Here is a 229,292-nt window from a genome sequence, read left to right on the forward strand (position 1 = left end):
CGAGGGCTTCATCGCCGTCAGCCCGGAAGCCCGTAAAAAATTCTGGCTCGACCGCTCGCGTACGGCCGCCATCGCGCGCCACACGAACGCCTTCAAGATCAACGAAGACGTCGTGATCCCGCTGAACCGCATGGGCGAGTACACCGACGGCATCGAGCGCATCAACGTCGAGCTGTCGATCAAGAACAAGCTGCAGCTCGTCGAGGAACTGCACGCCTATTTCACGGCCGGGAACCTGGAAGTGACGAAGGCGGACGACGCGACCGGCGAAGGCGTGTCGAAGGAAGAGATCCTCGGCGACCGTCCGCAGCAGGCCGACGAGCTGCTGGCCCGCGTGTCCGCGCGCTGGACCTGGATCACGGCGAACCTCGACCAGCCGCTGGGCGACGTGCTCGACAAGCTGGCCGACGTCGGCCTCGATGGTCTCGCCGGCACGTTCCAGGCGCGCCTCGCGCAGCAGCCGGGCGCGAAACTGTTCGACGTCGTGCAGGACCACACGGTGCGCGTCTCGTGGAAGCAGGAGATCCGCGCGCCGCTGCGCCAGATCTTCAACGGCGCGGCCTATGAGCCGATCCTTGCCGAAGCCACCGCGATCCACAAGCGCGTGCTGCGTTCGCGCGTGTTCGTCGCGCTGCACATGCATGCCGGCGACGGCAACGTGCACACGAACCTGCCGGTGAACTCGGACGACTACGCGATGCTGCAGGACGCGCACAAGGCCGTCGAGCGCATCATGAAGCTGGCGCGTTCGCTGGACGGCGTCATCTCGGGCGAGCACGGCATCGGCATCACGAAGCTGGAATTCCTGACCGAGGACGAGATCCGCGACTTCCGCGACTACAAGCAGCGCGTGGACCCGGAAGGCCGCTTCAACAAGGGCAAGCTCCTGAACAGCGACACCGCGTACGCCGACCTGCGCAACGCGTACACGCCGTCGTTCGGCCTGATGGGCCACGAATCGCTGATCATGCAGCAGAGCGACATCGGCGAGATCGCGAACAGCGTCAAGGACTGCCTGCGCTGCGGCAAGTGCAAGCCCGTGTGCACGACGCACGTGCCGCAATCGAATTTGCTGTACTCGCCGCGCGACAAGATCCTCGCGACGTCCGCGCTGATCGAAGCGTTCCTGTACGAAGAGCAGACGCGCCGCGGCGTGTCGATCCGCCACTGGGAAGAATTCGAGGACGTGTCCGACCACTGCACCGTGTGCCACAAGTGCGTGACGCCGTGCCCGGTCAACATCGACTTCGGCGACGTCTCGATGAACATGCGTAACCTGCTGCGCAAGATGGACAAGCGCAGCTTCAAGCCGGCCCACCGCGCGGCCATGTTCTTCCTGAACGCGACCGACCCGACGACGATCAACGCGACGCGCAAGGCGATGGTCGACCTGGGCTTCAAGGCGCAGCGCCTGGGCAGCAGTGTGCTGAAGGCCGTCGCGAAGGAACAGACGAAGGCACCGCCTCCGACGACCGGCAAGGCGCCGATCCGCGAGCAGGTGATCCACTTCGTGAACAAGAAGATGCCGGGCAACCTGCCGAAGAAGACGGCGCGCGCGCTGCTGGACATCGAGGACGACAAGGTCATCCCGATCATCCGCAACCCGAAGGTCACCAACGCCGATACGGAAGCCGTGTTCTACTTCCCGGGCTGCGGTTCCGAGCGCCTGTTCTCGCAGGTGGGCCTGGCCACGCAGGCGATGCTGTGGGAAGTGGGCGTGCAGACCGTGCTGCCGCCGGGCTATCTGTGCTGCGGCTATCCGCAACGCGGCGCCGGCCAGTACGACAAGGCCGACAAGATGATGACGGATAACCGCGTGCTGTTCCACCGCATGGCCAACACGCTGAACTACCTCGACATCAAGACGGTCCTCGTCTCGTGCGGCACCTGCTACGACCAGCTGGCGACCTACGAGTTCGAGAAGATCTTCCCGGGCTGCCGCATCATGGACATCCACGAGTACCTGCTGGAGAAGGGCGTCAAGCTGGAAGGCGTGACGGGGATGCGCTACATGTACCACGAACCGTGCCACAACCCGATGAAGCTGGGCGATTCGACGAAGACCGTGAACGCGCTCGTGCAGACCGTCGACAACGTCAAGATCGAGAAGAACGACCGCTGCTGCGGCGAGTCGGGCACGTTCGCCGTGAGCCGTCCGGACATCTCGACCCAGGTCCGCTTCCGCAAGGAGCAGGAAATGGTGAAGGGTGCCGACAAGCTGCGCGCCGACGGCTTCAGCGGCGACGTCAAGATCCTGACGAGCTGCCCGTCCTGCCTGCAGGGCCTGAACCGCTACAACGACGATTCGGGCACCACGGCCGACTACATCGTTGTCGAAATGGCGCGCCACCTGCTGGGCGAGAACTGGATGCCGAACTACGTGGCCAACGCCAACAACGGCGGCATCGAGCGGGTGCTCGTATGATGGGTTGCGAGTTGTGCGAACTGGCCGTGCCGACTGTCGTCGACAACGACAAGTTCGCCGTCATCCTCGTCGACGATGCCAACTACCCCGGCTTCGCGCGCGTGATCTGGAAAGACCACGTGCGCGAAGTGAGCGACCTCGCGGATGCGGATCGCCTGCTGCTGAACGACGCCGTGTACAAGCTCGAACTCGCCGTGCGCGAGGTGATGCAGCCGCTGAAAGTCAACGTGGCGAGCCTCGGCAACGTGGTGCCGCACCTGCACTGGCACGTGATCCCGCGCTACGCCGACGACGCGCACTTCCCCGCGCCCGTGTGGGCGCAGGCGCAGCGGACGACGGACGAGGCGGTGCTCGTCGCGCGCCGGGCGCTGGTGCCACAGCTGGCGGAGGCGATCAAGCGCCGCTTCATTAAGCGGTAAAATTCGCCTATCCACGTCGTCCCCGCGGAGGCGGGGACCCAATTTCGCAAGCGCCGACGCGACGCACGCAGAACTTGGGCTCCCGCCTTCGCGGGAGCGACGGTAATCAACGCTCCCGATCCAATTATGCCCACCCCCACCAACCTCACCATCCGCCAGCAATCGAAGATCCTGGAAATCGCCTTCGACGACGGCGCCGCGTTCTCCATCCCGTTCGAGTTGATGCGCGTGTACTCGCCGTCGGCCGAAGTGAAGGGCCACGGCCCGGGCCAGGAAGTGCTCCAGGTCGGCAAGCGCGACGTGGGCATCCGCGGTGTCGAGCCGGTCGGGAACTACGGCGTCAAGCCGCTGTTCACGGACGGCCACGAGTCCGGGATCTTCACGTGGGATTACCTGTACAAGCTGGGTAACGAGCAGGCCACGCTGTGGCAGGACTACCTGGGCCGCCTGCATGCGGCGGGGTATGAAGGCGACAGCGGGCGCGAAGCCAGCGCCGTGCCGGCGGCCGGGCCGAAAGGCGGCGGTTGCGGCAGCGGTGGGTGCAGCCACTGACGAAAACGAAAAAAGCGCCGGTTTGCACACGGCGCTTTTTCGTTTACCGGCCTGGAATTACTGCGGCTGGATGTTTGACGCCTGCTTGCCTTTCGGGCCGGAGGTCACGTCGAAGGTGACGCGCTGGTTTTCCGCCAGCGATTTGAAGCCTGCCGAATTGATGGCCGAGAAGTGTGCGAACAGATCGTCGCCACCATCGTCAGGTTTGATGAAGCCAAAGCCTTTTGCGTCGTTGAACCATTTCACGGTGCCAGTCGCCATTTGTTTCTCTCTCTAGAAATTTTTTTAACAAGTCATGAAGTATCGCCGGCAGCACATGGTTAAGCGATAAACATCCCTGTTCCTGACTGTGCGCAAGCGAAAACCATTATAAGCAGAGTTTTAACAATTGGGATGCACGTTTGTTATCTTGTGTGGTAAAGCCGACATTGACGTCGACGCAAACGTTTTCTTCGCGTTCGCCCGGGTAAGTCATCTTTAAGTCGGGCGGCGGACCCCGGCTTGTATAATGTGGCAAGACTAAACGGCTTGCTACTATGACCAACACCACCCATTTCGGCTACAAGACCGTCTCGGAAGACGAGAAGGTCCACGAGGTAGCCAAGGTATTCCACTCGGTCGCGTCCAAATACGACGTGATGAACGACCTGATGTCCGCCGGCCTGCACCGCGTGTGGAAGGCGTTCACCATCGCCCAGGCCGGCATTCGTCCCGGCTTCAAGGTGCTCGACATCGCCGGCGGTACGGGCGACTTGTCGAAGGCATTCGCCAAGGCGGCGGGGCCGAGCGGCGAGGTCTGGCTCACGGACATCAACGAGTCGATGCTGCGCGTGGGCCGCGATCGTCTATTGAACAAAGGTCTGGTCACCCCCACCTTGCTCTGTGACGCGGAAAAACTGCCGTTCCCGGACAATTATTTCGATCGCGTCAGCGTGGCCTTTGGCCTGCGCAACATGACGCACAAGGATCAGGCATTGGCGGAAATGCGCCGGGTGCTCAAGCCGGGCGGCAAGTTACTGGTGCTGGAGTTTTCCAAAGTGGCGGCGCCGCTGCAAAAGCCGTATGACGTGTATTCGTTCTCGGTGCTGCCGTGGCTGGGCCAGCGCATCGCCAACGATGCGGAAAGCTACCGGTATCTGGCGGAATCGATCCGCATGCATCCGGACCAGGAAACGCTGAAGGGCATGATGGAAACCGCAGGCCTGGAAAGAGTGCAGTACTACAACCTGACGGCCGGTGTGGCCGCACTGCACACCGGCATCAAACTTTGAGGTGAGCTGATGAAAAAGTTTTTGGCCAGCATGATGATCGCGCTGATGACGCTGTCCAGCGTCGCCGATGCGCGTCCGGTCGGCGGTGGCCGTTCGTTCGGCCGCCAGTCGCAGTCCGTGAGCCGCATGCGCGCCCCGGCGCCCGCACCGGCCCCCGCACCTTACCAGCAGCCGTCGTACCAGCAACGGCCGGCGCCGGCTCCCATGGCGCCGGCCCAGGTGCCGCAGAAACGGCCGAGCATGTGGAAAGGCGTGCTGGGCGGTGCATTGCTCGGCCTCGGCCTGGGCGCGCTGTTCTCGCACTTCGGCATCGGCGGCGCGATGGCCAGCGCCCTGTCGTCGCTGCTGATGATCCTGCTGCTCGTGTTCGCCGTGATGTTCATCATCCGCATGTTCCGCCGCAAGGACACGCCGGCCAACCCGACTTTTACGGGCTTTAACCAGCAGCATCCCGTGCCGGCCTCGGCCACGCCGGAAATCGGTTCGGGCCTGAACAATGCCTATGCCGGCAACCAGGGCGGCTTCCAGTCGGGCTTCTCGAATGCGCCGTCGCTCGACAAGGCCGCGCCCGCGCACGAGCAGTGGGGCGTGCCGGCCGGGTTCGACACGGAAGCGTTCCTGCGCCACGCCAGGTCCTCGTTCATCCGCATGCAAGCGGCGTGGGACCGCGGCGACCTCGCCGACCTGCGCGAATTCACGTCGCCCGAGGTGTACGCCGAACTGTCGCTGCAGATCCAGGAACGGGGCGGCCAGCCGGACTACACGGAAGTCGTCAACATCGATTCGCAGCTGCTGGGCATCGAGACGACCGACCGCGATTACCTGGCGAGCGTCCAGTTCAACGGCATGATTCGCAACGCGCCGGGCGCGGCGCCGGAACCGTTCGTCGAAGTCTGGAACCTGGCCAAGCCGCTCGCCGGCAATGGCGGCTGGGTCCTGGCGGGCATTCAGCAGATCACTTAAAATTTTCGCAAGAAAAGTTCCGTGCTCTAGGGTTTATGCTCTGGTGAACTGGTAAGATCGAAACCGCCCGACCTACGGGCACCTCGAAAAACCGTCGCAAGCGGCCGCAATGCTGTGGGAGAAGCGCAGCTGTACGAGGAGTACAGCGAGCATCGCAGCACAGCAGTGCAACGCGCAGCAGGTTTTTCGACGTGTCCAGTGCCGGGCGGTTTTATTTTGTGCAGACGAAAATGGTCATGTCTTCGACTCCCTCTTTCCTGTCGCCGTCGGCTCCGGCCGTCGCGACGATCAATCACTTGCTGGCGCAGGAAGCCTGGGCGCGCGACGCGCTGATGCGCCATGCCGGCAAGACCGCCGTGATCGATACGGGCCACCTGGCCCTGCGCATGCGCGTCGCACGCGACGGCATGCTCGAGACGGCGGGCGTCGACGACGCGGCCAGCGTCACCATCCACGTCAAGCTCTCCGACCTGCCGCTGATCCTGCAGAACCGCGACCGCGCGTTTTCGTACGTACGGATCGAGGGCGATGCCGAGTTCGCCAACACGATCTCGCAATTGTCCAAGGGCCTGCGCTGGGATGCCGAGCACGATCTCGAGCGCGTGGTGGGGCCGATCGGCGCCGTGCGCCTCGCCGGCGGTGCGCGCTCGGCGGTGACGGGCGCGGCCACGGCCGGACGCCGGCTCGCGGAAAACGTCGCCGAATTCCTGCTGGAAGAACGCCGCGTGCTCGTGCGCCCGGCGACTGTCGATGATTTCGCCGACGACGTCGGCCGCCTGCGCGACGACGTCGAACGCACGGCCAAGCGCATCGCCAAACTGGAGCAGAAGCTTGCCGCGCACAGCATCGCTCCCGTTCCGACGACCCCTGACACGCCTTCGGACCACTGATGATCCTGAAATTCCTGCGCCTGCTGAAGATCTTCACCGTCATCGTCAAGTATGGCCTGGACGAGATCGCGATTTCCGGCCTCCACGTACCCCGCACCGCCCGCCTGATCAATACCGTCTTCTTCTGGCGTCGCATCACGTCGCCGCGCGCGATCCGCCTGCGTCTCGCGCTGGAAGAGCTGGGTCCGATCTTCGTGAAATTCGGCCAGGTGCTGTCGACCCGGCCCGACCTGATGCCGCCCGACATCGTGGCCGAGCTGTCGCTGCTGCAGGACCGCGTGCCGCCTTTCGATTCCGACCTGGCCGTCGCCCAGATCACGCGTTCCCTCGGCGCCTCGCCGGAAACATTGTTCGCGTCGTTCGAGCGCACGCCGGTCGCATCCGCATCGATCGCCCAGGTGCACTTTGCCGAGCTCAAGAATGGCAAGCAGGTCGCGGTGAAAGTGCTGCGTCCGGGCATGAAGACCACGATCGATGAAGACATTGCCCTGATGCAGATGGCCGCCGGCCTCATCGAAAAGGTGTGGGCCGACAGCCGCCGCCTGAAGCCGCGCGAGGTCGTGGCCGAGTTCGACAAATACCTGCACGACGAGCTCGACCTGATGCGCGAGGCCGCCAACGCGAGCCAGCTGCGCCGCAATTTCGCGAATTCCGATTTGCTGATGGTGCCGGAGATGTACTGGGACTATTGTTCCAGCAGCGTGATCGTGATGGAGCGCATGAACGGCATCCCGATCTCGCAGACCGACCGCCTCGTCGCGGCCGGCGTCGACCTCAAGAAATTGTCCAGCGACGGTGTCGAAATCTTCTTCACGCAAGTTTTTCGAGACGGCTTTTTTCACGCGGACATGCACCCGGGTAATATCCTCGTGTCGATCGATCCGGACACGTTCGGGCGCTACATCGCGCTGGACTTCGGCATCGTCGGCACGCTGAACGATTTCGATAAAGATTACCTGTCGCAGAACTTCCTCGCCTTCTTCCGCCGCGACTACAAGCGCGTGGCCGAGGCGCACATCGAATCGGGCTGGGCGCCGCGCGAGACCCGCGTCGACGAACTGGAAGCCGCCGTGCGCGCGACGTGCGAACCCATCTTCGATCGTCCTCTCAAGGACATTTCGTTCGGCCAGGTGCTGCTGCGCCTGTTCCAGACGTCGCGCCGGTTCAACGTCGAAGTGCAGCCGCAGCTCGTGCTGTTGCAGAAGACCATGCTGAACATCGAAGGCCTGGGCCGCCAGCTCGACCCGGACCTCGACTTGTGGAAGACGGCGAAACCGTACCTGGAGCGCTGGATGGCCGAGCAGGTCGGCTGGCGCGGCATGGCCGAGCGCCTGAAGGCGGAGGCGCCGCGCTTCGGCCAGATCCTGCCGCAGCTGCCCCGTCTCGTGCACCAGGTCTTGCACAAGCGGGCGTACAGCGACCTCGACATGGGCGACCTGATGGCCAAGCTGGTCGACCAGCAGCGCCGCACCAATCGCCTGCTGGCCTTCCTCGCCTGCGTGACGGGCGTACTGACGGTGATCGTCGTCGGTCTGGAGGTCGCGGGGCACCTGCACTGGACGCCGTGATGGCGGCACCGCCCGCTTTCGCCAGCCGCGATCCGCTGTCGCCGCAATTCTGGGACGAGCGCTTCGAGCGCAGTTTCACGCCGTGGGAGCGGGGTGGAGTGTCGGCGGCATTGCGGCGGTTCGTCTGCGCATCGGCGCGTCCGTTGTCGGCATTGATTCCTGGTTGCGGCTCCGCGCACGAATTGACGCTGATGTGCGAGTCCGGCTGGGACGCCACCGCCATCGATTTCTCGCCCGAAGCCGTCGCGCGCGCCCGCGCGCTGGCCGGACCGTGGGCGGACCGCATCCGGCAAGCCGATTTCTTCGCGTATGCGCCGGAGAAGCCGCTGGATCTCGTCTACGAACAGGCGTTCCTGTGCGCGCTGCCGGGGGCACGCCGGCCGGACGTGGCGCGGCGCTGGGCGGAACTGCTGGGGCAGGGCGGCCTGCTGGCTGGATATTTTTATTTCGACCAGGTGCCGAAGGGGCCGCCGTTCGGCATCACGCGTGAGGAACTGGAGGGCTTATTGACGCCCACGTTCGAATGCGTGGCCGATGAGGCCGTCGAGGATTCGATTCCCGTGTTCGCAGGCAAGGAACGCTGGATGATCTGGCAGCGCCGATAAAAAAGAAAAGGGCCCGCAAGCGGGCCCGAGTGAAGTGCTTTTCTGCGGTATTGCGGCGGGCCGGAAGCCGGTCGCGCAAACTTCTGTTTCTTAATCCTCGTGCAGCATTGCTGCTAAGAATGCTATTTAATCAGTTAAGTTGACGTTCGGCAAACAGAAACAATCGTGCGCTGACGAAAAACAACACTGTTTCCACAATGCACCAAGCCGGCCAGGCGTCCATCGGCTCCGTAAAAGCTTTATAATTCAGGGTTTTGATGATTTTTGCGGAGTATTCAGATGCCGATTTACGCCTACCGCTGCGATGAATGCGGTTTTGCCAAGGATGTACTGCAAAAGATTTCCGATCCGGTTCTGACCGTTTGCCCTTCGTGCGGCAAGTCATCGTTCAAGAAGCAAGTCACCGCCGCCGGTTTCCAATTGAAAGGTACTGGCTGGTACGTGACCGACTTCCGCGGTGGCTCTACGCCGGCAACGGGCACGGCCCCATCGTCGACGTCGTCCGACAGTAGCACGGGCAGCAGCACCGACGCGTCGCCCGCGCCGACGCCGGCCGCCGCGCCGGCGAAGGACGGCAGCAGTACCTGACCGCGGCGCCGGCCCATCGCGGCCGGCGCATAATGAGCACCCGACAAATCCTCGGACGAGATCCGTCACGACAATCGATGCGTAAATATTTCATTACCGGCGCGCTGGTCCTGGTTCCCCTGGCGATCACGGCCTGGGTGCTGAACTTCGTGATCAGCACGCTGGATCAGTCGCTCGTGCTCGTCCCGAGCGAGTGGCAGCCGCGCACGTACATCCCGGGCCTCGGCGCCATCATCACGCTGGCCATCGTGTTCCTGACCGGCGTGCTGACCAATAACCTGGTCGGCAAATGGTTCGTGCGCATGTGGGAGCGGCTGCTGCAGCGCATTCCCGTCGTGAACTCGGTCTACGGGAGCGTCAAGCAGGTGTCGGACACGCTGTTCTCGTCGTCGGGCAACGCGTTCCGCAAGGCCGTGCTGATCCCGTACCCGCACGAGAATTCGTACACGATCGCCTTCCTGACCGGCGTGCCGGGCGGCGACGTCAAGAACCACCTGGTGGGCGAGTACGTGAGCGTGTACGTGCCGACCACCCCGAACCCGACTTCCGGCTTCTTCCTGATGATGGAACGGAGCCGCGTGGTCGAGCTGGACATGACGGTCGACGCGGCCCTCAAGTACATCGTCTCGATGGGCGTCGTGGCGCCGCCGTCGCCGCCGTCGCCGCTCGATGCAGCGGCCGGGGCACCCGCCGCCGCCGCCGCGGAATAGAACCAACAAGGCAGCAAAGAATCCAGGCCCGCCAGAAGCGGGCCACCGAATCAACCAACCAGGATCGAAAAACTATGTCCTCCATGCGTACTCACTACTGCGGCCTCGTGACCGAAGAGCTGCTGGGCCAAACCGTCAGCCTGTGCGGCTGGGTGCACCGTCGTCGCGACCACGGCGGCGTGATCTTCATCGACCTGCGCGATCGCGAAGGTCTCGTGCAGGTCGTCTGCCACCCCGACAATGCGGAGGTCTTCAAGGTCGCCGAGCACGTGCGCAACGAGTACTGCCTGCGCGTGACGGGCACCGTCGTGAACCGCCTGGAGGGCACCGCCAACGCCAACCTGAAGTCGGGCAAGATCGAGATCAACACCACCAGGCTGGAAGTGCTGAACGCTTCGGTGCCGGTGCCGTTCCAGCTGGACGACGACAACCTGTCGGAAACCACGCGCCTGACGCACCGCGTGCTCGACCTGCGCCGCCAGCAGATGCAGCACAACCTGCGCCTGCGCTACAAGGTGTCGATGGAAGTGCGCAAGTACCTGGACAACCTGGGCTTCATCGACATCGAGACCCCGATGCTGACCAAGTCCACGCCGGAAGGCGCGCGCGACTACCTGGTGCCGTCGCGCGTCAACCCGGGCAACTTCTTCGCGCTGCCGCAGTCGCCGCAGCTGTTCAAGCAGCTGCTGATGGTCGCCAACTTCGACCGCTACTACCAGATCACCAAGTGCTTCCGCGACGAAGACCTGCGCGCCGACCGCCAGCCGGAATTCACCCAGATCGACTGCGAAACGTCGTTCCTGACGGAGCAGGAAATCCGTGACCTGTTCGAAGACATGATGCGCGTCGTCTTCAAGAACGCCGCCGGCATCGACCTGCCGAACCCGTTCCCTGTCATGGACTTCGCGACCGCGATGGGTTCGTACGGTTCGGACAAGCCGGACATGCGCGTGAAGCTCCAGTTCACCGAACTGACGGAGCTGATGAAGACCGTCGAATTCAAGGTCTTCAACAACGCCGCCAACATGGTGGGCGGCCGCGTCGTCGGCCTGCGCGTGCCGCAGGGCGGTTCGATGCCGCGTTCGGAAATCGACGCGTACACGCAATTCGTCGGCATCTACGGCGCCAAGGGCCTCGCCTACATCAAGGTCAACGAGAAGGCCAAGGGCCGCGAAGGCCTGCAGTCGCCGATCGTCAAGAACATCTCGGACGACGTGCTGGCCAAGGTGCTGGAACTGACCGGCGCCGAAGACGGCGACCTGATCTTCTTCGGCGCGGACAAGGCCAAGGTCGTGAACGACTCGATGGGCGCGCTGCGCGTGAAGATCGGCCACTCCGAATTCGGCAAGAAGGCCGGCCTGTTCGACGACGTCTGGGCGCCGCTGTGGGTCATCGACTTCCCGATGTTCGAGTACGACGACGAAGGCGACCGCTGGAACGCAACGCACCACCCGTTCACGGCACCGAAGGACGGACACGAAGACATGCTCGAGACGAACCCGGGCGCCTGCATCGCCAAGGCCTACGACATGGTCCTGAACGGCTGGGAACTGGGCGGCGGCTCGATCCGTATCCACCGCGAGGAAGTCCAGAGCAAGGTGTTCCGCGCGCTGAAGATCGATGCGGAAGAAGCGCAGCTGAAGTTCGGCTTCCTGCTCGACGCCCTGCAGTACGGCGCCCCGCCGCACGGCGGCCTGGCGTTCGGCCTGGATCGCCTGATCACGCTGATGACCGGCTCCGAGTCGATCCGCGACGTGATCGCGTTCCCGAAGACGCAGCGCGCGCAGGATCTGCTGACCAACGCGCCGTCGGAAGTCGACGAGAAGCAGCTGAAAGAGCTGCATATCCGTCTGCGTAACGAGCCGAAGGTCGCGTAACGGATGCGTTTGGTGGGCACGGGGTGCCCACCCTGCGAAATCCTGCCGTTGGGTGGGCACCCCGTGCCCACGCGTGACGTTCGCATAGCGTTACAATCATGCCATGCCCCACAAAATCCCCGAATCCGTTCTGGTCGTCATCCACACCGCCGACCTGGACGTCCTGCTGATCGAACGCGCCGACCGCCCCGGCTTCTGGCAATCCGTCACCGGTTCCCTCGACCGCCCCGACGAACCGCTGCTGGAAACGGCGACGCGCGAACTGTTCGAGGAAACGGGCATCGTGGCCGATGGCGAGCGCATCGTCCTCAAGGACTGGCTCCTGTCCAACGTCTACGAGATCTACCAGACCTGGCGCCACCGCTACGCGCCCGGCGTCACCCACAACACGGAACACGTGTTCTCCGTCTGCGTCCCGCGCGACATCCCGATCACCCTCGCACCGCGCGAGCACCTGCAATACGCATGGCTGCCGCTGCTGGAGGCGGCCGACCGGTGCTTCTCGTCGTCGAACGCCGAGGCCATCCTGCAGCTTCCCAGGCATGTTCCGGGCAAACGATGAACCTGCCCTATGAATGGGTCATCGGCCTGCGCTACACCCGCGCGGGCAAGCGCAGCAGCCGGAACAGCTTCATCTCGTTCATCTCCCTGATCTCCGTGGCCGGCATTGCGCTGGGCGTGGCGGCGCTCATCGTCGTCCTGTCCGTCATGAACGGCTTCGAGAAGGAAGTCACGGCACGCATGCTGTCGGTGGTGGCGCACATCGAGATCTTCGATGCGCGCGGCAGCATGCCCGACTGGCAGGCGGCGGCGCGGGAAGCGGCGCGCAATCCGCAGGTGCGCGGCGCCGCGCCGTTCGTCGAGACCGAGGCCATGCTCGTGCGCGACGACACGATGAAACCGGCCGTGATCCGCGGCGTGCTGCCGGCCATGGAGACGCAAGTGTCCGACGTCGCGCGCCAGATGCGCGAGGGCAGCCTGGACGCGCTGCGTGCCGGCTCGTCGAACATCGTGCTGGGCAGCGCACTGGCGCGTGCGCTCGGCGTGGGCGTTGGCGAGCGCATTACCGTGCTGACGGCGGCGCCGGCCGCGCCCGGGCAGCGCGGCGTCGCGGGCATGCTGCCGCGGCCGCACACCTTCACGGTGGCAGGCATCTTCGAAGCCGGGCATTACCAGTTCGATTCGACCCTGGCCTTCGTCCATCTCGACGACGCCGAGCGTTTGCAGGGCGTCACGGCGCCAGCGGGCCTGCGCCTGCGGCTGGCGGACATGGATACCGCCCCGCGCGTGGCGCGGGAGCTCAAGCGCAGCATGACAGGCGAACTGGTCATGCGCGACTGGTCGCGGGTGAACGCCACGTGGTTCGCCGCCGTGCAGTCGCAAAAGGGCATGATGTTCATCATCCTCGCCATGATCGTCGCGGTGGCCGCGTTCAATCTCGTCTCGACGCTCGTCATGACGGTGCGCGACAAACAGGCCGAGGTGGCCATCCTGCGCACGCTGGGCGCGTCCCCGGGTGCCGTCATGCGGATCTTCATGGTGCAGGGCACGCTCGTCGGGCTGCTCGGGACGTTGATCGGCGTGGGGCTCGGCGTCGCGGTGGCGCTCAACGTCGACGTGATCGTCCGGTTTATCGAGCACGCGTTCGGCGTGCATTTCCTCGACAAGGGCATCTATTTCATCAGCGAGATGCCATCCGACCTGCTGTGGAGCGACGTCGGGCGCGTGGGCGGCGTGGCCGTGCTGCTGGCCTTCATCGCCACGCTGTACCCGAGCTGGTCGGCCGCGCGAGTCAGGCCGGCCGAGGCGTTGCGCTACGAGTGAGCGCATCGACAAATGTGGGCCCCAGTTACGAAATCGTCCAATTCAACCGTGCGCGCTCGAGTTGTGCTATTTTGCCTTGCCTTATAGCAACCGAGTCCCGACCACCCCCGCATGCGCAGCGCAAGACATTTGAAGTTCGTCGCCCTGGCCGTCTTCCTCGTCATGGTCCTGATCGCGGCGGTGCCGTTCTGGCTGAACCGCTCCGTCAACGTGCTGCTGGCGCAATCGCGCGCCGAGCTGCGCGCGCAGCAGCGCCTCGATGACATCCTGACATCCATGCGCGACGCCGAGACGGCGCAGCGCGGCTTCGTCATCACCGGCAACGACGTCTTCCTCGAGCCGTACGAGCAGGTCCGGCGCACGCTGCCCGCGGCGCTGCACGACGCCAAGGACAAGGCGCGCACGGATGCCGAGCGGGCCACCGCGTGGCGCATCGAGCGGCTCGCGGAACTGAAGCTGGCGGAACTCGACGAGACCATCCGGCTGCGCCGCCGTGAAGGATTCGAGGCGACGGAACGCGTCGTCGGCTCCCTGCGCGGCAAGCAGTACATGGACGACCTGCGCCGCATCGTCGCGGCGGAACGTACGCGGCGCAGCGCGCGCCGCGACGCGCTGCAGGCCGACCTGCTGGCCCGTTCGGCGCGCTCGTTCACCGTGAGCGTTGCCGCCACCGCCTGCAACATCATCGCGCTCGGTATCCTGCTGCTGGTCACGATGCGCATGCTGCGCGCGCGCCGCGCCATCGCCGGGAAGCTGGAGACGCAGACCGGCCAGCTCGCGGAGGCCGTCGCGCTGACGACGCGCCATAACCGCGAACTGAAATTTGTCGCGGAACTGTTGCGCGCCGTGGAGGCCGTGCCGTCGATCCCCGATGCCGCGCCCGTGATCGCGCGCTCGCTGCCGAAGCTGCTGCCCGGCGTGTCCGGCACGCTGTTCCTGCTGCGCGACGAGGACGACCATGTGCTGGACCGGCACACGCAATGGGGCACGCCGTCCGGGCAACCCTCCGAGATCGACATCGAGTCTTGCTGGTCGCTGCGCCACGGGGCGCGCTACCGCACGGCGAGTTCCGACGACCTGCCGTGCGCGCACTACCGCAAGCCGGCGGATGAAGCGGCGGCACGCCTGTGCATCCCGCTCGTCACGCACGATGAACTGGTGGGCATGCTGCACCTCGAGGGCCTGGCCGCCGGTCCGGATTACGAAGAACAGGAACGCCTCGCGGTGACGGTCGCCGAGCAGCTCGCGCTGGCGCTGGGGAATGCGCGCCTGCGCGAATCGCTGCGCCGGCAATCGGTGCTCGATCCGCTCACGGGCCTGTTCAACCGGCGCCATTTCGACGCCGCGCTGAAACGCGAACTCGCGCGGGCGCGCCGCAAGAACGTGCCCGTGAGCCTCGTGCTGGTCGACATCGACCATTTCAAACGTGTCAACGACGACTACGGCCACGCCGTCGGCGACGCCGTGCTGCGCACCATCGCGCAGCAGCTGCGCCTGGGTGTCCGCGAAGGGGACATCGCCTGTCGCTACGGCGGCGAGGAAATGGTACTCTTGCTTCCGGAGTGCGCGGCGGCGGACGCTGGCACGCGCGCGGAGGCGATCCGCATCGCGCTGGCCGCCATCGCGCCGCACCCCGAGGGCGAGGGACCGCAGAAGGTGACGGCGTCGTTCGGCGTCGCGGCCTATCCCGCCCACGCCCAGGATGCCGAGGCGCTGTTCTGGGCAGCCGACAAGGCGTTGTACCGCGCCAAGCAGCAGGGCCGCAACCGGGTGGTGATGGGCGACTGATTGTGGCGCCGCCGCCGGGATTGTGTCATCAATTCCACAAGGCAACAAATGTTTCTTGACCGAAATGGGTGGGGGTTGATACTTTCGGTCTGGAAGGAGGCGTTTTCATGGCCGATACAGTCACTATCCCAATCGACCAGGTCCAGATCGGCCTGTATGTCTACCTGGACCTGAAATGGTTCCAGCACCCGTTCGCGTTCAGCCATTTCAAGGTCAAGACCGAGGACCAGCTGCGCATCCTGCGCGGCCTGGGCCTGGCCACGGTCCGCGTCGATCCCGCGCTCAGCGACGGGCCCGTGCCCACGGCCGCACCGGCATCGGCGCAGCCTGTGCCGGCGGTGCCGGCGCCGATGTCGCCGGAGGCGCGTGCCGAGTCGCCGGTCATGGCGGCGAAACGGGAGATGATGGAACGCATCCGCGAGCAGCGCGAGAACGCGGCGCGCATCGAGCAGGCGTTCGTGAACACGGCGCGCGCGGTCCGCGACATCGACCGCAACCTGTTTTCCCAGCCGGCCGAGACGGTCCGCGTGGCCGGCAAATTGATCGGCCAGATCACGGATTCGATCCTGTCCGCGCCCGAGCTGGCGATCAACCTGATGGGCGACAAGCTGGGCGGCGAGGAAATCTATGTCCACTCGCTCAACGTCACGATGCTGTCGATGATGATCGCGCGCGACATCAAGCTGCCGCACGAGGTGGCCAGCCTGCTCGGCATGGGCGCGCTGTTCCACGACGTCGGGACGAAGAACATCCCGGACAAGGTGCTGAACAAGCTCGATGCCTACAACCACGCCGAGCAGGCGCTGGTCGAAACGCACTGCGAGGGCGGCTACGAGATCGGAAGGAAGCTGGGCCTCGCGGCACCCGCGCTGGCCATCATCCGCGACCACCACGAGATGTTCGACGGCAGCGGCTATCCGCGCCACCTGCAAGGGGAGGCGATCAGCATCCTCGCCCGCATCGTCGCGATCGCGAACCATTACGACGAATTGTGCAACCCGCGCAACCCGGCCGATTCGCTGACGCCGCACGAGGCGTTGTCGCTGATGTTCGCCAAGATGCGCAGCCGCTTCGACCCGAAGCTGCTTCAGGTGTTCATCCGCTGCCTCGGCGTATACCCGCCGGGCACGATCGTCCAGCTGGCCAACGGCGTCGTCGGCATGTGCGTCAACGTCAACACCGCCAAGCCGACCAGGCCGCAGGTGATGATCTACGAGGCCAGCGTGCCGCGCGAGGAAGCGATCGTCGTCAACCTCGAGACGCAGCCGGACCTGAACATCGTGAAGTCGATCCGCCCGTCCCAGGTGCCCAAGGACATCTACAATTACCTCAGCCCGCGCAAACGCGTCAGCTATTACTTCGACGCGGGTGACCCGGCGCGGAGGAGCCAGCCATGAACCTGCACCAGCTGATGGTCGACCACAGCCCGCACATGGTGATGCTGGTCGATCCGGCCGACCTGCGCATCCTCGTCGCCAACCGCAAGGTCGAACAGACGCTCGGCTACGCGGCCGCGCAGTTGCGCGACATGCTCATCACGGACATCGAAAGCTCGCTGCAGGACGTGTTCTACTGGGAAGAGGTACGCGGCGGCCAGTATCTCGGCTTCGAGGCGCAGGAGGGCGAGTACCTGTGCGCCGACACGTCGCTGCTGACGGTGATGAAGTCGGTGAACGTACTCCACGACGGCGACCGCCCGCTGCTGCTCGTGCGCGCGCAGGACTGCCGCCACGAGCGCCAGGTCGAGGCCCTGCTCGAGCAGACCCTGGCCCAGTTGCGCACGACGCTGGAGTCCACCGCCGACGGCATCCTCGTGGTCGACTGGCACGGCAAGATCACGAGCATGAACCGCCTGTTCTCGGCGATGTGGGAGATCCCGGCCGCGCTGCTGCAGGCCGGCGACGACGACGGCATCGTCGAATACATCGCGGGCCAGGTGGAGCAGGGCGACTTGATCCGCAGCCAGCTGCGCCAGGTGGCCGATACGACCGAGACGCAGGACCTGTTCCGCCTGAAGAACGGCCGCTTCTTCGAATGCCGCTCGCGTCCGCAGTTCCTGGGCGAGCGCATCATCGGGCGGGTGTTCGGCTACACCGACGTCACCGAACGCCACCGGGCCGAGGAAGCGCTGCGCGAGTCGCGCGACCAGCTCGAATCGAAGGTGCGCGAACGAACGCGCGCCCTGCAGGAGGCGAATGCGACGCTGGAAAAGGAAAAGGCGCGCCAGGCGGAGTTGATCAAGAAGCTGGGCGAGGCCCAGAGCCAGCTGCTGCAGTCGGAGAAGATGGCGTCGATCGGCGTGCTGGCGGCCGGCGTCGCGCACGAGATCAACAACCCGATCGGCTTCGTCAATTCGAACCTGGGCAGCCTGCAGCGGTACGCCCAGGGCATGCTGCGGCTGCTCGACAGCTACGCGGCGCTGGAAGGGGCGTTCAGCCCCGAAGACCGCGCCGGCATCGCGCGGGTAAAAGAGGAAGTCGACGCCGAGTACCTGCGCGAGGACCTGGAGCCGCTGCTGCGCGAATCCCTCGACGGCATCGACCGCGTCCGGCGCATCGTGCAGGACATGAAGGATTTCTCGCACGTGGACGGCGGCGACCTGCAGTACGCCGACATCGAGGCGGGCCTGAACAGCACCCTGAACGTGGTCTGGAACGAGATCAAGTACAAGGCCGAGGTGACCAAGGAGTACGGGAGCATCCCGCAGATCGAATGCTACCCGTCGCAGCTGAACCAGGTCTTCATGAACCTGCTGGTCAATGCCGCGCACGCGATCGAGAAGCACGGCCGCATCACGCTGCGCACGGCCCACGACGAGAAGCACGTGTGGATCGAGGTGGAGGACACCGGCACCGGCATCCCCGAGGACCGGCTGGGCCGCATCTTCGAACCCTTCTTCACGACCAAGCCGGTGGGCAAAGGCACGGGTCTCGGCCTGTCGCTGTCGTACGGGATCGTGCAGAAGCACGGCGGCCGCTTCGAGGTGCAGAGCGAAGTGGGCAAGGGAACCCTGTTCCGCGTCGTCCTGCCGCGCTTCCAGCCGGTGCCCGAGGCGGGCGTCGTCATCTAGCCGTCGACAATGCATATGCGCGAAATCTTTTAACGAAAACGGCATATCAAAACGTAAAAGCATTCGTTCCGCTTCGATGAGGGCAGCAGTAGCCTGTGTCCATCTCATCGACCCGGAACGACCATGACTGTTCTCCTGCTGGGCGGAAGCCCATCCTTTCCTTCGACGACGTGGCGCCTGCAGCAACTGGTGGGCGAACGCCTGGCCGCGTTGGGCCATCGCACCGGCGCGCTGCAGGTGCGCGAGCTGCCCGCCCTGGCGCTGCTGCGCGCCGACGTCAAGGATCCCGCCATCGCAGACGCCGTCGCCCGCGTGCGCGACGCCGATGCGATCGTCATCGGCACCCCCATCCATAAAGCCTCCTTCAGCGGCGTGCTGAAGGCCTTCCTCGACCTGCTGCCGCAGGACGGCCTGGCGGACAAGCTCGTGCTGCCGCTCGCCACCGGCGGCAGCCAGTCGCACATGCTGGCGCTGGACTACGCGCTGCGCCCCGTGCTCGCCTCGCTCGCGCCGCGTCACATCCTGCCCAGCATCTTCGCCACGTCGGAGCAGCTGCCGTGGGATCCGGAGCTGGGCCTGCGCCCGGTGCCGGCGATCTCCGCGCGCATCGCCGCCGGCGTCGCGCAGCTGCACGACGACTTGCAGCGCGTGGCACCGGCCGCCCACGTACTCGCCGTCGCCGCCTGACCATCACGATAAAAAGGATCACCCCCATGACTGATTCGTTCGATGCCGGCACGCGGCGCGGCCAGCGCCGCCGCACGCTCGGCCTGCTGTTCGCCGCCGCGGTGGCGGCCCCCTTCGCCGATCTGCCGCTGGCGCGTGCCGCGGGCGCGTCCCGCGAGGTGCGCATCGGCTACCAGAAATACGGCACCCTCACGCTGCTGAAGGGCCGCGGCACGCTTGAAAAACGCCTGGCCGAGAAGAACATCGCGGTCAAGTGGACCGAGTTCCCGGCCGGTCCCGCGCTGCTCGAAGGCCTGAACGTGGGCAGCATCGACTTCGGCACGGTCGGCGAAGCGCCGCCGATCTTCGCCCAGGCCGCGGGCGCCAACCTGGTCTACGTCGGCAACGAGCCGCCGTCGCCGGACTCCGAGGCGATCGTCGTGCCGAAGAATTCCACCTTGCGCAGCGTGACGGAACTGAAAGGGAAAAAGGTTGCGCTCAACAAGGGCTCGAACGTGCACTACCTGCTCGTGAAGGCGCTGGAAAAGGCCGGGGTCGACTACCGTGCCATCCAGACCGTGTACCTGCCGCCGGCCGAGGCGCGCGCCGCGTTCGAGCGCGGCGCCGTGGACGCCTGGGTGATCTGGGACCCGTTCCTCGCCGCGGCCGAGAGGCAGCTGGGCGCGCGCGTGCTCGCGGATGGCAAGGGCCTGGCCGCCAACCACCAGTTCTACGTGGCCGCGCGCCCGTTCGCCGAGCAGTATGGCGACGTCGTGCGCACCGTGATCGACGAACTGGCCAAGGTCGACGAGTGGGGCCGCACGCACCAGCAGGAAGTCGCGACCATCCTCGCGGCGCAGACGGGCCTCCCCGTGGACGTCGTGGCCCTCGCGGCCCGGCGCTATGCGTACGGCGTACGCACGGTGACGCCGGGCGTGCTGGCCGCGCAGCAGAAGATCGCGGATACGTTCCACAGCCTCAAGCTGATCCCGAAACCGATCGTCGTGCGCGATGCGCAGCCGCCCGCCAACCTGCTCGCGAAGGAATAAGCCATGAGTAGTCCGAACGTTTTCTGGTTCATCCCGACCCACGGCGACAGCCGCTACCTCGGCACCAGCAAGGGTGCCCGCCCCGTCGACGCCGACTACACGCGCCAGATCGCCGTGGCGGCCGACACGCTCGGCTACGATGGCGTGCTGCTGCCCACCGGCCGCTCCTGCGAGGATGCGTGGGTCGTCGCGTCGTCGCTGATCCACGCCACGCGCAAGCTGAAATTCCTCGTCGCGATCCGTCCCGGCCTGTCGACGCCGGGCCTGTCCGTGCGCATGGCGTCGACGTTCGACCGCCTGTCCAACGGCCGCCTGCTGATCAACGTCGTCACGGGCGGCGACCAGGCGGAGCTGGAAGCGGACGGCGTGTTCGCCGACCACGAGACGCGCTACGAGATCTCGGATGAATTCATCCGTATCTGGCGCGCCGCGCTGGCCGGAGAGGGCGGCGACGAGGGTTTCCACTTCGCGGGCAAGCACCTGACCGTGAAAGGCGCGCGGACACTCTATCCGCCCGTGCAGAAGCCGTATCCGCCGCTGTACTTCGGCGGCTCGTCGGAAGCGGCGCACGAACTGGCCGCGGAGCAGATGGACGTCTACCTGACGTGGGGCGAGCCGCCGGCCGCCGTGGCGGCGAAGATCGCGGACATCCGCGGGCGCGCCGCGAAGCACGGCCGCACGGTGAAATTCGGCATCCGCCTGCACGTGATCGTCCGGGAGACGAACGAGGAAGCGTGGGCCGCGGCCGATAAACTCATCAGCCACCTGGACGACGCCACCATCGCCAAGGCGCAGGCGGCGTTCGCGAAGATGGATTCGGTGGGCCAGCGCCGCATGGCCGCGCTGCACGGCGGCCGGCGCGACAAGCTGGAAGTGGCGCCCAACCTGTGGGCCGGCGTGGGCCTCGTGCGCGGCGGCGCGGGCACGGCGCTCGTCGGCGATCCGGAGACCGTGGCCGCGCGCATGCGCGAGTACCAGGACCTCGGCATCGAGACATTCATCCTGTCCGGCTACCCGCACCTGGAAGAGTCGTACCGCTTCGCGGAACTCGTGTTCCCGCTGCTCGGCAAAGGCAAGGAGCACGGCGAGCATTCCATTACCGGCCCGTTCGGCGAAGTGATGGCCGTCGATATCCTGCCGAAGAAGGTGGCGTGATGCGGCCCGCGGTCCAGACGCTGCCGGCGTCCGCGCGGCCCGGCGGATCCGTGTCCCTGAAACGCCTGCTCGCCCCGCTGGCGCCGTGGGCGCTGCCGGTCTTCCTGATCGTGGCGTGGCAGGCCGCGTCGCGCACCGGCCTGCTGTCGACGCGCATCCTGCCCGAGCCGCTGGCCGTGGCGAAGGCGTTCGGCGACCTGGCCGGGTCCGGCGAGCTGTGGACGCATCTGCGCGTGAGCCTGTGGCGCGCGGCGGCCGGCTTCGGGCTCGGCGCCGCGCTGGGCCTCGCGCTCGGCCTGCTCAACGGCAGCAGCCGGCGCGCCGCGACGCTGCTCGACACGACCGTGCAAATGGTGCGCAACATCCCGGCGCTCGCGCTGATCCCGCTCGTGATCCTGTGGTTCGGCATCGACGAAGCCGCGAAGCTGTTCCTGCTGTCCGTGGGCGTCTTCTTCCCCGTCTACCTGAATACCTTCCACGGCATCCGCTCGGTCGACGCGGGGCTGATCGAGATGGCGCGCAGCTACGGCCTGTCCGGCTGGGCCCTGTACCGCGACGTGATCCTGCCCGGTGCGCTGCCGTCGATCCTCGTCGGCGTGCGCTTCTCGCTGGGTCTCGTCTGGGTGCTCCTGATCGTCGCCGAAACCATTTCCGCGCAGGCCGGCATCGGCTACATGACGATGAATGCGCGCGAATTCCTGCAGACGGACGTCGTGCTGGTCGGCGTGCTGCTGTACGCCCTGCTGGGCAAGGCTGCCGACCTGGCGGCGCGCGGCCTGGAACGCCGCTTCCTGCGCTGGAATCCCGCTTACCGCTGATCCTTCATGCCAAAAGACAATCAAGACTACCGGGCGGGTGCGCACCTCGACGTGCGCAGCCTGACCAAACGCTATGCCGGGCGCACCGTGCTCGATGCCGTCAACCTCAGGATCGAACCGGGCGAATTCGTCGCCATCGTGGGCCGCAGCGGATGCGGCAAGAGCACCTTGCTGCGTGCGATCGCCGGGCTGGAACTTCCGGACGCCGGCCAGGTCAAAATCGGCGGTGGCGGACAGAAGCCTGAAACGCGGATGATGTTCCAGGATGCACGCCTGCTGCCATGGAAGACCGTGCTGCAGAACGTGGCGCTGGGCCTGAAGGATGGCGCGGAGCGGGCTCGTGCGGCGCTGCGGAGCGTCGGCCTGCTCGATCGCGCGGACGACTGGCCGGCCGCGCTGTCCGGCGGCCAGCGCCAGCGCGTGGCGCTGGCGCGCGCGCTCGTGCATGAACCGCAGCTGCTGTTGCTGGACGAGCCGCTCGGGGCACTCGACGCGCTCACGCGCATCGAGATGCAGCAGTTGATCGAATCGCTGTGGACGGCGCGCGGCTTCACGGCCGTACTCGTCACGCATGACGTGCAGGAAGCCGTGGTGCTGGCCGATCGCATCCTGTTGATCGAGCAGGGGCGGCTGGCTCTCGACCTCGACGTTGGCCTGGCGCGGCCGCGCGCGCGGGGCAGCGTGGAGTTCGGTGGGTTGGAGCAGAACGTGCTGGATCGGGTGCTGCAAACTCATCAATCTGCGTGATTGTGAGAGTTTTAGCGTGATCAATTCTGCCCGATTGTTGCATCTGGCAGCTTTTCTCCATTGTGCAAACGGAATTAAATTTCCTAAAATTTGATGCACACAATACAATCGCTTGTTTGACAGCTAGAAATGATTTCATTAAGTTCCACAAGTCGTTTCTGGCGACTTTTCAATTTAGCAATGTCCAACAAAGGGAGGAATCATGAGCGAACGCAGACACGAGCAGAAGGTCAAGGACGTTGGCGTCGATAACGATTACCTGTGCATCGAGCTATTGAGCGGTCTCCGCCTGATGGGCCCGTTGCGCACCAACCCGGTCTACCGCGAGCCCGTCATCCCACCGGAAGCGCGTCCTCTGCCGAACGGCGATTACATGCGCGCCGTCGCCCCCTGAGCAGTCCCCAACGCCTTTCCTGGCCAGAAGCCGGGGAAGGCGCCACCGGCGCACGATTGCGCTCCCCGCCCCGGAAAGGCACGGACTGATGGGGTTACAATGTTCCCATGAAAATCCGTGTTGCGACCTACAACATCCACAAGGGCGTCTCTTCCTTCCGTAGTACGCCGCGCGTGTTGGCGCTGAAAAAAGCCATCGGTGCCTTCGATGCGGACGTCGTTTTCCTGCAGGAGGTGCAGGGCCGGCACGACCGCTACCAGGCCCGCTACGGCGAGAAGGTACGCACTCCCCATCACCACTGGCCCGAGAAGGCCCAGCACGAGTTCTTTGCGGGTGAAAACCTGCATGCCGCCTATGGCATGAATGCCGTGTACGACCACGGCCATCACGGCAACGCGTTGCTGTCCGGTTTTCCGATCTCGAACCAGAACAACCACGACGTCTCCGACCACGCCTACGAACAGCGCGGCATCCTGCATTGCGTGCTGGAGACGCCGTCCGGCAACGTCCACTGCTACGTCGTGCACCTGGGCCTGTTCGAAGTCAGCCGCCGGCGCCAGACCGAGGCGCTGGTCCAGTGCGTGCAGGACTCCGCACGTCCGGACGAGCCCGTGATCATCGCCGGCGACTTCAACGACTGGCGCAATACCCTGAGCGATTGCCTGCGGCTGAAGCTGGGCGTCGTTGAGGTATTCGATGAACTGGAGCGGCCGGCGCGGTTCGGCGCGCGAATCGGTGATATCGTGCGCAATGCGGCCGGGCGCGAAAAACGCCTGGTGCCGGCGCGGACGTTTCCTGCCGCGCTGCCCTGGTTCCGGCTCGACCGGATCTATGTGCGCGGCTTCAAGGTCGAGCATGCCGAAGTGCTGCACGGCCCGCAGTGGGCGCGCCTGTCGGACCACGCACCGATCGTGGCCAACCTGCAGCTGGCATAGCGATGCGCACCGTTACGTATGTAGCCAACAACGACGTTACTCTCCTCGAAAGCGGCAGCACTTATTTCCCGGCGCTGCTGGCCGCCATCGACGCGGCCAAACATGAGATCCTGTACGAGACGTATATCTATGCCGAGGACGACACGGCGCGCGCCGTCACCGACGCGCTGATCCGTGCGGCGCAGCGCGGCGTCAAGGTCCGCGTGCTGGCCGACTGGTTCGGCACCGGCAACCGCGTCGCCTTGCGGCTGAAAGAGGAATTCTGCGCGGTCTGCGTGCATTATCGGATGTTCAATCCGTGGTTCAAGCGCGGTGCCGCGCGCAGCCACCGCAAGATCGCCGTCATGGACCGTGAAGTCGCGTTCGTCGGCGGCATCAACACGAACGACGACAACCTGCACGACTACGAGCCGCACGCGCCGCTGCCGGCACCCCGCTGGGATTTCGCCGTGCGCGTGCAGGGGCCGCTCGTCGCGGAAATCCACCGCGAAGCCCAGGCCCAGTGGACGCGGGCCGGTCACCTGCCGCTCGTCCGACGGATCAATTTGTTCCGGGAAATGCGCAAACAGCCGGCCGCGCTGGGCGACCACCCGATGCGCGCGGCGTTCGTCGTGCGCGACAACCTGCGCAACCGCCGCACGATCCAGCGTGCCTACCTGCAGGCGATCGGCCGCGCACGCAAGCGGGTGCTGATGGCCACACCGTATTTCGCGCCGGGCCGCAAGTTCCGCGACGCGCTGTGCCAGGCCGCGCGGCGCGGCGTCGACGTCTGCCTGATGATCGGCGTGGGCGAATTCCGCATGCAGGATGCCGTCGCGTCGTCGTTCTACCCGCAGCTGCTGGCGGCCGGGGTACGCATCGTCGAATACCGCAAGACGCAGCTGCACGCGAAGGTCTGCGTCGTGGACGACAACTGGGCCACGGTGGGCTCCAGCAACTGCGACGGGCTGTCGCTGTTCGTCAACCAGGAAGCGAACGTCGTCGTGCGCGATGCGCAGTTCGCCGGTACGCTGGCCCGCCAGATCGAGCGGGGCGTGGCCGATGGCGTGGAGGTGTGCCTGGATGATCTGCGGCAACTCGGTTGGGTGCGCCGCTGCGGCCACGAAATGGCCTATCTTCTCTATAAATTGACCATGCGGGTCGTCGCGATCGGCTACGCATGATGGAAAGACGCTATGACAGAGAATGACAACGTAAGGATCGACAAATGGCTGTGGGCCGCGCGCTTTTTTAAAACGCGCTCGCTGGCGGCGGATGCGGTCGACCGGGGCCGCGTGCGGATCGGCGGCGAACCCGTCAAACCCGCCCGCTCCGTCAAGGTCGATGATAAGATTTTCGTCGACAACGGTTCGAACCGCTGGGAGGTGGTCGTGCTGGGCCTGTCCGACAAGCGGGGGCCGGCACCCGTCGCCCAGGCGTTGTACCGCGAGACGGAAGAGAGTATCGTCCGTAGGGAAAACGATCAGGAAGCACGCCGTTTGTTCCCCGAACCGGGCAGCACGATCAAGGGCCGCCCGACCAAGCGCGACCGCCGCGCCATCACCCGTGCGGGCGGCTGACAACACACTAGAACGTCGCCTCTAAGTTCCCGTTTGACATTTCACGGCTGGTAGATAATAGTACGAGCGTTCGGATTTTTTCGACTAGAGAAAAGGAACCTCGAGAACCCGTAGCGAGCGGCAGCAGATTGGCCGGGGCGCGCAGCCCGAGAAGCGCAGCTGTACGAGCAGTACAGCGAGCATCGCAGGGCGAAGCTGCAACGCGCAGTAGGGTTATCGAGCTTCCGACTTACGCGAGGCAATTATTAATACGACAGCTAAATCGATGAGCATGCGCAAGGGCGAGATGACGCGGGCCGCCATCCTCGATGTTGCGCTCGAGCTCGCCAGCCGCGACGGTCTGGAAGGCCTGACGATCGGCCTGCTGGCCGACCGCATGAATATGAGCAAATCGGGCGTGTTCGCGCACTTCGGGTCGCGCGAAGACCTGCAGATCGACGTGCTCAAGCTGTACCACCGCCGCTTCGAGCAGGAAGTCTTCTTCCCCAGCCTGAAGGAAGCCCGCGGCCTGCCGCGCCTGGAGGCGATGTTCAATCGCTGGCTCAAGCGCGTCTCGGTCGAGATCGCGTCCGGCTGCATCTATATCAGTGGCGCCGTCGAATACGACGACCGCCCGGGCCCGATCCGCGAAGAACTCGTCGCCATGGTCCGCACGTGGCAGGGCGCCCTGCTGCGTTGCGCGCAACAGGCGATCGACTGCGGCGACCTGAAGCCGGGCACCGACCCCGAGCAACTCGTGTACGAGATGTATGGCCTCGTGCTGGCGGTGCACCACGATGCGCGCTTCCTGCGCATCCCGGGCACCGTCGACCGCGCGCACCGCGGCTTCGCGCGCCTGGTCGAAGATTACCGCAATCCCAACAAGCAAAACAGCCAGGCGGATACCGCCAGCGCCCAGTAATTCACACAAAATATTCACCTGTCAGGAGAACAACCATGGGTCAGTACGTCGCGCCACTTCGTGATATGCAGTTCGTTCTGCACGAGTTCCTCAACGTCACCGAAGAATTCAAGAACCTGCCGGCGTACCAGGAGATCGACGCCGACATCATCAACCAGGTGCTGGAAGAAGGCGCGAAATTCACGCAGGAAGTGCTGTTCCCGCTGAACCACAGCGGCGACCGCGAAGGCTGCCACTACGACGCCGCCACCAAGACCGTCACCACGCCCAAGGGTTTCAAGGAAGCCTACAAGCAGTACGTGGAAGGCGGCTGGGCTGCGCTGGCCTGCGATCCGGAATACGGCGGCCAAGGCCTGCCGGTCTCGCTGAACAACTCGTTCTACGAGATGCTGAACTCCTCGAACCAGGCATGGACCATGTACCCGGGCCTGTCGCACGGCGCGTACGAGTGCCTGAAGGAACACGGCACCGACGACCAGAAGAAGTTCTACCTGCCGAAGCTCGTCTCGGGCGAGTGGACCGGCACGATGTGCCTGACCGAAGCGCACTGCGGCACCGACCTGGGCCTGCTGCGCACGAAGGCCGAACCGCAGGCCGACGGCACCTACAGCATCACCGGCTCGAAGATCTTCATTTCGGCCGGCGAGCACGACATGTCGGAAAACATCGTCCACCTGGTGCTGGCCCGCCTGCCGGACGCGCCGGAAGGCTCGAAAGGCATCTCGCTGTTCCTCGTGCCGAAGTTCCTGCCGAACGCCGACGGTTCCGTCGGCGCGCGCAACGGCATCACCTGCGGCGCCATCGAAGAAAAGATGGGCATCCACGGCAACTCGACCTGCCAGATGAACCTGGACGGCGCCATCGGCACGCTGATCGGCCAGCCGCACAAGGGCCTGAACGCGATGTTCGTGTTCATGAATGCCGCCCGCCTGGGCGTCGGCATGCAGTCGCTGGGCCTGACCGAAGTCGCGTACCAGAACGCGCTGGTCTATGCGAAAGACCGCATCCAGATGCGCAGCCTGTCGGGCCCGAAGGCACCGGACAAGCCGGCCGACCCGATCATCGTCCACCCGGACGTGCGCCGCATGCTGCTGACGGCGAAGGCCTATGCCGAAGGCGCGCGCGCCCTGACGTCGTACGTCGCGCTGCAGATCGACCGTGAACTGAACCATCCGGACGAAGCTGTGCGCAAGGAAGCCGCCGACGAAGTCGCGCTGCTGACCCCGGTCGTGAAGGCCTTCATCACCGACAACGGCTGGATCGCCACGTCGGAAGCGATGCAGGTCTACGGCGGCCACGGCTACATCGCCGAGTGGGGCATGGAGCAGTACGTGCGCGACGCCCGCATCAACATGATCTACGAAGGCACGAACACCGTGCAGTCGCTGGACCTGCTGGGCCGTAAGATCCTGATGGACAACGGCGCCAAGCTGCGCGCGTTCGGCGAAAAGATCAAGGCGTTCGTCGAAGACAACGGCCTGGACGAGCAGATGTCCGAATTCGTGAGCCCGCTGGGCGAACTGGGCGAGAAGGTCGGCAAGCTGACGATGGAAATCGGCATGAAGGCCTTCCAGAACCAGGACGAAGTGGGCGCCGCCGCCGTGCCTTACCTGCGCGTCGTGGGCCACATGGTGTTCTCGTACTTCTTCGCGCAGATGGCGAAGATCGCGCTGGCCAAGAAGGATTCGGGCGACAAGTTCTACGAATCGAAACTGGCGACCGCACGCTTCTACTTCGCCCGCCTGTACCCGGAAACCGCGATGCTGATCCGCCAGGCACGTTCGGGTTCATCGAACCTGATGGCGCTGGACGCCGACCTGTTTTAAACACGCACCATCAAATCTACCCGTCGTTCCCGCGAAAGCGGGGACGACGACCTAACTAAGGATTACGAGAGATGACCAATTTCATCGTCAAGAAAGTCGCCGTGCTGGGCGCCGGCGTGATGGGCGCGCAGATCGCTGCGCACTGCGTCAACGCCAAGGTCCCGGTCGTGCTGTTCGACCTGCCGGCTAAGCCGGAGCAAAGCTCCGGCGGTCCGTCTAATAAGAACTCCATCGTTCTGAAAGCCATCGAGAACCTGAAAAAACTGTCGCCGGCACCGCTGGGCAACAAGGAAGATGCCGCACTGATCGAAGTCGCCAATTACGAGGACAACCTCGACGTGCTGGCCGGCTGCGACCTGATCATCGAAGCCATCGCCGAGCGCATGGACTGGAAGCACGACCTGTACAAGAAGGTCGCCCCGCACATCGGCGCCAACGCGATTTTCGCCTCGAACACGTCGGGCCTGTCGATCGAGAAGCTGGCCGAAGGCTTCGACGCCGACCTGAAGGCGCGCTTCTGCGGCGTGCACTTCTTCAACCCGCCGCGCTACATGCACCTGGTCGAACTGATCCCGACCGCGGCGACCCGTCCGGAAATCCTCGACCAGCTCGAGACCTTCCTGACCTCGACGCTGGGCAAGGGCGTCGTGCGTGCGAAAGACACGCCGAACTTCATCGCCAACCGCGTCGGCATCTTCGGCATGCTGGCCACGATCCATGAAGCCGAGAAGTTCGGTTTGAGCGTCGACGTCGTCGACGACCTGACCGGCGCCAAGCTGGGCCGCGCCAAGTCGGGCACGTTCCGCACGGCGGACGTCGTCGGCCTGGACACGATGGGCCACGTCATCAAGACGATGCAGGACAACCTGCGGGACGACCCGTTCTTCGGCGTGTACAAGACGCCGGACGTGCTGGCCAAGCTGATCGAGAAGGGCGCGCTGGGCCAGAAGACGGGCGCCGGCTTCTACAAGAAAGTCGGCAAGGACATCCTGCGCCTGGATACCGCGACGGGCGAATACGTGCCGGGCGGCGCCAAGGCGGCCGACATCGTCGCACGCATCCTGAAAGAGAAGGACCCGGTCAAGAAATTCAAGGCGATGCGCGAATCGACCAACCCGCAGGCGCAGTTCCTGTGGGCGATCTTCCGCGACGCCTTCCACTACATCGCCTTCCACCTGGACTCGATCGCCGACAACGCGCGCGACGTCGATTTCGCGATGCGCTGGGGCTTCGGCTGGAGCGTCGGCCCGTTCGAGACGTGGCAGGCCGCCGGCTGGAACACGATCGCCCAGTGGGTCAAGGAAGACATCGAAGCGGGCAAGGCCCTGACCGACGCGCCGCTGCCGGCATGGGTGTTCAGCGCCCCGGTCGCGGAGAAGGGCGTGCACACGCCTGAAGGTTCGTACTCCGTCACGAAGAACGCGTACGTGCCGCGCTCGGACCTGGCGGTCTATCAACGCCAGCAGTTCCGTGCCCCGGTCGTGGGCGCGGGCGGCGAGGATCCGAAGACCGCCGGCACCACCGTGTTCGAAGACGACTCCGTGCGCCTGTGGCACTCGGGCGACGACGTGCTGGTCATCTCGCTGAAGACGAAGATGCACGTGATCGGCGACGGCGTCATCAAGGGCATCCAGCGCGCGCTGGCCGAAGCCGAGAAGGGCTTCAAGGGCATCGTGATCTGGAATACGGATGCAGCCGACGGCGGCGCGTTCTCGGCCGGCGCCGACCTGCAATCGGCCCTGCCGGCCTTCATGGCGGGCGGCGCGAAAGCGATGGACCCGATCGTCAAGGAACTGCAGGACACGTTCATGGCGATGAAATACTCGAACATCCCGGTCGTGGCCGCGGTGGCGGGTCTCGCCCTGGGCGGCGGCTGCGAGATGGCGCTGCACGCATCGAAGCGCGTGGCCTCGATCGAGTCGTACATCGGCCTCGTGGAAGTGGGCGTCGGCCTGGTGCCGGCCGGCGGCGGCCTGAAGGAAGCGGCGGTGCGCGCGGCCAATGAATCGAAGGGCAACGACATCCTGCAATTCCTGAAGACCGGCTTCACCAACGCGGCCACCGCGCAGGTGTCGAAATCGGCCCTGGAAGCGAAGGCGATGGGCTACCTGAAGGACGACGACATCATCGTCTTCAACCCGTACGAACTGCTGCACGTGGCGAAGGTCACCGCGCGCTCGATGTTCGACGCCGGCTACCGTGCACCGCTGCGCCGCCCGGTCACCGTCACCGGCCGCTATGGCTGGGGCACGATCCGCGGCCAGCTGGTCAACATGCGCGACGGCGGCTTCATCTCGGCCTACGACTACCAGCTGGGCGACACGATCGCGGAGATCGTCTCCGGTGGTGACATCGACCAGGGCAGCGTCGTGTCCGAGCAGTGGCTGCTCGACATGGAGCGCAAGGCATTCGTTTCGCTGCTGAACAATCCGAAGACCCAGGAACGCATCATGGGCATGATGCAAAACGGGAAACCTGTCCGCAACTGAGCGGTACGTAAATAACGATACGCGGACACTAAGGACTACTGACATGAGCAAACAACTTCAAGACGCATACATCGTCGCAGCGACCCGCACCCCGATCGGCAAGGCGCCGCGCGGCTTCTTCAACAAGACCCGTCCGGACGACCTGCTGGTGCACGCGATCCGCGGCGCGATGGCTGCCGTGCCGAACCTGGACCCGGCGCTGATCGTCGACGCGATCGTCGGCTGCTCGTTCCCGGAAGCGGAGCAGGGCTTCAACGTGGCCCGTAACGCCGTCGTGCTGGCCGGCCTGCCGAACACCGTCGGCGGCGTGACCGTCAACCGCTACTGCGCCTCGGGCATCACCGCCCTGGCCATGGCCGCGGACCGCATCCGCGTCGGCGAGGCCGACGTGATGATCGCCGGCGGCGTCGAATCGATGTCGATGGTGCCGATGATGGGCCACCACCCGTCGATCAACATGGAGACGTTCAAGGACGAGAACGTGGGCCTGGCGTACGGCATGGGCCTGACGGCCGAGAAGGTCGCCGCCCAGTGGAAGGTGAGCCGCGAAGACCAGGACGCCTTCGGCCTGGAATCGCACCGCAAGGCCATCGCCGCCCAGCAGGCCGGCCTGTTCAAGGACGAGATCACCCCGGTGGAAATCGTCACCCGCACGCCGGACCTGGCGACCGGCGAGATCAAGGTCAAGCGCCGCACCGTCGACCTGGACGAAGGCCCGCGCGCCGACGCCAGCATGGAAGGCATGGCGAAACTGAAGCCCGTCTTCGCCGCCAAGGGCAGCGTGACGGCCGCGACGTCGTCGCAGATGTCGGACGGCGCCGGTGCGCTGATCGTCGTCAGCGAAAAGATCCTGCGCGAACACAACCTGACCCCGCTGGCCAAGTTCTCGTCGTTCGCCGTGCGCGGCGTGCCGCCGGAGATCATGGGCATCGGTCCGAAGGTCGCGATTCCCGCAGCGCTGGCCGCCGCCGGCATCACCCAGGACCAGCTGGACTGGATCGAACTGAACGAAGCCTTCGCGGCACAGGCATTGGCCGTCATCCGCGACCTGAACCTGGACACCAGCAAGGTGAACCCGATGGGCGGCGCGATCGCCCTCGGCCACCCGCTGGGCGCGACCGGTGCGATCCGCGCCGCGACCGTCGTCCACGCCCTGCGCCGCAACAACCTGAAGTACGGCATGGTCACCATGTGCGTCGGCGCCGGCATGGGCGCGGCGGGCATCATCGAACGCGTGTAATCCACACGACGTGAACGGAAGGGGCGCTGTGGCACAACCGCAGCGCCCTTTTTTATACAACGGAGACACTGAATGGACATCCTGAGCACCACCGCCGACGGCATCCTCACCCTCGAATTCAACCGCCCGGAACGCAAGAACGCCATCACGGGCGCCATGTACACCCTGCTGGCCGATGCGCTGCGCGCGGCCGACACCGACCCCGCCATCCGCGCCATCCTCATCACGGGCAAGCCCGAGATCTTCACGGCCGGTAACGACCTGGAAGATTTCCTGCACAACGTGGGCGAAGGCGCGATGACGGAATCGCGCCCCGTGTTCCAGTTCATGCGCGCGCTGGAAGGCTGCTCGAAGCCCGTGGTCGCGGCCGTCGCCGGCGCCGCCGTCGGCATCGGCACCACGCTGCTGATGCACTGCGACCTCGTCTACTGCGCCGATAACGCGAAATTCTCGATGCCGTTCTCGCAGCTGGGCCTGTGCCCCGAGTTCGCATCGTCGCTGCTCGTCGCGCAATCGGCGGGCTACACCCGCGCTGCCGAAAAGCTGATGCTGGGCGAAGCCTTCGGCGCGCAGGAAGCGTTCGAGATGGGCATCGTGGCGCGCGTGTTGCCGGCCGCCGAGCTGCTGTCCTTCGCGCAGGGGCAGGCCGCCAAGCTGGTCAAATTGCCGGCGGCGTCGATCCGCACGACCAAGGCCCTGATGAAGCGCTCGCGTGCGGCGCTGGTAAAGGACGCCATCGCCGCCGAGAACGAGCGGTTCAGCGCGATGCTGACCGGGGCGGAGGCCAAGGAAGCCTTCACGGCGTTCTTCGAGAAGCGCAAGCCGGACTTCAGCAAGTTCGACTGATGACCGCGGGCCGGGATCGGTGCACAATGGTTTCATGAACCTGCACCGTCTCGACCTCGTTTCACTTTCCCTGTTCAGCCACGTCGTCCGCTCCGGCAGCATCAGCAAGGGCGCGCTGGTCGCCAACCTGGCCGTCGGGGCGGCGAGCAAGCGCATCTCCGACCTGGAGGCCGCCGTCGGCGCCGCGCTGTTCGAACGCCATTCGCGCGGCATCACGCCCACTGCGGCCGGCCTGGCGCTGGCGCGGCACGCGCAGCGCATCCTCGGCGACGTCAACCTGCTGGCAGCCGAGCTGCACGACCACGCCAGCGGCATCGTCGGCGTGGCGCGCCTTTGGGCCAATACTTCCGCCATCACCCAGTTCCTGCCGGCCGACATCGCTGCCTTCGCCAGGGCCAATCCGGCGATCCGGATCGAGCTCGCTGAGCTCAACAGCAACGAGATCGTGCTGGGCGTGCTGGAGGGCCGCGCCGACATCGGCATCTTCGCCGACCGCACGCCGGCCCTCGGCCTGCACCTGATGCCGTATCGCGAAGACCGCCTCGTGCTCGTGGTCCCGGCCGGCCACGCGCTCGCGCGCCGGCGCAGCCTGGGCTTCGAGGAGGCGGCGGACTTCGACGTCGTCAGCCTGTCGCAGGGCACGTCGCTGGCGCAGCGCCTGCAGGCCGAGACGGAAGCGATGGGCCGGCGCCTGCGCGTGCGCATCCAGGTGCGCAGCTTCGATGCGATGTGCCAGATGGTGGCGGCCGGCCTGGGCGTCGCGGTGCTGCCGGCCGACGCCGTGCGCGCGCTCGTGCGCTCGCTGAACCTGCGCCAGATCCCGCTGACGGATGCGTGGGCGCGGCGCCAGCTCCTGATCGGCGTGCGCGACCTGGAGACGCTGCCGCGTCACGCGCGCCTGCTGGTGGACCATCTGGGCGCCGGGGCCTGACACCTGGCGAGCTTTCGCGAAACGCGAAAGCGGGGTTCACACCTTGGTCATTCCGCGTCCGGAGGCGTGCTGCCAGAATCGCATCATCACGCCACCAAGAGCGTGCTTCATTCGACGACTATCCATCCGGAGACAACAATGAGCAAGATTCTTTCCGCCCCGGCCGGCGCGGCCGACGCCGCCGTGCCGGACATGGCGCGGATCGTGGCGAAGGTGGCATGGCGCATCATGCCCCTCATCATGGTCTGCTACCTGTTCGCCTTTTTCGACCGCATCAACATCAGCTTCGCCAAGTTCGCGCTGCAGAGCAGCCTGTCGCTGTCCGACACGGCGTACGGCCTCGGTGCCGGCCTGTTCTCGGTCGGCTACGTCCTGTTCGAAGTCCCCAGCAACATGATGCTGTACAAGGTCGGCGCGCGGCGCTGGATCGCGCGCATCATGGTCTCGTGGGGCATCGCCACCGCGCTGATGGCGCTGGTGCAGACCGAATGGCAGTTCTACGTGCTGCGCTTCCTGATCGGCGCCATGGAGGCCGGCTTCGCGCCCGGCGTGCTGTACTTCCTTACGCTGTGGTTCCCGACCGCCTACCGCGGCCGCATCACCTCGATGCTGTTCCTCGCGTCGGCATTCTCGGGCCTCGTCGGTGCGCCGGCCGCCGGCCTCGTGCTGGCCCACCTGGACGGCGTGCTGGGCATGTCCGGCTGGCACTGGCTGTTCCTCGTGGGCGGCCTGCCGTGCGTGCTGCTGGGCGCCATCGTGTTCCTCGTGCTGAAGGACCGCGTCGAGGATGGGTCCTGGCTCGCGCCCGACGAACGCGCGCTGCTGGCCGCGCGCATCGCCGAACAGAACCGGAGAATCGGCAGCCACTCGCTGCTGGGCGCCCTCAAGACGCCGGGCTTTTTCACGCTGGGCCTCGTCTACTTCCTGATCCAGGTGAGCTCCTATGGCCTGAACTTCTGGGCGCCGCACATGATCCGCAGCGCCGGCACCACCAGCCCGACGACCATCGGCCTGCTCACGGCGGTGCCCTACCTGTGCGGTGCGATCGCGATGGTGGCCGTGGGCCGGCTGTCGGATGCCAGCGGCGAGCGCACGAAGTTCGTGATCGGCCTCGTGCTGCTGGGCGCGGTGGGCTTTTGCGGCGCCGGCCTGTTCGACCACCAGCCCGGCCTGCTGGTCGCGGCACTGGCCGTGATGGGCGCGGGTGTGGTAGCGTCGATCCCCGCGTTCTGGGCGCTGCCGCCGAAACTGGTGACGGGTGCCGGCGCGGCGGGCGGTATCGCGCTGATCAATACGTTGGGACAGCTGGGCGGCATCGTCAGCCCGGTGATGGTCGGACGCATCAAGGACGTCACCGGCAGCACGACGCCCGCCCTGTACGTGATCGCGGCGCTGGGCGTGGCCTGCGCCGGTGTGCTGGCGTTCGGCCTGCCCGACCGGCTGCGCCAGCGCGAACAATCTGCAAACTGACGAGGACAACATGAGCATGACGGCTTCAGGCACGATGTCCGCCAACGCCCTGCAGGGCGTGCGCGTGATCGAGATGGGACAATTGATCGCCGGCCCGTTCGCCGGCAAGACGCTGGGCGATTTCGGCGCCGACGTGATCAAGATCGAGGCGCCGGGCACGGGCGACCCGCTGCGCAACTGGCGCATGATGAAGGACGGCACCTCCGTCTGGTGGCAGGTCCAGTCGCGCAACAAGCGCTCGCTCGCCCTCGACCTGAGAAGCGAAGAAGGGCAGGACGTCGCGCGCAAGCTGATCGCCGAGGCCGACGTGCTCGTCGAGAACTTCCGTCCCGGCACGCTGGAAAGCTGGGGCATGGGGTGGGACGTCCTGTCCGAACTGAATCCGGGTCTCGTCATGCTGCGCATTTCCGGCTACGGCCAGACGGGGCCGTACCGCGACCTGCCGGGCTTCGGCGCGATCGGCGAAGCGATGGGCGGCCTGCGTCACCTGACCGGCGAGCCGGGCCGCGTGCCGGTACGCTGCGGCATCTCGATCGGCGACACTCTGGCCGCGCTGCACGGTACCATCGGCGTGCTGACGGCGCTGTACCACCGCAAGGTCAACGGCGGCAAAGGGCAGGTGATCGACGTCGCGCTGCACGAAGCCGTGTTCAACGTGATGGAAAGCCTGATCCCCGAATACAGCGCGTTCGGCGCCGTGCGCGAGGCCGCCGGCAGCGCGTTGCCGGGCATTGCCCCGTCGAATGCCTACCGCTGCGTGGACGGCTACGTGCTCGTCGCGGGCAATGGCGACAGCATTTTTAAACGCCTGATGCAGGCGATCGGCCGGCCCGACCTGGGCGACGCGCCTGACCTCGCGAACAATGCGGGCCGCGTCGCGCGCGTGGACGAGATCGATGCGGCCATCGGCACATGGACGGCCGAGCGTACCGTGGCGGACGTCCTGGACGTGCTGGGCGCGGCGAAAGTCCCGGCCGGCAAGGTCTACACGGCGAAGGACATCGCGGAAGACCCGCACTACCGGGCCCGCGACATGATCCTGACGCAGCAGACGAGAGAAGGCTACGAGGTCGAGGTGCCGGGCATCGTGCCGAAGCTGATGGGCACGCCGGGCAGCGTGCGCTCGGCCGCGCCGCGGCTGGGCGAGGACACGAATGCCGTGTTGCGCGAGATCGGCCTCACCGACGACCAGATCGCGGCGCTGCGCGCGCGCAAGGTGGTGGCATGAGCGCCTGGACCGGGGCCGGCCGCCGCATCCACCTCCAGGAAGTCGGCCTGCGCGACGGCCTGCAGGCCGAGTGCCGCTTCGTGCCGACGGCCGACAAGATCGCCCTGGCCGACCTGCTGTCGGGCGCGGGACTCGCCAAGCTCGAAGTCAGCTCCTTCGTGTCGCCGAAGGCCGTGCCGGTGCTCGCGGATGCGGCCGACGTATTCGGCGGCATCGCGCGCGCACCGGGCGTCGTGTACAGCGCCCTCGTGCCGAACGTGCGCGGGGCCGAGCGTGCCGTGGCGGCGGGCGTGGGTGAGATGAATCTCGTCATGTCGGCCAGCGAAAGCCACAACCTGTCCAACCTGCGCATGACGCGTGCACAATCGTTCGCCGGACTGGCCGACGTCGCGGCACTGGCGCGGCGCCACGGCGTCGCCGTCAACGTGTCGCTGTCGTGCAGCTTCGGCTGCCCGATGGAAGGCGATGTGCCGCAGCAGGACGTGCTGGACTGGTGCGCCCGCTTCGTCGGCGAACTCGGCGTGCACGGCATCACGCTGTGCGACACCACCGGCATGGCCTATCCGACCCAGGTGCGCGCGCTGACGGAAGCCGTACGCGCGCGCTGGCCCGGCATCGAACTCACGCTGCACTTCCACAACACGCGCGGCATGGGCCTCGCGAACGTGCTGGCCGCCATCGACGCGGGTGCCGACCGCTTCGACGCCTCCTTCGGCGGCATCGGCGGCTGCCCGTATGCGCCCGGTGCCACCGGCAACGTGTGCACGGAGGAGGTCGTGCACGCGCTCGAGCTGATGGGCTACGACACCGGCGTCGACCTGGCCCGGCTGCTGCAGGCCGCGGTCCGCCTGCAGGACCTCGTCGGCCACGAGGTGCCCAGCCAGATCGTCAAGGCCGGCCGCAGGCTGGACCTGCACCCACGGCCGGCCACCTGAGCGCATCGGTCAGCGCGTCTGTCAGCTCACTTCGCAGCGCGCGATCTCCGTCCGCCCGTGCCCGGCCACGATCCCGCTGCCGTACACGGGCAGGTCGAGATAGGCCCGCTCCGTCGCACGCACGGCCAGCACATACGCCTGGCGTCCCGTCTTGTGGCGCAGGACGACGTGCGCGACGTAGCCGGGCGCCAGCACGCGCTGCGTCTTGCGCTTGCCCAGGTCGAGGTAGCCGAACTGCAGCGTCGCCGATTCCGTGCTCACGTGCGCAGCGCGCGCGTGGCTGAAATAGCGGATCGCCTCGACACCGAACCGTGCCATATCTGTCTCCCTGGAAATGCAGCCTGCATGAATGCCCGGACAGCTTCCGTACGGTAGCGGTACACGGCCGGCGCCGGACTGTTCTGCATCACGCGTGCTTGCGCGCGGGGTTGATCCAACGCGGGTACGTGAGCGCCGATTCGTGTGTCGACCTCGAAGGCGATGCGCTACAGTAAGAGGACGGGATGACAGGAGAAACCGATGGAATGTGAAATCAAACTGGCCGTGGACGCGACGAGCGCCGCGCAGTTGAAAAAATCCGCCGTGCTGCGCGAGCACGCCGTGTCGAAGCCGCGCGACCAGGAACACGTCGACCGCTATTTCGACACCGGCGGCTTCGACTTGTGGAAGCATGGCTTCGCCCTGCGCGTGCGCAGCGCCGGGGAGCGTCACGTGCAGACCCTGAAGGGCGGCGGCAGCGCCGTGGCCGGCCTGCACCGGAGAACCGAGCTGGAAGCCGAGATTGCGTCCGAGGTGCCCGACCACGACCTGTTCGACCGCCAGCTGCGCGAAGCGTTGCCCGACCTCGCGCACAGCCTGGACGGCCGGCAGCTTGCACCCGAGCCGGTCTTCGTCAACCGCACGAAGCGCACGACGTGGATGCTGGCCCTGCCGGACGGCACCCACGTCGAGTGCGCGCTGGACGTGGGCGAACTGCAGCACGGCGAGCGCAAGACGGCGGTGCGCGAGCTGGAGCTGGAAGTGAAGGATGGCGATCCGGCCTGTCTGTACGAATTGGCGCAGCGGGTGCACGAGGCGACGCCCGTGCGCATCGAAAACATCAGCAAGGCCGAGCGCGGCTATGCGCTGGCGACCGATGACAAGGCGCACGCCGTCAAGGCCACGCCCGTGACGCTCAAGCGCAAGGCCACGCTGGGCGAGGCGCTGGGCGGCATCCTGCAGAACTGCCTGCAGCAGATGCAGGCCAACGAACGGGGCGTGCTGGCGGGCGACGTCGAGAGCCTGCACCAGATGCGCGTCGGCCTGCGCCGCCTGCGCGCGGCCCAGGACATGGTCGACGGGCTCGTGACGCTGCCGGAACCGCTGGCGGCCGATATCGACTGGTTCGCCGGCGAACTGGGCGACGCACGCAACTGGGACGTGTTCCTCGAATCCGTGCTGCCCGGCCTGCCGCTGGCCGAGGACCAGAAGCCGTCGCTGGCGCGCGTGGAAGCGGCCGCGCGCGAGGAGGCGGAGCGTCATCGGGCGCGCGTGCGCTCGGCCGTCGGCGGCCCGCGCTACACGACCCTGATGCTCGCGCTGGGCGGCTGGATCGCGGGCAAGGGCTGGCACCATACTGCGCTGCCGGCCGATCCGCTCGAACAGAAGATCGCGAAGGCCGCGCCGCAGCTCGTGCAGCACGCGGCCGCGCGCGTGCGCAAGCGCGCCCGCGGCTACGACCTGAAACGGCCGGAGTGCCTGCACAAGGTGCGCATCGCGGCCAAGAAGGAACGTTATGCGCGCGAGTTCTTCTCCGCGTTGTCGCACGACCGCAAGGCGACGAAACGGCACGCTCTCTTGAGCGGCATGCAGGACGAGCTGGGCGAGATCAACGATGCGTTCGTGGCACGCGAACTGGTTGCCCAACTGCGTGACCGCGTGCCGCAGGAGGCGGGGCTGCTCGGCTTCATCGAAGGCGTGCTGGCCGCGCGCGCGCTGGAGGCGATGCCGCGCGCGCGCCGTCACGTCAAGGACAGTCTGCGCGCCAAGGCACGCTTCTAGAATTGGTGCCGGTATGTTTCCCGACCGCCGGCGCCGGTAGGGCGGCCGAGCCGCCATGTGCTCTCTTCCCTGGGAGCGATGCGTATTCTGACGCGGGATTGTGACGTGATCGTTACGGCGCGGCGTTCGCCGCCAGCGGCGCACCGCTCCAGCGGCGCAACAGGGCCGCGAGCGTGGACGAACGCTTGTCCTCCGGCGTGAGGACGGCCACCGCGGTCTGCAGGGCCTTGTCGTCGCGCGTGCCGAACGCGCTCGTGGACTCGACCGGTTCGCGTTTCGTTTCCGCCATCGTGTCGAGCGGCTGCGTCGCGGGCAGGTGTTTTGCCAGGTCGGCTTCGCGCAGCAACAGGTCGTCGTCGGCGGCCACCGCGGGTGTCACGACGATGTCGGGCGTGACGCCGCGCGCCTGGATCTCGTGGCCGTTCGGCGTGAAGTAGCGCGCCACGGTGAACTTGATGCCGCTGTCCGCGTCCAGCCCGATGACGGACTGGATCGAACCCTTGCCGAACGTGCGCGTGCCGATGACGGTGGCGCGGTGCTGGTCCTGCAGGGCACCCGTGACCAGTTCCGCGGCCGACGCGGACGCGCCGTTCACGAGCACCGTCAGCGGCACGGTGCGGGTCCACGCGGGCAGGCCGGCCAGCACGTCGGGCTGGCCTTGCTGGCGGTAGTAGCGCTCGTCGACGGTGACGGTGGCGTTGGCGCCCGGTTCGCGTCCGCGCGCCGAGAACAGCACGGTGCCCGGCTGCAGGAACGCGCCCGCGACCGCGACGCCCGTCGACACCAGGCCGCCCGGATCGTTGCGCAGATCGAGAATCAGGCCGCGCGGGTTGTCCAGTTTCTTCAGGGCCGCCGCGAGGTCGGCCGCCGTGGCGCCGCCGAATTCCGAGATGCGGATCCACGCGAGGCCCGGCGCCGCCATCTTCACGCGCATCGTGTCGTTGTGCAGGTCGGCGCGCGTGATGCGCAGCGTTTCGACCTTGTTGCGGCGCGCGATGCCGATGGCGACCACGGTGCCCGGCGCGCCGTGCATGCGCCGCGCGACGTCGTCGCCCGCCATGGCGGCGACGGGCGCGCCGTCCACCGAGACGATCACGTCGCCTGGCCGGACGCCCGCGCGTTCGGCCGGCGAGCCTTCGGTGGCGGACACCACGCGCAACTGCTTGCGGTCGCCTTCGACCTCGATGCCGATGCCCACGTACTCGCCGCTGTTCTCGCGCCCGACGTCGCGCATGGCGTCCTTGTCCAGGTAGCGCGAGTGCGCGTCGAGCGCGGCCAGCATGCCGGACAGGGCGCCGTCGAACAGCGTGTTGTCGTCCGCCTCGCCGACATAGTTCTGCTTGATCAGGGCGTAGACCTCCAGCAGCCGTTCCACCTGCGCCTGCGGCAGTTTCAGCGTCGGCCGCGCGGTGGGGGCCGGCGTGTCGTCGGCGTGGGCGAGGGGCGCGCAGGCCAGGAAGAGTGCGCCGAGGACGGCGAGCGCGGTGCGTTTCATGGTGATCCTTTCGTCGATTCGTTCCCGGATTCTGGCCCGGCGGGATGTTAAGCGCGGTTAAGCGCAACTGAGCGCGGGTAAATCGGCGTTAAGGAGTTGTAAGCGATCGCTGTCGTTTTTGCCCGTATTGACGGGCTTTTTTCTTTTCCTGATGGCAAAAAGAACAGATAATCGATGCTTTGCGCCCCAGGAGAACGCCATGCAGGATCACGACGACGACCACCCCGCCAGCCCCGCGCGCCGCCGCATCTTCCAGGCCGCGGCCGCCGTGGGCCTGTCGGCGTCGATCGCGCCACCGGCCGCAGAAGCGAAGCCGGCCAAGGCGGTGAAGCCGGTCGCGGGCTCGCTGGACGCCAAGCTGAAGGCGCATGTCAAGAACGTCGTCGTGATCTACCTGGAGAACCGCAGCTTCAACAACCTGTTCGCGGACTTCCCCGGCCTGGCGCAACCGCTGCCGGCGGCGAACGCCGTCCCGCAGAAGGACCGCGACGGCAGCGTCCTGCCGGAACTGCCGAAGATCTGGGGCGGCATGGTGCCCGCGCGCCAGAACATCGGCGGCACGGATTACCTGATCAGGGAAGACGACATCCAGCATCTTCCCAACGCGCCGTTCAGGCTGACGGATGCCGCCGGCAAGCCGCTGCCGGAAGCGATCGTCACGCGCGACCTGTGGCATCTGTTCTACCAGAACCAGATGCAGATCAACGGCGGCAAGAACGACGGCTTCGTCGCGTGGGGCGACAACGGCGCGCTGACGATGGGGCATTACGGCGAGACGTCGAAGAACCTGGGCCTGTGGCAGATCGCGCGCCAATTCACGCTGTGCGACAATTTCTTCATGGGCGCGTTCGGCGGCTCCTACCTGAACCACCAGTTCCTGGTCAGCGGCCGGGTACCGGAATTCTTCGATGCGGCGTCCACGCCGGCCGCGAAGAAGATCGCGGTGCTGGAAGACGGCCCGACGGGCGTCCGTCTCGCGCTTGCGCCGGATTCGCCCAAGTCCGCGCTGGAGGGCAAGCCGAAGTTCGTCAACAACGGCGCCATCACGCCGGACGGCTACGCGGTCAACACGATGGCGCCGCCGTTCCAGCCGAGCTGGGTGCGCCCGGCACCGGGCGGCGATGCGCACCTGGCCGATCCGCAAGACCCGGCCGTGCTGCCGCCGCAGACGTATCGAACGATCGGCGACCTGCTGTCCGAAAAGGGCGTCAGCTGGGCGTGGTACGCGGGAGCGTGGCAGGCGGCGCTGGATGGCCGCGGCGAAGGCGAGCGGCCGAACTTCCAGTTCCACCACCAGCCGTTCAACTATTTCAGGCAGTTCGGACCGGGCACCGCGGCGCGCGCCGAGCACCTGCGCGACGGCGGCATGGGCGACAGCCCGATCTCGAACAAATTCATCGCCGACGCCATTGCCGGCAGGCTGCCGGCCGTTACGTTCTACAAGCCGCAGGGGAACCTGAACCTGCACGCGGGCTATTCGGACGTGGAGTCCGGCGATGCCCACGTGGCCAACGTGATCGAGCACCTCAAGAAGTCGCCGCAGTGGAAGGACATGGTCGTCGTCGTCACCTTCGACGAGAACGGCGGCTGGTGGGACCACGTGGCGCCGCCGCAGGGCGACCGCTGGGGTCCGGGTTCGCGCATCCCCGCAATCGTCATCTCGCCGTACGCGAAGAAGGGCGCCGTCGACCACAACTTCTACGACACGACGTCGATCCTGCGCTTCATCACGCGCCTGCACGGCCTGCCGCTGCTGGAGGGTTTGGCCGCGCGTAACGCGGCGTTCGCGGCACGCGGGGCGCGTCCGCCGGGCGACCTGACAGGGGCGCTGAGCTTCCGCTGATCGACAATTCGGGGTCGACAATTCGGGGTCAGAGCCCATTTTTTGGCACGATCTCGGCAGCAACTTGTTGAGGGCGACGGTACCGGCCTGCCCGTCCAGATGGGCAGGCCGGTACCTGCATTCGGCGCCTCGTGCATATCAGGACATTGATCTGAAATGTGCTCTGACCCCGAATTTGAGGCCGTTCATTCTTCGCATATCGATAAAACTTTCCTGCTGGCTAACGCGCGCTGTTCAAGAAAACGCGGCGATACACTTTGCCACGGCCGTTGTCATTCCAACACGAGCTTGCGCACTGCGGCCCCCGCCAGGCGCCAACTTCATAACAGAGTTCAGGAGAGCGAAACATGCAGAACAAGAACACCTTGAAAGGGCTGCTGGCCGTCTCGGCAGTGGCAGCGATGTTCGCCACCGTCGGCGTACACGCCCAGACGGCGGCGGTCAGCCAGACCCCGAGCCAGACCGGCACCAGCAGCACGCCCGGCAAACAGAACACGTCGGGTAAAACCACCCGCGAAGGCACCATCGACAACACCAACAGCACCGGCATGGAAAACCGCGGCAAGCAGGCGGGTGCGGCCGGCATGACCAGCCAGAGCGCCACCTCGAGCATGGGCGCCAGCGGCGCCGGCCAGTCGGCGGCGGGTACGGCCACCGGCGCGAAGCTGAGCGCCGGCGACGAGAAGATTCTCAAGGATATGGCAATGGCCAATATGGCCGAAGTCGAGGGTGGCAAGCTCGCCCAGAGCAAGAGCCAGAGCAGCGAGGTGAAAGCGTTCGCCCAGCAGATGATCGACGACCATACCGCCAACCTGAACGAAGTCAAGGCGCTGGCCCAGGCGCGCGGCGTGACCCTGCCGACCGAGCCGGACGCCAAGCACAAGGCCATGGCCGCCAAGCTGGAAAAGATGAGCGGCGACGCCTTCGACAAGGCCTACATGAAGCAGGCCGGCGTCCAGGATCACAAGACTGTCCACGCCAAGCTGGTGGCGGCGTCGAAGAAGGCCAAGGATCCGGAAGTGAAGGCCCTCGTCGACAAGACCGAGCCGGTCGTCGCGCAACACCTCAAATCGGCCGAGCAGATGCCGATGGCCAAGACCGGTACGACGTCGGGCAAATAAGCCGGCAGATAAGGACTGCCGGCGTTATCCCATCGCAGCCAGCACGCGCGCCCGGTCCTCGGGCGTGCGGTTCTGGCTCATCTTGAATTTCGCTTCGAGGCGTTCGATGGCGATCTCGATGCCGACGGTCGTCCGCACGACCTTGTCGATGAACTCGCGCGGCGCATCCTCCACCTTCCACCCTTCACGCGAATCTTCGTGGCGTCCCGTCAGGCGCGTCATCTGGCCGAGGATCCACGCCGGATCGTCGATCGCTCGCAGCCGCCCGTGCGCATGCACGACCTGGTAATTCCACGTCGGCACCACGCGTCCCCCGGCCGCCTCGACGTCGTACAGCAGCGGCGATACATAGCTGGACGCGCCCTGGAACAGCACGAGCACGGCCGCATCGTCCGCCTGCCAGATCGGATTCGCGCGTGCCACGTGGGCACGCAGCAGGCCGTGCGGCGCCGCGTCGGTGGGCGCCGCCAGCCCGAACGGGATGTGGTCTCCTTCCAGCCCGCCGGCGCCGAGGCGCACGAGCGCGCCCAGCGGGTTGGCGGCGATCAGGTCCAGCATGTCGGCCTCGTCGGCCACGGCAAATTGTCTCGGCACGTACATTATTCGAACCCTTCCACGACGACGTCTCCCTTCAGCGAATTGGCGATGTAGCAGCGCGCATGCGCTTCGTGATGCAGCTCGGCCAGCGCGGCGCGGTCCGGCTGCCGCTCGCCGCCGAACGCGATGACGGGATCGAGCACGATGCGGGTGATGGCCGCGCGGCCGTCCGGACCGGTATCGAGCAGGCCGACGGCGTGGTCGAGGTAGCGGTCGACCACGTAGCCGCGCGCGGCCGCGAGCGACAGGAAGAACAGCATGTGGCAGCTGGCGGCGGCCGCGACGAGGGCTTCCTCGGGATCGACGGCGGCCGGGTCCGACAACGGCACGGGCACGGACAAGGGCGACGAGGAGGCCGGCACGTCCAGCCCGCCATCGAAGCGCCAGCGGTGCGCGCGGCTGTAGCGCAGGTCGGTGAAGGCCTGGTCGCCGCGCTGCCAGGCCAGGATGGCTTCGAATCGTTTCATCATCTCTCCGTGTGCGAACGAGCTGTCATCTTAAGTTCAAGGATGGCTTGCTCAAATGACCAATTAACGCCAAGATGACCGTACCAATCCGCACCCCGCCGCCATGCACGTCCACGACATCCTCGCCGCAGCCACGCTCGAGCGCGATTCCCCGGCACCGCTGTTCCGCCAGCTGTACGTCCACCTGAAGGACGCGATCCTCGACGGCCGCATCGCCGCCGGCGTGCGCCTGCCCGCCACGCGCACCCTGTGCGGCCTGTTGAACGTGTCGCGCCAGACCGTGCTCGCCGCGTACGAGCAGCTGATGGCCGAGGGTTATCTGCAGGGCACGGTGGGGAAGGGCACGTTCGTCAGCGCGTCGCTGCCGGCCAGTGCGCGTGCGGGCGATGCCGCCGCGGCGCCGATGGTGCGGCCGCTGTCGGCGCGCGGAGAACTCATCGCGGGCGGCATGGCGCGCGTGCTGCACCACGCTGGGCCGCTGCGCGCCTTCCGCGCCAGCATGCCGGGCCTGGACCTGTTCCCGTTCGACGTCTGGCGCCGGCTGGAAGCGCGCCACTGGCGCCATTCGACCGGCGCGCTCGGCTACGGCCCCGGCGCCGGGTACGCGCCGCTACGGGAGCTGCTGTGCGCCTACCTGAAGGCGTCGCGCGGGGTGCAGTGCACGCCGGACCAGGTCGTGATCACGTCCGGCTCGCAGCAGGCGCTGTACCTGCTGGCCCAGCTGCTGCTCGCGCCGGGCGAAGCGATGTGGATCGAATCGCCCGGCTACCAGGGCGCGGTGGCGCCGTTCACCGTGGCCGGTGCGCGCGTCTGTCCGGTGCCCGTCGACGCCGAGGGCATGGACGTCGCGTACGCGGCAAAGCACTATCCCGATGCGCGCCTCGCGTTCGCGACGCCGTCGCACCAGCTGCCGCTGGGCGTGACCATGAGCCTGCGCCGCCGTCTCGAACTGCTGCGCTGGGCCGAGGCGAACCGCGCATGGATCGTCGAGGACGATTACGACAGCGAATACCGCCACACGGGGCCGCCCCTCGCGTCGCTGCAAAGCATGGACCGCGCGGGCTGCGTGATCTACGTGGGCACGTTGTCGAAGGTGCTGTTCCCCGCGCTGCGGCTGGGCTACGTCGTGGCGCCGCCCGCGCTGGCCGCGGCGCTGGCGCGCGCAAAGGCCGTCGTCGACCGCCACAGTCCCATCGTGCCGCAGGCGACGCTCGCCGACTTCATCGCCGGCGGCCACTTCGCGCGCCACATCCGCCGCACGCGCGACGCGTATGGCGAGCGCCGGCAAGCCCTCGTCGATGCGCTCGATGCGCGTCTCAAGGGCCGGCTGCGCCAGGGCCCGTCGGACGCGGGCCTCGACCTGTGCGTGCATTTCACCGAGAGGCTGGACGAGGAAACGGTCGCCCGGCACGCCCGCGATGTCGGCGTGGACGTGCGCACGCTGGGCTATTACACGAATCCGCAGGCGGGCGCCGCCTGCGCCATCGATCCCGGGCTGCTGCTCGGCTTTTCCGCGTTCACGCCGGACGTGATCCGCACCGGGGTGGACGACCTGGCCCGTGCGATCGAACGGGCGTAAGGCGGGCACCCCGTGCCCACGCGTGCTTCAGTGTGAAAGCAGCCAGGCGCTCATGTCGATCGCATCGCGCTCGGACACGCCCAGCACGGGCATTGCGGTTTTCGGGTCGATGGCCTGCGGATCGCGGATCCAGCGCACGAGATTCGCCTGGTTGTTCGGCAGCGTGCCGGCGATGATGGGGCGCTTCGCCATGTCTTCGAGCGGCCGCCCCACCCAGACCTTCGAGCCGGTCACGCCGGGGATCATGTGGCACGCGCGGCAGCCGTACTGCGCGAGGGCGATGCGGCCGCGCGCGGCGTCGCCCCGCAGGCCGGCGGGGGCGCGGTTCGCGTCGCCGCAGCCGGCTTGCAGGAGCGCCGCGAGTACGAGGGCAAGGACGAGCGCGAGCCGGTTCATTTCTTCGCCTCCGCCGTCATTGCCCGGTAATCGTCCGCGCTCTGCGTGGGCAGCTGCATGATGAACGCCACCGTGGACCACAGCTCGTCCTCGCTCAGATGGTATTCCCAGCCCGGCATGCCGCTCATCTTGATGCCGTGCCGCGTGATCCAGTACAGCTCGCGCGGTTTCCAGTGGCGCGTGGCGTCCACCAGCGGACCGGGCACGGGCTGCATGCTCAGGCCATGCTTGCCGGGCGCCGTGCCGGGACCGCCGTGGCACTGGGCACAGTTGTCGCGGTAGACGGCCGCGCCGCGCAGCACCTGCTCGTGGTTGCCCAGCGCGGGTTCGGCCACGCTCTTCGCATGGCGCCGCACCGAGTAATGCATGGCTTGTTCGAGCGTGCCGTAGACGAACGGGAAGTGCTGCGTGGTGGCGCCGATGTCGTACCAGCCGGCGCGCAGCACGACGAAGCCCGCGAGCGCGGCGGCCATCCCCGATCCCAGCAGGGTAGCGATGATGGTCATCATGATCAGGCGGGCGCGCGTGGCGGGCATGCGAGTGTCCCAAACGAATCGTGTTAAAAAAAATGCATCGTCTCCGGTATTATAAAAGCCAACTCAACGTCGTGGATTCAACCGTGCCAACCTCCCTGTCACGCTCTTCCATCGCTGGTGCCGCGCTCGTATTGACGTGCGTAGGGCTGCTGTCCGGTTGCGGCGATGACGACTTCCGCAAGCCGTACATCGGCGGCGACGCGAAGATCGGCAAGCAGCTGGTCACGCAATACCAGTGCGGCGCGTGCCACAAGATCCCGGACGTCCCGGGCGCGGGCGGCGCGGCCGGACCGGACCTGGAAAAATTCGGGCGCCTCAGCTACATCGCCGGCGGCATCCCCAACGTGCCGCCGCGCCTCGTGGCCTGGCTGCTCGATCCGCCCGCCCTCAAGCCCGGCACGACGATGCCGAACGTGGGGCTCACCGAGCAGGAGGCGCGCCACATGGCGGCATACCTGTACACCCTGCGATGAATGGGACGCTGCAATCCGTCCTGCACCCGGCCGGCGCGGATGCCGCGGTCATCAGCCAGTTCGCGTGGGTCCTGTTCGGGGCCGCGACCGTCATCTTCGTCGCCGTGATGGCGCTGACGGCGCTCAGCCTGCGCGACAATACGCGGCCGCTGCGGCCCGGCCTGTGGATCGCGGGGGCGGGCGTCGCGTTTCCCGTGCTCGTGCTGTCGGCGCTGCTCGCGTGGAGCACCTGGCGCAGCGCGCAACTGGTTCCGCAAAGCTCGCAGGCCGCGCTGTCGATCTCCGTCACGGCGCGCATGTGGTGGTGGGAAGTGCGCTACCGCGATCCGGCCGGCGGACGCGAGATCGTCACCGCCAACGAGATCCACATCCCCGTCGGGCAGGCCGTGTACGTGGGCCTGAACGCGGCCGACGTGATCCACAGCCTGTGGGTGCCGTCGTTGTCCGGCAAGCGCGACATGATCCCCGGCCGCGTCACCGGCCTCACGTTGCGTGCCGACCGGCCCGGCGTCTACCGCGGCCAGTGCGCGGAATTCTGCGGCGCCCAGCACGCGAACATGGCGCTGCACGTGGTGGCGCTGGCGCCCGACGCGTTCCGCGACTGGCTGCGGCGCCAGGCACTGCCGGCCCGCGCACCGCAGGGCGCGCTGCTGGAGCGGGGCCGCGCCGCCTTCCTCGAACAGCGCTGCCAGGCGTGCCACACGATCCGCGGTGTGGCCGAGACGGCGCGACTGGGCCCCGACCTGACGCACGTCGGCAGCCGCGCGCACATCGGCGCGGGCCTCTTGCAGACGCACCAGAACACGCTGGCCGGCTGGATCGCGGACCCGCAGGCCGTCAAGCCGGGCGTGTTCATGCCCGCCGCCGCCGGCACCGACGGCGATACGCTGCGCGCGCTGGCAGCCTATCTCGAGCACCTGCAATGACGGCCCGGGACGACGACCTCGCGCGGTTGGAAGACGTCTGGCGCACGCGGCGCGGCTGGCGCTTCTTCTCGTCCGTGAACAACACGAACATCGGCCTGCTGTACATCGGGACGGCGCTGCTGTTCTTCGTCCTCGCCGGCGTGCTGGGCCTCCTGATGCGCGTGCAGCTGGCCGTGCCGGACAACGGCTTCCTCGGCGCCGGGACGTACAACCAGGTGTTCACGATGCACGGCTCGGCCATGATGTTCCTGTTCGCGATCCCGATCGTGGAAGCCATCGCCGTGTACCTGCTGCCGAACATGCTGGGGGCGCGCGACCTGCCGTTCCCGCGCCTGTCCGCGTACGCGTTCTGGGCTTACGCCATCGGCGGCCTCGCGTTCTTCTGCACCCTGTTCGTCGGCCTCGCGCCGGACGGCGGCTGGTTCATGTATCCGCCGCTCACGGGCCTGAAATATTCGCCGGGCCTGAATGCCGACTTCTGGCTGCTGGGCATCGGCTTCATCGAGATCTCCGCCATCGCCGGCGCCATCGAACTGATCGTCGGCATCCTGTTTACGCGCGCACCCGGCATGACGTTGGGACGCATGCCCGTGTATGCGTGGGCCATGCTGGTCGTGGGCGTGATGATCGTGTTCGCGTTCCCCGCCGTGATCGCGGGCACGGCGCTGCTGGAACTGGAGCGCGCGTTCGACTGGCCGTTCTTCATCGCCGACCGCGGCGGCGATCCGCTGTTGTGGCAGCACCTGTTCTGGTTCTTCGGCCACCCCGAGGTCTACATCATCTTTCTGCCGGCCGCCGGCATGGTGTCGACGATCGTGCCGACCCTCGCCGGCACGCCGCTCGTCGCGCGCCGCGCCATCATCGCGGCCCTCGTCGGCGTGGGCGTCTTCAGCTTCGGCCTGTGGGCGCACCACATGTTCACCGCGGGCCTCGGCACGCTGGAAATGGGCTTTGTTTCCGCGGCCAGCATGGCGGTGGCGGTGCCCACCGCGATCCAGGTGTTCGCGTGGATCGCCACGCTGTGGAAGGGCAAAGTGACAGCGAACGCGCCCACGCTGTTCCTGCTCGGCTTCATGGCGATCTTCGTACTGGGCGGCCTGACCGGCGTGATGGTCGCCGTGATCCCGTTCGACTGGCAGGTGCACGACACGTATTTCGTCGTCGCGCACTTCCACTACGTGCTGATCGGCGGGATGGTGTTCCCCGTGTTCGCCGCGCTGTACTACTGGCTGCCGCTCGTGAACGGCAACCGGTTGTCGGAAGGGCTCGCGCGCTGGGTGTTCGGCCTGATGTTCGTCGGCTTCAACGTCGCGTTCTTCCCGATGCACGTGACGGGATTGCTCGGCATGCCGCGCCGCGTCTACACGTATGCGGCGGACCTCGGGTGGAATGGCCTGAACATGCTGTCGACGGTGGGCGCGTTCACGTTCGCGCTCGGCGTGCTGGCGTTCGCGTGGGATGCATGGCGGTCGCTGCGCCGGCCGGAGCGCGCCGTCGGCAACCCGTGGAATGCGCCCACGCTCGAATGGCTGCCGTCCGAGGACTACGGCAACCGCAGCATCCCGCGCATCGATTCCATCGACCCGCTGTGGGACCGTCCGGAACTGGTACGCGAGGTGGAGGCGGGCCGCCACTACCTGCCGCGCACGGCGACGGGCGCGCGCGAGACCATCGCCACGAGCCCCGTCGCGGCGACGCCGCGCTATGTGCTGATCCTGCCCGGCGACAGCTGGCTGCCGCTCATTGCCGCCGCCGGCACGGCCGCCTTCTTCCTGCTGTTGACCGTGAAGCTGACGATGATCGCCTGGATCTGCGGCATCGCGGCCATCGCGGCGGTGCTCGGGTGGATGTGGCAGGCGGATCGCGCGAGCACCGTCGCCGACGTGGACATCGGCCACGGCGAGTCGATACCGGTCGGCGCCACCGGCACGGCATCGCACGCGTGGTGGGCCGCCATCGTGATGCTCGTCGTCGACCTCAGCATCTTCGCGTGCTTCGCGTTCGCCTACGTGCACGTGACGATGCGCCTGACGGTGTGCCCGCCGCCCGGCGCCACGCTGCCGTCGCAGGACCTCGCGCTCACATCCGCCGGCCTGCTGGTGCTGGGCTCATTGCTCGTGTGGTTCGCGACGCTCGCCGTCGGCACGCGGCGCCTGCCGTGGCTCGTGCTGGCGGCGCTGGGCTGCGTGCTCGCGTCATGTGCGGTCGACGTGGGCGGCCTGCTCGATGCCGGGCTGGACCCGGCCGCCACCGCATGGGCCGCCGCCGTCGCGGCATTGGCCTCCTACCAGGGCCTGCACGTCGCGACGCTCGCCGTGCTGGCGCCGTATCTCGCCGCGCGCGCATGGTGCGGCCTGCTGGGTGAGCGCAGCCGCGCATCGCTCGACACCATCGCGCTCGTGTGGCACATGACCACGTTGCAGGGCATCGCCGGGATGCTCGTCGTGCGGCTCGTGCCGCTGCTGATGGCGTGATGGCCATGATGCCGCGCACCCGCGAACCGTTCTGGCGCCGCCTGCTGGCGGGGACGCTGCCGCTGCTCGTGTGGAGCCTGCACTTCGCCTTCGCCTATGGCCTCGCGGCGGCCCAGTGCACGCCGGCCGGCATGCGTCCCGGCGGGCCGGACCGCGTGCTGCTGGGTGCCGTCACGCTGGCCGCCATCGGCGCGTGCGCTTGGCTCGCGTGGCGCGCGCGCGAGGTGCCCCGGCGCGAGGATGCCGGCCTGGTCGACTGGGCCCGCCTCGTGCTGGCCGTGCTGGCCCTCGTGGCGGTGGCGTGGACGGGCGTGCCGCTACTCCTGGTCACCGGCTGCGCCTGAATGTCGTATTGACATCTCTTGCAAAGAACACAAGCATCGTTCCATGAAAGGCAACCAAGGCCTTTTACTTGGCTCATCTGTACCAAAAAATGATCGTGTTCTGAAACTGCTGTCAACCATTTTGGGCAAATATTAGTGCAAAAAAATTTAGGTTTCGTGTTAACGACGAGACCGCTAAATGGCGTATAGTGCGCGGTTCGTAGGGGAAAAATCCTCACGAAACACACTAAATAAGAACCGCGCGCGGCCCGGTGCCGTGACGACGAGTTCAAACACGTCCTACAACTAGTAAGAACGCGCACAATCATGAGTATTGTCGACGTCGATGTCCTGCTCGAGGATTTGGAGGAGACCGCCCCTTGCGGACCGAATCTCGAGTATGACCCCGCATTCCTGGAGCTCGAGCAGAGTGCGCTCGGCAAGCCAGAAGTCCAATATGGGGACACGATCGTCCCCGCCGTCCCCCCTGAATGGAAGCAAGTCAAGAAGCAGGCCCTCGAGCTGCTCGGCCGCACGCGCGACCTGCGCGTGGCGATGCCGCTCGTGCGCGCGCTGCTGGCGCTGCATGCGCTGCCCGGCTTCGCCGACGGCGCGCGCCTGCTCGAACGCCTCGTGACCGAGCGCTGGGACCGTGTCCATCCCGAACTCGATCCGGACGACGACAACGACCCCACGTTGCGCCTCAACTGCCTGGCCCAGTTGACCGACCCGGCGACGACCCTGCGCGAGCTGCGCGAGACGGCCTTCGTCATGCTGCCCGGCCTCGGGGCCCTGACCCTGCGCGTGCTGGAGCAGGCACACGGCGAGGCCCCCGTGCCGGACGGGCAGACCGCGCTGTCGCCCGAATCGATCGACGCGGCGCTGGCCGACGTGTCCGACGACGCGATGCAGGCCGCCACCAGCGCCGTCAACGGTGCGCTGGACAGCGTGGTGAACCTGGAAGCCGCGCTCGCCGATCACGTGGGCAGTACGCAGTCATTGAACCTCACGCCGTTGACGCGCCAGCTGCGCCGCATGGCCGACCTGCTGGCCAGCCGTGCGCAAGCCGCGCCTGAAGCCTCGGACGCCGCGCCCGATGACGACGGCGCCGCGGCACTGGGCGGCGGCACGGCCGCGCCGCGCGCCGCGGCCATCACGGGCGACGTGACCAGCCGCGCCGACGTGATCCGCATGATCGACAAGATTCTCGCCTACTACCAGCGCTACGAGCCGTCGAGCCCCGTGCCGATGCTGCTGGAGCGGGCCAAGCGCCTCGCGCCGATGAGCTTCATGGAAGTCATGGAGAACCTCGCGCCCGACAGCATGCAGCAGTTGTATGTGATCCGTGGACCCCAGCCGGGCGAGTCCAACGGGTCGGACGATTATTGAATCAGCAGGCCGGTAGTTCATTCAAGGAGGAGTAAACGTGGGCAAAGAAAGTAGCCAGAAGTTCATCGCACGCAATCGCGCACCGCGCGTGCAGATCGAGTACGACGTCGAAGTGTACGGCGCCGAGAAGAAGGTGCAGCTGCCGTTCGTGATGGGCGTCCTGGCCGACCTGTCGGGCCAGCCCGCCGAGCCGCTGGCACCGGTCGCGGAGCGCAAGTTCCTCGAGATCGACGTCGACAACTTCGACGAGCGCCTGAAGGCCATGAAGCCGCGCGTCGCGGTGCAGGTGCCGAACACGCTGACGGGCGAGGGCAACCTGGCCGTCGACATGACCTTCGAAAGCATGGACGACTTCACCCCGGCCGCCGTCGCGCGCAAGGTGGATTCGCTGAACAAGCTGCTCGAGGCACGCGGCCAGCTGGCCAACCTGATGACCTACATGGACGGCAAGACCGGCGCGGAAGAGCTGATCTCCAAGCTGCTCGCCGAACCCGCGCTGATGCAGGCGCTGACGTCCGCACCGAAGCCCACCGAATAAAGAAAGACGGGAGAACAGAATGTCCGAAGCGTTAGCACAAAGCCAGCAGGAGTCCGGTACGCTCGAGATGAGCGACTTCGGCGCGCTGCTGCAGAAGGAATTCAAGCCGCAATCCGACAAGGCCAAGGAATCGGTCGAAGTCGCCGTGCGCACGCTGGCCGAGCAGGCGCTCGCCGGCACCAACCTGATCACCAGCGACGTGCTGGGCACGATCCAGAGCCTGATCGCCGCGCTCGACAAGAAGCTCACCGAGCAGGTCAACCTGATCATGCACACGGAGGAGTTCCAGAAGGTCGAAAGCGCCTGGCGCGGCCTGCACTACCTGGTGAACAACACCGAAACCGACGAGATGCTCAAGATCCGCGTGATGAACATCTCGAAGAACGACCTGGGCAAGACGCTCAAGAAGTTCAAGGGCACGGCCTGGGACCAGAGCCCGATCTTCAAGAAGATGTACGAGGAAGAATTCGGCCAGTTCGGCGGCGAGCCGTTCGGTTCCATCGTGGCCGACTACTACTTCGACAACAGCGCACCGGACGTCGAGCTGCTGTCGTCGATGGCCAAGGTGGCCGCCGCCGCGCACGCGCCGTTCATCTCGGCCGCCGCGCCGTCCGTCATGCTGATGGAGTCGTGGAACGAGCTGGCCAACCCGCGCGACCTGACGAAGATCTTCCAGACCCCGGAACACGCCGCATGGCGCTCGTTCCGCGAGTCCGAGGATTCGCGCTACGTCGGCCTGACCATGCCGCGCTTCCTGGCGCGCCAGCCGTACGGCGCCAAGAGCAACCCGGTCGAGGAATTCGACTTCGAGGAAGACACCAGCGCGGAAGGCAGCAAGAACTACACGTGGGCCAACTCGTCCTACGCGATGGCCGTCAACATCAACCGTTCGTTCAAGGAGTACGGCTGGTGCTCGCGCATCCGCGGCATCGAGTCCGGCGGCGCGGTCGAAGGCCTGCCGGTGCATGCCTTCCCGACCGATGACGGCGGCGTCGACATGCAGTGCCCGACCGAGATCGCGATCTCGGACCGCCGCGAGGCGGAACTGGCCGCCAACGGCTTCATGCCGCTGGTGCACAAGAAAAACACGGACTTCGCCGCCTTCATCGGCGCGCAGTCGCTGCACAAGCCGGCCGAGTACGACGACCCGGACGCCAGCGCCAACGCCGCCCTGGCCGCGCGCCTGCCGTACCTGTTCGCGACCTGCCGCTTCGCCCATTACCTGAAGTGCATCGTGCGCGACAAGCTCGGCTCGTTCAAGGAACGCGACGAGATGGAGCGCTGGCTGACCAAGTGGATCATGCAGTACGTGGACGGCGATCCGGGCAGCTCCAGCGAAGCGACGAAGGCCCAGAAACCGCTGGCCGCGGCCGAAGTGGTGCTGGAAGAAGTCGAAGGCAACCCGGGCTACTACACGTCCAAGTTCTTCCTGCGTCCGCACTACCAGCTGGAAGGCCTGACCGTGTCGCTGCGCCTCGTGTCGAAGCTGCCGTCGGCAAAGGCTTGAGCCGTTTTTGAAGTCCCGCGCGGGCCGCGTGCCCGCGCGTATTCGGAAGTACAACCAACTAGGAGAATAAGACATGGCATTGGATATGTTCATCAACATGGGCGACAAGATCAAGGGTGAGTCGCGCGACAAGGTCCAGGGTCCGAAGGGCGACATCGACATCCTGGCGTGGAGCTGGGGCATGAGCCAGTCCGGCACCACCCACATGGGCGGTGGCGGCGGCGCCGGCAAGGCCAACTTCCAGGACATCTCGTTCACCAAGTACATCGACAGCTCGTCCAACGCGCTGATGACCGCCCTGGCCAAGGGTACCCACATCGACAAGGCCGTGCTGATGGTGCGTAAAGCCGGCGAAGGCCAGCAGAAGTACATCCTGATCACCATGGAAGAAGTGCTGGTGACCTCGATCTCGACCGGCGGCAGCGGCGGCGAAGACCGCCTGACCGAGAACGTCACGCTGAACTTCGGCAAGGTGACCTTCGCCTACACCCCGCAGGACAGCAAGGGCACCGTCGCCGGCGACAAGACCTTCGCCTGGAACATCGCCGAGAACGCGGCAGTGTAAGGAGCGTCGCCCAACCTGCTGCGCGTTGCAGATTCAGCGGGGGCGCCCAGCCCTGCGATGCGCGCTGTACGCTTGTACAGCCGCGCTTCTCGGCTGAATCTGCCGCCGCTCGCTACGGTTTTGCGAGGCCCCCGAAAGGCCGCTGGATGAATTTTTTGATGGGAGCTTCGAATGCTTGCGCAACAGCTGATTCGTGATGGAGACCTGGCCGGGGCACTCGCCGCGCTGCAGGATGCGGTGCGCAAGAAGAGTGGCGACGCGAAACTGCGCGTGTTCCTGTTCCAGCTCCTGTCCGTGCTGGGCCAGTGGAACCGCGCCCTGACGCAGCTGAACGTCGCGGGCGAACTGGATGCAGGCGCGCTGCCGATGGTGCAGACGTATCGCGAGGCGATCCAGTGCGAAGCCCTGCGCGCCGAGATCTTTGCCGGCCTGCGCGCGCCCGTGATCTTCGGCGAGCCGCAGCCCTGGATGGCCCAGCTGGCCGAAGCCCTGAAACTGGACGCCACCGATGCCGCTGCCGCGGCAAGCCTGCGCGCCGCCGCGTTCGATGCCGCGCCCGCATCGCCCGGCACGATCGACGGCACGCGCTTCGACTGGCTGGCCGATGCCGACAGCCGCCTGGGCCCCATACTGGAAGCGGTCGTCAACGGCCGCTACGTGTGGGTGCCGTTCATGCGCATCGCGCGCATCGAGATCGAGCCGCCGGCGGACCTGCGCGACGCCGTGTGGACGGCCGCGACGTTCACGTGGTCCAACGGCGCCCAGACCGTCGGCCTGGTCCCGACCCGCTACCCGGGCAGCACGGAGGCCGCCGACGCGGTCAAGCTGGCGCGCCAGACCGAGTGGCAGGGCGAGCATCCCGTCGGCCAGCGCATGTTCACGAACGGCGACGACGACTTCCCGTTGATGGACGCGCGCCTGATCGAATTCGATAGCGTCGACCATGGCTGAACTGGCACCGCGCGAGCGCCTGCAACCTTCGCTGCTCGACCGCCTCACCGACGATGAACCCGACCAGGAGGTCGAGTCGCGCGAACGGCGCGTGCTGTCGGTGCGCGGCCTGCGCGAAGGCGTGCTGCGCGACCTCGCATGGCTGCTGAACACGACCAACCTGCTGTCCGTCTCCGACGTGCCGCGCCTGCCGCACCTGGCGAACTCCGTCCTCAACTACGGCATGCCCGACATGTCCGGCGCGTCGCTCGCGAACATGAGCGCGGCCGACCTGGAACGTGCGATCCGCCAGGCCATCTGGGACTTCGAGCCGCGCCTGATCCGCTCGTCCGTGTCGGTGAAGGTGATGCCGCAGCAGGACTCGATCAGCAAGATCATGTTCGAGATCCAGGCCGACATGTGGGCCCAACCGTATCCCGAGCGCCTGTTCCTCAAGACCGAGCTCGATCTCGACCTTGCCCAGATCAGCCTCACCGAATTTTCCGGCGCACGGACATGACGAACCCACGCCTGCTTCGCTACTATAGCCAGGAGCTGCAGCACCTGCGCGAGATGGGCGGCGAGTTCGCGGTCCAGTACCCGAAGATCGCCGGCCGGCTCGGCCTGGAAGGCTTCGAGTGCGCCGACCCGTACGTCGAGCGCCTGCTGGAGGGGTTCGCCTTCATGGCGGCGCGCGTGCAGATGAAGATCGACGCCGAGTTCCCGCGCTTCACCCAGCACCTGTCGGAGCTCGTCTACCCGCACTTCCTGGCGCCCACCCCGTCGATGGCGATCGTGCAGCTGCAGCCCGACCTCGCCAACCCGGCGCTGAACGTGGGCTACCGCATTCCGCGCGGCGCGGCCATGCGCAGTGTCCTGGGCAAGGATGACGCCACCGCCTGCGAATACCGCACGGCGCACGAGGTCACGCTGTGGCCGATCGAACTCGTCGAAGCGAAATTCTTCACGCACGGCGGCCGCATCGACGGCGTCGACGCGCGATTGCCCGCGAACCTCATGGGCTCGATCAAAGCGGGCCTGCGCCTGCGCCTGCGCACGACCAACGGCCAGCCGTTCGCGAAGCTGGGACTGGACCGCCTCGCGCTGCACCTGCGCGGCAGCGACGAGATGCCGGGCCAGATCTACGAAAAGCTGCTGGGCGCCGTCGAAGGCGTCCTCGTGATGCCGGGCAGCCGTCCGGCCGGACGCCACACGCTGCTGCCGAAGGCGGCGCTGCGCCCGCGCGGCTTCGCCGAGGACGACGCGCTGCTGCCCAGCGGCCAGCGCAGCTTCCAGGGCTACCGCCTGCTGCAGGAATACTTCGCGTTCGCGCAGCGCTTCCTGTTCGTCGAGCTGGCGGGCCTGCAAACCGCGGTGGCCGCCTGCGCGGAGCAGGAGCTCGAGATCATCGTGCTGCTGTCGCGCGGCGATGCGCGCCTGGAGCAGGCGCTCGACCACAGCAATTTCGCGCTGAACTGCACACCCGTGGTGAACCTGTTCCAGCGCCGCGCCGACCGCATCAACCTGACCGGCGACCAGTTCGAATACCACGTGCTGCCCGACCGCACGCGCCCGATGGATTTCGAGGTGCACCAGGTCGAGAGCGTGACCGGCTACGGCACCGGCACCGACGCCGAGCAGGAATTCCACCCGCTGTACAGCGCGCGCGACCTGGGCGCCGCGACCGTGGCGGGCCAGGCCTACTACCAGATCCGGCGCGAGCCGCGCCTGCTGTCGCAACGCCAGCGCCAGCGCGGCCCGCGCTCGTCGTACATCGGCTCCGAGATGTTCATCACCCTGGTCGACGCCCAGGAGGCGCCGTACCGCCACAGCCTGCGCCAGCTCGGCCTCGTCGTGTGGTGCACGAACCGCGACCTGCCGCTGACGATGTCGCTCGGCGTCGGCAAGACGGATTTCATCCTGGAGCAGGGCGGGCCGGTGCAATCGGTGCGCGTGCTGGGCGGCCCGAGCCAGCCTTTCCCGTCGTTCGCCGAGGGCGGCATGGCGTGGCGCCTGATCAACCAGCTGTCGCTGAACTATCTGTCGCTGGCGGACACCGACCCGGACCAGGGCGCGCGCGCCCTGCGCGAACTGCTCGCGCTGTACTGCCACCCGCTCGACGCGGCGAGCCAGCGCCAGGTCGAAGGCGTGCGCTCGGTCTCGTCGAAACCCATCACGCGGCGCATGCCGGCGCCCGGACCGATCACATTCGGACGCGGCCTGGAGATCACGGTGACGATGGACGACGGCGCATTCGAAGGCGCCGGCGCATTCGTGCTGGGCGGGGTGCTCAGCCACTTCTTCACGCAATACGTGTCGATCAATTCGTTCACCGAGACCGTCGTGCGCACCGTCGGCCGCGGCGAGATCATGCGCTGGAAGGCGGCGGAGGGCGCATGCGCGATCCTGTAGACGTCGAACGCCAGCTCGAGGACGCCGGCGCCGCGCTGGACTTCTTCCAGGCCCTGCGCCTGCTGGAGAACGCGCATCCGGACAAGCCCCGCATCGGCGCATCGCTGCGTCCGCGCGACGACGCCGTGCGCTTCGGGCGCGACCCGTCGCTGAATTTCGAGCCCGGCGCCGTGGCCGGATTCACGCCCGCCATGGGCGACGCGAAGGCGCGCCTGGCCGTCAACTTCGTCGGCCTGTTCGGCCCCAACGGTCCGCTGCCGCTGCACCTGACGGAGTATGCGCGCGACCGCGCCCGCAACCACAACGACCCCACGCTGGTCGCGTTCCTCGACGTGTTCCACCACCGGATGGTATCGCTGTTCTACCGCGCGCGCGCCGCAGCCGACCCGGCCGTCAGCCTGGACCGCCCGGACAGCGACCGCTTCGCCGATTACGTGGGCAGCCTGTTCGGCATCGGTGCGCCGGCCCTGCGCGGGCGCGACGAGATCGGCGACTTCGCCAAGCTGCACTTCGCGGGCCTGATGGCCAACCAGCGCCGCCCGGCCGCGGGCCTCGTGACGATCCTGCGCGCGTACTTCAAGCTGCCCGTCGAACTCGAGCAGTTCGTCGGCCACTGGATGAAGATCCCGCTGGACGGCCAGACCCGCATCGGCATGGAAGACCGCGGCAACCGTCTCGGTACGTCCGCCGTGCTGGGGACGAAGGTGTGGGATTGCCAGCACAAGTTCCGGCTCGTGATCGGCCCCCTCGACTACGCCGACTACGAGCGCATGCTGCCCGGCGGCGCCAGCATGAAGCGCGTCGTCGACTGGGTGAAGAGCTACGCCGGCACGGTGCTCGACTGGGACGTGCGCCTCGTGCTCAAGCGCCCCGAGATTCCTCCGCTGACGCTGGGCGCGCGCCGCCTCGGCTGGACCACTTACCTCGCGAGCGGCCCGGCCACGCGCGATGCCCGTCAACTCTTGATCAACCCGACTGCCCGCCAGGGCTGACCCACGCGAAAGAACGAACATGGCCGAAATCTCCCGTGTCGCACTGTTTGGAAAACTCAACGCGCTGTGCTACCGCGCGATCGAAAGCAGCACGGTGTTCTGCAAGCTGCGCGGCAATCCGTACGTGGAGATGGTCCACTGGGTGCACCAGATCCTGCAGCTGCAGGACTCGGACCTGCACCGCATCGTCCGCCACTACGAACTGGACACCGCCGTGCTCGCGCGCGACGTGACGGCCGCGCTGGACCGCCTGCCGCGCGGCGCCACGTCGGTGACGGACCTGTCGTCGCAGCTGGAAGAGACGGTGGAACGCGCGTGGGTGTTCGGCACGCTGATGTTCGGCGAATCGTCGGTGCGCAGCGGCCACCTCGTGTTCGGCATGCTCAAGACGTCCAACCTGCGCAACGCGCTGTACGCGATCAGCCGCCAGTTCGAGCGGATCAAGGCCGATGACCTGTCCGATCGTTTCGGCACCTTGCTGAAGGACTCGCCGGAAGCGAAGATGGCGGCCAGCGACGGCTTCCAGGCCGCGGCACCGGGCGAAGCGTCGGACGCAATCGCACCCGCGCAGATGGGCAAGCAGGAAGCGCTGAAGAAATTCACGGTCGACCTGACCGAGCAGGCTAGAGGCGGCAAGATGGACCCGATCGTGGGCCGCGACGACGAGATCCGGCAGATGGTCGACATCCTGATGCGCCGCCGCCAGAACAACCCGATCATGATCGGCGAGGCCGGCGTCGGCAAGACGGCCGTCGTGGAAGGCTTTGCCCAGCGCATCGCGCGCGGCGACGTGCCGCCGTCGCTGAAAGAGGTGCAGCTGCTGGCGCTGGACGTGGGCCTGCTGCAGGCCGGCGCCAGCATGAAGGGCGAGTTCGAGCAGCGCCTGCGTTCCGTCATCGACGAAGTGCAGGCCAGCGCGAAGCCCATCATCCTGTTCATCGACGAGACCCACACGCTGGTCGGCGCCGGCGGCGCGGCCGGCACGGGCGATGCGGCCAATCTGCTCAAGCCGGCCCTGGCGCGCGGCACCTTGCGCACCATCGGCGCGACCACGTTCGCCGAGTACAAGAAGCACATCGAAAAGGATCCGGCGCTGACCCGCCGCTTCCAGAGCATCCAGGTCGACGAGCCGAGCGAGGAGCGGGCGATCCGCATGATGCGCGGCGTGGCGTCGACGATGGAAAAGCACCACCAGGTGCAGATCCTCGACGAGGCGCTGGAAGCGGCCGTGCGCCTGTCGCACCGCTACATCCCGGCGCGCCAGCTGCCCGATAAATCCGTGAGCCTGATCGACACGGCGTGCGCGCGCGTGGCCGTGAGCCTGCACGCGACGCCGGCCGAGGTGGACGACAGCCGCAAGCGCATCGACGCGCTGAACGTCGAGATGGACATCATCCGCCGCGAAGGCGCGATCGGCATCGAAGTGGGCACGCGTGCCCCCGAGACGGAGGTTGCGCTGGCGGCCGAGAAGGAGCGCCTGGCGGGCCTGGAGCAGCGCTGGAACGACGAGCGCGCGCTCGTCGACGAACTGCTGGCGCTGCGCGCGCAGCTGCGCGACGGTGCGCAGCCGGTCGAGGGTACGGGGTCGAAGCTCGAAACGGCAGCCGCGGAACCGGCTGCCAACGACTCCGCGCGCGCCGCATTGAAGGAACAGCTGCAAGCCGTGCAGGCGAAGCTGGCCGCGCTGCAGGGCGAGAACCCGCTGATCCTGCCGACCGTCGACTACCAGGCCGTGGCGGCCGTCGTCGGCGACTGGACCGGCATCCCTGTCGGCCGCATGGCGAAGAACGAGATGGAGACGATTCTCAACATCGCCTCCACGCTGAGCCAGCGCGTGATCGGCCAAGACCACGCGATGGAAATGATCGCCAAGCGCATCCAGACGTCGCGCGCGGGCCTGGACAATCCGAACAAGCCGATCGGCGTGTTCATGCTGGCCGGTACGTCCGGCGTCGGCAAGACGGAAACGGCGCTGGCGCTGGCCGAGGCCCTGTACGGCGGCGAACAGAATCTCATCACCATCAACATGAGCGAGTACCAGGAAGCGCACACGGTGTCGACCCTGAAGGGCGCGCCGCCGGGCTATGTGGGGTACGGCGAAGGCGGTGTGTTGACGGAGGCCGTGCGCCGCCGGCCATACTCGGTGGTGCTGCTCGACGAAGTGGAAAAGGCGCACCCGGACGTGCACGAGATGTTCTTCCAGGTCTTTGATAAAGGCTTCATGGAAGACGGCGAGGGCCGCTTCATCGACTTCAAGAACACGCTGATCATCCTGACGACGAACGCGGGCACGGACCTGATCGCGGGCCTGTGCAAGGACCCGGACCTGATGCCGGACCCGGACGGCATGGCCAGCGCGCTGCGTGCGCCGCTGCTGAAGGTGTTCCCGCCGGCGCTGCTGGGCCGCATCGTGACGATTCCGTACTACCCGCTGTCGGACGACATGCTGGGCCAGATCGTCAAGCTGCAGCTGAACCGCATCAAGAAGCGCGTGGAAGCGCGCTACAAGATCCCGTTCGAGTACGGCGACGACGTCGTCAAGCTCGTGGTGTCGCGCTGCACCGAGAGCGAGTCGGGCGGCCGCATGATCGATGCGATCCTGACCAATACCATGCTGCCGGACATCAGCCGAGCGTTCCTGAACCGGATGATGGACGGCGCGGGCATCGCCGGTGTCACCGTCGGCGTGGCAGATGGCGAGTTTTCTTATTCCTTCGCATGACATGACCGGACCGGGTACGCGGATCTTCAATAACAAGGAAACCACTCATGAATAAAAGCGCTGATGATCGACTGAAGGAAATCAAGGCCACGATCAAGAAGACGAGCTCGTCGTACAAGGACGTCTTGCTGACACGCCTGGACACGGAGCTTGGCAAATTGTCGACGCAGGCCCGGGCGGCGCTGAGCAACAGCCTGCATATGAAAAAGGAAGCGACGAAGGAGATTCGCGACCTGATCCGGGCCATCGGCCTGCTCGAAGCCTTGTTCATCCCGGCCGACAACCGCCGTACGTTCACGCAGATCGTCAACGATTACAAAGGCGATCTGTCGTTCCAGGTGCTGTCGAGCCTGAACAAACTGATCAAGAGCCTCGACCCGGCCAATCCAAGCCCGCCGGACCTGGCCCGCCACCGTCCCCTGCTCATCGGCGTGAGCATCAGCGGCGGCAACCATGCCGGCCCTGGAAGCATTGCCTGCTTTGTTCTGTGTAACAGGACGAACCGGCCGATGATCCTCGGGAACGAGCACGTGATGCGCGCCGAATTCGGGTCCACCAACACCGACAAGCCCATCATCCTGCAGCCGTCGAAAGGGAACGGCGGCAGCGTTTCCGACAAGGTCGCGACCTATGACCGCGGCATCCTCGACCACCGCATCGATGCCGCCGTCGCTTATCTGGAACCGGGCGTCCTCTTTGCGAACAGGACGCCCGAAGGCACGGCGCTGCGCCTGAGCTCCAGCGTCGTCCGCGTCGGGGACGAGGTATGGAAACGCGGTACGGCGTCGCGCGTGACGACGGGCCGCATCGTGGACGTCGCCGCGAACAAGACCGTGCCGCACGCGCGTTTTGGCGGCGACATCAACTTCGCCAGCCAACTGGAAGTGAAGGTCACCGGGTTGCGCGAGGAATTCCAGATTCCGGGCGATTCCGGCTCGGCGTTGTTCAACGCCGACAACGACATCATCGGCATCATGCATGGCGGTGGGAAGGATGGCGGCGGCATCGCGACGCCGATCGATGTCGTGTTCGATCTGCTCGACGTGCGTCTGCCCTGATTCGTTCGTGCCACCTGATCTGGAGACCTGGATATGAACCTGTTAACCGTGGTCGAGAAAGTCATCGACGATTGTGCCCAGGAGTGGGAATTTCACCAATTCGTCTCGGCAGTTTACGAGGGGGAGGGCTGGGAATGGATCTTTGCACGGCGCGGCCTGAGAGGCGTCGTGATGCTCCCTGCCAACCCCACGGAGGAGGTTCAATTGTCCGGTCCCGAGGCCGAGTGGCTTGTGCACCGGCTGGTCGTGACCAAGGGATGGAGCATGCGGGACTATGACTGCAATGGTCACGCCATTTCCACTTTTGGCAACATCAACACGGGCCGGTCCTATTTCGTGCGCTTGCTGGTCAAGGAGCTGGGAAAAGGAATTGCGGCGGCGCGTTATGCCAATACCAATCCCATGCCCGGAAAATCGCTGGCTTCGCTGCATGAGACGGGAATCACGCTCACCAGCATCACGCACGGTGGTGGTTATCCGGCGTTCCGGCTGGCGGGGGATACGTCGAGAAACTGGCACGGCCTGCAAACGGCAGAACAACGCTTCCTCGCTTACCTCGACGAGGAGAGCCATGTCCCGCCCAGCAAGCGGCTCTCGAAGCTGAATAAAGCCCAGGCCGACCAGAAATTCTATACCCTCGACACCGACTCGGGCGGCTCGTGCCTGCTCGGGGTAATGGTCGCGGATATCGCGAACGCGTTCGGCCAGATCCTGCGCGTCGTGAGCTTCACGGGCAATATGATGCGGCATAACAAGGCGTATTCGGCCCAGACGATGCGCAAGCAGGAAGGCGACCAGACACACATGGAGATTTTCCAGTTCGAGCGGCTGGGCATGCTTCTGCGCCAGATCCTTGTCGCGGACACGGTCAGCTCGATCGACATCGCCATTCTCGGCCTGAAAACGAACAAGGTGGTGTCGGAGAACGCGATGTGCGATGCATGCCAGGGCGCGCAGGCGACCAATCTCGACAACGTCCTGCAGGGCCGGACCGACAAGATAAAACTGGACGTCAGTTTCCTGTCCATCGCGTGAGAGAAAGCATATGCCCAACCAGGTGTCCATGGGTGCGATGATGACCTGCACGTTCGGTGCCGCACCGTCGTCGCTCGTCGTCCTGCCGAAGAACAAGGTGCTCGCGGAGGGCCCGCCCGCCGCCAACATCATGGACCACATCCCGCTCGTGAACATCATGCCGTTCGGGGTGTGCAACTCGCCGGCCAATCCGACGGTGGCCGCCGCCACCGCCGCGGCGCTGGGCGTGCTCACACCCATGCCGTGCGTGCCGGCGACGTCCGCGCCGTGGGTGCCCGGCGCGCCCACGGTCCTCATCGCCAACATGCCGGCACTCGACAACGTCTCCAAGTGCATGTGCAACTGGGGCGGCGTGATCGGCTTCACGAATGCCGGCACCGTCAAGACCATGATTCCTTAACCTAGCCTTTGTCAGCGCAATGCCTCTCCTGCCTACCCAAGCCCATCGTGAAGTCGCCGTCAGCAGTGTCCTCGGCGGCGACGTGCTGCTGTTCAAGAGCATGCAATGCAGCGAGGCGCTGGGACGCCTGTCGGAATTCCGCATCGAGCTGGCGTCCAGGCGCGGCGACATCGGGATCGCCGACGTCCTGGGCACCGGCATGACGGTGAGCGTCGACCTGCCGCAGGGCGGCAAGCGGCACTTCCACGGCATCGTCACGCGCTTTGCCTACCAGGGCTGGCGCGACGGTTTGCCGTCCTACCTCGCCATCGTGCGTCCGGCCCTGTGGCTGCTGACGCGCAGCACCAACTGCCGCATCTTCCAGGGCCTGGACGCAATCGCGATCGTCAAGGACGTCATCGAGGAATACGGTGCGATCGCGCTGGACGAGAGCCGGGTGACCACGACGCCGGCGTCGCGCGAATACTGCGTCCAGTACCGCGAGTCCGACTTCGACTTCGTCTGCCGCCTGCTGGAGGAAGAGGGCATCTACTTCTACTTCACGCATGCGGACGGCGAGCACACGATCGTGCTGGCCGACGGCTACGGTGCGCACGATACGGTGAGCGGCTACGACACCATCCCGTTCTGCGACGAGGAGATGACGTCCAACGCACTGGGAGAGGCGGTAACGCGCTTGAATCCGGGCGGCGAGATCCAGCCGAGCATGATGGTGCTGGACGATTTCGATTTCGAGAAGGCGTCGTCGAGCCTCAGCGGCGGCCTGGTGGCCAAGGCCAGCGTGCCCGCGCCGTTCGGGCAGAAGAGCTACGAACACTACGATTATCCCGGCCGCTACAACGTCACCGCGACCGGCGACGGCTTCGCCCGCGCGCGCATGGAGGCATTGCACGGGCAGGGCGAACGGATCGAGGCCGCCGCGAGCGCGCGCGGCGTGACGACGGGCGCGCTGTTCTCGCTGTCCGGCCATCCGCGCGACGACCAGAACCGCACGTTCCTGGTGACGTCGGCCGAGACGTCGATCACCGGCGTCGACTATCTCTCCAACGGGGGCGGCAACGGCGTCAGGTTCGAATGCAGTTTCGTGGCGATCGGCAAGGAACACAGCTACCGTCCACCGCCGACGGCGCGCAAGCCCATCGTGCAGGGGCCGCAGACGGCAATGGTGGTCGGCAAGGCGAACGAGGAGATCTGGACCGACAAGTACGGCCGCATCAAGGTGCAGTTCCACTGGGAGCGCGACGGCAAGTCGGACGAGACCAGCTCGTGCTGGGTGCGCGTGCAGCAGGGCTGGGCCGGCAAGGGCTGGGGCATGATGTTCGTGCCGCGCGTCGGCATGGAAGTCGTCGTCAGCTTCCTCGAGGGCGACCCGGACCGGCCGCTCGTGACGGGCTGCGTCTACAACAGCGACAGCATGCCGCCGTACACGCTGCCGGCCGACCAGACGAAATCGACGATCAAGTCCAACACGTCGAAGGGCGGCAACGGCTTCAACGAGATCCGCTTCGAGGACAAGAAGGACAGCGAAGAGATCTTCGTGCAGGCCGAGAAGGATTTCAACCGCGTCGTGAAGAACAACGACACGCTGAAGGTCGGCTTCGAGAAGAAGGACAAGGGCGACCAGACCATCGAGATCGCCAACGACCAGAGCCTCGACGTGGGCAACGACCGCAAGGTGCACGTCAAGAACGACCAGACCGTCGCCATCGACAACAACCTGTCCACGACGGTCAAGAACGACGAGACGCGCAAGGTCGACAACAACCAGAGCGTCAAGGTCGGCAACAAGATCGTCATCGAGGCGAATACGTCGATCGAGCTGAAGGTCGGCGGCAGCAGCATCAAGATCGAGGCGGCCAAGATCACGATCAAGGCGCCGGAGATCGCCGTGCAGTCGGATGCGAACACGGAAATCAAGGCGGGTGCGATGATGCAGGTGAAGTCGGGTGCCGTGATGACCATCGAAGGCGCGCTCGTGAAGATCAATTGAGGCTGCCATGCGATTCCGGATTCTTTTTGCCTGCCTGATGCTCGTCGCCACCGCCCCGCAGGCCGCGGAGCCGCGCGCCGTGCTGACCCTGGCCGAGCAGCCGGTGCGCCTGATCCGCGGCGCGGCCGTGTACAAGGCCGGCAGCGGCGTCGCGGTGCAGAAGGACGACATCCTCGAGACGGAGGCCGCCGGCGCGCAGGTCGAGGCGGGCGCGGACGCGATCGTCGCGCTGGGCCCGCAGAGCCGCGTGCTCGTCGCGAGCATGGCGGCGGACGGCAACTCGCCTGTCGAGCTGGAACTGCTGCAGGGCTGGGCCAAGGTGTATGCGAAAGGGCGTCGCGCCGTGGTCGTCACGCCCGCATTGCAGGTGACCGTGCCGACCGGTTCCACGATCGTTCATGCGGGCGGCGGCCTGGAGGCCGTGTTCGCGGAAGAGGGCGAGCAGCAGGTTTCCAGGGCCGGCACGGTACTGAAACTCGCCGTCGAACAATACGCGGGCATCGACGCCGACAAGCGGCAACTGGTGACGAGCCGCCCGCCGCGCGCCTTCGTGAGCGCAATGCCGCTGGCCTTCCGCGACCACCTGGCGCGCGTACCCGGCGTCAAGAATGCCGGCAAGGTGGCCCCCGTGAAGGAACGCGACGCCGCGTATGCCGATGTCGACGACTGGCTGGCGTCGACGCTGCCGGCGCGCAGGCGCTTCGTGGCGCGGTTCAAGCCGCGCCTGCTTGATCCGGACTTCCGCAAGCAGCTCGACCGCGCGCTCGGCCAGGGCCCGGACTGGAAGCCGGTGCTGCACCCGGCCCGGCGTTCGGACAATGGACTGTTCTGACGCCGCGCCACCAGGAATTCAATCAGGAGAACACAACATGAAACTTTCGATCGCCGCCAAATTCAACCTGGTGTTCGTGTCGATCTTCGCCGTCGGCTTCCTCGCCGCCGGCGTCGTCGCGGACCGCCTGCTCAAGGAGAGCGCGCGCGAGGAAACCGTGCAGAACGCACGCCTGCTGCTGGAAGCGGCCAAGAGCGTGCGCGGCTACACCGCGAGCCAGATCCAGCCGCTGCTGAAGAACCAGATGAAGTTCGAGTTCCACCCGCAGTCGGTGCCGTCGTATTCCGCCGTCGAAAACCTGAACGTGATCCTGAAGTCGTACCCGGACTTCTCGTACAAGGAAGCGACGCTGAACCCGACCAATTTGCGCGACAAGGCGTCGGATTGGGAAGTGGACGTGGTGCAGACGCTGCGCAACAAGCCGGACATGAAGGAATTCGTCGGCGAACGCGATACCGCGACGGGCCGCAGCCTGTACATCGCGCGCCCGCTGCAGATCAAGGATCCGGTCTGCCTGGGCTGCCACACGACGGCCGCCGAAGCGCCGAAGACCATGGTCGACATCTACGGCCCGAACAACGGCTTCGGCTGGAAGCTGAACGAAGTGGTGGGCGCGCAGGTGATCTCGGTGCCGATGGCCGTGCCGCTGGCGCGCGCCAACTCGATTTTCAAGACGTTCATGGCGTCGCTGTTCGGCGTGTTCGTCGCCGTCTTCGTCGCGCTCAACGTGATGGTGCACCTGTTCGTCACGCGCCGCATCAAGCGCCTGGCGACGGTCGCGGACGACGTCAGCATGGGCAAGTTCGAGGCGGACGAATTCGACGTCAAGGGCAATGACGAGATCAGCGGCCTGGGTCGCTCGTTCAACCGCATGCGTACGAGCCTGAACAGCGCGCTGAAGATGCTGGAAGAGTAAGCAGGACAAAGTCAATGGCAACAATCGACAGGATAGGCAAGTACCGCATCGACGGCGTGCTGGGAAGCGGCGCCATGGGTGTGGTCTACAAGGCGTACGACGCCGACATCGCGCGCACGGTCGCGCTCAAGACGATCAGGCACGAGCTGCTGGACGGCCTGCAGGACGGCCTGCACGAACAGGACATCGTCGCCCGCTTCCGCAACGAAGCGCAGGCGTCGGGGCGCCTCGTGCACCCGAACATCGTCGCCGTGTACGACTTCGGCGCGTACGCCGACACGACGTACATCGCGATGGAATATGTGGACGGCACGCCGCTCAATGCGTTCCTCGTCAAGGACGTGCCGATGGACCTCGCGGCCAGCATCACCTGCATCACGCAGCTGCTGCGCGCGCTCGACTACGCGCATGCGCGCGGCGTCGTCCACCGCGACATCAAGCCCGCCAACATCCTCATCACGGGCGACGCTCAGGTCAAGATCACTGACTTCGGCATCGCCAAGATCGAGTCGTCGACCCTGACGCAAGTGGGTGCCGTGATCGGCACGCCCAGCTACATGTCGCCCGAACAGTTCAAGGGCGAGACCGTCGACGGCCGCTCCGACCTGTTCGCCGTCGGCATCGTGCTGTACCAGATGCTGACGGGCGTGCGGCCGTTCAGCGGGCCGGCGTCGACCGTCATGCACCAGATCATCCACGAGATGCCGCCGCGCCCGAGCGAGCGCCAGCCGTCGCTGAATCCCGCGTTCGACGCGGTGCTCGCGAAGGCGATGGCCAAGCGCATCGAAGACCGCTACCCGAACGCGCAGGCTTTCCTGGACGCGCTGAACGCCGCGTACATGCAGCAAACGGGCGGCGTGCCGCTCACCGACGAGGACAACGAGCGCACCGTGCTCGCGTTCCAGCGCCCGGCCGCGCCCGAGCCGGCGCGGCCCGCGCATCCCACCGGCGCGTCGCAGAGCATGCCGGCGACGGGCAGCGCCTCCAGCCTGACCAGCGCGCCGGAGTGGCTGCACGGCCTGGCCCCGGACCTGCAGACGGCGCTGTCGACGCAGATCGGCCCCGTCGCGAAACTGGTGCTCAAGAACGCGGCGCGCGATGCCGCCGACCTGGACGATTTGTGCAACCGCCTGCTGCCGCACATCGGTTCCGATGCGGGCCGCACGCAGTTCCGGGACAGCGTCCGCGAGATCAAGAAGAAGCACGGCCTGTCCACGCTGGCCACGATGAGCGGCCGCAGCCAGGCCGGTGCGCCGAAGACGCAACTGACGCAGATGACGGGCATGCCGACGCTGCTGCAACTGAGCCCCGAGCAGATGGAGGCGGCGCAGATGAAGCTGGCCGTGTACGTGGGCCCGATCGCGAAAGTGCTGGTCAAGCGCGCGTCCAGGATGACGGGCAATGCCGACGAGTTCTATCGGCTGCTGGCCGAAAACCTGCCGGACCCGCAGGAACGGGCACGCTTTTTGAAGGATGTGGGGCGGAGTTGAGTCACCATGCAACTGTATAATCGATCGATTCCTTCAGGACCCCAATGCCCATCACTCTGAGCGTCTACATGTACCGCAACGCGGCGCCGGCCCAGGCGCTGACGCGGCGCTTCGACCAGCTGGGCGGCGCCATCGGCCGCGCGCCCGGCAACGACCTGGTGCTCGACGATCCCGGCAAGTACATCTCGCGCCTGCATGCGCGCGTCGAATACCGCGACGAGGGCTTCTGGCTCGTCGACGTCGGCAGCAACCCGAGCCTCGTCAACGACCGCCCCGTCGGCACCGGCCGCTCCGTGCAGCTGGAAGACGGCGACCGCGTCACCATCGGCGACTATCAATTGCTGGTCAGTGTGGAGAGCGAGGCGACGGCGTTCATGCCGGCCGCAGCGCCTGCACCTTTGCCCGCGTCGCCGCTGCAGGTTGCGCCACCGCCACCGCCGGTCACGCCCGACCTGCCGATGAATCCGGACGATTCGCTGGCGAATGCCGGCATCCTGGACGTGGGCGGCGATCCGCTGAACCCGAGCTTCGATCCGCTCGGCCTGAATCTGTTCGGCAGTCCGGCGCCAGCCGCCGCGCCCGCGCCCAGCGTGCCGGCCTGGCGCGGTGCCGAGAGCGATCACGTGCCGCCGGAGCAGTTGCCGTTTGCGGCGCCGCCTGCGCCCGCGCCTGTGCCGAGCTTTGCGGCGCCCCAGCCGCGGGCCGCAGCGGCGATCGCGATCCCGGACGATTACGATCCGCTGGCTGACTTCTTGCCGCCACGTGTGCAGGCAGCACCGGCGCCGGTGTCCGCGCCGGCACCGCTGCCGGCCGAACAGGCCGAAGCGACCGCGTTCGCACCGAGCGCGCCGCCCGTGACGGCACCGCCCGTGATGCCCGCGCCGCCGCCACCGCCGCCCGTGCCGGCTGCACCCCGTGCTCCGGGCGCCACGGCCGCGGACGACCCGGTGATCCAGGCCCTGATGCGCGGCCTGGGTCTCTCCGAACTGAACACGAAGCGCAGCGCCGAGGAGATCGCGGAACTGGCCGGCGCCATGCTGCGCGAAGCGACGGCCGGCACGATGGGCGTGCTGATGGGCCGTGCCATGACCAAGCGCGAGAGCCGCCTGGACATGACGATGATCTCGGCCGCCGCCAACAATCCGCTGAAATTCTTCCCGGACGCGGACAGCGCGCTGACGCAGATGATCAACGGGACGATGCCGGGCTATATGCAGCCGGCGCGCGCGTTCGCCAACGCGTTCGACGACCTGAAGGCGCACGAGCTGGCGATCATGGCCGGCATGCGCGCGGCGCTGGAAGGCGTGCTCGCCCGCTTCGACCCGGCCGCCATCGAGGCGCGGCTGCAGGTGCCGACCGTGATGGACAAGATGCTCGCGGCGAACCGCAAGGCCAAGATGTGGGACCGATTGGTCGAGCTGTACACGCAAATGGCCGTTGAGGCGGACAGCGATTTCCATCGCCTGTTCGGCGAAGCGTTCGGCAAGGCCTACGAGGAACAGGTCGCGCGGCTGCGCCAGGCGCGCCGCTGACCTCCCATCAACCGATACTCCAACCACTGCCAACGAATGTCCTGGAATAGTAAAGTCATCTGGTCGGAGGGCATGCTGCTGCAGCCCCAGCACCTGCAACAGCACGACCGCTACCTGCACAGCGTGATCGAACAACGGGTCGCGGGCGTGCGCGCCTACGCGTGGGGTTTCACGAAGCTGGTCATCGACGAACAACTGCTCGCCCAGGGCAAGCTCGCGCTGCTGGCGGCGAGCGCCGTGCTCCCGGACGGCACCACGCTGAACCTGCCGCAGGACGACGCGCTGCCCGAGCCGCTCGACATCCCCGACGATGCGCGCGACGCGCTGATCGTGCTGGCGCTGCCGCTGCGCCGCATGGGCATCGCGGAGACCGGCGACGATCCGGGCCCCGACAACTTCGCGCGCCACCGCCCCGTCGACTACGAGGCGATGGACAGCAATGGCCTGGACAACAGCGCGCTGATGCAGGTGGGCAGCCTGCGCCTGCGCGTCGCGCTGGAGAAGGATGTCGTCAACGCCTACACGACCCTCGGCATCGCGCGCGTGATCGAGCGCCGGCCGGACAACCGCGTCGTGCTCGATCCCGCGTACTGCCCGCCGTGCCTGGACTTCCGCGTCGCGCCGCGCCTGTCGGCCTTTGCCGATGAACTGGTCGGCCTGCTGGGCCAGCGTGCGCAGGCGCTGGCCGGACGCTTGAGCCAGCCCGGCGTCGCGGGCGCCGCCGAGATCGCGGACTTCCTGATGCTGCAGCTCCTGAACCGCAGCCTGCCGCTGTTCGGCCACCTGGCCGGCATGACGGGCCTGCATCCGGAGCGGCTGTATGCGGAACTGGCCCAGCTGGCCGGCGAACTGTCGACGTTCAGCCGGCCGGACAAGCGCGCCGCCACGTATCCCGTGTACCGTCACGACCGGCTGAACGAAAGCTTCGCGCCGCTGATCGAGGACGTGCGTGCGGCGCTGTCGCTCGTCGTCGACCCGCGCGCCGTCGCGCTCGCGCTGGAAGAGCGCCAGTTCGGCATCCGCGTCGCCGTCGTGCCGGACAAGGAATTGCTGCGCACCGCGACGTTCGTGCTCGCGGTGAACGCGCACATGCCGCCGGAAGCCGTGCGCAGCGGCTTCCCGGCCATGGTCAAGATCGGGTCGATCGAAAAGATCCGTGACCTGGTCAACCTGCAGCTGCCGGGCATCGCCCTGCGCGCGCTGCCCGTGGCGCCGCGCCAGCTGCCGTTCCACGCCGGCTACACGTATTTTGAACTCGACAAGGCGGGCGAGCACTGGACCCAGCTGCAGAACTCCGTCGGCTTCGCGATGCACATCCCGAACGAGTACCCGGGCCTGCAGATGGAGTTCTGGGCCATCCGCAAATAAGCAAATGAGCAGGAGGACCGCTTGAGCGATCCAACGAACCCCATGCAGGACCCCGACCGCACCGTGCTGGTGCCCGCACCCGGCGGGCGCCGCACGGCCCCGAGCCAGCCGCCGGCTGCCGAGCCGCCGCGTCCCCAATCCGCCGGCGCACCGGCGCAACTGCACGGCGTGGGCCTGAATCCGCTCGTGCGCGCCGCGAATCCGCTGCTCGACCTCGTGCCGCCGCTGCGCCGCATGGCGTCGCATCCGGACGTGGAAGCGCTGCGCATGCAGCTGATCCAGGCGATCAAGACGTTCGAGACCAGCGCCAAGGCCGCGCACGTGAACCACGACCAGATCGCGGCCGCGCGTTACTCGCTGTGCACCCTGCTGGACGAGACCATCTCGTCGACGCCGTGGGGCGGTGGCGGCGTGTGGGCCAGCCGCAGCCTGCTCGTCGCGTTCCACAACGAGGCGTTCGGCGGCGAGAAGTTCTTCCTGATCCTGCAGAAGCTGTCGCAGGCGCCGAAGGACAACGTCGATGCGCTGGAGCTGATGTATCTGTGCCTCGCGCTTGGCCTGGAAGGGCGCTACCGCGTCATCGACAACGGCCGCAGCCAGCTGGACGCGCTGCGCGAACGCCTGCAGCAGCTGATCGCGCAGCAGAAGACGCCGGTCGAAACCGAGCTGTCGCCGCACTGGAAAGGCGCCACCGGCAAGGGCGAGCCGCTGTGGCGCATGGTCCCCGTCTGGATCATGGCCGCCGGCGCCGCGGTCATCCTGATCCTGCTGCAGCTGTTCCTCGGCCATCGCCTGGGCAATGCGTCCGATCCGGTGTTCGCGAACCTGCTGTCGCTGAAGACCGCGCCGCCGCCGGTCGCGACGCCTGCCGCTCCGGCACCGGCCGTGCCGCGCCTGGCCGGCTTCCTTGCACCGGAAATCGCGCAAGGCCTCGTCACCGTCGTCGACAGCGCCGACCGCTCGGTCGTCACCCTGCGCGGCGACGGCGTGTTCGCATCGGGCAGCGGCGACGTCTCCGGGGCATACCTCGGCCTGCTGGGCCGCATCGGCGACGCGCTGAAGACCGTGCCCGGCAAGGTGATCGTCGTGGGCCACACGGACAATACGAAACCCGGCCTGTCGGCGCGCTTCCCGTCCAATTACGAACTCTCGAAGGCCCGCGCGACCGCCGTGCGCGACCTGCTGGCCGAACGCGCCGGCCCGGAAGCGCGCTACAGCGTGGAGGGCCGCGGCGACTCCGAACCGCTCGCGTCGAACGACACGCCGGCCGGCCGCTCGCGCAACCGCCGCGTGGAGATCGTCCTGCTGACGCCTGCCACCGCACCTTGAGACCCACACGACAACCGCAATGAAAAAGTTCTTCACCTGGCTGATCAAGCCCGCCGTGCTGGCCTTCCTGGGCGCGCTGCTGCTCGCGCTGGTCATCTGGTTCGAGTTACCGTTGGTGTCCTACGACGGCCATTATCCGTTCGCATCGGAGACGGTGCGCTGGACGTTCATCCTCATCGTCTTCGCGCTGTGGGCCGGCTGGCTGGGCTGGCGCTGGTTCAAGGCGTGGCGCGCCAACCGCGAACTGATGAAGAGCGTGGCCGGCGAGGATGCGAAATCCGCGCCCGCACCCGAGGAAGGCGCCGCCGAAGTGGCGCAGCTGAACAAGCGCATGCAGGACGCCATCGCGATCCTGAAGAAGGCGAAGACGGGCGGCAAGGGCGGCCTGTACCAGCTGCCGTGGTACATGTTCATCGGCGCGCCGGGCAGCGGCAAGACGACGGCGCTGACGCAGTCCGGCCTGAAATTCCCGCTCGCCGACGCGCTGGGCAAAGGCGGCGTCAAAGGCGTGGGCGGCACGCGCAACTGCGACTGGTGGTTCACGGACGACGCCGTGCTGCTCGATACGGCCGGCCGCTACACGACGCAGGACAGCAACGCCGGCGCCGACAAGGCCGCATGGACGGGCTTCCTGCAACTGCTGAAAAAATACCGCCGCCGCCGTCCCATCAACGGCGTGATCGTTACCGTGCCCCTACGCGACCTGCTGCAGGACACGGAAGCAGAAGGTCGAGCAAATGCGCAAGCGATCCGCGACCGCCTGAAGGAACTGCATGATCAATTGGGCGTGCGCTTTCCGGTCTACGTGCTCGTGACGAAGTGCGACCTGCTGGGCGGCTTCGTCGAATTCTTCGATGCGCTGGGCCGCGAGGAACGCGCGCAGGTGTGGGGCATGACGTTCCCGCTGCAGGACGGCATGGATGGCGACGCCGCGCTTGCCGCGTTCCCCGCCGAATTCGAACAGCTGGAACAGCGCCTGCAGGAACGCGTGCTGGCGCGCATGCAGCAGGAGCGCGATCCGCACAAGCGCGCGCTCGTCTACAGCTTCCCGCAGCAGTTCGCCGGCATCGAGGACGTGTTGAAACGCTTCCTGGACGACGTGTTCGCATCGAACCGCTACGAACGCCAGGCGCTGCTGCGCGGCGTGTACTTCAGCAGCGGCACGCAGGAAGGCAGCCCGCTGGACCGCGTGATGAGTGCGATGGCCGCGTCCTTCGGCCTGGAGAGACAAGCGCTGGCGCCGAACGCCGCCAGCGGCCGCAGCTACTTCATCACGAACCTGCTGCAGCAGGTGATTTTCCCCGAGGCCGAACTGGCCGGCGTGAACCACGCGCTGGAGAAGCGCCGGCGCGTGATCCAGTGGGGCGCGGTTGCGGCAATCGCCGTCGCCTTCGTACTGCTGGGGGCCGGCATGATCACGAGCTATGTGCGCAACCGCGCGTACGTCGCCGACATGGAAGCGAAATCGGCGGACATCGCCAAGCAGGTGGCGGCATTGCCCGCGCAGGGATCGACGGTGCAACTGCTGCCCGTGCTGGACGCCTTGCGCACGCTGCCGGGCGGCTACGACGACCGCGACAAGGGCGCGCCGCTGTTGAACCGCTTCGGCCTGTACCAGGGCGACAAGCTGGGCGAGGCCGCGCGCATCGCCTACCGCAAGGTGCTGCAGGACACGCTGCTGCCGCGCCTGCAGCAGCGCATGGAAGACCAGCTGCGCAGGAGCGCGGCCAACAGTCCCGAGTACCTGTACGAAGTGCTGCGCGTCTATCTGATGCTGGGCGACGCGAGCCACTTCGACGCCGAATCCGTCGCCGCGTGGGCCGCGCTGGACGATGCGCGCAACCTGAAGGACGCGAACGACGATCAAAAAGCAGCGCTGGCCGCGCACGAGCTGGCGCTGATGGAAAACTTCCGCGACGGCCAGGCGATGCCGCGGCTGGATCCGCAACTGATCAGCGATACGCGATTGACGCTGGCGCGCATGCCGCTCGAACAGCGCGTCTACAACCGCCTGAAGCGCCAGCTGATGCGCGAGAAGCTGCCGGAATTCAGCCCCGCCAGCGCGGGCGGACGCGAGGCCGCGAACGTCTTCGTCCGCAAGAGCGGAGAGCCGATCACGCGCGGCGTGAACGGCATGTACTCGCCCGCCGGCTACGCGCGATTCCTCGAGATGAGCAACGAAGCCGTCGACGACGTCGAGAAGGAACGCTGGGTGCTCGCGCAGCAGGAAGCGACGCAGGCCGGCAACCGCGACCAGGTCCGCCAGGCCGTGCTGCGCCTGTACTACGACGACTACATCGCGCAATGGGATGCGCTGCTGGCCGACGTGAGCCTGCGTCCGTTCGGCACGCTGGAGCAGGGCGCGCGCATCACCAATTTGCTGTCCGGCGCGGAGTCGCCGATGCGTAAATTCCTCGTCGCGGCCAGCAAGGAGACGACGCTGGGCGGCACGAAGGCACCCATGGCCGCATCGGTCACGGCCGCCGTCAGGGGCAAGCTGGACGCCTACAAGAAGAAGCTGGAAAGCGCGATGGCCAGCACGGACGATGCCGCGCCCGCCGCACCGGTGAAGGCCGCGAATCCGGTCGACGCGCACTTCGAAGACCTGCACAAGATGACGACGGGGACGCCGTCGCCGCTGGACCAGTCGCTGGGCATGCTGAAGGACGTCGCCGTCTACCTGGACAGCGCCGCCGCCGCCAAGCGCACGGGCGCACCGCCGCCGCCGGGCGACGCGCTCGCGAAAGTGAAGCTGGAAGCGGACGGCAAGCCGGCCCCGCTGGGAACGATGCTGAAGTCGATCGACAACGGCGGCGCGGGCCTCACGTCCGGCAGCGAACGCGAACGCCTGAACGCCTTGTGGACCGCGGGCCCGGCGCAGTTCTGCCGCCAGGCCGTCGCGGGTCGCTACCCGATCGTGAAGTCCGCCGCGCAGGACGTCACCGCCGACGACTTCGGCCGCATGTTCGCGCCGGGTGGCCTGATCGACGACTTCTTCGCGAAGAACCTCGCGCAATACGTCGACATGGGCGGCGCCCAATGGCGCTGGCGCGCGACCGCGAACGACGGCACGCTCGGCATCCCGCAATCCACGCTCGACGAATTCCAGCGCGCGGCAAAAATCCGCGACGCGTTCTTCGCGAACGGCGGCCGCCAGGCCTCGATGCGCTTCGACCTGAAGCCGGTGGCGCTCGACCCGGCCATCACGAAGTTCGTGCTCGACATCGACGGCCAGGCGCTGACCGCGGCGCCGGGCGCGCTGGCGCCGGCATCGTTCCAGCTGCCGAGCGGGAAGGGCAGCGGGCAGGTACGTCTCGACGTCACGCCCGCGAGCGCGCATGGCTCGCTTCACACGGAAGGCCCGTGGGCGTGGTTCCGCATGCTCGACAAGGCGACGGTCGAACCGACGGCGCAGGGCGAGCGCTACAAGGTCACGTTCGATGCCGATGGCCGCAAGGCCGCGCTGGAACTGACCGCGAGCAGCGTCGTCAACCCGTTCCGCCGCGCCGTGCTGGAACAGTTCCGCTGCGTGGACAAGCTGTGACCGGGTACTTCGGCAAGGTCTCCACGCTCGGTGACTTCGTGTCGCGCGGGTTGCCGGACGGGCTGGTGGGGGCCTGGGATGCGTGGCTGCAGCAGTGCATTCACGCGAGCCAGCAGCAGCTTGGGGATCAGTGGCTCAATCACTATCTCACCAGTCCGGTATGGCGGTTTGCGATTGCGCCCGGGGTACTTGGGCCGGAAGGATTGGGCGGCGTGATGATGCCGAGCGTGGATCGCGTCGGGCGCTACTTTCCGCTGATGATCGGTGCTGTCGGTGCGCCGCCGTTGCTGGACTGGTTTCACAAGCATGTGGCGTGGTATGACGCGATCGAGGAGTTGGCGCGGGCGTCGCTGGACCCGGCGTTTGGGCTGGCGCAGTTCGATGGCATGCCGGAGCCTGGGGTGGCGAAGGATGCGCAGCCTGTGCCGGTGAATGGCACATGGCGTTTTGCGCTGGACGAGAACGTGGGCGAGCGTATCGCCGCGGCGGCGTTGCAAGGCCATAGCCTGTGGTGGACGGCGGGTTCGCCGGGCGTTGAACCGACGATGCTCACGTGTGCCGGGATGCCGCGAGCGCAAGGATTTGCAGCGATGTTGGACGGTACCCGGCATTGAACCGTTGAGTGGTTCCCTTGAGGCGCCCCAACTGCCGCCAAGGGTGGACGCGCAAAATTATCAAACCGTATATCCGGTTTGATTGAGGAGTCCATCCATGAACAAGCAAAGCGCATCAATCCGCGGCGGACTGTTGCTGTGCATAGCGGGGGTGCTTTCCGGGTGCGCGACGAACGGCATGACGCGCTCGGGATTCCTCGACACGTATGAGACGCTTGCGCCGACGCGATACGAGCATGTATTGATGTTCCGCGAGCCCGGCTTCGACCCGGGCCGGTACGCCGAAGTCGTGGTGGAACATCCGTTGATCAAGACAAGTTCCGGCCGCATCGAAGGGCTCGACGACGCGCAGCAGCGCGAAGTCCTGGATTATGTCGACGCCGAACTGCATCGTCAGGTGAGCAAGATCCCGGCGGCGCCAGGCGCGGCAGGCCGGGTACGGCTGCGCGTGGCGGTGACCGAACTCCAAACACCCAATCGGATGGTCAATGCGATGACGCTGCTGCTGGTCGGTCCTGTCACAACCGGCGGCGCGAGCCTGGAGTTCGAAGCCGTCGACGACAGCACCGGCCGCCGCATTGGCGCGGCGACCTGCTTCGATCACGGCAACGTCCTCACCGAATTCTTCGCCTCATATACCGTGCTCGGTCACGCCAAGGCCGCGATCACGACGTGCATCGAGCGTATCGATGGCGCGTGGCGGGATACAACGCCCGTGAATACTGCACAGCTATAATTCATGGATTCTTACCGGAGGATTCATGTTCATGCGCGGCTTCGTATCGACATCCATCGCCATGCTTGCCATGGCATCCACCGCCGCGCTGGCCCAGCCGGCCGCCGATACCGCATGGGATGCCGGCGCACGGGCCGCCGACAAGGCCTATTGGGAAGCCTATAACCGCGCCGATCCGGATGGCATGAACGCCTGGCTGGCGTCGGATGTCGAGTTCTATCACGACCGTGGCGGCAAGGTAATCGGCAAGAAGGCGCTGTCCGCGGTGAACGACGGCATGAAGAGCGCGCCGGTCAAATTGCGTCGTGAAGCCGTGCCGGGAACGATCCGCTTTTTCCCGATGCGCCAGGGCGAGACGCTGTATGGCGCGATCGTCACCGGCGAACACCGGTTCTATGCGCGGCCTGCGGGCGCACCCGAGACGCTGGCGGGGCATGCGAACTTTTCGCATCTGATGCTCTTGCAGGGGAAGCAGTGGCGCATCTCACGCATTTTCAGTTACGAGCACGTCGATGCGCCCGCGCCAGCGAAGTAAAGAGCCGTCTTAGAACTCGTAGGCACCGATATCGATGGCCGCGCCACGGGGGCGTGCCACCAGCATCAGGTCGACTCGCGGTGCCGACGTCGACGTACCGCGGTCGATCGCCGGCGAGCTGCTCGACAGGCGATAGTTGCCGGTGCCGTTGGCCTGGTAGGCCACGAACAGCGGATCCGACGAAATCGTGCCGCTGACGCTACCCGCCACGCGCATGGCGGTGCCGCTTTTTGCCACCAGGTTGTTCACATAACGGTTGTTACCGGCCATCTTGCCCAGTTCGACGATGCCATAGGTCGTGTTGTCATACACGACGTTGTTGGCAACGTAGTTGTTGGCCGAACCCGTGGTCGTGCCGGCATCGCCCTGGCCCAGCAGGATGCCGTCCTTGCTGCGGAAGACCGTGTTGTTGACGATCGTCGACGCGGTCGCGCCGTGCCATTGTTGAATGCCGGCCATGGCAACGCCCGAGACGAGGTTGTTCGTGACGACATTGTTTGCGTTCGCGATGTAGATGCCCTGCACGGTATTGCACTTGCCGATCATCGAAGCGCCGATGTTGCGCACCACGTTGCGGTCGATGACGACACCGCCGACCGGGCCATAGGTATCGATGGCCGCGCCGCCGCTGCCGTTGCAACCGCCGCTGATGGTCAGGTCATGGATGAAGTTGTTGGTCATCGTGAGGTTCGCGCCGGCGGCCAGGATGCCGTGTCGGCCCGAGCCGGAGATGTCGAAACCGTCGATATCGACGTAGCTGCCGCGCGAATCCCACGTGATGCCGGTGCCCGACACGATGATCTTCGCGCCCCATTTCACGTCCGAGACGAACTTGATGCGGGCGGTTGCGGTACCGCTCTTGCTCGTCTTGATGCCGGCGTTGTCCAGTGCGGGCGCGGAGACCCGATACGTGCCTGCGGCAACGTGGATGACGGTGCCGGCGCTTGCGAGCGCATCGGCACGCGCGATCGACTTCACCGGCGCGGTTTGCGTTCCGGGGTTCGAGTCGGAGCCGGTTGTGGAGACATACAAATCCTTGGCGACGGCGGAAGCCATCGGGGCCGCCGCGAGCAGCACGACGGCGCCGCAGGACAGGAGAACGTTTGCACGGATGTTGGAAGCGAAAACAGTGGTTTTTTTCATCGGGAGAAGCCTGGCTCAGCAAGTTAATGAGTAAGCTTTGAGGCAGGGAAACTTCCTAAGTTCACTTTTTTTGGCGAAAAATTTCTGTGGCGTAGCAATCCTTCAAGAAAGAAATCGCCGGCTAGTGAGACAATCTTTCTGAACACACCAACATCACCAGGAATTTGGAATGAATGACCGTATGACCCCAGCCCCGGACCAGGGCCTGCCGACACCGTTATTAGCCGAACTGCAAGCCCGCTTCGGCCCCCGTTGCTCGACCGCCGCCGCGGTGCGCGAACAGCATGGCCGCGACGAATCGTCGTTCGTGGACGTGAATCCGCCGGACGCGGTGGTGTTCGCCGAGGACGTCGCGGACGTCCAGGCGCTGCTCGCGTTGGCGGGCCGGTACGCGGTGCCGGTGATCCCGTTCGGCGCGGGGTCGTCGCTGGAAGGTCATCTGCTGGCGGTACGGGGCGGCATCAGCCTGGACGTGAGCCGCATGAACCGCGTGCTCGCCATCGATACCGCGGACATGACGGCCACCGTGCAGCCGGGTGTGACGCGGATGCAGCTGAACCAGGCCCTCAAGGGCACGGGGCTGTTCTTCCCCGTGGATCCGGGCGCGGACGCGTCGATCGGCGGCATGTGCGCCACCCGTGCCAGCGGCACCAACGCCGTACGCTACGGCACGATGCGCGAGAACGTGCTCGCACTGCAGGTCGTCACGGCCGCGGGCGAGATCGTGCATACCGGGACGCGTGCGCGCAAGAGCAGTGCGGGCTACGACCTGACCCGGCTGATGGTGGGCAGCGAAGGCACGCTCGGCGTGTTCACCGAGATCGTCGTGCGCCTGCATCCGCTGCCGGAAGCGCAGTCGGCGGCCGTGTGCTCGTTCCCGGGCATCGCCGACGCGGTGGGCGCCGCGATCGACATCGTCCAATCCGGCATTCCGATCGCGCGCATGGAGCTGATCGACGCGAATACCGTGCGGATGGTGAACCGGTACAGCAAGCTGGATCTGCGCGAAGAACCGATGCTGTTGATGGAATTCCACGGCACGCCGGCTTCCGTGCGCGAACAGGCGGAAACGGTCGAGGCCCTGGCGGGGGAGCACGGCGGCGCGGCGTTTGCCTGGGCGACCGACCCCGAAGCGCGGTCGCGGCTCTGGACGGCGCGCCACCATGCCTATTTCGCGGCCATCGCCTCGCTACCCGGCTGCCGCGCGATCAGCACCGACACCTGCGTGCCGATCAGCCGCCTGGCGGAATGCCTGCTCGAGTCGGTGCGCGAAGCGGACGAGATGGGCGTGCCGTATTCGCTGGTCGGGCATGTCGGCGACGGCAACTTCCATTTCGGCTACCTGATCGATCCGCACCAGCCCGAGCAGCGCGAACGCGCGGAACTGCTCAACGCCCGGCTGGTGGCCCGTGCGATCCGCCTCGACGGCACGTGCTCGGGCGAGCACGGCATCGGCATGCACAAGATGGATTTCCTGGTGCAGGAAGCCGGGCTGCCCGCGGTGGAACTGATGCGGGCCATCAAGCGCGTGTTCGATCCGCAGAACATCCTCAACCCCGGCAAGGTGTTGTGGGGCGCGGCCGAACAGGGCGCGTTGCGGCGCAGCTGGGCTACGTCCGCGGCAACGCCACCCTGAACACGGTTCCCTTGCCCACTTCGCTCTTCACACCAATCGTGCCCTGATGCCCCTGCACGATCCCGTACACGATCGACAGCCCGAGCCCGGTCCCTTTGCCAACGGGCTTCGTCGTGAAGAAGGGTTCGAAGATGTGATCGAGGTGCGCCGGCGCGATCCCGCATCCGTTGTCCTCGATCTCGACCCAGACGACCTTCTCGTCATGGCCGGTGCGCACGATGATCGTGCCCTTGCCCTCGATGGCGTGGGCCGCGTTGATGAGCAGGTTCAGGAAGACCTGGTTGATCTGCGAGGGCAGGCAATACAGCTCGGGGACGCCGGCGTATTCCTTGACGACGTCCGCCTTGTACTTGATTTCGTTCCAGGCCACGTTCAGGGTGCTGTCCAATCCCTGCTCGAGATCGGCCATTTCTTTTTCCGTGCCGCCGGGCCGGGAGAAATCCTTCAGGTTCTGCACGATGTGTTTGACACGCTGCAGGCCTTCCCGCGATTCGGCGAACAGCGCGTCGAGGTCCTGGCGGATGTCGTCCAGCCCGATGTCTTCCTTCATGAAGGCGACCGGAGCGCGCGCGTCGCCCGGCAGCAGCCCTTCGACGCCTTCGAATGCGCTGATGAGCTTCAGGATGTCTTTCGCGTCGCGTTCGAGCGCGCCGAAATTCGAACTGATGAACGCGAGCGGATTGTTGATCTCGTGGGCGACGCCGGCGGCCAGCAGGCCGATCGAGGCCATTTTTTCGGACTGCAGCAGCTGGCCCTGCATGTCGCTCAGCTTGCGGATCAGGACCTGCTGCTGTTCCTTCTCGGCCTCCAGCCGCGCATTGGCCTCTTCCAGTTCCTGCGTGCGCTCGCGCAGGCGCTCTTCCATCTGTTTGCGCTGCGTGATGTCGTAGCCGATGCCGACGATGCCGTTCACCGCGCCGTCCGCGCCGCGCAGCAGCACCTTGGTCGTCACGGTCCAGCCCAATTCGCCCGTGTCCTGGTCCTCGACCAATTCCTCGTAATCGAACAGCGACTGGCCGGAATCCATGACCTGCTTTTCGTCGGCGAAGTATTTGGCCGCCAGCTCGGCCGGGAAGAAATCGTAGTCGGTCTTGCCGATCAGTTGCGGCGGCGTCTCGACGCCGGCCAGGCGGGCCATGCGGTTATTCCCGAACAGGAACCGGCTGTCCCGGTCCTTGGCGTAGATGCGGAAGGGGATGTTGTCGACGAGGGTGTGCAGCAGCGTGTGTTCGAACGCCAGTCCGGTCGCCGACCGGTCTTGCCGGCTCTGTTCCCGCAGGGCCGCGTTCGTCAGCGCGATGGACGCCGCGGTGGCGAGGATGTCGAGCAGCGCGGCGTCGACTGCCTGCGCATGCTCCAGCACGACCATGCCGTCGCCGACCGCGAAACAGGTCGTGTCTCCAATACAGGCCGTCTCGCCGGCGGCCGCCCAGTATCCGCGCTCGGCGCCGCACAGCGACACCGCAACGGCCACCGTTTCCTGCTGCAGTGTCTCCACACTGGCGTCCGCGGTGAGACGACGTAATTCTTGCGCCAGCGCTGCGAGCGCTGGCTCTTCGGTTTTTCTCTCGGAGAAATTTAGTTTCGGCATGGTAATTTATTCTTGCAGGTTCCTCCCGGTAATTACAAATGGTTTCGACGCATTGGGACAAATAGCCACACTCACGCGCCAAATCGATGACGATCTGTTCACACCTTGGCCGCGACCGTCTCCGTGCCTTGCTGGCGGCGGCCGGCAGCCCGCTTGATCCAGTAATCGGCGCGCTCGATGCCCAGCGCGGCCGGATCGAATTCCGGATCCTTGCCCGCCGCGCGCTGCGCTTCGTAGTCGCGCAGGCATTTAAAGGCCACGTTACGCAGCAGCAGGATCGCGGCGATGTTCAGCCAGGCCATCAGGCCGACGCCCAGGTCGCCCAGCGCCCACGCCACGTCGGCCGTCTTCACCGAGCCGTACACGGTCGCGCCGATCATGCAGACCTTGAGCACGAGCGTCATCCATGGGCGGTGCACGGTGCGGTTGATGTACGCGATATTGGTTTCGGCGATGTAGTAATAGGCAACGATTGTCGTGAACGCGAAGAACAGCAGGGCGAGCGCGACGAACAGCGAGCCGAAGCCCGGCATCACGTTTTCCAGCGCCGTCTGCACATAGCCCGGACCCGACGCGACGCCGTGGACGCCCGTGTGGATCGCGGTGCCGTCCGGGCCTTCGACGTTGTACTGGCCGGTGATCAGCAGCATGAAGGCCGTCGCCGAGCACACGAACAGCGTGTCGATGTAGACCGAGAAGCCTTGCACGAGGCCCTGCTTGGCCGGATGGCTGACTTCCGCGGCGGACGAGGCGTGCGGTCCGGTGCCCTGGCCCGCTTCGTTCGAATACACGCCGCGCTTGACGCCCCACTGGATCGCCATGCCGACGATGGCGCCGAAGCCGGCATCGAGGCCGAAGGCCGAGCTGAAGATCAGCGAGAGCACGCCCGGCAGCTGTTGCCAGTTCAGGAAGATGATGACGCAGGCGACGATGATGTACGCGAGCGCCATGAACGGCACGACGATTTCGGCGAAGTGGGCGATGCGCTTGACGCCGCCGAAGATGATGAAGCCGAGGGCGATGGCGAGCAGCGCGGCGGTGACGTTGGCGTCGATGCCGGTGGCGTTGCGCAGGCCTTCCGCGATCGAATTCGCCTGCACGCCCGGCAGCAGCACGCCGGTGGCGAACACGGTGACGACGGCGAAGATCCACGCATACCACTTCATGCCCAGGCCCTTCTCGATGTAGAACGCGGGCCCGCCGCGGAACTCGCGGTGGATTTGCTCCTTGTAGACCTGGCCCAGCGTGGACTCGACGAACGCGGAGCTCGCGCCCAGGAAGGCCACGGCCCACATCCAGAACACGGCGCCGGGGCCGCCGAACGTGATGGCCGTCGCGACGCCCGCGATGTTGCCGGTGCCGACGCGGCCGGCCAGCGTCATGGCCAGCGCCTGGAACGACGATACGCCTTCGGCCGAGCTTTTCCCTTCCATCATGAGGCGCACCATCTCCCCTAGATGACGCAACTGCAGGAAGCGCGAGCGCACCGAAAAATACAGGCCGGCGCCCAGGCACAGGGCGATCAGGGCCGGGCTCCATACGATGCCGTTGATGGCGTTCACCAGGTCGTTCATTGCTTGCGTCTCCAGGTCAGGTATCAGAGGAAGTGCAGGGCCGCCACCGCGATCAGCGTGGGCGGTGTTGCGGCGGCGAGCAGCCCGAGGGGACTGATCGCACGGTCGGGAAAGCTGTCTCTCAGGATCGCGGCGCCGGCCGGGTTGGGCGCGTTGGCGATCAAGGTCAGGCCGCCGCCCGCGACCGCGCCGCCGACGAGGGCGGTCTTGTACGCGAGGCTGAGACCGGGCACCTGGGCGCCGAGGTAGGTGAGGGCGGCATTGTCGGTGATGGCCGTGAGCGCGGTGGTGCCGAAGAACACGGCGTCGGCGCTCATGCTGGTCAGCAGCGGCGCGAGCCACCAGGCCTGCAGGCCGCCGAGCACGACGAGGCCGGCCAGGAAGAAGGCGACGAGCAGCGCCTCGCGCAGGATCAGGTTGTCCTGGTAGCGCTGGTAGGCGGCCGTGAAGCCGAGGAAGAACAGGAAGATGCCCATGAAGACTTGCGGATGATGGGCGAAGACGACGATCAGCACGAGGAACAGCAGGTGCATCGCGATGACCGGCAGCGGCACGGGATCGGCCGCGGCATCCGCCGCATCGCCCAGCGCGAGGAAGGAGCGCCGGAACACGACGAGCAGCAGGATCGTGTTCGTCACGACGGCCAGCGCGGACTTCCAGCCGAAGGTGGCAAGCATGAAGCCGAGGTCCCAGCCCCACGTGGACGCGACCATCAGCACGGGCGGCGCGGCGAACGGCGTCAGGGTGCCGCCGATGGAGACGTTGACGAACAGGACGCCGAGGATGGCGTATTTCAGGCGCGGGCCCGTATCACGTGCTCCCGTTTTGCGGGCGAACACGCCGTCGCGCAGCAGCAGGGCGGCCAGCGTCATCGCGGCCGGTTCGGTGATGAACGCGCCCAGCAGCGGCACGAAGGACAGCACGACGAAGCACAGCGCCATCGTCCGCGGCAGCGGCAGCAGGCGCGCGCCGGTGCGCACGAGCAGATGGGCGAAGTCGAGGATCGGCCGGCTCCCCGCCACGACCATGATCGCGAACACGAACATCGGCTCCGTGAAGTTGCGCGACTCGAGGTAGGCCACGGACTCGTGGCGGCCGGCGACGCCGAACATGAACAGCATCAGCACCATCGCCCAGAATCCGAACACGACTTCCACTTCGCCGAGCAGGTGCCAGATGCCGGCATGGCGCGGGTGCGTGTGCGCGAGGCGCTCGAAATACTTGACGGAGAAGGTGTGGAGGACGGCCACGCCGAACAGCGCGGCACCGATCATTTGCAGGGTCGTGGGTATAAGCATAGGGTCGTGACAAGGCCGCGTGGCGGCCCGACCAGCGCGTAACACCTGTCACGCCGACATGGCGTGAACACCCCTTATCCCGCGAGTATAACGCACGGATTGTAAATCTTGCAGCTGAGCGATGACAGCGCTACCATTCCCTGAATAACCATCAGGAGACACCATGACACACCCGTTTGCCCGGCTGACGGCCGTGCTGCAATTCTCTGTATTGACGCTGGTGGCCTGCGCCGCGCATGCTGCCGCGCACTCCACCGATTCTGTCGACGTCCAACTGGCCGGCCAGCCATCGAAAGCGAGCCACGCCGGCAGCCTGATGGCGCCCACGCAGAACATCTATGCCCGCAGCCACGTGAGCCTGGACGGCCGCTGGAGCTACATCATCGACCCGTACGAGAACGGCTATTACGACTACCGTCACATGCCGTTCGACCAGTCGGACAGCGGCAAGGGCGGCTTCTACGACGACCGCAAGCCGAAGGACAAGACGGAGTGGGTCGAGTACGACTTCGACCACGCGCCCACGATGAAGGTGCCGGGCGACTGGAACTCGCAGGCGGAAAAGCTGCAGCTGTACGAGGGCACCGTGTGGCTGCGCCAGGCGTTCCAGGCCGACCCGAAGCCGGGCAAGCATTACGCGTTGTACTTCGGCGCCGTCAACTACGAGGCGCACGTCTACCTGAACGGTAAAAAACTCGGCATGCACAAGGGCGGCTTCACGCCGTTCCAGTTCGACGTGACGGACAAGCTGGCGAAGGGCCGCAACGTCGTCGTCGTCAAGGCCGACAACACGCGCCACCAGGACGAGATCCCGACCGTGAACACGGACTGGTGGAACTACGGCGGCATCACGCGCGACGTGCTGTTGGCCGAGCTGCCGGCCACGTACATCGCCGACTACAAGGTGCAGCTGGCGAAGGGCGATGCCCGCCGCATCGAAGGGTTCATTCAAATGGCGGGCGACAGCAAGGCGCAGCAGGTGACCGTCAGCATCCCCGAAGCGGGCATCAGGACGACCGTGCGTACCGATGCGAACGGCCGCGCGGCGCTGAACTTCCCGGTGAATAAACTGACGTACTGGTCGCCCGAGCAGCCGAAGCTGTACACGGTGGAGCTGTCCGGCGGCGGCGACAAGGTCGTCGACCGCATCGGCTTCCGCACCATCGAGACGCGTGGCCAGGATATCCTCCTGAACGGCAAGTCCGTGTTCCTGCGCGGGATCTCGATGCATGAAGAGAACCCGCTGATTCCGGGCCGCCCGCGCGGCGCCGGCGACATGCGCATGCTGCTGCAGTGGGCCAAGGAGATGAACTGCAACTACGTGCGGCTCGCGCATTACCCGCACAGCGAAGAGATGATCCGCCTGGCCGACGAGATGGGCCTGATGGTGTGGGCGGAAGTGCCCGTGTACTGGACGATCTCGTGGACCAATCCCGACACCTACGCCAACGCGCACGCGCAGCTGACGGACCTCGTCACGCGCGACAAGAACCGCGCGAGCGTCGTCGTCTGGTCGGTGGGGAACGAGACGCCGATCGGCGGCCCGCGCAATACGTTCATGAGCAATCTCGCCAAGACGGCGCGGTCGCTGGACGACACGCGCCTTGTCGCGGCCGCGCTGGAAATCCACCGCAAGGGCAGCGACATCACGGTGGAGGATCCGCTCGCGGATTATCTCGATCTCGCCAGCTTCAACGAGTACGCCGGCTGGTACTGGGCGAGCAATGCGGAGATGCTGAATTACCGCTTCGACGTCCGCTACAACAAGCCGGTCGTGGTGACGGAATTCGGCGCCGAGGCACTGGGCGGCTACCACGCCGACGCCGACACGCGCTGGAGCGAGGAATACCAGGACACGCTGTACCGCAACCAGTTCAAGATGCTGTCCGCGATCCCGGGCCTGCGCGGGATGACGCCGTGGGTGCTCGTCGACTTCCGCTCGCCGCGCCGCCAGCATCCGTACTACCAGGATTTCTGGAACCGCAAGGGCCTGGTCACGGACGCCGGCAAGAAGAAGCTCGCGTTCTGGACCATGAAGCAGTTCTACGACGACGTCCAGCGCAAGTACGCGCATTGATCGCGGTTTGGTGCGTAGCGGGCAACACGGTGCGCCCGCCCGCATGGCTTCTGGCCCGCGGTCTTCGTCTCTACGATGCATCCATGCCCGATCCCCGGGCCTCTTTCAGGAGACCATGATGCTTACCGTAGATACCCCGTTGCGCCCCGCCAGCCACGGCCCCGAAGAACTGGTGCCGTCCCGTTACGCGCTGAAGGTCGGCGACATCGACGTGATGGTGGTCAGCGACGGCGTGCTGCCGCTGCCCGCCACGACGATGGCGACCAACGCCGATCCGGCCGAGCTGGCGGACTGGCTCGATCACATGTTCCTGCCGCCCGATAAATTCGACTGGCCGCTGAACGTGCTCGTCGTGCGCAGCGGCGACCAGACCATCCTCGTCGATGCCGGTGTCGGCACGCAGTTCCCGGGCTTCCCGCGCGCCGGCCAGTTCCCGGCGCGGCTGGAGGCCGTCGGCATCGATCTCGCGTCCGTGACGGACATCGTCATCACCCACATGCACATGGATCACGTGGGCGGACTGCTGGCGCCCGGCGTGAAGGAGAGACTGCGTCCGGACGTGCGTATCCACGTGACCGACGCCGAAGTGAAATTCTGGGCGTCGCCCGATTTCTCGCTGACGGTCATGCCGGACGCGGTGCCGCCCGTGCTGCGCTCGACGGCCGCGCGCTTCCTCGACGAATACCGCGACCGGCTGCAGGTCTTCGAGGAGCGCCGCGAAGTCGCGCCGGGCGTGGTGGCGCGGCGCACCGGCGGCCATACGCCCGGCCATTGCGTGGTCGACCTGGCGTCCGGCGGCAAGCGGCTGATGTTCGCCGGCGATGCCGTCTTTCCCGTCAACTTCGAGCATCCCGGCTGGCAGAACGGTTTCGAACACGATCCGGAAGAAGCGGCCAGGGTGCGCGACCGCCTGTTCCGCGAGCTGATGATTGATGGCGGACTGCTGGTTGCGGCGCACCTGCCGTTCCCGTCCATCGGGCGGGTGATGGCGGATGGCGACGCGTACCGCTACGTGCCGGTGTTCTGGGATTACTGACGCCGGCGTTCGGTCGCGCTCAGTCGCGGTCGGGCGCACCCAGCGGGAACAGGGGACGGTACTGCCGCGCCTCGTCCACCGCGCGGGCGAACGACGGCCGCGCCAGCAGGCGCGCGCGGTAGGCGCGCAGCGTCGGGTACTGCGGCCCGATCGGATGCGTCCAGTCCGCGTAGAACAGCGCGGGCGCGGCGGCGCAGTCCGCGAGCGAGAACGTGTCGCCGGCCGCCCACGTGCGCCCGGCCAGGTAGCCTTCAAGCCATTCGTAGGCGAGTTCCAGTTTTTCCGCCGCCGTCGCGACGGCGTCCGCGCGTTTGGCCGCATCGCCCGTCAGCGCGCCGTTCACCGCGTGCTGGACCATGTTCATCACGTGCAGGTCGAAGAAGCGGTCCATGAAGCGCACGTCCAGCGCCGCGAGCGGATCGTCCGGCAGCAGGCGCACGGGCCCCGGATGCGTCTGGTGCAGGTATTCGATGATGATGCTCGTCTCGACGACGTTGCGCGCGCCGTCGACGAGGAGCGGGAATTTGCGCAGCGGCCAGCGCTGCAGCCACTGCGCCGCGTGCTGCGGCGTGTCCGGCCCGAGGCAGCGGAACTCGAAAGGCGTGTCGTTCTCGTACAGCGCGACGAGCACTTTTTGCGTGTACGACGAGAAGGGATGACCGTAGAGCGCGAGCGTCATGGGAGTTCTCAGCCGTTGCCCACGGCGCAGGGTAGCCCGGGTTGCGGGACTGTTCGGGGGGTGTCCAGTATCTCCGGTGTGGTAATTTGTCGTCAATACTAATGTCATCTCAGTGGTCAAGCGTGAACCTGTGACTTCATCCTTTCAGTATGATGAAGAATGACATTCCCGGTTTCATGCATGAATCGCCTGATAAACAACCTGCCGTTTCTGCTTGCCGCACTGGCTTGCTCGTCGCCGTCGGCAGCCGACGTGTCCTGCGCGCAGCAGATGGGCCAGCAACGCGCGGCGCTGTAACATGCTCGCGGGCGAGTCGTATCGCCCCAAAGGCGGTGAGCGGATTGCCCTCGTCAAGCACATCAAGTTGTTGAAATAAGAGGCCGTATGGATCATCAAGATTGGACTCCCGTTACCCACGAATCCTGCGACAACGTCCCGGGCCCGTTCTACCACGGCACCAGAATCCGTTTCCAGCCGGGCGACGTATTAATTCCGGGCCACGCCTCCAATTTCGAGGAAGGCCGCGTTTCCAACAACGTGTATTTCAGCGCCTCGATGGAGGCCGCGATCTGGGGGGCCGAACTGGCGACGGCGCTCGGCGGCGCCGAGGGACGGGGGCATGTGTATATCGTGGAACCCACGGGGACGTTCGAGGACGATCCCAACCTGACGAATAAACGCTTTCCCGGCAATCCCACGCGCTCGTACCGCACGCGGACGCCGCTCAGGATCGTCGGGGAGGTGGCGGATTGGCAGGGGCACCCGCCGGAGGTGATCCGGCAGATGCTCGACCACCTGGAAGAATTGCGGCGCGCGGGGCGTGCCGTGATCGAAGACTAGAACACCGGCTCAGTCGCGCGACCGTTTCTTCGCGCGGCGCGCGGCCAGCAGCGCGGCCACGCCGGCGCCGGCCAGCCACAGCGTGCCCGGTTCCGGCACGTCGCCGTGCGGTTTGGTCGGGTTTTTGCCTGGGTCCTTGCCGGGATCGTTGGTTTGGCCAGGCTGGTCCGTCGGCAGCAGCGTGCCGGGGATCGTCGGGTTTTTCGTGCCGGGATCGGTGGCCGGTTGCGTGCCGTCGGCGCCGGGCGATGTTCCGTCCGGCGTCGTTCCGTCCGTCGTGCCGTCAGGCGTCGTGCCGCCCGTCTTGCCCGGATCGCTGCCACCGCCGGAACCGCCGTTGCCCGGCGTGCCGGTGCCCGGGCCGCTGTCGGTACCGGTTTGCACGGTGTCGCTCGACACCTTGGCCAGCGATACCGGCAAGGCGCCGCCGTCCCAGATGGGGCCCATGCCGGCACCCGGGATGCCGTTCAGGCCGAAGCTGGTGCGCGTGGGCGCCGTGCCGCCGGTCTGCGCCGTCTCGCCGGTTCCGAAGGTCTGCAACTGGTAGCCGTGGCCAGCCGGGTTGGTGTCGGCCGCGTACCCGACCTGTTCCATGGTGCCTTCGTCCTGCTGGGCCTCTTCGACGGAAGAATCGAGTTCTTCCTCGCTGGGTCCCTTGGCTTCGACGGGCAGCTGGGGCACGTCGGAAATGCGGTTGCCGCAGCGCGTGCGGATCTCGTTCTGGCCGTCGGACAGCAGCGTTTCGCCTTTGGCCAGCTGGAGTTTCTTCGCCGTCCAGAACACCTTGTCGCCCTTGCGGTACGAGACGTACACGGCGCGCGGCTTGTCGACGGTCCTGACGGTGGTCTTGCTTGCCTCGAATGCCGCGTAATGCGCCGCCACGACCTGGTCCACGGCGATGGCATGCGTGAGTTCCTTGCGGTCGAGGACGCCGCCGGGCACGATCGAATATGGATAGACGCGGCGCGTCTTCTTCGTCTCCACCTGGGCCGCGGTGCGCAGCACGGCCGGCACCGGCGTCGCGGCGGCGGCCGGCGCATGCGCCTGCGCGGACACCGTCGGCGCCGTGGACTCGTGCATCGCGTACGCGTACAGCGCGGCGCACGCCACCACGCCCAGCACGCCGACAGCGGCCAGGCGCTGTTTCAGACGCGACCCCTTTCTGCTTCGGCGAATGTAGGCGCTGCGGTAGTCCATACGAGGTTTGTAAGAGTGATAGTAGGAGATCTCCTACAGAGTATCATCTTTCCTCGTGTCAAATCTACATTATTCTAGAGAAATTCTATTTGCATAGTGTAAATAGCGACACTTGCCGTTCAGCGCTCGACGAGTGCCAGCACGGCCGTAATGTTGTCGCGGCTGCCATGCGCCTTGGCGAGGGCGATCAGCTCGGCGCAGCAGTGCTCCAGCGCCTGCGCATGCGCGCCGGCCAGCACCTGCTCGATGGCGGCGTGCGGCGTGTTGCCGTACAAGCCGTCGCTGCACAGCAGGTATAAATCGCCGGGATGGGATGTGCATGCCTTGACGTCGGGCGCGATGGCGGCCGTCGGGCCGATCGCCTGCAGTAGCAGGTTACGCGGCGGGAAGTCGCCGGAAACGCCCGCTTCCAGCGCCTGCTGGTACATCGTCTGGTCGCGCGTGAGCACGGCCAGTTCGCCGTCGCGGTAGCGGTACAGGCGGCTGTCGCCGACGTGGAAGATGACGAGCGGGCCGCCCGGCAGGCTTTGCCAGAAGCCCGTCAGCGTGGTGCCCATGCCGCTGCCTTCGCCGCGGCCGCCTTGCACATTCGCGCCGTACACGCGCGCATTGGCGGCGTCGACGGCTTCGTGCACGGCCACGACGGCGGGCATGTGTTCGTCCTGCCAGGTCGCGTCCGGGTCGGCCGCATCGCCGGGCGAGGATTTTTTCGGGTCGGCGGCGGCGAGCGCATCGCGCACGGTTTCCAGGGCCAGGCAGGCTGCGATTTCGCCGCCGTCGTGACCGCCCATGCCATCTGCGACGGCCACCAGGCGGAGCAGGGGATCGATGAGGAAGTTGTCTTCGTTGGACTGGCGTACGAGGCCGACGTCGGTCAATCCGTACGCGCTGCCGAAGGCGAGACGGTGGTAGATGCTCGGGGTTAGCTGCTTCCAGGTGCTCATCGAACGCGGTGGATATCAATACAGGTGCGGCATGCTAGCACGCTGCCCTGGAGGGTTGGCGATTTTCACGGCAGCCGCAGGACGCCGCTGACCGTGAAGCGGATCTCGCCCGGCCTGTCGCCCGGCGCCGTCTCGATGCGCAGGTCGGACAGGCCCTCGCGGTGGCTGCCCGCGACGAGTGCCGCGACGGTATCCAGCAGCCTGTCCGCGCGTTCGGGCGGCAGCGCCGCGGGTGCCGCGGCCGGGCCGAAGTACTGGTCGAGCAGCGCCGCGAAATCGCGCCGCGTCGTCACGCAGAACACGGGGCGCGACTGCGGGAACAGCGTGGCGACGGCATTGTCCGCCCTGACTTTGTCCGGGTCGATGCAGACGACGTACAGCGCATGCTCGTTGCGCTCCACCGGCAGCCACTGGCGCACTTCGGCGGCCGCGCGGTCCATGCCGTCGAGGAGTTCCGCCGGCACGCGCCGCCCCGGGTGGAAGGCGAGATAGGGCACGGCGAAATGGTCCGCGAGGGCGCGCCCGACGACGGGCAGTTTCACCTTGAAGTCGTCGAGCAGCACGTCCTCGACGTCGCGGCCCTGCGCGCGCGCCTGTGCCACCGCCTGCTCGACCTGCTCGCGTCCCAGCGCGCGGGATCCCAGCGCGCCGACGAAGCCCGTGCGCTCGCGCCTCGCTTCCTGCCGGCGCTGGGCGAATGCGATGGCGAGCGTGTCGCACAGGTAGCGCGCGCCTTCGACGACCGTGCTGTCGAACGGGCCGCCGCGCAGGTTGTTGATCAGCTGGAGGACGCCGATGACTTCGCTGTCGTGCATGATCGGGACGACCAGCATCTGCGTCGTGCGGTAGCCCGTGCGCCGGTCGACGCCCTGCTGGAAGCGCAGGTCGGCCGCGTAGCGCTGCAGTTCGGCGGCATCGTAGACGTCGTTCAGGTTGAGCAGCCGGCGCGCCAGCGCGGCGTAGCCGGCCACGCTCTGCGCGGAGATCGGCAGGCGCAGCTGGCGGAACGACGCCATCCCCGTCTTGATCTTGGAGACGAGGCTCGCCTTGTCCTCGCCGACCGTGTAGATCGTCAGGCGGTCCGCGCCGAACAGCGTGCAGATGCCTTCGGACAGGTCGAGCATGATCTCGTCGACGTTGCGCGTGGCGTGGATGCGCGTCGTGAGCTGCTGCAGGCGGCGGAAGAAGTCGCCGTTCGCCACGATGGTCGCGTCGCTCATGGCCGGGTCATGGGCGCGAGACGCGTCGCGTCGGCGTCTTCGACACGGGTCGCATCCGCATCGTCCGGCACATGGCGCACGACATCGGCCGGGGAGCGGGGCGTGACCGTGTCCAGCGGACGCCACAGGTCGGGAAACAGCGGTGATGCGAGCGTATCGCCGTCGAGCGCGCGCCGCAGATCGTCGCGGAACGCTTCGGCGCTGGGGTAGCGATGTTCCGGGCGCTTGGCGAGGGCGCGCAGCACGACGCGGTCGAAGGCCGGGCCGAGCAGGGGATTCAGCAGGGTCGGCGGGACGGGGTGGTCGTGCAGGATCTTCTGCTGCACCGCGAACATGCCGGCGCCGCGGAACGGCCGCTCGTTGGTGAGAAACTGGTACAGGATGATCCCGACGGCGAAGATGTCCGACTGCGGGCCGACGGCCTGGCCCGTGATCTGTTCGGGTGCCATGAAACTGGGCGTGCCGACCATCTCCGCGCCGTCGGCATCCTGTACCGCCGCGTTCAGCGCGGCCATGTGGGCGACGCCGAAGTCCGTCAGTTTCACGGAGAGGTCGTGGCTCAGCATCACGTTGGCCGGCTTGATGTCGCGGTGGATCACGCCGTTGCGGTGCGCGTAGCCGAGGGCGTCGAGCAGCTCGCACGTCATGCGCACGGCATCCTCGAGCGTGAACTCGAGGTGGAAGTCCTGGGTCATGTCGAAGTAGGCCGCCAGCTCTTCGCCGCGCACCAGTTCCATCACCATGTAGGCGACGCCGTCTTCCTCGCCGAAGTCGTACAGGCCGACGATGTGCGGATGGTTCAGCCGCGCGACGGCCTGCGCCTCGCGGATGAAGCGGGCCGAATACGACGCGTGCAGCTCCGGATCGGCATCGCAGGCGGTGGAGATGACCTTGATCGCGACGCTGCGGTCCAGGCGCGGATCGAGGCCTTCATAGACCTCGCCCATGGCGCCGCGTCCGAGCACGCGCACGATCCGGTATCTGCCTAGCTGCGTCGGTTGGTTCATGGGCGCAAGTGTAAATCAAATTACCATGCCGACAATGAAAATCGGCGCCGCGGGTTTATACTTGATGTATGAACGACACCCGCTGCACCTGGGCCAACATGGCCAACCCACGCTACATCGCTTATCACGACCACGAGTGGGGCGTACCCTGCCACGACGAGACGACGCTGTTCGAAATGCTCAACCTCGAAGGCGCGCAGGCCGGGCTGTCGTGGGAAACGATCCTGAACAAACGCGACAACTACCGCCTCGCCTTCGACGGCTGGGACGCGGACAAGATCGCGAACTACGACGATGCCAAGGTCGCGGAACTGCTCGCGAATCCCGGCATCGTGCGCAACCGCCTGAAGGTCGCGGCCGCCATCAACAATGCGCAAGCGTACCTGCGCCTGCGCGAACAGGGCTTGACCCTCGACGACTACCTGTGGGCCTTCGTGGACGGCAAGCCCATCGTCAACGACTGGCCGGACGGCGCGCGGCCGGCCCGTACCGAGCTGTCCGACCGCATCTCGAAAGACCTGGCCAGGCGGAGCTTCAAGTTCGTCGGCTCGACCATCGTGTATGCCTACATGCAGGGCATCGGCATGGTCGACGATCACGATCGCGCCTGCCTGTGCCGCCGCCGGAGGTGATGTCATGGACTACCGTGCCTGCTGGTGCACCCGGGCCCGCTATACCGTCTTCGATTCGCATTACGGCGACGGCGCCGCGGTCCGCGTCCTGACGGACGTCTGGCGCACCGATCCGCACCGTTCTCCCAATCTTCACATCGTCGCCCTGTGCGACCACCTGCTGCCGGGCTTCCACCGCATGCCGCAGGCGGAGCCGGGCGTCACGCTGGACCTGATCAGCGCACCGCTGGCGGACGCGCTGGCCCAGCTGACGGCGCGCGTCGACATGTTCCGCCTGCACGACATCGAACACGCAGGCTCGGACTTCGCGCGCCACGTCGCGCGCGTGGCCGCGCAGGACGCCACGCTGCAGGCGCAAGGCCTCACGCAAGACCAGGTCGCCGCACTGGCGGCGCAGGGCTTCGTGTTCGACGCGGATGGCCGCCACGCGCGCTTCGCCAGCCGCAAGCCACGGCCGCCCGCACCGCCGGCGCCCGAACGCCGCGCGATCGTGCTGGGTGCCGGCATCGCCGGTTCCGCCGCGGCCGAGCGCCTGTGTGCGCGCGGCTGGCAGGTGACGGTCGTCGACCGCCAGCCGCAGCCCGCGATGGAAGCGTCGGGCAACCGCGCGGGCATCTTCATGCCGCTGCTGTCGAAGGACGACAACGTGCCCACGCGCCTGACGCGCGCCGCCTACCTGTACGCGCTGCGCCACTGGGAGCGCCTGGGCGGCATCGGCCGCGCCATCGAGGGCGACAAATGCGGCGTGCTGCAGCTGGCGCGCGACGCCGGCCACGCGGACGTGCAGCGCGCCATCGCCGCCGATACGTCGCTGCCGCCCGATTTCGCCGAGTGGCTGGAACGCCCGGAGGCGGAAGCGCTGCTCGGCGGCCTGCCGGCGCCGGACGGCGGCTGGCTGTTCCGCGGCGCCGGCTGGGCGCGGCCCGGCAGCGTGTGCGCGGCGATGCTGGATGCGTGCGGCGGGCGCCTGGAGCGTAAATTCGGCGTGGGCGACGTGCGCATCGAACGCGACGGCGAGCAGTGGCACCTGACGAACGAGCACGGCATCGTGGTCGCGCGGGCGCCGAACCTGATCCTGGCCAACGGCGCCGGCGCCGCGCAGGTGCCGCAGGCCGCGCCGCTGCCATTGACGATGCTGCGCGGGCAGGTGTCGCACGTGCCGGCCGACATGGTGCCGAAACTGCCCGTCGTGCTGTGCCGCGAGGCGTATCTGACGCCGCCGTCCGGGGGCGTGTGCAGCGCCGGCGCGACCTACGACGCCGATCCGAATCCCGCGCTGTCGCCCGAGAGCCACGCGGAAAACCTGGAGCGCCTGCGCGGCCTGCTGTCCGATCCGCATGCGGCGGCGGATGCGCCGCTGGCGGGGCGCGTGGGTTTTCGTTGCGTGGCGCCGGACCGCCTGCCGCTCGTCGGCCGCCTGCCGGATTTCGCCGCCGCCGGCACCACCGAGCGCCTGCGCGACGTGCCGCGCCATCCGGGACTGTACGGACTGCTCGGCTATGCGTCGCGCGGCCTGATCTGGGCCGGTCTGGCGGCCGAACTGCTCGCCGCCCAGATCGAAGGCGAGCCGCTGCCATTGGAGTCCAGCCTGGTCGACGCGCTCGATCCGGCCCGCTTCGTGTTGCGCGCACGCCGCGCGCCGCGGGGTCCGCAGCCTGAAAATTGATTTCTTTCGGGCAACCGAAAGTTTCAAAGGTATAATGTGTGCCAAGCAACATTTCACACCTGATCCAGCCATGGACGACACCCCCGACGCGCCCGAACTGTCGCTGTTTCTCGCCTCGACCGCGCATGACATGAAGAATTCGATCAGCGTCCTGTCCGGGACGCTGGAGCGGCTTCTTGTCGACGCATCTCCGCAGACGGAATCGGCGTACCCGCAGATGGCGCACATGCTGTACCAGACGAAGCGCCTGAACGACAACCTGATGCAGTTGCTCGCGCTGTACAAGCAGGTGGGCACGCCCGCGTACCCGTTCGACGTGCAGCCGCTCGAGCTGGGCCAACTGGTCGACCAGGTGGTGGCGCTGGAGCGCGTGCTGCTGAAGTCGCGCGGCCTGAAGCTGGAACTCGATTACGACGCGGACCTCGTCTGGCACTTCGACGAAGACCTGATCGTGGGCGTGCTGTCGCATGCGATCAACAACGCCATCCACTACACCTGCGACACGGTGCGGCTGGCGATCCGCGTCACCGACGACAACTGGCTCGAACTGCGCGTGGAAGACAACGGCCCCGGTTATCCGCCGGCGCTGTTGAAGGCCGGCGCGATCGCCACCCGCGAAACGGCGGGCGGCATGAACTTCCTGACCAACAGCGCGGGCCTGGGCCTGTATTTTTCCAGCGAAGTCGCGCGCATGCACCAGCACCGCGAGCGGCGCGGCACGCTGCGCCTGGAAAACGGCGGCCGCTACGGCGGCGGCTGCTTCATCCTGAACCTGCCATGAACGCTTCCGCCAAGGCCGTCAACGAAATCGACTGGGCCGACAAGAACTATCTCGTCGTCGACGACTTCGTCGGCGTGCGCCAGCTGCTGCGCGAAGCCCTGCGCAGCCTGGGCGCGAAGAACATCGACCAGGCCTCGTCCGGCGGCGAGGCGATGGGCCTGCTGGCGCGCATCCGCTACGACGTCGTCCTGTGCGACTACAACCTGGGCGACGGCAAGAACGGCCAGCAGGTGCTGGAGGAAGCGCGCGTGCGCAACCTCGTCAACCCAAGCACCGTGTGGCTGATGGTGTCGGCCGAAAAGAGCGTGGAATCGGTGATGGGCGCGGCCGAGCATCAGCCGGACGCCTACCTGATCAAGCCGATCACGGAAGGCGTGCTGCTCACGCGGCTCAATCGCGTGTGGCACAAGAAGCAGGTCTTCCGCCTCATCGACCAGGCCTATGCGGAGAAGGACTACCTGCGCGCGGCGCGCCTGTGCGATGCCGCCATCGAAGGCCACAAGGCGCACGAGATCGACCTGCTGCGCATGAAGGCCAAGCTGATGGAAAAGAGCGGCGAGCCGGTGAAGGCGCGCGAGGTGTACGAGCGCGTGCTGGAGCAGCGCGAATACCAGTGGGCGCGCGCCGGCATCGCCAAGATCCGCATGGCCAACGGCGAATTCGAACAGGCGCGGCAAGCCTTCCAGAGCGTGATCGCGGAGAACCGCTATTACATCGACGCGTACGACCAGCTCGCGCTGACCTATCAGAACCTGGGCAAGCTGGACGAGGCGTGCGCGATCCTCGAGCGCGCGGCAAAACTGTCGCCGAATTCCGTGCCGCGCCAGCGCAATCTCGGCAACGTGGCGCTCAAGGTGGGCAACGTGCAGATGGCGGAGCAGGCCTTCCGCAAGTGCATCCTGATCGGCGAGTATTCCATCATGAAGACACCCGACGCCTACCTCGGGCTGGCGCGCGTGTGCGGCCAGAAGAACGATGCGAAGGAAGCGCTGCGGCTGCTGCTGCAGGTCCAGCGCGAGTTCGCCGCCGACCATCCGGACATCGCGCTGCGTTCCAAGATCACCGAGGGTCTCGTCTACCACGAGAGCGGCGACTACCGGCGCGCGCGCAAGGCCGGCGACGAGCTGGAAGCGCTGCTGAACGCGACGGAGGACCGGCCCGACATTCCGACCTGCCTGGAACTGGCCACGCTGCTGTTCGCGGTGGGCGTGAAGGATGCGCCGGTGGAGCTGCTGTGCTACGTGATCCGCAACAACCACGACAACCCGCTGCTGCTCGACGAAGTGCAGAAGATCTTCGACAAGGCGCGCCTCGGCGACGAGGGCCTGGAGTTCATCCGCGCCTCCAAGAAGGAAGCCACGGACCTGATGAACCAGGGCGTGCTGCTGTGGAAGACGGGCAAGCTGAAGGATGCCGTCGAGTGGATGCGCCAGGCGCGCAAGAAGGTGCCGAACAACCAGCGCATCCTGTTCAACGCGGCCCAGATCCTCGTCTCGCACATGCAGCAGCACGGCTACGACACCGCGTTATCGAGCGAAGCGTACGAGGTGCTGCACCACGTCGACCGCCTGCTGCCGGGGCAGCAGCGCTTCGCGCAGCTGATGGAACAGTTGGCGCAGCTGCAGCCGGTGGCGGAGAGTGGCGTGGTCGACGAGGTGGTGTAGTTGTCGGGTGCGCGCTCCGTTACCAGCGAATGGACGCCGAAGATTCGTGCCGAATTGAGTCAGTTGGCACGTTTCTGTTGGCGTCCAACACGTCGGCACCCTGCCGACGTCGGCATGTCCGGCCTGATCTGGCGCCTGGCGGTCATATTGCTTGCATATCTGGTGTCGTTTGCGATCGTGCTTTCACCGATACTGCTTGGGCTGACCAAGCTGCTCGGCGTGACATCGACGCTGGATTGGTCGGGCACCCGCATGGCGTTTGCGTCGGTGGTGGTCGCCCCACTGCTCGAGGAACTGGTCTTTCGGGCTGGCCTGCGCAGTGCGACCGCGACACTCGCGGTGCAGCCTGTGCTGATACCCCTTTTCATTGGGAGCTGGCAGGTCTCGCTCGTCCTGCTTGGCGTTGTTGCGGCTGTGATGTTCGTCGATCACGTTCGCCGGCGACACCTCGATGATGCGAGAAAATTTTCTCTACGCATGGCGCGAGGACGTGCCTTCCTGACTCGATATCGCCTGATCGTGTGGGGGAATGCGGTTGCGTTTGGCCTTGCTCACCTTGGCAATTTTACGATTGCGACCACCAATGGTTGGCTTGGGTGCCTGACAGTGTTCGTCGTCTCTTCGCAGATGATTACGGGAGTTGTCCTGAGTTACTTTCGCCTGCGTTATGGATTGTTCTCTGCAATGGCCTTCCACGCAATTTTCAATTCTAGTTGGTTGTTGTTTGACTGACGTGGCGTAATTCGCTACACGGTCTAGTGAAAATCATAATCCCGGCGGCACTGCCCGCCGTGTGAAAATTTGCCTTTGATTACAGCGGAGAGCGACGTGCGCATCGAACGGACCACCCACGCGGCGGTGACCCGCCGCGGCTTCCTCAAGTCCGCCGGCGGGCTCGTGCTCGGCTTTATGCTGCCTGTCCCCGGCCGCGCAGCCGCACCGGCACCGAACGCCTTCCTGCACATCGCGCCCGACGACACCGTCACCGTGATGGTCGACCGGCTCGAATTCGGCCAGGGCGTCCACACGGCGCTGCCGATGCTGATCGCCGAGGAGCTCGACGCCGACTGGTCGCGCGTGCGCGCCGAACTGGCGCCGGCCGGCGACGCCTACAAGGATCCGCTGTTCGGCATCCAGATGACGGGCAGTTCCATCTCCGTGGCGCACTCGTTCACGCATTACCGCGAGACCGGCGCGCGCGCCCGCGCGATGCTGATCGCCGCCGCGGCCGAGCAGTGGCAGGTCGCGCCGGCGTCGTGCACCACGTCGGCGGGCACGGTCATCGGCCCCGGCGGCCGCAAGGCGCGCTACGGCGCGTTGGCCGATGCGGCCATGAAGCTGCCGGTGCCGGCGACCGTCAAGCTGAAGGACGCGAAGGATTTCCAGCGCATCGGCAAGCCGACCGGACGCCTGGATGCGCGCGCCAAGTCGAGCGGCCGGCAGCAGTTCGGCATCGATTTTTCCCTGCCCGGCATGAAGGTGGCCGTGGTCGCGCGTCCGCCCGTGTTCGGCGCCCGGGTGCGCAGTCTCGATGCCGCCAGGGCGCGCGCGATCCAGGGCGTGGTGGACGTGGTCGAGGTGGCGGCCGGCAGCGGCGGTCGTGGCGTGGCCGTGATCGCGGATGGGTACTGGCAGGCGCAGCAGGGGCGCGATGCGCTCGTCATCGACTGGGATACGGACGCCGTCGACAAGCTCGATTCGGGCCGCCAACTGCGCGATTACCGCGCGCTTGCCGCCGCGCCGGCGCTGGCGCCGGCCTCGATCTCGGCCGTCTACGAATTCCCCTATCTCGCGCACGCGCCGATGGAACCGGTGAACTGCGTGGTCGACCTCCACGCGGATCGCTGCTCGGTGTGGGCGGGCGTGCAGTTCCAGACCTTCGACCAGACCGCCGTCGCGGCCGCGGCGGGGCTCAAGCTCACGCAGGTCACGTTGCACACGATGATGTCCGGCGGCGGATTCGGCCGCCGCGGCGTGACCACGTCGGACGACCTGGTCGAAGCGGTCAACGTCGCGAAGGCGTACGGGCGCGGCCCCGTGAAAATCATCTGGAGCCGCGAGGACGACATCAAGGGCGGCTACTATCGCCCGGCGCACGTGCACAAGGTCGACATCGGGCTCGATGGGAACGGCGACGTCGTCGCGTGGAACCATGTGATCGTCGGCCAGGCGATCAGCGCGGGCACGCCGTTCGAATCGGTGCTCATCAAGAACGGCGTGGATTCCACGACGACCGAGGGCATCGCCGAGGCGTATGCGTTGCCGGTAAAGCTGACGGTGCATCATCCGAAGGCGAACGTGCCGGTGCTGTGGTGGCGCGGGTCGGCGTCGAATCACACGGCGTTCGTCATGGAGACGCTGGTGGACGAAGTGGCGCACGCGGCCGGCGCCGACCCGGTCGCGTACCGCCGCAAGCTGCTGGGTGATAAACGCCCACGCCACCTGGCGGCGCTCGACCTGGCCGTGCAGAAGTCCGGCTACGGCAAGAAGCGGCTGGCCGAGGGCCGTGCCTGGGGCGTGGCCGTGCACGGCATGTCCGGCAGCGTGGTGGCCTACGTGGTCGAGGCGTCGGTCGAGAAGGGCGTGCCGAAGCTGCACAAGGTCACGGCTGGCGTGCATTGCAACCTGGCCGTCAATCCGCTGTCGATCGAGGCGCAGGTGCAGGGCGCCGTGCTGGCCGCCCTCGGCACCACGTTGCCCGGCGCCGCCATCACGTTCAGGGACGGCGTCGTCGAGCAGGGGAATTTCAACGACTACACGGTGGCGCGCATGCCGGACATGCCGCATGTGGACGTATTCATCGTGCCGTCCACCGAGCCGCCCACCGGCATGGGCGAGCCGGGCTTGCCGCCGCTGGCGCCGGCTTTCGCCAACGCCATCTTCCAGCTCACGGGCAAGCGCTTGCGCAAGCTGCCGTTCGAGCTCGGCTGACGGCCGGGGTGGACGTCAGGTCTTGTCGGTCTTCGACCGGCTGGTCCGCGTCTTGCCGTTGCTGCCGTTGCTGCCGTTGCCGCCGTTCGGCGCAGGCGGCTGCACCTTCGGCGCGTCCTTGGGCGCTTCCGCTTTCGGCGCCCCGCCTGCCTCCTTCGCGGGCGCTGCCGGCGCGGCGGCGCTCGGCGTCATCGCGTTGGCGACGGCCTGCGTAAATTGTTCCTGCAGCATGTTCCACCATGCGACGGCAGCCGGCATCGCCGCCGCGCCGGGTTGCCCGGCGCGTCCGCTGCGCCGGCGGCCTGCGGCGCGGCCGTGCCCGGCTGAGCCGTGCCGCCGCTGCCTGCCGCGGCGGCAGCCGGCGCCTTGGGTGCATCCGTCTTCGCGGCCGGCGTTGCCGGCTTGGCAGCGGCGCCCGCCTGGCCCTGCGCCCCGAAGAAGGGCGAGAACGGCATGGAGGCCATCTTTTCCGCGCTGACGCCGGACTGGCGCATCGCTTCGGCCATCGAGGCACCCATCGTCTTCAGCGTCATCAGCGTGCCGCGCTGCACTTCGAGGGCCTGGATGGTCCCGCGCAGCATGGACAGGTTCAGGTTCAGCCAGGACTCGACCGCCTTGAGGTCGGCGATGCGCTTGTCCAGGTCTTCGGTCGACATCGGCGGTGCGGCGATGCCAGCCATCCCCGGCATGCCGGGTATGCCTTGCATACCGGTGCCGGGGATCTGCATGGATCCCCACAGGTTCTTGACGAATTCCAGCGTGTCCGTCACGCCTGGCATGGCGGGTGCGGAGGGTTTCAGCATGGTGGTCTCTCCCTGGTTGGTGGCCGCTAGCGTAACAGATAAATAAGAGCCGACATAGATATGGTTGGATGCGATGGTTGGAAGCACAGGCCGGCAGTGCGCGGGCGGACCGGCTACACTAGGCGGATGAGCCCCGCATACGCCACGACCCGACGCCGCCGGCAACTGGCGCTGGGCGCGCTCACGGTCCTGTTGCATGTGCTCGTGTTCGTCTGGTTCGTGCGCCAGACGGGCCAGGTGCCCGACCCGTCCGCCCGCACGGGCCGCGCGCCCCTGACGGCCGAGCTGGTCGAGGCGCCGCAGCCGCGCCCGCTGCCGCCCGTGCCGCCACCGCAGCCGGCGCTGGAGCCGCCGCCGTTGCCCGAGATCGATCCGGAGCCCGTGGTGCCCGCCGCGCCGCCGCCCGGTCGTTCCGATGGGGCGTTGACGCCGGAATCGGACGGTCTCGCGGCGTCCGATGCGGCGGGACAGCAAACGGGGCAGGGTGGCGCCGCCGCCGGTGCGGACCCCGTACAATCCACGACACAGGACGCGGCGCCCCAGGCGCAGGTCCAGCAGGAAGCGGCACCGAAGCCCCAGCCGGCCGCGCCGGAAGCGCGCCGTTACAAGGTCGACATGCCGCCTTCGGCCGACATCACGCTCGACGTCGCGCGCACGGACGCGAACGGCACGAAGTGGAGCGGCGACGCGCTGCTGTCCTGGCGGGTGACGCCGTCCAGCTACCGCGTAAAGATCGAGGCCGGCATCCGCGTCGTGTTCGCGCACGTGAACCTGCTCACCCTCACGAGCGAGGGCACGGTTGGAGACGAAGGATTCGTCCCCACCTTGATGACGGAGAAGCGGCGCGGACGCGCCATGACGGCGACGCATTTCAATCGCCAGGAGGGCACGCTGACGTTTTCGGCATCCGGCGCGAAGTATCCGCTCGTGCCGGGCGCGCAGGATAAAGCCAGCGTGCCGCTGCAGTTGGCGGCCATCGCGCGCGGTGATTCGAAACAATTGTCGGGAAATATCGACATCCTTGTCGGCGAAGACCGCGACGCAAGCGTTTTCACCTTCACGGTGGCCGGACAGGAACAGCTCGACACGCCGCTGGGCCGCATCGCCACGTGGCACTTCGTGCGTCCACCGAAACCCGGCTCGTACAATTCGCGCCTGGAACTCTGGCTGGCGCCGGCCTATGGCTGGTATCCGGTACAGATCCGCAACGTCGAGGCGAGTGGGGCGGTGACGACCCAGACCGCGAGCAAAATCGTGATTCAACAAGCAGGAAGCTGATATATGAAAAATGTTTTGAAGACGGCAGGCGCAGGGGCAGTATTGATGACCGTGCTGGGCGGCCAGGCGGTCGCGGCGGAAGAACATCCGGCCATCAAGCGCCCGTTCGACCTGCCGCCGTCGGCCGACCTGACCTATTCCATCGGCGCGCGCCAGCGCGGCTTCAACCTGAGCGGCGATGCGACGCTCACCTGGCGCGTCAATGACAGTAAATATTCCGTCAACGCCGAGTCGCGCGTGGCGCTGCTGGGCAAGCTGACGGAAAACCGCAGCACGGGCATCGTCGACAACTGGGGCCTCGCACCGACGGAGTACTACGACAAGCGCTTCCGCAAGGATCCGACGACGGCCACCTTCGACCGCGACGGCAAGACCATCACCTTCAGCGACGGCGACAAGACGTATCCGATCAAGGGTGGCGAGCAGGACCGCGTGTCCGTCTCGTGGCAACTGGTGGCGGTCGCGCGCGCCGCGAAGGACAAGTTCAAGCCGGGATCGGAATGGCAGTTCTTCGTCATCGGCCCGCGCGACGCGGACCCGTGGACGTTCCGCGTCGTCGGCCGCGAGAAGGTGCAGGCCGGGGCGTCGCTGGGCGAAGTGGATGCCGTGCACGTGATGCGCGCGCCGCCGCCGGGTTCCAGGGACCAGTCGCTCGACATCTGGCTGGCGCCCGGCCACGAGTGGTATCCGGTCAAGCTGCGCTTCACCGACAACGACCGCGACTACGTCGAGCAGACGCTCGAACGCATCGTCAAGAAGTAGCCCAGTCCTTTACGTAGGCCGGCGCCGCGGCCGCGCAATGCGCGTCCGGCACCGGCGTCCCGCGCGCCTGTGCGAGCGGCAGCACGCCGGCCCACGCGGCGATGTGCATGTCCTCCTCGTCGTCGTTCGGCGGACCCGTACGCGCCTTGCACGCGGCTTCGGCCAGTGCAATGCGCATCACGGTCGTCGCCGCGAATTCCTTGTCGTTCCCCGGACGGATCCCCGCCTGCCGGCCCGGCGCCAGGTGCTCCATGAAGTCGGCCAGCGCGTCGCGCTTGGCGGGTTCGCCGACGACCTCGAAGCGGCCGTAGACCATCGCGCTGCGGTAATTCATCGAGTGATTGAAGGCGGAGCGCGCGAGCACGAGGCCGTCCACGTGCGTGATCGTCACGCAGCAATCCTGCTCCGTCAGGCGCTGCAGCATGCGGCTGCCGTTCGACCCGTGGATGTACAGGTAGTCGCCGCTGCGCCAGCAGGCGGTGGGGATGCAGTGCGTGCCGTGCGCGTCGGCGAAGGCGATGTGGCAGACGTAGGCGGCATCGACGATGGCGTGCAGCAGGGCGGGGTCGTAGGATGCGTTGCGCGCGATGCGCTTGACCTGGGTGCGGGTGGAGGGAGCGGTATTCATGGCCTCGATGCGGTGAATGGAAGCCGCACTATAATGGTCAAGTTGGCCCCAGCAACAGATCCAGGGGCGCGCTATTTCATGGAGCCACGATGGATTATTCGCTGCTGCTGGACGCCTTCGGCCGCGACCACGCGCATCACGCCTGGCCGCGCCAGCGCCTGCTGCACGAATGCCTGCGCGCCGCGATCCGCGACGGCACGCTGGCCGCCGGCACGCGCCTGCTTGCGACGCGCGCGCTGGCGCAGGAGCTGGGCATCGCCCGCAACACCGTGCTGTATGCGTACGAGCAGCTGGCGTGCGAAGGCTTCGTCATCCCGGACCGGCGCGGCACCGTGGTCGCGGGCATCGCCCCCGCGCCGCGCCGGCGCAGCGCCAACGTGCCGCAGGCGGGCCTTGCGCGCCGCGCGCAGAACCTGCGGACCGTGAACGGCACGGCCAGTGTCGCGCTGCCGTTCACGCCCGGCGTGCCCGACCTGCGTGCATTCCCGCTGGCGCAGTGGCGCCGCCTGCTGGACCGCGCATGGAGGGGCCTGTCCGCGGACCAGCTGAACTACGGCGACCCGGCCGGCGAGCCGGCGCTGCGCACGGCGATCGCGGACTACCTGCGCGCGTCGCGCGGCGTCGTGTGCGAGCCGGGCCAGGTCTTCATCACGGACGGCACGCAGGCGAGCCTCGACCTGTGCGCCCACGCGTGCGCGGACGCGGGCGATATCGCCTGGATCGAGAGCCCCGGCTACGGCGGCGCGCTGGCCGCGTTCCGGGGTGCGGGCCTGATCGTCGAGGGCATCGCCGTGGACGGGGAGGGCATGGCGCCGTATCTTCACGACTGGAGCGCGCGCCGCCCGAAGCTGATCTACACGACGCCGTCGCACCAGTACCCCATCGGCGTAGTGACGTCGGCGGCGCGGCGCCTCGCACTGATCGACGGCGCACGTGCGGCCGGCGCGCTGATCGTCGAGGACGACTACGACAGCGAATTCCGCCACGAAGGCCCGCCGCTGGCGGCGATGCAGGGCCTCGTGGCGGACGCGCCCGTGCTGTACTGCGGCACGTTCAGCAAGACGATGTTTCCGGCGCTGCGCATCGGGTTCGTCGTCGTGCCGGCCGGGCTGGCGCCGCAACTGGCCGTCATGCGCGCGCAGTCGGCAGCGGCGGGGCGGACGGCGGAGCAGCTCGCGCTGGCGGAGTTTTTACGCGGCGGGGAGTTCGCGCTGCATTTGCGGCGGATGCGGCGGTTGTATCGGCAGCGGCGGGATGCGCTGGTGGAGGCGTTCGGGCGGCACATGGGCAGTCACGCGGTCGTCGAAGGGGCTTCGGCCGGGATGCACCTCGCCCTGCGCCTGCCCGCCGATGGTCTTGCAGACATCGAGATCGTGCGTCGCGCGCGGGCGCAGGGGATCGTCGTGAATGCGTTGTCGGCCCATGCGGTGCCGGGCGGGCCGCCGGTAAATGGGCTGATGCTCGGTTACGCGCAGGTGCCGGCCGAGCGGATCGATGCGCTGGTTGCGCGGCTGGCCGGTGTCATCCTGCCCATCGCGAGCAATCAGTCGACGTGGAATTCCTCGGCCGAGCCGAACAATTCCCAGCATGCGACGAACAGCGCCGCCACGACCGGCCCGATCACGAAGCCGTTCAGGCCGAACAATGCCATGCCACCGATCGTCGATAGCAGCACGAGGTAGTCGGGCAGCTTGGTGTCCTTGCCGACCAGGAGCGGACGCAGGATGTTGTCCACCAGGCCGATGACGACGATGCCCCAGCCGATCAGGCCGATGCCTTCCCACGTCGATCCGCTCACCAGCAGGTAGATGGCGACCGGCGCCCAGACCAGCGCGGCGCCGATCGCCGGCAGCAGCGACAGCACGGCCATCACAGTGCCCCACAGCAGCGGCGCCTGGATGCCCAGGAACCAGAACGCGACGCCGCCCAGCATGCCCTGCGCGATCGCGACCAGCACGTTGCCCTTGACGGTGGCGCGGATGACGGTCGTGAAATTCTCGAACAGGCGGCTCTTGTAGCGGCGGCTCAGCGGCACGGCCGCCTTGATGCGCGCGCCCAGCATGCGGCCGTCGCGCAGCAAAAAGAACAGCAGGTAGAGCATGATGCCCAGGCTGATCAGGAAGTCCATCGTGTTACGCCCGAAGTCGATGGCGTGCACGGCGGCGATCTGGCTGAACCTGGCCGCGCCCGCCGACAGCTTTTGCTGCAGCGTGGCGAGGCTCAACAGGTCGTAGCGGTCGAGCAGGCTGACGGCCCACTGCGGCAGCGCGCCGACGATCTGGCTGAAGTAGCGGCCGACGTCGATGTGCCCGGTGCCGACCTGCTTGTAGATGCCGAGCGCCTGGTTCACCAGCGACATCGTCACCAGCGACACCGGCAGGATGACGATGACGACGATCGTCAGCAGCGTGAGCAGGGCGGCGACGTTCGCCTTGCGTCCGGTGGCCGCCAGCATGCGGTTGTGCAGCGGCGCGAACAGGATCGCCAGCACGACGCCCCAGAAGATGGCGCCCGAATAGGGCAGCAGGATCCAGCCGAAGGCGATCGTCACCACCACGAGCAACCAGAGGAAGACCTTTTGCGGCAGCGAATAGGATGGCGTCTGCGGGGAGGGGGGAAGGGACGAAGGCGGCGTCGATTGCGTCATGGATGGGGCAACGTGAACTGGATGTGCCTCATCATAATGGATGTGCCGGCGCCGCGGACGCGCGCAAGGCGCCGCCTGACCTGCACCGGCGCGCCTTGTGCAATCTACTCTTGCGGTCCCGGGTCGTCCGGATTGTCATTTTCCCAATGCAGCACGATCTCCTTGGGCGCGCTGCCCACCTTGACGGTCCGTTTGAAGGTCTTGCCCTCCGCCGCCGCGCTGATCCGATACGTGCCCGCCGGCAGTCTGGCAAAGAACATCGGCCCCGTATTCGCCGCGGTCACCAGGTTGGCACCCTTGGCATCCGAGATATCGAGCTGGACGTCGGAGCGGTAGGCACCGCTCTGCTTGGTGGCAAAGGTCAGCAGCAGGTTGTAGTCGGCGCGCTGGGCCTTCATGGCGGCCTGCTCTTCCTCGCCGACGCCGCCGTTGACGTAGTTGATGCCGTTCTGCTGCTTCGGGGTGAGTGGCGCCGCCAGGACGGCGGCCGGGGTCAGGCAGGCGGCCAGGAAGGTGGACACAACCGCGGCCGCAAGTGTGCGTTGCATGGCATTCCTCCTCATGAAGATGATGTAAATATCGCAACGTTCATTATCGCGCTGTCGGGATCAGAGGGGCGCGCGCCTGATGTTGCAATGTTGACAAGTCAAGCGGCGCTTCGATTCCGTTGCATATTCACCAGTTGTGAACCGTACGCGGGCGTTCCGTATTAGTTGCCAAGCCTTAACTGTTATACTGACGCCCCCGCGCCCGTGGTCCAGAAGGCCGCGCGCGACAGCAGACTGGTAAGCCTTACGATGATCGACAACCTGGCAGCAACCGCCGCCGACTCCCAAATCCCAGCGCTCGATGAGCTCGACCCGCTGCAGACGCACTTCCAGGAGGGAGTGGCGCCGGACGAGATCGAGCAGGTATATCACCTCAAGCGTGCGCAGCCCATGCTGCAGGCGTTCACCGCGCTGTTCCACGGCTCGCAGGACGGCGTCATCGTGCGCCTGCTCGTGCTGCGCGAGCTCGCGTCCGACGCGATGGACTCCGCCTTCTCGCGCGCCGACATCAACACGAAGTTCGCCTACCTGATCCCGGAAAGCCTGGAAACGGTGCTGGGCCGCCTGCGTACGCACGGCCTGCTCGCGTGGGACAACCCGGCCGCCGTCTACCGCATCACGCCGCTCGCGCGCAACGTGCTGGCCGCGCTCGACACCTTGCTCGCCCTCGGCAAGCCGGAAGAGGACGAGGCCGAGATGGGCTTCCTGCTGTCGCAGGTGGCCGGTGCGCAGGCCGTCGGCGGCATCACCGTCGACCAGCTGAAGCATTTGCTGGGCCGCCTCGTCGAGCTGCACGAGGAATTCCGCGACGCGATCGCGTCCGGTTCCGAATTCCGCCTGCGCGCGTCGCAGGCGAAGTGGCACATGGCGTGCGACTGGGTCGAGAAGGGCTCCGTGATCCTGCGCGCCATCACGTCCGACGAGCGCGCCGACTCCGCCACGCACCGCGCCGCGCAGGCGATCGGCCGCGCCCAGTCGCAGCTCCTGAACATGCAGGGGATGTTCTCGCGCGCGCTGAACCAGATCGAGCGCCAGCGCGTGCACCTGGGCCAATCGGGCCTGTCGACCACGGACATCAAGCGCTGGCTGCTGGCGCACGACGACCTCGCCAGCCTGGCCGAGGACGCGATCGACCGCCCGGTCGTCCCGCTGTTCACGACGCCGGCCGAGATGATCGACGTGGCCGAGACGGAACTCATGATGGAACGCGTCGCGCCCATGGCGCCGGGCGGCCTGCCGAACGGCGAGGACGCCGCCATGACGATCAACGACAACCCGGCGATGCAGGCGGAACTGGACGACTGGATCCGCCGCCTCGCCGATTTCGCCAACCTGGACAACTTCCCCATCATGGCGGAGGGGGCACCGAAGAGCGTGCCGATCCAGGAATCGCTGCTGCCGGCCAGCTTTGCCGTCGCATCGTACCGCGCCTCGCTGCTGCCGCTGCTGGGCGATCCGGCCGAGGCCAACCTGCAGGGCCCGACCGCCGAACTGGCGCGCCTGCCGGTTCGCTTCGATTCGGCCGACGAAATGATCGCGCTGGATGACCCGCACATCGCGGCCATCTCGCGCGCGACCCTCTCACTGAATCTCGATCTACCGAGCACCCCGGAAAGCAAGACGCAAGATGAATGACGACGCCCAAATCCTGATCGCGCGACTGCTCACGCACCAGACCCTGCGCCGCGACGACAAGATGGTCAAGCGCGCGCTGTCCGACGACCAGTTCCGCGCGGAGATCGACAAGCGCCTGCTCGAATGCGGCCTGAAGCTCCTCGACAACGTGTACGCGGACCACGTCACGCTGGCCCTGCACCGCAACGTCGAACCGAAGATCTTCGGCGCCAAGGACATCTGGCAGAACAATAACTTCGGCCTCACGCGCGACGGCGTGGCGCTGCTCGTCGTGTTGTGGGCGCAGATCATCCTGCCCAAGCGCCAGCGCCAGGAAACGCACCAGGCCATCGACATCGACCAGTCCGACATGTTCGACAAGGACAATCCGATCCCGCGCGCGGAAGACACGTCGATCGGCATCTCGTACACGACGCTGCTCGCGGACTTCGGCGAGAAGCTGGGCAAGAAGACCCGCATGGACATGAACCTGGGCCTGTTGTCGAAGCTCGGCTTCATCGAGCGCCGCGGCGACGTGATCCTGGAAGGTCCGCTGCTGGACCTCCTGATGGATACCGACGTGCTGAAGGAACGCATCATCAACGGCGCGCTGGCCGACGTGTTCAAGCGCGCACCGGTGGCGGCCGCACCGCGCCGTCACGTCAGCGAAGCCGCGAACGACGAACCGGTCGACACCGAAACGCCACAAGCTTAAGAGGCACGCATGTTCCACATTAAATCCCTCGAGCTGGTCCACTGGGACTACTGGCAGCGCATCAAGAACATCCCGCTCGACGCCAAGATCATCACCATCGCCGGCCAGAACGGCTCCGGCAAGACGACGCTGCTCGACGCGCTGCGCACGCTGTTCGGCCTCGATTGCTCGATGGGCCGGACCTATAAACACTACGCGCGCCATTCGGGCCAGCAGAGTGCCTGGCTGCGCGCCGTCGTCGACAACAAGCCGTCCGGCCGCCAGCTGTCGAACCGCCCGTTCCGGCATAGCGGCTTCTTCAGCGACGACGAAGTCACGCTGTTCTGCCAGGTGCAGAAGAACGGCGGCGACTGGAAGCGCCAGTACCTCATGCGGCCGGGGAATATCCAGATCGAGGAAGTGACGGAAGCCACCGACTGGCTCGGCGTCGAGAACTACCGCAAGCGCCTCGCGTCGGCCGGCCTGTCGCCGGCGATGTCGAAGGTGCTCGCGCTGGAGCAGGGCGAGACCGATAAACTGTGCGAATACGCGCCGCGCCAGCTGCTGGACCTCGTGTTCCAGGTGTTCGGCGACAAGGAAGTGCTGGATGCGTACGACGAGGCGAAGCGCCACCAGCGCGACACCGAGTCGGAGCTGAAGCGCTTCGAGGCCGAGCTGGAGACGTCGCGCATCAACCTCGAAGGCCTGCGCCTGCGCGTGGCGAACTACCACCAGTGGGAAGACCTGCAAAAGGAACGCCGCGCCCTCGTCGAGGAAGTGCTGCCGAGCCTGGAATACCACGAAGCGCGCGAAAAGGCCGCGAACGTGAGCCGCGCGCTGCGCGAGGCGAAGAAGCCGCTGATGCAGGCCGACAGCCTGCTCACGGAAAAGCGCAACGCACTCGCCGCCCAGCAGCGCGCGCTGACCGAAGCGCAGCAGCAGGAGGTGAAGCTCGAACAGGAAGCGAACGAACTCGCGACGCGCCTGACGCAGGTGAACGCGAAGCTGAAGCCGCTGGAAAGCCTGCTCGAGCAGAAGGAACGCCTGAATAAACTGGCGGCGGATGCCGGCGCCGACATCGCGGAAGTCGCGACCCAGCTCGAAGCGAAGGAAGCGGAACTCGCGAAGAAGAAGGCCGAACGCGAAGCGCTGGCGACGAAAATCGCGGGCGAGCTGGCGACCATCTCTGCGCTGCAGGGCAAGACGACGATGCCCGAGCCGGAAGCCCAGCGCCAGATGCGCCGCGCGCTGCGCGATGCGGGCATCCCGCACGCCATGCTGTCGGACATCGTCGAAGTGACGGATCCGAAGTGGCAAGGCGCCGTCGAGGGTGTGCTCGGTGGCTACGCATCCGTCGTGCTGCTGGAGCGCGCGAAGGATGCGCCGGCCGCCTATAAACTGGCGGAGAAGGAGCGCTATCGCCACTTCATCGTGCCGGATTGCGTCGACGCGCCGGTCGTCAAGGACGATACGCTGCTGTCCGTCGTGCGTTTCAGCTCGAAGGCGCCGTCCTGGCTGATCGACCAGCTGGAACGCATCGAGCGCGTGGATTCCGTCGACGACGGTTTCAAGAGCGACGCCGACGAATGGATCACGCCGGACGCGTATCACAGGGAACGGCGCGGTGGCCGCTCGCTGTTCGTCGAGCCGTCGCGCTACCGTTTCGGCGCGGCCGGCAAGACGCAGCGCCTGGAAGCCATCCAGCGCTCGCTGCCGGCACTGGAAGCGCAGGAAGACACGCTGACGCTCGCGATCAGCAAGCTGGCGGCGGAAGTGTCCGCACTGCGCGTGCGCATCGCCGGCGTGGACGCCGCGAAGGAGCTGTCGGCGCGCCAGGCCGAATTCGAGGAAGCCACGCGTGCGCTGGAACCGCTGAAGGCCGAGCGCCTGCAGGTGGGGGCGCGCCTGGGCGAGCTGCAGGTCCTGATCAAGAACGCGACCGTCACGCGCACGCGTGCCGACACCGTCTGGCAGAACGCCCGCATGGCGCTGTCGGAAGCGGAAGCGGGCATGCGCCTGAACAACCGCCGCGTGATCGAGCAGCGCAGCGAGCATGCGCGCGAACTGCTGACGTTGCGCCGGTCGTGGCGCCACGTGCCGAAGTCGTGGCGCAGCGCGCAGCAGCGTGCGGCCCTCGTCGCGACGCACCAGAACGCGCACCAGGTCAAGCTGCGCATGAACTCCCTCGACGCGTCGCTCGCGCGCGCGGACTGGGAACAGGACCCGACCGTCATCGACCAGTACGCGCGCCTGAACGACCAGCTGTCCGGCCGCCAGGTGGAGACGGAAGAACGCCGCTACCAGAACAACCGCGCGATCGAGGCGACGGACAATGCGCGCGGCGCCTACATCGAGCGCCTGCGCTACACGATCAAGACCTATTCGAAGAACATCCGCGAACTGGGCGAGCTGGCGAACATCGACGTGTCGGTCGACCCGGTCCGGCTGGAGAACGACGACGTGCAACTGGCGCAAGCGGGCCTGCACGTGCGCTTCAAGTTCGACGGCAAGGGCCAGATCGGCATGAACGACGGCGAGGCGTCGGGCGGCCAGCAGGTCATGAAATCGCTCGTGCTGCTGATCGGCCTGCTGAAATCGGAAGAGGGTTCCGGCGGCTTCGTGTTCATCGACGAGCCGTTCGCCCACCTGGACATCCGCAACATCCAGCTGGTCGGCGAGTTCCTGAAAAACACCGACGCGCAATACCTGATGACGACGCCGCTGACGCACAACACGGACGTCTACGATCCTTCCGACCTCACGCTCATCACGAGCAAGAAGAAGAAGGACACGCAGTGGGCGCAGCCCATCTTCGTGCTGCAGCGACGGCGCGAAGGGGAAGAAGCGCAGGCGGCCTGACCGCATTGTCATGATGGCTGCAGCGGCCGGCGTTCCTGGGGACGCCGGCCGTTTTGCTTGTATGCCTGCGCCGTCAGATGGCGCGACAGCACCTCGCGTGCCGCGTCGCCGATGCCCTGCCAGTACGCGCGTCGCCGCGCCGCGCGCTTGCGGTGCCTGGACGGTATCGCCGCCAGCGGCCTGGCCTCGAACGGCAGGGCGATGCACCACGCGCGGCCCGGCATGTCGGTGCCGCCGAGGCTGCGCCATACGCTGTCATAGGCCGTGGCGAAATGCTTGTCGCCGGAAGGCAGCCAGGCGCAATGCCAGGCCGACTTGACGGCCACCACGTGGTCCATGCCCAGCGCCTGCGCGATGCCCTGCAGCGCGGCGCAGCAGAAAAAAACGGGTGTCGTGACCAGCGGGGAGTCTGGCGGGAAGGCGCGCCGGAACGCATCGACGGCGTCGGCCTCGTCGGCACGGTGCCCCTGGTTGCGGGCGATGAACGGCAGGATGCCGGCCGCGCCGAGCCCGCCCAGGCCGGCGAAGCGCTCGTCGACCCAGCTGAACGACAGGCGGTGGACACGCCTGCCGTTCGCCAGCAGGGTCAGGGTGAGGTCGCCTTCCGCGTTCAGGCGCTGCGCCATGCCGAGGCGGATCTCGACCTTGCTGCCGTCCGCCTCGTGCTGCCACAGTACGAGTCCGCCGTCGCGGTAGACGGCGTACTTGTAGGCGGTGTCGAACATGGCGTCCTCGAAGCGGTAATGCGTCAGCACGCAGCGCACGCGCTGGCGCAGCGACAGCCCTCTGGCGAGATAGTTGCGGTGGCTCAGGTGGTGGAACACGTCGTCGTGCACCTGCGTCACGTAGTTGCGGTAGACGTCCATCGCCAGCAATTCCACGTGGGCACGGCGGAACAGCAGCACGCGCAGGCTGCGCATGATGCAGGCTGCCCAGGACGCGAACGGGTAGTGGCGCCGGGCCAGCCAGTGGCGGGTGAGGAGGGAAAAGACCATGCGTGCTCCAGGCAAACGACTGGAGCCACGACACGGTTGTCAATACATCAAATGGCCCCTGCGGCCATTCTCCGCAGGGCTATGCATGACGCATTGGGCTGCATCAAGCGAATCAAGCGTCGCCGATTTCTTTGCGCATGCGCTGGCGCCAGCGCATCAGGGCCGCGGAGAACGTGGCGAAATACGCGGCCGTCAAGCCCAGGCACAGCATCGTGATGGGGCTGTCCGTGAAGCGCGGGTTCGGGCGGCTGCTGCCCTGGTTCATGTAGATCTCGATGCCGAGGTAGACCACGCGCGCCACCAGCAGCATGGCGACGAGGATGCCCATGCGCGACGGCGGCGTGAAGAAATAGCCTTCGGGTGTGTCTTCGAAGCGGGTGCGGCGCAGGCCGTAGCTGCCCAGCGCGATGCCGCCGATGGCGCCGGCGGCCAGCGCGGCCAGCTGGAACGGGCGGTCGCCGAGTTCCGATGCCGGGATGAGGATCATGACGACGAAGACGAACAGGCCCGTGTAGTGGCGCGACAGGATCGAGCGCTGCCGGGTCATCTGGTGTTTCAGGCGCGAATGAATGCGCCAGATCAGCAGGGGAACGAGGGCGATCAGGGCGAGGGTGGTAAGACTCATGCGTTAAAACTCAAGGTGAGACGGGGGCGGTGCGCTTGCGCCAGGACAGCAGGCCGAACGCATAGCTCATGTAATAGCCGGCCAGTACGCCGAAGATGACGAGGGTCAGCGGGCTCGACACGAACTCGTGGTGGGCAAGCGAGCCCAGCGCGAAAAACTCGTACGCGCGCCAGGCCATGCGGGCCATGAACAGCAGGGCCACCGCGATGCCGATCGGCGCGTGCGGGGTGAAAAAGAAATCGTCGCCGACCTGTTCGAAGCGCGTCCTGCCGATCGCGATGCGGCCCAGCACGGCGCCGACCGGCAGCCCGGCCGCGAGGCCCGCGAGGGCGAACGGGTTCGTCTTGATGCTGACGGCGGTCAGGAGCAGCAGCAGGATCGGGAAGAACACGAGCGTCGTGCGGTGGCGCCACGTCTTCGAACGCTGGCGGGTCGTCAGGCGCTTGATGCGGCTGACCATGCGCCACAGCACGAAGGGCGCGAGCACGGCGGCAACGACGGGAGTCGGCAACATGGGATTCCTCGGAATTTTCTGTCGAATCCGCCATTGTAATCCAGGCGCGCGTCGGCAAACCGCTGCCCATGGTAATGTTTTGGCATCTTTAGCAGGAGCCTCACATGATCCCAGACCTGACCGCGAGGCGGCATACGATCGGGCAGCACGCGCACCGGGCGCCCGATCCCGCACCCATCGAGGAACCGCCGCCCGACCCGTTCGAGCCCGCCGACCCGCACCAGCCGCCCATCCGCACGCCGCAGAACGACGAGCCGCCGGTCGATCCGAACCCGAGCGTAACGTTCCACTAGGCCAGCCGCGCCGCGTGTTCCTGCAGCAGGTCGGCCAGCAGGTCCGCCATCAACGTCACGCGCGGCGAGCGGCGCACGTCCGGATGCACCGCCAGCCACAGCGGGCGGCTCAGCACGTGGCCGTGGTCCGGGTGCAGCACCAGCAGCGGATCGCCGCGGCCGAGGAAGTGCGGCAGCACGGCGACGCCGAGGCCGGCGCGGCACGCGGCCACCATCGCGGCCGCGTCATTGGTCCAGAACGCGTACGCGCGTCCGGCAGCGAATTTCGCGAGCCAGGCCTGCTGCGGCGTGTCCTTCATCGCTTCGCCATACCCGATGAACTCCCATTCGTCGGGCGGACGCTCGAACCAGCCGGGCGCCGCATACAGTCCGTAACCCATCTGCGCCAGCGGCCGCGCGGCCAGTCCCGGCTGCCCGGGACGCGCCATGCGCAGCGCGAGGTCGGCCTCTCTCCGGTACAGGTCGGCCTGGCGGATCTCGCCGATGATTTCCAGCGTGAGCGCGGGCCAGCGCGCGCGCAACGCGCCCAGGTGCGGCACGAGGAAGCTGCTCGCGAACGTGGGCGGCGCGGACAGCCGCACGACGCCGCGCAGGGCGGACGCACCCGCGCCGGCGCGCGCGAAGGCCATCGCTTCGTCTTCCACCCGGCGCGCCTGCGTCAATAATTCCTCGCCTTCCACGGTCAGCGCCCAGTGCTTCGGCAACCGGTCGAACAGGCGCACCCCCAGTCTCGTCTCGAGCATGCCGACGCGGCGCGCGACGGTCGAATGCTCGACGTCCAGCACGCGCGCCGTCGCGCTCAGCTTGCCCTGGCGGGCCAGTTCGACGAAGTAGCGGATGTCGTCCCAGTCGAGTGGTTGACTTATCGATTTTTGCACGGTCAAAGGCGATTTTTTGGGATTTCGGACGATTTTTGATCAATCTACCATGAGGCTCCCATCAACAGGAGAATGACATGGACGAATTGATCGAACACGTGCGCATCCACCGCCAGGGCGGCGCGGACCAACTGGAAACCGGGCGGCCGCCGGCGAGGTGCGGGTGCGCCAGCTGGCCATCGGCGTGAACTTCCTCGACGTGTATCACCGCAACGGCACCTATCCGCTGCCGCAACTGCCGGCCACGCCCGGTGTCGAAGGCGCCGGCGTCGTCGAGGCGCTCGGCCCCGGCGTGACTGGCTTCGAACCGGGCCAGCGCGTCGCGTACACGGGACTGCTCGGCGGCTATGCGGCGGTGCGCAACGTGCCGGCCAATCGCCTCGTCGCGGTGCCGGACGCCGTCTCCCTGGATGCCGTCGCCGGCGGCCTGCTGCGCGGCCTGACGGCGCACATGCTGTTCGCGCACGTACGGGAACTTCGTGCCGGCGATACGGTCCTCGTCCACGCGGCCGCCGGCGGTCTCGGGCTCGTGCTGACGCAGTGGGCGAGTGCGCTCGGCGCGCGCGTCATCGGCACGGCCGGCAACCGCGACAAGGCCGCGCTGGCGCTGGCGCACGGCGCCGAACGCGTCGTCCTGTACCGCGACGAGGACTTCGTCGCGGCGGCGCGCGAGTTCAGTGGCGGGCGCGGCGTCGACTTCGCGATCGACGGCATCGGCGGCGCGACCCTGCTGCGCACCTTCGACGCCGTGCGCCCCTACGGCATGGCGGCCAGTGTGGGCCAGGCCGGCGGCAGCATGGAACCGGTCGACCTGCTGCAGATCGGCAAACCGCGCGGCATCGCGTTTGCGCGGCCGAGCGTGATGCAGTTCATGACGATTCCCGGCCTGTACCAGGAAGGCGCGCAGGCCACGCTGGCGCGGCTGGCGGCGGGCCTGCGCGTGCCGGTCGGGCTGGACCTGCCGCTGGCGCGCGCGGCCGAGGCGCATGCCGCGCTGGAGGCGGGGCAGACGAGCGGCGCGGTGCTGCTGCGGCCCCGCTAAAAAAGTGCTTGACCAACCGATAACCGGCTGGTTATGATTTGATTCATAGCCAGCCGGTTATTAATTGCCATGACAGACACCCACGATATTCTTTTCCGGACACTCGGCGATCCCACGCGGCGCGCCATTTTCGAATCGCTGTGCCGCGACGGCGAGCAGACGGTCGGGGCGCTCACGGCCCGGGCCGGCATCTCGCAGCCGGCCGTGTCCAAGCACCTGGGGCTGTTGAAGCAGGCGGGGCTCGTGCGCGACCGGCATGAAGGACGCCAGACGCACTACACCGCCCAGCTGCAGGCATTGGCGCCGCTGGCCGACTGGACGAACCAAATGGCCCGGTTCTGGGAGAGCCGGTTCGATGACCTGGAAGACCTCTTGAAAAGGATGGACCAATGAACGATACCTCGCTCCACACGCGCACCGTCACCGTCGAACGCGAATTCGCGCATCCGCCGGAAAAACTCTGGCGCGCACTCACGCAGCCGCACCTGATCGAAGCGTGGCTCATGAAGAACGATTTCGTGCCCGCCCTGCATCACCGCTTCAAGCTCAGCGCCGACTGGGGCGCCGTCGACTGCGAGGTGCTGGAGATCGAACCGAACCGTTCGCTGTCGTACACGTGGGCCGCGATGGGCCTGGACAGCGTCGTCACCTGGACCCTGACCCCGGCCGGCGCGGGCACGCACCTGAAAATGGAGCAGACCGGCTTCCAGCCCGGCCAGGATGCGGCCTACAATGGTGCGAAGTACGGTTGGAACAAATTCACGGCCGCCCTCGACGAGGTGCTGGCGAAGCTCGACGACTGAACCAAAGGAGGCGACATGAAGCAGGAGAATGCATCCACGGACCTGCCGGCGTCCGCACTGATCGACCGCCGCATCGCCGATCTGGGCGACTGGCGCGGTGCGGCGCTGGCCCGGGTGCGCGCGCTGATCCACGAAGCGGTGCCCGGCGTCGTGGAAGAATGGAAGTGGATGGGGACGCCCGTATGGTCCAGCGGCGGCATTCTCTGCACGGGCGAGTCGTACAAGTCGCACGTGAAGCTGACCTTCCTGAAGGGCGCATCGCTGGACGACCCGTCCGGCCTGTTCAACTCGAGCCTGGACGGCAACGCCCGGCGCGCGATCGACATCCACGAAGGCGAGGAGCTGGACCCGGCCGCGTTCCGTGCGCTCATCCGCGCCGCGGCGGCGCTCAACGCCGCCAAAGCAAAACCGAAGCGCGCAAAAGTTGCCTGAAACCGGGGTCAGAGCCCGGCTTTTGGAAATGTCGTCCGGGACATTACCTAAATTCGGGCTCTGACCCCGGTGTTAGTCGAACGCCCAGGAGTACAGCACGTCCAGCGCCGTGTTGGTCCCGGTCTGCAGCTGCAGGGTGATGCGCGGGTTGATCTTGTAGCGTACCCGCACGACGCTCGATGCGGTCGCGGCGCCCTGTTCGAAGCTCAGGTACAGGCGCGACGAGATGCGCTTGCCGACCGTGACCACCGTGTTTTCCAGGCCGGACGCCTGGCCCGCGCCCTGGCGCACGCCCAGTTCGTCCACGCCCAGCGAGTTCGCCAGCTTGCTCGTGATCCCGCCCGTGCCGCCTTTGCCGCCCAGCAGGGCGCCCGCCGCGGCGCTCAGGACGTCGGCCTCGCTGCCCGTCGTCGCTTCCATGCCGTGGCCCAGCACGAGCCACGACAGTTTGTCGCTGTCGGACACGTTCGGCGTCGACACGAGCTTCGCCGTCGGCGACAACGCCGTGCCGCGCACCTGCACGCCCGCTTCCACATTCGTCTCGTTCAGTTGCTCGCCGTCCGGACGCTTGCGCACCGCGAGGATGTCCAGCGACGGGTTGTCGTACGGGCCACTGAACGTGATCACGCCGCGCTCGATCGCCAGGCGCTGGCCGTAAGCGGCATACGTGCCGTTGGCGGTGCGCACGGTGCCGTTGACGCGGGGCGGGCGGTCGCCCACCTTCAGCACGTGCACGCTGCCGGTCAGGTAGGCGTCGGCGCCCATGCCGCGCAGGTGGAAGTCGTCGCCCAGGTCGGCCGTCAGGTCGATCGTCAGCGGGACCGCGCCTTCCTTCTTCGCCGCCGTCGGTGCCGCATTGCCGCGACCCAGGACGATGACGTCGTCCGAGATCGTCGGCCGGTCCTGCGGCGCCAGTTCGACGAGCGCGCGGTTGGCCTTGAAGTTGCCTTCGACCCGGAACTGGTGCGCGTCGCGCACGACGCTGGCCTGGCCGCTGAGGACGACGGTGCGGTCCGGGCGCGACAGCGCTTCCAGCTTGTCCGCGACGAGTTTCAGGTTCATCGTCGCCTCGCCGCCGGCAAAGCGCACGAAGCCGTCCGCCGTCGCGCGGCCGCTGTTGCCTTCCAGCGTCAGGCGCTGCAGCTGCAGCTGGTCGCCCGCGAGTTGCGCGCGCAGCTGGCCGTTGCGCAGGCGGACGCCCTGGTCCGGCCAACGCACGGCGAGGCCGTCGCCTTCGATATTGCCGTTCAGCGTAGGCGCGCCGACGGTGCCAGTGCCGTTGATCGCGAGGCGCAGCGCGCCGTCCACTTCCAGGCCCGGCTGGCCGAGCAGCGGCGATACCCACGACAGCGACGCGAGGCTCGCATTGGCCGTCAGTTTCAAGGGGCTGTCGTTGTCGACGCGGCCCTGCAGCAACTGCGCGGTGGCGTCCACATTGGCCGTGCCGATGCGCGTGCCGTCCAGCGCGAACCGGCTGCGCAGCGCGCCGCCGGCGACGTCCGCGCGCAGGTCCAGTTGGCGCAGGCCCAGCGCGATCGGCGAGATGTCGCCCGCGATCAAATCTCCCTTTTCGCGGAACACGTGCACGCTGCCCGCGAGCTGCGGCACGGCGCCGGCCGCGGTGGGCGCGCGCAGGTCGATCGCCCATTGCGCGCCGAGCGTTAGGTCGCCGCGCACGTTCTGGCGCATCGCGTCCGACGCCTGCGCCAGATAGTTCATCGGCACCCCGGTGGCGCTGCCGCGCGTGTTCCAGCGCGGGCCGATCTTGGCCAGCGAGTCGATCGTGACGGAACCGGCGGGCAGCCGGATCGTCGCGCCGCTGAGCGCGATCTGCTCCGGTTTCGCGAGGCCCGCGAGGCCGCTGCCGGGCGCACCGGCGATGCGCAGCGGCGTGGGCGCGGCCAGCGTCATGGCGTAGCGCCCGCTGTTCTTCAGCGCGTCGACCGTGCCGTTCCATGTATTGCCCGTCAGGCCGCCGTGCACGGCCAGCGCGGCGTCGAAGCTGTCGCCGCGTGCCGCGGCCTGGATCGTGTGCGCGCCGCGCGTGCCCGTCGACGTCAGGCGCGCGGAAGCGATCTTCGTTTCGCTGACGTTGCCCAGCTTGTCCGTCGTCGTGCTCGCGTAATCCGTCACCGACACGTCGAGCGCGAGCGGATCGGCGGCACCGCGACCCGCGCCCAGGTTCGCCGTGGCCTTCAGTGCCTTGACCGACTGCGTGCCCATCGCGCGGATGTTCTGGCCCTCGATGGCGGCCGCCAGCGACGGCGTGTCCATCGTGCCGGACAAGATGCCGGACCCGCGCAGCGCGCCGCCGAAGTCCGGGCCCAGCGCGGCCAGCTGCGGCGCGTCGATGCGCCAGTTCAGCGTATCGCGCCCGCTGCCGAACGCGCCCTTCGCGGCGACGACGTTGCCGCCCAGGTGCAGGTCGACGTCGGCGTTCGACACGTGGCGCTTGTCCGCCGCAAGCCTGGCGTGGCCCCACAGCGGCGATTTCGACAAGGTGGAATCCTGCAGCGCCAGGTCGACGGCGCCGCCCATGTTCGCGCCCGTGCGGCCGCTGGCGGTAAAACCGCCGTTGATGCTGCCGGCCAGCGGCGAGCCGAAGGCGGCCGGGTTCAGGCGCTGCATGTCGCCCTTGGCCGTGACTTCGACGCTGCGCGCGCCTTCTTTGCCGGACAGCCAGGCCTCGCCGCTCGCATGCACGGAACCATTGTCGTTTTTCCGTTCGCGCGGCACCCAGCCGAGGTTGCGCGCGTCGACCTCGAACGTCGTGCGCGGCGCGGCCATGGTGCCGGTGACGACGCCGCTCGCGAGCACGGCGCCATACAGGTCGCTGCGCAGGGCGGACAGCTGCCTGCCGTCGACCTTCCACGTCAGCCGTTCTCCCGGCTTGCCGAACGCACCGCGCAAGTCGACCGTGTTCTGGCCCAGCGCCAGCGTCGCATCGACGTCGTGCACGTGCGTGGCATCCGCATCCAGCTTGCCGCGGCCGGACAGCGGCTGGTCGAACAGCCGGCTCGGACGCACGGCGAAATCGGCCGCGACCTTCCACTGCGGGGCGAGCGCGCCGGCCGCGTTGATCTCGGCATTGATGTCGGCCTGCGGGAACTTGCCGAAATCGGCCGGGTTGAAGCGGCTCACCACCGCATTCGCCTTGAACGGCTTGCTGTCCTTGAGGTTCGCATTGCCCGTGATCCGCACGCTGCTCTTGCCCGCGGACAGGCGCGCATCGCGCACGGTGAGCACGTTGTCGGCCAGCGCGGCCTGGGCGGCGAGGCGCAGGCCCGCGTCCGACAGGTTCACGTCCAGCGTCTGCGTGTCCTTCGTGTTGGCGACCTTGATATCGCCCGCGATCTGCGTCGGCTTCATGCTGCCGTAGACGTCGTGCAGGTCGAAGCGGTCCGTGTGCAGCGCGAATTCGGCCGTGCCGAGGCCTTGTTCGTCCGGACCGCGCTGCACGCTGCCGCTGCCCGTGAAGCGGCCGGCGCTGCCCACGTCGATCAGCACGTCGGTGATGCGCATGGACGTCAGGCTGCCACCCAGCTGGCCGCGCATCGCCCGCAGCGGCAGGCGTTGCTGGTCGAGCGTGCCGACGGCGCCGTCGTTCGTCAGGTTGACGGTGCCGGCGATGTTGCGATTCGGGTCGAGGCGCACGGCCACGGCCAGGTTCAGGTCCGCGCTCGGCAGCGTCGGGCTGAAGAACCCGGGGTCGATGTTGTGCGCGTCGAGCGTGAACGCCTGGAGCGGGATGTCCGCGAACGGAGACATCACGATCTGCGCCTTGCCCTGCGCGCGCGCGGCCTGGCCGGTGGCGTCGATGACGGTCTTTTGCAGGTCGCCCGACGCGTGCAGTTTCAGCTGCGCGCCCAGGCTCGGCGGCGCCTCGGTCTGCGCCGGTGCCGCGGGCTGCGACTGCGTCAGGCTCGCATCCGCATCGAGTTTATACGGCAGCGTGTTCGCGATGCCGCCCTTGGCCGCGACTTGGCCCCAGGGCGTGTTCGCGGACGCGTAGTCGAGCTTCCACTGCGCCTTGTCGCCGTGCACGCGCACGCGGATGTCGTCGATTTCCGTCGTCGCGCCCTTGTTCACGAAGATGGCTTTCGCCAGGCGCGCATCCTCCACCGCGATCTTGAAGGGCGGCGCGAGGCGCGTGGGCATCGTCGTCGGTTCCGTCGATTCCTTCAGCGTTTCCACGCGCACCACGCGCGCGTACAGCTTGTCGATCTCCACGCCGCGCGACAGGTATTGCCAGGGCTTCCAGTCGATGTCGATGTCGTCCGCGGTCGTCACGGACGTCTCGCTGCGGAACACGACGTGGCCGATGTGCATGTGGCCGTACAGCGAACCGGAGACGCCGGACAGGGTCAGCTTGCCGCCGCTCGCGTTGGCGACGCGCTGGGCGATCATTTGCAGGGTGGTCTCGCGGCCCAGGTACCAGACGGCGCCGCCCAGCACGACGCCGACGACGACCACGCCGATGCCGACGCGGCGCGGCCAGCGGCGCACTGGCGCCGGGGTTTGGGGCGTTTGTTGATCGGCTTCCATCAGAACGTGAATCCCAGTGAGAAATGCAGGCGGACTTTATGGACCGCCTTGCCGTAGGCGACGTCGACGTTGATCGGGCCGACGGGGCTGCGCCAGCGCGCGCCGACGCCGTAGCCGACCTTCGGTTTCAGGTCATGAAAATTGTCGCCCGCGTTGCCGACGTCGTAGAACACGGCCGCGCCCCACGGCGGCTTGAACCAGTAATCGTATTCGGCGCTGCCGGTGAGCAGGTAGCGGCCGCCCGTGATGGCGGACCCGACCGGCACGCCCAGCTGCTGGTAGCCGTAGCCGCGCACGGACTGGTCGCCGCCGGCGCGGAACAGGAATGTCGACGGCACGCCGTTCTTGTCCTTGGAGCCGACCGCGCCGAATTCGCCGCGCATGATCAGCGTCCCGGACTCGCCGACCGGCTTGTAGACGAGGCCGCGTGTGTAGACGCGCACGAATTTCTCGTCCGTCAGCACGGGCAGGAAGGCGCCGCCGACCTGCGCGTTGACGATATAGCCGCGCGACGGCTGCACGAGGCTGTCCAGCTTCCGCCTGGTGATCGAGAACGTCAGCGGCACGCTTTTTACACGCGTGGTCGGCAGGTCGTCGATGGTCACCTGTTCCGTCAGCGCTTCCAGCGTGAGCGTCTTTTCCAGCAGCGGCGAACCCCACGCGCGCTTGGCGTGGATGCTCGTCGTGCGCGTGATCTGGCCGTTGGCGTCCAGGCGGTCGTAGCCGGCGCCGAAGCTGTTGTTGTAGCCGCCCGTCGTCGTCGGCAGGTAGAACTCGGCCTTGGCGGCCTGGTGCTTCTGTTCGTACAGCACGTTGCTCTTCATGCGCTTGCCGAACACGTTCAGGTCGTCGTACTCGGCCTGCGTGCGGGCGCCCGTGTTGGTCGAGAAACCGACGCCGAGCGCCACGTTCTTGCGCTTGTTCTCGGTGACGCGCACAAGGACGGGCAACGTCGCGGGCAAGGTCGCGGGCCCGGACGGCGGCTGCGGCGTCGCGCCCTCGTTTTCCTTGAGATCCCGCACTTGCGACGCGATTACGGACGACATGTCGGCGCTCACTTCCACGCTGGCGAAATAACCCGTGTCCTGCAGGCGGCCCTGCAGCGCCTGCAGCACAGCCTCGTTGTATTCGTCGCCGGGGCGGATCGTGTTCAGGTTCGTGATCACGCTGGCCGGATAGCGCTGCAGGCCCTCGATCTTGAGTCCGCCGAAGCGCGCGTCCGGGCCGCTGTCGATGACGACCTTCAGCAGTGCGCGGTGCGTGTCCGGATCGACGGTGGCGGAAGAATCGAGCAGTTGCGCGCGCGGGAAGCGCGATTGCGCCACCTGGCGCACGAGGCCGCGCTTGGCCGCTTCCCAGTCCGCCGTGCGGAAGCGCGCGCCGACGGGGAGGGTCCAGCGGTTACGGAGGGCGGCCGCGTCGATCGGGGCGCTGCCCTTGTCGAACGGGACGAAGCCGCGCAACTCGATGTCGACGTCGCCCACGACGACCGGCTCGCCCGGTTCGACGTCGACGAGCGCGCGCGGCTTGGCGCCCGACGTGTCGAGGTCGGCGGACACCTTCGGCGTGTAATAGCCTTCGGTGGCGACGAGGGTCTTGATCTGCTCGGGCGTCGTGCGTACGAGGCGCAGCAGCTGCTCCATGTCGAGGCGCGGGTTGCCGCGCCAGCGCATCAGGTCGAGGTTGTTTTCCAGCAGGTCGCGCAGCTGGCGCGGCGCGTCGATGCGCACGTCGTAGTCGATGGCTCGAGAGGGTGCTTCGGGGGGAGGCTGATCCTGCGCGGCCGCGACCGGGACGACACACAGCGCGTTCACGGCCAGCACGATTTGTGCCAAAATTCGTGGTCGCGCCGGCGCCATCGCCGTGCATGGGTCGGGTCGTGCGGAAATCATGTCGCTCCATTCGTCAATTTGCCGGGCACATCTTAACTGATTGTCAAATAAGATGGCGGACGACTCAGCGACGACGTCATTACAGGAACCCATCATGCACCAACCCGATACCGCCCTCGTCCTGTTCAGCGGAGGACAGGATTCCACCACCTGTCTCGCATGGGCGCTGCAACGCTACGCGCACGTGGAAACCATCGGCTTCGACTACGGCCAGCGCCATGCGATCGAACTCGACGTGCGCGCGCCCGTGCTCGCGAAGATGCGCGCGCTGTCGGCCACCTGGGACCAACGCCTCGGCGAGGATCATTTGATCGACCTGTCGCTGATCTCGCGCATTTCCGACACGGCGCTGACCAGCAACGTCGAGATCCAGATGCAGGCCAACGGCTTGCCGAACACCTTCGTTCCCGGCCGCAACCTGCTGTTCATGACGGTGGCGGCGACCGTGGCGTACCGCCGCGGCCTGACTGTGCTCGTGGGCGGCATGTGCGAGACGGATTTCTCCGGCTACCCGGACTGCCGCGACGACACGATGAAGGCGCTGCAGGTCGCGCTGAACCTGGGCATGGCCACGCGCCTGAAGGTCGAGACGCCGCTGATGTGGATCGACAAGAAGCAGACGTGGCAACTGGCGGAGCAGTGCGGCGGCGAGGCGCTCGTCGACCTGATCCGCTTCGACACCCACACCTGCTACCTGGGCGAACGGGGCGCCGCGCACGCGTGGGGCCATGGCTGCGGCAAGTGCCCGGCGTGCGAGCTGCGTGCACGCGGCTACGAGCAGTACGCGCGGGAGCGCCTGGGTAGCTGACATGCGCCTCGCCCTGCTGACCGACCTGCACGCGAACCGCGAGGCGGTGGAAGCCTGCCTCGCGCACGCGGAACGCCAGCACGTCGACCAGTACGCGTTCACGGGCGACTTCGTCGGCTACGGCGCCGATCCGGCCTGGGTCGTGCGCACCGTGATGGAGTACGTTGCGCGGGGCGCCGTCGCGGTGCAGGGCAATCACGATGTTGCCGTCACGCGGCCGTTGAATCCGCGCATGCATGCGGAAGCGCGCGAAGTCATCGCCTGGACGGGCGGCCAGCTGGATGCGGGGCAGCTGGCGTTCCTGGCCGCGCTGCCCCTCGTCCAACGACACGGCAACGCGTGCTTCGTGCATGCGAGCGCGCATGCGCCCGAGCGGTGGGAATACGTGACAGGGATCGAGGAGGCCGAACGCAGCATCCGCGCCAGCGGCAGCCGCATCGTGTTTTCCGGCCACGTGCATGCGCCCGCGCTGTACCGCCGTGCCGACGACGGCCGCATGGGCCGGCACGTGCCGCAAGCGGGAGAAGCCATCCCGCTGCAGCCGCAGCACCAGTACCTCGTGCTGCCCGGCGCCGTGGGCCAGCCGCGCGACCAGAACAACGCGGCGTGCTATGCGGTGTTCGACGATGCCGCGCGCGAAATCCAGTATTTCAGGGTGCCGTACGACCACGGCGCGGCCGCGCGGAAGGTGATCGCGGCCGGGTTGCCGATCGTGTTCGCGATGCGGTTGGTGGAAGGAATTTGAAACGCCAACACGTGGCAAACGTCACGCGTGGGCACGGGGTGCCCACCCTACCAGTTAGACTGGCTGCTGCATGATGCGGTGCTTGCGCGAGCGGCTCACGAAGAACCACACGATCGCCAGCGGCACCAGCAGCGGCAGCAGCAGCGGCGAAATCAGCAGGGCCAGCACGCAGGCACCCAGGGCCAGGGCGCCGATGACCAGGACGCCCACGCCGGCGAACACCACGGCGAGCACGGCGCCCACGAACAGCATGATCAATCCGGCCAGCAGCATGCCGCCGCCCGCGAAGACCGTCGCCAGCACGGCGCCCAGCGGCCCGCCGATGTCCTCGTCGCCGATCGTGACGACGCTGTCGCCGAACGTGAAGACGTTCCAGACGAGCAGGGCGAACAGGAACAGGATGATGATGGCGGCGGTCTTTTTCATGATGGGTTCTCGGGGTGTCGTTGATCGGATGGTCGTACTGTATCCATACGTCCCGATGCGCTCCATCTGACTGCGACAAACTGCATGTTTCGGGGGCCGGAGCGTTGCAAAGGCTGACGAACGGCGCTGGCCCAACCAGCGTCGGTTATCCCTCGTCCGCGTCGAACCGGCTGCGCACGTAGTCGATGTGCGTCTGCATCGCCGTGCGCGCTTCTTCCGGGCGCCGCGCGCAGATCGCGTCGCAGATCGTGCGGTGCTGCAGCGCCAGGATTTCCGACACCGATTGATTCAGCTCGCGCAAGCCGTCGACGTTGCGGATGATGTGCTCGCGCATCATCTTCGTGACGCTGCTGTGCAGGTGCAGGAACATGCTGTTGCCCGAGGCCTGGGCGATCGCCTCGTGCAGTTCGACGTCGATGCGCGATTCGGCGGCATGGTTGCTGTCCCGGCGCGCCTGGTCGAGCCGCGCCATCGCGCCGCGGATGCGTTCCAGGTCGTCGTCCGTGCCGCGCAGGGCGGCGAAATAGGCGGTGGCGCCTTCCAGCACGCGCCGGAATTCCAGGATGTCTTCGCGCCGCGCGGGGCTGTCGGCGATCAGTTGGCCCCACGGCGACGTCGCGCCCGTGCGCAACTGGTCCGACACGAACACCCCGCTGCGCGGGCGAATGCGCACGAGGCCGCGCGCCCCCAGTTGCTGGATCGCCTCGCGCACCGTGTTGCGCGACACCCCGTAACGCTCGGCCAGCTCGCGCTCCGACGGCAGCTTCGAGTTGGCCGGGAAAGTGCCTTCAAGCAATGCCTCTTCAAGTTTGCTGGTGACCGACTTGACCTGTCCCACGACTTCTCCTGCTCTGGCCCAACCAGTTTGTGATGCCCTGAGAATACTGGAAAGATCTGACAACTTAAAGAAAAAACACAATCCCTTTTGGAGACATTGCATGACTCGCAACGTGTATCTGTTCGGTACGTGTGTGATCGACCTGTTCATGCCGCAGGCCGGGCTCGACGCCGTGCGCGTGCTGGAAGCGGCCGGCGTCACCGTCCACTACCCGCGCGGCCAGAGCTGCTGCGGACAGCCCGCCTGGAGCAGCGGTAACCCGGACGAGGCCCGGGCCGTCGCGCGCGCCCAGCTGGACCTGTTTCCCGAACCCTGGCCCATCATCGTCCCTTCAGGCTCGTGCGCGGGCATGATGCGCAAGCACTGGCCCGAGCTGTTCCGCGCCGACCCCATCGTCGAAGCGCAGGCGCGGGCCGTGGCGGCACGCGTGGTCGAGTTCGGCGCGTTCCTGCTGCACGTCCTGGAGTGGAAGCTGCCGGCCGGGGCGCCCGTGGTGCCGGAGGAGGTCGTCCTGCACACCTCCTGTTCCGCGCGGCGCGAGATGGGCACGCGGGCCCATGGCGTCGCGCTGGTCGACGCGGTGCCCGGCGTGACGCGCGTGGAGCACGAGCGCGAATCCGAATGCTGCGGTTTCGGCGGCTCGTTCTCGATCAAGCACGCGGACATTTCCGGCGCCATGGTCACGGACAAGGTCGCGTCCATGCGCGCGACGGGCTGCCGCCGCGTCGTGTCGGCCGATTGCGCCTGCCTGCTCAACATCGGCCACGCCGCGCAGCACCAGGGCGCGCCGCTCGCCGTCGAGCATCTGGCCAGCTTCTTGTGGCGCCGAATTGGTGGCGCGGGAGAACAGGCATGAGCGCACGCGACCGCATCCTGGGCCGCCTGCGCGCGGCCGCTCCGCACGGTGCGGACACCCACGATCTCGAACACCGCATCGACGCCCATTTCGACGCGCGCCGCGGCGCCGCGTCGCCACACGTTCTCGCTCAGCGCATGCAGGCCGCGCTGGAGGCCGTGCGCGCGCAGGCGTGGTGCGCCCGGGCCGACGAATGGCCCGCGCTGCTGGCGCAACGCATCGCCGACGCGGGCGTGCGCCGCATCCTCGTCGACAGCGCGGGCGCTGAAGGCCGCGCCCTGCGTGCCGCCCTGCCGCCGAGCGTCGAAGCGCTCGCCTTCGAGCGTCCGCTGGAAGACTGGAAAGGAGAACTGTTCGGCACCGTCGATGCCGGGTTCACCGTCGCCCGTTCCGGCATCGCCGCCACCGGCACGCTGGTGCTGGCGCCGGATGCGGCGTCTCCGCGCACCGTGTCGCTGGTGCCGCCGCTGCACATCGCACTCGTCCACGCGCACACCCTGCACGCCGACCTGCACCAGGCGCTGCACGCGGAGCGCTGGCAGGACGGCATGCCGACCAATCTCGTGCTCGCGACGGGGCCATCCCGCACGTCCGACATCCAGCAGACCCTGGCCTTCGGCGCGCACGGTCCGCGCTGGACGTGGGTCGTCATCGTCACCGGGGAGAGCGCATGACCACGTCCCCCTTGCAGTTCGTCCCGTCCCAGGATTTCCACGCACGCAGCCGCGCGGCGCTGGACGATGCCCAGCTGCGCCAGAGTTTCAAGGGCGCGATGACCTTCCTGCAGGACAAGCGCCGCAGCCAGTTCGGCGACGACGACGAGCTCCAGCGCCTGCGCGACCTCGGCGAAGCGGTGCGCAAGAACGCGCTTGCAAAACTGCCCGCGCTGCTGGAACGGCTGGAAGCGAAGCTGACGGCGGCCGGCGCGACGGTCCACTGGGCGGCATCGCCCGAGGAAGCGAATGCGATCATCCACGGCATCGCCACCGCGCGCGGCGCGCGGAGCATCGTCAAGGGCAAGTCGATGGCGAGCGAGGAGATCGAGCTGAATCACTACCTCGAGGCGCGCGGCATCAAGTGCCTGGAGTCCGACATGGGCGAGTACATCGTCCAGCTGGCGGGCGAAAAGCCGTCGCACATCGTGATGCCGGCGATTCACAAGACCCGCGCCGACATCGGCGCGCTGTTCGCCGAGCACATTCCGGACACGGAATACACGGAAGACGTCGACCGCCTGATCCAGACCGGACGCCATACGTTGCGCAATGCGTTCGTCGAGGCCGACATCGGCCTGTCCGGCGTGAACTTCGCCGCGGCCGACACGGGCACCCTGTGGCTCGTCGAGAACGAGGGCAACGGCCGCCTGTCGACCACCGTGCCGGACGTGCACATCGCCATCATGGGCATCGAGAAGGTCGTGGAAAAGCTGGAGCACATCGTGCCGCTCGCGAGCCTGCTGACGCGCTCCGCCACGGGGCAGGCCGTCACCACGTATTTCAATTTGATCTCGGGCCCGCGCCGCGCCGGTGAGCTGGACGGCCCGCGCGAACTGCACCTCGTCCTGCTCGACAACGGCCGCACCCAGGCCTATGCCGACGAGGAGCTGCGGGCCACGCTGCAATGCATCCGCTGCGGCGCGTGCATGAACCATTGCCCCGTCTACGGCCGCATCGGCGGCCATGCGTACGGCACGACGTATCCGGGGCCGATCGGCGCGATCCTGTCGCCGCACCTGCTGGGCCTGGAGTCGACGGCGGATCTGGCCACGGCCTCGAGCCTGTGCGGCGCGTGCGGCGACGTCTGCCCCGTGCGCATCCCGATCCCGCAACTGCTCGTGCGCCTGCGCACGGAAGCGAACCGCAATCCCGACGCCGAGGTCGAACATCCGCTGCGCGGGCAGGGCGCCAGGTACAGCCGCGGCGAGCGCCTCGTCTGGCGCTTCTGGCGCGGCGCGTTCGGCCGGCCCGGCGTGTACCGCATGTTCCGCTGGGCGGCCACGCGGCTGCGTGTGCTGGCACCGAAGGACCAACTGGGCTGGACGAAGTATCGAACCCCCCTCGAACCGGCGCCGCGCAGCCTGGCCGACCTGCTGCGCGACAGAAACCAGAAAACGTAGGGTGGGCACTCCTGTGCCCACGCGTAACGCGGGCATCGCGCGAACGTCACGCGTGGGCACGGGGTGCCCACCCAACGATAAGAATTCAATCAATCAAGGAGACGTAGATGGTATGGCAACAGGTTTATGATCCGTTCGGCAGCATGGCCCTATCGACCCTGCTGGCCGCGATCCCCGTGGTGGTGATGCTCGCCGCGCTCGGCTTCTTCCACATCAAGGCGCACATCGCGGCCGCGCTCGGCCTCGCCGCGGCGTTCTGCGTGGCCGTCTTCGCCTACTCGATGCCGGCCGCGATGGCCGGCAAGGCCGCGCTGCTGGGCGGTTTCACGGGCCTGCTGCCCATCGGCTGGATCGTCCTGAACATCATCTTCCTGCAGCAGTTGTGCGAACAGAACGGCAGCTTCAAGGTGCTGCAGGCTTCGCTGTCCGGCATCACCAACGACCGCCGCCTGCAACTGCTGCTGATCGCGTTCTGCTTCGGCGCGTTCTTCGAGGGCGCCGCGGGCTTCGGCACGCCGGTCGCGGTCACGGCCGGCATCCTGATCGGGCTCGGGTTCTCGCCGCTGGCCGCGTCCGGCCTGTCGCTGATCGCGAACACGGCGCCGGTCGCCTTCGGCGCGCTCGGTTCGCCCGTGATCACCTTGGCCAAGGTGCACGGCTACGACCTGATGGAAGTCACGGCGATGATCGGCCGCCAGCTGCCGTTCTTCTCGCTGCTCGTGCCGTTCTGGCTGATCTGGGCGTTCGCCGGCCGCAAGGCGATGTGGGACATCTGGCCCGCGATCCTCGTGACGGGCCTGTCGTTCGCGATCCCGCAATTCCTCGTGTCGAACTTCATCGGCCCGGAACTGGTGGACATCATCGCGGCCCTCGTGTCGATGGCGTCGCTGATCCTGTTCCTGCGCGTGTGGCAGCCGAAGACCGTGTGGACGTCGGCCAGCCTGAAGGACCGCGAGGCGGAGACCGCGCCTCATCGTACCAAGAGCGCCGAGAGCGCCGAACGGTACACGCGGGCGGAGATCGTGCGCGCCTGGACGCCGTGGCTCATCCTGACCGTGTTCGTCTTCATCTGGGGCCTGCCGCCGGTGAAGGCGTATTTCAACACGCTGTTCGCGCCGAAATTCCCGATGGACGGCCTGCATAACCTGGTGATGCGCGTGCCGCCGGTGGTGCCGCACGCCGAGCCGGAATCCGCGATCTATGTGTTCAACCTGCTGTCGGCGACGGGCACCGGCATCCTGCTGTCCGCCATCGCCGGCGCGCTGTTCATGCACTACAGCCTCGGTGCCATCGTGCGCACGTTCTTCCGCACGCTGTGGCTCGTGCGCTATTCGCTGCTGACCATCGTGCTGATGCTGGCCCTGGGCACGCTCACGCGCTACTCCGGCACCGACACGACCCTGGGCCTCGCCTTCGCCAACACGGGCGCGCTGTACCCGTTCTTCGGCACCCTCATGGGCTGGCTCGGTGTGGCGATGACGGGGTCGGACACCGCGTCGAACGTGCTGTTCGGCGGCATGCAGAAGGTGGCGGCGGAGCAGCTGGGCCTGGCCCCGAACCTGATGGGCGCCGCGAACAGTTCCGGCGGCGTCATGGGCAAGATGATCGATGCCCAGTCCATCGTCGTCGCCTCCACGGCCACGCGCTGGATCAACCACGAAGGCGACATCCTGCGCTTCGTCTTCTTCCACTCTCTCGCACTGGCCGTGCTGGTCGGTGTCATGGTCACGCTGCAGGCGTATGTGTGGCCGTTCACGTTGCTGGTGATCCGATGAATGCTCCCGTCTCTCCCGAAACCCGGGCCGTCAGCCAGCGCGAGGCCGCGGCCGCGCCGCTGGCCGCGCTTCTGGCCGTCCTGCCGGACCGCTGCGTGCGCTCCGACCCCGAGGAAACGCGCCCGTACGAATGCGACGGCCTCGCCGCCTACCGCCAGATGCCGATGATCGTGCTGCTGCCCGAGAACGAGGCGCAGATCATGGCCGCCATCGCCGTGTGCCGGCAATTGAACCTGCCGATCGTGCCGCGCGGCGCCGGCACCGGCCTGTCCGGCGGCGCGATGCCGATCGCCGGCGGTGTCGTGCTGTCGACGGCGCGCCTGAACCGGATCGTGAAACTCGATCCGTACGCCCGCACGGCCGTCGTGCAGCCGGGCGTGCGCAATCTCGCGATCTCGGAAGCGGCCGCGCCGCACGGGCTGTATTACGCGCCCGATCCGTCGTCGCAGGTCGCGTGCACGATCGGCGGCAACGTCGCCGAGAACTCCGGCGGCGTGCACTGCCTGAAATACGGTCTCACCGTGCACAACGTGCTGCGCGTGCGGATGGTGACGACGGAGGGCGAGATCGTCGAACTGGGCAGCGAGGCGCTGGACGCGCCGGGCCTCGACCTGCTCGCGGTCGCCATCGGGTCGGAAGGCATGCTCGGCGTCGTGACCGAGGTGACGGTGAAACTGGTGCCGAAGCCGCGCGTGGCGCGCGTCGTGATGGCGTCGTTCGACGACATCGTGAAGGCCGGCGACGCGGTCGCCAACGTGATCGCGGCCGGCATCATCCCGGCCGGCCTGGAGATGATGGACCGGCTGTCGACGCAGGTCGCGGAGGAATTCGTGCACGCCGGCTACGACACGCGGGCCGCCGCCGTGCTGCTGTGCGAATCCGACGGCATCGCCGAGGAAGTCGAGGAAGAGATCGCGCGCATGAGCGAAGTGCTGAGCGAGTGCGGCGCGACGGCGCTGGCCGTGTCGCGGGACGAGGCGGAACGCCTGCGTTTCTGGTCCGGCCGCAAGAACGCGTTCCCGGCCGTCGGCCGCATCTCGCCGGACTATTACTGCATGGACGGCACGATCCCGCGCAAGCACCTCGCCCACGTGCTGCAGCGGATCGAGGCCATGGAACAGAAGTATGGCCTGCGCTGCGCGAACGTGTTCCACGCCGGCGACGGCAACCTGCATCCGCTGATCATGTTCGACGCGAACGTGCCGGGCGAATTCCACCGCGCGGAGCAGTTCGGCGCCGACATCCTCGAACTGTGCGTCGAGGTGGGCGGCACGATCACGGGAGAACATGGCGTCGGCATCGAGAAGATCAATTCGATGTGCGTGCAGTTCTCGCGCGCCGAGCTGGATGCGTTCCTGGCCGTCAAACGCGCCTTCGATCCGGCCGGCATCCTCAATCCCGACAAGGCGATTCCGACCCTGCACCGCTGCGCCGAATACGGCCGCATGCACGTGCGCCACGGGCGGATGCCGTTTTCCAACCTGCCGCGTTTTTAACCATGGATACGACGCTACAAGATTTCGCCGACAGGATCGGTCACGCCACCGGCACCAAGACTCCGCTGTGCATCCGCGGCGGCGGCAGCAAGGACTGGTACGGGCAGGACGTGCAGGGCACGGTGCTCGACACGACGGCGTATCGCGGCATCACGGACTACGAGCCGACCGAACTCGTGATCACGGCCCGCTGCGGCACGCCGCTGGCCGAGATCGAGGCGCACCTGGCGCAGCACGGCCAGATGCTCGCGTTCGAGCCGCCGCACTTCGGTCCCGGCGCGACGATCGGCGGCACCGTGGCCGCCGGCTTGTCCGGACCGCGCCGCCAGGCCGCGGGCGCCGTGCGCGATTTCGTGCTCGGCGCCGTGCTGGTGGACGGGAAGGGAGAGACGCTGCACTTCGGCGGCAAGGTGATGAAGAACGTGGCGGGCTACGACGTGTCGCGCCTGCTGGCCGGATCGCTGGGCGTGTTCGGCCTGATCGCCGAGGTGTCGCTGAAGGTGCTGCCGCAGCCCGTCGCCGAATGCACGGTGCGGCTGCACATGAACGAGGACGAGGCGCTGCGCCGGCTGAACGAATGGGGCGGCCAGCCGTTGCCGGTCTCCGCCTCCAGCTGGCACGACGGCGTGCTGACGGTGCGCCTGTCCGGCGCGCGGTCGGCCGTCGACGCGGCGCGCAAGCGCATCGGTGGCGAACTGCTGGACGATGCCGACGGCTGGTGGCGCGCGCTGCGCGAGCATGACGGCGCGTTCTTCGCGGACGCCGACAGCATGTGGCGCCTGTCCCTGCCGACGGTTGCGCCGCCGCTGGCGCTGCAAGGACCGCAACTGATCGAATGGGGCGGGGCGCAGCGCTGGCTCCGCACCGATGCCGATGCGGCCACGGTGCGCGCGGCCGCGGGCAGGGCCGGCGGCCACGCGACGCTGTTCCGCGGCGGCGATGGGAGTGTCGGGGTGTTCCAGCCGCTGGCGCCCGCGGTCCTCGCCATCCACCGCCAACTCAAAAATGTGTTCGACCCGGCCGGGGTGCTCAACCGCGGCCGCATGTACAAGGATTTCTAGCCGTGCAAACCAATCTCGCCGATTTCATCCGGGGCACGCGCGACGGCGACGAGGCCGACGCGATTCTGCGCAAATGCGTGCATTGCGGCTTCTGTACCGCCACGTGCCCGACCTATCAACTGTCCGGCGACGAGCTGGAAGGCCCGCGCGGCCGCATCTACCTGATCAAGCAGGTGCTCGAAGGCCGGCCCGCGACCGATAAGACCCAGGCGCACCTGGACCACTGCCTCACGTGCCGCAACTGCGAATCGACCTGTCCGTCCGGCGTGCAGTACGGACGGCTGGCCGACATCGGCCGGCGCGTCGTCGAGCAGCAGGTCGCGCGGCCCGCGCGCCAGCGCATGCTGCGCACGCTGCTGAAGGAAACCCTGCCGCGCCGCTGGCTGTTCACGCCGGCCATGAAGGCGGGGCAGGCGGTGCGGCCGCTGCTGCCGCAGGCGTTGAAGGACAAGGTGCCCGCGCGGCAAAGCGCGGGCGTGTGGCCGCGCACCGGGCACGCGCACAAGATGCTGTTCCTGGAAGGCTGCGTGCAGCCGGCGATGTCGCCGAACATCAACGCGGCGACGGCGCGCGTGTTCGATGCCGTCGGCGTGCAGATCGTCGCGGCCAGCCGGGCCGGCTGCTGCGGCGCCATCCGCTGGCACATGAACGATGCGGATGGCGGCCGCGCCGACATGCGCCGCAATATCGACGCGTGGTGGCCGTATCTGGAGCAGGGCATCGACACCATCCTGATCAACGCGTCCGGCTGCGGCGCGATGATCAAGGAATACGGTCACGCGCTGGCCGGCGATCCGGCATATGCCGACAAGGCGGCGCGCGTCTCGGCCGCGGCGAAGGACGTCAGCGAAGTGCTGCCCGAGTTCGAGGCCAAGCTGCGGGCGAAGCTCGGAACGCGGGAGAAGGGCGAGCGGGTCGCGTACCACCCGCCGTGCACCTTGCAGCATGGCCAGAAAATCCGCGGCAAGGTCGAGGACCTGCTGCGCGCGGCGGGCGTCGACGTGCGGCTGTGCGCGGACAGCCACCTGTGCTGCGGCTCGGCCGGCACGTATTCGGTGCTGCACAAGGAGGTGTCGCTGCGGCTGCGCGACGACAAGCTGGCGCGGCTGGAAGCGACGGCGCCGGAGCGCATCGTGTCCGCCAACATCGGCTGCATCACGCACCTGCAGTCGGGGACGGACGTGCCGGTGGAGCACTGGGTCGAACTGCTCGACCGCGCGCTGCAGTAGGGCAAAAAGTGGCCGGAAATCAAGCCTTGCAATGCTGGACTCGAGGTCTATACTGACAGCCTGCTCTGTTTGCAGGAGGCTTTCCATGCAGTGTATCCAGTACGCCGCCGGCCACAAGAATCCGCCCTCGGCACCGCCGGCGATTCCACCGATCATCATCAATCCGTTCAAGAGCCAGATCCCCTCGCCGGCGATCGACCCGCGCAGCACGCCGCCCGGCCCACCCATCGTGCCGCCCCGCGGCCCCGACCTGCGCATCATCTAGCGGTACGGAAGCGGCGCTTGTCCAGTGCGCCGCGAACGCCTATGATCTTGCTTCTGGGCGCATGCCCGCACGACCGAGAAAGCAAGAATGAACGACGACTTCCCAGACCACGACGATGATGCTCCCGTGCAGGAGCCCCGTCTGTGGCAGGGCAACGGCTGGACCGCACGCGTCATCAAGAACGAAGACGACGACGGCTGGGCCGTGGCCATGTACAAGGACGGCGAATCCGAGCCGGCCCTCGTCGGCCCCTGGACCATGGGCCGCGACAAGAAAAACCCGAAGCCGCTCGATACGCCGGCTTTCCACACGCTCGTCAAGACGGCGTCCGAAGTCATCCGCCGCCACGAGCAGCAGCTGCACGCGCAATTGCACAAGAGCACCGTCGTCTCGACCGCCGACGGCGAGCTGAAGGTGACGCTGGACATCGTCCCGGACGAGGACAATCCGTATGCGCTGCTGAGCGCGTTCGACGAGATGGGCGAGCGCGTGGCGCAGGTGCGCGTGCGTCCCGATTTCAAGTTGTCGCCGGCGTCGGCGTCGACGTGGGTCGAGAACGACTTCCGCGCCCCGCGGTAGCCGCCAACACGTGGCGAACGTCACACGTGGGCACGGCGTGCCCACCCTACGTATGTATCGCCGTCGTAGCGTGGGCTCCCCGAGCCCACGGAACTTTGTGGTTTTTGGCGACGCAATCTCCGCAACCCGGGCGTGAGCTGATAAGATTTCCCGAGCGTAACTTTTTGTTCGACAAGGGGAATCGATGGAAGACCGTCTCGCCCGCCTGGAAACGGTCCAGGCCATGCTGCTGGGCATCGGGCACCTGTCCGCCAGCTGTACCGACGTCACCGAGTTCATCGGCGCCGTGCACCGCGCGCTGGGCCGCATCATGTATGCGGAGAACTTCTACGTCACGTTGGCCGAGCGGGAAGACGACACGGTCCGGTTCGTCTATTTCGTCGACTCGCGCGACGCGGGGCCGGGCCCCGACGAGCGCGTGACGCTGGCGTCGCCCGACGAATCGCCGACGGCGTGGGTCATGCTCAACAAGCAGCCCCTCGTGGTGACGGGCGACGAAATGCGGGCGCGCGAGAATGGCGGCGTCTGGGGCACGGGCAGCATCGCCGAGCACTGGATGGGTTGCCCGCTGCTCGACCAGCAGCACGAGGCCGTGGGCGCCATCGTCATCCAGAGCTACCTGCCCGAGTACACGTACAGCGAGGAAGACCAGGCGCTGTTCGCGCTGATCGCCAACCACGTGTCGAACGCGCTGCAGGGCCTGCAGAGCATGGACCGGCTCGAGCGCGCCGTGCAGGAGCGCACGCGCGCGCTGGCGCGCGAGGTGGCCGAGCGCCGCCGCGCGGAACAGGTGCAGCATGCGCTGTACCAGATCGCGGACCTGTCGGCCTCCGCCATCGAGACCGACGTGCTGGCGGCCAGCCTGCACGCCATCATCGGCGAACTGATGATGGCGAAGAACTTCATCATCGCGCTCACGCATCCGGACACGGGCGAGATCAGCATCCCGTACTTTGCCGACGAAAAGGACGACGTGCCGCCGCAGCAGCGCTTCCCGTTCGGGATGGGCATGGTGTCGTACGTGCTGCAGACGAAGCAGGCGCAGCTCCACGACGCCGGCAGCTTCGCGCGCCTGCACGCGGCGGGCAGGGTGAAGCACCCGCTGGGGAGCACGGACATCGCGAGCTGGATCGGCGCGCCGATGCTCGTCAACGACAAGGCGTACGGCGTGCTGGTCGTGCAGAGCTATGACCCGACCGTCGTCTACACGAAGGCGGACCTGGACCTGATGGCCTTCATCTCCAGCCACGTGGCGGTGGCGATCGCGCGCATGCAGGCCGACCGCGCCATCCGCAAGGCCAAGGAGCGCCTGGAACAGCAGAACGCCGCGCTCGAACAGGCGCTGCACCAGTTGCAGGAAGCGCAGACGGAACTGGTGCGTAAGGAAAAACTCGCGTCGCTGGGCCAGATGGTGGCCGGCGTCGCGCACGAGATCAACACGCCGCTGGGCATCTGCGTGACGGCCACGAGCCACCTCGTTCAGGAACTCAAGCTCACGCGCGAGGAGCTGGCGGCGGGGGACATGACCCAGGACAGCCTGGAGGCGTTCTTCGACATCGTCGACCAGTCCCTGCGCATCCTGACCACCAACACGCAGCGCGCCGCGGCCCTCGTGCGCAGTTTCAAGCAGGTCGCGGTGGACCAGTCGTCGGACGACATCCGCACCTTCAATCTCGGCACGTATTTGAACGAAGTGCTGCTGTCGCTGCAGCCGAAGCTGAAGGGCCGGCCGCTGGAAGTCGCGGTCGACTGCCCGAAGGACCTGCTGCTGGAGAGTTTTCCGGGCGCGGTGTCGCAGATCGTCACCAACATGGTCGTCAACTCGCTGATGCACGGTTTCGAGCGCGACCAGCCCGGCCACATTACGCTCCACGCGGCGCTCGACGGCGACCACGTCGTGTTCGACTACGCCGACGACGGCGTGGGCATGGATGCGGAGACGCTCGCCAAGCTGTTCGACCCGTTCTTCACGACGAAGCGCGGCAGCGGCGGCAGCGGCCTCGGTGGCCACATCCTGTACAACCTCGCGACGAACGTGCTGCAAGGCTCGCTGCGCGTGGACAGCAGCCCGGGGCAGGGCCTGCGCTACCACCTGCGCTTTCCGCGCAAGACCGCCCGGCCCGGGCTGAAGGCTGCCTGATCAGGTCAAACTGTCGGCGATGGCCGCGCACACGCGGTCCACGTCGGCTTCGGTCATCCCGCAGTGCAGGGGGATCGTGACGGTCTCCCGGCCGATCCGTTCCGCGTTCGGGAACTGGCCTTCGCGCCAGCCGAGGCCGCGGCCGAGCGTCGTCAGGTGCGACGGTTCGTACGACAGGCCCGTCGCGATCTCCCGTTCGCGCAGTGCGGCGCGGAAGCGTTGCCGCGTCGTGCCGAGCGCTTCGTACGGCAGCAGCACGCAGAACATGTTCCAGCTCTGGCCCGGCACGCCGCGCGGCGGCAGCACGGCGCCGTCGATGTCCGGGAACACGTCGAAATAGCGCTCGGCCAGCCGCTGGCGCTGCGCCAGGAAGGCGGGCAGTTGCGCGAGCTGGGCGAGGCCGATCGCGGCCGACACGTCCGACATGTTGTACTTGCCGCTCGCGACCGCGACGTCGCGCGTATCGTCCGCCAGGCGCTCGATGCCGTGGAAGCGCAGCACCTCGATGCGCTTTGCAGTCTCGTCGTCGGGCACGACGATGGCGCCGCCCTCGATCGTCGTCATGTTTTTATTCGGGTGGAACGAGAACGTGGCGATGTCGCCGAAGCTGCCGATGGGCTGTCCCTTCCACGTCGAGCCCTGCACGAGGGCCGCGTCCTCGATCACCCGCAGGCCGTGGCGCCGGGCCAGCGCATACAGCGCGTCCATGTCGCCCAGGGCGCCGGGGAAGTGCGTGGGCACGATCGCCTTGGTGCGCGGCGTGATGGCGGCCGCCACCTGGTCGAGGTCGATCGCGCGCGTGACGAGGTCGCAGTCGACGAACACGGGGCGGGCGCCGACCTTGACGATCATGTTCATCGTCGAGAAGAAGCTTTGCGTGGACGTGATCACCTCGTCGCCGGAACCAATGCCGCACGCCAGCAGCGCCAGTTCCATCGCGCCCGTGGCCGACGTCAGCGTGCGCGTGGGGCGGCCGCCAAAGGTCCCGGACAGCGCGCGCTCGAATGCCAGGACGCGCGGGCCGCTGGCGATCCAGCCGGTCTTCATCGTGTCGGTCACGGCGGCGAGGGTGGCGTCGTCGAGCGCCGGTTGGGAAAAGTTCAGCAGGGTCATGGGCGTCCTTCGGGTGCGTTGTCGGACAGGTATTCTAGTCTGCGCGGCGGGGCGGCATCACGGGTAGCCCAGGTCCAGGCCGAGCACCCTGGCAAGGGCGAAGGTGACGAGCCCGAGGCCCACGAGTATCACCACGAAGAGTGCGGCCACCTTGCCGCTCGCGCGCAGCACCGCGCGCCGCTCTTGCACTTTTCCCTTCTTCCCCTGGTCGTAATGCCACTTGATGGCGAAGAACATCCCCGTGGCTAGCACGAGAAACTTGAACACAACGAAGACTACCGGGATCCATTCCATGATTTTTGTGTTTGAACCATCGTCGAATACCCACATACTACGCAAAAGCAATCTCCATACATCGAGACAAAATGTCCCAGTTGAAATCCATACAAGATGACGATTTGGCCACCTGGTTGCCGCGCCTGGCCGCGCATGGCGGGCCGCGTTTCCTGCAGATTGCGGAGGCATTGCAGGCGGCGGTGGCGGACGGTTCGCTGAGGCCGGGCGACCGGCTGCCTCCGCAGCGCCGGCTGGCGGCACAGCTGGACGTCGACCTGACGACGGTCACGCGCGCCTACGACGAAGCGAGGCGCCGCAACCTGCTGGAGGGCCGCGGCGCCCGCGGCACGTACGTCGCGGCGCCGAAAGTCGAATTGACCGCTGTCCTCGACCTGAGCATGAACACCCCGCCGCCGCCGGATGGCGTGGACTTCGACGACATGTTGAAACAGGGGCTGTCGCAAGTCCTGATGCGGGCCGATAACACAGCGCTGATGACTTACCACCTGGGCGGCGGGAGCGACTCCGACCGCAAGGCCGGCGCCACGTGGCTCGCACCGATGTTCGGCCATCCGGATGCGGGGCACGTCGTCGTCTGTCCGGGTGCGCAGGCGGCGATCGCCGCGTTGATCCTTGCGCTGACGGCGCCCGGCGATGTCATCCTGGCGGAGCCGACGACGTATCCCGGCCTGCTGGCCGCGGCCACCCAGTTCGGCCGGCAGGTCATCGCGGTGGAAGCGGACCGGCACGGGATGGTGCCCGAGATGCTCGAGGGGGCGTGCCGCCGGCACAAGCCCGGGCTGGTCTACCTCAATCCGACCTTGCAGAACCCGACCGCCGTCACCATGCCGGAACGCCGGCGCAAGGCGCTCGCCGGGATCGCGCAGCGCTGCGATGTCCGCATCGTCGAGGACGATCCGTACTGGCGCCTTGCCGCCGCCCCGCCGCCACCCGTTGCCACGTTTGCCCCGGACCACGTGGTCTACATCTCGACCCTGTCGAAATGCCTGACGCCCGGCTTGCGGGTCGCCTTCGTGCTCGTACGCGACCCGCACGTACGCGAACGGTTCCTGGCCGCACTCAGGTCATTTGCGTTGATGGTCGCGCCGCTGACGGCGGCACTGGCCACGCAGTGGATCCTCGACGGTTCGGCGGACCGGTTGATGGAAGGCGTCCGCAACGAGGCCCGCCTGCGCCACCGGATGGCCCGCGATATCCTGGCGGGGCGGTACAGCGGGGCCGGAGACGGCCTGCATGTATGGCTCGAGTTGCCGGCGTACTGGACCGCCGCGCAGCTGGCGCGTGCGGCCGACCGCGAGGGCATCGCGGTCACGCCGGCGGAGGCATTCGCAACCGGCGCCGGGTCGGCGAATGCCATCCGGATCTCCCTGGGCAGCATCCAGGACCGCGGACGCTTGCAGGCGGGGCTGCAACGGCTGTCCCACCTGCTTGCGCGGCGGCCCGAGCCGGCCGGCGCCGCCGTGGTGTGAAGCCTAGCCGACGAACGTCGCGACGGCCGCTGGCCGCACCGGTGCCGGCCCGGCGTCGGCCACGGGCTGGTCGAACTCGAATCCGCCGGCTTCGCTGACTTCCCACGACCCGTCGCCCGCCAGCTTCAGCACGTGCGTGTGGTGACGCAGCACGGCTTCGCGGTGGGCGATGCTGACGAGGGTCGCGCCGCTGGCGCGCAGGCGCGCGTACAGCGCGGTTTCATTGGCGCTGTCGAGCGCGCTCGTCGCCTCGTCCAGGATGACGATCCGCGGCGCGTGCACCAGCACGCGGCCGAAGGCGAGACGCTGCTGCTCGCCGACCGACAGCAGCTTGCTCCAGTCGTGCACGGCATCGAGGCCGCCCACGCGGTCGGCCAGTGCGGGCAGGTGCACCTGTTGCAGGATGTCGAGCAGCTGCTCGTCGCTCAGGTCGCGGTGCACGCTGGGATAGATGAGCTGGCTGCGCAGGGTGCCGGGCTGCAGATACGGCTGCTGCGGCAGGAAGAACACGTCTTCCAGCGGCGGATGCTGGATCGTGCCGCTGCCCGTGCGCCACAGCCCCGCGATCGCGCGCAGCAGCGAGCTCTTGCCGCAGCCGCTGGCGCCGGTGATCAACAAAGCGTCGCCGGGCTTCAGCACGAGGCTCAGTTCCTTGATGAGGACGCGGTCCGATTGCGGCGGATGCAAGGTCACGGCTTCCAGCGCGAAGTGCGTGCCGGGCCGCATCGCGATGCGCGGGTGCCGGTCTTCGGCGGCAGGCTGCGCACCGGGCAGCACGAGGTTGGACAGGGCTTGCAGGCGGCCGATGCCGGCCACGAAACGGCTGAGGCTCTCGAAGTTGTCGACGATGACGCCCACCGCGCCGAGCACGGCCGTAAAGGCGCCGGCGGCGCGCGTCGCGGCGCCCACTTCCAGCTCGCCCGACAGCACGCCGCCGGCCAGCAGCACGTAGGGCAGCACCACGGTGAGCTGGCTGAACGTGCGCTGGAAGAAATTCAGCGCGCGCTGTTTCCTGATCAGCCGCGCAAAGTTGCGGATGACCTTGTCGAAGCGGCTGTCGATGTGCGTGCGCTCCTGCGCTTCACCCCGGTAGAACGCGATCGACTCGGCATTCTCGCGCAGGCGCATCAGGCTGAAGCGGAAGTCGGCCTCGCGCCGCAACTGCCAGAAATTCAGCTGGATCAGCGGACTGCCGAAGAAGTACAGGGCGACGATATTGCCCATCACCGCATAGGCCACGAGTACGGCGACGAGCAGGTGCGAGATCGACCACAGCACGGTGCTGAACGCGACCAGTTGCATGGCCGAGCCGAGGAAAATCAGCAGGAAATTGATCGACCGGCCTGTAAACGTGTTGATGTCCTCGCTGATGCGCTGGTCCGGATTGTCGATCTCGTTGCCGGCGCCCAGCGCGTAGTATTTGCGGTCCTGCAGGTAGCCGTCGAGGAAGCGGCCGGTGAGCCAGCGCCGCCACTGGTTCGCGAACACGTCGCGCATGTAGTAGTAAAAGGCGTAGGTCGGCACGGCGAACGCGAGGATGAACAGGCAGGCGCGCACCGAGGTCCAGAAGCGGCCGGCGTCCTTGCCGGCCAGCGCCGACGTCAATTCTCCGGTCTGGTTGTTCAGCATGACCGCGAGCTTGGTATCGACCAGCATCAGCACGATCAACAGCAGCAGCAGGGTCCAGGCCCTGCCTTTTTCATCGCCCAGCCAGTAGGGCCTGGCGACGTTGACGAAGTGCTTCCACGCGGCGAGCGACAGGGGGGCGGGCTTGGGCTGGGTCGGATCTTCGTCCGGAATGTGCGTGGTCATGATCGGTCTCTGCGGAAGTATTTACCGCCAGACTACGGCCGCGCACCGGATCGTTCAGTGCGGAAACGGACATTAGGCCTTCACGAACAACTCGTCGAACCCCGTGGCCGGATCGAATTCGCGGCGGAAGCGGTGGCGCGGCAGCAGCGCGACGAGCACCTCGGCCGTCGTGCGCACGATGCAGCCGGGGCCGAGGTGGCCGCCGATGACGCGGCCGCCGTCGTCGGCCACGCTCGCGTGCAGGTGCGGGCCGTCCGGCGACAACGATCCGCCCAGCGTGAGGATTTCCAGGTCGCCGCGCAGTTCCGTGAATTCCGGCCGGCCCGCGAAGCGCAACCGGGCGACCGCCAGGCTGCCGATGCCTTGCAGGACGAACGCGGCGTCCACATGGTGTTGCGCCACGAGGGCGTCGAGCACGGCGCGCAGGTCCTGGCCGGCGCCGATTCTCAGGGGCAGAGTCTGCATGGTGGTCTCCTTGATGCGGGCCATTCTACGCCAGCCTGTCTGCAACCAATAGTTTCTATGTGGAAATTGCAATACGCGTATAAACATCCAGTTTGCATTGCAAAAAAAAGCATGCTTATTGCAATTTTTGAATATTAATCTTTCAGTAAATACGGTTATGATTCCAAGGTTTCCTGAAGAGAACCGCGCAGATAAGCGGAGATTACACAAAAATGTCAACAAAGTTCATGATCGCGGCCGCGCTGGTCGTCACAATGTCCGGCTGCGCGGCGCTGTCGCCGGTAACCGGAAATCACTACACGAGCCGCGACGGCAAGCTGGATATCCAGGGCGCGCTGATCGACGCCTCCGGCGTGCGCATCTTCGTCAACGGCGACAAGGTCATCGACGACCACGTGTCGCTGTTGCACGGCGACGGCAAGTTCGACGGCACCTGGCAGGGCAAGCGGGTCAGCGCCGACTGCAGCACGGCACCGGGCCGTACGGCGGGCGCGACCAGATGCACGGTCGCCGTGGCCGGCGAGCAGGTCACGCTGACACTGTAAAGGTCAGCGGTTGCCGGAGAGGTTGGCCAGCAGTTCGACCAGCTGGTCGATCTCGTACGGTTTGGCGAGGACCTGCACGCCCGGGATGACGGCGCGCTGGTCGGTGTAGCCCGTGGCGAGGACGACCGGCAGGCCGGGGCGGCGCTCGTGCAGGATGCCGGCCAGGTCGATGCCGCTGACCTTGCCGGGCATGACGATGTCGGAAAACACGACGTCGGCGTCGAGGCCGGCGTCGAGCATGGCGAGCGCCTTGTCGCCGTCCGGCGCCACCATCACGTCGAAGCCGCAGTCTTCCAGGCCGCGCACGACCGCTTCGCGCACGAGCGGATCGTCTTCGACGAACAGCACGCGCCCGCTGCCGTGCCCCGGCGCCTGGCTGTCGGTGCGCGCCGCCGTGGCCGACAACGGTTGCAGCGAGCGCGGCAGGTAGATCTCGATGGTGGTGCCGGCGCCGACCGTGCTCGCCAGGGTCAGCCAGCCGCGCGACTGCGTGGCGAATGCGTAGGCCTGGGGCAGCCCGAGGCCGGAGCCCTGGCCCGGTGGTTTCGTCGTGAAGAACGGGTCGAGCGCGCGCGCCTGCACGTCGGGCGGCATGCCGATGCCCGTGTCCGTCACGCTCACGCACACGTAGTCGCCGCCCGTGCGTTCCATGGTCGGCTCGAGGGTGCAGTTGCGCACGCCGACGCCGAGCCGGCCGCCGTCCGGCATGGCGTCGCGCGCATTGATCGCCAGGTTCAACAGGGCCAGGTCGAATTGCACGGGGTCGACGGTGACGGGCCACAGGTCGTCCTCGCAATGCACTTCCATGCGCGTGCCCTGGCGCAGCACGCCGCGCAGCAGCTGGACGGAACCGCGCACCTGCTCGCCCGGGTCGACCGTCAGCAGGCGCGCATCCTGCACGCGGCCGAACGACCCCAGGCGGGTCGTCAGCGCGGTGGCGCGGCTGACGGTGCGCTTGCACGTGTCGATCAGGCTCAGCACCTTGGGCTGGTTCGCCGTCAGGGACGCGAGCTGCAGCGCGGTCGTCAGCGTCTGCAGCAGGTTGTTGAATTCGTGCGCGATGCCGCCCGTGAGGCGGCCGAGGGCTTCCAGCTTCTGGCCGCGCACGAGGGCGCTCTGGGCGCGCTCGCTGGCCGCCACGGCTTCGGCCACGCGCTGCTCCAGGTCGGCCTGCGCGGTCAGGATCTGGCGGCTCGCGTCGGCCATGCGCTGCGCCACGGCGTCGATCTCGACGATGCCCTGCGGCCGGTAATGCACTTCGCGGCCGGCGCCCAGGTCCGCGGCGCTGCGGCCCAGGTATTCGATCGGGATCGCGGCGCGGCGCGCGAACCAGCGCGCGGCCACCGATGCCAGCACGAGCATGACGGCCATGATGGCCGCCAGGAAGGCCGCCGCATGCAGGGGCACGCGGCGCAGGTCTTCCGTCGGAATGCTGACGAGGACTTTCCAGTTCGACGAGGGCACGGTGCTGAAGAAGGCCTGCACGGGAATGCCGGCCAGGTTCCTGTTCGAGAACACGCCTTCGCGGTGGGCGGCGAACTGGGCCTGCGCCACCTCGCTGACCGAGCGGCCCCGGTACTGGTCCGGGTCGATCGAGCGCGCGATCAGCCGGCCGGTGCGGTCGACGATGGCGGCCTGCCAGTCGGGCGGGAAGCGCTGTTCACCCAGCAGCGCCTGCAGCTGGGCGGCGTTCATGCTCATGGCGAGGAAGTAGCGCAGGGTGCCGTCCACGTGCACCGGCACCTGGATGGCGACCGCATGGCGCTGGCTGATCGAGGAGACGAACAGGTCGGAGACGAGGGTGCGGTCGGCGCCGTCCCGTTGCATCAGCGCGTCGAGGTTCGACGCGCGGCCGGGCGGCAGCGGCGCGCCCGGCGCGACCCGCGTGTTGAGCAGCTGGTGGCCGTCCCGGTCGAGCAGCAGGATCGCCGTCTCGCCGCGCGGCGCCACCGAATGGGCGTGGTGATAGAAGGTCTCGAGATCGCCGCGGGCCAGCGCGGGGGAATTCGCCAGCGTGCGCAGGATGCCTTCCCTGATCTCCAGTTCGTTGTCGACGAGGAGGGTGAAGGCGCGCACCGCTTCCTTGACGCTCGTTTCCTGGGCGCGCCGCTCTTCCTGATAGACATACCCGACGGCCAGGACCGCCGCGAGGAGGGCAGGGACCAGGATGGCCAGGATCAGGAGCAGCAGTCGGGTTCGGATACGCATGGGCCGGATGGCGGTCGGGACAGTATTGCCGCGAAGCTCTGCATACTACCTGACTCTGCCTCCCTTGTCCCGGTCCGCGATATCGATTTCAGTCCGGCCAGCGCTCGTTGATCTCGGTGGCCTTGTCGAGGTTCCTGATGAGGATGTCGACGTAGTGCGGATCGAGGTGCTGGCCCGCCACGTCGCGCAGGTAGTCGCGCACCTGGTCGATCGGCCACGCTTTCTTGTACACGCGCTCGTGCGTGAGGGCATCGAACACGTCGGCCACGGCCACGATGCGGGCATACGGGTGGATGTCTTCGCCCTGCAGGCCCTGCGGATAACCGCTGCCGTCCCATTTCTCGTGGTGCTGGTGGGCGATCACGGCGGCCGCCTTCAGGATCGGGCGCTGCGAGCCGTCGAGGATCTGCAGGCCGATGGTCGGGTGCTGCTTCATGATGTCCCATTCCTCGGGCGTGAGGCGCCCCGGTTTCAACAGGACGGCGTCCGGCGTCGCGATCTTGCCCACGTCGTGCATCGGCGCCGCATGCATCAGCACGGCCGTCTCGTCGTCGGACATGCCCGATTCCTGGGCCAGCAGATGACACACCTGGGCCATGCGGCGCACGTGGTTGCCGGCTTCGTTCGAGCGCGATTCGACGACGTCGCCCAGGCGCAGGATCAGCTCGGCCTGGGTGTCCGTGATTTCCTGGTTCAGCAGGATGTTGTCGAAGGCGATGGCGACGCCCGAGCAAAAGACGTCGAGCAATTGAACATCGATCTCGTCGATTTCTTCCACGCCCTTGAGCACGAGCAGAGACGCCTTGCCGCTGCTGTTCGGGAAGTAGCCGACATAAGTGTCGCCATGCAGCTTGGAGATGCGGTTGTGGCGTGCCTCGTCCAGCTGGGCGATCAGTTCCGGGCCGATGTCGTGGTCGCCGACGTCGCCGATGCGCGCGAGGATTTCGTACTGGCTCTCGCCGGTGATCACGCTGGCGCCGGTCACGCGCAGCAGCATGCTCTGCTCCAGGCGCAGCAGGGCGACGACCTGCTGCAGCAGGCCGCTGGCGAAATCCTTCAGGTTGCGCTGCCTGAACAGATGCGTGGACGCGGAGATCACGCGCTCCAGGCCTTCGCGGTAATTCTGCTGGACGCGGCGGGCGTCCTCGACTTTCATGATGTCGCGGTAGGCGCGCAGGGCGGCGAACGTCGTCGTGAACAGCTTGGTGCGGTCGAGTTCCGTCTTTTCCTTGTAGTCGTTGATGTCGTAGTCGACGATTACGCGTTCCTCGGGCGCCTGGCCCGGCTGGCCCGTGCGCAGCACGATGCGGGTGAACTGGTTGTCCAGCTCCTGGCGCATCCAGCGCGCCACTTCCAGGCCGCTGTCCTCGCGCTCCATGACGACGTCGAGGAACACCAGCGCGACGTCCTTCTCGCGCGCCAGGATGTCCTTCGCCTCGGCGCCGCTGTAGGCGTGCAGGAACGAGAGGCTGCGGCCGTCGAGGCGGAAACGGGACAGCGTCAGCTTGGTGATGTCATGGATGTCCGGTTCGTCGTCGACGAGCAGTACTTTCCATGGTGCAAGCTTCGGCGCGGCGGATGACAGGAAGGACATTTGACGATCTCACGAGGTTTTGAGGTAAGGCAGCACGGTCCGAAATGATTGTAGTATGAGCAGTGACCATTAACAACAAGAAATATTAATGACGCAGTGCAAAAAGTCACAATGTCGCAACGTGTCGTTTTCCCATCGTTTCCGCCTTATTCATGCAGCTTTTGGCAGCGCTCGCACCAGAAGCTGCGGCGGTTCGTCTTGCCGAGATTCGCCTTGTGAAAAGGGATATGGCAGCGGGGGCAGATTTTCTGGTTGTGCGCGAGCCAGTGTTTCTTGAGTGTGAACGCTTTTTTCCACTCGAGGAAGTCGAAGCTGTACTGGCGCGCTTCCTGCACGAGGGCGCGCAGCTTGGCCGGCGGCAGCGCGCCGACCCTGGAGCGGGGATCGATGCGGATGCGGAACAGCACCTCGTTCTTGATGATGTTGCCGACGCCGGCGAAGATGTCCTGGTCGAGCAGGGCGTCGCAGGCGAGCGTGTCGGGTGCGCCCCTGAGCTTCTTGCGCGCCAACGCCGGGTCCCATGCATCCGACATGACGTCCGCGGCCCAGTCGTAGTACGCGTCGATGTCGCAGTCGATCTCCTTGACCGAGCAGGCGTAGAAGTTGAGCTCGCCGCCGTCCGCGAAGCCGAGCGACAGGCGCGGCGGCTTGTCGCGCCGTTCATTCACGCGGTAGGTGCCGAACAGGAGAAAATGGATGCGCACGACCATCGTCGGCATCTGGATGAGGAAATGCTTGCCCCACGTGCGCAGCGCGACGACGGGCTGGCCGATGAGGCGCGCCGTGTCGATGGCCCAGGTATTGCCCTCGGCACGCACGATTTCCTGGCCCACGAACGGGGCCGTCTGCTCTTTCAAGATGACCAGCGACGGGCCTTCCGGCATGATGCTTCCTCGCTTGCGTTGTCCCGTTCTGATTGTGCTGTGCAAGAGCGCGGGACACCTGTGCGCGGACTAACATTTCGATACAAACTAAGACGAATCGATAACGGACCCGGCATGGAAACCGGCGTATAAGAATGAGGTATTAACAGATGCTGTATTCGACGACGAAAGGAAGAACATCATGAAAGCGTTCATGAAAACGATGGCCCTGGCGGGCCTGCTGGCGCTGGCAGCAGGCAGTGCGTCGGCCGCGGTCAACGTCACGTGGGTGCATCCCGAGAATTTCCACGACCTGCCGTTCCCGGGCTGGGAGCGCAAGGAGATGCTGGACCAGATCACCGACCACTTCGTGAAGCTGGGCGCGAACCTGCCGCCGGGCGAGGACCTGCGCATCGAGATCACGGATTTCGACCCGGCCGGCCGCCTCATCCCGAGTACCCGGCTGGGCCGCGACCTGCGCGTGATGACCGGCCGCGCGGACTGGCCGCGCATGGAGCTGAATTATGCGATCGAGCAGAACGGGCAGGTGATCAAGAACGGCCAGTCGCAGCTGCAGGACATGAATTACCAGCAGACGTTCAGCCACTACTTCGATTCGGAGCCGTATCGCTACGAGAAGCAGATGATCGACGACTGGTTCGACAAGACCATCGCGCCGATCCGGAAGAAGCGGCGCTGAGGCTTCGCGCCGCTCAGGGAGCGGCGTTCGTTGACTTGTCCGCGCGGCCTGCCTTGTCGCGCCAGCGGCCGCCCGCTTCGCGCACCGTGTAGTCGGCCGGCACGGTGAACAGCGCGGGCGCGGGTTCCTCGCGCTTGATGTTCTCGAGCCGGAACACGACGTCGCCGCTGCGCGGGTCGCTGTGCTTCGTGTAGACCGTCACCTGCAGGTCGGGTGCCGTCCACGTCTCGTCCGACACGACGATCGCGTTGCGGTTGCCGATCGCCCCGGCCGGGATCTCGTAGCTGCGCAGCCTGCCCTCGGCCTTGATGCCGCCGAAATCGCGCGTGCCCAGGTCCTTCGTCGTCGCCTTCGTCGACCATTTGACGTCGGCGAACGCGCCGTTCATCAGCGGCGCCACCCGCATCTGCGCGTCGCGCTGCGCCGTGCCGCTCTCCGCCAACGCCCTCGAGACCTGGATGCGCACGTCGCGCTGGATGCGCTGCCGTTCGGCGTCGTCGATGCCCTGCACGCGCTTGACGATGATCTCCTCGCTGCCGGCGGGCAGCGTGCCGTCCTTGCGCATCTGGTCGACTTTCGCCCGCGCCGCATCGGCCGCGGCGCGCGCCGTGGCTCCCGGATTGATCCTGACGGCCGTGCGGTTCCGCGGGTGCAGGACCAGGTTCGTGCCGCTCACCGGATCGTTGATCGTGACGGTGACGACGTCGCCCTTGTCGTCGCGGATTTCCTGGCGGGTGCGGCCGGCGCTGTCGCGGTACGTCATCGTGGTGCGGCGCGTGGCGATCTGGTTGCCGTCGGGTAGCGCCTGCGCGAACTCCGTCACCATCTGCGCACTGTAGGGTGCGCTTTTGACGATGTTCGAGCGCATCACGCCGACACCGCTGCGCGCATCGAACTCCATCTTATCGAAGTGAAACGTCATGGCGCCGTCGGACGCGCGGCCCTGGGTATCCTCGGCCAGCGCCGGGGCGAACAGGCCGGCCAGCAGGGCGGCGATCACAACATGTTTGGTGGTCATGGCATCCTCTTTGTCATTGAAGCGCGCTCAGGCGCAGGGCAAGCGGCTGGCCGTCGGCCGCGACGAGCATCTCGGCCCGGACGGAATCGCCCGCGTTTTCCGGCGTCAGCGGCACGCCCAGCGCGGCCAGGCTCGTGCGCGGCACATCGGTGGCGACCATGCGCGGCGCCGGTTCCGCGGCGATGCGCTCGGCCGAATCCAGTGCGATGAACACGCCGTTGCCGTCGAGCGCGACGAGCGCGCCGGCGCGGCCGTCCTCGACCGGGTGCGGCGCCCGCACGGCGAACGCCAGCACGAGCGCCCCGGCCACGACGCTCCCGGCCAGCGCCAAGGGACGCACGGCCAGCCTGTGATACCAGCGGCGCTTCGGCGGGTGCAGTTTCGCGAACGCCTGCAGCAATGCCTTCTCGACGCCGCGCGGGGCGTCCAGCCGTCCCACCTCCGCGCGCAGGGCGTCGAGCAGGGGATCGCGGTCCGTCGTGTTTCGAATGTCCATGATGACTATCCTTTCATGCTGCGCCGGCCGTGGCGCGCCAGCCGGCCAGGCGCTTCGCGAGCGCCGCCCGGCCGCGCGACAGGCGCGAACGCACGGTGCCGATGTCGACCTGGCAGATGTCGGCGATCTCGGCGTACGACAAGTCGTGCATCTCGTACAGGATGACGGCGTCGCGGTAGTGCGGGGCCAGCAGCGCCAGCGCGCGCCGCACTTCCTCGGCGGCCTCGTTGTCCAGCAGGCGCGCCAGCGGACAGGCCGCGTCGTCCGGCAACCCGTCGTCGCCGTCGTCGCCGCCGTCCAGCACCACGTGGCGCTGGTGTGCCGTCTCGTTTTTCAGGATCAGGTTGCGCGCCACGCCGAACAGGAAGTGCTGCAGCTGTCCGCGCAGCGGATCGAAGCGGAACCGATCCGTCAGCAGGCCCATGAACGTTTCCTGGACCACGTCGGCGGCCGTGTCCGCCGAGCCGCAGCGCAGCAGCGCGAAGCGGTACAGCGGACCCTGGTGGCGCCGGTACAAGGCCGCGAAGGCGTCGGCGGCGCCGCTGCGCGTCTGGCGCAGCAGGTCGGTGTCAGTGGTTGGTGTGGTCATGGGTCATTGTCTTTACCCATATTCCAGCGGGAGGGGGAGAAAGTTCCAGCTATTTCGCGCGCGTTCAGTCGATCCAGTTCACCCGGTCGAACTTGCCGCGGAAGTCTTCCGGCATGGCGACGACCTGGCTCGTCTTGTAATTGAAGAAGACGAAGCCCTGCTTGGCCATCGCGATGAGGGTCTTGTCCTTCGGGCGGGTGACCCGGAAGATGATGTCGCCACCATATTTATTGAAGTCCATGACGCCCACTTCGAACAGCAGCTGGTCGCGCGCATGCGCTTCGGCGCGGTAGGTCGTCGCGAGGTCCGTCACGATGATGCCCGTGCCGTCGCCTTCCGTTTCCGAGACGCCGTATTCGAACAGGAAGCGGGCCCGTGCCTCGGAGATCATCGAGATCATCGAGTCGTTGCCCAGGTGGTTGCCGGCATTGATGTCGGTGACGCGCACCGTCAGCAAGGTCGTGTAGTAGTACTGGTCTTCGGGGAAAGTGAGTATCAGTCGTGCCATGTGTGCATATTACCCGGTTCGGGTAGCGTGTCCGGTTGAAGAAATTCGACGAGCGTCAACGCGTCAAACGATAGATCAGCAATGCCGCGCGCACGGCACTCCGTTCGATCGAGCCCACGTCCAGGTCTTCGTTCGGCGAGTGGGCGCCGTTGCCGCTCGCGCCGAGGCCGTCGAGGCTGTCGAGGAGCGGCGCCACGAACTGGATGTCGCCCGCGCCACGCGCTTCCGCCGGCAAGGGCGCGATCGTCCCAAGCCCGGCATCCTGGCTGGCGCGCGAATACAGGTCCAGCACTTTCAGGTTGCCGGGTGTCACGGCCATCGGCGGATACGAATCGTGGAACGTGATGGTGGCGCTGGTGCCGGGCAGGTTCTGCGCGACGATGGCGCGCATGCGTGCCTGTGCGCGGTCGCGTTGCGGGTAGTCCAGGTAGCGCAGGTCGGCCTTCACGGTGGCCGTGTTGGCGATCACGTTGGTCTTGCCGAATGCGGTCCCGCGCGCGTTGGCCTCGTCGAACGCGACCTCGGTGCCGCCCAGGATCACGCCCGGATTGAACGTGAGGCCCGGCTCGGTCACCTGCTGGCGGAAGGCGTCCAGGATGCGCGCCGTCTCGTACACGGCGCCATAGCCGTTGGCGCCGAACACGGCCATCGAATGGCCCTGGCGCGCCTTGACGTCCAGCTCCCACGTGGCCGTCGCGCGCCGGCCCACGGTGGCGGTCGCCTGGCCATTCTTGTCGAGGATGCTGCCCTCGAAGCTGAGGGCGACGTCGCTGCGCCTGGCGAGCTCCACCATGTCGCCGCGCGACACGCTCTTCGGATTCCCCGCTTCCTCCTCGTCGCCCGTGAACATGACGGCGATGCGCGTGCCGTCGAGGGCGCCCACGCGGTGCAGCGCGCGCAGGGCTTCGATGACGATCACGTCGCCGCCCTTCATGTCCGACACGCCCTGGCCGCGGACCTTGTCGCCATCGCGCTTCCACATGGGCACGTCGGAACCGGGCTCGAACACGGTGTCGAGGTGGCCGAGCAGCAGCAGGCGCTTGCCGCGGTTGCCGTCGCGCGTGGCGACGAGGTGGCCGGCGCGGCGCATCTCGGGCGGCAGCTCGATCCAGCGCGTGGTAAAGCCGAGCGCGTCGAACTCTTTGCGGAACAGCGCGCCCACGTCGCGCACGCCGCGGGTATTCATCGTGCCGCTGTTGATGAGGACGCTCTGCTCGAGCAGGGCGAGCGCTTGCGGCGCATGCGCCCTGATCTCCGCGACGATTTGCTGCTCGGTCGGGTCGAGCCCGTCGGCCCGCGCCGTCTGTACGCACGCCAGTGCTGTCAGCGCCAGCAGCGCCCCGGTGATCTTGCGCATCGTTATTTTTTCCAAAAGCAAAGATGCTCAACTGTACACCGATTCAGGCCTGCAAGCTGCGCAGGATGAACCCGCAACCGGCCACCATGCACAGTCCGCCGACCACGCGCTTGACGATCGCGCCGTCGAGACGGTGGACGAGGATGGCGCCGGCCAGTACCCCGGCAATTTCGAACACGACAATGAAGGCGGCCAGGCCATAGTCGATGCTGGCGTAACGCAGGTTCGCGAGCGAACCGGACAACGCGCCGATGGTTTGCAGCATCTGCCCGACGCCGATCGCGGTCAGCACGGGATAGCCGCACAAGACCATCAGCGGCACGGACAGCACCTGCCCGCCGATGCCGGTGAGACCGGAAAAGAACCCTGTGAGGGCACCGATCGCCGCCAGGATCAGCCGGCGCTGACGCGGGCCCGCCGGCAAGGCAAGCACCGCCTGGCCGCCGGCGCCCGACATGGTCATGCCGACGACGAGGATCACGGCGGCCAGCGCCGTCGACAGCGACGCGGTGGCGAGATGATGGCCGGTCCATGCGCCGGCATAGCCCGTCGCCGCCGCGCCGACGCACACCGGCCGCACCAGCGTCCAGTCCAGACTGCCTTTCCTGTGGAAGTAGAGCGCGCCCGCTGCGCCGGTAAAGATGAAAGTGAACAGGGACAACGCCATGCCCTGGTGGATGTCCATGTTCATCAGCAGCATCAGTGCGGGCGGCATGAAAAAACCGCCGACGCCGGCCGCGCCGATCAGGACGCCGATGGCAATGGAGACCAGTACGAGGCCGGCATGTGTCAGCATGGTGCCCGATCCTCTAGGCGGCCAGCTGTTTCTGCTCGTCCTCCTGCAATGCGGTGACGAGCGCAGGCACGACGTCGAACAGGTCGCCGACGATGCCGTAATCCGCCACGCCGAAGATCGGCGCTTCCGCATCCTTGTTGATGGCCACGATGACCTTCGCATCACCGATGCCGGCCAGGTGCTGGATGGCCCCCGAAATGCCGACCGCGATGTACAGCGCGGGCGCGACCACCTTGCCGGTCTGGCCGATCTGCAATGTGTTGCTGGCAAAGCCGGCGTCGACCGCCGCGCGCGACGCGCCGATCGCGGCGCCCAGCGCGTCCGCCAGCGGCTCCAGCGTGCCGAAACCGGCGGCGGAACCGAGGCCGCGCCCGCCCGCGACCACGACGCGCGCCGCGGTCAGCTCCGCCCGTCCCGACACCGTCCGCTCGACCGCGACGACGCGCGCCGTGCCGGCATCCTCCACCGGCGTCATGTCCTCGATGACCGCCTCGGCATCGCCCAGGGGCGCGGCGTCGAAACTGGTGGCGCGCACGGTCAGCACCTTGATGGCGTCCAGCGCCTGGACGGTCGCGATCGCGTTGCCCGCATAAATCGGACGTTCGAAGATGTCGGGCGCGACCACGCGCGTGATGTCCGAGATCTGCCCCGCATCCAGTCCGGCCGCGATGCGCGGCATGACGCTCTTGCCGAACGTGCCGGCGGCGGCCAGCACGTGGGTACAAGGCTCCTGCGCCAGCAGTTCCAGCGCCTGGGCGGCGACGTTTTCCGCGAGACCGTGCGCGAGCTGCGGGGCCGAGGCGAGCCACACCTTCGCCACGCCGGCAACGCGGCTCGCCGCGCGCGCCGCGGGGGCGCAATCGTGGCCCGCGACGAGCAGGTGCACGTCGCCGCCGCACAGGCGGGCCGCGCCGACCGCATGGCGCGTGGCGGCGTGCAGTGAAACGTTGTCGTGTTCAGCGATGACCAGTACCGTCATGATGGCTCCTCGAATGATTAAATGACGTTTGCTTCGTGCCGCAAACGGCGGACCAGTTCGGCCGCATCCTGCACGCGCACACCGGGTTGGCGTTGCGGGGGCGGGTCGACGGCCAGCGTCCTCCAGCGCGGGGAGAGATCGGCGCCGAGGGTTTCGGCGGGCACCACGTCCAGCCGCTTCTTTTTCGACTTCATCAGGTTGGGCAGGCTGACGAAGCGCGGTTCGTTCAGGCGCAGGTCCGCCGTCACGACGGCCGGCAGCGCCAGGTGCACGGTTTCGATGCCGCCATCGACGTCGCGCGCGACCGCCAGGCCGCCGCCCTCGACCCGCACTGACGATGCGAACGTGGCCTGCGGCCAGCCCAGCATGGCCGCCAGCATCTGGCCGGTCTGGTTGCAATCGTCGTCGATGGCCTGCTTGCCCAGGATGACGAGTTGCGGGACTTCGCGCCTGGCGATCGCGGCCAGCAGCCTGGCGACGGCGAGCGGCTGCAACGCCGCGTCCGACCGCACCAGGATGGCGCGGTCGGCACCGGCGGCCAGCGCGGTGCGCAGCACATCCTGGCAGGCGTCGACGCCGCAGGACACCGCGACGACTTCCGCCGCGTGGCCCGCTTCCTTCAGCCGCACGGCTTCCTCCACGGCGATCTCGTCGAAGGGATTGATGGCCATTTTCACGTTGGCCAGGTCGACACCGGAGCGGTCCGGCTTCACGCGCACCTTGACGTTCGCATCGACCACCCGTTTCACCGGGACCATGATCTTCATGTCGGTTCCTTTCACTTGTCGACGAATGCGCGCTCGATGACGTAATGGCCGGGATGGCTCATGTTGCCTTCCTTCAGACCATGGCCGGCAAGCACCTCCACGGTGTCCTTCAGCATGGCGGGACTGCCGCACAGCATGAAGCGGTCGTGGGCGATGTCCAGCGGCGGCAGGCCGAGCCTGGCGTAGAACCGTGCGCTTTGCAGCAGGTCGGGAATGCGCCCCTGGTTTTCGAACGGCTCGCGGGTGACGGTCGGGTAATAGATCAAACGGTCGGCCACCAGGTCGCCCAGGAATTCGTGGTTCGGCAGGTCGGCCGCGATGCGTTCCTGGTACGCGAGTTCGTTGACGTGGCGGCAGCCGTGCACGAGGATCACCTTGTCGAACCGGTCGTAGATGTCGGGGTCCTGCACGATGCTCATGAACGGCGCCAGGCCGGTGCCCGTGCCGAGCAGGTACAGGTGCTTGCCCGGCAACAGGTTCTGGCTCAGCAGCGTGCCGGACGCCTTGCGGCCGACCAGGATCGAATCGCCGACCTGGATGTCCTGCAGGCGCGAGGTCAGGGGACCATCCGGCACCTTGATGCTGAGGAATTCGAGCCGTTCTTCGTAATGCGGGCTGACCATGCTGTAGGCGCGCATCAGCGGCCGGCCGTCCACTTCGAGTCCGATCATCGCGAACTGCCCGCTCTGGTAGCGGAAGCTCGATTCGCGCGTCGTGGTAAAGGAAAACAGGCGGTCCGTCCAATGACGCACGGACAACACCTCCGCCTCGTAGAAATTACTCATCACGCCATCCTTTCGTCAAAGATTCGGGAAGCCCGTCCGTCGGGCCGAATGCCATCTGTTTGAGATACGTCCAGGGATAGATCCCCCGCGCGTGGCCATCCGAGAAAACCAGTTGCATGGCCGTCGCGCCCACTGGTTCGATCTTCAGCAGGACCACGTCGGCGGCAACGGGCAGGACGCTGCACGTCGACCTGCGCATCTGCTCGCATACGCTGCAGCGGCAGGAACGGCGCAACGCGCGGTACGACAACACTGCATGCCTGCCGCTCCACGCCAGCTCCAGTGCGCGCGCCTTGCCGTTCAGGGTGATGGCGTCGGGCCAGGCCGCTTCGTCAAAGGACATTGGCCACCCCCTCCGGTCCGATCTCCGTGCTGAGCCCGGCATAGCCGCCGTCGCGCAACTCACCGCCCATCGCCGCCAGGCTCTCCTCGCGGATCAGCTTCTTGATCGCGCGGACCAGCCCTGCGAATTCCGGCGTGTCCATCATGTCCGGCGTGCGGGGGCGCGGCAGCGGGACCTTGATGTCGGCCTTGATCCGTCCGGGCCGGGCCGTCATCACATAGATGCGGTCGGACAGGAAGATCGCTTCGTCGATGTCGTGCGTGATGAACAGCACGGACAGGCGCAGCCGTTGCCACATGTTCGTCAGGATCTCCTGCATGACGGAGCGGGTCTGGGAATCGAGCGCGCCGAACGGTTCGTCCATCAGCAGCACCTGCGGACTGGTCGCCAGTGCGCGCACGATACCGACGCGTTGCTTCATCCCGCCCGACAGCTGCGCCGGATAATGGTTTTCGAAGGCCAGCAAACCGGCGAGGCCGAGCAGGGTGCGCGCCTGCGTCTCGCGCTGCGCCGGCGGCACGTCCTTCATCTTCAGTCCGAACTCGACGTTCTTGCGTACCGTCATCCATGGGAACAGCGAATACTGCTGGAACACGACGCCGCGGTCCGAACCGGGCCCGGTGATGGGCCGGCCATCCAGGGTCAGCGCGCCCCTGTCGGCCGCGGTGAAACCGGCGACCGCGTTCATCAAGGTCGATTTGCCGCAGCCGGAAGGACCGATCAGCGACACGAATTCGCCCGGCCGCACGTCCAGCGATACCGACTTGACGGCTTGCACGGTCGCGCCGCGCGCCCTGAAACTGATGTCGAGGTCACGCACCTCGATATGGCCGCCCTGGCCGTTCATGGAGGGCGCACTCATTTTCCCGCTCCCGCCGCCGCGCCCGTCCACGGCATGGCGAGCCTGGAACACAGGTCGATCGCTTTGCTGCACAAGAGGCCGAGCACGCCGATCGTGATCATGCCGAGCGCGATGTCGGGATACGAAATCAGCGAATACGCTTCCCAGGTGAAGTAGCCGATGCCGAATTGGCCGGAAATCATTTCCGCCGCAATCAGCGACACCCACGCGACGCCCATGCCGACCGCAAGGCCCGTGAAGATATGCGGGAGTGCGCCGGGGACCACGACATACAGGATCACATCCTTCTCTTTCGCACCGAGACTGTGCGCGGCGCGCAGCAGCACGCCGTCGACGCTCTCCACCCCGTGGATGGTGTTGATCAGGATGGGGAAGAACGCCCCCAGGAACGTGATGAACGCAATGCTGACCTCGTTGCTGGGCCACAGCATGATGGCCATCGGCACCCAGGCGATCGCGGGGATCGGACGGAACAATTCCATCGCCGGCAGCGCCAGCGAACGGAAGATCCGGTAGCGGCCGACCATGACCCCGAGGAGCGTGCCGACGAGCGCCGCGCCGGAAAAGCCGAGCAGCACGCGCCGCACGCTGATCCCGATGTTGATCGCGTATTTGTCCGAACGCGTGACGTCGAGGATGCTGTGCCACACATCCACCGGCGTCGGGATGTTCCCGAAGCGGATGTAGACGTCGAGCTTGTAATAGGTCGCCAGATGCCAGGCCAGCAGCACGGCGCCGATCGACAGGGTGCCGAGCAGCGCCGCGCCGACGCCCGACTCCAGCCAGCGCTTCAGCGAGAACGGGAGGTCCGGTGCGGGCGCGCTGCCCGCACCGCCTTCGATGGCTTCCAGCCTGGGCTGCCGTATCGGCTTGGCAGCGGCGGGGTGGGGCGGCGGCGCCGCTGGCGGCGGTGCGATTGGGTGACGGTCCATCAGAGCCATGATCATTTCTCCATCTTGGCGAGCACTTGCTCGTAGGTTGCGACGGTGCCTCCGGATTTTGCTGCGCTGGTCTCCGCGTCCTTCTTCAGCAGGAACGGCACGACATCCAGTTTCGCGCCGGTGCCGTTGACCGCATAGAAGGCTCTGTCGGCAAATACCTTGATGCCGAGTTCTTGATCGAACAAATAGACCACAGCAATTTTCTTGCCAGCGTCCTGGTACTTTTTGATCCCCATGAAGGTGCAGGCCGGAGAGCTGAGGGGCACGATGTCGCCGCCCTCGATCCAGATCTCGCCCGCTTCCTTCGGACGCGTCACCGCCTTGCCGCAGACCGGGTCCTTGCCCTGGATGTCGTAGTTGGCCAAGGTGCGCTTCTGCGCGTCGTAGTCGAGGCCGCGCTGTTTGAAGGCCGCGCGCAGATAGCTTTCGTTGACCCACGCATCGACATTGAATTCCTTCACCTTGCCCAGCTTTTGCAGCACGCCGTAGCTGGTCTTGACCGAGTTCACGAGCAGGGGCTTGATCGTCGGGTCCAGCGTGTGGATACCGTCGGGGCCGAGGAAGATGTAGACGACCTCTTTCTCGATCCTGGTCCATGCGGCGATCTTCTCGGCGGCCAACCGAGGGTTCTTGCGGACCCAGTCGTCGGCATCCATCATGGCGCGGATGTAGGCGACGACGACTTCCGGATACTTGTCCGCAAAATCCTTGCGCACGACGATGCCGTGGAAGGTTGGAATCCCGGTCTGGGCGCCGTCGAAGATCTTGCGGGCGAAGCCCCGGTACGGCAGCAGCTCGCCGAAGGGGACGAAATCGGCGTGGCCGTCGATCTTCTTTTCGCGCAGGTTGCTGGTGCCGATTTCCGGCGTCTGGCTGACGAGGTTCCAGAAATCGTCCGGCCAGCCGCGCGCCTGCATCGCCTGCAGCAGCATGCCGTGCGCCGCCGAGCCGAACGGCACGGACACGTTCTTGCCCTTCAGGTCGGCCAGCTGGTAATACGGACTGTCCTTGTTGACCACCACGCCGTTGCCGGCGCCGAAGGCGTTATAGGCGATCACGGCGACCAGCTGCGTTTCGTTGCCCCTGCTTTGCTGGCCGTTGGCGCCGTTCACCAGCAGCGGGTAGTCGCCCATCATGCCGATCTGGATCTTGTTGGCCATCATGCCGTTGGTCACGGGCGGGCCGGAGGTGAAGTTCTGCCAGTCGACCCTGAAATCGATGTTGGCGTACCTGCCGGTCTTCGGCAGGTATTTGTCGAGCAGGCCCAGCTCCTTGATGACGATGCCGCCGGTGACGGTGTTGGTGGTGGTGTTCTGCGTCCCGATGCCGATCGTGACGACCTCTTTCGCCTGCAATACCGGCGCGAACAGGACAGCGGCGGAGAGCGCGGCAATACGGATGAGGAACCGAAGTGTCATGTTGAATCCTTCCAGAATGAGTCACAGGATGAAAAACGACGCGGCCCACGTTGCTAGGCCACCTCCACCAGCTGGTCGCGCTTGTCCTGCCGGGACGCCCATGCGTCGGCCTCCGGCAGCGGTTCAGTCGATTGCGTGATCAGCGGCCAGCGGGCCGCCAGCCTGGCGTTCAGCGCGACATAGTCCTTTTGCCCGTCCGGCAGGTCCTTTTCGTCGTAGATCGCCTCGACGGGGCATTCCGCCACGCACACGCCGCAGTCGATGCAGACTTCCGGATCGATCACGAGGAAATTCGGTCCTTCATGGAAGCACTCGACCGGGCACACCGAGACGCAGTCGGTGTACTTGCAGCCGATGCACGATTCGCCGACGACGTGTGTCATGCCGCCCCTCCGTTCAGTTGTATGGTGGTCAGCGCCAGCTTCGAGAGCTTGCGCACGTCCGAGTCCACATCCTTCAGCGCCGCTTCCAGGTGGACGATGGCGCGCGTGTCGCCGATCTCGCCCAGCGCGATGACGGCTTCCTTGCGCAGATTGCTCATCGGATGCCGCAACGCCTCGCACAGCGCCTGCACCGCGGCCTTCGCCTTCAGCTTGCCGAGGCTGCGCGCCGCTTTTACCCGCACCTGCCAGAACTCGTCGTCCATCGCGCGCACGAGGTCCGGCACGCCGAGCGCCAGCCCGAGCTTGCCCATCGTCGTCGCCGCTTCCTCGCGCACCTGCCAGGCCGGATCGGCGAGGACGCGGCTGAGCGTCGGCTGGATGCTGACTGCCGACGCGTAACCGAGCGCACCCACGGCGATGCGGCGCACTTCCTGGTCCGGGTCGTTGGCCGCCGCATTCGTCAGCGCGCCGATCGCTTCCGGCTTTTTCAGGTAGCCGAGCACGCCCACCGCTTCGCGCCGCACGCCGGCATCGATGTCGCCCAGTGCCCGCAGCGCGGGTTCGAAGGCCGCGTCCACGCGCAGGGCGCGGATCGCGTGCAGGGCGGCGACCCGGACCGAGGCTTCTTCGTCGCCCAGGTAGGGCAGCAGGTGCGGTGCCGACGCCGGTTCCTTCAGTTCGGCCAGCGTGGTCGCCGCCGCGCGCCGCACGTCCGGGTCGGCGTCCTTCAGCAGCGGCACGAGCGCTTCCAGCACCTCGGGATCTTCGTAGCCTTCGATCGCCCTGGCCGCTTCCAGCCGCACGCTCGCGTCGGGGTCGGCCAGCGCGGCGACGAGCAGCGGCACGATGTCGTCTTCCTCGTCGGAGTAGGGGAGATCCAGCACCGCGACGCGGCGCACGCCCGGGTCGCTGCTGTGCAGCCGTTCGTGGAGTGTGGTTGCCATCATGGGACCCTCCCTCCTCAGCGCACGAGATAGGGGATGTTGACGTGCACGGCGCCGGTCGGGCAGTCCTGTTCGCACGGCATGCAGTACCAGCATTCGTCGAACTTCATGAACGCCTTGTTGGAGACGATGTCGATCGCCAGCACGTCCAGGGGGCAGACGTCGACGCATACGGTGCAGCCTTTCTCGGCGATGCACTTCGACTGGTCGACGACGACCGGGGCTTGCGTGCGGGTGGTTGCGATGGTCATGTTCTTTCCTTTCCTTTTCCGGTTCGGTTAGACGGCGATGGCGGTTTTGGTGCCGGCCACGCGCAGGCGCTGGTAGGCGGCTTTTTCTTCGGCATTCAGTTCGACGATGTAGGGCTCGATCTCGCGCTTGCGGAAGACCGTCCTGCCGTCCGCGCCCTTGCTGACGTTGGTGTGGCAGAACCAGTTCTCGTCGTCCTTTTCGGGGTGATCCACGCACAGGTGGTACAGGCCCCAGCGGCTTTCCTTGCGAAACAGGGAAGAACGCGCCGCGAGTTCCGCGCAGTCGCGGATCGTGTGCGCCTCCATCGCCCGCATCAGTTCGTGCGGGTTGACGGCGCCGAGTTCCTCGAGGTCGTCCTTGATCTCGCCAAAGCGCTCGAGCGCGATTTCCATCTTGCGCGTGACCTTCGGCGGCTGCAGGTAATCGTTCACGATGCGGCGCGTCTTGTACTCGACCTGGAACGGCGTCAGGCCCTCGCTGCGCGCCAGCGGCGCCATGATGCGCCGGCGCTCCGCTTCCACCATGTCGGTGTTGATCACGGTCGCAGACTTGCCGGCGATGTAGTCGGCCGCGTTCTCGCCGCAGAATTTGCCGTACACGAACGCCCCGAGCATGTAGTTGTGCGGGATGCTGGCGCAATCGCCTGCCGCGTACAGGCCGGGGAGGGAGCACTCGCCTTTTTCGTTGGTCCAGATGCCGGAGGCGCTGTGGCCACTGCAAAAGCCGATTTCCGAGATGTGCATCTCGATCGCCTTCTGGCGGTAGTCGTTGCCGCGCCGTTCGTGGAAGCGGCCGCGGCTCGGGCGTTCGTTGGTGTGCAGGATGTGCTCGATCTCCGCGATCGTTTCCTCCGCCAGGTGATCGAGTTTCAGGAACACCGGACCGCGGCCGCCTTCCAGCTCGTTGTAGAACTCCAGCATCATCTGGCCGCTCCAGTAGTCGCATTCGATGAAGCGCGCGCCGGTGGAGTTCGCGGTGAAGCCGCCGAACGGGCCGGTGACGTAGGCGCACGCGGGGCCGTTGTAATCCTTGATCAGCGGATTGACCTGGAAGCATTCCAGGTTCGTCAGTTCCGCGCCGGCGTGATAGGCCATGACGTGGCCTTCGCCGCTGTTGGTCGGGTTCTCGTACGTGCCGAACATATAGCCGGACGCGGGCAGGCCGAGCCGCCCCGCCGCGCCCGTGCACAGCACGACCGCCTTTGCCTTGATCACATAAAAGTCGGCGGTGCGGCAATCGAAGCCCATGACGCCGGCGATCTCGCCGTTCACGCCCGTGATCAGGCGCGTGGCGACCACGCGGTTGGTGATGTCGACGCGCTGGCGCTTCAGCTGGCGGTACAGCACCTTCTTCATGTGGTGCCCTTCCGGCATCGGCAGGACGTAGCTGCCGAGGTGGTGCACCTTGCGCACGGCGTAGTCGCCCGTTTCGTCCTTCTCGAACTTGACGCCCCAGCGATCGAGCTCCTCGATCATCGCGTAGCTGTTGCTCGCGTAGGCGTACACCCCTTTCTGGTCGACGATGCCGTCGTTCGCGACCGTGATCTCCTTCGTATACTGTTCCGGCGTCGCATGGCCGGGAATGACCGCGTTGTTCAACCCGTCCATGCCCATGGAGATGGCGCCGCTGCGCTTGACGTTGGCCTTTTCCAGCACCAGCACGCGCAACTTCGGATTCTTTTCCTTGGCTTTCACCGCGGCCATCGGCCCGCCCGTACCGCCGCCAACGATTACCAGGTCGTATTCCAGTTCAATGGTTTTCATGTCACCCTTTCAGTAAAGTCGCCTTGCGGCACCGTGCGCACCTCGTCATAACTCGTAATAACGAGTTGTGCAAATTGCGTGCCAGTCGAATTGCCCGTGTTTCGCGGGATCGGGAGGGAAGAATGATCAGGAACGGTGCGCGTGCGGTGCGGCAGGTGGCCGTTGTGGGGAGGGGACGGCCAAAACAGGGCGTAGGGTGGGGCACCCCGTGCCCACGCGTGACCTGTGCGATATGTCGGCGTTACTAGCGCAATACCTTCATCTTGTATTTGAAGGTCTCGGCGCGGTAATGCAGGTATTCGAACACGAGCGGTTTTTCGCCCTGCGCGTAGGTCAGGCGCTCGATGCGCAGGATCGGCGCGCCCGGTGCGACCTTCAGGCGAGTCGCAACGTCGTTTGTCGCCGACGTCGCATCGATTTCCACGTCGGCGGAATGGAGCCGCTGGTGCAACTCGTTTTCGAGCAGGAAAAACAGGTCTTTCTCGCGCAGGTTTCTCTCGGTGAGACGCGACCCCACGTCATGCCTGACCCAGGAGTAGTCGATCGAGACCGGCTCCCTGTTCAAATAGCGTACGCGCCGGACCTCCGTCACCGGACTGCCGTCTTCGATCTGCAGCTTGGCGTGGGCGATGCCGGACGCCTTGACGGTTTCCAGGCCGAATACGTCCGAGAAGGTTTCATGGCCGAGACGGTGCATCGCTTCGCCGAAGCCCTGCAGGTGCGTCAACTCCTGGGAGACGTTGGGCAAGGCGACGAAGGTGCCCTTGCCGTGTACCTTGAACAGCAAGCCTTCCTTCTGCAAGTCGTTCACCGCCTGCCGCACCGTGATGCGGCTGACGCCGAACGCCGCGATCATCTCGTTTTCCGACGGCAGTTGCTGGTGCCCGACGTAGGTGCCGTCGATGATCTTGGCGCGGATCGCTTCCTTGATCTGGGTGTACAACGGGACGGTCGACGAACGTGGGAGTTGGATTTTCAAGGCGGCCGCGCAACGCAATGGGGACGGCCCATTATATAGCGAGCCTGCACGGCCGGTACCTCGCCGTCAGGGCGCGGGATCGGTCGGATAAGGGGGCCGCTTGCGCATCTTGCGCACGATGCCGTCGCGGCCCAGCAGCAGCACCAGTTCCGTGTGCCCGCCGGCCGCCGGGGCGGTGTACAACCACGTCTCCATGCCGGAATCGAAGACGATCGTCTTCGTGGGCCCGAACGCGGCCAGCAGCTCGGCACGCGTCGTGCGGCCGGGGACGACGAGCTGGTCGAAGCGGGACTCGGCCACGCTCGTGCCGGGTTCCTCCGGCGCGCGCGCGGCGCAACCGGACAGCAGGGCGGTGACCAGCAGGATGGGGCGCAGGTTCATGGCGCCGCCTCGTCGTCCATGGTGGCGAAGCTGACGAGCGTGTCGTCCGGCCAGCTGCGGTCCCAGATCGGCGCGTAGTACGTGCGGTCGAGCAGCACTTGGCAGTCGCAGAACGGCAGCATGTCGCGCGTCTGCTCGCCGCCCGCGTACAGGAAGCGGAACGGCAGGATTTCCGTGCGCTCGCCCGCGCGCAGGGTCACGGCGAACACGGGGCGCTCTGTGAAGAAGAGGAAATTGCCGTCGGGACTGTTACACACCTGTTCGGGACTCGTGAGAGCGTTCGAGATCCAGCCGAACAGCGGCGAACTGTTCGACACGAGCCCGGCTTCCATGCCGACGAGACACTCGAGGCGCAAGTCGCCCAGCCGGCGCGTGCCGGGCGGCAGGCCGGGCGTCATGACTTGCGCGCGCCACGTCATGCTCGTCGTCTTGCGGTTGGCGACGACGGCCGCATCCTCTTTCAGCGCCTGTTCGTTGCGCGGCAGCGTAAAACTGTTGTCGGGCGCGACGGGGACGGGCACCGCGATGTGGTCGCCGATGACGCGCAGGGTGATGCCGTGCATGTCGACGGTCGGCGACCGGGGCAGCAGCCGGAAGCGCAACGTGGCCTGCGGCGCCAGCGCATGCTCGCGCTGGAACCGCTCCATGCCGCGGATCATTTTGCGGTAGGACTTGTCGACGGGGTCGCGCGTGTACGTGACGGTGACCGTCTGGATGCCCTGGCCGTCTGGCGCCGCCTGGGCGTGCGCCAGCCCCGCCGCGGCTGCGCCCAGCAGCGTCGACAACACCCACGCGACGGCCCGGTGCATGGTCACCAGTACCGCACGCGGCCGACGTCCATGTGCACGAACTGCGAGTCCGGGTAATAGCCGACCCCGCCCGCCTTCTGCGCCATCACGATCTTGTGCAGCTTGGCCAGGTCCTGGCCGGGGATGCGCACGTCGATGGCCTTGCCTTCCATGTGCAGGCTGTGCTTCGCCACGCCGCCCGTCTTTTCGTGCAGCATCTCGTTCGTTTCCGGCGAGCGATAACCCGAGATCACGTGCACGGTCGGGTGGCTGCCGTACTGGGCGCTGATGCGGTCCAGCAAGACGAGCAGTTTCGGATCGATGGCCGAGATCTTGTTGTTGCGGTGGTCGCGCAGCAGTTTATTAATGTCCTGCAAGGCTTCGGGAATGAATTCGCCTTCGGCCCAGAAAATGGTGCGCAGGCTTTCGCCCGTGTGCGTGTTGTACAGGCGCACGATGCGCTCGTTCGGCGCGACAGGGGAGACGGGCGCATCCGGCAGGGTCTTGGCGCTGGTCCGGATGGCGGGGGCACCGAGCACCGATGCGAGGACGGCGGAACTTTTGAGGAAAGAGCGTCGTTGATTCATGAGCTTCTCCTTGCTGATTGCCAGCCTCAATGATACGCCCCATGCATGATTCTTGCAGCGGACGGTGTCCGGCCCGCTTGTCAGTCCAGGACGACAAGCCTGGGCAATATTTCTTAGAATGAGCGCGGCCGATCATCCACGTGAGGAGACCCAGCATGCGCTTTGCCCTTGTGTCATCGTTTGTCTTGATGCTGGCCCTGGCCGCGCCGGCGCCCGCACGCGATGCCGGCGTCGACATCCCCATCCCCGATATTCCGTACACGAAATTTGTTCTGAAGAATGGCCTGACGGTGATCGTGCACGAAGACCATAAATCGCCCGTCGTGGCCGTCAACACGTGGTATCACGTGGGTTCCAAGAACGAGAAGCCCGGCAAGACCGGCTTTGCGCACCTGTTCGAGCACCTGATGTTTTCCGGCAGCGCCAACTTCGACAAGACATTCCTGTCGGCACTGGAAGGCATTGGCGCGACGGACCTGAATGGCACGACGAACAAGGACCGCACGAATTACTTCGAGACGGTCCCCACGTCCATGCTCGACTATGCGCTGTTCGCCGAGAGCGACCGCATGGGTCATCTGCTGGATGTGCTCGACCAGAAGAAACTCGACCTGCAGCGGGGCGTCGTCCAGAACGAAAAGCGCCAGCGCGAGAACCAGCCGTACGGCATCGTCGAGCAGGTCGTCACGGAGAACACGTGGCCGGCCAACCACCCGTATTCATGGACCGTGATCGGAGCCATGGCCGACCTCGATGCCGCGTCGATGACGGACGTCACCGACTGGTTCAAAGGGCACTATGGCCCGAACAACGTGGTGCTCGTGCTGGCCGGCGACATCACGCCGCAGCAGGCCCGCGAAAAGGTCGAAAAATACTACGGCGATATTCCTCCGGGCCCGCCGCAGGCCCACCAGCAGGCGTGGGTCGCGAAGCGCAGCGGCACGCACCGGGGGCAGGTCCAGGACCGCGTGCCGCAGGCGCGCATCTATCGCCTGTGGAACGTGCCGGGCGCCGACACGCCCGAAGAACCGCTGCTCGACCTCGCCGCGCAGGTGCTGGGCGGGGGCAAGACGTCGCGGTTGTACCAGCGCCTCGTCGTCAAGGAACAGTTGGCGACGTCGGTCGGCACCGGCAACGATTCGAACGAGATCGCCGGCCAGTTCGGCATCAACCTGACCGCGAAGCCGGGCGCACCTGCGGCCGACGTCACGCGCATGGAAACGCTGGCCGACGAGGAATTGCGCGCGCTGATGAAGACCGGCCCGACGGCCGCCGAGCTGCGGCTTGCGCAGACGACGATCCTCGCGCAGCACGCGCGCGCCGTCGAGCGCGTGGGCGGCTTCGGTGGCAAGAGCGACGTGCTGGCGCGCTGCGCCACGTACACGGACAGTCCGGACTGCTACAAGCTCTATTTGCAGCGCATCAAGGACGCGACGCCGGCGGCGGTGCGCAAGGCCATGCTCGACTGGCTGGCCGACGGCGACTACGTGCTGGAAGTCGATCCATTCCCGACCGGGCTCGCGGCGGGGGCGTCCACGGTGGACCGCAGCAAGGGTCCGCCGGCCGGCCATCCGGAAACCTTGACCCTGCCGCCCATGCAGAAGACGACGCTGTCCAACGGCATGCAGGTCGTGCTGGCCGAGCGCCACGGCGCGCCCGTGATCAACCTGTCGCTGATGCTCGGTGGCGGCTTCGCGTCCGATTCGCAGGCGCTGCCCGGCCTCGCGAGCCTCACCTTGCGCATGCTGGAAGAGGGGACGACGTCGCGCAGCGCCTTGCAGATCAGCCGCGAACTGGAAGCGCTGGGCGCCTCGTTCGGCACGTCGATCAACCTGGACGGCGCGTTCGTCAACATGAACGTGCTCAAGCCCACGCTGGCGCAGGCGCTGGGCCTGTACGCCGACCTCGCGTTGCGTCCGGCCTTTCCGCAGGCCGACTTCGAACGCGTGCGCAAGACGCGGCTGGCCGCGATCCAGCGCGAGCAGACGGTGCCGCGCCTGATGGCCTTGCGCGTGCTGCCGCCGCTGCTGTACGGCCCCGGCCATCCGTATTCCCTGCCGCTGACCGGTACCGGCACGGAAGCCGCGGTCTCCCGCATGACGCGCGCCGATCTCGTGGGCTATCACGCCACGTGGTTCAAGCCGAACAATGCGACCCTGCTCGTCGTCGGCGACACGACCCTCGCGGAACTGGCGCCGCTGCTGGAACGCGCGTTCGGCGCGTGGAAGGCCGGCACCCTGCCGGCGCACGAGATCGCCAAGGTCGACCAGCCGGCCGGCACGACGATCTACCTGATCGACCGTCCCGGTGCGCTGCAGAGCAATATCGTGGGCGCCCAGCTGGCGCCGCCGCGCAACACGCCGGATGCCGTCGCGCTGAACCTGCTCAACGACGTGTTCGGCGGCACGTTCAGTTCGCGCCTGAACATGGATCTGCGGGAAGATAAACACTGGTCGTACGGCGTCGGCTCGTCGCTCGTCGCGGCGCGCGGGCAGCGCATCCTGGTCAGCGATTCACCGGTCCAGACCGATAAAACGGCCGATGCGCTGCGCGAACTGGCGCGCCAATATGCCGAGCTGGGCAGCGCACGTCCCGTCACGCCGCGCGAACTGCAGGATGCGCAGGCGAACGAGACGCTGGGCCTGCCCGGCTCGTTCGAGACGGTCAGCCAGCTCAGCAATGCCTACGCGACGATCCTGCAATACGGCTTGCCCGAGGATTACTACGACACGTACACGGCGACGGCGCTGGCTGTCACGCCCGAGCAATTGAATGCGCTGGCGGCGCGCGTCGTGCTGCCGCGGCAGCCGGTGTGGATCGTCGTCGGCGACATGAGCAAGATCGAGGCGCCGATCCGTGCGCTGAACCTGGGCGAGGTGCGGCGGATCGGCGTCGACGGCAAGGTGGTGCCGTGACACATGCATGATGCGAACATCCGCGCGGGCACATGGTGCCCACCCTACCTGCCTTCGAACCGCCTCTCGCGCCGCACGATCTTCGAATGCGGATCGAACGTGACCGTCGCGTGCGGCGGCAGTGCGATGCTGCCGCGGCCGTCCGCCATCGGCAGGGTGACGGTGCGCCCGTCCACGCGTACGTCGAGCGGCATCGGGAACGGCGTGTTGGCGGCCGTCTTCCACGCGAGGTCCAGCGTGTCGCCGCGGCGCGCGGCCACGAGCTCGGGCAGCGCGGCCTGGTACATATAGGCCTGGAAGAACCAGCCGAGGTCCCGTCCGCTCGCGCGCTGGACGATGGCGATGAAGTCCGGCGTCGTCGCATAGCGCGGCGAGAAATTCCCCGGGCGCGGGTCCGGTGTGCCGTACACGAGTTCGCGCACGGCGCGGAAAAAGGCGTCGTCGCCGATCAGGCCGCGCAACGTGTGCAACACGAGCGAGCCTTTCGCATAAATGTCGCCGCCGGGACCGCCGCGCTTGAGGTCGTAGACGTCTTCCTCGCGCTTGTGCTTGCCGGACACGAGCGGCGCCTTGTTGCGGATGCCCGCGCGTTGCTGCATCAGCGCGGCGAAATATTCCTGGTCGCCGTGCAGGTATTGCATGTACAGCGGCTGCATGTAGGAGGCGAGGCCCTCGTGCAGCCACATGTCGTCCCAGTCGGCATTCGTGAGCTGGTTGCCGAACCATTCGTGGGCGAATTCGTGCTGCAGCAGGTCGTCGTAGCCGTATGGCGTCTTGACGTATTTGTTGCCGTAGGCATTGATGGTCTGGTGTTCCATGCCCTTGTGCGGCGTTTCGACGACACCCATTTTTTCGTCGGCGAACGGGTAGGGACCGATCGTCGATTCGAAGAAATCCAGCATCTTCGGGAATTCCGAGAACAGGTCTTGCGCATGCGCTTTGTTCTGCGGCAGGTACCAGAACCGCAGCGGGATCGTATTGCCGTAGCGGCTGCGGTACTCGCCGGACAGCACCTCGTACGGCCCCACGTTGATGGCGATGCCGTACGTGCTCGGGTTCTTTGCGCGCCAGTGCCATGTGCGCCAGCCGTTCGCTTCCGTCATGCCCGTGGCCACGCCATTGCCCGCGGCCACGAGTGGCGCGGGCACGGTGATGTGTTCGTCGACGACCTTCGGCTTGCCCATCGGATGGTCGATGCAGGGCCAGAACAGGTCGCAGCCTTCGCCTTCGACGGCACTCGCGACCCACGGCTTGCCGTCCGGCGTGCGCGCCCACACGAAGCCGCCGTCCCATGGCGCACGTTTCGCCACGTGCGGTTCGCCGTGGTAGGTCACGCGCACCTTGATCTGGCGGCCCGGCTCCAGCCGCTGCGGCAGCGCGATCGCCAGCTTGCCGTCCGGATTGCGCCACCGGTCGGCCGCGAGCGGCTGGCCGTCGACGGCGATGCCATCGATGGGCAGGTTGCGGTCCAGGTCGAGCTCGATGCTGTCCAGCGGCGCGCCGGTGCTGAACGTGAGCGTCGCGTCGCCGCGCAGGCTGCGGCTGTCCGGGTCGATGCGCAGGCTCAGGTCGGCATGGTCGAACGACAGCGCCTGCTGCGCGCTACTACGCTGCGCGCCCGAGTTGACGGTGTAGGCGGTGAGGGCGGGCTGGCTGGCGCAGCCTGCCAGCAGGACGCACAAGGCGGCGATGGCGGTTCTTTGCATGATGCCGGAAATTTAGCACAGCGGAAACTGGCGCCACCAAATCGCCTGCCGGCGGATACTGCGCGGCGAGGAGGATCTTACATGAGCGACCTGGACATCGATATCGGCCGCACCGCCCTGGTGCTGATCGATTTGCAGAACAGTAATGTGAAACGCGACCTGGCCCCGTACACGGCCGAGCAGGTGGTGGGCAATTGCGTGCTGCTGTCGGGCGAAATGCGCGACCGCGGCGGCATGGTGATCTTCGTGCGCGTGCTCGTCGACCAGTTGCAACTGCCGCCGGCCGATGCGCCGCTGCGCAAACCCGGCACGCCCGCGCCACCGCCGGACGCGTCGCTGCTGGCGCCGGACGCGCAGGTGCAGGCGCAGGACATCGTCGTGACGAAGCGCCAGTGGGGCGCGTTCTACGGCACGGAACTGGACCAGTTGCTGCGCCGGCGCCACATCAAGACCATTATCCTGGGCGGCATCGCCACCAACTTCGGCGTCGAGTCGACGGCACGCGCCGCGTTCGACCGCGGCTACGAGCTCGTCTTCGTCGAGGATGCGATGAGCAGCATGGCGGCGGATGCGCACGAGTTCGCCTGCAGGCACATCTTCCCCGTCATGGGCAAGGTGCGCTCGACGCGCCATGTGATCGACGCGTTGCAGGCGGGGACGGGGGACGCTTGATGTCGATTGGTTAGCGCATCTACGTCGTCCCCGCGAAGGCGGGGACCCAATTTTCGCGATCTGCCGACAAACTTGGGTTCCCGCCTGCGCGGGAAGTCGTTTCCGGCAATGCCGGGAACGACGAGCCAGCTTATTTGCGCGGTGCCGGCTGCTGGCTGTCGGCGGCCTGCTGCCGTGCTTGCGCCTGCGCCTGCGCCTGCCGCTGCTGCTCCTTCTCCTGCTTCTTGGCCATGTGGTGGCCGATGGCGCAGCCGGCGGCAGCGCCCAGCAAGCCGTGCTTGCCCGCCACGTGGCCGCCGACGCCGCCGACGATGGCGCCTTTCGCGCAGCTGGGTTTGGCATAGGCGGCGCCCGTCGAGGCGAGCGAGAGCATCAGGGTTGCGGCGATCAGTCGAGTGTTCATAGGTCCTCCATGGTTATGCAATCAACGGCCAGGTGCCGTCCATGGATGACAAGTGTGACTAAGGCCGCGCCGGTTGAATGTTCGCCAGATCACCGTTGCGCCGGATCTCCGCCGCGATCTCGTACGAGCGCAACCGCGCCGCGTGGTCGTAGATCTGCGACGTGATCATCAGCTCGTCCGCGCCGGTGCGCGCGATGAAGTCCTTCAGCTGCCGTTCGACGGTCTCGGGCGAGCCGATCGCCGAGCACGACAGCACGCCGTCGAGCATGCCGCGTTCCGCCGGGCCGAGCAGGTCGAGATAACCTTCGACGGGCGGTTTCAAACGCGTCGGATGGCCGCTGCGCAGGTTGACGAACGCCTGCTGCATGGACGTCGCGCGCCATTGGGCTTCCGCATCCGTCTCGGCGGCGAACACGTTAAAGCCGAGCATCACGTACGGCTTGTCGAGCTGGGCCGAGGGGCGGAAGGTGGCGCGGTAGATCTCGATGGCCTGCATCATCATCTGCGGCGCGAAGTGCGACGCGAACGCGTACGGCAGGCCCAGCATTGCCGCCAGCTGCGCGCCGAACAGGCTGGAGCCGAGGATCCACACGGGCACCTTGAGGCCGGCGCCGGGCACGGCGCGCACGTGGCGGCGCGGGGCGTCCGCGAAATAATCCATCAGTTCCACGACGTCCTGCGGGAATTCGTCCGCGTCGGACGCGAGATTGCGGCGCAGCGCGCGGGCCGTCGCGTGGTCGGAACCGGGCGCGCGGCCGAGGCCCAGGTCGATGCGGCCCGGGAACAGCGATTCGAGCGTGCCGAACTGTTCGGCGATGACGAGCGGGGAATGGTTCGGCAGCATGATGCCGCCGGCGCCGAGGCGGATGGTGGAGGTGCCGTTGCCCACGTGGGCGATCAGCACCGCCGTCGCCGCGCTGGCGATGCCCGGCATGCCGTGGTGTTCGGCGAGCCAGAAGCGGTGGTAACCCCAGCGTTCGCCGTGCTGCGCGAGGTCGAGCGAGCGGCGGAACGATTCGGCAGCGTCGCTGCCTTCGGTGATCGGGGCGAGGTCGAGTATCGAGAAAGGAATCATTGGTGCATTCATCGCCCCATGATACGCCGATCGAATTTTTCGCGTGCGCCACGGTCCGGAACGGCATATGATGGCCTGTTGAACAATGTCTCCACGGCATCTCCGTTTGCTCAACATGCGTATTTACCTGCTTCCCTGCATCGCCGTGCTCGCTGCCGGCTGCACCTTGCCTCCCCGTGTACCGAGCGTGCCCGCGGCCGATGTCCCCCGGCTGGACGTGCGCCGCTTTCCCCAGATCGACGCCGCCATCGAGGGCGCCATTGACGCGCACAAGTTGCCGGGCGCCGTGTTCCACCTGGAGCACGAGGACGCCGTCTACGAACGCGCCTACGGCCGCCTGACCTATGAACCGGATGCGGCTCCGGTCACGACGGCGACCACCTTCGATGCCGCCTCGCTGACGAAAGTGCTGGCGACGGCGCCGTCCGTGCTGATCCTGGCCGAGCAGGGACGCATCGGGCTCGACGACAAACTCGTCAAATACTTCCCCGAATGCGGGACCGGCGGCAAGGAAACGATTACGATCCGGCAATTGCTCACGCACAGTTCGGGCTTGCCCGCCGGGCTGCCGGCCGTCCCTGCATGGAAAGGCCGCGTGGCCGCGCACCAGCTCGCGTGTGCCCAGGTTGTTACGCACCCGCCCGGTACGTTCTTCCGCTATTCCGACGTCAATTACGTGCTGCTGGGCCAGGTCGTCGAAAAGGTCACGGGCACGCCGCTGGACGATTACGCGCAGTCGCACATCTACGCGCCGCTGGGGATGCGCAACACGGGTTACCTGCCGCTGCGCCGGGCCGACGTCGAGACGATCGCGCCGACCCAGGTCGGCAGCGCGGACGGGAAAGGCGCGCATGGCGACCTCGCGCCGGGCGAACTCCTGCGCGGCGTCGTGCACGACCCGACGGTGCGCCGCATGGGCGGTGTGGCGGGCTCGGCCGGCGTATTCACGACCGTCGGCGACGTGGCGCGCTACGCCCGCATGCTGCTGGCGGGCGGGGTGCTGGACGGCGTGCGCATCCTGGGCCCGGACAGCGTCCGCCTGCTGACGACCGTGCAATCGCCTCCCGGCCTGGCCAGGCGCGGCCTCGGCATGGACATCGACTCGCCGTACGCGAAGCGCCCGCGCGGCACCGTGTACCCGGTCGGCAGCTATGGCCACACCGGCTTCACGGGCTGCATCCTGTGGGTCGATCCGCAGTCGAAGTCGTTCTACGTATTCCTGTCGAACCGCGTCTATCCGGACGACAAGAGCAACATCCTCGACCTGTACACGCGGATGGGCACGCTTGCGGCGCAGGCGGCCGGGGCGTACTGATTTTTGTTTCCGCGAGGCTAACGCGCGCACCCTTCACGGCGATCTCTTTAAACTCCGCCTCCACAGTATCTTCTTGATATTGCAGAGTTTTTTTGCCCCAAATCCATTCTCTGAGGAGAGCGATATGAAAATGAATAAGTTACTGAAGGGCTTGCTGGGTGCTGCCGTCACGGTGGCGATGTTCGGTACGGTCAACGCGCAGGCGCAGACCGGTTCGTCGACGGGCAGCAGCGCGACCGCGCAGGATCAGTCGACGTCGGGCAGCTCGGCCACCAAGAAACACACGAAGAAAAAACATCATAAGAAGAGCAGCTCGAGCAGCGGTTCGAGCGGCAGCGGCGGTTCCTCCAGCAGCGGTTCGTCGTCGAGCGGCAGCCAGGATACCCAGGGCACCTCGGGTTCGTCGGGTAGCATGGGCACCGGCACCGGCACCGGCACCGGCACCGGCACCGGCACCAGCGGCGGCAGCGGCACGTCGGGCGGCACGGGTACCGGCACCGGCGGCAGCATGGGCACGGGCAGCGGCACGACCACGCCGCCGACCGGCACCGGCACCGGCTCCTCGGGTTCGAGCGGCGCAACCGGCACCACCGGTTCCGGCTCGTCCGGCACCAGCGGCATGAGCGGCAGCACCGGCGCCAGCGGCACCGGCCTGTCCGGTTCGAGCGGCATGAGCGGCACGGGCTCCGGTTCGGGCACGGGCACCAGCGCGACCGGCACGGGCGCGGCGGGCACCGGCACCAGTTCCAGCACCACCAGTGGCAGCCAGGGCACGGGCAGCCGCGGCTACTGACCGCTCCGCTCCGCAATGAAGCGCCAGCCTGCGGGCTGGCGTTTTTTTTGCTGCCTTCGCCTCGCTGTTGGTATAACATCATTTATTAAGAAAAAATGAAAAGCGCAAACATCTGCGCCACTAACGACGAGGAGATTCGATGGAGACTACGAAGATGGCCGCACGCCTGCTGGCGCTCGCGGCGGCAAGCGCCTGCCTGCCGGGGCAGGCGGCCGACCTGGGCCTGGCCCGTATTTTTGCCGACCACGCGGTCCTGCAGCGCGACCAGCCGATTGCCGTGTGGGGCACGGCCGGCGCCGGCAGCAAGGTGAGCGTCACCCTGGGCGGACGTGCCGTGACCGGCACTGCGGATGCGCGCGGCAAGTGGAAGGCGCAACTGCCGCCGCAGCCGGCGGGCGGACCGTACACGCTCACGGTCGCCGCGGGCGGCCAGAGCGTCAGCCGCGCCGACATCCTGGTCGGCGACGTCTACCTGTGCTCGGGCCAGTCGAACATGGAATTTGCCGTGCACAATTCGACCAACGCGTGGTCGACGACGATGATGGCGGCCAACGACAGGATCCGCTTCCTGAACGTGGAAAAGAACAGCACGGCGGCGCCGCAGGATGAGCTCAAGGGCCCGGTCGCGTGGAAGATCGCCGGGCCGGACACCATCGGCGATGCGTCCGCCGTCTGCTACTACATGGCGCGCTCGCTGCAGGGCAGCTACAAGGTGCCGGTCGGCTTCGTCAACGCCAGCTGGGGCGGCACGACGATCCAGGGCTGGATCGGCGGGGAGTCGCTGCGCACCGTGAGCGACTACACGGCCGGCGTCGACGCCGTCAAACAGTACGGCGCCGATCCGGCTGCCGGCATGCGCGCCGAGGATGCCCGCAACGAGGCCTGGTGGACGGCGCACGATCCCGCGGCCGCCGCGCAGCGTGCGTGGATCGCACCGGATTTCGACGACAGCGCGTGGCCCACCGTCACGCCGACCGGATCGTGGAAGGACAGCGGCGTGGCCGGCTTCAAGGACTTCGACGGCGTCGCGTGGTACCGCACGACGGTCACCCTGACGGAAGCGCAGGCCAAGGCCGCGAACGCGGTGCACCTGGGCCCCGTCGACACGTACGACACGACGTGGGTCAACGGCGTGCGCGTGGGCGGCATCAGCACGGGATGGATGTGGCGCGACTACGATGTGCCGGCCGGCGTGTTCAAGCCGGGCCGCAACGTGATCGCCATGCGCGTGCTGAGCGGCGGGCAGGGCGGCGGCCTGTCCGGGCCGGTGGACAAGCGCAGCATCGGCCTCGCGGACGGCCAGGCGATCCCGCTGCCGGCCGCGTGGAAGGTCCAGCGCGGCGGCGCCATGAAAGGCCAGTCGGTGCCGCCGGCGCCGTGGTCCGTGCCGACGAGCCTGACCACGCTGTACAACGGCATGATCGCGCCGCTGGTCGGCTATAAATTCAAGCTGGCCGCGTGGTACCAGGGCGAATCGAACGCCGGCGCGGCGCAGGAATACCGCACCTTGCTGCCGCTCCTGATGCGCGACTGGCGCCAGCGTTTCGGCCAGCCGACGTTGCCGTTCTTCGTCGTGCAACTGACGTCGTACGGTTCGCCGGCGAAAACGCCGGGCCAGTCCGGCTGGGCCGAGCTGCGCGACGCACAGGCGGCCGCGGTGGCGAACGACCCGCACGCGGGCCTGGCCGTGACGATCGACGTGGGCGACCGCTTCGACATCCACCCGACCCAGAAGACGCTCGTCGGCGAACGCCTCGCGCGCGCGGCGCGCGCCGTCGCGTACGGCGAAAAGACGATCCCCGGCAGCCCGACGGCCGTGTCGGCGCAGCGCAAGGGCGGCGACATCGTCGTGACGTTCAAGGACACGGGCGGCGGCCTGGCGACGTATTCGTCCGACCGCGCCAACGCGTTCGAGGTGTGCGCGGGCACGGTGTGCCGTTACGCGGAGGCGCGCGTGGCCGGTGACACCATCGTCCTGCCCGGCGCCGGCACGCCGGATGCCACCCGCGTGCGCTACGCGTGGGCCGATGCGCCGTTCGTGAACCTGTTCGGCGCGGACGACCTGCCGGCCGCGCCGTTCCAGCTGGAGGTGCGCTGAAGGTTCAGGGTTCGAGCATCGAGCCCGTCTCGCTGTAGCGGGTGTGCCACGCGTACGCCCGCTCCAGCACGTGCGGCGTCTGGCCGCCGCGCCGCTGCGCTTCCCGCACGTACGCGCGCAGCATCGATTTGTACGGTTCGGCCGTGCACTGTTCGATGATGACCTCGGCCCGTTCGCGTGGCGCGAGGCCGCGCAGGTCGGCGAGGCCCAGTTCCGTGACGATGATGTCGACGTCGTGCTCCGTGTGGTCGACGTGCGTCACCATCGGCACGATCGACGACACCTTGCCGCCCTTGGCCGTGGCCTTGGTCGCGAAGATCGACAGGTAGGCGTTGCGCGCGAAGTCGCCCGAGCCGCCGATCCCGTTCATCATGTGCGTGCCCAGCACGTGCGTCGAATTGATGTTCCCGTAGATGTCCGCTTCCAGGGCCGTGTTGATGGCGATGATGCCGAGGCGGCGAATCACTTCCGGGTGGTTGGACACTTCCTGCGGACGCAGCACGAGCTTGTCGCGGTAGCGGTCGAAGTCGCGGAACACCTGCCGGCTCTTTTCCGGCGACAGCGTGATCGACGAGCCGGACGCGAAATCCAGCTTGCCCGCGTCGAACAGGTCGAACGTCGAATCCTGCAGCACTTCCGAATACATCGTCAGGCGGTCGAACGGGCTGTCGGCAAAGCCTGCCAGCACCGCGTTGGCGATCGTGCCGATGCCGGCCTGCAGCGGCAGCAGTTCCCTCGCCAGGCGGCCCGCCTCGATTTCCCGTTCGAAGAAGCGGATCAGGTGGCCCGCGATGGCGGCCGTCTCGCGATCGGCCGGCAGCACGGACGACGTCGAATCCGGCTGGTCGGACAGCACGATCGCGACGATCTTCTCGGGCGGGATGGCGATCCACGGCGTGCCGGCGCGGTCGTCCGCCGACATGATCGGGATCGGTTCGCGCAACGGGCGCTTCTTCGGAATCCAGATGTCGTGCAGGCCTTCCAGGCCGGCCGGCTGGGCGAGGTTGATCTCGACGATCACCTTGTCGGCCAGGATCGCGAAGCTGGCGCTGTTGCCGACGGAGGTCGTGGGCACGACGGCGCCGTCTTCCGTGATCGCCACCGCTTCCACGATGGCCACGTCGACCGGCGCGATGTGGCGGCTGCGCAGCTGTTCGACGGTCTCGGACAGGTGCTGGTCGATGTACATCACCTCGCCGCGGTTGATCGCCGCGCGCAGCACGGGGTCCACCTGGAACGGCATGCGGCGCGCCAGTGCGCCCGCTTCGGTGAGGCGTTTGTCGGTGTCGTTGCCGAGCGAGGCGCCCGTCATCAGCGTGATCTTCAAAGGCTCCGTGCGGGCCCGCTCGGCCAGCGCGGCCGGCACGAGCTTGACGTCGCCGGCGCGGGTGAAGCCGCTCATGCCGACGGTCATGCCGTCCTTGATCCAGCGCGCGGCCTCGTGCGCACTGGTGACGCGGCCGCGCAGCGAGGCGCAGCGGATACGGTCCAGGTATTCTGTCTTCATGTCTTTCTCGGGTCGACTTCGGGATGGAACTAGCTGAGCCGGTAGTTCTCCGGCAGCAGCGGGGGAGGCAGGTCGCGGTCGCCCAGGGCGGTGCGCAGGTCGATCTCGATCGTGCGGCACAGGGCCTCGAGCGGCAGGCCGTTGTCGGAGGCGCGGAACGGTTCCTCGAGCTCGTCGCCGAGGGCGTCCAGGCCGAAGAAGGTGTAGGCCACGATGGCGGAGACGAGGGGCGTCAGGTAGCCGATCGTGTCCACGAGGCCGAACGGCAGCAGGAAGCAATACAGGTACGCCGTGCGGTGCAGCAGCAGGGTGTACGAAAACGGGATCGGCGTGCCGCGGATACGTTCGCAGGATGCGGCCACCGCCGTCATCGCCGAGAAGCTCGCATCGATGGCCGGCGCGAGGCAGGCGTCCAGGCGGCCCGTGCGCAGGCATTCTCCGAGGTCGGCGCCCATCTCCAGCATCAGCGCGTACGGGACGTTCGGTTGCGTGCGCACGCGTTCCCATTCGGCTGGTGCGATCCACGGCGCGACGTCGGCATTGCCGTCGGTGTCGCCGCGCAGCCGCTGGCGCAGCGCGTGCGCATACGCGATGGCGCGGCGAATGATGCGCAGGTGGGGATCGTCCGCGGCCGGATGGCCGGGCGCGACGAGCGACAGGCACTGGCGCGCGAGGCTGCGGCTGCGCAGTATCAGTTCCCCCCACTGCTTGCGGCCTTCCCAGTAGCGGTCGTAGGCCGCGTTGTTACGGAAGCCGAGGAAGATCGCGAGGGGAAGCCCCATCAGCGTGAACGGCGTCGTCGTGAAATGCAGCTTGTGGTGGCCGAACTGGCCGTCGGTCCAGGTGACGATCACCGCCAGCAGCGTACTGACCGCGAGGTGCATCCAGATGCGCGGCAGGATCGAACCGCGCATGATGAAGAACAGCCGCAGGGCCGATGGGCGGTCGCGGACGATCATGTCCGCCTCCAGGCCCGGTCATCCATGGTGTGCATGAGAAGCATGGTCGTCCATTCTGGACTTCGCACTCGGAAACTCCCAATTCACATTTCCCATGTCCGTCATGAACGATGTGAATGCTTGCATGATCATAAACCTGTCGTGTGCCGCCGTCGCCGCGAAACGGCTATCGTCACGCCCATCGATCGCACCGGAGACCATCATGAAGACACGTCAGCTGGGCAATGAAGGATTGCACGTCTCGGCCATCGGCCTGGGCTGCATGGGCATGAGCGATTTCTACGCCAACCGCGACGACGCCGAATCCATCGCGACGATCCAGCGCGCCATCGACCTGGGCGTCACGCTGTTCGACACGGCCGACATGTACGGCCCGCACACGAACGAGGTCTTGCTGGGCCGCGCGATCCGCGGGCGGCGCGAGGGACTCGTCATCGCCACCAAGTTCGGCGTCAAACGAACCCCCGAAAATCCGGGCGATTTCGGCGTCTCCGGTCGCCCCGAGTACGTACGCGCCGCCTGCGAGGGAAGCCTCAAGCGGCTCGGCATCGACACGATCGACCTGTACTACCAGCACCGCGTGGACCCGGCCACGCCCATCGAGGACACGATGGGCGCGTTGGCGGACCTCGTCCGCGCCGGGAAGGTGCGCTACGTGGGCCTGTCCGAGGCGTCCGTACAGACGATCGAGCGTGCCGTGAAGGTGCATCCGGTGACGGCGCTGCAGAGCGAGTACTCGTTGTGGACGCGCGATCCCGAGGATGGCGTGCTCGACGCGTGCCGCCGCCACGGCATCGGCTTCGTGCCATACAGTCCGCTGGGCCGCGGCTTCCTCACGGGCGAGATCCGTACGCCGGACGATTTCGCGCCGGACGACTACCGCCGCAACAGCCCGCGTTTCCAGGGCGCGAACTTCGCGCAGAACATCGCACTCGTCGACAAGGTGCGCGAACTGGCGCGCGCGGCGGGCTGCACGCCGGGCCAGCTGGCGCTCGCATGGGTGCTGGCGCAGGGGCCGGACATCGTGCCGATTCCCGGCACCAAGCGCCGCAACTACCTCGACGAGAACGTGGATGCCGTCGACATCGACCTCGGGCCGGCGCAGTTGACGGAGCTGGAAGCGATCTTTCCGCGCGGGGCGGCGGTGGGGACGCGGTATCCGGAAGGGGCGATGGGGGCGGTCAACCGCTAAGCGGAACAGCGCGAAACGCAAAACGACCCGAAACGCAATACAACCCGAAACGCAATACAACCCGAAACGCAAAACAACCCGAAACGCAAAACAACGTCATCCCCGCGCAGGCGGGGATGACGGTTTTAGGGGCAACTTACTTGCGCCATCCAATCCCTTAATCCACCAATCGCCTGTTCCTTCGACTTCGCCTCGATCTCGATCCACGGCGCCTCCACATACGCCGCCGGCATCGTCGTGATCAGGTCCGCGTGCTGGCGATCGTTGAACCCGTCGCGCCCGTTCGAGATGTGGACGACCTGGTGCGCCGGCACGGGCCATGTCGCGCGTGCCGCGGCGAGCATCGCGGCCACGCTCGGGTCGTCGTAGCTGGCCAGCTTGTCGTGCACGATGTGGTGGTGCGCGTCGAACACCATCGGCACGCCGGCGCGCATGCAAACGTCGTGGATCTCGTCCGCGCCGTACGCGTATTCATCGTTCTCCAGGCACAGGCGCAGGCGGATCGCGTCGGGCAGCGCATGGATGCGCTCGACGAGCGCGTCGCTGCGGTTCGCCTTGCCGCCGTGGATCTCGAGCAGCGCCCACGGCGAGCGCGGTTGCTCCAGCAGGTCCATGATGTCGGCGTGCATCTGCAGGATCTTGACGCTGTTGGCGACGACGTCGGGCGAATCGGAACTGAGCACGACGAACTGGTCCGGATGCATCACGAGGCGCAGGCCGAGTTCCGTCGCGCGCCGGCCCGTGCGCGCGAGCGCAGGCGCGAGGGGCTGCATCACGGCGCGGCCGATGTCGTCGTCGAAGAACGGGAAGATCGACGACGGAATGCGATACAGGCGAATGCCGTTGCGGCGGCAGTAGTGCAGCGCACCGTCCAGCGTCTGCAGGTTGTCGCGGTAGATGTCGTCGAGCAGCTTGCGCTGGCCGTCGTCCGACTGCTCCAGCAGGCGCTTGCGCGTGACGGTGCGGTAGCGGATGTCCTTCGAGACGGTGATGCAGACCAGGCCGAGCTGGGGCGGGGACGAGACGGGCATGGACGAAGCGGGAGCGTTGACGTTGGCGCCATGGTCCCCCGATCCACCCATGCCGTCAAACCAATGCGGCGCAGAAACACCGGGGTCAGAGCCCGGTTTCAGGCAATTTCTCAAAAACGGGCTCTGACCCCGGGTTGACGTCCAGCAAAGGCAGCGTCACCGTGAACGTGCTGCCGCGCCCCGGGCCGGCGCTGGCGGCGTCGACCTGGCCGCCGTGCAGTTCGACGAGCTTGCGCACCAGGGCGAGGCCCAGGCCCAGGCCGCCCTGGGCGCGGTCGAGCGTGCGCGAGGCTTGCGTGAACAGGTCGAACACGACCGGCAGCAGGTCGGGGCCGATGCCGTTGCCGTTGTCGCGCACGGCCAGGAAAGCCTGGCCGTCGGCGGCTTCCAGTTCGACCTCGATATGGCCGCCCTCCGGCGTGTACTTGGCCGCGTTGGTCAGCAGGTTCGCGACCACCTGCACGAGGCGCGTGTGGTCGCCGTCCACCATCACGGGCGCTGCGCCGAGCGCGACGTCGAGGCGGTGGCGGCGCGCGTCGACGAGCGCGCGGACCTGTTCGGCGGCCTCCGCGACGACGCGGCGCAGGTCGATCGGCCGCCTGGCCACGGCGACGAGGCCGCGCGTGACGCGCGAGACGTCCAGCAGGTCGTTCACGATGTGGCGCATGTGCGCGACCTGGCGCGCGATGATGTCGCTGATCTGCTTCACGCGCGGCTCGCCCGCATAGGCCAGGCGCAGCATGTCGGCCGCGCTGGAGATCGGCGCCAGCGGGTTGCGCAGTTCGTGCGCCAGCATGGCGAGGAATTCGTCCTTGCGCCGGTCCGCGAGCTGCAGCGCTTCTTCCGCGCGCTTGCGCTCCGTGATGTCGATCGCGACGACGTGCACGACGGTGCTGCGGCCGTCGGCGCCGAGGCCGAGGCGGCCGCGCATGTCGATCCACGCGAGCCGGCCGTCGTCGGCGCGGCGCACCCGCGGCGTGGCGCGGTATTCGCCGCCGGCGCGGATGGCCTGTTCGACGGTGTCGCGCAGGGGCTGGCGGTCGTCCGGATGGACGAGCTTCTGCAGCTCGGCGATGTTGTGCCAGTTCTTGCCGAACACGCTGTGCAGGTTGGCCGAGAAGGTGACCTGGCCGCTGTGCGGATCGCGCTCCCACACGGCCATGCGGGCGGCGACGAGGCCCTGCTGCAGGCGCTCCTCGCTGTAGCGCACGGCGCGTTCCGCCCGTTCCAGCGGGGTGACGTCGGTGCAGGTGCCGAACCACTGGACGATCTGGCCGGCCTCGTCGCGCAGCGGCGCCACCGACGTGAAGAAGCTGCGGTAGCGGCCGTCGGCGCCGCGCAGCGGGAAGGTCATCTGCGCCATGTTGCCGCTGGCGAGGGCTTCCTTCCAGCGCCGCATCACCTGCGGCAGCACTTCGGGGTCGTGATAGCGGTGCCACTCGTCGGCGCCGGTGGTCCCCGGCGGGCTGCCCGTGAATTCATGCCAGCGGTCGTTGAACCAGACGATGTTGCCTTCCGGGTCGGCCATCCACACGAGTTGCGGGATGTTATTCGCGAGCTGCAGGAACTTGCGGCGTTCTTCCTCCAGGTGCGCGCGCTGTTCGTACAGGCGGTCGAGCATGCGGTTGAGCGCGCGCGCCAGGCTGACGACTTCGCGCGAGCCCTCGAGCGGCGCGCGCTGGGTGCCGATGTCGTCGCCCAGGCTGACGGAGAACGTCTCGAGGCGGCGCAGGTCGCGCGTGAGGCCGTGCGCCAGCCGCGCCGCGAGGATGAACACCACCAGCGCGAGCAGGCAGGCGACGACCAGGATCAGGAGGTACTGCGGCCCGGACGTCTCGAGCGGCAGCGGCAGGCGGCGCTCGTCCTCGCGCAGCACGAGGCCCACGTGGGCCAGGCGCGGCGGCAGCGGCACGGGTGCCGCGATCTCGTGCGGCCCCGCCGCCTTGTCCGCGGACGCGGGCGCGAGCACGGCCCACGACGTGGGCTTCAGGTCGGCCAGCCTTACCTTGTACACCAGGGCGCCTTCCGGCGTGCGCGTGCGCTGGTAGCGCAGCAGCACGACGCCGAGCAGCTCCCCGCCGTCGGGGCCGGTCTGCAAGACGGCCCGTTCGTCGCCGTTTGCCAGACGTGCGCGCAGCCACGCCATGTCGGCGTCCGTGAAGCCGGGCACGCCGTTGTCCGCGATTTCCTTGCCCTCGAAATCCGTGAACAGCAGGCGCAGCGGAATGCCGTTCATCTGGCGCAGGCCGTGCAGGAACGGCGTCAGGTAGGTTTCCTTGCCGGCGCTGTCGACGAGCGCCGTGGCCAGGATCGGGCTCGCACCTACTTCGTGCAGGCGCGTGACGACCGCTTCCAGGTTGTGGCCGACGGTCGTGGCATGGAATGCGACCTCGCGCTCCTGCAGCAGGGCGTTGGCCTGCGCGCGCTGGTGGTCGATCAGCCAGAACGAGACGCCGGCGATGAGCAGCACGGCCGCCGCCGTCAGGATCGCGGCCGCGTTCGCGAAGCGGCGCGCCAGGCTGGCCGGGGTGGAGGCGTCGATCATGTCAGTCATCCGCCGGCACCAGGACGCCGTCCGCGCGGTAGCGCGCCAGCAGCAGGTCGTCCGGGCCGAGCGCTTCGTGACGGGCCGGCGTGAACGGCGGCGCATACGTCTTGACGAGGCCGCGGACCGTGCCGAGACGCTCGAGCGCGTCGCGCACGGCCTTGCGGTCGGTGCTGCCGGCGCGGTCGATCGCGAGCGCGAGGATGTGCGTGAGGTCGTAGGCGTGCGCGGCGCCCACGGGACCCTTGATGTCCTCGATGCGGCGCACCTTCGACACCTGCGCCGCGCTGGCGAGGAAGCGCTCGACGCGGGCCGGGTCGGCGCGGAAGAAGCTGAAGGTCTGGATCACGGAAAAGTCGACCTGCTGCAGCGCCGGTCCCGCCTGGGCCGCGAATTCGCCGCCCGTCACGCCCCAGTGGCTCAGGATCGGCAGGCGTTGCGCTTTCGGCAGCGCGGCCACTTCGCGCACGAGGATCGCCGCCTCGTCGTCGTTGGCGACGAGGACGATGGCCTGGGCGCCGGCCGCGCGCAGGTGCTGGTAGTTGTCGACGAGGCTCGTGTCGCGCCAGTTGTACCACGAGGTGCCGACGAGCTTCAGCGCGGGCAGATTCTCGGCCGCGCGGGCCGCCGCCTGGGCATTGCTGCGGCCCCAGGACGTGTTGGTCAGCAGCAGGCCGATGCGGCCGAGGCCGCGCCGGTGCGCCGTCTGCAGCAGCTTCGGCATGGCCAGCGAATCGCGCAGCGACAGGCGGTACACGTAGTTCGGACGCATCTCGTTGTCGACGATGATGTCGGCCGACGACCACGGCGCCATGAACAAGGTGTGCGTCGACCGAAGGGTCGGCAGTTCCTCGATGACGACGGGGCTGAAGCGGCCGCCGAACACCGCCACGAGATCGGGCATCGCCGCGAATTCCTGGATGTTGCGGATGCCGCGCGCCGGGATCGACCGATGATCTTTCGTCACGACCTGCAACGGCCGGCCGTGCAGCACGCCGCCCGCCGCGTTGATCTCGGCGATGGCCGCGCGCATGCCCAGTTCGACGGCCTGGGCCGATGTCGAATTGTCCAGTCCGAATTCGCCGTCGATCCCCAGCAGCACGGGCAGCGGCGCGGCCGCGCGGGCCGTCGTCAGCAGCCCGGACAACGGCAGGGCAGCGAGGAACCGGCGGCGGGACGACGAAGGGTAATTGGATGCGGACATTGGCAATCGCTGATGTGACAGAGCGGAATCTGGAATTCTAACGTTTTAGCGGCAGGCTTTACCTCATTCTGCGACGAAATAGCGTTGCGGTGTCGCAACTTAATGTTCCGTGGATAAATATGGCGTGTATCATTAAATCGTGACACGGCCCCGCCCACGCAGGCGCGGCACGTGCGGGCCCCATCCTCGCCCTTTCACCGCGCCGGCCCGCCGCCACGACCCGCCGCGCGCATCCGCCGCTTTACCGTTTTCCGTCGAGGTGCACATGCATATCCAGAATCTCAAAATCGGGGCCCGGCTCGGCCTCGCGTTCGCCGCCGTGCTTGCACTGTCGGCCATGCTGACCGTGGTCGGCGTGCTGCGCCTGCAGCAGGTGGTCGACGCGACCGCGGACATGGACGCGTCGATCAGCAAGACCCGCCTGGCCGACCGCCGGCTGGCCAGCACCCGCATCAACCGTGCCCTCACCGAAGCGCGCCTGCGTGCCATCGACGCCCAGGACCGTGAGCGGATCAACGCCAAGATGAAGGCGAACAGCGAAGAGATCAGCCGCATCGACGAAGAATTGCAGCGCCTCGTCGCGAGCAAGGAAGGGAAGCGGTTGTTCGCGACCCTCAGCGAGCGGCGCAAGGCCTACACGACGGCGCGCAAGAAGCTGTTCGCACTCATGGAAAGCGGCACCGTCGACGCGGCCGCCATCGAGCGCGCGGCCGATGCCGGCATGAATCCGGCGCTTGCGGCGTACGAAGCGGCGGCGGCCGACCTGGCCGAGCACCAGAAGAAGGGCGTGGACGACGCCAAGGCGCGCGTCGAGGGCATCGCGGCGAACGGGCGCCTGCTGCTGGTGGGCGTCGGCATCGCGGTCGTGCTGCTGGGCGCGGCGCTGGCGTGGTGGCTTGCGCGCAGCATCACCGGCCCGCTGCGTCGCGCGATCACCGTCGCCAACGCCGTCGCGCAGGGCGACCTGACGGCGCGCATCGACGTCGCGAGCCGCGACGAGACGGGCGAACTGATGATCGCGCTGCAGACGATGAACGCGAACCTGAACGCGCTGGTGACGCGCGTGCGCAGCGGCGCCGACACCATCGCCACCGCCGCCGTCGAAGTGGCCACCGGCAACCACGACCTGTCGGCGCGCACCGAGGAGCAGGCCAGCGCGCTGGAGGAAAGCGCGGCGTCGATGGAAGAATTGACGGGCACCGTGCGCCAGAACGCGGAGAATGCCCGGCAGGGCAACCAGATGGCCGCGTCGGCATCGAGCGTGGCCGTGCGCGGCGGCGACGTCGTCGCGCAGGTGGTCGACACGATGGGCGCGATCGACGCGTCGTCCAGGAAGATCGTCGACATCATCGGCGTCATCGACGGCATCGCGTTCCAGACGAATATCCTGGCCCTGAACGCGGCCGTGGAAGCGGCGCGCGCGGGCGAGCAGGGCCGCGGCTTCGCCGTCGTCGCGAGCGAGGTGCGTACGCTGGCCCAGCGCTCGGCCGCGGCGGCGAAGGAGATCAAGGAACTCATCGGCGACTCCGTCGAGAAGGTCGCCGCCGGTTCGCGCCTGGTGGGCGAGGCCGGCACGACGATCCAGGAAGTCGTCGCCAGCGTGCGCCGCGTCTCGGACATCATGGCCGAGATCTCGGCCGCGTCGGGCGAGCAGAGCGCCGGCATCGAACAGGTCGGCGCCGCGATCCAGCAGATGGACCAGGTGACGCAGCAGAACGCGGCATTGGTCGAGGAGGCCGCCGCGGCCACCGAATCCATGCAGGAACAGGCGCGCAGCCTGGCCGAGGCGGTCAGCGTGTTCAAGCTGGACCACGCGGCCGCGGCCGCATCCCGTGCGCCGTCCCGGCCACAGCCGGCACTTGCCACACGTCGCCCGATAGCCGCCGGCGCCAAGGGTTTTTAAGCGACAACGCTGGCCTCGCGCCCGCCGCTCTGCCTTCCGGCAGCGGCGGGCGTTGCCGTTTACGGGTGTGTATTTTGCGCCATGATGGTGCGTATTGCCGCACTGAAATAGGGATATTGGCTCGAATTCGGTGCAGATGGATGAAGATCGAGTGATTTTGTGGATGGATGGCAACAAATGAGTACCGGTGGCCTCTGAACTGCTCTACAGTTTGGTAGCGCCACCATACTTACAGACAGTCGCTTTTGCCTGCCATTGCCATGTTCAAACATCTCAGTATCAAGACTCGTCTCATCTTCCTGACCGTACTGTTGAGTGCGGTTTCCATCGTCGTCGGCGTCGTCGGCCTCGTCAACCAGGGCGCCACGAATGCCGCGCTGGGTACCGTCTACAACGACCGGCTGGTACCCCTCAGCCAGCTCAGCCATATCTTGTCGCTCATGCAGCAGAACCAGAACGCCCTGTCGAGTGCCGCACTGGCGGCCGAGCCGGACAATGGTCCCGTGATCGCGGAAGTCGAAGCACGCATCCAGGAAATCAGTATGCTGTGGGACCGGTACAAGGCAACCTACCTGACGCCGGAAGAACAAGTCCTGGCGCGGACGTTCATCGAGAGCCGCCTGACGTTCGTCCGGGAAGGCCTCAAGCCGACCATGGCCGCGCTGCGAGCCAACGATGCGGACGAGGTCCGGAAGCTCGTCAAGGGGCCGCTGGCGTCGCGCTATCTGCCGGCGCAAAAGAACATGCAGGCGCTCGTGCAATTGCAGCTGGACGTGGCGAAAGCGCAATACGACGCCGCGCTGGCACGCTACGAACGCACGCGCAATCTCTCGATCGCCCTGGTCGTCATCGGCGCGCTCGCCGGTGCCTGCGTCGCCGCATGGCTGATCCGCGGCATCGGCGCATCGCTGGCCGAAGCCTTGCGCGTGGCACGCAGCGTGGCGGCCGGCGATCTCACGCAAACCGTACACATCGAGCGTAACGACGAGATCGGCGAGCTGCTCGGCGCGCTGCGCGCCATGAACGCATCGCTGGCGGACATCGTCGGCGAAGTCCGCGGCGGCACCGATACGATCGCGACGACCTCGCGCCAGATCGCGGCCGGCAACCAGGACCTGTCGGCGCGCACCGAGCAGCAGGCGTCGTCGCTGGAAGAAACGGCCGCGTCGATGGAAGAGCTGACGTCGGCCGTGAAGCACAACGCGGACAACGCGCGCCAGGCGAATGCGCTGGCGGAAGCGGCGAAAGGTGTGGCCGAACGCGGCGGCGCCGTGATCGACGGCGTGGTCGGCACGATGGGCGAGATCAGCGACGCGTCGCGCCGCATCGCGGAGATCGTCGGCGTCATCGACGGCATCGCGTTCCAGACGAATATCCTGGCGCTGAACGCGGCCGTGGAAGCGGCGCGCGCGGGCGAGCAGGGCCGCGGGTTCGCCGTCGTGGCGTCCGAGGTGCGCAACCTCGCCCAGCGCGCGGCCGGCGCGGCGAAGGAGATCAAGGGACTCATCGAGAGTTCGGTCGAGCGCGTGGAGACGGGTGGACGCCTCGTGGGTCAGGCCGGCGCGACGATGCGCGAGATCGTCGACAGCGTGCGCCGCGTGACGGACATCATGGGCGAGATCACGTCGGCCAGCGCCGAACAGACGGCCGGCATCGGCCAGATCAACGTCGCGGTGGCGCAGATGGACCAGGTCACGCAGCAGAACGCCGCGCTGGTCGAGGAAGCCGCCGCGGCGGCCGGCACGATGCACGAACAGGCACAGCGCCTGGCGGCGTCGGTCGGCGTGTTCCGTGTGGCCGCGCGGCCGGCGCAGGCCGCGCGGCCAGTCGCGGACGCTCAGCCGCGTCCGGCACTGGCGCGGGCGTGAATCAGAACTTGGCCTTCTGCGCCTGCAGCTGTTCGCGCAGCTGGTGCGCGTTGAAGTGGCTGTAGTCCTTGTTCAGTTCCAGGTCGACGAGCGGCTTGAGCTGGTTGTCCAGCTGGCCGCGCAGCACGCCGAGGAACTTCGGCTCGGCCACCAGTTCCAGTTTCTGGAACCGCTGTTCCTGCCAGCCCTTCAGCAGGTAGTTGCAGATGTCCTTCGCAAAGAACTCGGCGTCGTGCTGTTCCGGCGTCTGCGCCGGCTGGTACTGCTTGTTCGGCGTGGCGCCGCCCGTGTTGTGGATGCTCTGGCCGGCCGAGGTCGGACCGAGCCGGTCGGTGTTGATGTCGATGTCGCGCAGGCGCGCGTTGGCGCTGACCATGTCCTCGACTTCGATGTAAGGCTGCTTGGGGTCCGATTCGGCGAAGATGCGGGCGCGGCCCGCGTCGGCGGATACGATCCAGGTGGTAGGCATGCTTTCCCCCTTTTTCCAAAAATAAACTTGAAGGTGTAGGCCCCGCCGGGGCCATACAGGCTGAGGGGAAGTCTAGCGCAACCAGGATTTTCACGAGGTACGCTAGACTGGCGCCATGCAAAAACTCCTCATCGTTCTCGGTCTCGTGCTGCTCGCCGCAGGGCTCCTCTGGCCCTGGCTGCGCCGGTTCCCGTTCGGCCGCCTCCCCGGCGACATCCACGTCGTCCGCGAAGGTTTCTCCTTCAACTTCCCCATCGTTACCTGCCTCGTCATCTCGATCGTCGTCTCGATCGTGCTGTGGTTCTTCCGCCGCTGATTAGCAAGATTTGACAAACACGGTCGGAATTTCAACGAGACAATGCGCCCCATACGAAGACGAGAGACGCTGCAGCGTCCACGAATTCGAAACTGGCAAGGTTCTTTGATTACCACAGTTTTGGGAGAGCACATGAGACAGTCGATGGGACGGACCGCGATCGCGGGCGCGGTGACGATATTGGTAATGGGCATCGCGGCACAGGCGCGCGCACAGGACGGCGGCACGCCGGACGCGCAGACCGTGATCGTGACGGGCGTGCGCGCGGCACTGGAACAGTCGCTGCGCCAGAAGCGCAACGCGGACGCCGTCGTCGAGGTGGTGACGGCCGAGGACATCGGCAAGATGCCCGACAAGAACGTGGCCGACGCGATCCAGCGCCTGCCGGGCGTGAACACGCAATCGTCCGCGGGCGGCGAGGGCGGCTTCGGCGAGAACGACCGCGTCAGCCTGCGCGGCACGAGCCCCAGCCTGCAGCAGACGCTGTTCAACGGCCACGCGATCAGCACGGGCGACTGGTTCGTTCTGAACCAGTACGGCGGCAACGTGGGCCGCTCGTCGAGCTTTTCGCTGCTGCCCTCGGAACTCGTCGGTTCCATCGTCGTGCAGAAGAGTGCCACCGCCGATCTCGTCGAAGGCGGCGTATCGGGCGCCATCAACGTGATCACGCGCCGTCCGCTCGACTTCCGCCAGCCCCTGACGGTGGAAGCGTCCGTGCAGGCCAACTACAACGACCTCGCGAAAAAAACCGAGCCGCAGGTGTCGGCCCTCGTGAGCTGGAAGAACGCGACCAATACGTTCGGCGTGCTGCTGCAGGGCTTTTCGGAAAAGCAGAGCGTGCGCCGCGACGGCCAGGAGATCCTCGGCTACACGCCGATCAGCGCGACGAGCGCCGCCGCCATCGCGAATCCTGCGCTCGCGGGCGTGAAGGTCCCGACCTTCATCGGCGCCGCATTCTTCGAGCAAAAGAAGAAGCGTGAAGGCGGCGCCTTCGACATCGAGGCGAAACCCACGCGCGACATCGGCGTCGACCTGAACGGCTTCTATTCGAAACTGAGCGCGCCGCACCAGAACACCAACTGGCTGGCCGCGCCCGCGAATTCGATCAACAGCGCGAACCTGATCCCGGCGCGCCCCGTGATCCGCAACGGCACGCTCGTCGGCGCGACGTTCTCCAGCAACTCGGGCGAGGTCGACAACATCTACCGTCCGGATGCGGGCGGCGAATCGTGGTACATCGACCTGAACGGCCGCTGGCGCGTCAACGAGGACCTGAGCTTCACGGGCAAGATCGGCCGTACGCACGGCATCGGCTGGGACCACGGCGACGTCTACTACCAGAACAACGTCGACGGCGGCATGATGTACGCGCTGAACGGCATGACGCCGGCGACCGTCAGCTACCCGGGCGGGAACACGACGAAGCCGGGATCGACGGCGTGGGCGGGCGGCGGCGAGGCGCAGTCGGTGGACAAGGAAAAGTATGCGCAGGTCGACGGCACCTGGCGCGTGCGCGACAACCCGTGGCTGCAGGGCGTCCGCTTCGGCGCGCGCTGGACGGACCACAAGCGCACCGCCGAGCACCCGCTGGAAACGCGCCCGGGTCCGAACGGCTTCAGCAATCCGGGTCCGGTGTGGAACGGCGAGATGTACCCGGGCGACTTCGGCTCGGACCTCGGCGGGAGCGTCTTCAACAACTACTTCAAGTACAGCGGTGCCGCCCTCGGCGCCTGGGGCGCGGTGCCGGGCAACCGCCTGCTGGACTTCACGTTGCGCCACAACTGGCTCGACGAATTCAAGGTGGGCGAGAAGACGGCGGCCGTCTACGGCATGGCCGACATCGGCGGCGACAACTGGAGCGGCAACTTCGGCCTGCGCGCCGTCGAGACGCGCCAGACGACCGTCGTGAACCTGCCGGGCGGCCAGAATCCGGTCACGGGTTCCGCGTTCGGTCCGTACACGCCGACGACGTACGAGCGCAAATACCGCGACTACCTGCCGAGCGCGAACGTGAAGTTCGACGTGTCGTCAAGCCTCGTCGTCCGCGCCGGCATCGCCAAGACGATGGCGCGTCCCGACTACAGCGCGCTGGGCGGCTCCGTGTCGCTGAACGACGATGCGCTGTCGGGCAGCGGCGGCAACGTCAAGCTGGACCCGATCCGCTCCGTCAACTACGACCTGTCGGCCGAGTGGTACTACATGCCGAAGGCGATGCTGTCGGCGGGCCTGTTCTACATGGACTTCAGCTCCATCGTCGCGCAGGGCACGAGCACCGGCAGCTACTACAACAACAAGCGCGGCGCGTTCACCGACTACCAGATCACGTCGCCGTACAACACGAGCGCCACCAACAAGGGCATCGAGCTCTCCTGGCAGCAGCCGTTGTGGAACAACTTCGGCCTGCTCACCAACTACACGTGGGCGGACGGCGAACTGGATGGCGGCGGCGAGATGCTCAACGCGTCGAAGAACACGTACAACGTGACGGGCTACTACGAGAACGACCGTTTCTCCGCGCGCCTCGCGTACAGCTACCGCTCCTCGTACAAGGCGGGCGTCGACCGCGGCGCGAGCCAGCACGTGGACTCGATGCCGTCGCTGGCGGCCTCGGTGAACTTCAAGATCAACGAGCACCTGACGGTCACGTTCGACGCGCTGAACCTCACCAACGAGACGATCAAGATGTACGCCGAGAACAAGGACCAGCCGCGCGCGTTCTACTCGAACGGCCGCACCTTCTACCTCGGCCTGCGCGGCAAGCTCTGATCGTGTCGCAACGGGAGATGGTTGCCGGTGCGCCGGCCGCCGTGACGTGGGCGTGCGTGTCCAACCTCGTCGCGGACGACGTGTTCGCGGCGCGCCTGACGCTCACCAACGTGTCGGGCGCGCCGATCGCGGCGGGATGGACCGTGTACTTCAACGCGTGCCGGCGCGTGCTGGCCGGCAGCGTGAGCGCGGGCTTCGACCTGGAGCACGTGAACGGCGACCTGTTCGCGCTGCGCCGCACGGCGCCGTCGCCGTGGCAGCCCGGCGAGATGCTGGACGTGCGCTACGAGGCGCAGTTCTGGGCCATCAGCCTGACGGACGCGCCGCTCGGCTTCTATCTCGTCGAAGCGGACGGGCGCACGGTCGACCTGGGCGACGCGGACGTCGCGCCGTTCGCGCGGCCGGAACAGCTCCAGCGCCATGCGCGCGACGTACTGCCGCCGGCCGACGCGGCCTGGCGCTGGCGCGAGAACAGCGGCCTGCGCCTGCTGCCGGATGACGACGTCGGGCGCATCACGCCGACGCCCGTCTCGGCCCGGTTCACGGCGGTGCGCAGCCGGTTGTCGGCGTCGAGCGAGATCATGGCCGGCGCCGCGCTGGCCGGCGAAGCGGCGTTGCTGCGGGCGCTGCTGGACGACCTGCCGGAGGGCGACGGCGCGCGCATCCTGCTGGAGATCGGCAGCGTGGCCGCGGACGGGGCGGAGGCCTACCGCCTCGACATCGGCCCCGACACGATCCTGATACGCGGCGCCGGCGCGCACGGCGTGTTCAACGGCATTCAGACACTGGCCCAGTTGCTGGATGCGGACGGCTGTCTGCCGTGCGGCCGCGTGCTCGATGCGCCGCGCTTCGGCTACCGCGGCATGATGCTCGACGTGGCGCGCCATTTTGCTTCGGTGGCCACGGTCAAGCGCCTGCTCGACTGCATGGCGCGTTATAAACTGAACCGGCTGCACCTGCACCTGACGGATGATGAAGGCTGGCGCCTCAGGATCGACGCGCTGCCGGAGCTGACGGAGATAGGCGGCAAACGGGGCGCGGCCTGCGGCCACACGCTGCCGCCATCCTTTGGCTCGGGCGCGGACGTGGACACATCGTCCGGCACCGGCTATTACGACGCGGACGACTTCATCGGCATCCTGCGCCATGCGCACGCACGCCACATCGAGGTCATCCCGGAATTCAACATGCCGGGCCACGCGCGCGCGGCCGTGCTGGCGATGCGCGCGCGCCACGACCGCCTGCGCGCGCAGGGCGATATCGAAGGCGCGGAGCGCTACCTGCTGAGCGACCCGTACGATGCCTCCGTCTACGAATCCGTGCAGCTGTGGCGCGACAACGTGATCTGCATCGCGCTGCCGTCCGTCGACCGCTTCATCGACACCGTCGTCGCCCACGTCGCGGCGCTGTACCGCGAGGCCGGCGTGCCGCTCAGGACGATCCACACGGGCGGCGACGAGGTGCCGCTGGGCGCGTGGGAAGGCTCGCCGCGGTGCCGGGCGCTGATGCGCGAGCGCGGCTGGACCCGTATCGCGCAGCTGCAGGCGGATTTCGTCGATCGCTGCCGCGCGATCCTCGCGCGCCACGGCCTCGCGTTCGCGGGCTGGGAAGAGACGGCGCTCGTGTACGAGGACGGCGGCCCCGGTTTCCAGGTCTATGCATGGAACAACGCGTGGGGCTCGGGCAAGGAAGACGTCGCGTACCGTCTCGCCAATGCGGGCTATGACGTCGTGCTGGCGAATGCCGCGAACCTGTATTTCGACCTCGCGTATGCGAAGGATCCGCAGGAGCCGGGTTATTACTGGGCCGGCTTCGTGGAGACGCGCCATGCGTTTGGCTTCTGCCCGCTGGACATGATCGTCAGCGCGGCCGCCGACCCGATGGGGAGAAGCGTGCCGCCCGGGCGGCTGGCCGCGATGACGCGCCAGACGGCCGAGGGCCGGCGCCGCGTCAATGGCCTGCAGGGACAGCTGTGGGGAGAGAATGCCCGCTCGCGCGACCGCATCGAATACCTGGCCGCGCCGCGCCTCGTGGCGCTGGCGGAGCGGGCGTGGGCGCCGGATCCCGGCTGGTGCGCGATCGACGATGCCGGGGAGCGTACACGCGCCATGGACGACGCGTGGAACGAATTCGCCAACCGCCTCGGCCAGCGCGAGCTGGCACGGCTCGACCGCGCGCCGCTGGCCTACGGCTACCGGCTGCCGCCGCCGGGCGCCGTCGCCGATGGCCGGACGTTCCACGCGAACGTGGCCCTGCCGGGCCTCGCGCTGCATTACACTCTGGACGGCAGCGAGCCCGATGCCGCCAGCCCGCGCTACACCGGACCGGTGGCGGCAGGGCAGGGCGCCGCCGTGTTCAAGGTCGCCACCTTCGACACGCGCGGCCGCAAGAGCGCAACCGTCGTCATCGCACTGGATTCCCATGGATAGCATCCGTCCCGACCACCTGACGCCCCAGGCGCACCGGCACCCGCTCGCGTGGGTGCCCACGCTGTACCTCGCGCAGGGCCTGCCATTCTTCAGCGTCGCCCTCGTGGCGGGGCTGATGTTCAAGAGCATGGGCGTGCCCAACGAGCAGATCGCACGGTGGACCGGCGTCCTCGGCCTCGCGTGGGTGTTCAAGGCATTGTGGAGTCCATTCCTGGAACTCGCGCCGAGCAAGAAGCGGGTCGTCGTCGTGCTGCAGGTCACGGGCGGCATCGCGCTCGCGGCGCTGGCCCTCGCGCTGCAGCTGCCCGCGTGGTTCGGGCTGGCGATCGGGCTGCTGGCCATCGTGTCGTTCGCGTCCAGCACGCACGACATCGCGGCCGACGGTCTATATATCGCGAACCTGTCCGAGCGCCAGCAATGCGCGTACGCCGGCTGGCAGGGCGCGTTCTTCAACGGCGCCAAGTTCCTGTCGCTGGGCGGGCTCGTGATCCTGGCCGGTTTCCTCGAACAGCGCATCGGTCCCCCGGCCGCGTGGGCCACCGTGTTCGGGGTGCTGGGCGCCTTGCTGGCGGGGCTCGGGCTGTATCACGTGTGGGCGTTGCCCGAGACCGTGAGGAGGGGCGCCGGCGCGTCGATGCGTGGCAGCGTGGACGTATTGGTGGACGTCGTGCGCGCATTCTTCGCCAAGCCGGGCATCTGGATGGGCATCGTGTTCATCCTGCTGTTCCGTCTCGCGGAAGGGCAGGTGCAGACGATCGGCCCGCTGTTCCTGCGCGATGCGCGCGCGGCCGGCGGCCTTGGCCTGTCGACGCAGGAAGTGGGCGCCATCTACGGCACGGCCGGCACGGCGGCCTTCCTGGTCGGCAGCATCCTCGGCGGCTGGTTCACGGCGCGCGTGGGCCTGAAGCGCGCGATGCTCGTGCTGATCCTCGCGATGAACGTGCCGAACCTCGTGTTCTGGTACCTGAGCGCGGCGCAACCGTCGCACCTGGGCCTCGTCATGGCGGCGTTGTCGACCGAGATGTTCGGCTACGGGTTCGGCTTCGTGGGCATGATCCTGTTCATCATGCAGGTGATCGCGCCCGGCCGCTACCAGACCGCGCACTACGCGCTGGGGTCCGGGTTCATGCAGCTGGGCTTCGTGCTGTCGAAGGTGGTCAGCGGCGACATCCAGCATGCGCTGGGCTACCGTCACTTCTTCCTGTGGGTGGTGTTGTCGGCGCTGCCGGTGCTCGTACTCACGCGGTTCGTGAACATGGCGCCGGCCGCGCAGGACTGACGTCAGCGGCGGTAGGCTGGACGGCGCGCCGGTGGCGCATTGCGCTTCTCGATATGGCGGAACGTGATGCGACCCTTGCTCAGGTCGTATGCGGACATCTCCAGCGTCACGCGGTCGCCCGCGAGGATGCGGATATGGTGCTGGCGCATCTTTCCCGACGTGTAAGCGATCAGTTTGTGTCCATTGTCCAGGTCGACGCGAAAGCGCGAGTCCGGCAGGATTTCCTGGACGATGCCGTCCATTTCGATGAGTTCTTCTTTGGCCATTGGGGGTCCTTGGGGGCGGGGCGCGCGGCGGGTGCCGGGCGTGGGGGTGGGAGGGAAGGAGTGGGCCGGCTTTATATCCGGAAGGAATATTATACCGCACTTCGATGATTCGCAGTTATACTCCGTTCATACTCCGGTTGGAGTATAATGGGCGTATAAACACTGCGGAGACACCATGAAGCTCGTCGACACCAAACCCAAATTTCCCGATACGGACAAGGTCACCATCAACCTGGGCCTCGTCGACCTGGCGCAGATGGACCTGCTCGTGGCGGAAGGTTTTTATACGAACCGTACCGATTTCGTCCGCACGGCCATCCGCAACCAGTTGCAGCAGCACGGCGAAGCGATCCGCCAGACCGTCACGCGCAAGCGCTTCGTGATGGGCATGCAGCGCTACACGAAGGCGGAACTGGAAGCGGGCGTCGCCGCCGGCGAGCAGCTCGACATCCACGTGCTGGGCCTCGCCACCATCGACGACGACGTCACGCCCGAGCTGGCGCGTGCGGCGATCGCCTCCATCCAGGTGCTCGGCGCATTTTTCGCGCCGGCCGCCGTCAAGTCCGCGCTCGCGGACCGCATCCATTCCTGAGGAACACCATGAAACCATATGAACAATTTGTTGAAAACATCCTGGGCGCCGTGCGCTCGGGCCAGGGCAAGGACCCGGCCGCGGCCACCGCGCTGATCCAGGACGCGCTGCGCACCGCCGGGCTGATGCCGGGGGCGCAAGCGGGTACGCCGTTCACGCCGCCTTTTGCCGGGCAGCCGGGCGCGCGTGCGCCATTCGCCGACCTGAACGGCGTGCCGGACTGGCTGCGCCGTCCGGCCACCGCGAAGGGCACCTCGCCGTCCGGCGACTGGCGTGCGCGTTTCGACGGCTTGCGGAAGAGTCCGCGACCGGTGACGCCTGACGCACCTGGTCAATTTCTCGAAGGCTCGTTCAGCAACGCAGCGGGCACGCGCCGCTACCGCCTGTATGTGCCGGAGAAAGCCGCATCCGGGCCGCGGCCGCTCGTCGTCATGCTGCACGGCTGCCAGCAGCACGCCGCCGATTTCGCGGCCGGCACCGCGATGAACCGGCTCGCGGAAGAACACGGTTGCCTGGTGCTGTACCCGGACCAGGAGCGCGGCGCCAACAGTTCGAATTGCTGGAACTGGTTCGACGCCGCGCACCAGGCGCGCGAGCAGGGCGAGCCGTCCGTGCTGGCCGGCATGACGCGCAAGATCGTGGACGAATACGGCGCCGACCCGCGCCGCGTCTACGTGGCCGGCCTGTCGGCGGGCGGCGCGATGGCGGCCGTCATGGGCGCCGCGTATCCCGAGCTGTATGCGGCCGTCGGCGTGCATTCCGGCCTGCCGGTCGGCGCCGCGCGCGACCTGATGTCGGGGCTGAACGCGATGAAGGGCAAGCACCTGGGCGGCGCGAGCCGGACGCTGCGCCGCCGCGTGCCGCTGATCGTGTTCCATGGCGACCAGGACGCCGTCGTCCATCCGTCCAACGGCGAGGTGTTGATCCGCCAGTTCCTGGGCGACGGGACCGTGCGCGAGATCGAAGAGCGCGGCACGCCCGGTTCGGGCCGCGGCCACACGCGCACGACGGCGCTGGACGACGACGGCCGCGCGGTGGCGGAACATTGGGTCGTGCACGGTGCCGGTCACGCCTGGGCGGGCGGCGATCCGGCCGGCTCGTACACGGATGCGTCCGGGCCGAACGCGTCGGCCGAGATGCTGCGCTTCTTCCTGGCCCAGCCGGCGGGCTGATCGACCGCTGTTGCGAAGCCGTCAGGTTTGCTATGCTGGAGGATTCCCACGTTCGTTGATGGAGTCAAGGATGGTTTCCCTGCAGGAGCAGCTGATGAAGGCCGGGCTGGTCGACAAGAAGAAGGTCAAGGTCGTCAACCAGGAAAAAGCCAAGCAGCAGAAGATCGAGCGCCGCACGGGCGTCACGAGCGTCAACGAGACGAAGGAGGCGGTGCTCGAGGCCCAGCGCCAGCAGGCCGAGCGTGCGCGCGCCCTGAACGCCCAACGCGACGCCGCCGCCGCCGCGAAGGCCGTCGAGGCGCAGATCACGCAGATGATCCAGGTGAATCGCCAGCCCAAGGGCAAGGGCAACCTGGACGTCGTCTACAACTTCACGATCGGCACGAAGATCGAGCGTATCCACGTCTCCGCGGCCGTGCGCGACCACCTGGTGGCCGGCCGTCTGTCGATCGTTGCCCACGCGGGCGGCTTCGAGCTGGTGCCGCGCGTGATCGCGGACAAGATCGCGGAACGGGCGCCGGAGCGCGTCGTGCGCGTGAATAAAGCCGCCGAAGCCGTCGCGGAAGGCGAGGACGATCCCTACAAGGACTTCAAGATCCCCGACGACTTCGACTGGTAGGGTGGGCGGCCTCCGCCCGCGCGCGGCTTCGACTGGTAGGGTGGGCGGCCTCCGCCCACGCGCGGCTTCGACTGGTAGGGTGGGCGGCCTCCGCCCACGCGCGGCGCTGGCAAGCCGCATGCGCTACGCGTGGGCACGGGGTGCCCACCCGACCAGTCGATCAGCGTTTCTTGACCGGGAGCGCCAGCCAGCCGCGCCAGCGGCCCTCCGGCGTGCGTTCGACCTTCTGGATGTGCGGCCGGGTGCTGTCCAGGCGCCAGACGGCCTGCTTGTCGAGCCAGTCCTCGTACATGGAGCGGAAGCGCGGCCATTCGTCGTCGAAGTCGAGGCAGGCGTAGGTGCCGGCCGGCAGGACGCGTAATCCCAGGCCGGGATCGAGCACGGTATCGTCCGCGCACCCGAAGTCGTAGCAGTATTCCCGTTCGCCCGTAAAACCCGGGTCTTCGTCGAACACGCCGTACCACGGGGTGCTGGCGGGCAGGCCGTCGGCCGTCTCGCGTTCCTGGATGAAGTCGTGGCAGGCGAACGACAGCGCCGCGCCGGACTGGCCGAAGAAGCGCTGGTAGCGCAAGGTCAGCGCCGGCAGGTTGCGCACGGCGATGCGCGCCGCGACCGTGCCCGGTTCGGGCGGGCAGTACGGCGCCAGGATCGCTTCCAGGTCGTCCGGCTCGGCCACGAAGAAGCTGACGTCGCTCTCGCGGCCGACCTGCTGGTCCATGTAATCGCGCCATCCTCCCTCGCGCCACGCCTTGGCCGACATCGCGAACTGCTGCCTGAACGCCTTGGCGAACGCCGCGTTGGACGGGAAGCCGCAATCCTGGGCGATGCGCACGATGGGCACGTCCGGCTCGTGACGCAGCAGGTGGGCGGCGCGGCGCAGGCGGCGCTTGCGCTGGTATTCGACGGCCGAGAAACCCGTCAGCTCGCGGAAGATGCGGTCGAAGTGGAACGACGAATAACTGGCCGACGCCGCCAGCGATTTCAGTGCGAGCGGATCGCCGACCGAGTCCAGCATCAGGTCCATCACTTCATACAGGCGCGACACCCGCGCGGCGGTCTTCGGCATCAACGGCAGTCATTTGCAAAATTGAAATAACTAGTTTCCGTAAATAACACGCCGTTGGCAAGCGTTTGGCGCCGGCGCGGCCGCCGAGTGTTGTCAGTACGCCGCCTGGGGCGTCATCTCCAGCTTGCTCAGGTCGAACCCCTGCCGCTCCAGCCGCTCGAGCAGGGCGCCGTACGCCTGGCGCGACACGGTCGGGGTGCGCGCCAGGATCCACAAATACTCCCGCCCCGGCTCGCTGACGGCGGCCAGCTGGTAGTTCGGATCGAGGTCGATCACCCAGTAGTCGCCCCACACCATCGGCAGGAACGACAGCCAGGCCGGCGCGAACCGGACCTTCAGCGTGGGCGACGTGGGGCCGCCCAGCTGGCGCGCCGTGCCCACCGCCTCGTCGACGGTGCCGTCCGCGCGGCGGCAGCGGTTGATGACTTGCACGGTCTTGTCCGGCTGCAGGCTGTAATGCGCCGTCGTGTTGCTGGCACATTGTTTCTGAAACCTGTTCGGGTATTTTGCAATTTCATACCACGCGCCCATGTAGCGCGGCACGTCGAGGCTGGGCACTGGCGTCACGGGCGCGGAACGGGCGCCGCGCTCGGCGGCGAGCAGCGTCGCACTGGCGCCGAGCAGGCCGAGCAGCAGGAGGATCAGGCGAGTATTCGGGAGCATGGGATACGTGGTTGAACGGGACTGTGTCTATCGTACGACAACCTCGCCCGAACCGTCGCCCGTCGCCAAACGATTGGCAATCTTGCAACTACATTGAATTGCAAGAAAGTTTCTCTGCGGACTTAATAGCAGCCGTCCGGCCGTCGCCTTTCTCTTCTGCCGAAAGCAATTTCCTAACGGCAACGCAAGAAACGTCAAGCGCCGCTTGGCTGGAAAAGCCGATCCGGATGAATTATCGAAGGGATAAAAAGCGTGGTTGAGAGAGCGTTGTGGAGAAAAAACAACCGAAAATGCCTCAAGTTGGCCGGTTTGTTGCCGTAAAGCATTCGTAATCGCACCAATAAAATGTATCCTTAGGGAAATAGTCTTTTACTGATATCGCGCATCGGGCGGCGATCATTCGGACAACGTTCAATATATTAAAGGTTCATCGACCATGGCATCAGTTATCACCGGAATGAGCACCGCCCAGATACAGGCGCTGACTACTTCCCAAATCGTCGCTCTCGCGACCTCCGACATGACTGCGTTTTCGACGACGCAGCTTGGGGCGTTGACGACCAACCAATTGCAGGCCATCGAAACCCGTGACCTGGCTGTCCTGACCACGACCCAGATCTCGGCCGGCCTCACGACCACGCAGATCGCGGCCCTGACGACGAACCAGGCGGGCGCCCTGACGACCGGCCAGGTCGGCGCCCTGACGACGAACCAGGTCGCCGCGATCGAAACGGCCGACCTCGCGTCGCTGAAGACGAACCAGATCGCCGCGCTGACGACGAACCAGGTGTCGGCTGGCCTGACGACGAACCAGATCGTCGCCCTCACCACGTCCCAGGCAGGCGCACTGAGCACCGCGCAGACCGCCGCGCTGACCACGAACCAGGTCGCCGCACTGCAGACCGCCGACCTCGCCGCGTTCAAGACGAGCCAGGTTGCCGCGCTGACCACGAACCAGATCTCGGCCGGCCTGTCCACGAACCAGCTGGCGTCGATGGTGACCACGCAGATCGCCGCGCTGACGACCGCCCAGGTGTCCGCTGGCCTGACGACGAACCAGATCGTCGCCCTGACCACGGCTCAGGCAGGCGCGCTGACGACCGGCCAGATGGGCGCGCTGACGACGAACCAGGTCGCCGCGATCGAAACGGCCGACCTGGCCGCCATGAAGACGAACCAGATCGCCGCGCTGTCGACGAACCAGGTGTCGGCCGGCCTGACGACGAACCAGATCGTCGCGCTGACCACCTCGCAGGCAGGCGCGCTGACCGCCGCGCAGTCCGCCGCGCTGACGACGAACCAGGTCGCCGCGCTGGAAACCCGTGACCTCGCCGCATTCAAGACGAGCCAGGTTGCCGCCCTGACGACGAACCAGATCTCGGCCGGCCTGACGACGAACCAGCTGTCCTCGATGACGACGGCCCAGATCGCTGCGCTGTCGACGAACCAGGTGTCCGCTGGCCTGACGACGAACCAGATCGTCGCCCTGACCACGAACCAGGCAGGTGCCCTGACGACGGCCCAGACCGCCGCGCTGACCACGAACCAGGTCGCCGCGCTGCAGACGGCCGACCTGGCCGCCATGAAGACGAGCCAGATCGCCGCCCTGACGACGAACCAGGTGTCCGCCGGCCTGACGACGAACCAGATCGTCGCCCTGACCACGGCCCAAGCCGCCGCACTGACCAACGGCCAGACCGCCGCGCTGACGACGAACCAGGTCGCCGCACTGGAAACCCGCGACCTCGCCGCGTTCAAGACGAGCCAGGTGCAGGCGCTGACGACGAACCAGATATCGGCCGGCCTGACGACGAACCAGCTGTCGTCGATGACGACGGCCCAGATCGCCGCGCTGTCGACGAACCAGGTGTCCGCGGGCCTGACGACGAACCAGATCGTCGCCCTGACCACGGCCCAGGCTGGCGCGCTGACCACCGCGCAGACCGTCGCCTTGAGCACGAACCAGGTCGCCGCGCTGGAAACCCGTGACCTCGCCGCATTCAAGACGAGCCAGGTTGCCGCCCTGACGACGAACCAGATCTCGGCCGGCCTGACGACGAACCAGCTGTCCTCGATGACGACGGCCCAGATCGCTGCGCTGTCGACGAACCAGGTGTCCGCTGGCCTGACGACGAACCAGATCGTCGCCCTGACCACGAACCAGGCGGGTGCCCTGACGACCGGCCAGATGGGCGCACTGACGACGAACCAGGTCGCCGCGATCGAGACGGCCGACCTGGCCGCGATGAAGACGAACCAGATCGCCGCGCTGACGACGAACCAGGTGTCGGCCGGCCTGACGACGAACCAGATCGTCGCCCTGACCACCTCGCAGGCGGGCGCGCTGACGGCCGCGCAGACCGCCGCGCTGACGACGAACCAGGTTGCAGCCCTGCAAACCGCCGACCTCGCCGCGTTCAAGACGAACCAGGTCGCCGCGCTGACGACGAACCAGATCTCGGCCGGCCTGACCACGGCACAACTGTCGTCGATGACGACGGCCCAGATCGCCGCACTGACGACGAGCCAGGTGGCCGCCGGCCTGACGACGAACCAGATCGTCGCCCTGACCACGAACCAGGCAGGCGCCCTGACGACCGGCCAGATGGGCGCGCTGACGACGAACCAGGTCGCCGCGATCGAGACGGCCGACCTGGCCGCCATGAAGACGAACCAGATCGCCGCGCTGACGACGAACCAGGTGTCCGCCGGCCTGACGACGAACCAGATCGTCGCGCTGACCACCTCGCAGGCTGGCGCGCTGACGACCGCGCAGACCGCCGCGCTGACGACCAACCAGGTTGCCGCACTGCAGACCGCCGACCTCGCTGCGTTCAAGACGAACCAGGTTGCCGTGCTGACGACGAACCAGATCTCGGCCGGCCTGACGACGAACCAGCTGGCGTCGATGACGACCGCGCAGATCGCCGCGCTGACCACGGCCCAGGTGTCCGCAGGCCTGACGACGAACCAGATCGTCGCCCTGACCACGAACCAGGCAGGCGCACTGACGACCGCGCAGACCGCCGCGCTGACCACGAACCAGGTTGCCGCACTGCAGACCGTCGACCTCGCCGCGTTCAAGACGAGCCAGGTTGCCGCGCTGACGACGAACCAGATCTCGGCCGGCCTGACCACGGCACAACTGTCGTCGATGACGACGGCCCAGATCGCCGCGCTGACGACCGCCCAGGTCTCGGCTGGCCTGACGACGAACCAGATCGTCGCCCTGACCACGAACCAGGCAGGTGCCCTGACGACCGGCCAGGTCGGCGCCCTGACGACGAACCAGGTTGCCGCGATCGAAACGGCCGACCTGGCCGCCATGAAGACGAACCAGATCGCCGCGCTGACGACGAACCAGGTGTCGGCAGGCCTGACGACGAACCAGATCGTCGCCCTGACCACGTCCCAGGCAGGCGCACTGACGAACGCGCAGACCGCCGCGCTGACCACGAACCAGGTTGCCGCGCTGCAGACCGTCGACCTTGCCGCGTTCAAGACGAGCCAGGTTGCCGCGCTGACCACGAACCAGATCTCGGCCGGCCTGTCGACGGCGCAGTTCTCCTCGCTGACGACCGCGCAGATCGCCGCGCTGACGACCGCCCAGGTGTCCGCTGGCCTGACGACGAACCAGATCGTCGCCCTGACCACGAACCAGGCGGGTGCCCTGACGACCGGCCAGGTCGGCGCGCTGACGACGAACCAGGTCGCCGCGATGGAAACGGCCGACCTCGCGTCGCTGAAGACGAACCAGATCGCCGCGCTGACGACGAACCAGGTGTCCGCAGGCCTGACGACGAACCAGATCGTTGCCCTGACCACGTCCCAGGCTGGCGCGCTGACGACCGGCCAGACCGCCGCGCTGACCACGAACCAGGTTGCCGCGCTGCAGACCGCCGACCTCGCCGCGTTCAGGACGAACCAGGTTGCCGCGCTGACGACGAACCAGATCTCGGCCGGCCTGTCGACGAACCAGCTGTCGTCGATGACGACCGCCCAGATCGCCGCGCTGACGACCGCCCAGGTGTCGGCTGGCCTGACGACGAACCAGATCGTCGCCCTGACGACGGCCCAGGCTGCCGCCCTGACGACCGCACAGGCTTCCAACCTGACGACCAACCAGGTCGCCGCGCTGGAGACCCGTGACGTGGCCGCCATGACGACGGCCCAGATCGCCGCGCTGACGACCAACCAGGTGTCCGCAGGCCTGACGACGAACCAGATCGTCGCCCTGACCACGGCCCAGGCAGGCGCGCTGACCACCGCGCAGACCGCCAACCTGACCACGAACCAGGTTGCCGCACTGCAGACCGCCGACCTCGCTGCGTTCAAGACGAACCAGGTTGCCGCGCTGACGACGAACCAGATCTCGGCCGGCCTGACGACGAACCAGCTGGCGTCGATGACGACCGCCCAGATCGCCGCGCTGACCACGGCCCAGGTGTCGGCTGGCCTGACGACGAACCAGATCGTCGCCCTGACCACGTCCCAGGCAGGCGCACTGACGAACGCGCAGACCGCCGCGCTGACCACGAACCAGGTTGCCGCGCTGCAGACCGCCGACCTTGCCGCGTTCAAGACGAGCCAGGTTACCGCGCTGACGACGAACCAGATCTCGGCAGGCCTCACGACGAACCAGTTGGCGTCGATGACGACCGCGCAGATCGCCGCGCTGACGACCGCCCAGGTCTCGGCTGGCCTGACGACGAACCAGATCGTCGCCCTGACCACGAACCAGGCAGGTGCCCTGACGACCGGCCAGATCGGCGCGCTGACGACGAACCAGGTTGCCGCGATCGAAACGGCCGACCTGGCCGCCATGAAGACGAACCAGATCGCCGCGCTGACGACGAACCAGGTGTCGGCAGGCCTGACGACGAACCAGATCGTCGCCCTGACCACGTCCCAGGCAGGCGCACTGACGAACGCGCAGACCGCCGCGCTGACCACGAACCAGGTTGCCGCGCTGCAGACCGTCGACCTTGCCGCGTTCAAGACGAGCCAGGTTGCCGCGCTGACCACGAACCAGATCTCGGCCGGCCTGTCGACGGCGCAGTTCTCCTCGCTGACGACCGCGCAGATCGCCGCGCTGACGACCGCCCAGGTGTCCGCTGGCCTGACGACGAACCAGATCGTCGCCCTGACCACGAACCAGGCGGGTGCCCTGACGACCGGCCAGGTCGGCGCGCTGACGACGAACCAGGTCGCCGCGATGGAAACGGCCGACCTCGCGTCGCTGAAGACGAACCAGATCGCCGCGCTGACGACGAACCAGGTGTCCGCAGGCCTGACGACGAACCAGATCGTTGCCCTGACCACGTCCCAGGCTGGCGCGCTGACGACCGGCCAGACCGCCGCGCTGACCACGAACCAGGTTGCCGCGCTGCAGACCGCCGACCTCGCCGCGTTCAGGACGAACCAGGTTGCCGCGCTGACGACGAACCAGATCTCGGCCGGCCTGTCGACGAACCAGCTGTCGTCGATGACGACCGCCCAGATCGCCGCGCTGACGACCGCCCAGGTGTCGGCTGGCCTGACGACGAACCAGATCGTCGCCCTGACGACGGCCCAGGCTGCCGCCCTGACGACCGCACAGGCTTCCAACCTGACGACCAACCAGGTCGCCGCGCTGGAGACCCGTGACGTGGCCGCCATGACGACGGCCCAGATCGCCGCGCTGACGACGAACCAGGTGTCCGCCGGCCTGACGACGAACCAGATCGTCGCCCTGACCACGGCCCAGGCCGCCGCACTGACCAACGGCCAGACCGCCGCGCTGACGACCAACCAGGTCGCCGCGCTGCAAACCGCCGACCTCGCCGCGTTCAAGACGAGCCAGGTGCAGGCGCTGACGACGAACCAGATCTCGGCCGGCCTGACCACGAACCAGCTGTCGTCGATGACGACGGCCCAGATCGCCGCGCTGTCGACGAACCAGGTGTCCGCAGGCCTGACGACGAACCAGATCGTCGCCCTGACCACGGCCCAGGCTGGCGCGCTGACCACCGCGCAGACCGTCGCCTTGAGCACGAACCAGGTCGCCGCGCTGGAAACCCGTGACCTCGCCGCGTTCAAGACGAGCCAGATCGCCGCGCTGACGACGAACCAGATCTCGGCAGGCCTGACGACGAACCAGATCGTCGCGCTGACGACGTCCCAGGCTGCCGCGCTGACGACGGCCCAGGTCGGTAACCTGACCACGAACCAGGTGGCTGCGATGGAAACCGCCGACCTCGCCGCGCTGAAGACCAACCAGGTCCAGGCACTGTCGACGAACCAGATCTCGGCCGGTCTGAAGACCTCGCAACTGGCTTCGCTGACGACCGCCCAGATCGCTGCCCTGACGACCAGCCAGGTGCAGGCAGGCCTGACGACGAACCAGATCGTCGCGCTGACGACGGTCCAGGCCAGCGCGCTGACGACGGCCCAGGTCGCCGCGCTGACGACGAACCAGGTCGCCGCGATGGAAACCGCCGACGTCGCCGCGCTGAAGACGAACCAGATCGCCGCGCTGACGACGACCCAGGTGCAGGCAGGCCTGACGACGAACCAGATCGTCGCCCTGACGTCGGCCGATGCCGCCGCCCTGACGACGGCCCAGCTGGGCGCGCTGACGACGAACCAGGTCGCCGCGCTGGAGACCCGCGACCTGATCGCGCTGAAGACCAGCCAGATCTCGGCGCTGACCACCGCGCAGATCTCGGCCGGCCTGTCGACGAACCAGCTGTCCTCGCTGACGACGGCGCAGATCGGCGCGCTGACGACGAGCCAGGTGGCAAACGGCCTGACGACGAACCAGATCGTCGCGCTGTCCACCAGCCAGGTGCAGGCGCTGACGACCGGCCAGTTGTCGTCGCTGACGACCAGCCAGATCTCGACGCTCGAGACCCGCGACATCGCCGTGCTGAAGACGAACCAGATCCAGGCACTGACGACGAACCAGATCCAGAACGGTCTGACGACGACGCAGGTCGCCGCGCTGACGACCGGCCAGGTGCATGCGCTGACGTCGGCCCAGGTGGGCGCGATGACGACGGCACAGATCCAGCAGCTCAAGGTCGGCAGCCCGATCGTGCTGGACCTGAACGGCGACGGCATCCACACGAAGAGCATCGCCCAGGGCGTGCAGTTCGACCTGTTCGCGACCGGCAGCAAGGTCACGACGGGCTGGGCGGATGCGACCGACGGCCTGCTGGCACTGGATCGCAACGGCAACGGTTCGATCGACGACGGTAGCGAGCTGTTCGGTACGTCGACGAAGCTGGCGAGCGGCCAGAACGCCTCCAACGGCTACGAAGCACTGGCCCAGCTGGACGCGAACGGCGACGGCGTGATCGACTCGAAGGATGCTGCTTACAGCAACCTGAAGGTGTGGGTCGATGCGAACGGCGACGGCGTCAGCGAATCGGGCGAGCTGAAGAGCCTGGCGTCGCTGAACGTGGCAAGCATCAACGTCAACGGCGACAAGACCGCGGCCAAGGACAACGGCAACTGGATCGGTATGCAGTCGACCTTCACGAAGACCGACGGCTCCACGGCCGCCACGGGCGACGTGTGGTTCACGACCGACAAGTCGGCCGCGGAAGCCGCGGCGACCGCGACCTCGCTGAGCAGCAAGGTCGGCAGCATGGTCCAGGCGATGACCGCCTTCAACGCCGGCGATGCGGGCGTGGCGGCCGGCGGCCTGACCCTGCCGAACCTGGCGGGCGCGCAGACCGGCCTGCTGGCTTCGGTCGGCACGATGGTCGACGTGATGAAGCAGTTCGACGCCAACGGCAACAAGGTGAGCGGTGCGAACGCGGCGATGACGTCGACGGCCGAATCGCTGGCCAAGTCGGTGACGACGCCGCACGACTCGGGCTTCCTCACCACCGGCAGCCGCAAATAAAGAGCGGTAACGCGCTAGCATGGGGCCGGTTCGCGCCGGCCCCGCTTTGACAGCAAAAAGGCAAGACCGTTATCGGTCTTGCCTTTTTTTGCGTCCAAATTGCGACAAACCAAGAATAAGGGGCGTAACACAGTGCTGTTCAGCAACAATTCTGGTCAACAACAAGGTAATCTCTCGGTCTGCCGCACTTCGCTTCTATTAGTTCCCTAATGGCCGACAAATTCCCTCATACAACTTTGCAATGCCTGACTGCCATCGCGCAGCATCACGGCCTGCAAGTGAATCCAGAGCGCCTGATCCACGACTACGCGTTGAACGCGGAGGAGCCCTCGTCGTCCATGCTGCTGGGGATGGCCTCGAGCATCGGGTTGAAGGCCAAGCTGCGCCAGCTGACGGTCGACAAGCTGCTGGGGCAGAAGGGCGTGTTCCCGCTACTCGCGCGTCTGAAAGACGGCAACAGCATGATCGTCGTGGGCGCGCGCAGCGACGATGGCGGCGTGCTCGCGGTGCTCGATCCGCTCGGCGACCTCGGGACCGTCAAGATGCTCGATCCGGCCGCGTTCCAGTCGCTGTGGAGCGGCGAAGTCCTGTTCCTCAAGCGCACGTCGAAGCTGTCCGACACGCGCCAGCCGTTCGGCCTGCGCTGGTTCATTCCCGAGATCCTGCAGCAGAAGGCCGCGTTCCGCGACATCGCCATCGCCGCGATGGCCATGAACATCCTCGGCCTCGCGTCGCCGATCTTCTTCCAGCTCGTGATCGACAAGGTGCTCGTGCACCATAGCGTCTCGACCCTGTGGGTGCTGGCGGCCGGCATCGGCATCGCGCTGCTGTTCGAATCCACGTTCGGCTTCATGCGCCAGATCCTGACGCTGTGGGCCACGAACAAGATCGACATCCGCCTCACGCGGCGCACGTTCGCGCACCTGCTGTCGCTGCCCATCGATTATTTCGAGACCACGTCCGCGGGCGTGGTCGTGCGCCACATGCAGCAGATGGAAAAGATCCGCGGCTTCCTCACGGGCCGCATGTTCTTCACGGCGCTCGACCTGACCGCGCTGTTCATCCTGCTGCCGATCCTGTTCAGCTATTCCGTCAAGCTGGCGATGATCGTGCTGCTGTTTACGCTGCTCATCAGCGGCATCGTCGCGGTGCTCGTGCCCACGTTCCAGCGCCGCCTGAACGACCTGTACACGGCCGAAGGCCAGCGCCAGGCGCTGATGGTGGAAACGATCCACGGCATGCGCACGGTGAAGGCGCTGGCCATCGAGCCGATGCAGCGCCGCGCCTGGGACCAGCGCTCGGCCAATGCGCTGAACCAGCACTTCCGCGTCGGCCAGATCTCCATCACGGGCAATGCCATCACCGACTTCCTCGGCAAGCTGCTGCCCGTCGTGATCATCGTCATCGGCGCCCAGGACGTGTTCGACCAGACGCTGTCCGTCGGCGCCCTGATCGCCTTCCAGATGCTGTCCGGCCGCGTCAGCGGGCCGCTGATCGCCCTGGTGGGCCTCGTCAACGAATACCAGGAAACGGCGCTGTCGATCCGCATGCTGGGCGAAGTCATGAACCGCGCGCCGGAAGGCCGCACCGGCGGCCTGCGTCCCGAACTGCGCGGCAACATCACGTTCGACGGCGTCGTGTTCCGCTATCCCGGCGCGCAGAACAACGCGCTCGACCGCGCCACCTTCGAGATCAAGGAAGGCAGCGTGATCGGCATCGTGGGCCGCAGCGGCTCGGGCAAGACGACGATCACGAAGGTCATCCACGGCCTGTACCGCATCCAGGAGGGCATCGTCCGCTTCGACGGCTACGACGCCCGCGAGATCGACCTGCCGCACCTGCGCCGCCAGGTGGGCGTCGTCCTCCAGGAGAACTTCCTGTTCCACGGCACGGTGCGCGAGAACATCGCCGCGACGATGCCCGAGGCCAGCTTCGAGGACATCGTCGAGGCGGCACGTGCTGCCGGCGCCGACGAATTCATCGAGCGCATGTCGCAGGGCTACGACACGATGCTGGAAGAGAATGCGTCGAACCTGTCCGGCGGCCAGAAACAGCGCCTGTCGATCGCTAGAGCGCTGCTGGCCAAGCCGCGCATCCTCGTGCTGGACGAAGCCGCGAGCGCGCTCGACCCGGAAAGCGAAGCGATCTTCATCAACAACCTGTCGCGCATCGCCGTCGGCCGCACCGTGATCATGGTGTCGCACCGCCTGTCGACGCTCGTCAACGCCGATTCGATCCTGGTCATGCAGCGCGGCCAGCTGATGGACGCGGGCCGCCATCAAGAACTCCTGACGCGCTGCTCTACTTACATTCAATTATGGAACCAGCAAACAAGTCATCTGTGACCGCGCTCGATCCGACCGACATCGAGTTCCTGCCGGACGCCGACGAGATCGAGCGCCGTCCGCTGCCGCCGTACGCGCGCATCACCGTGCACGCGCTGGCGGCGATGCTCGTGTGCTTTCTCGGCTGGGCCAGCATCGCCGAGATCGACGAGGTGGTGAAGGCGCAGGGCAGGCTGACCACCCCGTTGTCGAATATCGTCGTGCAGCCGATCGAGACGTCGATCATCCGCTCGATCGACGTGCGCATCGGCCAGGTCGTCAAGAAGGGCGAGCGCCTCGCCACCCTGGACCCGACGGACGCCGACGCCGACCAGGCGCAACTCCGCCTGAAGTTCGACAGCCTGGACACGCAGGTGAAACGCCTCGAGGCCGAACTGGCCGGCCGCGGGAACCCGGCCGAGACGGGCAACGTGTCGGCCGACACGCAACTGCAGGACAAGCTGGCGGGAGAACGCCGCGCCAACTTCGCCGCGCAGATGGCGCGCCTGGACGAGAACATCGCCAAGACGCGCGCCTCGCTCGACACGAACGTGCGCGACCAGCAGGTGCTGGGCGACAGGACGAAATCGCTGCGCGAGGTGGAGACGATGCAGGAACGCCTCGTCGACCAGAAATTCGGCGCCAAGGTCAACCTGCTGGACGCACGCAACAAGCGCATGGAAGTGGAGCGTGACTACACGCTCGCGAAGAACCAGGAACCGGAGATCCGCCGCGCGCTGGCCGGCCTGGAGGCGGAGAAGCGCGCGTTCGTGAACGGCTGGCGCCAGAAGATCATGGAAGACCTGCTGAACCTCACGCGCGAGCGCGACGCGACGGCCGAGCAGATCAAGAAGGGCACGCTGCGCCGCGACAAGGTGATCCTGACCGCGCCGGCCGACGCCATGGTGCAGGACATCGCCAAGCTGTCGCAGGGTTCCGTCGCGCAGGCCGCCGAAAAGATGTTCACGCTCGTGCCGCTGGGGACCGCGCTGGACGCCGAAGTGCAGATCGATTCGCTCGACGTCGGCCACGTGAAGCCGGGCGACGTCGCCCACATCAAGCTCGACGCGTTCCCGTTCCAGAAGCACGGCACCCTGGAAGCCAAGGTGCGCACCCTGTCCGAGGACGCGTTCAAGCGCGACACGGCGAACGCGGAATCGGGCACGGATGCCTACTACGTGAGCCGCATCGACCTGGGCGGCGGGAAGCTGAAGAACATGGACCCGCACGCGCGCCTGCTGCCGGGCATGACACTGACCGCGGAGATCGTGGTCGGCAAGCGGACCGTGTTGTCGTATCTGCTGTGGCCCCTGACGAAGGGGCTGGACGAAGCGATCCGGGAGCCGTGATCGCCCGGCGCCGCGCGCCTGTCCTCAAGGCAGGGCGCGGTAGCCGCTCAGGAGCGACTGGTTGCTCCACAAATAATCCCACTCGCCGAACCGGCCGCACGTGGCGATGCCCGCGTCGCCCGCCCAGGCGCGCACGCGGGCGCGCCGTTCTTCCATTCCCTGCTCGAAGATGACGTTGCCGTAGGCGAGGCGGCGATGGTCGAGCACGACGATGTCGTCCGCCGTCGCGATGCCCATCTTGCGCAGCGCGTAGACCGTGTTCTCCTTGAGCGCGTCGGGCGCATGGGCGCTGCCCGTGTCGTAGTTGTAGATCTCGAACTGGAGCGAGCTGCAGCCGGGCGGCGCGTTGTCCGGCGATTTCACGGACGGCGAATAGGCGCGGCTGGCGGCGATGTCCTCGTCGTAGATGTAGAACCACAGATCCTTCACGAGCGGCTTGTCGAACCCGACGGAGACCAGGTCGATCGACGTGGCGTGCAGGCCGGCGCCGGCCGCGCGCACGTCGTCCGGGACGTCGCCGGCCAGGCGCACGAGCACGGGCAGCGGCAGCGTGCTGACGAGCTGCCGGTAACGGACCGTCGCGCCGTTCGCGAACGTCACGGTGCGCGCCGCGGTGTCGATGCCTGTCGCGGCGTGGCCCGTGCGGATCTCGGCGGCATCGAGCAGCGGCTGGATGAACGCCTTGTAGCCTCCCGCGACGGGGTAGCGCATCTCCTTGGTGTAATACGTGTTCGGCGTATCGCCCGTCAGGGCGCCGAACAGGATCTCGTCCAGTTCCGCGCGGCGCATGCGGTTGCCGATCCACGTCGTGGACAATGCGCGGGCCGGCACCGCCCAGTATTTCTGCGTGTAGCGCAGCGGGTACCGTTCGGCGATCGCGTCGCCGTACTGGTGGCGCAGCCAGCTTTCGTAATCGTCGTGCGCGAGCGTGTCGGGACGCGCGAGGAAGGACTTGATCAGGGCCACGCGCTGTTCCGGCGGCAGCGGATACAGGTTGTTCTGCACCGGGTGCTTGAGCCAGTAGCCGTCATCCCAGCAATACGAATCGGCCGGGTGCGTGAGATACGGCGTGCGGTCGAAGATCGCGCGCACTTCCGGTTCGTTCGCGAACGACAGGTGCACGGCGTGGTCGAAACGGAAGCCGTCGACCGTGAAGTTGTCGAGCAGGCCGCCGGCGCGGTCGCGCGCCTCGAAGACGACGGCCTGGCGGTTCAATTCGCGCGCGCGCAGCGCGGCGCCCAGGCCCGCGATGCCCGCGCCCAGGATGACGATATCGATGGTTTCCATGTCAGTTCGCTGCGAGGTAAGGGGCGAGTTCGCCCTCGAGATAGGCGGCGAGGGCGGCGCGCCAGTCGCGCATGGCCGGCCAGCCCAGCTGGTCGCATTTCCAGTTGTCCGCCATTTCGTTGTCCGAGACGTTGGCCTTGCGGTTGAACGATGCGGCGTCGGCGGGACCGACCTCGAGGTCGAAGCCGGCCAGGCGCACGATCGCCTGCACGTACTCGTGGCGCGACGCCGAGCCGCCGTTCACGCAATTGAAGACGCCCGCGAGGCCGCTCGCGCCCAGGTCGAGCATGCGCGCCGCGACGTCGCCGCTGAAGCAGGGCACGCCCCGCTGCTGGACGTTCGAACGCATCGCCGCGCCGTTCGCCAGCGCGGCGCGGGCCTCGTCGATGCGGCGGGCGACGAAATTCTTCGGGATGTCCGGCGCGCCGCCGAACAGCCAGCCGGTGCGGACGACGAGGTTGTCCGGGCTCGCCGCCAGCACGCGTTCCTCGGCCAGCGCCTTGCTGCGGTGGTGGTGCGTGGTCGGCCGCACGGCGTCGTATTCGCGCCAGGGCGCGGTGCCGTGGGCGCCGTACACGCCGGTGCTGGAGACGAACAGCAGCTTCGTGCCGGCGCGCGCGCAGGCGGTGGCGATCAGTTCGGTCAGCAGCAGGTTGTCGCGGTAGCAGGTGGACGGGTCGAGCTCGCACTGCTCGACGTTCGTGTTGGCGGCGGCATGGATCACGAGATCCCAGCCGGCGGCGAGTTCGGCGGGCAGGTAGGCCGGGGCGTCCGGCAGCGCGGGACGTGCCAGCGGCGCGCATTGCCAGCCGCGCGCGGCGGCCGCCTTGCCGATGGCCGTTCCCAGGAGGCCGCGGGCGCCGGTCAGCAGGATCTTCATGCGAGCGGGTACGCGGCCAGGTCGACGTTGACTGCCTCGGCCGGATCGTGCGGGATGCTGGCCATGTTGCAGATCAGGTTCGTCCCGTCGCCGGTGCCGGTGAACGCCATCCACCAGCCCGGCGGCACCGTGAGCCTGCCGTAGCTGGCGTCGCCCAGCGTGTGCGAGGCCGTGCGGCCGGTGCCGGCATCGTGCAGGTGGAACGTGACGCTGCCCGCGACGACGACGAGGTTCATGGTCATGCGCGTATGCCGCTTCCAGCCTTTCGTCACGCCCGGATGCACGGTGGTGAAATAGACCTCGCCGAAGCCGGCGAAGCCCGGGTCGGTCGCCTTCATCGCGTGGTACACGTCGCCTTTGGGGTGGGCGATACGCGCCAGCGGCGTGAGCGTGCAGGGCGTCAGCGCGTCCATGCCAGCCCCCGCGCCGCGGCCAGCGCTTCGTATTCGCCGATCTGGGCGAGCGTCAGCGCGTGCATGTCGGCCTGCTCGCGGTAGTAGCGGTAATACCATTCGCTGACGAGGCGCACGCAGGTCTCGTAGTTCAGGTTCGCTTCCCAGCGCAGGTGGAACAGGGCCTTGTCGCAGTTCAGCTTGAGCAGCCCCGCCTCGTGGAACGGGATATTGCCGGTGACCTCGTACGCCTGTTCGGGACTCGCGAACTGCCAGTGGCGCGACAGGTCGCCCAGCAGCTCCAGCACGGTGCGGTTCTGTTCCGCGCGCGGTCCGAAGTTGAAGGCTTCGCCCGACAGTTCCGGGCGTTCGTGCAGCGCCGCGCCCAGCGCGAGATAGCCCGACAGCGGCTCCAGCACGTGCTGCCATGGCCGCGTGGCCTGCGGGCTGCGGATCTCGACCTTGCGGCCTTCCGACCAGTTGCGCATGCAGTCGACGACGATGCGGTCCTTGGCCCAGTCGCCGCCGCCGATCACGTTGCCCGCGCGGCCGCTGGCCAGCCTCACCTTGCAATCGGGCGCGCGGAAGAACGACCAGTAGTAGGCGTGGATGACCACCTCGGCCGCGCCCTTCGAGCCGCTGTAGATGTCGCGCCCGCCGATATGGTCGGTCTCGCGGTAGCCCCACAGCCACTCGACGTTCTCGTAGCACTTGTCGGACGTGATCATCACGGCGACGCAGGGGCGGTCGTGCAGGCGCAGGGCTTCCAGCACGTTGGTGGTGCCGATGACGTTGGTCGTGATCGTGTCCACGGGATCGCTGTACGACGTCGAGACGATCGGCTGCGCGGCCAGGTGGAACACGAAGTCGGGCTGGAAATCGGCGAGGACCCGCCGGACGGCGGCCAGGTCGCGCACGTCGCCCAGGTGGTGCTCGATATGCCCGGCCAGGCCGGTCTCCTCGAAGATCGAGGGCTGGGTCGGGATGCCGTCGGACAGGCCGGCCACGCGCGCGCCCAGCTTGAGCAGCCACATGACGAGCCAGGAACCCTTGAAGCCCGTATGGCCCGTGACCAGGACCTTCTTGTTGCGGTAGATGTCGCCGAACATGATCACTCCCAGGTCTTCCAGGGCGCGCGGCCGGATTTCCACAGCTCTTCGAGGTGCATCTTGTCGCGCAAGGTGTCCATCGGCTGCCAGAAATCGTGGTGGAAGAAGGCCCGCATCTGGCCGTCGCGCGCCAGTCCTTCCATCGGCTGCTTCTCCCACGTGGTGGCGTCGCCGTCGATGTAGTCGATGGCCTGGGGCGAGAGCACGAAGAAGCCGCCGTTGATCCAGGCGCCGTCGCCCTGCGGTTTTTCCTGGAAGCTGGTGATCTCGTCGCCCTGCAGGTTGAGGGCGCCGAAGCGGCCCGGCGGCTGGACGGACGTCAGCGTGGCCAGCTTGCCGTGGGCGCGGTGGAAATCGATCAGTTCCGTGACGTTCACGTTCGAGACGCCGTCGCCGTAGGTGAAGCAGAACGCCTCTTCGTCGCGCACGTAGTCGCGCACGCGCTTCAGGCGGCCGCCCGTCAAGGTGTCGTCGCCGGTGTCCACCAGGGTCACCTTCCACGGCTCGGCGCTGCGCGTGTGCACTTCCATGCGGTTGTTCTGCATGTCGAAGGTGACGTCGGACGTGTGCAGGAAATAGTTGGCGAAGTATTCCTTGATCACGTAGCCCTTGTAGCCGCAGCAGATCACGAAATCGTTCACGCCGTGCGTGGAATAGCCCTTCATGATGTGCCAGAGGATGGGCTTGCCGCCGATCTCCACCATCGGTTTCGGTTTGACCGAGGTTTCTTCGCTGATGCGGGTGCCGAGGCCGCCCGCGAGGATGACTGCTTTCATCCGATCTCCTTGCCGTTTCAGTTCAGCCGACCGGTCTCGGTCAGCACCGTCAGGGGACGCGTGATCACCTTGTCCGCACCGTATTCCAATGCCTTCTTGCGCAGCAGCAGGCCATGCAGGCGTTCGCAGCACAATCCCATCGTACGTTCTTCGTAGCCTTCGCGCCGGACGTAATGGTTGTGGGCGAAACGCGCCACCACCTCTTCGAGCTGGCGCATCGTCTCGACGAACCACGCGACCGGCATGTAGCCCACGTTGCCCGCCGTGATGAAGCTGGTGCCGGACAGGAAGTTGATCGCCTCGTCGCTGTCGATCACGCCGCAGTCGACCGCGTCGCCGAAGAACATCAGCAGGTCGCGCCCGACCGCGTTCGCCGAGTACTGCTGCATGACCGTGCCGGGAAAATTGATGGGCGCCGAGATGATCGGGGTCGTGCCGTCGCCGATGAAGGCTTCGATGGGCAGGGCCCGCAGCTCGCTCGGATGCGCGTGGTAGTTGAAACCGCGCAGCTCGCCGATCTCGGCGACCAGGGCGTAGCGGCGGTAATGGCAGACGCCGACGAAGCCGTCGGCGTGCGCTTCTTCCAGCAGGCGGCGGATCATGAAGAGGGCCGCGTATTCGCCCAGCTTCATGTTCTTGAAGGCCAGCTGCGGCGCGTGCACGCTCATGCCGATGCCGCGCTCCGGCACGTAGCCGCCGGTGCCGACGAGCGTCAGGAACGGCGGCAGGGGCCAGCCCGGGTCCTTGTGGCTGATGCAGTAGAAGGGGGGCAGGGACGTCATGCGGTCAGGCTTTCGGTGTAGGCGGCGTAGCGCTGCCAGGCTTCCTCGACCTGGAAGAAGACCCCGCGCAGCTGCAGGTAGGCGGTGTGCACCTGGTCGCGCTTGTCCAGCAGCTCCTGCGTGCCGACGACGCCCAGGCGATGCGACGCGAGCAGCAGGTCGAAGTAGTCGGAGAAGCAGTAGCCGAAATTCTTGTTCACGGCCGGATTCGATTCCGACTGCAGGCGCGGATCGCGGCGGAAGTAGCTCAGTTCCTCGTCGAGGTAGAACACGTCGCCGCCTTCGACCAGGTTGCAGTACGCGGACACGTCGGACAGCCCGCGGGTGCAGTCGTGGCCGGCCAGCGCGAACAGCCGGTGGTGGCCGATTTCCCACAGCTTCTGACGGGTGAACATCACCGTGGAGAATTCGCCGACGAAATTACGCATGCCGAGGACCATGCTGCGGTGCAGTTCCAGGCCCGTCATCGAACCGCTGGCCTCGAACGCACGGCGGGTTTCGACGCGCAGGTTGTTGGCGTCGATGACCTGCGAGGCCGAGAACGTCATCTGCACGCGCGGATGCGCAGTCATCGCGGCCACCATGCGCTCGACGCAGAACGGATGCAGGATGTCGTCGTCGAACAGCGGCTTGATGTACGTGCCCTTGCCCGAGAAGAAGGCGGCGTGGATGTTATCGCCGCGGATCACCGAGCAGCGCTGGTAGATTACTTCGGGAAAGCGTGCGCAGACATCGCGGATTTGCTCGGTCGGGCAATTGTCGCTGACGAGGATTTCGATATTCGGGTAGGTCTGGCCGACGGCCGAGCGCAGGCATTGTTCGAAGTGCTCCGGCTTGTACGACGGGATGACGATGCTGACTTTGGGAAGCGTCATGGAGATCGGAGTTCGTTGTCGTTCGTGAGAAAAAGTACGCGATGGCGCCGTTCACAGCGCCGCGGCGATGCGCCGTACCGCCTGCGCGACCTCGACCGCCTGCGCCGCCGTCATCGTCGGGCCCATCGGGAGGCTGAGCACCTCGCGATGGATGGCCTCGGCGATCGGGAACCGGCCCTCGGTCATGCCGAGATCGGCGTAAGCGGGCTGCAGGTGCGGTGCGATCGGGTAATGCACCAGCGTGCCGATGCCGGCCTCGGCCAGCCCCTTGGCCAGCGCGTCGCGCTGCGCATGGCGCACGACGTACAGGTGCCACACCGGTTCGGCCCACTCGGGCACGACGGGAAGGACGAGGCCGGGGATGCCGGCCAGCTCGGCATCGTAGATCGCCGCCAGCGCGCGCCGCCGGGCGTTCTGGTCGTCCAGCACGGGCAACTTGGCCGACAGGATCGCCGCCTGCAGCTCGTCCAGGCGCGAATTGAAGCCGATGGATTCGTTGTGGTATTTCTTCTGGGAGCCGTAGTTGCGCAGCGCGCGCAGTTGCCGTGCCAGTGCGTCGTCGTCGGTCGTGATCGCGCCGCCGTCGCCCAGCGCGCCCAGGTTCTTGCCGGGATAGAAGCTGAACGCGGCGGCGTGCCCCAGCGTACCAGCGCGCCGGCCGCGGTAGCGCGCGCCGTGCGCCTGGGCGCCGTCCTCGACGACCTTCAGGTTGTGACGGCGTGCGATGTCCATCAGCGGCGCCATGTCGGCGCACTGGCCGTACAGGTGGACCGGCACGATGGCCCTGGTACGCGCCGTGATGGCCGCTTCCACGCGGGCCGGATCGAGGTTGTACGTGCCCGCCACCGGCTCCACCGGGACCGGCGTGGCGCCGCAATGCGAGGCGGCCAGCCAGGTGGCGATATAGGTATTGCTGGGAACGATGACTTCATCGCCCGGGCCTACCCCCCATGCCTTGAGCACGAGGAAGATCGCATCCAGCCCGTTGGCCACGCCGATGGCATGGCGCGTACCGCACCAGGCGGCATAGGCTTGCTCGAACGCTTCCACTTCCTTGCCGAGGACGTACCAGCCGGACCGCAGCACGCGCCGCATGGCCTGTTCGATGGCGTCTTCCTGCTCGAGGTTGATGGCCTTCAGGTCGAGGAAGGGAATACTCATGCGTGCTCCACAGGAAGGGCGCCGCTGTCGCCCATGCGGCGTTTGGCGGCGACGAATTCGTCATAGTCGCGGATGTAGTCTTCCGCTTCGTAATAATCCGACGCGAACACCATCATCACGGCGTCGCTCGAATACTTGTACTGGATGCCCCAGGTCATCGGCGGCAGGTACAGGCCGATGTCCGGCGCGTCGAGGCGCACTTCGCAGCGGGATGCCACGTCGTCGACGACCACCGAACAGCTGCCTTTCACGCAGACCAGGAACTGGTGGCACTTGTAGTGCGCGTGTTCGCCGCGGGTCTTGTCGTTGGGGACGTTCATGACCAGGAAGTAGCGTTTCGGCATGAACGGGATTTCACGCATGAACTCGCCGACCGACAGGTCGCCGCGCGGATCGCCGACGTATTTGAAGCGGTGTAGCGTCACGTCGCCGACGCCGAGGCGCACGGCCGACGGCGTTTTTGGCGGCGTGGTGATGGTGTGCCACTCGGCCGCCGGCTTGCGTTCGGCCTGCTGCACGTAGTTGACCACGCGTGCCGGCGCGCCGGCCACGATCGCGTACGGTGGCACGTTATGGGTGACCACGGCCCCGGCCACGACTTCGGCGCCCTGGCCGATGCGCACGCCCCGGTGCAGCAGGGCGCCGGCGCCGATGCGGGTGCCGGCGCCGATCACGACGTCGCTGCCGTCCCCGTCCGGTGCCTCGATGGTGACGCCCGGACCGAGGTCGACGCCCTCGTGCAGCCGCACGCCGGGCCAGACCTGGGTGAAGCCGCGCACGCGGCAGCCGGCGCCGATCGCGGCGCCGGCGTAGACCACGACGAAGTCGCCCAGTTGCGCATCGGCGGCGACGGTGGCGCCGTCATGGACGTGGGCGGAGAGGGAACGGGACATGGAATTCTCCTGCATGTTTGGATTCAGACGAGCGTCGCGACGCACACATACTGCCACGCCAGCGCGTCCTGCGCCGCCTGCTCCGGATCGTTGCCGCCGGCCGCGGCGAGCGCCCGGATCGCCGGCAGCCACTGCTCGCGCGCCGGCTCGTCGCGCACCTCGGGCGAGCCGGTGGCCAGTTCGAAGCCGGTCTGGCGCAGCAGGTCGAGCAAGGTGGCGCGCGTGAACAGGCGCAGGTCGTGCGGGCGCACGGGCGTGTCGTCGCGGTAATGCAGGTCGCCGACGGCGAGCCGGGCCTGCACGCTCCAGTGTTGGGCGTTGCGCACCGAGACGACGACGCGGGTGCCCGGCGCGCTCCGGCGGCGGATGTCGCGCAGCAGGGCCCACGGATCGGGCAGGCTGGTCAGCACGTCGCCGAGAATCCAGCAATCGGCGCCGGCCGCGTAGGTGTCGAACTGCCTGGTCGGCTTCGTGATGTCCATGTTGAACACGAAATCGCAATGCGGACGTGCCTGGTCGGCCAGTTGCGGATCGAGTTCCACGCCGAGGTACTGGCAGATCGGATGGCGGGCGCGGTAGGCCTTGGCGAACAGGCCGTTGCCGCAGCCGACGTCGATCACCTTGGCGGCGTCGGTGGGCACGAAATGCAGCAGATACGGATCGACGCTGCCGTCGGGTGCCGGCATGTCGTAGTGGTAGCCGCCCGTGCGCTTGACCGTACCCTGCCACGGGTGCTTGATGTAGTGCGGCGTCGTGCGGCCTTCGAAATCTTCGCGGACCCATTGCACGTGCTTGTACAGGTGGGCGTTGCCGCTGTGGTTCAGCGCCAGCATCGTCTGGATGTTCGGCGCGCCGTGCTTGATCGGCAGCGGCCATTGACGCATCACGTCCAGGTTGACCAGCATGCAGGCCGGGTGCAGGTAGTGGATGGGCCCGTCGTCAGGCTCGTCGTAGCCGCGCTCGTTGACGCGCTGGGTGCTGCCGACGCCCCACATGCCCGGCTCCAGCTCGGCCTGCAGGGTTTCGAGGAAGCCGTCCTTGACGATCTCGACGTCCGAATCGAGGAACAGCGCCTGGCCTTGCAGGTTCAGGTTGTGCACGGCCCAGGTCATGCCGGGACCGTGGTGGATGTTGTATCCGAACGGGATGAACTCGACGTCCGGGAAACGTGCGGCGATGGCACCGATCTGCGTCGCGACCTCGGGACGCGAGCCGTCGATCACGTACACTTTGTTCGAATAGAACTGGCGGAAGGTGCGCAGCAGCGCCTCGACCAGGTCGGGCGAGTTGTACGACACCGTGATGACGGGAATTTGATTCGTTTGCATGGTGTGTTTCGAAGAGGCCGAACGTCGTCCTGCCGGTCGCAAAGGAAGCGTAATCATACTCTGTTGACCTGTTTCCAGCGAAATTTTGTGGCCCGTGAGCAACCAATAGTTGGCACAATTTTGCGATTGGTTTTCAGAAGGGCAATTTGATTGCAACCATGTCATTCCTATGGCGATTGTTGTGTGTAATCATGCCTTCGTCCATCAAGTTCATACGGGGAGTCATGAGCGCGCAACCAACTATCCAACCCGCCGCCCGTCTGGTCGGCAACAAGCTCGTGCTGCGCGAGGTCGAGGTCGCCGATGCGGCCTATATCCTGTCGTTGCGGCTCGATCCCAAAAAGGCGGCGTACCTGTCGGCGGTCGACGCCGACGTGGCCAGGCAGGCCGCCTGGATCGAGCGCTACAAGACGGACGGCAGCCAGGCTTATTTCATCATCTGCCTGAAGAACGAGGCGGGCGGTGCCGGCCAGCCGGTCGGCACCGTGCGGCTGTACAACGCCATCGGCGACAGCTTTTCGTGGGGGAGCTGGATCGTCGCCGACGGTGCTCCTACCTATGTGGGGATCGAATCGGCGCTGATCGTCTACCGGTATGCGCTCGACCATCTCGGCTTTCGCAATGCGCATTTCGAGGTCCGCAAGGACAATCGCAGCGTGTGGACGTTCCACGAGCGCTTCGGCGCGCAACGGGTGGCGGAAGACGACGTCGAGTACCGCTTCGAACTGGCGCACGATGCCATCCTCGCGTCGATGGGGCGTTATGCCCGCTTCCTGCCGGACCCGATCGACGTCGTGCGGCTCGACTGATCAGGCGGCGATGGCGCGCACCAGGTATTGGTAGGGCAGGGCGTCCTGCACGGCCAGTTCGGGATCGGCTCCGCTGGCCGCGGCCAGGGCGCGGATCGCGTCCAGCACGGCCGGCGGCGGCTGTTGCGCGTTCACCGTCGTCATGGCGATGAGCGTGAAGCCGTGTTCGGCCAGCAGCGCCGCGAGCGCTGCGCGCGTGAACAGGTGCAGGTTGCGCCGGTCCGGCATGTTGCCCGCGGCGAGCAGCGTCTGCAGCAGCCAGTGCTGGCCGTTGTTGACGCATGCGACCAGCTCCACCGGGCCGAGCGCCTGGCGGCGCAGGCGCGCGAGGAAGGCCCACGGGTCGCGCAGGCGTTCCAGCGTTTCCGGGAACAGCCAGCACTGCGCGGCGGCCAGCTGCTGCCAGTCGGCGTCGGTCAGTTGTTCGGCGTCGCGCTCGATGGCGGCGGTGCTCCAGTCGCCGGCGGCGCCGCCGGCGGCGCTGATGGCGATATAGTGCGAGTTCGGTGCGCGTGCGCGCCAGGCCTGGGCCAGGGTCGCGCCGCCCACTTCGACGATGCTGTGCATGCCGGGACGCAGCAGCGACAGCATGCTCTCCTGCTGCAAGGTCAGTTGCGCGGGGGCCGGCACTTCCTGCAGGCGGGCGATGGTCGGCTCGTCCACGGGGTCGACGCCGGCCGGGCGCCGGACGACGGTGGCCAGCAGGTCTTCGTAGTCGCGCACGAAGCGCGGCGTGTCGAACAGCGGGCTCGCGTCGCGGTTGGCCGCGAGGCGCGCCCGCAGCGCGTCCATGCGCGGGCGGTCGTTGCCGAGGGCGATGGCCAGCGCCTCGTAGTCTTCCAGCGCGTGCGTGACGAGTTCCGGCAGGCCGACCGCGCGCAGCAGGCTGCCCGCCATGCGCGAGCAGAAGGTCTGGCCGGCCCACGTCAGCACCGGGAGGCCGGCCCACAGGGCGTCGCTCGCGGTGGTGCCGCCGTTGAACGGATTCGTGTCGAGGAACAGGTCGGCCAGGCGGAAGCGGGCCAGGTAATCGGCCGGCGCCACGCGCCCCGCGAACAGCAGGCGGCTGCCTGCCACGCCGCGCGCCTCGGCCTCGCGCACGAGGTTGGCGCGGGTGGCGTCGCTGTCGGCCACCATCCACAGCACGCTGTCCGGCACCTGCGTCAGGATGCGCATCCAGCTGTCGAACACCTCGGGCGTGACCTTGAAATTGCTGTTGAAGGAGCAGAACACGAACGCGCCTTCCGGCAGGCCGTTCGCGGCGCGCGTGGGCGTGGGGCCGATGGCGCGGCGGCGGTCGTTGATCTGGAACGTGTGCGGCATGCGCAGCGGCCGTTCCGTGAAATGCGGTTCCAGTGCCGGCGGCAGCACGAAGTCGTCGGCCACCACGTAGTCGATGCCGGGCACCGCCGTCGGGCCGGGAAAGCCCAGCCACGTCAGCTGCACGGGCGCGGGACGCCAGCCGAGGATGTCGGCGCGCGCGCCCAGCGTGAGGCCGTGCAGGTCGACGAGGATGTCGATCTCGTGCGAGCGGATGCAGCGCGCCGCTTCCTCGTCCGTCATGCGGTCGATGCGGATGTAGTGGTCCATCGCGCCGACCACGCGCGCGCGCAGCGGCGAATTGTCTTCACGGCTCCAGGAAAACGCGTAGACCTCGACGCGCGCGCGGTCGTGCAGCTCGTACAGTTCGGCCGTCAGGATCGACACCGCGTGCGAGCACAGGTCGGACGACAGGTAGCCGATGCGGATGCGCCTGTGGGCATAGCCCTCGGGCGGCGCCAGCTGCTCGGGCGCCGCATGCACCTTGCGCTCGACGAAGTTGAGCGACGCGGCCAGCTGCTCGGCCGGATCCGGCGACGCGCCCAGCATCGCGAGGGCCGACGTGTGGCGGCGCAGTTCTGCCACCGTGACGGCGCCGAACGCTTCGTAGACGGGCCACACGCACAGCTTCTGGCGCAGGTGCACCCAGTGGGTGATGACCTTGGGCTGGTCCGGGTCGAGTTCGAGGCTGCGCGTGAGATAGTCCAGCGCTTCCGGCAGGCGCTTGCGGATCTCGCACAGGCGGC

General features: G+C 67.1%; 199 protein-coding genes and 1 pseudogene (2 of these 200 running past the window's edge). 120 read left to right on the forward strand and 80 right to left on the reverse strand.

Annotated elements, in window-relative coordinates:
• The 3 genes from ACEN98_RS18025 to ACEN98_RS18035 all read left to right on the forward strand — a co-directional run.
• Positions 1-2,425 carry the 3' portion of a DUF3683 domain-containing protein gene (locus ACEN98_RS18025; protein WP_413386218.1) on the forward strand. The gene continues 1,583 nt to the left of window position 1, outside the view, so 2,425 of the gene's 4,008 nt are visible here — the last part of the coding sequence; its start codon lies off the left edge, out of view; the stop codon is at positions 2,423-2,425.
• Positions 2,422-2,844, forward strand: coding sequence for an HIT family protein (locus ACEN98_RS18030; RefSeq protein ID WP_413386219.1), 423 nt, complete (start codon positions 2,422-2,424; stop codon positions 2,842-2,844). Before ACEN98_RS18025 ends, ACEN98_RS18030 begins: the two co-directional genes overlap by 4 nt.
• A gap of 126 nt (positions 2,845-2,970) precedes the next feature.
• Positions 2,971-3,396 carry a gamma-butyrobetaine hydroxylase-like domain-containing protein gene (locus tag ACEN98_RS18035; RefSeq protein WP_413386220.1) on the forward strand — a complete coding sequence of 142 codons (426 nt, stop codon included), beginning with the start codon at positions 2,971-2,973 and terminating at the stop codon, positions 3,394-3,396.
• Positions 3,397-3,453: 57 nt separating this feature from the next.
• On the opposite strand, the gene ACEN98_RS18040 is transcribed toward ACEN98_RS18035, so the two are convergent.
• Complete coding sequence (locus ACEN98_RS18040; protein WP_413339701.1) at positions 3,454-3,657, reverse strand: cold-shock protein; 204 nt, start codon at positions 3,655-3,657, stop codon at positions 3,454-3,456.
• A 275-nt stretch (positions 3,658-3,932) separates the two neighbouring features.
• Here ACEN98_RS18040 and ubiE point away from each other — a divergent pair, with 275 nt between their 5' ends.
• The 31 genes from ubiE to ACEN98_RS18195 all read left to right on the forward strand — a co-directional run bounded on the left by ubiE (position 3,933) and on the right by ACEN98_RS18195 (position 37,739).
• Positions 3,933-4,667: a bifunctional demethylmenaquinone methyltransferase/2-methoxy-6-polyprenyl-1,4-benzoquinol methylase UbiE gene (gene ubiE, locus ACEN98_RS18045; RefSeq protein WP_056126659.1), complete on the forward strand. Its 735-nt coding sequence runs from the start codon at positions 3,933-3,935 to the stop codon at positions 4,665-4,667.
• Between the two features lie 9 nt (positions 4,668-4,676).
• On the forward strand, positions 4,677-5,630 hold the full coding sequence (locus ACEN98_RS18050) for a Tim44 domain-containing protein (protein WP_413386221.1): 954 nt from the start codon (positions 4,677-4,679) through the stop codon (positions 5,628-5,630).
• Between the two features lie 230 nt (positions 5,631-5,860).
• Positions 5,861-6,520: an SCP2 domain-containing protein gene (locus ACEN98_RS18055; protein ID WP_413386222.1), complete on the forward strand. Its 660-nt coding sequence runs from the start codon at positions 5,861-5,863 to the stop codon at positions 6,518-6,520.
• The gene (gene ubiB, locus ACEN98_RS18060) at positions 6,520-8,088 is read left to right on the forward strand and encodes a ubiquinone biosynthesis regulatory protein kinase UbiB (RefSeq protein WP_413339787.1); all 1,569 of its coding nucleotides are present in this window, start codon (positions 6,520-6,522) and stop codon (positions 8,086-8,088) included. The genes ACEN98_RS18055 and ubiB overlap by 1 nt, the downstream gene beginning before the upstream one ends.
• Entirely contained in the window at positions 8,088-8,693 is a 606-nt protein-coding gene (locus tag ACEN98_RS18065) for a methyltransferase (protein WP_413386223.1), read from the forward strand. Before ubiB ends, ACEN98_RS18065 begins: the two co-directional genes overlap by 1 nt.
• 279 nt (positions 8,694-8,972) lie before the next feature.
• Positions 8,973-9,281 carry an FmdB family zinc ribbon protein gene (locus ACEN98_RS18070; RefSeq protein WP_413386224.1) on the forward strand — a complete coding sequence of 103 codons (309 nt, stop codon included), beginning with the start codon at positions 8,973-8,975 and terminating at the stop codon, positions 9,279-9,281.
• A gap of 77 nt (positions 9,282-9,358) precedes the next feature.
• A complete protein-coding gene (locus tag ACEN98_RS18075; protein WP_413386225.1) occupies positions 9,359-9,991 on the forward strand; it encodes a DUF502 domain-containing protein in 633 nt (210 codons plus the stop codon).
• 83 nt (positions 9,992-10,074) lie between these two features.
• Entirely contained in the window at positions 10,075-11,868 is a 1,794-nt protein-coding gene (gene aspS, locus ACEN98_RS18080; protein ID WP_413339780.1) for an aspartate--tRNA ligase, read from the forward strand.
• A 103-nt stretch (positions 11,869-11,971) separates the two neighbouring features.
• Complete coding sequence (gene nudB / locus ACEN98_RS18085) at positions 11,972-12,430, forward strand: dihydroneopterin triphosphate diphosphatase (RefSeq protein WP_413386226.1); 459 nt, start codon at positions 11,972-11,974, stop codon at positions 12,428-12,430.
• On the forward strand, positions 12,427-13,692 hold the full coding sequence (locus ACEN98_RS18090; RefSeq protein WP_413386227.1) for a lipoprotein-releasing ABC transporter permease subunit: 1,266 nt from the start codon (positions 12,427-12,429) through the stop codon (positions 13,690-13,692). Before nudB ends, ACEN98_RS18090 begins: the two co-directional genes overlap by 4 nt.
• A gap of 111 nt (positions 13,693-13,803) precedes the next feature.
• Positions 13,804-15,480, forward strand: a complete 1,677-nt coding sequence (locus ACEN98_RS18095) for a diguanylate cyclase (RefSeq protein WP_413386228.1) — start codon at positions 13,804-13,806, stop codon at positions 15,478-15,480.
• 107 nt (positions 15,481-15,587) lie between these two features.
• Positions 15,588-16,877 carry an HD-GYP domain-containing protein gene (locus ACEN98_RS18100; RefSeq protein WP_413386229.1) on the forward strand — a complete coding sequence of 430 codons (1,290 nt, stop codon included), beginning with the start codon at positions 15,588-15,590 and terminating at the stop codon, positions 16,875-16,877.
• On the forward strand, positions 16,874-18,550 hold the full coding sequence (locus ACEN98_RS18105; RefSeq protein WP_413386230.1) for an ATP-binding protein: 1,677 nt from the start codon (positions 16,874-16,876) through the stop codon (positions 18,548-18,550). The genes ACEN98_RS18100 and ACEN98_RS18105 overlap by 4 nt, the downstream gene beginning before the upstream one ends.
• A 123-nt stretch (positions 18,551-18,673) precedes the next feature.
• Positions 18,674-19,237 (forward strand): NADPH-dependent FMN reductase, encoded by a 564-nt coding sequence (gene ssuE / locus ACEN98_RS18110; RefSeq protein WP_413386231.1) that lies wholly within the window; start codon positions 18,674-18,676, stop codon positions 19,235-19,237.
• A gap of 26 nt (positions 19,238-19,263) precedes the next feature.
• Complete coding sequence (locus ACEN98_RS18115; protein WP_413386232.1) at positions 19,264-20,265, forward strand: sulfonate ABC transporter substrate-binding protein; 1,002 nt, start codon at positions 19,264-19,266, stop codon at positions 20,263-20,265.
• A 3-nt stretch (positions 20,266-20,268) separates the two neighbouring features.
• Positions 20,269-21,420 carry an FMNH2-dependent alkanesulfonate monooxygenase gene (ssuD, locus tag ACEN98_RS18120; protein ID WP_413386233.1) on the forward strand — a complete coding sequence of 384 codons (1,152 nt, stop codon included), beginning with the start codon at positions 20,269-20,271 and terminating at the stop codon, positions 21,418-21,420.
• The gene (ssuC, locus tag ACEN98_RS18125; protein ID WP_413389056.1) at positions 21,420-22,238 is read left to right on the forward strand and encodes an aliphatic sulfonate ABC transporter permease SsuC; all 819 of its coding nucleotides are present in this window, start codon (positions 21,420-21,422) and stop codon (positions 22,236-22,238) included. The genes ssuD and ssuC overlap by 1 nt, the downstream gene beginning before the upstream one ends.
• A gap of 6 nt (positions 22,239-22,244) precedes the next feature.
• Positions 22,245-22,985 (forward strand): ATP-binding cassette domain-containing protein, encoded by a 741-nt coding sequence (locus ACEN98_RS18130; protein WP_413386234.1) that lies wholly within the window; start codon positions 22,245-22,247, stop codon positions 22,983-22,985.
• Between the two features lie 202 nt (positions 22,986-23,187).
• Positions 23,188-23,379 carry a hypothetical protein gene (locus tag ACEN98_RS18135; protein WP_413340889.1) on the forward strand — a complete coding sequence of 64 codons (192 nt, stop codon included), beginning with the start codon at positions 23,188-23,190 and terminating at the stop codon, positions 23,377-23,379.
• 107 nt (positions 23,380-23,486) lie between these two features.
• The gene (locus ACEN98_RS18140) at positions 23,487-24,314 is read left to right on the forward strand and encodes an endonuclease/exonuclease/phosphatase family protein (RefSeq protein ID WP_413340888.1); all 828 of its coding nucleotides are present in this window, start codon (positions 23,487-23,489) and stop codon (positions 24,312-24,314) included.
• A 2-nt stretch (positions 24,315-24,316) separates the two neighbouring features.
• Positions 24,317-25,477: a cardiolipin synthase ClsB gene (gene clsB / locus ACEN98_RS18145; protein WP_413340886.1), complete on the forward strand. Its 1,161-nt coding sequence runs from the start codon at positions 24,317-24,319 to the stop codon at positions 25,475-25,477.
• Between the two features lie 12 nt (positions 25,478-25,489).
• On the forward strand, positions 25,490-25,873 hold the full coding sequence (locus ACEN98_RS18150) for an RNA-binding S4 domain-containing protein (protein ID WP_413340884.1): 384 nt from the start codon (positions 25,490-25,492) through the stop codon (positions 25,871-25,873).
• A gap of 271 nt (positions 25,874-26,144) precedes the next feature.
• On the forward strand, positions 26,145-26,774 hold the full coding sequence (locus ACEN98_RS18155; RefSeq protein WP_413340892.1) for a TetR/AcrR family transcriptional regulator: 630 nt from the start codon (positions 26,145-26,147) through the stop codon (positions 26,772-26,774).
• A 35-nt stretch (positions 26,775-26,809) separates the two neighbouring features.
• Positions 26,810-28,600: an acyl-CoA dehydrogenase C-terminal domain-containing protein gene (locus ACEN98_RS18160; protein WP_413340883.1), complete on the forward strand. Its 1,791-nt coding sequence runs from the start codon at positions 26,810-26,812 to the stop codon at positions 28,598-28,600.
• A 71-nt stretch (positions 28,601-28,671) separates the two neighbouring features.
• Complete coding sequence (locus ACEN98_RS18165; protein ID WP_413386235.1) at positions 28,672-31,089, forward strand: 3-hydroxyacyl-CoA dehydrogenase/enoyl-CoA hydratase family protein; 2,418 nt, start codon at positions 28,672-28,674, stop codon at positions 31,087-31,089.
• Positions 31,090-31,132: 43 nt separating this feature from the next.
• On the forward strand, positions 31,133-32,329 hold the full coding sequence (locus tag ACEN98_RS18170; RefSeq protein ID WP_036236445.1) for an acetyl-CoA C-acyltransferase: 1,197 nt from the start codon (positions 31,133-31,135) through the stop codon (positions 32,327-32,329).
• 72 nt (positions 32,330-32,401) lie between these two features.
• The gene (locus ACEN98_RS18175; protein ID WP_413386236.1) at positions 32,402-33,175 is read left to right on the forward strand and encodes an enoyl-CoA hydratase; all 774 of its coding nucleotides are present in this window, start codon (positions 32,402-32,404) and stop codon (positions 33,173-33,175) included.
• Between the two features lie 34 nt (positions 33,176-33,209).
• Positions 33,210-34,106 carry a LysR substrate-binding domain-containing protein gene (locus ACEN98_RS18180; protein ID WP_413386237.1) on the forward strand — a complete coding sequence of 299 codons (897 nt, stop codon included), beginning with the start codon at positions 33,210-33,212 and terminating at the stop codon, positions 34,104-34,106.
• 138 nt (positions 34,107-34,244) lie between these two features.
• On the forward strand, positions 34,245-35,576 hold the full coding sequence (locus ACEN98_RS18185; protein ID WP_413386238.1) for an MFS transporter: 1,332 nt from the start codon (positions 34,245-34,247) through the stop codon (positions 35,574-35,576).
• Positions 35,577-35,592: 16 nt separating this feature from the next.
• The gene (locus ACEN98_RS18190) at positions 35,593-36,804 is read left to right on the forward strand and encodes a CaiB/BaiF CoA transferase family protein (protein WP_413386239.1); all 1,212 of its coding nucleotides are present in this window, start codon (positions 35,593-35,595) and stop codon (positions 36,802-36,804) included.
• Positions 36,801-37,739, forward strand: a complete 939-nt coding sequence (locus tag ACEN98_RS18195) for a hydroxymethylglutaryl-CoA lyase (protein WP_413386240.1) — start codon at positions 36,801-36,803, stop codon at positions 37,737-37,739. The genes ACEN98_RS18190 and ACEN98_RS18195 overlap by 4 nt, the downstream gene beginning before the upstream one ends.
• 21 nt (positions 37,740-37,760) lie before the next feature.
• On the opposite strand, the gene ACEN98_RS18200 is transcribed toward ACEN98_RS18195, so the two are convergent.
• Positions 37,761-38,057 (reverse strand): hypothetical protein, encoded by a 297-nt coding sequence (locus ACEN98_RS18200; protein WP_413386241.1) that lies wholly within the window; start codon positions 38,055-38,057, stop codon positions 37,761-37,763.
• Positions 38,058-38,258: 201 nt separating this feature from the next.
• Here ACEN98_RS18200 and ACEN98_RS18205 point away from each other — a divergent pair, with 201 nt between their 5' ends.
• Positions 38,259-39,779 carry a CHAD domain-containing protein gene (locus ACEN98_RS18205; protein WP_413386242.1) on the forward strand — a complete coding sequence of 507 codons (1,521 nt, stop codon included), beginning with the start codon at positions 38,259-38,261 and terminating at the stop codon, positions 39,777-39,779.
• A gap of 112 nt (positions 39,780-39,891) precedes the next feature.
• On the opposite strand, the gene ACEN98_RS18210 is transcribed toward ACEN98_RS18205, so the two are convergent.
• Positions 39,892-41,274, reverse strand: coding sequence for a S41 family peptidase (locus ACEN98_RS18210; protein ID WP_413386243.1), 1,383 nt, complete (start codon positions 41,272-41,274; stop codon positions 39,892-39,894).
• A gap of 199 nt (positions 41,275-41,473) precedes the next feature.
• Between ACEN98_RS18210 and ACEN98_RS18215 the strand changes: the two genes are divergently transcribed.
• Entirely contained in the window at positions 41,474-43,117 is a 1,644-nt protein-coding gene (locus ACEN98_RS18215; protein ID WP_413386244.1) for an acid phosphatase, read from the forward strand.
• 347 nt (positions 43,118-43,464) lie between these two features.
• Complete coding sequence (locus ACEN98_RS18220; protein ID WP_413386245.1) at positions 43,465-44,238, forward strand: DUF4142 domain-containing protein; 774 nt, start codon at positions 43,465-43,467, stop codon at positions 44,236-44,238.
• 24 nt (positions 44,239-44,262) lie between these two features.
• Here ACEN98_RS18220 and ACEN98_RS18225 read toward each other — a convergent pair whose 3' ends face one another.
• Together ACEN98_RS18225 and ACEN98_RS18230 are read right to left on the reverse strand one after the other, a co-directional pair.
• Entirely contained in the window at positions 44,263-44,838 is a 576-nt protein-coding gene (locus ACEN98_RS18225) for an FMN-binding negative transcriptional regulator (protein ID WP_413386246.1), read from the reverse strand.
• Positions 44,838-45,302 (reverse strand): OsmC family protein, encoded by a 465-nt coding sequence (locus ACEN98_RS18230; protein WP_413386248.1) that lies wholly within the window; start codon positions 45,300-45,302, stop codon positions 44,838-44,840. The genes ACEN98_RS18225 and ACEN98_RS18230 overlap by 1 nt, the downstream gene beginning before the upstream one ends.
• A gap of 103 nt (positions 45,303-45,405) precedes the next feature.
• Between ACEN98_RS18230 and ACEN98_RS18235 the strand changes: the two genes are divergently transcribed.
• On the forward strand, positions 45,406-46,881 hold the full coding sequence (locus ACEN98_RS18235) for a PLP-dependent aminotransferase family protein (protein WP_413386249.1): 1,476 nt from the start codon (positions 45,406-45,408) through the stop codon (positions 46,879-46,881).
• A 27-nt stretch (positions 46,882-46,908) separates the two neighbouring features.
• Here ACEN98_RS18235 and ACEN98_RS18240 read toward each other — a convergent pair whose 3' ends face one another.
• Both ACEN98_RS18240 and ACEN98_RS18245 read right to left on the reverse strand, forming a co-directional pair.
• Positions 46,909-47,277: a c-type cytochrome gene (locus ACEN98_RS18240; RefSeq protein WP_413386250.1), complete on the reverse strand. Its 369-nt coding sequence runs from the start codon at positions 47,275-47,277 to the stop codon at positions 46,909-46,911.
• Complete coding sequence (locus ACEN98_RS18245; protein ID WP_413386251.1) at positions 47,274-47,813, reverse strand: c-type cytochrome; 540 nt, start codon at positions 47,811-47,813, stop codon at positions 47,274-47,276. Before ACEN98_RS18245 ends, ACEN98_RS18240 begins: the two co-directional genes overlap by 4 nt.
• An 83-nt stretch (positions 47,814-47,896) precedes the next feature.
• Here ACEN98_RS18245 and ACEN98_RS18250 point away from each other — a divergent pair, with 83 nt between their 5' ends.
• From ACEN98_RS18250 to ACEN98_RS18380, 27 genes are all read left to right on the forward strand, one after another.
• The gene (locus ACEN98_RS18250; protein WP_413386253.1) at positions 47,897-48,286 is read left to right on the forward strand and encodes a c-type cytochrome; all 390 of its coding nucleotides are present in this window, start codon (positions 47,897-47,899) and stop codon (positions 48,284-48,286) included.
• A complete protein-coding gene (locus ACEN98_RS18255) occupies positions 48,283-49,212 on the forward strand; it encodes a c-type cytochrome (RefSeq protein ID WP_413386254.1) in 930 nt (309 codons plus the stop codon). Before ACEN98_RS18250 ends, ACEN98_RS18255 begins: the two co-directional genes overlap by 4 nt.
• Positions 49,209-51,686, forward strand: coding sequence for a cytochrome c oxidase subunit I (gene ctaD / locus ACEN98_RS18260; RefSeq protein ID WP_413386255.1), 2,478 nt, complete (start codon positions 49,209-49,211; stop codon positions 51,684-51,686). The genes ACEN98_RS18255 and ctaD overlap by 4 nt, the downstream gene beginning before the upstream one ends.
• Before the next feature lie 5 nt (positions 51,687-51,691).
• Positions 51,692-52,030: a hypothetical protein gene (locus ACEN98_RS18265; RefSeq protein ID WP_413386256.1), complete on the forward strand. Its 339-nt coding sequence runs from the start codon at positions 51,692-51,694 to the stop codon at positions 52,028-52,030.
• A gap of 306 nt (positions 52,031-52,336) precedes the next feature.
• On the forward strand, positions 52,337-53,398 hold the full coding sequence (tssA, locus tag ACEN98_RS18270; protein WP_413386257.1) for a type VI secretion system protein TssA: 1,062 nt from the start codon (positions 52,337-52,339) through the stop codon (positions 53,396-53,398).
• A gap of 37 nt (positions 53,399-53,435) precedes the next feature.
• A complete protein-coding gene (tssB, locus tag ACEN98_RS18275) occupies positions 53,436-53,936 on the forward strand; it encodes a type VI secretion system contractile sheath small subunit (protein ID WP_371765162.1) in 501 nt (166 codons plus the stop codon).
• Between the two features lie 19 nt (positions 53,937-53,955).
• A complete protein-coding gene (gene tssC / locus ACEN98_RS18280) occupies positions 53,956-55,443 on the forward strand; it encodes a type VI secretion system contractile sheath large subunit (RefSeq protein ID WP_371765161.1) in 1,488 nt (495 codons plus the stop codon).
• 73 nt (positions 55,444-55,516) lie between these two features.
• Positions 55,517-56,008: an Hcp family type VI secretion system effector gene (locus ACEN98_RS18285; RefSeq protein ID WP_413386258.1), complete on the forward strand. Its 492-nt coding sequence runs from the start codon at positions 55,517-55,519 to the stop codon at positions 56,006-56,008.
• A 171-nt stretch (positions 56,009-56,179) separates the two neighbouring features.
• Positions 56,180-56,959 carry a type VI secretion system accessory protein TagJ gene (locus ACEN98_RS18290; protein ID WP_413386259.1) on the forward strand — a complete coding sequence of 260 codons (780 nt, stop codon included), beginning with the start codon at positions 56,180-56,182 and terminating at the stop codon, positions 56,957-56,959.
• Positions 56,952-57,458 carry a type VI secretion system baseplate subunit TssE gene (gene tssE / locus ACEN98_RS18295; RefSeq protein ID WP_413386260.1) on the forward strand — a complete coding sequence of 169 codons (507 nt, stop codon included), beginning with the start codon at positions 56,952-56,954 and terminating at the stop codon, positions 57,456-57,458. The genes ACEN98_RS18290 and tssE overlap by 8 nt, the downstream gene beginning before the upstream one ends.
• Positions 57,455-59,350 carry a type VI secretion system baseplate subunit TssF gene (gene tssF, locus ACEN98_RS18300; RefSeq protein ID WP_413386261.1) on the forward strand — a complete coding sequence of 632 codons (1,896 nt, stop codon included), beginning with the start codon at positions 57,455-57,457 and terminating at the stop codon, positions 59,348-59,350. The genes tssE and tssF overlap by 4 nt, the downstream gene beginning before the upstream one ends.
• Positions 59,335-60,342, forward strand: a complete 1,008-nt coding sequence (gene tssG / locus ACEN98_RS18305; protein ID WP_413386262.1) for a type VI secretion system baseplate subunit TssG — start codon at positions 59,335-59,337, stop codon at positions 60,340-60,342. Before tssF ends, tssG begins: the two co-directional genes overlap by 16 nt.
• 19 nt (positions 60,343-60,361) lie before the next feature.
• A complete protein-coding gene (gene tssH, locus ACEN98_RS18310) occupies positions 60,362-63,064 on the forward strand; it encodes a type VI secretion system ATPase TssH (RefSeq protein ID WP_413386263.1) in 2,703 nt (900 codons plus the stop codon).
• A 47-nt stretch (positions 63,065-63,111) separates the two neighbouring features.
• Positions 63,112-64,122: a hypothetical protein gene (locus tag ACEN98_RS18315; protein ID WP_413386264.1), complete on the forward strand. Its 1,011-nt coding sequence runs from the start codon at positions 63,112-63,114 to the stop codon at positions 64,120-64,122.
• 33 nt (positions 64,123-64,155) lie between these two features.
• Positions 64,156-65,157, forward strand: a complete 1,002-nt coding sequence (locus ACEN98_RS18320) for a hypothetical protein (RefSeq protein ID WP_413386265.1) — start codon at positions 64,156-64,158, stop codon at positions 65,155-65,157.
• A gap of 10 nt (positions 65,158-65,167) precedes the next feature.
• Entirely contained in the window at positions 65,168-65,557 is a 390-nt protein-coding gene (locus ACEN98_RS18325) for a DUF4280 domain-containing protein (RefSeq protein ID WP_056126754.1), read from the forward strand.
• 19 nt (positions 65,558-65,576) lie between these two features.
• Positions 65,577-67,547, forward strand: coding sequence for a type VI secretion system Vgr family protein (locus ACEN98_RS18330; RefSeq protein WP_413386266.1), 1,971 nt, complete (start codon positions 65,577-65,579; stop codon positions 67,545-67,547).
• 7 nt (positions 67,548-67,554) lie between these two features.
• A complete protein-coding gene (locus ACEN98_RS18335; protein ID WP_413386267.1) occupies positions 67,555-68,379 on the forward strand; it encodes a hypothetical protein in 825 nt (274 codons plus the stop codon).
• Between the two features lie 37 nt (positions 68,380-68,416).
• Positions 68,417-69,295, forward strand: a complete 879-nt coding sequence (locus tag ACEN98_RS18340) for a DUF3365 domain-containing protein (RefSeq protein WP_413386268.1) — start codon at positions 68,417-68,419, stop codon at positions 69,293-69,295.
• 14 nt (positions 69,296-69,309) lie between these two features.
• Positions 69,310-70,785, forward strand: coding sequence for a serine/threonine-protein kinase (locus tag ACEN98_RS18345; RefSeq protein ID WP_413386269.1), 1,476 nt, complete (start codon positions 69,310-69,312; stop codon positions 70,783-70,785).
• A 44-nt stretch (positions 70,786-70,829) separates the two neighbouring features.
• Positions 70,830-72,317 carry a type VI secretion system-associated FHA domain protein TagH gene (tagH, locus tag ACEN98_RS18350; protein ID WP_413386270.1) on the forward strand — a complete coding sequence of 496 codons (1,488 nt, stop codon included), beginning with the start codon at positions 70,830-70,832 and terminating at the stop codon, positions 72,315-72,317.
• A gap of 36 nt (positions 72,318-72,353) precedes the next feature.
• Positions 72,354-73,685, forward strand: a complete 1,332-nt coding sequence (gene tssK, locus ACEN98_RS18355; RefSeq protein WP_413386271.1) for a type VI secretion system baseplate subunit TssK — start codon at positions 72,354-72,356, stop codon at positions 73,683-73,685.
• 21 nt (positions 73,686-73,706) lie between these two features.
• Positions 73,707-75,014, forward strand: coding sequence for a DotU family type VI secretion system protein (locus ACEN98_RS18360; RefSeq protein ID WP_413386272.1), 1,308 nt, complete (start codon positions 73,707-73,709; stop codon positions 75,012-75,014).
• 19 nt (positions 75,015-75,033) lie between these two features.
• Complete coding sequence (tssM, locus tag ACEN98_RS18365) at positions 75,034-78,558, forward strand: type VI secretion system membrane subunit TssM (protein ID WP_413386273.1); 3,525 nt, start codon at positions 75,034-75,036, stop codon at positions 78,556-78,558.
• Positions 78,555-79,172: a type VI secretion system-associated protein TagF gene (gene tagF, locus ACEN98_RS18370; RefSeq protein ID WP_413386274.1), complete on the forward strand. Its 618-nt coding sequence runs from the start codon at positions 78,555-78,557 to the stop codon at positions 79,170-79,172. The genes tssM and tagF overlap by 4 nt, the downstream gene beginning before the upstream one ends.
• A 97-nt stretch (positions 79,173-79,269) precedes the next feature.
• Positions 79,270-79,908, forward strand: a complete 639-nt coding sequence (locus tag ACEN98_RS18375; protein ID WP_413386275.1) for a DUF3313 family protein — start codon at positions 79,270-79,272, stop codon at positions 79,906-79,908.
• 25 nt (positions 79,909-79,933) lie between these two features.
• The gene (locus tag ACEN98_RS18380) at positions 79,934-80,443 is read left to right on the forward strand and encodes a nuclear transport factor 2 family protein (RefSeq protein WP_413386276.1); all 510 of its coding nucleotides are present in this window, start codon (positions 79,934-79,936) and stop codon (positions 80,441-80,443) included.
• Positions 80,444-80,452: 9 nt separating this feature from the next.
• Here the strand turns inward: ACEN98_RS18380 and ACEN98_RS18385 are convergent, their stop codons facing one another.
• Entirely contained in the window at positions 80,453-81,586 is a 1,134-nt protein-coding gene (locus ACEN98_RS18385) for a choice-of-anchor Q domain-containing protein (RefSeq protein ID WP_413386277.1), read from the reverse strand.
• Positions 81,587-81,755: 169 nt separating this feature from the next.
• On the opposite strand from ACEN98_RS18385, the gene ACEN98_RS18390 reads away from it, so the two are divergent.
• Positions 81,756-83,222 carry an FAD-binding oxidoreductase gene (locus tag ACEN98_RS18390; protein WP_413386278.1) on the forward strand — a complete coding sequence of 489 codons (1,467 nt, stop codon included), beginning with the start codon at positions 81,756-81,758 and terminating at the stop codon, positions 83,220-83,222.
• Here ACEN98_RS18390 and ACEN98_RS18395 read toward each other — a convergent pair.
• From ACEN98_RS18395 to ACEN98_RS18405, 3 genes are all read right to left on the reverse strand, one after another.
• Positions 83,197-84,720 (reverse strand): ATP-binding protein, encoded by a 1,524-nt coding sequence (locus ACEN98_RS18395; RefSeq protein WP_413386279.1) that lies wholly within the window; start codon positions 84,718-84,720, stop codon positions 83,197-83,199. The genes ACEN98_RS18390 and ACEN98_RS18395 overlap by 26 nt on opposite strands.
• A 191-nt stretch (positions 84,721-84,911) precedes the next feature.
• Positions 84,912-86,387 (reverse strand): alanine/glycine:cation symporter family protein, encoded by a 1,476-nt coding sequence (locus ACEN98_RS18400; RefSeq protein ID WP_413386280.1) that lies wholly within the window; start codon positions 86,385-86,387, stop codon positions 84,912-84,914.
• Positions 86,388-86,410: 23 nt separating this feature from the next.
• Positions 86,411-87,685 carry a putative Na+/H+ antiporter gene (locus ACEN98_RS18405; protein WP_413386281.1) on the reverse strand — a complete coding sequence of 425 codons (1,275 nt, stop codon included), beginning with the start codon at positions 87,683-87,685 and terminating at the stop codon, positions 86,411-86,413.
• A 163-nt stretch (positions 87,686-87,848) separates the two neighbouring features.
• Between ACEN98_RS18405 and ACEN98_RS18410 the strand changes: the two genes are divergently transcribed.
• The gene (locus ACEN98_RS18410; RefSeq protein WP_413386282.1) at positions 87,849-89,762 is read left to right on the forward strand and encodes a glycoside hydrolase family 2 protein; all 1,914 of its coding nucleotides are present in this window, start codon (positions 87,849-87,851) and stop codon (positions 89,760-89,762) included.
• Positions 89,763-89,877: 115 nt separating this feature from the next.
• Positions 89,878-90,798 (forward strand): MBL fold metallo-hydrolase, encoded by a 921-nt coding sequence (locus ACEN98_RS18415; RefSeq protein ID WP_413337778.1) that lies wholly within the window; start codon positions 89,878-89,880, stop codon positions 90,796-90,798.
• A gap of 19 nt (positions 90,799-90,817) precedes the next feature.
• Here ACEN98_RS18415 and ACEN98_RS18420 read toward each other — a convergent pair whose 3' ends face one another.
• A complete protein-coding gene (locus tag ACEN98_RS18420) occupies positions 90,818-91,477 on the reverse strand; it encodes a glutathione S-transferase family protein (RefSeq protein WP_413386283.1) in 660 nt (219 codons plus the stop codon).
• Positions 91,478-91,861: 384 nt separating this feature from the next.
• Between ACEN98_RS18420 and arr the strand changes: the two genes are divergently transcribed.
• Positions 91,862-92,317: an NAD(+)--rifampin ADP-ribosyltransferase gene (gene arr / locus ACEN98_RS18425; protein ID WP_413337776.1), complete on the forward strand. Its 456-nt coding sequence runs from the start codon at positions 91,862-91,864 to the stop codon at positions 92,315-92,317.
• 9 nt (positions 92,318-92,326) lie between these two features.
• Here arr and ACEN98_RS18430 read toward each other — a convergent pair whose 3' ends face one another.
• From ACEN98_RS18430 to ACEN98_RS18445, 4 genes are all read right to left on the reverse strand, one after another.
• Positions 92,327-93,514: a PEP-CTERM sorting domain-containing protein gene (locus ACEN98_RS18430; RefSeq protein WP_413386284.1), complete on the reverse strand. Its 1,188-nt coding sequence runs from the start codon at positions 93,512-93,514 to the stop codon at positions 92,327-92,329.
• A gap of 119 nt (positions 93,515-93,633) precedes the next feature.
• Positions 93,634-94,458 carry a PP2C family protein-serine/threonine phosphatase gene (locus tag ACEN98_RS18435; protein ID WP_413386285.1) on the reverse strand — a complete coding sequence of 275 codons (825 nt, stop codon included), beginning with the start codon at positions 94,456-94,458 and terminating at the stop codon, positions 93,634-93,636.
• Between the two features lie 65 nt (positions 94,459-94,523).
• Entirely contained in the window at positions 94,524-95,678 is a 1,155-nt protein-coding gene (locus ACEN98_RS18440; RefSeq protein WP_413386286.1) for a GAF domain-containing protein, read from the reverse strand.
• The gene (locus ACEN98_RS18445; RefSeq protein ID WP_413386287.1) at positions 95,675-96,685 is read right to left on the reverse strand and encodes a serine/threonine-protein kinase; all 1,011 of its coding nucleotides are present in this window, start codon (positions 96,683-96,685) and stop codon (positions 95,675-95,677) included. The genes ACEN98_RS18440 and ACEN98_RS18445 overlap by 4 nt, the downstream gene beginning before the upstream one ends.
• A 68-nt stretch (positions 96,686-96,753) precedes the next feature.
• On the opposite strand from ACEN98_RS18445, the gene ACEN98_RS18450 reads away from it, so the two are divergent.
• The 6 genes from ACEN98_RS18450 to ACEN98_RS18475 all read left to right on the forward strand — a co-directional run bounded on the left by ACEN98_RS18450 (position 96,754) and on the right by ACEN98_RS18475 (position 104,359).
• Positions 96,754-97,317 (forward strand): DNA-3-methyladenine glycosylase I, encoded by a 564-nt coding sequence (locus tag ACEN98_RS18450; RefSeq protein WP_413386288.1) that lies wholly within the window; start codon positions 96,754-96,756, stop codon positions 97,315-97,317.
• Positions 97,318-97,321: 4 nt separating this feature from the next.
• A complete protein-coding gene (gene mnmC, locus ACEN98_RS18455) occupies positions 97,322-98,983 on the forward strand; it encodes an FAD-dependent 5-carboxymethylaminomethyl-2-thiouridine(34) oxidoreductase MnmC (RefSeq protein WP_413386289.1) in 1,662 nt (553 codons plus the stop codon).
• A 70-nt stretch (positions 98,984-99,053) separates the two neighbouring features.
• On the forward strand, positions 99,054-99,764 hold the full coding sequence (locus ACEN98_RS18460) for a sensor histidine kinase (protein WP_371765122.1): 711 nt from the start codon (positions 99,054-99,056) through the stop codon (positions 99,762-99,764).
• On the forward strand, positions 99,761-101,428 hold the full coding sequence (locus ACEN98_RS18465) for a tetratricopeptide repeat protein (protein WP_413386290.1): 1,668 nt from the start codon (positions 99,761-99,763) through the stop codon (positions 101,426-101,428). Before ACEN98_RS18460 ends, ACEN98_RS18465 begins: the two co-directional genes overlap by 4 nt.
• A gap of 114 nt (positions 101,429-101,542) precedes the next feature.
• The gene (locus ACEN98_RS18470; RefSeq protein WP_413386291.1) at positions 101,543-102,160 is read left to right on the forward strand and encodes a type II CAAX prenyl endopeptidase Rce1 family protein; all 618 of its coding nucleotides are present in this window, start codon (positions 101,543-101,545) and stop codon (positions 102,158-102,160) included.
• Positions 102,161-102,256: 96 nt separating this feature from the next.
• Entirely contained in the window at positions 102,257-104,359 is a 2,103-nt protein-coding gene (locus ACEN98_RS18475; RefSeq protein ID WP_413386292.1) for a molybdopterin cofactor-binding domain-containing protein, read from the forward strand.
• 15 nt (positions 104,360-104,374) lie between these two features.
• Here the strand turns inward: ACEN98_RS18475 and ACEN98_RS18480 are convergent, their stop codons facing one another.
• Together ACEN98_RS18480 and ACEN98_RS18485 are read right to left on the reverse strand one after the other, a co-directional pair.
• Positions 104,375-104,590 (reverse strand): hypothetical protein, encoded by a 216-nt coding sequence (locus ACEN98_RS18480; RefSeq protein ID WP_413386293.1) that lies wholly within the window; start codon positions 104,588-104,590, stop codon positions 104,375-104,377.
• Positions 104,548-105,162, reverse strand: coding sequence for a PhaM family polyhydroxyalkanoate granule multifunctional regulatory protein (locus ACEN98_RS18485; protein WP_413386294.1), 615 nt, complete (start codon positions 105,160-105,162; stop codon positions 104,548-104,550). The genes ACEN98_RS18480 and ACEN98_RS18485 overlap by 43 nt, the downstream gene beginning before the upstream one ends.
• A 126-nt stretch (positions 105,163-105,288) precedes the next feature.
• Between ACEN98_RS18485 and ACEN98_RS18490 the strand changes: the two genes are divergently transcribed.
• Positions 105,289-106,440 carry a DUF3108 domain-containing protein gene (locus ACEN98_RS18490; RefSeq protein WP_413386295.1) on the forward strand — a complete coding sequence of 384 codons (1,152 nt, stop codon included), beginning with the start codon at positions 105,289-105,291 and terminating at the stop codon, positions 106,438-106,440.
• 3 nt (positions 106,441-106,443) lie between these two features.
• The gene (locus ACEN98_RS18495) at positions 106,444-107,202 is read left to right on the forward strand and encodes a DUF3108 domain-containing protein (protein ID WP_413386296.1); all 759 of its coding nucleotides are present in this window, start codon (positions 106,444-106,446) and stop codon (positions 107,200-107,202) included.
• Here ACEN98_RS18495 and ACEN98_RS18500 read toward each other — a convergent pair.
• Positions 107,192-107,830, reverse strand: a complete 639-nt coding sequence (locus ACEN98_RS18500) for a pyridoxamine 5'-phosphate oxidase family protein (RefSeq protein WP_413386297.1) — start codon at positions 107,828-107,830, stop codon at positions 107,192-107,194. The two genes, ACEN98_RS18495 and ACEN98_RS18500, sit on opposite strands and share 11 nt — an antisense overlap.
• A gap of 89 nt (positions 107,831-107,919) precedes the next feature.
• Here ACEN98_RS18500 and ACEN98_RS18505 point away from each other — a divergent pair.
• A pseudogene (locus ACEN98_RS18505) lies at positions 107,920-109,356 on the forward strand (PLP-dependent aminotransferase family protein); the annotation flags it as partial.
• 17 nt (positions 109,357-109,373) lie between these two features.
• Here ACEN98_RS18505 and ACEN98_RS18510 read toward each other — a convergent pair.
• The gene (locus ACEN98_RS18510) at positions 109,374-110,477 is read right to left on the reverse strand and encodes an AI-2E family transporter (protein WP_413386298.1); all 1,104 of its coding nucleotides are present in this window, start codon (positions 110,475-110,477) and stop codon (positions 109,374-109,376) included.
• Between the two features lie 104 nt (positions 110,478-110,581).
• Positions 110,582-111,025 (reverse strand): hypothetical protein, encoded by a 444-nt coding sequence (locus tag ACEN98_RS18515; protein WP_413386300.1) that lies wholly within the window; start codon positions 111,023-111,025, stop codon positions 110,582-110,584.
• Between the two features lie 249 nt (positions 111,026-111,274).
• Between ACEN98_RS18515 and ACEN98_RS18520 the strand changes: the two genes are divergently transcribed.
• Genes ACEN98_RS18520 through ACEN98_RS18530 form a run of 3 tightly spaced genes read left to right on the forward strand, consistent with a single transcriptional unit; the run spans position 111,275 to position 116,192 of the window.
• Positions 111,275-112,660, forward strand: a complete 1,386-nt coding sequence (locus ACEN98_RS18520; RefSeq protein ID WP_413386301.1) for a hypothetical protein — start codon at positions 111,275-111,277, stop codon at positions 112,658-112,660.
• On the forward strand, positions 112,653-113,354 hold the full coding sequence (locus ACEN98_RS18525; protein WP_413341104.1) for a hypothetical protein: 702 nt from the start codon (positions 112,653-112,655) through the stop codon (positions 113,352-113,354). The genes ACEN98_RS18520 and ACEN98_RS18525 overlap by 8 nt, the downstream gene beginning before the upstream one ends.
• A gap of 9 nt (positions 113,355-113,363) precedes the next feature.
• Positions 113,364-116,192: an ATP-binding protein gene (locus ACEN98_RS18530; protein WP_413386303.1), complete on the forward strand. Its 2,829-nt coding sequence runs from the start codon at positions 113,364-113,366 to the stop codon at positions 116,190-116,192.
• 8 nt (positions 116,193-116,200) lie between these two features.
• Here the strand turns inward: ACEN98_RS18530 and ACEN98_RS18535 are convergent, their stop codons facing one another.
• The 3 genes from ACEN98_RS18535 to ACEN98_RS18545 all read right to left on the reverse strand — a co-directional run bounded on the left by ACEN98_RS18535 (position 116,201) and on the right by ACEN98_RS18545 (position 118,326).
• Positions 116,201-117,187: a DUF535 family protein gene (locus ACEN98_RS18535; protein WP_413386304.1), complete on the reverse strand. Its 987-nt coding sequence runs from the start codon at positions 117,185-117,187 to the stop codon at positions 116,201-116,203.
• A 112-nt stretch (positions 117,188-117,299) separates the two neighbouring features.
• Positions 117,300-117,812, reverse strand: a complete 513-nt coding sequence (locus ACEN98_RS18540; protein ID WP_413341098.1) for a hypothetical protein — start codon at positions 117,810-117,812, stop codon at positions 117,300-117,302.
• Between the two features lie 10 nt (positions 117,813-117,822).
• On the reverse strand, positions 117,823-118,326 hold the full coding sequence (locus tag ACEN98_RS18545) for a hypothetical protein (protein ID WP_413341097.1): 504 nt from the start codon (positions 118,324-118,326) through the stop codon (positions 117,823-117,825).
• 104 nt (positions 118,327-118,430) lie between these two features.
• On the opposite strand from ACEN98_RS18545, the gene ACEN98_RS18550 reads away from it, so the two are divergent.
• Positions 118,431-118,619 carry a hypothetical protein gene (locus ACEN98_RS18550; protein WP_413341096.1) on the forward strand — a complete coding sequence of 63 codons (189 nt, stop codon included), beginning with the start codon at positions 118,431-118,433 and terminating at the stop codon, positions 118,617-118,619.
• On the opposite strand, the gene ACEN98_RS18555 is transcribed toward ACEN98_RS18550, so the two are convergent.
• Entirely contained in the window at positions 118,616-119,497 is an 882-nt protein-coding gene (locus tag ACEN98_RS18555; protein ID WP_413386305.1) for a LysR family transcriptional regulator, read from the reverse strand. The two genes, ACEN98_RS18550 and ACEN98_RS18555, sit on opposite strands and share 4 nt — an antisense overlap.
• 163 nt (positions 119,498-119,660) lie before the next feature.
• Here ACEN98_RS18555 and ACEN98_RS18560 point away from each other — a divergent pair, with 163 nt between their 5' ends.
• From ACEN98_RS18560 to ACEN98_RS18575, 4 genes are all read left to right on the forward strand, one after another.
• A complete protein-coding gene (locus tag ACEN98_RS18560) occupies positions 119,661-120,539 on the forward strand; it encodes a quinone oxidoreductase family protein (RefSeq protein ID WP_413386306.1) in 879 nt (292 codons plus the stop codon).
• 69 nt (positions 120,540-120,608) lie between these two features.
• Entirely contained in the window at positions 120,609-120,932 is a 324-nt protein-coding gene (locus tag ACEN98_RS18565) for an ArsR/SmtB family transcription factor (RefSeq protein WP_025511203.1), read from the forward strand.
• Positions 120,929-121,342, forward strand: coding sequence for an SRPBCC family protein (locus tag ACEN98_RS18570; protein ID WP_056126802.1), 414 nt, complete (start codon positions 120,929-120,931; stop codon positions 121,340-121,342). The genes ACEN98_RS18565 and ACEN98_RS18570 overlap by 4 nt, the downstream gene beginning before the upstream one ends.
• 15 nt (positions 121,343-121,357) lie before the next feature.
• Positions 121,358-121,774 (forward strand): DUF1801 domain-containing protein, encoded by a 417-nt coding sequence (locus ACEN98_RS18575; RefSeq protein ID WP_413386307.1) that lies wholly within the window; start codon positions 121,358-121,360, stop codon positions 121,772-121,774.
• Between the two features lie 72 nt (positions 121,775-121,846).
• Here the strand turns inward: ACEN98_RS18575 and ACEN98_RS18580 are convergent, their stop codons facing one another.
• Together ACEN98_RS18580 and ACEN98_RS18585 are read right to left on the reverse strand one after the other, a co-directional pair.
• Complete coding sequence (locus tag ACEN98_RS18580) at positions 121,847-126,319, reverse strand: translocation/assembly module TamB domain-containing protein (RefSeq protein ID WP_413386308.1); 4,473 nt, start codon at positions 126,317-126,319, stop codon at positions 121,847-121,849.
• Complete coding sequence (locus tag ACEN98_RS18585) at positions 126,319-128,211, reverse strand: autotransporter assembly complex protein TamA (protein WP_413386309.1); 1,893 nt, start codon at positions 128,209-128,211, stop codon at positions 126,319-126,321. The genes ACEN98_RS18580 and ACEN98_RS18585 overlap by 1 nt, the downstream gene beginning before the upstream one ends.
• A gap of 94 nt (positions 128,212-128,305) precedes the next feature.
• Between ACEN98_RS18585 and queC the strand changes: the two genes are divergently transcribed.
• Both queC and ACEN98_RS18595 read left to right on the forward strand, forming a co-directional pair.
• Positions 128,306-129,019: a 7-cyano-7-deazaguanine synthase QueC gene (queC, locus tag ACEN98_RS18590; RefSeq protein WP_413386311.1), complete on the forward strand. Its 714-nt coding sequence runs from the start codon at positions 128,306-128,308 to the stop codon at positions 129,017-129,019.
• 1 nt (position 129,020) lies between these two features.
• The gene (locus tag ACEN98_RS18595; RefSeq protein ID WP_413386312.1) at positions 129,021-129,764 is read left to right on the forward strand and encodes a metallophosphoesterase family protein; all 744 of its coding nucleotides are present in this window, start codon (positions 129,021-129,023) and stop codon (positions 129,762-129,764) included.
• A gap of 54 nt (positions 129,765-129,818) precedes the next feature.
• Here ACEN98_RS18595 and ACEN98_RS18600 read toward each other — a convergent pair whose 3' ends face one another.
• Together ACEN98_RS18600 and ACEN98_RS18605 are read right to left on the reverse strand one after the other, a co-directional pair.
• Positions 129,819-130,190: a hypothetical protein gene (locus ACEN98_RS18600; protein ID WP_413386313.1), complete on the reverse strand. Its 372-nt coding sequence runs from the start codon at positions 130,188-130,190 to the stop codon at positions 129,819-129,821.
• A gap of 145 nt (positions 130,191-130,335) precedes the next feature.
• Positions 130,336-131,028 carry a FadR/GntR family transcriptional regulator gene (locus tag ACEN98_RS18605; protein ID WP_413342197.1) on the reverse strand — a complete coding sequence of 231 codons (693 nt, stop codon included), beginning with the start codon at positions 131,026-131,028 and terminating at the stop codon, positions 130,336-130,338.
• 100 nt (positions 131,029-131,128) lie between these two features.
• On the opposite strand from ACEN98_RS18605, the gene ACEN98_RS18610 reads away from it, so the two are divergent.
• The 10 genes from ACEN98_RS18610 (at position 131,129) to ACEN98_RS18655 (ending at position 142,545) form a co-directional block, all read left to right on the forward strand.
• Positions 131,129-131,884, forward strand: a complete 756-nt coding sequence (locus tag ACEN98_RS18610) for a (Fe-S)-binding protein (RefSeq protein ID WP_413386314.1) — start codon at positions 131,129-131,131, stop codon at positions 131,882-131,884.
• Positions 131,881-132,558, forward strand: a complete 678-nt coding sequence (locus ACEN98_RS18615) for a LutC/YkgG family protein (RefSeq protein WP_413386315.1) — start codon at positions 131,881-131,883, stop codon at positions 132,556-132,558. The genes ACEN98_RS18610 and ACEN98_RS18615 overlap by 4 nt, the downstream gene beginning before the upstream one ends.
• Complete coding sequence (locus tag ACEN98_RS18620) at positions 132,555-134,000, forward strand: LutB/LldF family L-lactate oxidation iron-sulfur protein (protein WP_413386316.1); 1,446 nt, start codon at positions 132,555-132,557, stop codon at positions 133,998-134,000. Before ACEN98_RS18615 ends, ACEN98_RS18620 begins: the two co-directional genes overlap by 4 nt.
• A gap of 107 nt (positions 134,001-134,107) precedes the next feature.
• A complete protein-coding gene (locus ACEN98_RS18625; RefSeq protein WP_413386317.1) occupies positions 134,108-135,775 on the forward strand; it encodes an L-lactate permease in 1,668 nt (555 codons plus the stop codon).
• The gene (locus tag ACEN98_RS18630) at positions 135,772-137,271 is read left to right on the forward strand and encodes an FAD-linked oxidase C-terminal domain-containing protein (protein ID WP_413386318.1); all 1,500 of its coding nucleotides are present in this window, start codon (positions 135,772-135,774) and stop codon (positions 137,269-137,271) included. The genes ACEN98_RS18625 and ACEN98_RS18630 overlap by 4 nt, the downstream gene beginning before the upstream one ends.
• 2 nt (positions 137,272-137,273) lie before the next feature.
• The gene (glcE, locus tag ACEN98_RS18635) at positions 137,274-138,332 is read left to right on the forward strand and encodes a glycolate oxidase subunit GlcE (protein WP_413386320.1); all 1,059 of its coding nucleotides are present in this window, start codon (positions 137,274-137,276) and stop codon (positions 138,330-138,332) included.
• A 2-nt stretch (positions 138,333-138,334) separates the two neighbouring features.
• Entirely contained in the window at positions 138,335-139,561 is a 1,227-nt protein-coding gene (glcF, locus tag ACEN98_RS18640) for a glycolate oxidase subunit GlcF (protein ID WP_413386321.1), read from the forward strand.
• Between the two features lie 85 nt (positions 139,562-139,646).
• Positions 139,647-139,826, forward strand: a complete 180-nt coding sequence (locus ACEN98_RS18645; protein WP_413338786.1) for a hypothetical protein — start codon at positions 139,647-139,649, stop codon at positions 139,824-139,826.
• 87 nt (positions 139,827-139,913) lie between these two features.
• Positions 139,914-140,405 carry a hypothetical protein gene (locus tag ACEN98_RS18650; RefSeq protein WP_413386322.1) on the forward strand — a complete coding sequence of 164 codons (492 nt, stop codon included), beginning with the start codon at positions 139,914-139,916 and terminating at the stop codon, positions 140,403-140,405.
• Between the two features lie 184 nt (positions 140,406-140,589).
• Entirely contained in the window at positions 140,590-142,545 is a 1,956-nt protein-coding gene (locus ACEN98_RS18655) for a GAF domain-containing protein (RefSeq protein WP_413386323.1), read from the forward strand.
• On the opposite strand, the gene ACEN98_RS18660 is transcribed toward ACEN98_RS18655, so the two are convergent.
• Positions 142,546-143,658: a DegT/DnrJ/EryC1/StrS family aminotransferase gene (locus ACEN98_RS18660; protein WP_413386324.1), complete on the reverse strand. Its 1,113-nt coding sequence runs from the start codon at positions 143,656-143,658 to the stop codon at positions 142,546-142,548.
• Positions 143,659-143,715: 57 nt separating this feature from the next.
• Entirely contained in the window at positions 143,716-143,952 is a 237-nt protein-coding gene (locus ACEN98_RS18665) for a hypothetical protein (protein ID WP_413338781.1), read from the reverse strand.
• A 71-nt stretch (positions 143,953-144,023) separates the two neighbouring features.
• On the opposite strand from ACEN98_RS18665, the gene ACEN98_RS18670 reads away from it, so the two are divergent.
• Complete coding sequence (locus ACEN98_RS18670) at positions 144,024-145,424, forward strand: PLP-dependent aminotransferase family protein (RefSeq protein ID WP_413386326.1); 1,401 nt, start codon at positions 144,024-144,026, stop codon at positions 145,422-145,424.
• A 3-nt stretch (positions 145,425-145,427) separates the two neighbouring features.
• Here ACEN98_RS18670 and ACEN98_RS18675 read toward each other — a convergent pair whose 3' ends face one another.
• Complete coding sequence (locus ACEN98_RS18675; protein WP_413386327.1) at positions 145,428-147,236, reverse strand: ABC transporter ATP-binding protein/permease; 1,809 nt, start codon at positions 147,234-147,236, stop codon at positions 145,428-145,430.
• 72 nt (positions 147,237-147,308) lie between these two features.
• Positions 147,309-147,701 (reverse strand): PPC domain-containing DNA-binding protein, encoded by a 393-nt coding sequence (locus ACEN98_RS18680; protein WP_413338775.1) that lies wholly within the window; start codon positions 147,699-147,701, stop codon positions 147,309-147,311.
• Between the two features lie 212 nt (positions 147,702-147,913).
• On the opposite strand from ACEN98_RS18680, the gene ACEN98_RS18685 reads away from it, so the two are divergent.
• Positions 147,914-148,246, forward strand: coding sequence for a hypothetical protein (locus ACEN98_RS18685; RefSeq protein WP_413386328.1), 333 nt, complete (start codon positions 147,914-147,916; stop codon positions 148,244-148,246).
• A gap of 3 nt (positions 148,247-148,249) precedes the next feature.
• Here the strand turns inward: ACEN98_RS18685 and ACEN98_RS18690 are convergent, their stop codons facing one another.
• The 3 genes from ACEN98_RS18690 to ACEN98_RS18700 form a co-directional block, all read right to left on the reverse strand.
• A complete protein-coding gene (locus ACEN98_RS18690) occupies positions 148,250-150,454 on the reverse strand; it encodes an ATP-binding protein (protein WP_413386329.1) in 2,205 nt (734 codons plus the stop codon).
• A gap of 88 nt (positions 150,455-150,542) precedes the next feature.
• The gene (locus ACEN98_RS18695; protein ID WP_413343832.1) at positions 150,543-152,048 is read right to left on the reverse strand and encodes an HD domain-containing phosphohydrolase; all 1,506 of its coding nucleotides are present in this window, start codon (positions 152,046-152,048) and stop codon (positions 150,543-150,545) included.
• Between the two features lie 146 nt (positions 152,049-152,194).
• The gene (locus tag ACEN98_RS18700) at positions 152,195-152,932 is read right to left on the reverse strand and encodes a DNA-formamidopyrimidine glycosylase family protein (RefSeq protein ID WP_413386331.1); all 738 of its coding nucleotides are present in this window, start codon (positions 152,930-152,932) and stop codon (positions 152,195-152,197) included.
• A gap of 193 nt (positions 152,933-153,125) precedes the next feature.
• Here ACEN98_RS18700 and ACEN98_RS18705 point away from each other — a divergent pair, with 193 nt between their 5' ends.
• Entirely contained in the window at positions 153,126-153,611 is a 486-nt protein-coding gene (locus ACEN98_RS18705) for a DUF3016 domain-containing protein (protein WP_413386333.1), read from the forward strand.
• 13 nt (positions 153,612-153,624) lie between these two features.
• Here ACEN98_RS18705 and ACEN98_RS18710 read toward each other — a convergent pair whose 3' ends face one another.
• The 21 genes from ACEN98_RS18710 to ACEN98_RS18810 form a co-directional block, all read right to left on the reverse strand.
• Positions 153,625-154,629 carry a hypothetical protein gene (locus ACEN98_RS18710; protein WP_413386335.1) on the reverse strand — a complete coding sequence of 335 codons (1,005 nt, stop codon included), beginning with the start codon at positions 154,627-154,629 and terminating at the stop codon, positions 153,625-153,627.
• Positions 154,630-154,642: 13 nt separating this feature from the next.
• Positions 154,643-155,125 carry a hypothetical protein gene (locus ACEN98_RS18715; protein WP_413386336.1) on the reverse strand — a complete coding sequence of 161 codons (483 nt, stop codon included), beginning with the start codon at positions 155,123-155,125 and terminating at the stop codon, positions 154,643-154,645.
• Between the two features lie 13 nt (positions 155,126-155,138).
• Positions 155,139-155,714: an RNA polymerase sigma factor gene (locus ACEN98_RS18720; protein ID WP_413386338.1), complete on the reverse strand. Its 576-nt coding sequence runs from the start codon at positions 155,712-155,714 to the stop codon at positions 155,139-155,141.
• 64 nt (positions 155,715-155,778) lie between these two features.
• Positions 155,779-156,222, reverse strand: coding sequence for a thioesterase family protein (locus tag ACEN98_RS18725; protein WP_413344604.1), 444 nt, complete (start codon positions 156,220-156,222; stop codon positions 155,779-155,781).
• 55 nt (positions 156,223-156,277) lie between these two features.
• Positions 156,278-157,579 (reverse strand): M20/M25/M40 family metallo-hydrolase, encoded by a 1,302-nt coding sequence (locus ACEN98_RS18730; protein ID WP_413386340.1) that lies wholly within the window; start codon positions 157,577-157,579, stop codon positions 156,278-156,280.
• Between the two features lie 43 nt (positions 157,580-157,622).
• Positions 157,623-158,375, reverse strand: coding sequence for a sulfite exporter TauE/SafE family protein (locus ACEN98_RS18735; protein ID WP_413386343.1), 753 nt, complete (start codon positions 158,373-158,375; stop codon positions 157,623-157,625).
• Positions 158,376-158,388: 13 nt separating this feature from the next.
• Positions 158,389-159,354 (reverse strand): electron transfer flavoprotein subunit alpha/FixB family protein, encoded by a 966-nt coding sequence (locus tag ACEN98_RS18740; RefSeq protein WP_413386345.1) that lies wholly within the window; start codon positions 159,352-159,354, stop codon positions 158,389-158,391.
• Between the two features lie 17 nt (positions 159,355-159,371).
• A complete protein-coding gene (locus tag ACEN98_RS18745; protein WP_413386347.1) occupies positions 159,372-160,121 on the reverse strand; it encodes an electron transfer flavoprotein subunit beta/FixA family protein in 750 nt (249 codons plus the stop codon).
• 11 nt (positions 160,122-160,132) lie between these two features.
• Positions 160,133-160,906 carry a ferredoxin--NADP reductase gene (locus ACEN98_RS18750; RefSeq protein WP_413386349.1) on the reverse strand — a complete coding sequence of 258 codons (774 nt, stop codon included), beginning with the start codon at positions 160,904-160,906 and terminating at the stop codon, positions 160,133-160,135.
• Positions 160,899-161,249, reverse strand: coding sequence for a DUF971 domain-containing protein (locus tag ACEN98_RS18755; RefSeq protein WP_413338888.1), 351 nt, complete (start codon positions 161,247-161,249; stop codon positions 160,899-160,901). The genes ACEN98_RS18750 and ACEN98_RS18755 overlap by 8 nt, the downstream gene beginning before the upstream one ends.
• Complete coding sequence (locus ACEN98_RS18760) at positions 161,239-162,111, reverse strand: ABC transporter ATP-binding protein (protein WP_413386351.1); 873 nt, start codon at positions 162,109-162,111, stop codon at positions 161,239-161,241. The genes ACEN98_RS18755 and ACEN98_RS18760 overlap by 11 nt, the downstream gene beginning before the upstream one ends.
• Complete coding sequence (locus ACEN98_RS18765) at positions 162,108-163,052, reverse strand: ABC transporter permease (RefSeq protein WP_413386353.1); 945 nt, start codon at positions 163,050-163,052, stop codon at positions 162,108-162,110. The genes ACEN98_RS18760 and ACEN98_RS18765 overlap by 4 nt, the downstream gene beginning before the upstream one ends.
• A gap of 2 nt (positions 163,053-163,054) precedes the next feature.
• Complete coding sequence (locus ACEN98_RS18770; RefSeq protein WP_413386355.1) at positions 163,055-164,470, reverse strand: ABC transporter substrate-binding protein; 1,416 nt, start codon at positions 164,468-164,470, stop codon at positions 163,055-163,057.
• Positions 164,471-164,523: 53 nt separating this feature from the next.
• Complete coding sequence (gene fdxA, locus ACEN98_RS18775) at positions 164,524-164,853, reverse strand: ferredoxin FdxA (protein ID WP_413338879.1); 330 nt, start codon at positions 164,851-164,853, stop codon at positions 164,524-164,526.
• Positions 164,850-165,800 (reverse strand): HEAT repeat domain-containing protein, encoded by a 951-nt coding sequence (locus ACEN98_RS18780; protein ID WP_413386357.1) that lies wholly within the window; start codon positions 165,798-165,800, stop codon positions 164,850-164,852. The genes fdxA and ACEN98_RS18780 overlap by 4 nt, the downstream gene beginning before the upstream one ends.
• 14 nt (positions 165,801-165,814) lie before the next feature.
• Positions 165,815-166,048 carry a ferredoxin family protein gene (locus ACEN98_RS18785; RefSeq protein ID WP_056448502.1) on the reverse strand — a complete coding sequence of 78 codons (234 nt, stop codon included), beginning with the start codon at positions 166,046-166,048 and terminating at the stop codon, positions 165,815-165,817.
• Between the two features lie 27 nt (positions 166,049-166,075).
• Positions 166,076-167,812: a fumarate reductase/succinate dehydrogenase flavoprotein subunit gene (locus ACEN98_RS18790; protein WP_413386359.1), complete on the reverse strand. Its 1,737-nt coding sequence runs from the start codon at positions 167,810-167,812 to the stop codon at positions 166,076-166,078.
• Positions 167,813-168,056: 244 nt separating this feature from the next.
• Positions 168,057-168,791 (reverse strand): GntR family transcriptional regulator, encoded by a 735-nt coding sequence (locus tag ACEN98_RS18795; RefSeq protein ID WP_413386361.1) that lies wholly within the window; start codon positions 168,789-168,791, stop codon positions 168,057-168,059.
• A gap of 66 nt (positions 168,792-168,857) precedes the next feature.
• Positions 168,858-169,172: a hypothetical protein gene (locus tag ACEN98_RS18800; RefSeq protein ID WP_413386363.1), complete on the reverse strand. Its 315-nt coding sequence runs from the start codon at positions 169,170-169,172 to the stop codon at positions 168,858-168,860.
• Positions 169,169-169,981, reverse strand: a complete 813-nt coding sequence (locus ACEN98_RS18805; protein ID WP_413386365.1) for a hypothetical protein — start codon at positions 169,979-169,981, stop codon at positions 169,169-169,171. Before ACEN98_RS18805 ends, ACEN98_RS18800 begins: the two co-directional genes overlap by 4 nt.
• Positions 169,982-169,983: 2 nt before the next feature.
• Complete coding sequence (locus ACEN98_RS18810; RefSeq protein ID WP_413338866.1) at positions 169,984-170,547, reverse strand: DUF882 domain-containing protein; 564 nt, start codon at positions 170,545-170,547, stop codon at positions 169,984-169,986.
• A 155-nt stretch (positions 170,548-170,702) separates the two neighbouring features.
• Here ACEN98_RS18810 and ACEN98_RS18815 point away from each other — a divergent pair, with 155 nt between their 5' ends.
• Positions 170,703-173,462: a M16 family metallopeptidase gene (locus ACEN98_RS18815; protein ID WP_413386367.1), complete on the forward strand. Its 2,760-nt coding sequence runs from the start codon at positions 170,703-170,705 to the stop codon at positions 173,460-173,462.
• 44 nt (positions 173,463-173,506) lie between these two features.
• On the opposite strand, the gene ACEN98_RS18820 is transcribed toward ACEN98_RS18815, so the two are convergent.
• Positions 173,507-175,168, reverse strand: a complete 1,662-nt coding sequence (locus ACEN98_RS18820) for a M1 family metallopeptidase (protein ID WP_413386369.1) — start codon at positions 175,166-175,168, stop codon at positions 173,507-173,509.
• An 81-nt stretch (positions 175,169-175,249) separates the two neighbouring features.
• Between ACEN98_RS18820 and ACEN98_RS18825 the strand changes: the two genes are divergently transcribed.
• On the forward strand, positions 175,250-175,840 hold the full coding sequence (locus tag ACEN98_RS18825; RefSeq protein WP_413386372.1) for an isochorismatase family protein: 591 nt from the start codon (positions 175,250-175,252) through the stop codon (positions 175,838-175,840).
• Positions 175,841-175,970: 130 nt separating this feature from the next.
• On the opposite strand, the gene ACEN98_RS18830 is transcribed toward ACEN98_RS18825, so the two are convergent.
• Complete coding sequence (locus ACEN98_RS18830; RefSeq protein ID WP_413386375.1) at positions 175,971-176,243, reverse strand: hypothetical protein; 273 nt, start codon at positions 176,241-176,243, stop codon at positions 175,971-175,973.
• Positions 176,244-176,301: 58 nt separating this feature from the next.
• Positions 176,302-177,318 carry an LLM class flavin-dependent oxidoreductase gene (locus tag ACEN98_RS18835; protein WP_413386377.1) on the reverse strand — a complete coding sequence of 339 codons (1,017 nt, stop codon included), beginning with the start codon at positions 177,316-177,318 and terminating at the stop codon, positions 176,302-176,304.
• 115 nt (positions 177,319-177,433) lie between these two features.
• On the opposite strand from ACEN98_RS18835, the gene ACEN98_RS18840 reads away from it, so the two are divergent.
• From ACEN98_RS18840 to ACEN98_RS18850, 3 genes are all read left to right on the forward strand, one after another.
• Complete coding sequence (locus tag ACEN98_RS18840; protein ID WP_413386379.1) at positions 177,434-178,633, forward strand: serine hydrolase domain-containing protein; 1,200 nt, start codon at positions 177,434-177,436, stop codon at positions 178,631-178,633.
• Between the two features lie 130 nt (positions 178,634-178,763).
• Positions 178,764-179,426, forward strand: coding sequence for a hypothetical protein (locus ACEN98_RS18845; protein ID WP_413386381.1), 663 nt, complete (start codon positions 178,764-178,766; stop codon positions 179,424-179,426).
• Positions 179,427-179,565: 139 nt separating this feature from the next.
• Positions 179,566-181,524: a sialate O-acetylesterase gene (locus ACEN98_RS18850; protein ID WP_413386383.1), complete on the forward strand. Its 1,959-nt coding sequence runs from the start codon at positions 179,566-179,568 to the stop codon at positions 181,522-181,524.
• A gap of 4 nt (positions 181,525-181,528) precedes the next feature.
• Here the strand turns inward: ACEN98_RS18850 and ACEN98_RS18855 are convergent, their stop codons facing one another.
• The gene (locus ACEN98_RS18855) at positions 181,529-183,031 is read right to left on the reverse strand and encodes an acetyl-CoA hydrolase/transferase family protein (protein ID WP_413386385.1); all 1,503 of its coding nucleotides are present in this window, start codon (positions 183,029-183,031) and stop codon (positions 181,529-181,531) included.
• A gap of 29 nt (positions 183,032-183,060) precedes the next feature.
• On the reverse strand, positions 183,061-183,990 hold the full coding sequence (locus ACEN98_RS18860; protein ID WP_413386387.1) for a bestrophin family protein: 930 nt from the start codon (positions 183,988-183,990) through the stop codon (positions 183,061-183,063).
• Between the two features lie 202 nt (positions 183,991-184,192).
• Between ACEN98_RS18860 and ACEN98_RS18865 the strand changes: the two genes are divergently transcribed.
• A complete protein-coding gene (locus tag ACEN98_RS18865; protein ID WP_413386389.1) occupies positions 184,193-185,182 on the forward strand; it encodes an aldo/keto reductase in 990 nt (329 codons plus the stop codon).
• A 125-nt stretch (positions 185,183-185,307) separates the two neighbouring features.
• Here ACEN98_RS18865 and uvsE read toward each other — a convergent pair whose 3' ends face one another.
• The 3 genes from uvsE to ACEN98_RS18880 all read right to left on the reverse strand — a co-directional run bounded on the left by uvsE (position 185,308) and on the right by ACEN98_RS18880 (position 189,962).
• Positions 185,308-186,213, reverse strand: a complete 906-nt coding sequence (gene uvsE, locus ACEN98_RS18870; protein ID WP_413386391.1) for a UV DNA damage repair endonuclease UvsE — start codon at positions 186,211-186,213, stop codon at positions 185,308-185,310.
• A gap of 85 nt (positions 186,214-186,298) precedes the next feature.
• Positions 186,299-188,758 carry an ATP-binding protein gene (locus ACEN98_RS18875; RefSeq protein WP_413386393.1) on the reverse strand — a complete coding sequence of 820 codons (2,460 nt, stop codon included), beginning with the start codon at positions 188,756-188,758 and terminating at the stop codon, positions 186,299-186,301.
• 1 nt (position 188,759) lies between these two features.
• Entirely contained in the window at positions 188,760-189,962 is a 1,203-nt protein-coding gene (locus tag ACEN98_RS18880; RefSeq protein ID WP_413386395.1) for an ABC transporter substrate-binding protein, read from the reverse strand.
• Between the two features lie 265 nt (positions 189,963-190,227).
• Between ACEN98_RS18880 and ACEN98_RS18885 the strand changes: the two genes are divergently transcribed.
• Together ACEN98_RS18885 and ACEN98_RS18890 are read left to right on the forward strand one after the other, a co-directional pair.
• Entirely contained in the window at positions 190,228-191,865 is a 1,638-nt protein-coding gene (locus ACEN98_RS18885) for a methyl-accepting chemotaxis protein (RefSeq protein WP_413386397.1), read from the forward strand.
• Between the two features lie 260 nt (positions 191,866-192,125).
• Positions 192,126-193,733 carry a methyl-accepting chemotaxis protein gene (locus ACEN98_RS18890; protein WP_413386399.1) on the forward strand — a complete coding sequence of 536 codons (1,608 nt, stop codon included), beginning with the start codon at positions 192,126-192,128 and terminating at the stop codon, positions 193,731-193,733.
• Between the two features lies 1 nt (position 193,734).
• Here the strand turns inward: ACEN98_RS18890 and ACEN98_RS18895 are convergent, their stop codons facing one another.
• Complete coding sequence (locus ACEN98_RS18895) at positions 193,735-194,202, reverse strand: host attachment protein (protein WP_413386401.1); 468 nt, start codon at positions 194,200-194,202, stop codon at positions 193,735-193,737.
• Between the two features lie 115 nt (positions 194,203-194,317).
• Here ACEN98_RS18895 and ACEN98_RS18900 point away from each other — a divergent pair, with 115 nt between their 5' ends.
• The 4 genes from ACEN98_RS18900 (at position 194,318) to ACEN98_RS18915 (ending at position 200,992) form a co-directional block, all read left to right on the forward strand.
• Positions 194,318-194,518: a DUF2905 domain-containing protein gene (locus tag ACEN98_RS18900; protein ID WP_371765055.1), complete on the forward strand. Its 201-nt coding sequence runs from the start codon at positions 194,318-194,320 to the stop codon at positions 194,516-194,518.
• Positions 194,519-194,650: 132 nt separating this feature from the next.
• The gene (locus tag ACEN98_RS18905) at positions 194,651-197,284 is read left to right on the forward strand and encodes a TonB-dependent receptor (protein WP_413386403.1); all 2,634 of its coding nucleotides are present in this window, start codon (positions 194,651-194,653) and stop codon (positions 197,282-197,284) included.
• 17 nt (positions 197,285-197,301) lie between these two features.
• Complete coding sequence (locus tag ACEN98_RS18910) at positions 197,302-199,713, forward strand: family 20 glycosylhydrolase (protein ID WP_413386405.1); 2,412 nt, start codon at positions 197,302-197,304, stop codon at positions 199,711-199,713.
• A complete protein-coding gene (locus tag ACEN98_RS18915) occupies positions 199,706-200,992 on the forward strand; it encodes an MFS transporter (RefSeq protein WP_413386407.1) in 1,287 nt (428 codons plus the stop codon). Before ACEN98_RS18910 ends, ACEN98_RS18915 begins: the two co-directional genes overlap by 8 nt.
• Positions 200,993-200,994: 2 nt before the next feature.
• On the opposite strand, the gene infA is transcribed toward ACEN98_RS18915, so the two are convergent.
• Entirely contained in the window at positions 200,995-201,258 is a 264-nt protein-coding gene (infA, locus tag ACEN98_RS18920) for a translation initiation factor IF-1 (RefSeq protein WP_413345493.1), read from the reverse strand.
• Positions 201,259-201,433: 175 nt separating this feature from the next.
• Between infA and ACEN98_RS18925 the strand changes: the two genes are divergently transcribed.
• The 3 genes from ACEN98_RS18925 to ACEN98_RS18935 all read left to right on the forward strand — a co-directional run bounded on the left by ACEN98_RS18925 (position 201,434) and on the right by ACEN98_RS18935 (position 203,641).
• Positions 201,434-201,850, forward strand: coding sequence for a CopG family transcriptional regulator (locus ACEN98_RS18925; RefSeq protein ID WP_413346532.1), 417 nt, complete (start codon positions 201,434-201,436; stop codon positions 201,848-201,850).
• Positions 201,851-201,858: 8 nt separating this feature from the next.
• Positions 201,859-203,022 (forward strand): alpha/beta hydrolase family esterase, encoded by a 1,164-nt coding sequence (locus ACEN98_RS18930; RefSeq protein ID WP_413386409.1) that lies wholly within the window; start codon positions 201,859-201,861, stop codon positions 203,020-203,022.
• A gap of 70 nt (positions 203,023-203,092) precedes the next feature.
• Positions 203,093-203,641 (forward strand): DUF2058 domain-containing protein, encoded by a 549-nt coding sequence (locus ACEN98_RS18935; RefSeq protein WP_413386411.1) that lies wholly within the window; start codon positions 203,093-203,095, stop codon positions 203,639-203,641.
• Positions 203,642-203,801: 160 nt separating this feature from the next.
• On the opposite strand, the gene ACEN98_RS18940 is transcribed toward ACEN98_RS18935, so the two are convergent.
• Together ACEN98_RS18940 and ACEN98_RS18945 are read right to left on the reverse strand one after the other, a co-directional pair.
• Positions 203,802-204,707, reverse strand: a complete 906-nt coding sequence (locus ACEN98_RS18940) for a helix-turn-helix domain-containing protein (RefSeq protein WP_413386413.1) — start codon at positions 204,705-204,707, stop codon at positions 203,802-203,804.
• Positions 204,708-204,800: 93 nt separating this feature from the next.
• On the reverse strand, positions 204,801-205,370 hold the full coding sequence (locus tag ACEN98_RS18945; protein ID WP_413386415.1) for a lipocalin family protein: 570 nt from the start codon (positions 205,368-205,370) through the stop codon (positions 204,801-204,803).
• 457 nt (positions 205,371-205,827) lie between these two features.
• On the opposite strand from ACEN98_RS18945, the gene ACEN98_RS18950 reads away from it, so the two are divergent.
• The 3 genes from ACEN98_RS18950 (at position 205,828) to ACEN98_RS18960 (ending at position 216,934) form a co-directional block, all read left to right on the forward strand.
• A complete protein-coding gene (locus ACEN98_RS18950) occupies positions 205,828-213,261 on the forward strand; it encodes a heme utilization protein (RefSeq protein WP_413389057.1) in 7,434 nt (2,477 codons plus the stop codon).
• A gap of 236 nt (positions 213,262-213,497) precedes the next feature.
• On the forward strand, positions 213,498-215,606 hold the full coding sequence (locus ACEN98_RS18955; RefSeq protein WP_413386417.1) for a peptidase domain-containing ABC transporter: 2,109 nt from the start codon (positions 213,498-213,500) through the stop codon (positions 215,604-215,606).
• Entirely contained in the window at positions 215,603-216,934 is a 1,332-nt protein-coding gene (locus tag ACEN98_RS18960; protein ID WP_413386419.1) for an HlyD family type I secretion periplasmic adaptor subunit, read from the forward strand. Before ACEN98_RS18955 ends, ACEN98_RS18960 begins: the two co-directional genes overlap by 4 nt.
• 24 nt (positions 216,935-216,958) lie before the next feature.
• On the opposite strand, the gene ACEN98_RS18965 is transcribed toward ACEN98_RS18960, so the two are convergent.
• The 10 genes from ACEN98_RS18965 to ACEN98_RS19010 are packed head-to-tail and all read right to left on the reverse strand — an operon-like array spanning position 216,959 to position 226,417.
• Complete coding sequence (locus tag ACEN98_RS18965; RefSeq protein WP_413386421.1) at positions 216,959-218,221, reverse strand: protoporphyrinogen/coproporphyrinogen oxidase; 1,263 nt, start codon at positions 218,219-218,221, stop codon at positions 216,959-216,961.
• A 1-nt stretch (position 218,222) separates the two neighbouring features.
• Positions 218,223-219,101 (reverse strand): SDR family oxidoreductase, encoded by an 879-nt coding sequence (locus tag ACEN98_RS18970; RefSeq protein WP_413386423.1) that lies wholly within the window; start codon positions 219,099-219,101, stop codon positions 218,223-218,225.
• Positions 219,098-219,514, reverse strand: a complete 417-nt coding sequence (locus tag ACEN98_RS18975) for a WxcM-like domain-containing protein (protein WP_413386425.1) — start codon at positions 219,512-219,514, stop codon at positions 219,098-219,100. The genes ACEN98_RS18970 and ACEN98_RS18975 overlap by 4 nt, the downstream gene beginning before the upstream one ends.
• Positions 219,502-220,644 carry a CDP-glucose 4,6-dehydratase gene (gene rfbG, locus ACEN98_RS18980; protein WP_413386427.1) on the reverse strand — a complete coding sequence of 381 codons (1,143 nt, stop codon included), beginning with the start codon at positions 220,642-220,644 and terminating at the stop codon, positions 219,502-219,504. The genes ACEN98_RS18975 and rfbG overlap by 13 nt, the downstream gene beginning before the upstream one ends.
• On the reverse strand, positions 220,605-221,378 hold the full coding sequence (rfbF, locus tag ACEN98_RS18985) for a glucose-1-phosphate cytidylyltransferase (RefSeq protein ID WP_056129205.1): 774 nt from the start codon (positions 221,376-221,378) through the stop codon (positions 220,605-220,607). Before rfbF ends, rfbG begins: the two co-directional genes overlap by 40 nt.
• A 17-nt stretch (positions 221,379-221,395) precedes the next feature.
• Positions 221,396-222,160: a hypothetical protein gene (locus ACEN98_RS18990; RefSeq protein WP_413386429.1), complete on the reverse strand. Its 765-nt coding sequence runs from the start codon at positions 222,158-222,160 to the stop codon at positions 221,396-221,398.
• Positions 222,157-223,035: a glycosyltransferase family 2 protein gene (locus tag ACEN98_RS18995; protein ID WP_413386431.1), complete on the reverse strand. Its 879-nt coding sequence runs from the start codon at positions 223,033-223,035 to the stop codon at positions 222,157-222,159. The genes ACEN98_RS18990 and ACEN98_RS18995 overlap by 4 nt, the downstream gene beginning before the upstream one ends.
• Before the next feature lie 51 nt (positions 223,036-223,086).
• Positions 223,087-224,196 carry a DegT/DnrJ/EryC1/StrS family aminotransferase gene (locus ACEN98_RS19000; RefSeq protein WP_413386433.1) on the reverse strand — a complete coding sequence of 370 codons (1,110 nt, stop codon included), beginning with the start codon at positions 224,194-224,196 and terminating at the stop codon, positions 223,087-223,089.
• Positions 224,193-225,089, reverse strand: coding sequence for a WxcM-like domain-containing protein (locus ACEN98_RS19005; RefSeq protein WP_413386435.1), 897 nt, complete (start codon positions 225,087-225,089; stop codon positions 224,193-224,195). Before ACEN98_RS19005 ends, ACEN98_RS19000 begins: the two co-directional genes overlap by 4 nt.
• 23 nt (positions 225,090-225,112) lie before the next feature.
• Positions 225,113-226,417, reverse strand: a complete 1,305-nt coding sequence (locus ACEN98_RS19010; RefSeq protein ID WP_413386437.1) for a bifunctional glycosyltransferase/class I SAM-dependent methyltransferase — start codon at positions 226,415-226,417, stop codon at positions 225,113-225,115.
• Between the two features lie 224 nt (positions 226,418-226,641).
• Between ACEN98_RS19010 and ACEN98_RS19015 the strand changes: the two genes are divergently transcribed.
• A complete protein-coding gene (locus ACEN98_RS19015) occupies positions 226,642-227,226 on the forward strand; it encodes a GNAT family N-acetyltransferase (RefSeq protein ID WP_413386439.1) in 585 nt (194 codons plus the stop codon).
• On the opposite strand, the gene ACEN98_RS19020 is transcribed toward ACEN98_RS19015, so the two are convergent.
• Positions 227,227-229,292, reverse strand: partial view of a tetratricopeptide repeat protein gene (locus ACEN98_RS19020; RefSeq protein ID WP_413386441.1) — the 3' portion only. It continues 415 nt past the right edge of the window; only the last 2,066 of its 2,481 coding nucleotides appear in the window; the start codon falls outside the window, past its right edge — the gene reads right to left on this strand; the stop codon is at positions 227,227-227,229.

This window comes from Massilia sp. CT11-137 (assembly GCF_047302885.1).
In the GTDB taxonomy this organism is placed as follows: domain Bacteria; phylum Pseudomonadota; class Gammaproteobacteria; order Burkholderiales; family Burkholderiaceae_D; genus Telluria; species Telluria orientalis.

Bases quoted from the DNA above. Each gene is read 5' to 3' on its own strand.
- ACEN98_RS18030 (WP_413386219.1), top strand. From the start codon at position 2,422: ATGATGGGTTGCGAGTTGTGCGAACTGGCCGTGCCGACTGTCGTCGAC.
- ACEN98_RS18035 (WP_413386220.1), top strand. From the start codon at position 2,971: ATGCCCACCCCCACCAACCTCACCATCCGCCAGCAATCGAAGATCCTG.
- ACEN98_RS18040 (WP_413339701.1), bottom strand. From the start codon at position 3,657: ATGGCGACTGGCACCGTGAAATGGTTCAACGACGCAAAAGGCTTTGGC.
- ubiE (WP_056126659.1), top strand. From the start codon at position 3,933: ATGACCAACACCACCCATTTCGGCTACAAGACCGTCTCGGAAGACGAG.
- ACEN98_RS18050 (WP_413386221.1), top strand. From the start codon at position 4,677: ATGAAAAAGTTTTTGGCCAGCATGATGATCGCGCTGATGACGCTGTCC.
- ACEN98_RS18055 (WP_413386222.1), top strand. From the start codon at position 5,861: ATGGTCATGTCTTCGACTCCCTCTTTCCTGTCGCCGTCGGCTCCGGCC.
- ubiB (WP_413339787.1), top strand. From the start codon at position 6,520: ATGATCCTGAAATTCCTGCGCCTGCTGAAGATCTTCACCGTCATCGTC.
- ACEN98_RS18065 (WP_413386223.1), top strand. From the start codon at position 8,088: ATGGCGGCACCGCCCGCTTTCGCCAGCCGCGATCCGCTGTCGCCGCAA.
- ACEN98_RS18070 (WP_413386224.1), top strand. From the start codon at position 8,973: ATGCCGATTTACGCCTACCGCTGCGATGAATGCGGTTTTGCCAAGGAT.
- ACEN98_RS18075 (WP_413386225.1), top strand. From the start codon at position 9,359: ATGCGTAAATATTTCATTACCGGCGCGCTGGTCCTGGTTCCCCTGGCG.
- aspS (WP_413339780.1), top strand. From the start codon at position 10,075: ATGCGTACTCACTACTGCGGCCTCGTGACCGAAGAGCTGCTGGGCCAA.
- nudB (WP_413386226.1), top strand. From the start codon at position 11,972: ATGCCCCACAAAATCCCCGAATCCGTTCTGGTCGTCATCCACACCGCC.
- ACEN98_RS18090 (WP_413386227.1), top strand. From the start codon at position 12,427: ATGAACCTGCCCTATGAATGGGTCATCGGCCTGCGCTACACCCGCGCG.
- ACEN98_RS18095 (WP_413386228.1), top strand. From the start codon at position 13,804: ATGCGCAGCGCAAGACATTTGAAGTTCGTCGCCCTGGCCGTCTTCCTC.
- ACEN98_RS18100 (WP_413386229.1), top strand. From the start codon at position 15,588: ATGGCCGATACAGTCACTATCCCAATCGACCAGGTCCAGATCGGCCTG.
- ACEN98_RS18105 (WP_413386230.1), top strand. From the start codon at position 16,874: ATGAACCTGCACCAGCTGATGGTCGACCACAGCCCGCACATGGTGATG.
- ssuE (WP_413386231.1), top strand. From the start codon at position 18,674: ATGACTGTTCTCCTGCTGGGCGGAAGCCCATCCTTTCCTTCGACGACG.
- ACEN98_RS18115 (WP_413386232.1), top strand. From the start codon at position 19,264: ATGACTGATTCGTTCGATGCCGGCACGCGGCGCGGCCAGCGCCGCCGC.
- ssuD (WP_413386233.1), top strand. From the start codon at position 20,269: ATGAGTAGTCCGAACGTTTTCTGGTTCATCCCGACCCACGGCGACAGC.
- ssuC (WP_413389056.1), top strand. From the start codon at position 21,420: ATGCGGCCCGCGGTCCAGACGCTGCCGGCGTCCGCGCGGCCCGGCGGA.
- ACEN98_RS18130 (WP_413386234.1), top strand. From the start codon at position 22,245: ATGCCAAAAGACAATCAAGACTACCGGGCGGGTGCGCACCTCGACGTG.
- ACEN98_RS18135 (WP_413340889.1), top strand. From the start codon at position 23,188: ATGAGCGAACGCAGACACGAGCAGAAGGTCAAGGACGTTGGCGTCGAT.
- ACEN98_RS18140 (WP_413340888.1), top strand. From the start codon at position 23,487: ATGAAAATCCGTGTTGCGACCTACAACATCCACAAGGGCGTCTCTTCC.
- clsB (WP_413340886.1), top strand. From the start codon at position 24,317: ATGCGCACCGTTACGTATGTAGCCAACAACGACGTTACTCTCCTCGAA.
- ACEN98_RS18150 (WP_413340884.1), top strand. From the start codon at position 25,490: ATGACAGAGAATGACAACGTAAGGATCGACAAATGGCTGTGGGCCGCG.
- ACEN98_RS18155 (WP_413340892.1), top strand. From the start codon at position 26,145: ATGCGCAAGGGCGAGATGACGCGGGCCGCCATCCTCGATGTTGCGCTC.
- ACEN98_RS18160 (WP_413340883.1), top strand. From the start codon at position 26,810: ATGGGTCAGTACGTCGCGCCACTTCGTGATATGCAGTTCGTTCTGCAC.
- ACEN98_RS18165 (WP_413386235.1), top strand. From the start codon at position 28,672: ATGACCAATTTCATCGTCAAGAAAGTCGCCGTGCTGGGCGCCGGCGTG.
- ACEN98_RS18170 (WP_036236445.1), top strand. From the start codon at position 31,133: ATGAGCAAACAACTTCAAGACGCATACATCGTCGCAGCGACCCGCACC.
- ACEN98_RS18175 (WP_413386236.1), top strand. From the start codon at position 32,402: ATGGACATCCTGAGCACCACCGCCGACGGCATCCTCACCCTCGAATTC.
- ACEN98_RS18180 (WP_413386237.1), top strand. From the start codon at position 33,210: ATGAACCTGCACCGTCTCGACCTCGTTTCACTTTCCCTGTTCAGCCAC.
- ACEN98_RS18185 (WP_413386238.1), top strand. From the start codon at position 34,245: ATGAGCAAGATTCTTTCCGCCCCGGCCGGCGCGGCCGACGCCGCCGTG.
- ACEN98_RS18190 (WP_413386239.1), top strand. From the start codon at position 35,593: ATGACGGCTTCAGGCACGATGTCCGCCAACGCCCTGCAGGGCGTGCGC.
- ACEN98_RS18195 (WP_413386240.1), top strand. From the start codon at position 36,801: ATGAGCGCCTGGACCGGGGCCGGCCGCCGCATCCACCTCCAGGAAGTC.
- ACEN98_RS18200 (WP_413386241.1), bottom strand. From the start codon at position 38,057: ATGGCACGGTTCGGTGTCGAGGCGATCCGCTATTTCAGCCACGCGCGC.
- ACEN98_RS18205 (WP_413386242.1), top strand. From the start codon at position 38,259: ATGGAATGTGAAATCAAACTGGCCGTGGACGCGACGAGCGCCGCGCAG.
- ACEN98_RS18210 (WP_413386243.1), bottom strand. From the start codon at position 41,274: ATGAAACGCACCGCGCTCGCCGTCCTCGGCGCACTCTTCCTGGCCTGC.
- ACEN98_RS18215 (WP_413386244.1), top strand. From the start codon at position 41,474: ATGCAGGATCACGACGACGACCACCCCGCCAGCCCCGCGCGCCGCCGC.
- ACEN98_RS18220 (WP_413386245.1), top strand. From the start codon at position 43,465: ATGCAGAACAAGAACACCTTGAAAGGGCTGCTGGCCGTCTCGGCAGTG.
- ACEN98_RS18225 (WP_413386246.1), bottom strand. From the start codon at position 44,838: ATGTACGTGCCGAGACAATTTGCCGTGGCCGACGAGGCCGACATGCTG.
- ACEN98_RS18230 (WP_413386248.1), bottom strand. From the start codon at position 45,302: ATGAAACGATTCGAAGCCATCCTGGCCTGGCAGCGCGGCGACCAGGCC.
- ACEN98_RS18235 (WP_413386249.1), top strand. From the start codon at position 45,406: ATGCACGTCCACGACATCCTCGCCGCAGCCACGCTCGAGCGCGATTCC.
- ACEN98_RS18240 (WP_413386250.1), bottom strand. From the start codon at position 47,277: ATGAACCGGCTCGCGCTCGTCCTTGCCCTCGTACTCGCGGCGCTCCTG.
- ACEN98_RS18245 (WP_413386251.1), bottom strand. From the start codon at position 47,813: ATGCCCGCCACGCGCGCCCGCCTGATCATGATGACCATCATCGCTACC.
- ACEN98_RS18255 (WP_413386254.1), top strand. From the start codon at position 48,283: ATGAATGGGACGCTGCAATCCGTCCTGCACCCGGCCGGCGCGGATGCC.
- ctaD (WP_413386255.1), top strand. From the start codon at position 49,209: ATGACGGCCCGGGACGACGACCTCGCGCGGTTGGAAGACGTCTGGCGC.
- ACEN98_RS18265 (WP_413386256.1), top strand. From the start codon at position 51,692: ATGATGCCGCGCACCCGCGAACCGTTCTGGCGCCGCCTGCTGGCGGGG.
- tssA (WP_413386257.1), top strand. From the start codon at position 52,337: ATGAGTATTGTCGACGTCGATGTCCTGCTCGAGGATTTGGAGGAGACC.
- tssC (WP_371765161.1), top strand. From the start codon at position 53,956: ATGTCCGAAGCGTTAGCACAAAGCCAGCAGGAGTCCGGTACGCTCGAG.
- ACEN98_RS18285 (WP_413386258.1), top strand. From the start codon at position 55,517: ATGGCATTGGATATGTTCATCAACATGGGCGACAAGATCAAGGGTGAG.
- ACEN98_RS18290 (WP_413386259.1), top strand. From the start codon at position 56,180: ATGCTTGCGCAACAGCTGATTCGTGATGGAGACCTGGCCGGGGCACTC.
- tssE (WP_413386260.1), top strand. From the start codon at position 56,952: ATGGCTGAACTGGCACCGCGCGAGCGCCTGCAACCTTCGCTGCTCGAC.
- tssF (WP_413386261.1), top strand. From the start codon at position 57,455: ATGACGAACCCACGCCTGCTTCGCTACTATAGCCAGGAGCTGCAGCAC.
- tssG (WP_413386262.1), top strand. From the start codon at position 59,335: ATGCGCGATCCTGTAGACGTCGAACGCCAGCTCGAGGACGCCGGCGCC.
- tssH (WP_413386263.1), top strand. From the start codon at position 60,362: ATGGCCGAAATCTCCCGTGTCGCACTGTTTGGAAAACTCAACGCGCTG.
- ACEN98_RS18315 (WP_413386264.1), top strand. From the start codon at position 63,112: ATGAATAAAAGCGCTGATGATCGACTGAAGGAAATCAAGGCCACGATC.
- ACEN98_RS18320 (WP_413386265.1), top strand. From the start codon at position 64,156: ATGAACCTGTTAACCGTGGTCGAGAAAGTCATCGACGATTGTGCCCAG.
- ACEN98_RS18325 (WP_056126754.1), top strand. From the start codon at position 65,168: ATGCCCAACCAGGTGTCCATGGGTGCGATGATGACCTGCACGTTCGGT.
- ACEN98_RS18330 (WP_413386266.1), top strand. From the start codon at position 65,577: ATGCCTCTCCTGCCTACCCAAGCCCATCGTGAAGTCGCCGTCAGCAGT.
- ACEN98_RS18335 (WP_413386267.1), top strand. From the start codon at position 67,555: ATGCGATTCCGGATTCTTTTTGCCTGCCTGATGCTCGTCGCCACCGCC.
- ACEN98_RS18340 (WP_413386268.1), top strand. From the start codon at position 68,417: ATGAAACTTTCGATCGCCGCCAAATTCAACCTGGTGTTCGTGTCGATC.
- ACEN98_RS18345 (WP_413386269.1), top strand. From the start codon at position 69,310: ATGGCAACAATCGACAGGATAGGCAAGTACCGCATCGACGGCGTGCTG.
- tagH (WP_413386270.1), top strand. From the start codon at position 70,830: ATGCCCATCACTCTGAGCGTCTACATGTACCGCAACGCGGCGCCGGCC.
- tssK (WP_413386271.1), top strand. From the start codon at position 72,354: ATGTCCTGGAATAGTAAAGTCATCTGGTCGGAGGGCATGCTGCTGCAG.
- tssM (WP_413386273.1), top strand. From the start codon at position 75,034: ATGAAAAAGTTCTTCACCTGGCTGATCAAGCCCGCCGTGCTGGCCTTC.
- ACEN98_RS18375 (WP_413386275.1), top strand. From the start codon at position 79,270: ATGAACAAGCAAAGCGCATCAATCCGCGGCGGACTGTTGCTGTGCATA.
- ACEN98_RS18380 (WP_413386276.1), top strand. From the start codon at position 79,934: ATGTTCATGCGCGGCTTCGTATCGACATCCATCGCCATGCTTGCCATG.
- ACEN98_RS18385 (WP_413386277.1), bottom strand. From the start codon at position 81,586: ATGAAAAAAACCACTGTTTTCGCTTCCAACATCCGTGCAAACGTTCTC.
- ACEN98_RS18390 (WP_413386278.1), top strand. From the start codon at position 81,756: ATGAATGACCGTATGACCCCAGCCCCGGACCAGGGCCTGCCGACACCG.
- ACEN98_RS18400 (WP_413386280.1), bottom strand. From the start codon at position 86,387: ATGAACGACCTGGTGAACGCCATCAACGGCATCGTATGGAGCCCGGCC.
- ACEN98_RS18405 (WP_413386281.1), bottom strand. From the start codon at position 87,685: ATGCTTATACCCACGACCCTGCAAATGATCGGTGCCGCGCTGTTCGGC.
- ACEN98_RS18410 (WP_413386282.1), top strand. From the start codon at position 87,849: ATGACACACCCGTTTGCCCGGCTGACGGCCGTGCTGCAATTCTCTGTA.
- ACEN98_RS18415 (WP_413337778.1), top strand. From the start codon at position 89,878: ATGATGCTTACCGTAGATACCCCGTTGCGCCCCGCCAGCCACGGCCCC.
- ACEN98_RS18420 (WP_413386283.1), bottom strand. From the start codon at position 91,477: ATGACGCTCGCGCTCTACGGTCATCCCTTCTCGTCGTACACGCAAAAA.
- arr (WP_413337776.1), top strand. From the start codon at position 91,862: ATGGATCATCAAGATTGGACTCCCGTTACCCACGAATCCTGCGACAAC.
- ACEN98_RS18430 (WP_413386284.1), bottom strand. From the start codon at position 93,514: ATGGACTACCGCAGCGCCTACATTCGCCGAAGCAGAAAGGGGTCGCGT.
- ACEN98_RS18435 (WP_413386285.1), bottom strand. From the start codon at position 94,458: ATGAGCACCTGGAAGCAGCTAACCCCGAGCATCTACCACCGTCTCGCC.
- ACEN98_RS18440 (WP_413386286.1), bottom strand. From the start codon at position 95,678: ATGAGCGACGCGACCATCGTGGCGAACGGCGACTTCTTCCGCCGCCTG.
- ACEN98_RS18445 (WP_413386287.1), bottom strand. From the start codon at position 96,685: ATGAACCAACCGACGCAGCTAGGCAGATACCGGATCGTGCGCGTGCTC.
- ACEN98_RS18450 (WP_413386288.1), top strand. From the start codon at position 96,754: ATGAACGACACCCGCTGCACCTGGGCCAACATGGCCAACCCACGCTAC.
- mnmC (WP_413386289.1), top strand. From the start codon at position 97,322: ATGGACTACCGTGCCTGCTGGTGCACCCGGGCCCGCTATACCGTCTTC.
- ACEN98_RS18460 (WP_371765122.1), top strand. From the start codon at position 99,054: ATGGACGACACCCCCGACGCGCCCGAACTGTCGCTGTTTCTCGCCTCG.
- ACEN98_RS18465 (WP_413386290.1), top strand. From the start codon at position 99,761: ATGAACGCTTCCGCCAAGGCCGTCAACGAAATCGACTGGGCCGACAAG.
- ACEN98_RS18470 (WP_413386291.1), top strand. From the start codon at position 101,543: ATGTCCGGCCTGATCTGGCGCCTGGCGGTCATATTGCTTGCATATCTG.
- ACEN98_RS18480 (WP_413386293.1), bottom strand. From the start codon at position 104,590: ATGCTGCAGGAACAATTTACGCAGGCCGTCGCCAACGCGATGACGCCG.
- ACEN98_RS18485 (WP_413386294.1), bottom strand. From the start codon at position 105,162: ATGCTGAAACCCTCCGCACCCGCCATGCCAGGCGTGACGGACACGCTG.
- ACEN98_RS18490 (WP_413386295.1), top strand. From the start codon at position 105,289: ATGAGCCCCGCATACGCCACGACCCGACGCCGCCGGCAACTGGCGCTG.
- ACEN98_RS18495 (WP_413386296.1), top strand. From the start codon at position 106,444: ATGAAAAATGTTTTGAAGACGGCAGGCGCAGGGGCAGTATTGATGACC.
- ACEN98_RS18500 (WP_413386297.1), bottom strand. From the start codon at position 107,830: ATGAATACCGCTCCCTCCACCCGCACCCAGGTCAAGCGCATCGCGCGC.
- ACEN98_RS18510 (WP_413386298.1), bottom strand. From the start codon at position 110,477: ATGACGCAATCGACGCCGCCTTCGTCCCTTCCCCCCTCCCCGCAGACG.
- ACEN98_RS18515 (WP_413386300.1), bottom strand. From the start codon at position 111,025: ATGCAACGCACACTTGCGGCCGCGGTTGTGTCCACCTTCCTGGCCGCC.
- ACEN98_RS18520 (WP_413386301.1), top strand. From the start codon at position 111,275: ATGATCGACAACCTGGCAGCAACCGCCGCCGACTCCCAAATCCCAGCG.
- ACEN98_RS18525 (WP_413341104.1), top strand. From the start codon at position 112,653: ATGAATGACGACGCCCAAATCCTGATCGCGCGACTGCTCACGCACCAG.
- ACEN98_RS18530 (WP_413386303.1), top strand. From the start codon at position 113,364: ATGTTCCACATTAAATCCCTCGAGCTGGTCCACTGGGACTACTGGCAG.
- ACEN98_RS18535 (WP_413386304.1), bottom strand. From the start codon at position 117,187: ATGGTCTTTTCCCTCCTCACCCGCCACTGGCTGGCCCGGCGCCACTAC.
- ACEN98_RS18540 (WP_413341098.1), bottom strand. From the start codon at position 117,812: ATGAGTCTTACCACCCTCGCCCTGATCGCCCTCGTTCCCCTGCTGATC.
- ACEN98_RS18545 (WP_413341097.1), bottom strand. From the start codon at position 118,326: ATGTTGCCGACTCCCGTCGTTGCCGCCGTGCTCGCGCCCTTCGTGCTG.
- ACEN98_RS18550 (WP_413341096.1), top strand. From the start codon at position 118,431: ATGATCCCAGACCTGACCGCGAGGCGGCATACGATCGGGCAGCACGCG.
- ACEN98_RS18565 (WP_025511203.1), top strand. From the start codon at position 120,609: ATGACAGACACCCACGATATTCTTTTCCGGACACTCGGCGATCCCACG.
- ACEN98_RS18570 (WP_056126802.1), top strand. From the start codon at position 120,929: ATGAACGATACCTCGCTCCACACGCGCACCGTCACCGTCGAACGCGAA.
- ACEN98_RS18575 (WP_413386307.1), top strand. From the start codon at position 121,358: ATGAAGCAGGAGAATGCATCCACGGACCTGCCGGCGTCCGCACTGATC.
- ACEN98_RS18580 (WP_413386308.1), bottom strand. From the start codon at position 126,319: ATGGAAGCCGATCAACAAACGCCCCAAACCCCGGCGCCAGTGCGCCGC.
- ACEN98_RS18585 (WP_413386309.1), bottom strand. From the start codon at position 128,211: ATGATTTCCGCACGACCCGACCCATGCACGGCGATGGCGCCGGCGCGA.
- queC (WP_413386311.1), top strand. From the start codon at position 128,306: ATGCACCAACCCGATACCGCCCTCGTCCTGTTCAGCGGAGGACAGGAT.
- ACEN98_RS18595 (WP_413386312.1), top strand. From the start codon at position 129,021: ATGCGCCTCGCCCTGCTGACCGACCTGCACGCGAACCGCGAGGCGGTG.
- ACEN98_RS18600 (WP_413386313.1), bottom strand. From the start codon at position 130,190: ATGAAAAAGACCGCCGCCATCATCATCCTGTTCCTGTTCGCCCTGCTC.
- ACEN98_RS18610 (WP_413386314.1), top strand. From the start codon at position 131,129: ATGACTCGCAACGTGTATCTGTTCGGTACGTGTGTGATCGACCTGTTC.
- ACEN98_RS18615 (WP_413386315.1), top strand. From the start codon at position 131,881: ATGAGCGCACGCGACCGCATCCTGGGCCGCCTGCGCGCGGCCGCTCCG.
- ACEN98_RS18620 (WP_413386316.1), top strand. From the start codon at position 132,555: ATGACCACGTCCCCCTTGCAGTTCGTCCCGTCCCAGGATTTCCACGCA.
- ACEN98_RS18625 (WP_413386317.1), top strand. From the start codon at position 134,108: ATGGTATGGCAACAGGTTTATGATCCGTTCGGCAGCATGGCCCTATCG.
- ACEN98_RS18630 (WP_413386318.1), top strand. From the start codon at position 135,772: ATGAATGCTCCCGTCTCTCCCGAAACCCGGGCCGTCAGCCAGCGCGAG.
- glcE (WP_413386320.1), top strand. From the start codon at position 137,274: ATGGATACGACGCTACAAGATTTCGCCGACAGGATCGGTCACGCCACC.
- ACEN98_RS18645 (WP_413338786.1), top strand. From the start codon at position 139,647: ATGCAGTGTATCCAGTACGCCGCCGGCCACAAGAATCCGCCCTCGGCA.
- ACEN98_RS18650 (WP_413386322.1), top strand. From the start codon at position 139,914: ATGAACGACGACTTCCCAGACCACGACGATGATGCTCCCGTGCAGGAG.
- ACEN98_RS18655 (WP_413386323.1), top strand. From the start codon at position 140,590: ATGGAAGACCGTCTCGCCCGCCTGGAAACGGTCCAGGCCATGCTGCTG.
- ACEN98_RS18660 (WP_413386324.1), bottom strand. From the start codon at position 143,658: ATGACCCTGCTGAACTTTTCCCAACCGGCGCTCGACGACGCCACCCTC.
- ACEN98_RS18665 (WP_413338781.1), bottom strand. From the start codon at position 143,952: ATGGAATGGATCCCGGTAGTCTTCGTTGTGTTCAAGTTTCTCGTGCTA.
- ACEN98_RS18670 (WP_413386326.1), top strand. From the start codon at position 144,024: ATGTCCCAGTTGAAATCCATACAAGATGACGATTTGGCCACCTGGTTG.
- ACEN98_RS18675 (WP_413386327.1), bottom strand. From the start codon at position 147,236: ATGACCACGCACATTCCGGACGAAGATCCGACCCAGCCCAAGCCCGCC.
- ACEN98_RS18680 (WP_413338775.1), bottom strand. From the start codon at position 147,701: ATGCAGACTCTGCCCCTGAGAATCGGCGCCGGCCAGGACCTGCGCGCC.
- ACEN98_RS18685 (WP_413386328.1), top strand. From the start codon at position 147,914: ATGTCAACAAAGTTCATGATCGCGGCCGCGCTGGTCGTCACAATGTCC.
- ACEN98_RS18690 (WP_413386329.1), bottom strand. From the start codon at position 150,454: ATGCGTATCCGAACCCGACTGCTGCTCCTGATCCTGGCCATCCTGGTC.
- ACEN98_RS18695 (WP_413343832.1), bottom strand. From the start codon at position 152,048: ATGTCCTTCCTGTCATCCGCCGCGCCGAAGCTTGCACCATGGAAAGTA.
- ACEN98_RS18700 (WP_413386331.1), bottom strand. From the start codon at position 152,932: ATGCCGGAAGGCCCGTCGCTGGTCATCTTGAAAGAGCAGACGGCCCCG.
- ACEN98_RS18705 (WP_413386333.1), top strand. From the start codon at position 153,126: ATGAAAACGATGGCCCTGGCGGGCCTGCTGGCGCTGGCAGCAGGCAGT.
- ACEN98_RS18710 (WP_413386335.1), bottom strand. From the start codon at position 154,629: ATGACCACCAAACATGTTGTGATCGCCGCCCTGCTGGCCGGCCTGTTC.
- ACEN98_RS18715 (WP_413386336.1), bottom strand. From the start codon at position 155,125: ATGGACATTCGAAACACGACGGACCGCGATCCCCTGCTCGACGCCCTG.
- ACEN98_RS18720 (WP_413386338.1), bottom strand. From the start codon at position 155,714: ATGACCACACCAACCACTGACACCGACCTGCTGCGCCAGACGCGCAGC.
- ACEN98_RS18725 (WP_413344604.1), bottom strand. From the start codon at position 156,222: ATGGCACGACTGATACTCACTTTCCCCGAAGACCAGTACTACTACACG.
- ACEN98_RS18730 (WP_413386340.1), bottom strand. From the start codon at position 157,579: ATGCGCAAGATCACCGGGGCGCTGCTGGCGCTGACAGCACTGGCGTGC.
- ACEN98_RS18735 (WP_413386343.1), bottom strand. From the start codon at position 158,375: ATGCTGACACATGCCGGCCTCGTACTGGTCTCCATTGCCATCGGCGTC.
- ACEN98_RS18740 (WP_413386345.1), bottom strand. From the start codon at position 159,354: ATGACGGTACTGGTCATCGCTGAACACGACAACGTTTCACTGCACGCC.
- ACEN98_RS18745 (WP_413386347.1), bottom strand. From the start codon at position 160,121: ATGAAGATCATGGTCCCGGTGAAACGGGTGGTCGATGCGAACGTCAAG.
- ACEN98_RS18750 (WP_413386349.1), bottom strand. From the start codon at position 160,906: ATGAGTAATTTCTACGAGGCGGAGGTGTTGTCCGTGCGTCATTGGACG.
- ACEN98_RS18755 (WP_413338888.1), bottom strand. From the start codon at position 161,249: ATGTCCTTTGACGAAGCGGCCTGGCCCGACGCCATCACCCTGAACGGC.
- ACEN98_RS18760 (WP_413386351.1), bottom strand. From the start codon at position 162,111: ATGAGTGCGCCCTCCATGAACGGCCAGGGCGGCCATATCGAGGTGCGT.
- ACEN98_RS18765 (WP_413386353.1), bottom strand. From the start codon at position 163,052: ATGGCTCTGATGGACCGTCACCCAATCGCACCGCCGCCAGCGGCGCCG.
- ACEN98_RS18770 (WP_413386355.1), bottom strand. From the start codon at position 164,470: ATGACACTTCGGTTCCTCATCCGTATTGCCGCGCTCTCCGCCGCTGTC.
- fdxA (WP_413338879.1), bottom strand. From the start codon at position 164,853: ATGACACACGTCGTCGGCGAATCGTGCATCGGCTGCAAGTACACCGAC.
- ACEN98_RS18780 (WP_413386357.1), bottom strand. From the start codon at position 165,800: ATGATGGCAACCACACTCCACGAACGGCTGCACAGCAGCGACCCGGGC.
- ACEN98_RS18785 (WP_056448502.1), bottom strand. From the start codon at position 166,048: ATGACCATCGCAACCACCCGCACGCAAGCCCCGGTCGTCGTCGACCAG.
- ACEN98_RS18790 (WP_413386359.1), bottom strand. From the start codon at position 167,812: ATGAAAACCATTGAACTGGAATACGACCTGGTAATCGTTGGCGGCGGT.
- ACEN98_RS18800 (WP_413386363.1), bottom strand. From the start codon at position 169,172: ATGAACCTGCGCCCCATCCTGCTGGTCACCGCCCTGCTGTCCGGTTGC.
- ACEN98_RS18805 (WP_413386365.1), bottom strand. From the start codon at position 169,981: ATGCACCGGGCCGTCGCGTGGGTGTTGTCGACGCTGCTGGGCGCAGCC.
- ACEN98_RS18810 (WP_413338866.1), bottom strand. From the start codon at position 170,547: ATGAATCAACGACGCTCTTTCCTCAAAAGTTCCGCCGTCCTCGCATCG.
- ACEN98_RS18815 (WP_413386367.1), top strand. From the start codon at position 170,703: ATGCGCTTTGCCCTTGTGTCATCGTTTGTCTTGATGCTGGCCCTGGCC.
- ACEN98_RS18820 (WP_413386369.1), bottom strand. From the start codon at position 175,168: ATGCAAAGAACCGCCATCGCCGCCTTGTGCGTCCTGCTGGCAGGCTGC.
- ACEN98_RS18825 (WP_413386372.1), top strand. From the start codon at position 175,250: ATGAGCGACCTGGACATCGATATCGGCCGCACCGCCCTGGTGCTGATC.
- ACEN98_RS18830 (WP_413386375.1), bottom strand. From the start codon at position 176,243: ATGAACACTCGACTGATCGCCGCAACCCTGATGCTCTCGCTCGCCTCG.
- ACEN98_RS18835 (WP_413386377.1), bottom strand. From the start codon at position 177,318: ATGATTCCTTTCTCGATACTCGACCTCGCCCCGATCACCGAAGGCAGC.
- ACEN98_RS18840 (WP_413386379.1), top strand. From the start codon at position 177,434: ATGCGTATTTACCTGCTTCCCTGCATCGCCGTGCTCGCTGCCGGCTGC.
- ACEN98_RS18845 (WP_413386381.1), top strand. From the start codon at position 178,764: ATGAATAAGTTACTGAAGGGCTTGCTGGGTGCTGCCGTCACGGTGGCG.
- ACEN98_RS18850 (WP_413386383.1), top strand. From the start codon at position 179,566: ATGGAGACTACGAAGATGGCCGCACGCCTGCTGGCGCTCGCGGCGGCA.
- ACEN98_RS18855 (WP_413386385.1), bottom strand. From the start codon at position 183,031: ATGAAGACAGAATACCTGGACCGTATCCGCTGCGCCTCGCTGCGCGGC.
- ACEN98_RS18860 (WP_413386387.1), bottom strand. From the start codon at position 183,990: ATGATCGTCCGCGACCGCCCATCGGCCCTGCGGCTGTTCTTCATCATG.
- ACEN98_RS18865 (WP_413386389.1), top strand. From the start codon at position 184,193: ATGAAGACACGTCAGCTGGGCAATGAAGGATTGCACGTCTCGGCCATC.
- uvsE (WP_413386391.1), bottom strand. From the start codon at position 186,213: ATGCCCGTCTCGTCCCCGCCCCAGCTCGGCCTGGTCTGCATCACCGTC.
- ACEN98_RS18875 (WP_413386393.1), bottom strand. From the start codon at position 188,758: ATGATCGACGCCTCCACCCCGGCCAGCCTGGCGCGCCGCTTCGCGAAC.
- ACEN98_RS18880 (WP_413386395.1), bottom strand. From the start codon at position 189,962: ATGTCCGCATCCAATTACCCTTCGTCGTCCCGCCGCCGGTTCCTCGCT.
- ACEN98_RS18885 (WP_413386397.1), top strand. From the start codon at position 190,228: ATGCATATCCAGAATCTCAAAATCGGGGCCCGGCTCGGCCTCGCGTTC.
- ACEN98_RS18890 (WP_413386399.1), top strand. From the start codon at position 192,126: ATGTTCAAACATCTCAGTATCAAGACTCGTCTCATCTTCCTGACCGTA.
- ACEN98_RS18895 (WP_413386401.1), bottom strand. From the start codon at position 194,202: ATGCCTACCACCTGGATCGTATCCGCCGACGCGGGCCGCGCCCGCATC.
- ACEN98_RS18900 (WP_371765055.1), top strand. From the start codon at position 194,318: ATGCAAAAACTCCTCATCGTTCTCGGTCTCGTGCTGCTCGCCGCAGGG.
- ACEN98_RS18905 (WP_413386403.1), top strand. From the start codon at position 194,651: ATGAGACAGTCGATGGGACGGACCGCGATCGCGGGCGCGGTGACGATA.
- ACEN98_RS18910 (WP_413386405.1), top strand. From the start codon at position 197,302: ATGGTTGCCGGTGCGCCGGCCGCCGTGACGTGGGCGTGCGTGTCCAAC.
- ACEN98_RS18915 (WP_413386407.1), top strand. From the start codon at position 199,706: ATGGATAGCATCCGTCCCGACCACCTGACGCCCCAGGCGCACCGGCAC.
- infA (WP_413345493.1), bottom strand. From the start codon at position 201,258: ATGGCCAAAGAAGAACTCATCGAAATGGACGGCATCGTCCAGGAAATC.
- ACEN98_RS18925 (WP_413346532.1), top strand. From the start codon at position 201,434: ATGAAGCTCGTCGACACCAAACCCAAATTTCCCGATACGGACAAGGTC.
- ACEN98_RS18930 (WP_413386409.1), top strand. From the start codon at position 201,859: ATGAAACCATATGAACAATTTGTTGAAAACATCCTGGGCGCCGTGCGC.
- ACEN98_RS18935 (WP_413386411.1), top strand. From the start codon at position 203,093: ATGGTTTCCCTGCAGGAGCAGCTGATGAAGGCCGGGCTGGTCGACAAG.
- ACEN98_RS18940 (WP_413386413.1), bottom strand. From the start codon at position 204,707: ATGCCGAAGACCGCCGCGCGGGTGTCGCGCCTGTATGAAGTGATGGAC.
- ACEN98_RS18945 (WP_413386415.1), bottom strand. From the start codon at position 205,370: ATGCTCCCGAATACTCGCCTGATCCTCCTGCTGCTCGGCCTGCTCGGC.
- ACEN98_RS18950 (WP_413389057.1), top strand. From the start codon at position 205,828: ATGAGCACCGCCCAGATACAGGCGCTGACTACTTCCCAAATCGTCGCT.
- ACEN98_RS18965 (WP_413386421.1), bottom strand. From the start codon at position 218,221: ATGGAAACCATCGATATCGTCATCCTGGGCGCGGGCATCGCGGGCCTG.
- ACEN98_RS18970 (WP_413386423.1), bottom strand. From the start codon at position 219,101: ATGAAGATCCTGCTGACCGGCGCCCGCGGCCTCCTGGGAACGGCCATC.
- ACEN98_RS18975 (WP_413386425.1), bottom strand. From the start codon at position 219,514: ATGGACGCGCTGACGCCCTGCACGCTCACGCCGCTGGCGCGTATCGCC.
- rfbF (WP_056129205.1), bottom strand. From the start codon at position 221,378: ATGAAAGCAGTCATCCTCGCGGGCGGCCTCGGCACCCGCATCAGCGAA.
- ACEN98_RS18990 (WP_413386429.1), bottom strand. From the start codon at position 222,160: ATGACGTCCCTGCCCCCCTTCTACTGCATCAGCCACAAGGACCCGGGC.
- ACEN98_RS18995 (WP_413386431.1), bottom strand. From the start codon at position 223,035: ATGACGCTTCCCAAAGTCAGCATCGTCATCCCGTCGTACAAGCCGGAG.
- ACEN98_RS19000 (WP_413386433.1), bottom strand. From the start codon at position 224,196: ATGAGTATTCCCTTCCTCGACCTGAAGGCCATCAACCTCGAGCAGGAA.
- ACEN98_RS19005 (WP_413386435.1), bottom strand. From the start codon at position 225,089: ATGTCCCGTTCCCTCTCCGCCCACGTCCATGACGGCGCCACCGTCGCC.
- ACEN98_RS19010 (WP_413386437.1), bottom strand. From the start codon at position 226,417: ATGCAAACGAATCAAATTCCCGTCATCACGGTGTCGTACAACTCGCCC.
- ACEN98_RS19015 (WP_413386439.1), top strand. From the start codon at position 226,642: ATGAGCGCGCAACCAACTATCCAACCCGCCGCCCGTCTGGTCGGCAAC.